This window comes from Sorangium sp. So ce1036, from assembly GCF_051369805.1.
GTDB lineage: Bacteria > Myxococcota_A > Polyangia > Polyangiales > Polyangiaceae > Sorangium > Sorangium cellulosum_F.
In genome coordinates this window covers 6,369,188-6,599,873 of sequence record NZ_JBBMOX010000001.1, presented here as the reverse complement: position 1 = coordinate 6,599,873, position 230,686 = coordinate 6,369,188, and the positions used below count along the sequence as shown (strand labels likewise).

Below are 230,686 nucleotides of genomic sequence, written 5' to 3'. Positions count from 1 at the left end.
GCGCCGCTGTCCCCGGTGCCGTCATTCGGGCGTGCGCCGCCGGGCGAGCAGAGATCGATTGTCTCATCAACAGTCCTTGCCGCGCAGTCTCATCTGAGCGAGGGCGCGCGGAGACGCAAGCCCGTTACAAGAAAAGTCTCGCGCCGCCACGCGCCGCGCAGCCCGTTCGAGCGTCGCGGCGAGGTCGTCTCGACCCCGCCGGCGCTCGCTCCAGCGATGCGCGATATCCAGTGCCGCGGCCGGGCCGAGCGCGCTCTGCTCTACCTGCTCCGGGGCCGTCCTCGGGTCCTGTCCGACGGGAGTTTCCTGATTCTCCCCGAGCACTTCCACGTGTGATTGACACTCCGCGGAGCGCCTGGCTATTTGCTGGTTTCGAGCACCGCTGTGACAGAGATCCTCGTCGTCGATGACAGCCGGGTGATGCGTGAGATGGTCGTGGCGTGCCTGCGGGCCGAGCAGTACACGTTCGCGCACGCGGCGAGTGGGCTCGAGGCGATAGAGACGCTCTCGCTCAGGCCGTTCGATCTCGTGGTGTTGGACCTGAACATGCCCGACATCGGGGGACTCGAGGTCATCGAGTTCATCCGTGGTCAGGACAAGCTGCGGAGCCTGCCGATCCTGGTCGTGACCACCCGGGGTGATGAGGAGTCGAGGGCCCGGGCGCTCGGCGCGGGGGCCTCGCAGTTCATGACGAAGCCGTTCACGCCCGAGGCCATCCAGGCCAGCGTGCGGTCGCTCCTCGGGAACGACGCCCCGAGCCCCGGGTGAGCGGCGTGCTCGACGTCAACGAGTTCGTGGCGGGCTACCTCGTCGAGGTGGAGGAGCACCTCTCCGCGTCGACCGCGAACCTCCTCGCCGCCGAGGCGGCCATCCGCGCCGGGGAGCCGACCCCGAGGGCGATAAGGGAGCTGTTTCGTTCGCTCCACACCATCAAGGGCCTGTCGGCGATGGTCGGCGTGGAGCCGATCGTGGACATCGCTCATGCGATGGAGACCGTGCTCCGGGCGGCGGACCGGGCGGGCGGCGCGCTCTCCGCCGGCTCGATCGATGTGCTGGTCCGCGGGCTCCGGGCCATCGAGGAGCGGACCCGGGCGCTCTCGGCCGGGCAGCCGGTGCCGCCCGCGCCGGCCGCGCTCGTCGACGCGCTGTCCGCGCTCGAGGTCGCCGTCGCGCCGCCCGCGCCCCCGCCGTCGATCGGCGTCGACCCCGAGATCCTCGCGAAGCTCGGGCCGGGCGAGCGGGTGCAGCTCGCGCAGGGCGTGGCGGGCGGGCGGCGCGCGCTGCGGGTCGACTTCATCCCCTCGCCGGCGCGCACGGCCGAGGGGATCAACATCACGAGCGTCCGCGAGCGCGTCGGCAGGATCGCGGAGATCGTCAAGGTCGTCCCGCTCTCGGTGCCGGCCAGCGACAGGGCGCCGGGCGGCATCGCGTTCGCGCTGCTCGTCCTCACGAGCGCGCCGGACGAGGAGCTCGCGAGGGCGGCGGCGGCGGACAGCGTCCGCCCGCTCGCCGTGGCGCCGGAGGTCCCCCTGGCCGTCGCGGCCCTGACCGAGCAGGCGCTGGACGAGCCGGTGGACCGGGAGCCGCAGGTCCGCGGCGTCGTGCGCGTCGACGTGGCGCGCCTCGACGACGCGCTCGACAAGCTGTCGGCGCTGGTCGTCACGCGGTTCCGGCTCGCCCGGGCGGCGGCGGACCTCTCCGCCCGCGGCGTGGACATCCGCGACCTCTCCGAGATCCTGCGCGAGCACGACCGCCAGCTGCGCGATCTGCGCGGCGCGATCATGCGCTCGCGCATGATCTCCGTCACGGAGCTTTTGGAGCGCGTCCCGCTCGTCGTGCGCGGCCTCGGCCGCGCGACCGGCAAGCAGGTGCGGCTCGAGATCGACGCGGGCAAGGCGGAGCTCGACAAGTCCGTCGCGGAGCGCATCTTCCCGGCGATCGTGCACCTGCTCCGCAACGCGGTCGATCACGCGATCGAGGCGCCCGCCGAGCGGCGCCGGCTGGGCAAGCCCGAGGAGGGCGTGGTCAGGGTCACCTGCTTCGAGCGATCGAACAACCAGCTCGAGCTCAGCGTCGGCGACGACGGCCGCGGCGTCGATCGCGATCAGGTGGCGCGGCGGGCGGGCCGCCCCGTGCCCGACAGCGACGCGGCGCTGCTCGAGCTCCTCACCCTGCCCGGGCTGTCGACGCTCGACCAGGCGACGAAGACCAGCGGCCGCGGGCTCGGGATGGACATCGTGCGGCGCGTCGCCGTCGAGCAGCTCGGCGGCGAGCTCTCCGTGAGCACGGCGCGGGGCGCCGGCACCACCTTCACCCTCCGGATCCCGCTCACGCTCACGATCGTCGACGCCTTCTCCTTCCTGTGCGGCGACCAGCCGTTCGTGACGCCCGTCGCGGGCGTCGAGGAGGTGATGGAGATCGATCCGGCCCGGATCGTGCGCGGCCCGGCGCCGAGCCGGCGCGGGGGCGGGACGGACCTGCTCGATCGCCGCGGCGAGCCCGTGCCGCTGTGGAACCTCGGCGCGCTCTTCGAGCTCGGGGCGCCCGCGGCGAGGAGGGCGCTCGTCGTGCGGCGCAACGGCGCGCCGTTCGCGTTCGGCGTGAGCCGCGTGCTCGGGCAGCAGGAGGTCGTGGTGCGGCCGCTCGAGGATCCGCTCGTCAAGGTGCCGGGCATCTCCGGCTCGACGGACCTCGGCGACGGCCGGCCGACGCTCGTCCTCGACCTCGTGGCGCTCAGCGGCAGGCTCTCCGCCGGAGCGGGCGGCGGGCGCGGCGGCGCCATGGTGGTGGCCTCATGAGCGATCTGCACGTGGTGCTGAAGGTGGCCGACACGGAGTACGTCATCTCCGCGGCGGACGTGCTGCACGTGGAGTCGTACTCCGGCGCGACCCGGGTGCCCGGGACGCGGGGCTACGTGGGCGGCCTCATCCAGATCCGGGGCCGCGTCGTGCCGGTCGTGGCGCTGCGCGCGCGCTTCGGGCTGCCGAGCGTCGAGCCCACGCTCGACTCGCGTGTCATCGTCGTGCAGCACGGCGGCCGCACCGTGGGCCTGCTCGTCGACAGCGCGCGGGAGGTCGTCAACATCGCCGCCGACGAGCTCAGGCCGCCCCCCGAGATCATGGCCGAGGAGAGCGCCGGGTTCGTCCGGGCGGTCGCGCAGCTCGGCAAGCGGCTCGTCATGCTCGTCGACGTCGGCAGGGTCATCGGTGAGGAGCAGGATCATGGCAGGTGAGGCAATCGCGGACATCGACGGGGCGCTCGCGCGGGCGGAGCAGGCCGAGCGCTCGTTGCGCCAGGGGATCACGAGCGTGACCGCGATCGAGCAGGCGGCCGCGCGGCTCGCCGCCTCCGGCGCCGAGCAGGCCGCCGCCGGGAAGGAGCAGGGGGCCGCGGCCGGGTCGCTCGCGGGCGGGCTCGAGGAGGCCGGGGCGGCGGCGCAGGCGCTCGCGCGATCGGAGCAGCGGCTGAGCGGCGCCATCGGCGACGCCGCGCAGGGGCTCCAGGCGACCGCGGGCGGGCTCGAGGCGCTCGGCCCCGCGCTGTCGATTGTGAAGGCCGACGCCGACACGCTCGGCGCCTCCGCGGAGACGACCGCGGTGACGCTCGAGGAGATCGCCCGCTCGGTGAAGGGGGTGAGCGCCAACGCCGAGGAGCTCGCGACGTCGAGCGAGGAGCTCCTCGCCTCCGTCAGCCTGACGAGCGGGAACGCCGAGGAGGTGGCGGCCCGCGGCGAGAGCAGCGCCGCGGCGCTCGAGGAGATCGCGGCCACGGTCGAGGAGATGTCGAAGGGCGTCGGGCGCCTGTCGGCCGACGCCCGGGGGGTCGGGCAGCAGATCTCGACCATGGCCGACGCGGCGGCGGGCGTGAGCGGCGGCCTCGGGCGCGTCGCGAAGGACGCCGGGGAGATGGCGAGCGCGGTCGAGGAGACCGCCGCGACCGCCGAGGAGATGGCGCGGTCGATCCGCGGCGTGGCGGAGAGCGCGAGGGCGCTCGACGCGAGCGCCGGGACGACCGCGAGCACGATCACGGAGATCGCGACCTCGGTCGAGCAGGTCGCGGTGACGGCCGAGAAGAACGCGGCGACCATCGAGGCCAACGCGGTCGCCACCGAGGAGCTCGCGCGCACCGCGCAGCAGGTCGCGCAGAGCGCCGAGCAGATCAGCGCGCTCGCGGCCGGCAACGCCGCGGCGTCGTCCCAGGTCGAGGCCGCGACGCGGAGGATCGTCTCCATCGTCGACGGCGCGCGCGTGACCGCGGAGCAGGGCGTCGCGACCGCGCGCCAGGGCGCGGCCACGGTCGGCAGGTCCATCTCCGGCCTCGGGAGCATCCGGCAGGCGATGGTCGACTCCGCGTCGGTCATGAAGGAGATGGGCCGGCGCGCCGAGGAGATCGGCGACATCGTCCAGACGATCAACCTGATCGCCGACCGCACGAACCTCCTGTCGCTCAACGCCAGCATCGAGGCCGCGCGGGCAGGGGAGCACGGCCGGGGCTTCGCCGTCGTCGCCGAGGAGATCCGGAACCTCGCGGACCGGGCCGCCGTGTCGAGCGCCGAGATCGCCAAGATCGTCCGCGCGCTCCAGACGAGCGCCCGCGAGGCGGTGGCCGCCTCGACCGAGGGCGTGAAGGTCGCGGACGAGGGGACCCGGCTCGCGGGCGACGCCGAGCGGGCGCTCGCGTCCATCCTGCAGGGGGTCGAGGAGCTCGGCCGGTCGATCCGCGAGATCGACCGGGCGAACGGGGAGCAGGTGCAGGCGGTGAGCTCCCTGGCCCAGACCGCCGCGCGCATGAGCGACGAGGGCAAGACGATCGCGCGCTCCGCGGCCGAGCAGACCAAGGCGATCCAGGCGCTCGCGCAGGGGAGCGCGCAGATGCGCAACATGGCCCGGCAGACCAGGGAGGCCACGGCCGAGCAGGCGGGCGCGCTGCGCGACGCCGTGCGGGCCAACGCGCAGCTCACCCAGAGCGCCGAGCGGGTGTCGCGGGCGATGGACGAGCAGGCGGTCGCGGCGTCCCAGCTCGCGAAGGTCGCCGCGCAGATGCGCGCGCTGACCAGCCAGACCAACGCCGCGCTGACCGAGCAGACGCGCGCGCTCTCCGGGATCGCGGCGGGCACGCAGGAGGTCGCGGGCGCGGCGCAGCGGATGATCGCGGGCCTCGCGGAGCAGGCGGGCGGGGCGGCCGAGATGGCGCGCGCGATGGACGAGATCCGCAAGCAGACGGCCCAGTCGGCCCGGGGGATCGCCGAGCAGGCGCGGGCCACGAAGCAGATCGAGGCGTCCGCCCAGAAGGTCGCGAGGCTCGCGGCCGCGGTGACCGCCGCGACGGCGGACCAGAGCGCGGCGACGTCGGCGCTCGCGAAGGAGGGGGACGCGGTGCGCCGGATCGCCCGGCAGACGGCGCGGGCGGTCACCGAGCAGGCGGAGGCCGTCACGGCGCTCGCGGCGGGGGCGTCCCGCCAGGTGTCGGCGCTCCAGGCCATCGCGCGGTCGGCCGTCGAGCAGTCGGCCCGGAGCGAGGAGCTCGCGGGCGCGCTGTCCCGGCTGCGCGACCCGCTGCGGGATCTGCTCGCCTCCGCGACCAGGCAGGCGAGGGACGCCGGCGCGGTCGCGGCCGACGCCGGCTACGTGCTGGAGCAGGTCGGCAGGATCCGGCACGTGAGCGCCGAGCAGGTGGACGCGATCGCGGGCGTGGCGGCCGCGATCGCGTCCCTCAAGGCGAACGGCCAGCAGGCGAACGCGCCGCCGGAGACCGCATGATCGCGCGGCGGCCACCGCTCGCCGCCGCGGGGGCGGAGCGGCAGCGCGTCGAGCAGGTCGATCGGCTCGCGGCGTCCGGGCCGCCGGGCGTGCCCGCGCTCGTCGAGATGCTGGCCGACCCGAGCTGGACCGTGCGGCGGAGCGTCGTCGCGTCGCTCGCCGCGCTCGGCGACGCGGCGGTGCAGCCGCTCTGCGCGTGCCTGCGCGCGCGGCGCGACAGCGAGGCGCGCATCGCCGCCGCGATGGACGCGCTCGCCGCGTCCCTCGGGGACGTGGACGCCGCCGTGCTCGCGCTGACGCTCGAGCCTCACCCCGCGGTCGTCGCCGACGCGGCGCAGATCCTCGGCCGCCGCGGCAGCGCGAGCGCGGTCCCCCGGCTCGCGGAGCTCACGTCGCACCCGGACGACAACGTGGCCGTCGCCGCGATCGAGGCGCTCGGGCGCGTCGGCGGCAGGGCCGCGGTGGACTCGCTCGTCGACGCCGTGAAGAGCGGCAACTTCTTCCGTGTCTTCCCGGCCATCGACGTGCTGGGCCGGAGCGGCGATCCGCGCGCGATCGGCCCGCTGTCGGCCCTCCTCGACGACCCGCAGTACCTCCTCGAGGCGGCGCGGGCGCTCGGCCGCACCGGGAGCCGCGCCGCGGTGGCGCCGCTGACGCGCCTCTTCGCGCGGCCGAGCGACGCGGTCGCGCGCGTCGCCGCCGTGGCGCTGGCCGAGCTGCGCGAGCGGTACCGCGAGCGCTACGGGACGGTCGAGCCGATCGACGACGCGCTGCGGGGCGAGTCGCCCGCGCCGGGCGCGGCGCGGCGGCTGATCCACAGCCTCGCGGGGGCGGATCCGGGCGAGCAGGCGATGATCTGCGCGGTGCTCGGCGCGATCGGGGGCGACGACGCGCTCCTGCACCTGACCCACCTGCTCGACGCGGCGCCCGCCGTGGCGAGCGCCGCGGCGGAGGCGCTCTTCCGGCTCTGCCGGAGCGCGGACGCCCGGGTGCTCGCGGCGCTGCGCGAGGGCGACAGCGCCCGGCGGCTCCTCCTGCTGCCGCTCGTGAAGGGCTCCGCGGCCGCGGCCGACGTCGAGCGCTGCCTCGAGGATCCGGACCCCGAGGTCCGCGCCGCGGCGTGCGACGCGCTCGGGCGCATCATGGATCCCGGCTCGGCGCGCGCGCTGTTCCGGCTCCTCGACGACCCGAGCGCCCGCGTGGTCCACGCCGCGATGGGCGCGATCCAGGCGCTGGGCGGCGCCGAGGTCGAGGCGCTCGCGCTCGAGGCCGCGCGCGGGGGGACCCCGGCGGCGCGGCGGGCGGCGCTCCGGATCCTCGCCTACTTCGCGCCGCGCCCGGCGCTACAGGTCTTCATCGACGGGCTCCGCGACGCCGACCTGCGCGCGCGAGAGCGGGCGATCCACGGCCTCGCGTCCTTCTCGGAGCCCGAGGCGCTCGACGCGCTCGTCGCGGTGGCGTCCGACGCGTCGGAGCGGATCCGGGCCGTCGCGATGCGGGCGCTCGGGCAGGCGCAGCGGGAGCCGCGCGTGATCGCGGCGCTGCTCGAGGGGCTCCGCGACGAGGACGCCTGGGTCCGCTACTTCGCCTGCCAGTCGCTCGGAAAGCACGGGTGGGAGCCGGCCGCGGGCGCCGTCGCCGAGCGGCTCCAGGACGAGAGCGGCCAGGTGCGCGTCGCGGCGATCGAGGCGCTGTCGGGGATCAAGGGCGAGCTCGCGACGGCGGCGCTCGAGGAGGCGGCCCGGGACAGCGACACGGACATGCGGCGCTCGGCGCTGATCGGGCTCGGCATCGCCGGGCGGGAGGAGTCGCTGCCGACGCTGCTCGGCGCGCTGTCGTCCGAGGACGTGGCGACCCGGCTGGTGGCGACCTCGGCGATCTCCGGCTTCTCGTCGCCCGAGGTCCTGCCCGCGCTCGTGCGGGCCGCGGGCGACGCCGACGAGAGCGTCCGCGCGGCGGCGACCGGCTTCCTCGCGGCGCGGCCCGGGGACGACGCGACGCGGGCGCTCGTCGCGCTCCTCGTCGCGTCCGAGGCGAAGGGCCCGCTGCTCGGCGCGCTGTCCACGCCCGCGCCGGGGCGGATCGAGGGCATCCTCTCCGCGCTCGCGACGGCGGACGACGAGCTCGCGCCGCTGCTCACCTCGGCGCTCGCGCGGATGCGGCTGCCCGCGGCGAACGCCGCGCTCCTCGAGGCGCTCCGGCTGCCGCGCGCGCCGGCGCGGAAGGCGGCGGCGACCACGCTCGCCGCGGTGCCCACGAAGGAGGCGTTCGCCGCGGTCGAGCTCGCCTCGCGGACCGACCCGGACCCGGAGGTGCGCCGGGTGTCGAGCTCGCTCCTGTCGCAGTGGGCATGATGAGCCGCCTCCCCTTCTCCTCGCAGCTCTTCGCGATCTTCAGCGCGCTCATCGCCGAGAAGGCCGGGATCCACTACGACGCGGGCGAGCGCGAGCTGCTCGGGGACAAGCTCTCGGCGCGCGCCCTCGAGGCCGGCTTCGACTCGCTGCTCGATTACTACTACTACCTCCGGTACGACCCGGAGGGCGCGGCCGAGGTCGACGCGCTGATCGACGCCCTGGTCGTGGGCGAGACGTACTTCTTCCGGGAGCTCCCGCAGCTCGAGGTGACGATCGCGGAGGTCATCGCGCCGCGCGTCGCGGCGGGGCAGCGGCCGCGGATCTGGTCGGCGGCGTGCGCGAGCGGCGAGGAGCCGCTCACGATCGCGATGCTCCTCGCGGAGCGGGGGCTGCTCGACCGGGTGGAGATCGTCGCGAGCGACATCAGCGCGCGGGCGCTCGCGCGGGCCCGCGCCGGCGTGTTCGGGCCGCGCTCGCTGCGCAGCAACGCGCCGCCGCCCGCCTTCGCCGGCCGGTGGCTCTCGGTGACGCCCGATCGCATCGCCGTGAGCGCCGAGCTCCAGCGGGCCATCACGTGGCGGCGGATCAACCTGCTCGACGCCGCCGAGATCGCGTCGCTCGGGCAGTTCGACGTCATCGTCTGCCGCAACGTGCTCATCTATTTCCACGACAACACGGCGCGGTGGGTGATCGGGAACCTCTCGGGGGCGCTCGCCGTGGGCGGCTTCCTCCTGGTGGGCGTCTCCGAGTCGCTCCTCAGGCTCGGCACCGCGCTGGCGTGCGAGGAGCGGGGCGGGGTATTCCTCTACCGGAGGACGGCGTGATGAAGGGCCGACCGAGCCCGGGGGACGGCGTGACGATGGGCCGGCCGATCCGCGTGCTCGTCGTCGACGACTCCGCCTTCGTGCGCAAGGTGCTGCGGCAGGTGCTCACCGCGAGCCGGTCGATCGAGGTCGTCGACGTGGCGGCGGACGGCCTGGACGCGCTGGAGAAGATCGCGCGCCACAGGCCGGACGTCATCACGCTGGATCTCGTGATGCCGAACCTGGACGGCATCGGCGTGCTCGCGTCGCTGCCGCGGGAGGGCGCGCCGCGGGTGGTCGTGGTCAGCAACGCCGAGGCGGACAGCGAGCTCGGCGTGCAGGCGCTCCAGCGCGGCGCGGTCGACATCGTCGAGAAGCCCACCTCGCTCGCGACGGACCGCCTCTACGCGCTCGCGGACGAGCTCGTCTGCAAGGTGACCGCCGCGGCCGTGGCGCGGGTGCAGCCGGAGGCGCCGCGCGCGCGTCCGGCGCCGGTCGTGCCCTTCGCGATCCCCGCGGAGGGCCGGGCGCGCGTGATCGTGGTCGGCGCGTCCACGGGCGGCCCTCAGGCGCTCACGCGGCTGCTCGCGGCGCTGCCCGGCGAGCTCCCGGTCCCCGTCGTCATCGCGCTGCACATCCCCCCTGGTTACACGGAATCGCTGGCTCACCGCCTGGACGAGGCGAGCGCGCTCTCGGTGGTCGAGGCGTCGGACGGCCTCGAGCTGCGGCCTGGGCTCGCGGTCCTCGCGCGCGGCGGGACGCACCTCCTTTTGCAGCGCAGCCGGGAGGGCGCCGCCGTGCGCTTCGGGCAGGCGCCCGAGGCGTCGCTGTACCGGCCGTCGGTGGATCTGCTGTTCCGGAGCGCCGCGGCGGCGTTCGGGGCGGGCGTGCTCGGGGTCGTGCTGACGGGCATGGGGGACGACGGGCTCGAGGGCTCGCGCGCGATCCACGAGGCGGGCGGGGAGATCCTCGTGGAGTCCGAGTCGTCGTGCGTCGTGTACGGCATGCCTCGACGCGTGCTGGAGGCCGGGCTCGCGGCGGCCGAGTCCCCGATCGACGCGATGGGCGCGCTCATCCTCCGGTACCTCATGGGACGGGAGGCTGGTTGAGGCGCGTCCGGACGCGACAGGTCGAGTCGCCCGCGGGGGACCACTTCCTGTTCTGCGATGCGGGCGCGAGGTAGTACGGCCTGTCGAAGTCCATCGGGTCGATCTCGGCCCCGTCCACGAAATCGAGGATGTCGACGGTCTGCGTCGCCTCGACGTTCGCGCGGCGGAGGTCCTCGTCGGAGATCACCACGTACTCGCCGTCCTCGTGAGGGTAGCCCCGGACGATGTCGTCCCAGCTCACGGGCTCGCCCGTCTCGCGGTTCACGCGCTCGTAACGGATCGGCGTCATGCTCCGCCGGTCGAGCTGCGTGAAGTGGAGCTCGTCCGGCGCTTCCGCCGGGTAGAGGGCGACCGGGATCTGAACGAGCCCGAAGCTGATGCTGCCTTTCCAGATGCTGCGCGGCATGCGCTCTCCTCACGCAAGCGGCCCACTCGAGGGCTGCGAACGCGCAGCCATGCAAGCTGGCGGCCGGGCGCCTGCGCCGCCCGGCGCGGCCCCTCGCCCTCGTCCTGGCCGCACTCGAGCCCTCGGGGCCGGACGCCCGAGGTCGCCATTCGCCACGGCGGCCGGGCGGGTGGCGATCGCTGCCCCGCGCTCCCAGCGCGGTTGTATAACGACCGCGCGATATGTCTCGTCGAAGCCACGACCTCCACGGATCCGCGCCGGACAGCAGCCGGACCGCGCTGCTCCTCATCGACGTCATCAACGACCTGGATTTCCCGGCGGGCGATCGGCTCCTCGCCCACGCGCTGCCGATGGCGCACCGCATCCGGGCGCTGAAGCGGCGGTGCCGCGACGCCGGCATCCCCGCCGTCTACGTGAACGACAACTTCGGTCGATGGCAATCGAACTTCCAGCGGCAGATCGAGCACTGTCTGAGGGATGGATGCCGCGGCCGGGACATCGCGGCGCTGCTCCAGCCCGAGGACGACGACTACTTCGTGCTCAAGCCCAAGCACTCGGGCTTCTACGGCACCACGCTGGAGATCCTGCTCGAGGCCCTCGGCGCGCAGACGCTCGTGCTCACCGGCATGGCGGGGAACCTCTGTGTGCTGTTCACGGCCAACGACGCGTACATGCGCGATTACCGGCTGATCGTCCCGTCGGACTGCATCGCCTCGGAGGACGAGGAGGACAACCGGTATGCGCTCCGCCAGATGGAGCGCTTCCTCAAGGCCGACATCTCGCCTGCCCATGGAATCGACGTCGAGCGACTGCCCGCCTGACGCGCCGGTGGGGGGGACCGGGCGCCGGCGGGCAGCCGCTCTCCGTCACGCGTGACGCTCACCCGTCACGCCCGCGCGTCGCGTTCAGGCGACCGCCCTGTCCTTCGACGAGATGCCCTCCTCGGTGACGACGGCGACGTCGGTCGCGCCGCAGCGCTCGAAGATCTGTTTGGCCAGGCTGCGCTCGTTGCTGTTCTCCACGTGGACGGAGAGGAGGATGTTGCCCCCCTTGATCTTCCCCTCGTACTGCTTGGCCTCGACCTCGGGGATGCCGAGCCCGATCAGGGCGCCGGTGATCCCGCCGAGCGCCGCGCCTGCGGCGGCGCCGCTCAGCGCGGCCATGATGGGCCCCGCCGCGATGAACGGCCCGAGCCCGGGGATGGCGAGCGCGCCGATGCCCGCGAGCAGGCCGAGGGTCCCGCCGAGCGCGCCGCCCGCGCCCGCGCCCGCCGTCGCGCCCTCGGGCGCCTTGGTGTTCTTCTCGTGCGCGAAGTCCCGCGTGCCGTGCTTGTCGGGGAAGAGCGCCGAGATGTCGCTGGTCAAGAAGCCGGCGCGCTGCAGCTCGCCGACGACGATGTCTGCCTGAGAGAGGCTGCTCACGAGCCCCAGGACTGCCTTCTTGGTCGCCATGAGTTCTTCCTTTCGGACTGATCAGTCCACGTCGACTTCGAGCTGGTTGTCGACCTCTTTCACGCCAGGGATCTTCTGTGCGATCGCGGCGATCTCGGCCTTCTCCTTGTCGCTCTTCACCGGGCCGCGCAGCGTGACCACCTGCCCCTGGGTGATGATCTTGACGTTCTTTGCGTTCATCGACAGCGCGTCGCTGTCCATCACCGCCTGACGGATCTTCTGGGTGATCGTGCGGTCGGCCTCGCTCTCGCCCTGATCCCCGGGGGTGAGCGCGGTCGGGTCGCGATCGCGATCGTTCTTCTCCGTGTTGTCGGCGGCGGCCGGCGTGGGGTTGTTCGCCCGCTGGGCGATCTCCCCGGGCACCGTCGCCGGGCTCTCTCGCGCCGCCCCGGTGTCGTCGCTGCCCGGGCGGGGCGTGCCCTCCGCCCTGTCGCAGCCAACCGCGGCAGCGAGCGAGAGAGACATCATGAGCAAGAGTTTCGTGTTCATGCCGGGGCGCCTTCGCAAGCCGCGGGCCATGTCGCGCGGAGGGCGCCTGTCGGGTCCATTGCTGTGGTCGGGGCGGATCGGTATCCCGCGTTGCGTCGTGGGATGAGATGTCTTTTCAGCGATTCCGCGCCGCGGCGCAAAAGGCCTGCGCGCGCGCGAGCGCGGCGCAATGCGCGTGAGCGGGCCCATCCGCTCGTGGCATGCCGGACCGCCCCACGTGAGGCGAAGTGCCCCGTGCCGGCGCCGCGATGAGGCGGATGAGGCTGGAGAGGCGCGTATTCCGGGGATCAGCGAGGGCGCTCGATGCCGAGGCGGCGGAGCTTGCGATAGAAGGTCGCTCGGGACATTCCGGCCTCGCGCGCGGCCTGCACCGCGTTCCAGCCGGTCCGGTCGAGCGCGTCGAGCAGCGCGGCCCGCTCGTCGGCGTGAGGCCTCGGCGCGCCGCGGCCGCCGCCCTCGCGGGGGCGGGGGAGATCCACGTCGTCGGGGCCGATCTTGCGGCCATCGCAGAGCACGACCGCCTTCGTGATCACGTTCTCCAGCTCGCGCACGTTGCCGGGCCAGCGGTGCTGGCCGAGGCGCCGCAGCGCCTCGCGGGAGAGCTCGGGCGCCGGACGGCCGAGCTGCTCGGCGGCGCGGCGCACGAAGTGGAGCGCGAGCTCCGGCAGGTCCTCCAGCCGGTCGCGCAGCGGCGGCAGGCGGATCTGGACCACGGCGACGCGGTAATAGAGGTCCTCGCGGAAGCGCCCGCGGGCGGCCTCGACGAGCAGGTCGCGGTTCGTGGCGCAGACGAGGCGGAAGTCCACGCGCACCGCCTCGGCGCTGCCGACCGGGCGGACCTCGCGCTCCTGGAGCACCCGGAGCAGCTTCGCCTGCACCTCGAGCGGCATCTCGCCGAGCTCGTCGAGGAAGAGCGTGCCGCCGCGGGCCGCGACCACGAGGCCGGTGCGGTCCCGGTCGGCGCCCGTGAAGGCGCCGCGCACGTGGCCGAAGAGCTCCGACTCGAGCAGCGCGGCGGGCAGCGCGGCGCAGTTGATCCCCATGAACGGGCCGGCCTTGCGCGGGCCGGCGAAGTGGATGGCGCGCGCGACGAGCTCCTTGCCGGTGCCGCTCTCGCCCGTGACGAGCACGCTGACCGGCGTGTCGACCACGCGGTCGAGCGTCGCGAACACCCCGCGGATCGCGGCGCCGCGCCCCACGATGGCGCCGTAGTCGTAGCGGTGCTCGAGCGCCTGCTGGCGGACCAGCACCTCCTCCTGCAGGCGGCCGATCTCGGCGGCCTGGCCGCGCAGGAGCTCCTCGACGCGGCGCCGCTCGGCCTCGAGCTCGGCGGTGCGGCGGCGCAGGTCCGAGACGAGGCGCGCGTTGCGCACGGCGAGCGCGACCTGGTCGGCGAAGGCGAGGAGCAGGTCGACGTCCTCGGCGGCGAAGCGCGCGCGACGGAAGCGGTTGTCGAGGTAGAGGGCGCCGAGCACGCCGTCCGGCGAGCGGATGGGGACGGCGATCACGGAGCGGAGCCGCATGGCGTGCACCGACGCGTGCTCGCGGAAGCGCGGGTCCTCCTGCGCGTCGACGGTGACCACGGGCTCCTGCGCCTCGATCGCGCGCTCGGCGATGCCGTAGCTGAACTTGAGGTGGCTCCTGCCGACCTTCTCGCGGTCGACGTTGCGCGCGACCGCGACGCGGAGCTCGCCGCCCGGCTGCTCGAGCAGCAGGAACCCGCGCTCGGCCGCCGTGAGATCGATGGCGGCGTCCATGGCCATGGCGAGGATGTCGGCGATCTCGACGGAGGAGTTGAGCTTGCGGAAGACCGCGAGGAGCCGCTCGAGCTTGGCCGCGCGCTCGGGGAGCTGCGGCGCCGGGGCGACGCCGGGCGCGGGCGGCGGGGGCCGCGCCGCGCGGCGGCGGGGGTGCGTCCAGAACGCGTGGGCCAGGGCCTCCGGCAGCGAGCGGGCCATGGCGGCCCAGGCGGAGGTCGCGCGCTCCCGCTGCGCGGCGGCGGCCTCGGCGTCGCCCGCGGCGTCCCCGGCGTCGGCGAGCGCGAGGCGGACGTCGGCGACGAGGTCGGGCTGCGCCGCGCGCTCGGCGAGGGCGAGGGCGCGCTCGAGGCGCTCGCGCGCCGCGGCGAGATCGCCGCCGCGCAGGGCGAGCCGGCCCTCCAGCAGGGCGGTGCGCGCGCCGAGATCGGGCGCCTCCAGGGCGGCGCCGTGCGCGCGCGCCCGGGCGAGGGCGCCGCGCGCGTCGTCGAGCGCGCCCTCCTCGGCCCCCTGGACGGCGCGCGCGAGGTGCGCCCGGCAGAGCTCGAGCTCCTCCTCGACGACCTCGCGCTGCGCGCCCTGCGCCTCGAAGCCGCGCCGCGAGCGCTCGAAGCGGCGCGCGGCCTCCGCGGCGTCGCCAGCGGCGAGCGCGCAGTCGCCCAGGACGGAGATCGCGGCGGCGGCGAAGAACGGCGCGCCCCGGCGCTCGGCCTCGGCCTGGACGCGGGCGGCGATGCGGGCGGCGCGCTCGAAGGCGCCGACGTCGGCCCAGAGCTTGGCCAGGTCGAAGTCGAGGACGAGGGCGAGGTCGGCCTGGCCGAGGGCGGAGGCGAGGCGGGCGCCGCGCTCGTAGGCGGCGAGGGCCTCGCCGAGCTCGCCCGACTGGTGGCAGGCCGTGCCCACGTTGAGGCTGCTGCGCGCGACGAGGTCGCCGAGGCCGTGCTCCTCGGCGGTGGCGAGGGCCTGGCGGTAGCCGGCGAGGGCCGCCTCGACCTCGCCGGCGCGGAAGGCGTCGATGGCCTGGTACGAGAGCGCGCGCACGAGGGCGCGGGGGGCGCGGCGGTCGCGGTGCAGGCCGGCGGCGAGGCCGAGGTGCAGGCCGGCGAGGCGGCGCTCGCCGAGGTAGCTCGCGGCGACGCCGACGTCCTCGTGGAGGCGCGCGAGCACCTCGGGGTCGTCGCACGAGGCGAGCGCCGGCTCGGCGCGGGCGCGCGCCTCGGCGTGGGAGCCGAGGCGCAGGAGCGCGCGGCTCGCGAGGTCGGCGGCGGCGGCGCGCTCGCGCGGCGTGGCGGCCTCGGCGGCGGCTTCCTCGAGGCGGGCGAGGGCCGCGGTGGGGTCGCCGAGCTCGAGGAGGCAGGCGCCGAGGAGGACGAGGGCCTGCCCGCGGCGGGCGCCGAGGTGGGCGGCCTGGGCTTCGTCGAGCAGGCGCTCCAGCACATCGCGGGCCCGGGCGGCGCGGCCGCCCCGGTGGAGGGTGGCGGCGATCTCGAGCCGCGTGTCCGCGGCCGTGAGCGCCTCGAGCAAGGCCTCGGCGGCGGCGACCCACGGCCGGGGGGCCGCGTCGCGCTCGGCGCGGCGATCGAGGAAGAGGCGCTCGGCGGCCGCGGCGTCGCCCGACAGGGCGAGGTGCAGGACCGCGCAGGGGGCCAGCGAGGCGGTGGCGGGGGAGGGGGAGACCTCAACCTGGGAGACCTCAACCTGGGTCGGTCGGACCTCAACCTGGGTCGGTCGGACCTCAACCTGGGTCGGTCGGACCTCAACCTGGGTCGGTCGGACCTCAACCTGGGTCGGTCGGACCTCAACCTGGGTCGGTCGGACCTCAACCTGGGTCGGGTCGGCCTCAACCCGGGTCGGTCCGGCCGCCTCCCCCTGCGCGAGCCTCGCGACGAGGGCGGCGGCCACGCGCGCGTGCGCCCCGCGCACCGCCTCGCTGCCCAGCGCCTCCAGCAGCGCCGCGACCGGCCCCGCCCGCGTCAGCGTCCAGCCGCCCGCGGCGCGCGCGGCCACGCCGCGGGCGGCGAGCTCGGCGAGCTGCGCGACCGGGATCCCGAGCCAGCCGACCTCCTCGTCCGGCACCGCGCCCCCCCGCACCGCCAGCGTGGCCACCGCCTCGCGGAGCGCTCCCCGGAGCCCCCGCAGCCGCAGCGCATACCGCGCGCTCGCCCCTGGCGTCGTCGCGTCGAGCCCCCCCACGTCCCCGCTCTCCGCGAGCCGCCCCGCGGCCACCACCAGGTCGGCGGGCCACCCGCCGCTCGCCCGGAGCACGGCCTCGGTCGTCTCGCCCATGCCGATGTCCTCCATCCAGCGCTGCACCGCCTCGCGCCCGAGCGGCGGCAGCGGCACCTCGCGCGCGCCGCGCCCCGCCTCCGCGGCCACGACGGCGAGCGGCGCCCGCGCCCCCGCCTGCGGCACGCGCTCGGCCGCGATGACGAGCACCGGATCCTCCGGCCCGAGCAGCCGCACCAGCGCCTCGAGCATCTCCCGGTCGGCCCCGCTCACCTCGTCGGCGTCGTCGAGCACGAGCACCAGCGGCTCCGCCCGCGCCCGCGCCAGGCGCTCGTGCGCGCGCAGGGCCCCCAGCGCCCCCGCGGGCAGCGCCTCCTCCCCGGTCGCGCGGCCGAGCATCGAGGCCACCGGCGATCCGGCCCGGGCGAACCCCTCCACGGTCGGCATCCTGAGCTCCGCGCGCCACTTCGCCTCGCGCAGGATGCGGCTCTTCCCGCAGCCCGGCTCCCCGGCGAGCACCAGCAGTCGCGGGCCGCGCTCCCCGCGCTCGAGCGCGTCGAGCGCCTCGGCCACGGCGCCGAGCTCGGCGTCGCGGCCGACCACGTGGGGCGGCTCCGGCGGCGGCGGGGCGAGCGCGCGCGGGCAGGCGCCCACCCAGTCGAGCACCTCGCCCGCGTCGGCCGGCCGGTCGCGCGGCTCGGGCCGGAGCAGCCGCTCGACCAGCGCGCCCACCGCCTCCGGCAGCGGCCCCGCGAGCCGCGGCGCGATCGCGCGGAGCGTGCAGCCGAGCGAGAACAGATCCGCGCGCCCGTCGGCCGGCTCCCCGCGGATCACCTCGGGCGCGAGGTAGCCCTGGGTCCCGGAGACGGCCTCGCCGGGCCTCCCGCCCACCCGCGCCGCGCAGGAGAGATCGATGAGGACCGCGCGCCCCGACGCGCCGACGAGGATGTTGGCCGGCTTCACGTCGCCGTGCCGGATGCGCGCGCGGTGGAGGAACCGCAGCGCGTCGAGCACGTCCACGATCGCGGCCCGCACCGCCTCGAAGCGCCGGCCCGTCACGAACTCGTCGAGCGGCGCACCGAGCACCGCCTCCGACGTGAAATAGAAGCGCGGCTCCCCGGCTTCCCGGAGCATACCGAAATCGTGCACGCGGACGAGGTGCGGGTGAAAAAGGCCCGCCAGCATCCTGAACTCGCCCCGGAACGCCGCCCGCTCCGCGCTGCGCGCCGGACCGAGCAGCTTGAGACAGATCTCCCGCCCGAGCGCCTCGTCGCGCGCGAGCCACGCCGTGGCGAGGCCCCCCCGCCCCAGCGGCCGGATCAACCGGTAACGACGAGCGACCAGTGCGCCTTCCGCGGGGGTCATCGGCACAGTGTCTCATGACTGTGCCAAGTGAGACAGTGAGACAACCAATGAGACATCTTGCCCTTGGATTTCACGATGATTTCGCATGGTTTTCGAGCGGCATCGCGCTTGCTTTGGTGCTGGGCATGACGATGCGGACGGTGGCGAGACACGGAGGCGGGCGGGGCGCGATCGCGGCGCTGCTCGCGGTGCTCGTCGGCGGCTGCGTCGTGAGCCCGCAACCGAGCCCGCCGGTCCACGATCCGGTCCTGAACGGGGGCCTCCTCGGCGGGACCAGCGACTTCACGGTCCTGCAGGAGCAGGTCCTGCTGCAGGGCAAGCCGGGCGCGGTTCAGCCCGCGGAGGGCGTGGTCGTGGTGACGAACCTCGACGCCGCCGATCCGCCGGGGATCGCGGAGGTGAACGGGGACGGCAGCTTCCAGATCACCCTGAGGGGCACGACCGAGCACCTGCTGCGGATCCAGGCGAAGCACGGGGAGCGCCGATCGCCACCCATGGACACGAAGATCGTGGATCTGCCGTTCGATCCCCAGGCCACGAGGCGCGCGCACCTGCCTTGCCTGCAGGTCGAGGCATGGGTCTCGCTTGAGGGGATCGCGGACGCCCGCGACGCGGTCGTCCGCAACGACTGCGCCGAGGAGGTCTCCATCGCGGCGCCGCGCCTGCGCCGCGGCGGCGGACCGTTCAGCGTCAGCCCGTCGGCGCCCTTCGTGGTGCCCGCGGGCGGGTCGATCGCCGTCACCGTGCGCGCGGACGGCGACGGGGACGAGCTCGAGGACGTGCTCTTCCTCGACATCACGGCGCCCGAGGCCGGGCGCCGCGCGCTGACGCTCACGCTCCCCGACTGAACGGTCGAGGGGGCCTCACATCGACGCGCCGCGCCCGCGCGCGGCGCTCCGGAGCCCCTCTCCCGGAGGGGAGGGGCTCGCTCTTGGCTCTTGCCTCGCCGGCGCACGGCGGGGCCGTCTTGGAGGAACATCATGACCATCCAGCATCGCATCAAGAACAGCCGTCTCGGATCCGCCCTCTGGCTTGCGTTCGCCGTGCTCCCGCTCGCCGCGGGCTGTCAGGTGGAGGTGGACGACGGCGGCGCCGGCGACGTCGCGTCCGGCGCGGACGAGGTGAAGGGCGGCGGGTGCTACCCCGGGCCCGGGGAGGAGCGCGCGTGCGGCGGCCTCCTCGGCCTGAAGTGCGAGACCGGCGAGTACTGCGACTACGAGCTCGAGGCCATGTGCGGTGCGTTCGACATGACGGGCGTCTGCAAGCCGATGCCGCGGGGGTGCCCGAAGATCAAGGACCCGGTCTGCGGCTGTGACGGCAACACGTACCCCAACGAGTGCATGGCGAACGCGGCGGGCACCGGCGTGTCGTCGCGCGGCGAGTGCTCGCGTCCCCCGCAGGAGGACAAGGCGTGCGGCGGCCTGCTGGGCCTCGCGTGCGACGAGGGGGAGTTCTGCAACTACGCGCCCGACGCCATGTGCGGCGCGGCCGATCAGACGGGCGTCTGCACGACCGTCCCGACGGCGTGCACGCGGGAGTACAACCCGGTCTGCGGCTGTGACGGCAAGACGTACGGCAACGAGTGCACGGCGAACGCGGCGGGCGTGTCCGTGGCGTCGCGCGGCGAGTGCGCCCCTCAGCCGGGGCAGATCTGCGGCACCCGCGGCGCCGAGCCGTGCGCGGACGGGTTCTTCTGCAGCTTCGCGCCCGAGGCCGAGTGCGGCGCGACCGACGTGCCCGGCACCTGCGCGCCCATCCCCGAGGCGTGCACGGAGCAGTACGAGCCGGTCTGCGGCTGCGACGGCAGGACGTACGGCAACGCGTGCATCGCAAGCTCGGCGGGCGTGTCCGTGGCGTCGCGCGGCGAGTGCAAGGAGGAGCCCCCGGTGGAGCCGGCGCGGCTCTGCGGCGGCATCGCCGGCCTCGACTGCGATCCCGGGTACTTCTGCGACTACAGCCTGGAGGCCATGTGCGGCGCGGCCGACATGACGGGCGCCTGCACGCCCATCCCGGAGGCGTGCACGTTCGAGTACGCCCCGGTCTGCGGCTGCGACGACAAGACGTACGGCAACGCGTGCGCCGCGCACGCGGCGGGCGTGTCCGTGGCGTCACGCGGCGAGTGCCCCGATCGCCGGTGAACGACACCTCGGGAGCCGTCCTGCCGCGCCGCGGGCTCGCGCGGGCTCGACGGCTCCCGCCTCTCCGTCAGGCGCTCTGCCCGCTCCGTCCGTTCCGTGGAGCGCCTGCCCCCCCGTGGAGCGCCTGCCCCCCCTTCATGCCTCCGCAGGTCCCCGACGGGCCAGGCTTGCCGGGGCGCTCACGCGCACGCGCTGGCGGGCGCCCGGCGCAGCGTGAGCAGGTCTGCCGAGGCGGCCTCGCCGATGAGCCGGAGATCGTAGCGCTCCTGCAGCAGCCGCAGCACGTTCGGCGAGACGAAGCCGGGCAGGCGCGGTCCGAGCACGACGCCCTTCACGCCCAGGCTGAGCAGGGTGAGGAGCACGGCCACGGCCTTCTGCTCCAGCCACGAGATCACCAGCGTGAGGGGCAGGTCGTTCACCCCGCAGCCCAGCGCCGCGGCGAGCGCGCTGGCCACGCGGATCGCGCCGTAGGCGTCGTTGCACTGCCCCATGTCGAGCAGCCGCGGCAAGCCGAGGTGGGTGCCGTGGTCGTGGTTGCGGATGCGGAACTTGCCGCAGCCGAGCGTGAGGATGAACGAGTCCGCCGGGGCCTGGGCCGCGTACTCCGTGTAATAGCTGCGCGCCGCCTCGGGGCCGTCGCAGCCGCCGATCAGGAAGAAGCGGCTGATCTGCCCGGCCTTCACCGCGCTCACGATGGCGCCCGCGTGCGCGAGGATCGCCTCGTGGTGATATCCGACCTCGGTCTCCCGCACGAAGCGGTCGGGCAGGGGAGGGCACGAGAGGGCCATCCGGATGACCTCCGAGAAGTCGCTGCCCTGGACGCGCCGGCCGCCGGGCACCGCGGTCGGGCCCGCGGTGAAGAGGCGATCCCGGTAGGCCTCCCTCGGGAGGAGCACACAGTTCGAGGTCATCAGGATCGGGCCGGTGAACGCCGGGAACTCGGCCTTCTGGTTCTGCCACGCGGACCCGTAGTGGCCGGCGAGGTTGGGGTGCTGGGCGAGCCTCGGATACGCGTGCGCCGGCAGCATCTCGCCGTGCGTGTACACGTTGACGCCCGTCCCCTCGCACTGCCGGAGCAGCTCGGAGAGGTCCGCGAGATCGTGACCGGAGACGAGGATCCCCGGCCCCGCCACGGTGCCCTCCCGGACCATCGCCGGCTGCGGCTCGCCGAAGCGAAGGCGGTGGCCCTGGTCGAGCATCGCCATCACATCCAGGTTCACGCGGCCGCACTCCAGGCAGAGATCGAGCAGCGCCTCGGGGTCGAAGTTCACGTTCGTCAGCGTGGCGAACAGCGCCTCTTCGAGGAAGGCGCTCACGCGCTCGTCGCGCACGCCGAGCTTGCGCGCATGGTGCGCGTAGGCCGCGACGCCCTTCAGCCCGTAGAGCAGGATCTCCTGCAGCGATTGCACGTCCTCGTCCTTGCCGCAGACGCCGACCGTGGTGCACCCGGTCCCGTGGGATGTTTGCTCGCACTGATTGCAGAACATGGCCATGATCGACCTCGTGGGGTGAGCCCGCGCGGAGGCGCGGTCCGCAGATCTCGGCCGGCGCTCGGTCCTCGGCAAACCGGCCGTCTGCGACCGCGACGCCGCGCGGCGCGCTTCTTCATCGAGAAGGACGACCCGCCGGCTATCAACAAGCGTGCCCTCCGCGTGGGATGGAGCCCCGTGGGCAAACCCGGTGCTTCGACGGTGCGCGCGCCTGCGGGGGCGCAAGCGCGGCGCCGAGACGCAAGCGTTGCGCGTCGGGTAGCCTGGAGGGATGAAGACCCATCCGGCATTCACCCTGGTGATCGCGGTGCTCCTCGCGGCGTGCGACGACCCGCCGAGCGAGAGCGGCGGCGGAGGCGCGGGGGCCGACGTGCCCTCACCGCGCCCGGGCGGCGGCGGCCCCGGCGAGGGCGGCGGCAGGCCGGGCGAGGGCGGCGGCCCCGGCGAGGGCAGCGGGGGCGGCGGCGAGGAGGACCCGGCGCCGCCGCCTGGCACGCTGAGCGCGCGCTACCCCGGCGACGTCGGGATCGGCAGCGATCCCGCGGTGCTCTTCCACGACGACTTCGAGGCAGGGTGGGGGCGCTGGGACGGGCCGAGCGCCGACACGCGCACCCTGCGCATCGAGACCGACCCGGCGACAGCTCACGGCGGACAGCGCTACCTCCGCTCGAGCGTGACGACGGCCGTTCTCGAGGAGGAGACGTACGTCTCGTCGTCGACGTGGGTCACGCACGAGCGCGTCGACGCGATCTACTGGCGCTTCCACGTGCGCTTCCCCGAGCTCGCCCCGAACCCGCACCACTGGGTGCGCATGGCGGCGGGCATCGAGGGCTGGGACAGCAGCGGCCGCGCGAACACGGTGCCGCCCGGAGACGAGGGCTTCTGGTTCGACTTCGACACGAACACCGACGATGTCTTCAACTTCTACGTGTACTGGTACAAGATGCGCTCCGGCCGTTGCAACGACGGGACCGCCACGCCCGGCTGCGCGGGCGATCAGGGCACGACGTACCATTACGGGAACGTCTTCCAGCCGCCGGATCAAGCGCCGTTCCCGCGCGACCGCTGGTTCTGCGTCGAGATGCACGCGCGCGCGAACACGGTCGGCGAGCGCGACGGCGCGCTCGCGTTCTGGATCGACGGCGCGGCGATCGGCGACTACCGCCCCGGCTACCCCGACGGCACCTGGCTCCGCGACAGGTTTCACACCGGAGGGTGCGATTTCAGCGCGTGCACGCCGCCCGCGCCGTTCGAGGGCTTCGACTTCCGCTCGAGCGGAGACGTGCGCTTCAAGAGCCTCATGCTCGACGCCTATTACGAGCGCGACTCCGACGCACGCCGGCGGGCGGAGATGGAGGAGCGCGGCCTCTCCGTCTCCGATACGCGCACCATCCTGTACGACGATGTCATCGTCGCGACCCAGCGCATCGGCTGTCGCCGCTGAGCATCGCCGCGGGCGTCCGGGGGGCGCCTGACGTCGCCCCGGCGATACGCCCGCGTTGACGTGCTGGTACGATTCCGCTCATGCTGACTCCGATGCGCTGTTCCGTGATGCGATCCGTACGAAGTACGGTTTGCCGGGCCGCTGGCGTGCCCGGGAGGGCGCGAGCGTCCTGATGAAGAAGACCCGTGCGAAGCCGGCCAGGGAGCGCGCGGCGCGCGAGCGGGAGGGGCGGGTGGCCGACCCGGCCCGGAGCCTCGCGCTGCTCTGGGGCTCTCACGGGAAGCCCGGGCGGTCGGGGTTGACGGTGCGGGCCATCGTCGAGGCGGCGATCGCGCTCGCCGACGCGAGCGGGCTCGACGCCGTGTCCATGCGGCAGCTCGCGGACGTGCTCCAGGTCGGCACCATGTCGCTCTACACGCACGTCCCCGGAAAGGCCGAGCTGACCGAGCTCATGGTCGACACGGTCTACGGCCACCTCTACGACGACGTGGACGCGCCCTCGCGGCGGCCGGGGGGGTGGCGCGCGTCGCTCGAGTACGTCGCCACGCGCAACTGGGACCTGTACCAGCGGCACCCGTGGCTGCTCGAGATCGTCTCGGCGCGCCCCGTGCTCGGGCCGAACGCCTCGCTCAAGTACGAGGCCGAGCTGCGGCCGCTCGATCGCCTGGGCCTCACCGACATGGAGATGGATTCGGTGCTCACCCTCCTCCTCACGCACGTCGAGGGCGCGGCGAGGGCGCTCTCGAACGCGAGGCGCACGCGGCAGGAGAGCGGCATGTCGGACGTGGAGTGGTGGGTCGCCACCGCCCCGCTGCTCGACAAGGTCATGGATGCGAGGCGGTTCCCCGTCGCGGCGCGGGTCGGGCAGTCGGCGGGCCAGGCCTACCAGGGGGCGTCGAGCCCCGAGCACGCCTTCCGCTTCGGCCTCGAGCGCATCCTCGACGCCATCGCGCTCCTGATCTCGGAGCGGGACGAGCGCCGGGGCGCCGGCCGGGCTTGACGCGCTGGCGCGCGGGTCGCCTCATGGGCGAGCCCGCGCTCGGCGCCCAGCGCGTCGAGCCTCATCCCAGGCCTCGTGCCAGAAGGAGCGTCATGGTCATCCTCCGGAGAGCCGAATCGAGGGACGCGGCGTCGACCTGGTCGGTCCGCACCGCGGCCATCCGGGAGCTGTGCAAGAGCGACTACGGCGCCGCGGCGCTCGCCGCGTGGGCCTCGACGCCCATGCCGGACCGGCATGGGGCCGCCACGGCGTGGGAGAGCTTCCTCGTGGCAGAGCAGGACGGGGAGGTCGCTGGCTTCGGGATCGTGAACCTGGAGACCAGCGAGGTCGAGGCCGTCTTCGTCCACCCCGGCGCCGCTCGCCGGGGCATCGGAAGGCAGCTCCTCGCCGGCCTGGAGGACATCGCCCGGCGCGCGGGGCTCACGTCGCTGCACCTGTCCTCCTCGCTGAACGCGGTCCGGTTCTACGAGGGAGCCGGCTACCAGCGCGTCGAGAGGACGGTCTACCGGCACCCGAGCGGGCTCGAGCTCGCGTGCGTTGCCATGAGAAAGAGCCTCGTCTCTGGCCGGGACGAGCAACGCTGACAGCGCCTCACGACCCCTCGTGAGCTCGCCCCTCCCGCCTCGACGTCACGCCGCCGCCGTCCCGAGCGACGCTGTCGGGCATGGCGGGGGTGGACAGCATGTCCCAGGTGCGGAGAAATGTCGCAGTGCGAGCGGTGTGACGATCCCGGCTCGCGGCACGGGAGGCGCTCCACGGGAGCGGAGCGGGCCGCCGGGAGGAGCGGGGGCTCAGGACGAGCCGCCGGCGTTCCCGACCTTCTTCGTGCCCCAGGCCAGATCCTCGCGCACCCAGCCCTTCTCGCCCTCCACGTCGACGACATGGAGCCAGCGCCCCTTGCGCTCGAGGACCTTGAACACCTCTCCGCGCTCGGCCTGGAACGCGACCTCCGCGGAGGTCGTCGGCTCCGCGCGGACATTGCCCCGCGGGACCTTGATCACGATCGTCTTGATCTTGGCCAGCAGGCGGTCGGCGACCCAGGCCAGATCGCCCTCGAAATCCTTGATCTTGCACCACCCGTCCTCGCGCTCCAGCACCTTGACCGGGTAGTAGCGGGTCGCGGTGAACTCGACAGGCTCGCTCGTGGACGGGCCCGCGCGGAAGTTCGCCACCGGGACGTTGACGCTGAGTATCTCGGCCCGAGCCACGCTCGGGAGCGCGACGACGAAGAGCACTGGCAATATCGGCCGAATGTTCACGACTGCCTCCTCATGTTACTACCGTTCGCTCGCGACCCTACCGGCTCGTCCGATGCTGTCAAGTTCTCGAGCTCGGTGATCGCGCCCCGCGCGGAGCGCAGCGCACCGGCGCGCGCCCGCGCAATCCGGCGCGGCCGAAAGGACGTGCGACATCTTGCCGCAGCGCCGCGCCCGGACGGCGCGAACAAGCATGATCCGTGCTCACCGCCTTCCCAGATCCGGTGTCCGCAATCCAGATCCTGATGCACGGCGGAACTCGCGATCACGCGTCCTGGGACTGGCCGTATCAGCCGGAGGCGTACTCGCATGTGGAGCACGCGACCCGGCGAGGGGTCGCGACCCTCCACGTCGACCGGCTCGGCCACGGGGGAGCGCCGCGCCGCCGGGCCGCGCTCCGCCGCGGCCCGGCGAGGTGACGGCGCCCGTGGGCCCGGGTAAGCTCTCGCCCGTGACGAGCCCCCGGAAGACCTCACCCCTGCGCGTCGCGCTCGCGCTCGCGCTCGCGGCGCTGGCCGCCCCCGCGTGCGTCAGCAAGCCGACCATGCAGCTCGACCACGCCGAGATCACCGGGATCCGCATCGCCTTCCCGCCGAGCCTCGGCATCCTGATGACCGTCGTCGTCAACGTGTACAACCCGAACTCGTACGACGTCGCGGTGCGCGCGGTGCGCGGCCAGGTCGTGCTCGCCGGCCGCTACATGCTGCCCGTCGACTTCCGCGCCGACGGCGACGGCGTGTGGCTCCCCTCCGACCGCACGACCCCGGTCCGCGTCCCGATCCACATGCCCGTCGATCTCGGCTTCCAGCTCGTCCGCGAGTCGTTCTCGTCGCCCGTCATCCCGTACCGCTTCAGCGGCCGGGCGGACGTCACGGCGACGCGCACCTTCCGGCTCGAGGCCGACGATTACTCGGTCGACGACCACGGCGTCGTCGCGCGCCACCAGATCGAGGCCGCCCTCGGCGTCATGCGCTGAGCCGGGGGCCCGCGGGGCCACCGCGCCGGGGGCGGCCCCGCTCACGTCGACGTGGGCTCGGCCACCTCCGGCGGCTCCAGGGGGAGCTCCACGACGAACGTCGCGCCCGCGCCGAGCTGGCTCTCCACGCGGACGGAGCCGCCGTGCGCGGCCACGATCCAGCGCACGATGTAGAGCCCGAGGCCGAGGCCGCCGAAGTTCCGGACCGAGACGGCGCGCTCGAAGCGCTCGAAGATCCTGGCCTGATCCGCCTCCGCGATCCCGATCCCCTGATCGCGGACCACGAGCAGCGCGCGATCGGCCCGCCGGCGCACGCTGACCTGGACGAGGCCGCCGGCGCCGTACTTCATCGCGTTCGACAGCAGGTTGATGACGACCTGCTCCAGGCGCGACGGATCCCAGCGCCCGACCACGGGCTCGTCCAGATCGAGCTGGATCGGACAGCCGGCGTCCGCGAGCTGCTGGCTCATCCGCTCGACGACCTCGCGCGCGAGGGCCGAGAGGTCGACCGGCGCGCGCACGATCGCGAGCCGCCCGGCGTTCAGCCGGGTGACGTCGAGCAGCTCGTCGACCAGGTGTCCGAGCCGCGTGAGCTGGCGATTGAGGACGCGCAGCGTCGACTCGATCCGCTCCGGGGGGAGCTCCGCGCGCTGGTGGCGGCGCAGCAGGCGCTCGACGAGCTGCGCCTGCATCTGCAGCGAGGTCAGCGGGGTCTTGAGCTCGTGGGAGGCGACGACGAGGAACTCGTCCCGCCGCTGGATCGCCTCCTGCGCCTCGGCGAACAGCCGCGCGTTGTCGAGCGCGAGCGCCGCCCGGCTCCCCAGCTCCTCGGCCAGCCACAGCTCGGCGTGGCCGTACCGGCGAAAGGGCAGGGTCGAGAGCAGGGTCATGACCCCGAGGCACCGGTCGCGCGCGAGGAGCGGGACCCTGAGGAACGCGTGGACGCCGAGCGACCTCAGGCGGGGCGCGGCGCGGAGGTCGCCCACCTCGGGCCGGCGCAGCGACGCCGCGGTCAGGGGCTGCAGCGCGTCCTTCAGCGGGTCGATCCGCCCGGCGGGGACCCCGGCCGTGGCCGCGCGCCCCCAGGCGTCGTGCGCGCGCCCCCGGGCGTCGTGATCGACGCACACGTCGATGACGCAGTGGTCGGCCAGGTCGGGCACGGCGAGCTGCGCCACGCTCTCGAGGGTCGTGTGGTAGCCGAGGGCCATCAGCTTGCGGCTCGCCTCGGCCAGGAAGCGCTCGGCCCGCTCGATCCGCTTGCGTTCGGTGATGTCGGTGGCGATGCCGCAGAGCACGCCGGGCATCACCTCCTCGCCGAGCGGGAACTTGACCGACAGGAAGGTGTGCGGCCCGTCCGCCATCTGCACCTCCTCCTCGCACTCCAGGGGCGCCCCCGTATCGAGCACGTGCAGGTCGTTGCGCTGCAAGATCTCGACGCTCGGCGCAGGGAAGAGCTCGGCGTCGGTCCTCCCGACGAGCTCGTGGATCGGCATGGCCATGAGCTTGCCCGCCTGCCGGTTGGCGAGCAGGTACCGGCCCTCGCGGTCCTTCAGGAAGACGGCCGCCGCCGAGTTGTCGACGATCGCCTGCAGGGTCGCCTGGTTGGCCCGGAGGGCCTGCTCGGCCCGCCGCCGCTCGGCGTTCTCCTGCTCGAGCTCGGCGTAGAGCATGGCGTTCTCGAGCGAGATGGCCGACTGCGAGGCGAGCAGCTCGAGCACGCTGAGCCGCCCGGGCGTGAACGCCCCCGCGACGAGCTTGTTCTCCAGGTAGAGCAGGCCGATCAGCCGGGCCTGGCGCACGATCGGGAGGCACAGCACCGACCTCGGCCTCCTCCGCGCCAGGGCCTCGTCCTCCGAGAACGGGTGCCTGGCGGCGGCGTCGTCGAGCAGCACGCGGTCGTGGCTCCGGCGAACGTAGTTGAGGATCGACCGCGGCAGCGCCGCCTCGGCCTCGCCCGCGTCGAGCAGCCGCGCCGCGCCCCCGGACGCGGGGAGCGCCGCCGCGGTCGACAGGCGATCCGCCCGGACCAGCAGCACGACCCCCTCGTCGGCGCCCGCGTGCTCGACCACGATGCGCAGCAGCATCTCGAGCAGGCGCGGGAGCTTGAGCTCGCCGGAGATGCTCTGCGAGGCCTTGACCACCGACAGGACGTCGAACTGCTCGGCCCGCACGGCGAAGGTGACGGTGGGCGCGATCGGCTTGCGCGGGGCCAGGGAGGGGTGGCGCTGGTCGAGCTGCTCCACCTTGCCGTGCGCGCCCCAGCGGAGGTAGGCCGCGCGGGCCCTCTGCAGGTAGGCGCCTTCGGGCGTGGACAGGCCGCGCGCGCGGTAGAACGCCGCGGCGAGCTCGCAGCCGATGGCCTCGTGCTGGACGAAGCCGCTCTCCCGCGCCGACGCGATGGCCTGCTCGTAGAGCCGGATCGCCTCCGCCTCGCGCCCCTCGATCCGGGCGATCTCGGCGGAGACCAGGGCGTGCTTGTGGAGGAAGTTCTCGGGGCAGCTCTCGGCCCACACGCCGAGCTGCCGCGCGCAGTCGAGGAGCCCCCCGGGGAGCTCCTCGAGCGGCGACCTTGCCTCGTGGCGGGCGGCGGCGAGCGCGAGCGCGCGATAGTAGAAGCTCTCGGCGGTCAGCGCGGTCGCGTCGATCTTCCAGTCGTGCTCGACGATCACGCGGGCCGTCGCGGCGCACGCCTCCTCGGGGGAGCCGAGCACGAACAGCGCCTGGGCCTTCAGGCCGTAGTACAGCTTGTCGACCTCGCGCAGGTCCGCCCGGGAGAGCCGCGCCTCGAAGCCCTCCTGGTCCAGCTCGGCGCCGTCCAGCATCGGGAAGCGGGCCGGCCGCCCGCGCAGCGCGTGGACGACGTGCCGGGCGCCGAGGAGGACGGCATGAGGGAACGCATAGCCGGCCTTGCGCACGAAGCCGAGGCGATCTTCGGTCTGGTGGAGGACGTCCTCGAGCGGCTCGCCGGAGAGCAGCGGAAACACCGCCGCCCAGATGCAATTGTAACACGCGTTGTTCAGATCACCGGCCTCCACCGCGGCGTCGAAGCCGAGGCGGGTATAGAGGGAGGTCTCCCTGTAATGGCGCGTCCAGAAGACGACCTGCTGTCCGAACAGCGTGAACACCAGGGACTTGATGGCGAGGTCGTGGCTCCTGTCCGCCAGGTCGTGGCCGACCTTGCCGAACAGGTAAGCCTCCTTGTACCGCCCGAACCGCGGGCCGAGCATCCTCGCGAAGACGACATACGCCTGGGCGGAGCTCTCGTCGTTGCCGTGGCGCAGACTGAGCTTGATCATGCGCATGACGAGCAGATAGTGCAGGTTCTGGTCGACGAAGTAAGACGAGATGACCATGCCCCGGAGGACGCCCATCGCGACCTTGATCTCCGGGTGCGCCATGGGGGGTAGGTCGATCAGATCCTCGATCGACCGGCCGCCCAGGGCCTGCCAGACGCTCTCGGTCTCCGCCTCGAGCTCCTCGTCGGTGACGTGGAGCGGCAGATCGATGTCCCACGCGCGGAGGCACGAGCGCCCGATCTCCACCGCGCGGGCGCACCGCCCGCGGGTGACGTTCAGCGCGACCGCGAGCTCGACGACGGCGGCCCTCTCGAGCCTGGTCCTCGCGCGCTCCAGGAGCTCTTCGAGCAGCCGCTCGGCTTCCTCGGCGCTGCCCGTGATGTACGCCGCGTGCGCGCGCTCGAGGCCCAGGTCGTAGGCCAGCTCGTGCTGCGTCTCCCAGCGATCCTCGGCGAGGAGCGCCATGCCGGCGGCGAAGAAGGCGGCGGCGGACTCGTGGGCCGCCGCCGCCTTGGCCCGCCTGCCGGCGCGGAGGTTCAGCGCGGCGAGCTCGCCCCTCTCCGCGGGAGCGCGGACGAGCGCGGCGCCGCGGTTCAGGTGGCCCACGACGTCGAAGAGCGCCGCCTCGCGCTCCTCCGCGCGCTGCGCCCGGAGGAGCAGCCGGCCGATGCGGAGGTGCACCTCGGCGCGCTGCGCCTCCGGGATGAGCGAGTAGGCGGCTTGCTGCACCCGGTCGTGGATGAACCGGTAGCTGCTGTCCCGGCAGGAGAGCAGCCCCTCCTGCACGGCGTCCTCGAGCGCCTCGCGGAGCTCTCCTGCCGGACGGTTCGCGACCGTGGCGAGGGCGTCGAGGGTCAGGCTGCTGCCGAGGCACGCGGCGAGCATGAGCGCGTCCCGCGTCGGGACCGGGAGCCGCTTCAGCTTTCCCGTGAGCAGCTCGATGACGTTGTCGGTGAAGCCCTTCTCGCGGATCGCGGCGACGTCCCACCGCCACGCCCGCTCCTCCGCGTCGAAGGCGATGAGCCCCTCCTGATGCAGGGTGATCAGGAACTGGATCGCGAAGAAGGGGTTGCCGGCGGTCTTCTCGTACACCAGCCGGGCCAGCGGGCGTGCCCGCTCGACAGGGGCGTGGACCGTCTCCGCGACCAGCGCCTCGACGTGGGCGGCCGAGAGCGGCGCGAGGACGATGTCGGAGACGACCGCGCCGCCCTTCTGCGCCTCGGCCAGCGTGAGCCGGAGCGGGTGCGCCGGGCCGACCGCATTGTCGCGGTAGGCGCCGACCACGAGGAGGTGCACGGCCGGGGCGGTGACGAGGCGCTCGAGGAGCTGGAGGCTCCCGGCGTCGGCCCACTGCAGGTCGTCGAGGAAGAGCACCATGGGGTGCTCCTTCCGGGCGCACCCCGCGACGAAGCGCTGGAGCGTCGCGTGGAACCGGCGCCGGGCCTCGGCGGCCGGGAGCTCGGGCACGGGCGGCTGCGGGCCGACCAGCAGCTCGAGCTCCGGGAGCATGTCGGTGAGCAGCCGGCCATGGGGGCCGAGGGCCCCCCGGAGGCGCTGGCGCCAGCGCTCGAGCTCGTCCTCGCTCGCGCACAGGATCTCCTGCACGAGCCCCCGGAACGCCTGAAGGAAGGGGAGATAGGGGACATCCCTCCTGAGCTCCTCGAACTTGCCCGAGAGGAAGAAGCCCCGCTCCCGCACCACCGGCCTGTGCAGCTCGGCGACGAGCGACGACTTGCCGACGCCCGAGTACCCGGACACGAGCACGAGCTCCGGCCGGCCCTGCGCGAGCGCGCGCTCGAACACGGCGAGCAGCGCCCGGACCTCGCCCTCGCGCCCGTGGAGCCGCTGCGGGACCTGGAACCTGTCGGACAGGTCGCGCTGGCCGAGCGGAAAGGCCTCGATGGCGCCGGTCGCCGCGAGCTGCGCGGCGCACCGGTCGAGGTCGTGCCGGAGGCCGAGCGCGCTCTGATACCGCTCCTCCGCGGCCTTGGCGAGCAGCTTGAGCACGACCGCGGAGAGCGCCGGGGGGATCGAGGGGACGATCGCGTGCGGCGGCGGCGGCCTCTTTGCGATGTGGCAATGCACCCACTCCACCGGATCGCCGGCGTGGAAGGGCAGGGTGCCCGTCAGCATCTCGTACAAGGTGACGCCGAGGGAGTACAGGTCGGTCCGCTCGTCGATCCAGCGGTTCATCCGGCCCGTCTGCTCGGGCGCCATGTACGCCAGCGTCCCCTCGATGAGCCCGTCGTGAGACGGGCCCTGGGGCTCGCGGGGCGAGAGCGAGGCGATCCCGAGATCGGTGATCTTCACCTCGCCGGTCTCGGGGTTACAGAGCAGGTTTTGGGGCTTGATGTCCTTGTGGATGACGCCGTGTCGGTGCAGCTCGGCGAGCGCGTCGGTCAGGCGAACGGCCAGGGGTAAGAAGCGATCGAGCGGCATCGGCCCGGCCTGGAGCCGATCGAGCGAGCGGCCGCCGAAGTCCTCCAGGACCAGCGCCGCCTGGTCGCCGAGCGCCTCGAGCGCATGGGGCTTGACGATGGCCTTCGCAGGGAGCCGCTTGCCAACCTCGTATTCGTGGCGCAACCGGCCGAGGGCGCGCGGGCTCTCGTGGTCACGCCGCAGGACCTTGAGCACCACGGGGAGGCCGTCGTCACGCACCGCCCGGTAGAGCAGCGTGTCGGAGCCCTCATGGAGGACCTCGACGGCGTTATAATGAAAAGTACCGCTTTTGTTGGACCAGTTCCAAATGGCCACCGCGCGGGCCCCGAGGTTGGCAGCTTCCAGGTACGGGCATGCTGCCAGACATGCCGCGCAATGCCACCGCTTTGAGCGGCCTGTGCAGGCGACCGCGCCGCCGAGGTCGACGGCGACGGCCGTGCCGCTCAGTCCAGGCTCAGCGCGTGGAACACGCCCGCCGCGTCGAGGGTCCACATCTGCTCCTCGATCTCCGGGAGCTCCGAGGTGCGGAGATAGATGAGCCGGATGTCCTTGGCCTCGAGCTCGGCGAGGAGCGCGGGGTCGAGGCCCGGCTCCAGGCGCGGCTCGAAGATGAAATCCTCCGAGAAGTTATGGTGCTGAGGCCGGTACGTCTGCGCGTGGTAGGCCCGGAGCACGATCGGGCTGCTCGTCAGCCCCTCGATGCGCGTCTCCACCCACTTGTGCAGGGGCGCCGTGTAGCCGGCCGTGGGGCCCGTGGGGGGCGGCGGCCAGTAGAACGACGTCGCCACGCGGACGCCGGAAGCGGACGAGAGCGAGCGCTCCTGGAGCAGCGCGCCCTCGACGGGGGGGCCCTCCGGCGGACACGCGCCGAGCCGCACCGTCTCCGAGGGCACGGTGATCGGGGTGAGCTCCCAGTCGAGCGCCGGCGCGGGCGTCGCGTACGTGGCGCTGAAGGTCAGGTCGAGGTCGCGGAGCGCGATCAGGGGGCCGAGCGACGGCGGCAAGAGCTCGGGGACGGGCGAGGCGGCGAGCGAGTAGGTGATCTCCTCGGCGCCGGCGCCGTCCGTGAAGGAGTCCGTGACCCTCTCGCCGTCGACCGCGTGCGACGCGGCCGGCCACGCCGCCGGGCTCCCCGTCCGCGTCGCCACCGACGCGCCGGAGACGTGGGCGAGGGTCGCGTCCTCGAAGAGCGTGCTGGCCAGGGCCGCCGGCGTGAGGAAGGCGCTCCTCGGCGTGAGGGTCGCGCGCACCTTGAGCCTGTGGTTCGCGAACACGTCGGCGAACTCGCCCTGGAAGGTGCAGAGCTCCCGCGGCTCGCCGAGCAGGAACGGCGTGAGGCTCGGGGTCGTGTCCGGGAGCGAGACCTCGCGCACCTGCTTCACGACGAGCTCGCCGGGCTTCATCTTCTTGTACTCGTAATCGAGCAGGTACGAGGTCTTGCCCGGGTGCACCTCGCGGAACCGCTGCTCGACCTGGCCGAGCAGGCCGGCGAGCGCGCGATAATCGTCCTCCCACGCCATCACGTGGCCGCCGAGCGGCACGAGCGTCGAGCCGGACACGAGGTTGACATAGGTCTCGCCGCCCAGGCTGCTCACGGTCACGACCTCCGGCAGCGCGCCGCCCTCGGGGTTGGTGACGGAGAGCGCCCCGAGCTGGGTCACGAGCTTGATCTCGTCGGCGTGCGAGACCCCGCGCGAGAGCGTCGCAACGCCGTTCGCCATCTCGTCCTCGTCGGGATAGGAGTGGTGGACGAGGACGCCCATGCCGACGTCGTCCTCGTCCACGCCGTGGAGCAGCCGGGCGAGGAAGGCGTTGTCGTTGTAGAAGCTCGCGTACACCTTGCGGATCGCCCGGAAGACGCCCCGCTCCTCCGGCTCGTCCGCCTCGCAGAGGCTCGGCCCCGCGTCGTCGGCGTCCTGGTCGTCGGCCAGGCAGCCGCTGTAGCTGTCGTAGAGGCCCGCGCCCGTGAAGACGGCGCTGTCCTCCACGTTCGTCGAGCTCCGGAACCGGATCTTCCTCGTGGGCGAGAAGCCCGCGATGGCCGCCTCGATGGCCTGCCGCTGCCCCGCGGTGAAGGCGGTGTCCTTCTTGATCCGGTCCCGGATCGCCGCGAGATCGGACTTGAGCGCCAGCATGTCGGGCGGGTAGCTGTGGGCGCCGAGGCGCGCCGCGATCTCGGCGCGCAGGGTGCTGCCGCCGGCCATGACCTGATCGAGGAACTCGTCCCAGAGGTCGAACGACAGCGCGACCGCGACGTCCGAGCTCTCCGGGATGGAGTCCCGCAGGAGGCCGTAGTTGGCGGCCTTGCCCCCGACGTGGACGATGTCGGCCGGGCCGAGCTCCTCGGTGGAGGCGGAGTAGGCGCCGAGCGGCTCCTTGGGCTGGAGCTCCAGGCTGCCGGGCTGCTTCAGCGCGAGGAGCTGATCCCGGTCCGCCGGGTCGATCGCCCCGTCGATGTCGAACAGCGCGGCGCGGCACTCGACCCCGTACTCCAGCGAGGCGCGCAGCGCGACGTCCTTGCCGTCGAGCGCCGTCGCCCGCGCCGCGGCGGCCTCGTCGCCGAGGTACACGAACGGGATGCCGAACGAGGTGGCGAGGAGCGCGGTGTGCGCGTTCGGCGTCGCGGGAGACAGCGAGATGATGCCCGCCACATAGGGCACCTCCGCGGGGATCGAGTCGGTGAGGAGGATGTCCTCGGCCCGGAGCTCGCCGCTCTGGTAGGCGGCGTCGATCCTGTCCGCGGGGACGTGGCGGAGCCGGCCCACGGCCCAACCGGTCGCGTAGCACGCGTCGCCCTGGAGCCACCGCGCGATCGAGCTCACCGGGAACCCGGCCGCCTGGAAGAACGCGCTGTGCTCCGTGGCCGACGCGCGCTGCTCGTGCGTCGGGAAATAGAACGGCTGCGCGCCCTGAGGGGCGATGACGCTGTCCTTCACGAGATCGAGGACGACGCGCGCCATCTCGGGATCATAGGCGTCTTGCCGGACGAGCTGGATGCCGTACTCCGGCGCGCTGTCGGGCCGCGGGGAGATGAGGACGGCGCCGAGGATGGCCTTCTGTCCCTCCTCGTGGAGAGAGACGTTGTCGTACTCGTCCAGCGACATGCCGACGAACGGGTCGAGGCGCGCCGTGGCGAACTCGCCGTGGAACGGGTACTTGACGCTGTCCTGGTAATAGACCTTGGTGGGGTCGTGCATCAGCACCGTGAACTTCACCCAGGTCGGCCCGTTCGCGCCCGGAGACCAGGCGGCGAACGGCTCGTAGGGGAAGCTGATCTCGTTCTTCCAGTCCTCGGACGGGGTGATGTCGATCGGGTAGGTGTCGACGGGCCACGCGCTGTCGCCGCCGCCGTTGCCGCCGCCGCCGTCGCCTCCTCCGTCTCCGCCGTGTCCGCCCGTACCCCCTGCGCCGCCGTTGCCGCCGCCTCCGGCGCCGGTCCCCCCCGGACCCCCGGGGGCGTCGTCCGCGCAGGCGGTGAGGATTCCTGTGCTCGACAGCACGAGCGCGAGGCAAGCCAGATGACCAAATCGTCGTGTTCTCATCGGGGATCTCTGATTCAACTACCGTACCAGGCGGGCTCCGAGAGCGCCTGATGACGGCGTGGCGGGGCACGGATGTCACATGACTGGCGCATGCAGGCACAACCGCTGACCGCCTGTCGTCGTGATGCCGCGCGGTGGCTCCCGAGGTGCTCCCGGGTGCGCCGCGGGGGCTCCCCACCGACCCGGGACACCCGCCGTGGGCCTGCGCGACGGCGCCGAGCGAGGCGCTCCAGAGGCCGTTCGCCCGCCGCGACGGCGCGCGCGAGAGCCGCGGCCGGCGCGGTGAGTACGGAGCACGACACGACTTGATTGTTGGGCGGGAGCGGCGCTCATCCCTGCTGTGATGGGCGCGGCGACCGGTGATGATTGGAAGATCGAGCGGAGAGACGCAACCGAAGTGGGTGAGGGGAGAATCGATCTGCTCGTCGCCGAGCGCCTTGTCGTGGAGCTCAAGGTCGTGGAACACCTCGCGCCAATCCGTGTGGCGCAGGTCCTCTCCTGCCTGAAAACCATGCGGCTCCCCATTGGTCCTCTGATCACGTTCAACGTTCCCGCGCTGCGCCTCGGTATCAAGCATGTTGTTCATAACCTGTGATCTCGTCGTGTCCCCGGCCTTCCTCTGCGCCCGCTGTGCCTCTGCGGTTCAAATTCTGTTTGTTCTCATCCGAGGACGCTCTCCGGCAGAGCCACGGTCGTGGCGCTCCGCCTCAACCGCGCCGAGCTCGCGGCACGCTGCCGGGTCATCGCGGGCGGGCACCCTCCCGCGGACTGAGCTGACCGGCGCGTGTCGCGCACGGCCATCTCCTCCGCCGCGCGGGCCAGACGATCCGCCGACCTCCTCCGGCGCGCCGCGCCCCCCCGGTCCGCGGCTTGCTTCCGGCCCAGGCGGGAGGTTCTCGATGACACAATCCGTGGTATCTCCAGACCCGCAAGATATGCTGCCGGCGCCGGCGGCCGGGCTCATCGCGCCGGCGTTTCAGCACAACGCGGCGATCCCCTCCAAGCTGCTCTTCGGCCTCCTGCCGATCCGGCGCGTCATCCCCCAGGACGTCCACTCCGTCCTCGATTACTCGAACGGCGCCACGGTCGCCCTGGCCGGCCTCTCCTCGAACCGGCCAGAGGCGCGGCTCGCCGGCGCCCTGCTCGGCGCCTCGGTCATCTCCGTCTCGCTGCTCACCGACTACCGCATGAGCCTGGCGAAGCTGATCCCGATCGAGGTCCACGAGGCGCTCGATTACGCCTGGAGCGCGTCCGTCATCGCGGCGCCGTTCGTGTTCGGATACAGAAAGCGCGCGCCGCTCGCCGCGCTGGTGCACATCGCAACAGGGGTTGCCACCGTCCTCGGGTCGATGTTCACCGACTACCGCGCCGCGAGGGGCGTCGGCCGGACGCGCGCCGCGTAGGGGAGACCCACGCCGGTCAAGGATGCCGCCGAGCCTGTCCGGGAGGCAATTCAGCCGGGCCCGGTCATGGCGGCGCTCCGGCGCCCCGATCTGGGAGGATGGCGGCGTCCCGGCGCCCCCATCCGGGGTGAGATGGCGGCGCCCTGAGCAGTCCGGGGGGAAGGGCGCGGCGTTTCACGCCGCCGTGGTCGACCGGGGCCGCGGCGGGTCGAGCTCGCCGTGGCCCTTCACGGCGTCGTCCCCGCGCTCTTCGCGCTCGCGCCGGGATGCCGCGCGCGCCTCCCCCTTCCCCTGCGCTTCTCCCTCGCGGGGCCTGTAGGTCCAGTACAGGAAGAGCCCGGTGAACAGGCTGCCGCCGACCAGGTTGCCCAGGGTGACCGGGATCTGATTTCCCATCCACCAGTCGGCCATGCTCACCGGCGCGCCGAGGAGCATGCCCGCCGGGATGACGAACATGTTCACCACGGCGTGCTCGTAGCCATGGGCAAAGAAGGTGAGGACCGGCAGCCACGCCGCCACGATCTTGCCGACCGTCGAGGTGGAGGTCATCGCCATGACGACGCCCAGGCAAACCATCCAGTTGCAGAGGACGGCCCTCACGAACATGGCGACGAAGCCCGGGAGACCGAGATGCAGGTAGTGCGTCTTGGCCTGCGCAATGGCGACGATCTTGCTCGCCATGGCGTCGGGCGCCTGGCTGCCCATCATGGTGAGCGACACGGCGAGGAGCGCGCCGTAGAACAGGCTGCCGGCGAGGTTCGCCAGGAACACCGTGGTGAGGTTGCGGATCACCTGACCTGCGCCGCAGCGCCTGTCCGCGAGCGCCACGGGCAGCAGCGCGAAGTTGCCCGTCACGAGCTCCAGCCCCAGCAGAACGATCATCACGAAACCTACCGGAAACACAAGCGCCCCGGCGACAGGCAAGCTGGTCTGGAGGGCGGTCGTGATGGCGAGGCTCGTGGAGATGCCGAGCAGGGCGCCGGAGAGGAAGCCGCGGATCAGCAGATCGCGCACGGGCGCGGCGGCCTTGGCCGCGCCGGCCTCGATCATGGTTCGAACGACCTTCGCAGGAGAAACGTGATCCATAAGCAGAGGATTCCTGTCGGCGCAGCATCGCACGACTCCGTGGAGGTCGTGTAGTGCAATCCACACCGCCGGCTCGTCGGCTCCCCGGGGCGCTGCGTCGGTATTCACGGCGGCAGCTCCCCGCGCCATCTCAGGTGAACCGCAATGCGATCATCCCGATCAGGTTGATGCCCGTGTGCGCCACGACGCACGGCCAGACGTTGTCCCGCCGCACCGCGAGCGCCCCGAGCACCAGGCCGATGGCGAAGGTCTGCACGACGCCGAGCATGGATTGGTACAGGTGACCGACCGCGAACAGGGCGGATGACAGCACGACGGCGCCGACGGCGGCGGCGTGATCACGGGGGCTCCGCGACAGGGCGGCGCGCAGGCGCGAGAGGAAGAAGCCGCGGAAGACGAGCTCCTCGTAGACGCCGGTGAAGAGCGAAAGCGGGAGGATGAGGGCCCGCGGAAGCTCGGCGAAGCCGCTGAGGGCGGCGGTCTTCTCGGCGGCGAGCCGCGCGGGGTCGAGGCCGGCTGCCAGCGCGTACACGACCGTCCCCGCGCCGGCGAGCAGGTAACAGGCGCCGAGCCCGAGCAGGCCCCGGGTGAGGACGGCGGCCGGCGCCTCGCGCCGGAAGCCGAGCGTGTCCCACCGCTCTCGAGATACGGCCAGCGTGACGGCCACGCTGCCGAGCAAGAGGCCACCGCCGACGAGGACGCCCTGGGCGACGTCCCGCGGCGAGAGGCTTCGCCCGGCGGGGCGCGTCGCCTGGCCGAGCGCGAGGGACACCAGCAGGATGGCGGCGACGAGGACGACCTGCAGCGCCGCCTTGGCGCGGCTCGTGTCGGATCGGACGGTGGTGGGCATGGCAGCGTCCTCGGCTGGGGATGTCTTCTCCTCTCCAGCGTGGATGGCGCAGGGCGCACGACTCAGCCCCTCACCGCGCTCATCGCGTAGGCGATCCCGCTCTCGAGCGTGCTGCGGGTGACGAGCCCGCTCAGCCCGTCTCCCATGCCGACCAGCTCCTGCGCCAGGCGGGGCTGGATCCCGGTCAGCACCACCTGGGCGCCCAGGAGGCCCACGGCCCGGGCCACGCGCACGAGGCCGTCGGCCACCTCGGGCCCGACGCGCGGCACCCCGGTGACGTCGAGGATGGCGATCCGCGCGCCGCGCGCGGAGACGCCGGCGAGCAACGTCTCCAGCATCTGCTCGGCGCGGCGCCGGTCGACGTCGCCGATGAGCGGCATCACGAGCACGCCGCGGGCGATGGGGATGAGCGGCGTCGAGAGCGCGCGCAGCGTCGCCTCCTGCATGCGCACCACCTCCGCCTGGAGGCGCTGGTTCTCCTGCTCCGCCCTCCGCTGCTCGGTCAGATCGCTGCTGATCCCGCACACGCCGTAGACGCGCCCCGCCGCGTCGACGAGCGGGAACTTGATGGTGAGCACGTGCAGCGTCCCGGCCGCGGTCGGGACCTCCTCCTCGATCTGGAGCGGCTTGCCCGAGGCGATCACCTGCCGCTCGGGCCGCTCGTACATCTCGGCGGCCTCGCGGGGCTGGAGCTCGAAATCCGTCTTCCCCGCGACCTCCTCGAACGAGCGCCCCGCGATCTCCTCGCAGCGGCGGTTGAACAGCAGATATCGACCCTCGATATCCTTCGCGTAGATGTACAGCGGCGCGTTGTCGAGGATGGCCGCGAGCATGTCCACGTGCTCGACCGCCGCCGGCCCGACCCCGCGTGTCCCGGCCGCCCGCTCGCCCGCCTCCACCCGCGCCGGCCCGGACGCCGTCTCGTACGCGGCGAGGCGCTGCTCGAGCTCGGCGAGGCGCCGGCGCAGATCCCTGTTCTCCTCCTCCAGCGAGTCGACCGTCACATCGTCGATGGACATGGCCGCGGGACCATACCAGAAGCCCCGCGGGCGAAAGGCAGCATCGCATCCCATGTCAGGAATCCATGCGGCCGCGCCCACGGCGGTGTATCGCCCTCCAGGCTCTCGTTCAGGTGGGGTGATCCGGCCGACACGCGTCTCCCGCGTCGCCCGCCGGATCCCGTCACAGCCGCGGATCGACAGGCTCGCTCTCGAGCGCGAGCACGCCGAACACGCACTCGTGCACGCGGTGGAGCGGCTCGCCCTCCACGAAGCGGTGGAGCGCCTCGAGGCCGAGCGCGTACTCCCGGAGCGCGAGCGCCCGCTTGCCGGAGAGGCTCCGGCTGCGCAGCCGCGCGAGGTGCTCCGGCATCAGGTACTCGGGGCCGTAGATGATGCGCAGGTACTCCGGGCCCCGGCACTTGATCGCCGGCTGGACGAGCCCGCGCGGGCCGCGGACGACCCACTCCCACGACTTCACCACCACCCCCTCGCCGCCGCGCGCGACGAGCTCGGTCCAGAAGGCCACCGCCTCGGCCTCGCTCGCCGGGTCCGAGAGGTCGACGACCCGGTGCGGGGTCGGCACGAGCAGCGCCGGATCGGCCTCGCAGAGGCGGGCGAGCAGGCGCAGGTGGAAGCCGTGGTCCCGCGCCGCGTGCACGGCGCCCTCGCTCGCGAGCAGGTGGAACGGGGCGAGCCGGAGGTCCGCGAGCGAGCGCACCGGCCAGCAGTAGCGCCGGTAGGCCGCCACGTACCCGTCCATCGCCGCCCGGCGGGCCGCGTGGCGCGCGAGCAAAGGCCGCGCGCTCTCGTCCCGCGCCGCCGCCTGCTCGAGCGCCCGGACCGCCGCGCCGAGCGACGCCCGGCCCGCCGCGCCCACGGCCGCGTACTGCCCGCGCAGGAGATCCTGCGCCTTCGCGGACCAGGGCAGGAGCTCCGCGTCGAGGCAGACCCAGTCGGTGCCGAGCTCGTCCCACAGGCCGGCGCGGTCCATCGCCGCGCGCACCCGGTCGATGAGCTCCTGGCCGCGCGCCTCGTCGGCGAAGAACGGCCGGCCCGTGCGCGTCACGCACGCGCCGAGCGGCCCCTCGTCGACGCGGAACCGCCGCCGCCGCGCGGCCTCGTCGCGGCACGCGACCAGCACCGCGCGCGACCCCATGTGCTTCTCCTCGCAGACGACGCGCCCCACGCCGCTCTGCCGGAAGTACGCGAGCGCCTCCCGCGGGTGCTCGAGCAGGCCGCCGTCCTTCGCCGTCTCGCTCGGCGACATCGTCGGCGGCAGGTAGATGAGCCACCGGGGATCCGCGGCGAAGCGGCTCATCGCCTCGAGCGCCGCCGCCGCGTTCTCCTCGCGGATCGTCACCATCCCGTGCGCGCGCGTCCGGATCGCGCGCCGGCCCCGCACGTCGTCGATGTCGAGCGCGTCGTCGTGCCCGCGCGGCTCGGCCCCCGGCGCGCCCCCGCGCGGCGCGAGCGGCCGCGCCGGCTCGTAGTACACCCGCCGCGCCTTGACCTCGACGAGCTCGCGCTCGGGGTAGCGCAGCGCCGTGAGCGCCCCGCCGAACACGCACCCCGTGTCGATGCAGATCGTGCGGTTCTCCCACTCGGCCACGGTCGTCGGCGTGTGGCCGTAGACCACCATCGCCCGGCCGCGGTACTCCGAGGCCCAGTTGTACCGGACGGGCAGGCCGTACTCGTCCATCTCGCCCGTGGTCTCGCCGTACAGGCAGAAGTCGCGCACCGCCCCCGAGCCGCGGCCCTGGAACGCCTCCTTCACCCCCGCGTGCGCGACCGCCAGCTTGCCGTCGTCGAGCAGGTAATGGCTGACCAGGCCGTCGAGGAACCCGGCCACCTGGGCCTTGAACGCGTCGTTCTCCGCCTCGAGCTGCTCGAGCGTCCGCTCGAGGCCGTGGGTCACCCGCACGTCCTTGCCGCGCAGCTTCCTGAGCAGCTTCACCTCGTGGTTGCCGGCCACGCAGAGCGCGGTCCCCGCCTCGACCATGGCCATGACGAGGCGCAGCACGTCGGGCGAGCGCGGTCCGCGGTCCACGAGGTCGCCGACGAAGATCGCGCGCCGGCCGTCGGGGTGCTCGGCGCGCGGCGCGTCGGGCAGCCCCGAGAGCCGGTAGCCGAGCGCCTCGAGCAGCTCCACGAGCTCGTCGAGGCAGCCGTGGACGTCGCCGATGACGTCGAACGGCCCGTGATCGTCGCGCCGATCGGTCCAGAGGCGCTGCCGCTCGATCACGGCCGCGGCGACCTCCTCGGGCGAGGAGAGCACGTGCACGTAGCGGAAGCCCTCGCGCCGGAGGTCCCGCAGCGCGCGGCGCAGCTCGCGGCTCTGGCCCCGCACCACGTGGGGGCCGAACTGCCGGTCCGGCCGGCCCGCGTTGCGCGCGTGGCAGAGCTTCTCCGGCATGTCGAGCACGATCGCCACCGGCAGCACGTGGTGCTCGCGCGCGAGCTGCACGAGCGGCCGGCGCGCGTCCGCCTGCACGTTGGTCGCGTCGACGACCGTCAGCCGCCCCGCCGCGAGCCGCTTGCCCGCGATGAAGCGCAGGACCTCGAACGCGTCGGCCGAGGCGGCCTGCTCGTTCTCGTCGTCGGACACGACGCCGCGGTAGTGGTCGGACGAGAGGATCTCGGTCGGCTTGAAGTGGGCCCGCGCGAACGTGCTCTTGCCGGAGCCGGACGCGCCGACGAGCACCACGAGCGAGAGGGCGGGGACGACGAGGGGCCTCGGCGCGCTCACGACGGCACCCCCGCCTGGCTCGCCTCGGCGCCCGCGCGCGTGAAGACGGCCATCTGCGTCGGCGCGCCGAGCGCGGGATCCTCGGGGCCTATGGGCAGGTGCTCGACGGCGTAGCCGTGCGCGCCCGCGACCTTCGCGCAGAAGGCGTGGAGCTCGGCGCGGGTCCACTCGAAGCGGTGGTCGCCGTGGCGGAGCGCGCCGCGCGGCAGCCCCTCGAACCGCACGTTGTACTCGGCGTTCGGGGTGGTCACGAGGACGACGCGCGGCCGCGCGTGCTCGAAGACGTTGCGGGTGAGCGCGCCGAGGCGCGAGGGGTCGACGTGCTCGATGACCTCGACCAGGGTCACGGCGTCGTACCCCGAGAAGCGCGCGTCGCGGTAGGTGACCGACGCCTGGAAGAGCTGGACGCGGCGCCTTTGCTTCTCGGGGAGGTCGTCGAGGCGGAGCCGCTCGCGCGCGATCTCGAGGCTGCGCAGGGAGACGTCCGCGCCGGCGACGCGCTCGATGGCGCGCTCCTCGAGGAGGCGCCGGAGCAGCTTGCCCTCGCCGCAGCCGAGGTCGAGCACGCTCCGCGCCCCGACCCGGCGGAGGGCCGCGACGACGGCCGAGCGCCGCGCCTCGTCGAGGCTCATGCGCGCCTCGGCCCGGTCCTCGGGGGCGGCCTTGTCGTCCTCGGACTCCTCGGGGCTCGCGTCATCGTCGGCGACGAGGCGCGCGAGCGCCGCGCGGAAGAGCGGCCTGTGGTGCTTGAGGTAGCGGAGCGCGATCGCCTCGCGCTCCGGGTGGTCCGCGAGCCAGCCCTCGCCCTTGGCGAGGAGGTTCTCGACCTCGGCGTCGCCCACGTAATAGTGCTTCTTGTCGTCGAGCACGGGCACGAGCACGTAGAGGTGGGTGAGCAGCTCCCTGAGCCGGCACGTCCTCCGGAGCGTGACGCGCAGGTAGGCGCTCTGGCCCCACTCCGGGAACGCCTCGTCGAGGGGGAGGCGCTCGGCCGCGACGTCGTAGCCGAGCGGCTCGAAGAGCCGCCGGAGCAGCGCCTCGCCGCCGCGGCACGGCAGCGCCTCGAGGGTGGCGGAGAGCGGGAGCGGCGCCTCGGCGAGCTCGGGGCGATCGCGGCACTTGCCGCCCAGCGCCGAGCCGAAGACCTGCGCGATGGCCACGGAGAGGAACGAGGAGGCGACGTAGGGCCGGTCGTTCACGTACTGCGCGAGCGTGCCCGGCTCGCCCGGGGCCCGCCCGCGCACGAGGGCCACGGGGTCGACGTCGAGCAGGAGGGCCGCGGTGCAGCGCTCCTCGGTGGCCTCGGGATAGAACACGTGCGCCGCGCCGAACGAGAGCGAGAACGACTGCGTGTGCGCCGGGTTCTTGGCGAGGAGGTAGCCGAGCTCCGTGGCGGGGCGGTGCGTGGTGGTGAGCGTGAGCAGCATGGGAGTGCGCAGTCTACGGGAGCCGCGCTCGTCTTCACAAATCGGCGCCCGTCCGCGCGCCGTCTCCTGGCGCCTCGCGATCCGCGCACGCGTGGACGCGGACGCTCGCGATCGAGGCTGCGGGGATAGAGGGGATCGTTGGCCGTTGTGGGTGGCCGGAGCGGTGGTGGGGCTGTGAGGGTCAATCGCGCGCGATGTGGGTAGTTGGCCCCAACGCATGATCTCTTGTGTTCGAGGTGAAAAGATTGACGGATAGGCAGAGTTGCTCCAGTCGGGCGCGAATGTTTTGCTGTGATTGCTTGCAAAAAAAACGATCTCATCCGTCGTCAGAGTGATGGTCAGATGATGAATCTACGTCTATTACATGATCGGGGGCGCCCTCTCGGCGTCTCCTCATAACTTGGAGAACAGGATGCGACTCGGATCTTGCGGTACGGCGATGGTGATGGCTTTCTTGGGTCTCTCGGCTGCCGCGTGCACCGCCGCGACAGGGGACGAGGAGGAGGCGGGGGTCCTATCCGGCGAGGTGATCACGACCGACGGGCTGTCGCCCGACGCCCTCTCACCCGGGGTGCCCTTGTCCGGAGCGCTCTCGCTGATGACGGACTGGGGGACCGGCTATTGCGCCACCCTGAACGTCACGAACCCGGGGGCCACGCAGGCGACGTCGTGGACCGTCCTGATCGATCTCCGGGAGTCCAACGTGTTCACCTTGTGGGGCGCCGCATACAGCCAGAGCGGCTCGGTCTTGACGGTGACCCAGAGCAACGGCTCCGCGATCCCGCCGGGAGGCTCGGTCTCCGTCGGGTTCTGCGCGAACGCGACCGGGAGCGACTACCAGCCGGTGATCGTGCAGTGACCGCGGCGGTCAGGCCGGCGGGCGGCCCGAGTTGCGGCTGTAGATGACCTTTCCGCCGGTCCTCGACAGCGCATGAACGAACCCGAGCTCCAGGGTCGAGTGGGTGACGAGACCTCCGAGGTCCATCCCCTGCTCGACCAGGAGCCGCGCCGCCGCCGGCGTGATGCCGGCGAGCACCACCTCGGCGCCGAGCAGCCTCGCCGCCCGCGCCGCCGCCAGGAGGTGACTCGCCGCCGCGGCGTCGACGGCCGCCATCCCGGTGACGTCGATGAGCACCACGCTCGCGCGGCGCTCGGTGATCTCCTGCAACAGCGACTCGATGAAGCGGCCAGAGCGCTGCGTGTCCATCGCGCCGACGATCGGCATCACCAGGATGTTGCGGGCGATGGGCACCACGGGCGTGGAGAGCTCGTGGATCGTGCTGAGCAGCGACTCCTGCTGCCGGTTCGCCTGCTCGAGCTCCAGCGTCCGCTGGGTGATCCGCTGGAGGAGCTGCACGTTCTCGAGCGCCACGGCCATGATGTCGGCGACGCGCTCGATGAACGTGAGATCCTCCGGCGAGCACGCGTCCCGGCGCTCGCTGTCGAGGACGAGCACGCCGAGCGCGGCCTCTCGACCGTGCAGCGGGACGACCGCCCGCGTGCAGGTCCCGCGCCCGCGCGCCTCGACGACGTCGCTCATGCCCTGGAGCTCGCCCGGCGGCGCGTGCGTGTCCACGATCACCGGCCGACCCGAGCTCAGCACGCGCCCGACCAGCGACTCCGCGTCGACGGTGGTGCTCTCCTCGACGAAGCCCTCTTCCTCCACGTCGACGGCGATCACGAGCAGCTCGACCGGGCGGCGCACGCCCGCGAGGCCGCGCCTGCGGCTCGCGGCCTTGCGGCCCGTATCCAGGGCCAGGTGATCGGCCAGGGCGCGAGACCACGGCGTGCGCTCGAGGGTCACGAGGTCGACGCCGGTGTCGAGGATGCGCGGCGAGCGCCGCCCCCCGGGCTGCGCCGGGGCGGGCAGCCCGGCCAGCGCCGCCTCGACGCCCCGCGTGGCCATGTCGTGGAGCAGCTGCACCGCGCAATACCCCATCTCGTACTCGCGCTGGACGACGGCCGCGTGGATGGTGCCCTCCCGGAGCATCGCGATCGTCTCCGCGACGAGATCGAAGGCGACGATCTTGAGATCGCCCGCCCGGCCAGCGGCCCTGGCGGCCTCTCCCCACGCCGGGCCATTCTCGGCGCACGCCCCGAACGCGCCGGCCAGCTCGCCTTGCCGCAAGGCCTCCACGGCGAGCCGCACCCCGAGCGCCGTATCGTACCGGTTCTCGGACGGCGGCTGCGGCGCGACGGCCGTGCCGGCGAGCGCCGCGCCGAACCCCCGGATGCGCGCCGGGCCGTTCTCGGCGCGGAACGAGGCCGCCTGCGTCCCCACCTTGCCCCCTCCGGGGAGCAGCCGCGCCATCATCTCGCCGGCGAGCCGGCCCGCCGCCACGTTGTCCGTGCCGATGTAGGCGAGGGCGCTGCTGCCCTCGATCGGCGGCGCGTCGAGCGTGACCACCGGGATCCCCGCCTCCGCCGCCCGCCGGAGGGCCGGCTCGATGCCCGCGGGGTCCATCGGCGCCACGGCGATGCCGTGCACGCCCCGGCGGACGCCCTCGTCGACGAGCGCGCTCTGGCCCGTCGGGCCGTCGACGCCGCCGAGGCGGTGGTCCACGAAGACGCCGAGGTTGCGCCCGGCGGCGAGGGCGCCGTCGCGCAGGTTGTTCCAGTACGCCGTCGGCGCGCGCCGCGGGACCCTGTAGACGCGGACCTCACGCGGCCTCCCGTCGCCGGCCGCGGCGGGGGCCTCGCGGCCGGCGTCCTCCAGCAGGACGAGCGTCACGGCGGTCCACTGCGGCCCGAGCTGCACGCTCTTGATGCCGTACGAGACGATCTCCACGAGATTGTGCGGGCTGGCCCGCGCGGCCACCGCGTTGAGCACCTCCTCGAGCAGGCGCGACTCGTGGGCCGACCGGGCCTTGTCGTCGTAGAGCGCGCGTCGCTCCAGCACCGCGGCGGCGCCGTCGGCCAGGGAGAGGAGCCGCGCCCAGCGCTCGGCCGCGGGCGCCTCCTCGGCCGGCTGCTCCAGGGCGAGCACGCCGATCGGCTCCCCGTGCATGCGCACCGGCGCGAGGACCATCGCCGCGCCCGCGGGCAGCCGATCCGGCGCCGTCGCGCCCGGCAGGTGGGCGCGGTACCACGCGTCGGCCGGCACGACGCGCGCGCGGTTCGCCGGGCCCAGGAGGGATAGCCCGCTCGCCGGCCCCGCGTCGGCGGGGATCCGCAGCCGGTACGGCAGCGCGTCCTCGAAGCCGACGGCGGCCCGGAGGATCAGGCGCTCTCCGTCCCGGATCAGCAACGCCCCGCGCTGCGCGCCGGGCAGGCTGTTCAAGGCGTCCTGTACCGTGCGATGCAGCGTTGCGGAGATGTCCAGTCCGGTGCTCATGCGCGTTTCGCCGTGCGATTCCCCCCGGGGAACGCAGCGAGGGCCGGACGTCAGCAGGCGCGATCGACCGGCCTGTTGTCAAGGGAAAGCCCACCCTCGATCGCCGCGGCGCCCCCGACCTTTCGGCGCAATGGATCCGCCTCCGCGCGCGGCCGACGCCGTCGCGCGCGGCGCGGCGGCGTCGGCGCGAATCGCCGCGCGCGCGGCGCGCAGGGGCGGCGCCTCGCGGGGCCGATCCGCGGCGCGCCCCGGTCACGCGCGCTGGCAGAGAAAGAAGAGCTGCGTCTCGGGGTGCGCGCCCTCGGCGGGGACGAACTCCGGCGCGTGCTGCTCCAGGATCGTGAAGCCGGCCGCCCGGAGGCGCTCGGCGAGCGCGGCGGCCGGATAGGCGGAGAGGTGCACGGGCTGGTCGAGGAACGTCATCCCGAGATAGTCGAAATCGCCCTCGACCATCGAGCAGACGAGATAACCGCCCGGCGAGAGCCAGCCGTGCATCTTGCCCAGCAATCGCTCGATGTCGGCCCGCCTCAGCATGAGCATCGCGAAGAAGCTCGTGATGGCGTCGAACGCGCCTCCGGGGAAGTCCACGGCCGTCATGTCCGCGTGCAGGAAGGTCGCGCCGGGCACCTTTTCGCGTGCGATGCGCAGCATCCCCTCGGAGACGTCGACGCCGGTCACCGCGTGCCCGGCGCGCGCGAGGCGCTCGGCCGTGGGGCGGCCGGTGCCGCACCCGAGATCGAGGACGCGCGCGCCCGGGCGGAGCCGGGCGCTCAGCCAGTCGAGGCTCGCGCTCTGGGTCGCGTTCGTCCCGAACACGGTCTCGTATCGCGCGCCGATGGCGTCGAAGGCACGGGCTTGCTGCGCGGCTTCGTCGGAGATCCCCTGTGTCATCTCGAACCCTCCCTGCGAGGACGAACGGGCGTCGGGCCGCAGGCTAGCACGGCGCCGGACGCGCCCCTTCCTCCGCGGAGGCGTCGACCGGCGCCGCGCCGCGAGCCCGGGTCAGAGCTGCACGAGCAGCCCCAGGAACCCCGCGAACGTCGGCCTCCACGCGGCGCCGAGCCGCTCGCCGCCGAGCGTCACCACGGCGCCCGGCTCGGCGACGATGAGGTGCGCGTCCAGGAGGAGCGCCGCCCGCTCGGTGACGCGCACCCCGGCGCCGGCGCCCACGTCCGCGGCGAACGACCACACCTCGCCGGTGGCGTTCCGGAGCGGCGGGAGGGGATCGCCGCTGATGAAGAGGTGGGTGCCGCCGACGCCCGCCGAGAGCACGGGCGAGATCGAGGTCCCCGTCTCCAGCGCCCACACCGCCTCCAGCAGCGCCAGCTCCTGCCGGACCGACACCTTGCCGAGCGCGCCCTCGAGCGCGGGCGCGAGCGTCGGCCCCGCGAACGACAGCCGCGCCGCGAGCCCGGCGGGCAGCCACCCTCCGCCGCCTTCGGCCCCGCCGCCGTACGAGAGCCGCAGCGCCGGCCCGAACGCCGGCCCGATGCCGCCCGCGCTCGCGAGCGCCACGATGCCGGCCTCCACCCCGATCCCCGCGAGCATCCCGGCCCGCTGCGGCCGAGGCGCCATCCCGGCCCGCCGCCGCGCCGGGGCCATCCACCGCCGCACGTCGTCGGGGACGGCGACGCCGGTGTCCGCCGCGCCGGCCGGCCGCGCGTCGGCCTCGAGCAGGCTCGCCTCCAGCAGGCTCGCCTGGAGGAGCTCGACCGCGCGCACGGCCATCACGGAGGGGGCCGCGGCGCCGGCCACCTCCACGGTCCGCACGACCGTCTTCCGCGTCACCCGGTCGACGATCCAGAGGTCGGCGGTCGCGCCCCTCCGGGAGCGGAAGATCGTCGCGGCCGCGAACGCGCCCGCCTCCTCGGCGGCGCGCTCGAGGCCCGCGCGCACGTCGCCGCCGGGCGCCCGCGGGACGCTCACCACCTCGAACCCCGCCGCGCCGAGCTCGGCCCGGAGCCGCGTGGCCGCCTCGCGGACCAGCGCGTCGTCGGCGTCGGCCTCGACGATCGCCACCCGCGACGCGGCGGCCGCCGCCTTCCGCGCGGGCGCGGCGGGCGGCGCCGCGTCGGCCCGCGTCGCCGCGAGCGCCGGCGCGAGCAGGAGCCAGGGGACGAGCAGGGTGAAGGAGCGCACGCGTCCATGGCTTATCAGATCGCCGGCGGGGGCGGCGGCGCATCACGGCGCGAGGAGGCCGCGGCGGGTGAGGCGCGCGCGGGCCGCGAGGCGTCCGGTGGTAGCGAGATTCAGGACGGATCTGGGCAGGGGATCGGCGCCCGCCGCCTCGAGCGGCGGCGGGGGGGCCGTTCACGGCATCAGGTGGAGCATCGCCATCATCCCCAGATCCGCGTGATCGAGGATGTGACAGTGGAACATCCACATGCCGGCGCGGTCGTCGAACGGGATGGCGATCCGCAGGGTCTCTCCAGGCACGGTGTTCACGGTGTCGCGCCATGCGCGCACGGGGGGCGCGACACCGTCGATGTCGAGCACTTGAAAGGAGAACCCGTGCAGGTGGAACGGGTGGTCGTACTCGGTGGTGTTGGTCAATGTCCAGACCTCGACCGTGTTCGTCTTTGCAGACAGCGTGAGCGAGCCGTCCGTCTGGCCGTTGATCCCGAGCACCGCTCCGTCGGGATCACCCTGCTCCATGAACTCCACCCCCTGTTCTCGCGCGCCCGCGATGTCGATCGCGGCAATCTCGGCCAGCCGCGCGGGGAGCGGCGGCGCGCCGTGCCCCGGGGGCTCGTCGACCAGCTCGAGGCGCATGAGCTCCCCGGGCTCTTCCACCCTTGGCAGGTGGAATCGGTTCGCGTCGAGGCGCGGGATCACCACCGACTCGCCCTCGACGGGCAGCATGTAGAGCTCCGCGCGCTCCCCCGGCGCGAGCGTCACCTCGTCCACCGGCAGCGGGCGCTCCGAGAGGCCCCCGTCTCCGCCGATCTGCACGAGCGCCTGGCCGGGCACGGCGAACCGGAAGTAGCGGGCGCGCGCCGCGTTCACCACCCGCCAGCGCTGCGGCACACCCACCCGCGCCGCGACCGTCGGCAGGATCTTCCCGTTCACCAGGACGGTCCAGCCCTCGCGCCCGAAGTAATCGCCGAACCACCCCTGCGCGTCGCCAGGGGCGAGCGAGCCGTCCTCCTCGATGTCGATATCGCTCATCACGAGCAGCAGCTCGTCGCCGAGCGGCGCCTCCTCCGCGGCCTCCTCGACCACGAACGCGCCGTAGAGGCCCGCCCCGACCTGGGCGCTCGAGCGGAGGTGCGGGTGGTACCAGAACGTGCCCGCGTCAGGCACGATGAAGGAGTACTCGAAGCCCTCTCCCGGCTCGATGGGCTTCTGCATGTGCTCCGTCCCATCCATCGCCGCCGGCACGCGCAGGCCGTGCCAGTGGACGGTCGTCGCCTCGGGCAGGTGGTTCTCGAACTTCACCACCACGCGATCGCCCTTCTTCGCGCGGATGGTCGGACCGGGGAGCATCCCGTTGTAGGTCCAGACCTCGGTCACGAGCCCCGGGACCACCTCGAGCTCGACCACCCTCGCCTCGAGGTGCACCTCGACCACGTCGGGCGCAGGGTCGTGATCCTCGGCGTCCGGCAGGCGCAGCGCGTCGTCCCAGCCCGCCGGCTGCCGCAGGTCCGGCGGCTCCTCTTCATCGCCGCAACCGCCGAGCAAGGCCACGGGCAGCAGGAAAACCGCAATCTCTGCGGCTCGGCGCGCCGAGGACACGCATCCTTTGCGCCCTGCACGGGACAAGGCGCGTCCGATCCAACGCATGCGCCGCCTGGCTGCAAGGAGCGATCCGTCACGCCGCGGGCCGCGGGGCGCGGTCGCCCCGGCGCCGTGCGTTGCCGGGCGTCACGGCTTCAGGAGGTCACGGCTTCACGAGATCGCGCGCCACGGGCGCGTGCGCGCCGCGCGGGTGGCGCTTCAGGTAGAGCTCCGCGATGGGCCGCGCCGCCGCGCGGCCGCCCGTGCGCTCGACCGCCACCATCTTGCGGCCGAGCGCCTCGGCCGCGAACGGCCCCCCGGGCGCCTCGGCGAGGTAGGTGTCGTACCAGGCGATGGCCGACCCGGGCGAGCCGCCGTCGTCGAGGAGGCGCCCGAGCAGGAAGGCCGCCGCCTTGCCCTGGCTCGTCCCCGGGAACCGCTTGCGCGTCGTCGAGAGCGCGCGCTGCGCCACGTCGCCGCGCCGCGCGTACCGCGCCGCGTCCCCGAGGGCGACCAGGTCGTCGAGAGAGCCTTGCTTCAGGACCCTGTCGAGGCCCCGCTGCTCGGCCTCGGCCAGGACCGACCGGAAATCGCCCGCCGCCACGCGCTTCGCCCAGCTCGGCGCCGCCGCGATCACCGCAGCGTCCGGAAGGCCCGCGGGCGCCCCCTCTGCCCGCGAGCCTCCCGGCCGTGCGACCCCGGCGGCGCCATCCGCACCGCCGCCGGGGCCATTCGTCTCTCCCTCACCCGACGGCGCTGCGATCACCGCAGCGTCCGGAAGGCCCGCGGGCGCCCCCTCTGCCCGCGAGCCTCCCGGCCGTGCGACCCCGGCGGCGCCATCCGCACCGCCGCCGGGGCCGTTCGTCTCTCCCTCGCCCGATGGCGCCGCGCTCGCCGCCTCGATGCTCGAGATCTGCATGTCGCCCTCGCGCAGCCGCACGACGAGCCGCTGTCCGGCGCGGAGCGGCAGCCCGTCGGGCGAGAGCGGCCCGCGCACCGTCACGCTCCCCTCGTGCAGGTCGACGCGCAGGGTGCTGTCGCCGCGCGTCCAGGCCACGTCGAACGCCGTCCCGGTGACCAGCACCGCGAACGGCCCCGCCTCGACGGCCCAGCGCGCCTTGGGCCGCGGCGTGACCCGCAGCGACGCCCGGCCGTCCTCCAGCAGCATGCGCGCCCCGGCCGCGTCGACCTCCGCCACGCGCAGCGCGCTGCCCGGCGCGAGCGCGACCGTGCTCCCGTCCGTGAAGCGGAGCCGCGCCTCGGCCTCCGCGGGCGCGGAGACGTACCCGCCCGCGGCCCCGGACGCGCCCTCGACGGCGTAGTCGAGCCGCTCGGCCGGCCAGAGGGCGACGAGCGCGACCGCGAGCGCCGCGGCGCCCGCGAGCGCGAACCCCCACCGCGGCCGCTCGGCCAGCGCCGGCAGCCAGCGCGACGGGGAGGCGCGGCCCGGGCCGGCCGCGCGCCGCGCGGCCGCGCCGCGGCTCACCGCCTCCACGAAGCGGTCGCGCTCGGCGGCGTCGTGCGCCGCGTCGACGTCGGCAGGGATGCCCTGCCGCGCGAGGGCGGCGAGCCGGCTCAACTTCTCCGCGTCATTCATCGCGCTCTCCTCCGCAGGCAAGGACGCTCCCGGTCAGATCGAGCTCGTGCGGGGCCTTCGTCAGGTAGGCCGAGAGCGCGGGATCGCGCTGCGCGGCGGTGAGGATCCGGTGCGAAGCGCGCGCGAGGTGGCGCTTCGTGGTGGCGAGGGAGCAGCCGAGCGCGGCCGCGATCTCGGTGAGCTCGAGCCCCTCGATGAACCGGAGGACGAAGAGCGTCCGGGACCGGTCGTCCACCTGGTCGAGGATGCGGTAGAGCCGCGCGAGCGCCGCGCGCCCCTGCGGATCCTGCTGCGCGCTGCCGGCGTCCGGGAGCTCGCCCGAGCTCGAGAGCTGGAGCCAGCGGCGCAGGCGCCTGCGGCGCAGCTCGGCGCGCGCGACGCGCACCGCGATGCCGACGATGAAGCTCGAGAGGAGCGACGGATCCCGCAGGTCCTTGGCCACGCGGAAGAAGCGCAGGAACGTGTCCTGCACGTGATCGTCGACCTCGTCGCCCGGCCCGAGGGTGCGCTTCAGGATCCTGCGCACGAGGGGCGCGAACCGCTGCCACACGATCGGCGCGGCGCCCGGGTGCCCCTGGGCCGCGGCGCGCGCCAGCGCCTCGTCGTCCGTCGCGGAGAGCGGCAGCGCCTGCACGCTACCCCTCTGCGCGGCGGACGCGACCCCTGTCAAGGGGGGGACGGTCGAGCGGCGCGTTCGGGTCACGCCCAGCAGTGTCGTGCTCGGCGCGTCCACGGCTCAGAAATCGACACGTGCCCCACCCCGGGAGAGCGCGCCCCGACGTCGCCCACCGTGCGCCGTGGTGGCCGCTCTCCCTCCGACGCCGAGCCTTCCCGCAACGCCGTCAGGCGACGGAGCCTGGGGGGGTATTGTATACGTTTGGGATGGAAAACGGCGCAGCAGCCGATGCCAAGTTTGCGGACCTGCTGCACGGCCATGCGGCGGACGACCTTCTCCACCACGGGGCGGAGATCATCGAGCCGGATCAGTTGGTGAGCTTGTTCTCCTCGCGCCGGCCGAAGATCGCCTCCCAGTTCGAGCGGTAGGTGTCGGTCGCGACCTGCGCGGGGCCCGCGCGCCGCGCCTCTGCCGCGTGCGGCGCCGGGACGAGCACCTCCACGTCGAAGAGCCGTCCGTGCTCGGGCCGCTGCGTCAGCTTCACGAGGTCTCCGGTCAGCGGGCGCCCGTGCTCGGTGGGCCGCAGCTCCCCGATCTCGATCCGGTCCTCCCGGCTCCTGATCACCCGGAAGCCCTCGCCCTGCTCGACGGGGCCGTGGATGAACACCACGTCCTGGCTCGCGGCCGGCACGGACTTGTCGCGTTTCTGCGGCGGCTCGTCTTGGCCCATCTCCGCGAGCTTCCCACGTTTGCCCCCCGGCGCGCCAGGCGAAGCGAGCGGTCGGCCGGGCGCCCGCGCGACGCCGCCGCGCCGCGCTGCGCCGCTGCCCGCGCGCTCTCCAAAACTTGGCCACCGCGAGGCTTCGGCCGTACTGCCGGCCGGAGGGCCTCTCTGCTGGGCGGAGGGCCTGCGATCGCGGGCGCGGCCTCGCGGCAGAGGGCGGAGGAGTGGACGCATGAACGTTCGAGGCGCAGAGGGAGATGGCGTTCGCAAGGCGCCGGAATCCGTGGAGAGAGATCGCGAGGGCGGCGGAGAGCGGCGCGGAGGCGCCGGTCAGCGGGTCCGCATCGAGGCGCTCGTCGCGGTCGGCGAGACGTCGGGCGGCGGCTTCGAGGCCGAGTCGATCGACATGTCCCCGGAGGGAATGCGCCTGCGCACGGCGTACCTGCCGAAGGTCGGCGACGCGCTGATCTGCCGCTTCGACGGGCTCGGCAAGGAGCTCGTCGTCGAGGGCGAGGTCTGCTGGCGGGCCGAGCAGGCGCGCGGCGGGGAGTTCGGCCTGCGCTTCACCGGCCTCGACGCCGAGGCGGAGGAGACGGTGCGCGCGATGTGCGCCTCGATGGACGCGGGCGCGGCGCGCCCCGCGTCGGAGCTCGCCGCCCCCGCCGCCGCGGCGCCGGCCGCCCTCGAGGCGGCGCAGCGGGGCGCGCGTGTGCGGCTCCACATCGACGGGCTGGGCTCGCCCATGAAGGCGCGCGTGCGCGCGGGCGGGTCCGACGAGCTCGAGGTCGGGTCCAACCTGGAGTTCCTCAAGGTGGGTCGCACCCTCGAGCTGGAGGAGGTCGAGCGGGGCGCGCGCCGCGAGGCGTACATCGACCACGTGAAGGTCGAGATCGACCCGGCGACGAGCGTGCCGCAGCTCGTGGTGTCGCTGCGCTATGACGCGCCGCGCGTCGCCAGGGCGTCGCGGCCGCGGCTCGCGCCGTCCGAGGGCCAGCCCCCGGCGAGGCCGGCGTCGACCTCGGCCAGCCAGCCCCCGGCGAGGCCGGCGTCGACCTCGGCCAGCCAGCCCCCGGCGAGGCCGTCGCCGACCCTGGTCAGCCAGCCCTCGGCCCCGGCGAGGCCGGCGTCGACCTCGGCCAGCCAGCCCCCGGCGAGGCCGTCGCCGGCAGACGACGGCGCGACGGCGCGCCCGTCGGCGGCGCCGCCGCGCGCGCCGGCAGACGACGGCGCGACGGCGCGCGTGTCGGCGACGCCGGCGCGCCCGTCGTCGCCGCCGCCGCGCGATCGGGCCGAGGACGCGCCGGCCGGCGCGAGCGCCGAGCCGGCCGCCGGCGCGAGCGGCCGGGCCGCGGTCGACGACGGCGACGACCAGGACGGCGATCTGTCGCCGGCGCCGCGCGATGCGCGGGCGGGCGGAGAGGCGCCGTCGTCGGCGTCGGACGCGGTCGCGTCGTCGGCACAGGACGCGCCGGACGGGGCGGAGGCGGAGGCGGCCGCCGCCGGGCAGCCGAGCCGGCTGCGCGACGTGGGCGAGAAGGCCGCGAAGGCGGGCAAGGTGGTGGCGGGCAAGCTCGGGCCTGCGCTCGCCGGGGCCGGCTCGCGCGCGGCCTCCGCGATGGCCGGCGTGGTGGCGAGGATCCGGAACCGGCGCGCCGCGGCCGCGGCCGGCGAGGGGGCCGGGGCGGGCAAGGACGGCGGCGCGCGCCGCACGACGGCGCCGCCGCCGGCGGGCGCGCTCAAGTCCGGTGGGCGCCGGCTGGTGCGCGAGGAGGCCGACGCCGGGGCGGGCGGCGAGGCGGCGGAGCCGCCGCAGCGCTTCAACCCGAAGGCCGCCGCGCTGGGGAGCTTCCTGGGCCTCGCGACGGTGCTCGTGCTGTTCGGCGCGGCGCGCCTGGTCGGCCTGGTCGGCGGCGACGCCCCCTCGGGTGAGGTCGCCGGGACCGCCGAGAGCGCGCCGGCGCTGCCGGCGGCGTCCGGCGCGCCTGCGCTCGCGGCGGCCGCGGCGCCGGCCGCGGCGGGCGGCGCGCTGACGGCGAACGTCCCGCTGTTCGGCGCGACGCCGCTGTCGACGACCGAGCCGGTGCCGCCCACGCCGCCGGAGTCGAGCGCTCAGGCCGACGATTCGCTCGATCCCGGGATGCCGGGCGGGCCCGGCGACGAGGACGCGGACGAGGAGGACGAGCAGGCGGCGCCGCAGGAGTGGGGCAGGGGGGTCGTGCGGAGCCCGACCGTGCTGCGGCTGAAGATGGACGGCCCGATCGAGGAGGTGACCGGCGCCGCCGGCGCGATGGGCTTCACGGTGTCGCTGCCCGACCGGCGCGCGCTGTCGTCGGGCAGCGGCCTCGCCCGCAAGGACAAGCGGATCGCGTCGGTGCGCGTGGTCAACACGCCGCACGGCGCGGAGGTCACCTTGAAGTTCAAGGACGGCGTGCCCGCCTACAGGGCGAAGGCGCGCGGTGATCGCCTGGAGATCGCGATCGGTCGTGACGAGCCGAAGAAGGTGGCGTCGAAGTCGAAGAAGGAGAAGGACAGGAAGAAGTCCAGCGACGACAAGAAGCGCGACAAGGACAAGGAGCGCTGACGCGCCCTTGCCCGGCGGCCGGGGGCGGAGAGCGCCTCCGGGCCGCCGGGCCATCTCCCGATCTCCCCCGACCCCTCCCGCGCGCCGCCAGTACGCTGGCCATCGTGGAGAGCGCAGGCCCCACGAGCGACGCGCCAGCGGCAGACCTGGGCGCTGGCGCGCCTCGTCCGCCACGACCCCTGTCACACCTGTCCGCAGGCCGCGAGCAGCCCTCGGTCACGGATCCCGCCCGGCGTTCCCGGGCACCGGACCGCGCGCATGCCGGCGTGCGCCAATCACATGCCGAGCTGCGCCACAGTGGACTCGATCGGGTGGAGCCTTGATCTGGCGCTTCTCGTCGTGATCTCGCGTGGATTCGTGGGGGGATGGGGAGGGAGCGCGGATTGCTTGGGGCGGGAGCCGGGCGTCGGTTTCGCTCGTCCTACTTCGAGAAGATCACCGGGGACTTCAAGCGCATGAACGACCAGGAGTGGGCCATCGAGCTCGGGAGCGCGACGCCCGACGATGTGCCCTGGATGAAGGATCTCGTCTCCCGCTGATTCCGTCCTCGCAGAGCTCGGTGCCGGGTTGAGCTCAGAGAAAGAACCATAGAGGCACAGAGAACACCGAGGAGAGAAAGGGAATACAATTCCTCTCTCCGTGCCCTCTGTGCCTTTGTGGATCGAATTTCTCCCATTTCCTCGTGGTTTCAACCCGTTCGGTGTTTTAGAGGAGGTTTTCCCATGCGCTTGATGGCCTCGATCGTGCTCAGCGCCGCGCTCCTTGCCTGCGGCGACGCATCCTCCCCTCCGCCCGTCTCTCCCGCCGGAGAGGGCGGCTCGGGGGGCGGCGGCGCCGCCGGCGCCGGCGGCGCCACGACGTCGGGCACCTCCAGCGCCGGGACCGGCGGCGGAGGGGGCGCCGGGGCGGGGGGCGCAGGCGGCTCGGCCTCTGGGGTCATCGTCCTGTCGATCGCGACGCCGGAGGAGTGCGGCCGCCAGGAGCGCGAGCTGGGCGCCATCGGCCCAGGCCCCACCGAGATCGACGTGATCGCGCTGGGTCGCTTCGAGGCGCCGGAGCCGATGCTCGTCGAGGAATTCAGCTACTGGTCGTGCGCTGGCGTGCCGCACGAGGTGGTCTTCTTCAGGTCCGCCTCCGCGGAGCCTGACGAGGACGCGGCGCTCCGGACCCTCCAGGTGCCCGAGCTCCCCAGCATCGGCGACGCCGCGCACAGGATCGCCATTCCCATCGACCCGCCGCTCCTGCTGGACGCGGAGCATCGCTATGGCTACTTCGGCGTGCGGATGACGCGCGACGAGGCGGACGCCGCGGACGCCATGTGCGTCGTCTCCTGTCGCGACAGCGCGCAGCCCGAGCGCAACTACTGGTCTGACGGCGCCGAGGCGCCGTTCGGGTGGAAGCAGCTCGCGGGCTCGCCCGCCCCGGGGTCGGGCCTCGACGAGGATTACATGTTCTCGGTGGCCGGACGGCCGCGGTAGCCGCGCGGCCGCGCCGATCCGCAGCTCCTCACCGCCGCCCGCTCCGACCCGGGCAGGGCGGCGGCGGTTTCGTGACGACCTCTGGCCGTCGCGGCGACGCTCGCCGCCGGAAACGTGCTGGGCCGCCCCGCGGCGCCTCGCGGGCGTGGATCGCCCTTGCAGGTGCTCGCGCCGCGATGAGAGCCTCCGGCTCGGCCTCAGGGCGAGCCGGAGTGGACCGATCCCGCGCAGGAGGTCCGACCGGCCCGTGGGGCCTTGGCAAGGAGTGCCGGAGATGATCACGAGGAGGATGGGCATCATGGCCGCAGCGCTCCGGGGCGCCGCGCCGTTCAGCGCGCGGCGCGGGGGAATCTCACCGGGACGCGGCGGATACGGTCGAGCGATGCTGCGCGCGGCGCTCGGCGGGACGGCCCTTGCTGGGCTCGCGGCGCTCGGCGCCGGATGTCCGTTGTGCAAAGGCACCGACATCGGTTGCGGGGACGGCGCCACCATCTCGGGCCCGATCGGGGTCGCCGCGGACACGTCGGCGCACCTCACGATCCGGGCCTGCTGGAACGGGCGCTGTGGAGAGGCGGCGCTCACCGCGGACCAGGCAGCCTCGCAGGGCACCGTGGGCGGCAGCGCGGTCGTGGACATCGAGGGTGGGGTGTTCCACTGCACGCTCTGGGACGTGGACCGGACGAACACGCAATGGGAGCTGCAGATCGATTTCGAGCCGGGCGTCGACACGGAGCTCGAGGACGGAGACGTCTATGCGATCAGCGTCAGCGACGCCGACACCGGGCGCGAGCTGGTGAGCTTCGAGCGCAGCGTCGATTATGAGGAGCAGCAGCCCAATGGAGAGGGGCCGTTCTGCACGTCATGCAACGCGGTGCAGATCGAGATCCCTCCTCCTGCCGCGCGGTGAGCCGGGATCTTGCGCGGCTCCTCCCGCGCGCCGCGTCGTCGGCCTCGAGGCCGGGCGCATCCGACGCGAGCGCCGATCCGTCCCCGTGTGGAATCCCCTTCCAGGGATCCAGGAGAGAGCAACAGGGGGCTCAGGTGCGAGCCTGATCCCGCGGGTCGCCCTCGACGCCCCGCCGCTCCGAGCGGTCCGGGGCGTACGGCGCGCGAAGAGGCTGGGCGGCGCCTGGGCCAGACAGGGGCATGAGGTCCGGATGCGTCGAGCGAATGGCCCTGTCATCAGCGCGTCGCGCCGCTCATTCTTTTCCGATGCTCCCAGTCGCGCAATTCCTCCTTCGCAGCGCCCTGCGCGAGCTCGCCGACCGGATCCGTCCCGCACCGCGGGGGCGCCGTGAAGGCGCCGTGCACGTCGACGAGGCCTGCCGTGAAGTGCGGACCGTGCTGGTCGAAGCCGGGCTTCTTCTGCGCCTCGGCCAGGGCTGCCGCACAGGTCTGGCCGCGCGAGATCGCTCGCAAACCCCAGAGATACCCTGCCGCGAGCGCAGGTCGGGCCGAGGGCGGGGGCGGGCGGGGGAGAGGTTCGTGACATGGTACGCCAGGGAGCCGGCGTCCACCTTCTGAGCCGGGGCGGCGCCGAGCTTCTTGTTCAGCTTCCGTATCATCTCGTAGAACTGGCGACTGAATTTCTCCGAACTCACCCGGCGAGGCGATCGCGATCGGGGAGCGTTCGGGCAACACGGAGTCCTTGATCGCGATGGAGGAGAACGACACCTCCACGGTCGTGTTCCGGCTCGCGAGCGCCGTCGACACCGAGGCGAACCCAGGGTCCGAATGGCGCGCTTCTTATCACCTCTCCTCCGACCGCGGCCGCCATCGCCCCTCGGCCATGGCCGCGGCGAGCCAGCCCCGCAGCGCGGCGATCTCCTCACGGTCTCTGGCGCCCTCGAGGTGCACGAGGTGATAGCGATGGCCGTCGAGCACCGGCCCGAAGGGCTGCACGAGCGCGCCGGTCTTCAGGTCGTCGGCGACCAGGAACAGGCTCACGAGCGCCACGCCCTGGCCCGCGAGCGCCGCCTGGATCGCGTGGCCCTCGTCGGAGAACGTGACGCCGCCCTCCGCCGGCACGCCCGCGAGACCGGCGCGCTCGAGCCACAGGCGCCATGTCGGCGTGCCGCGATCGACGCGCCGCCATTCGAAGTGGAGCAGCGGCTTGCCGCGCAGATCCTCCGGCCGGCGCACGCCGAGCGCGGGGCTGCAGACGGGCGCGAAGCGATCCGCGATCAGCGCCTCCGCGGCCAGCCCGGGGTACGGGCCTCGCCCGTACCGGATCGCCGCGTCGGCCTCGCCCGCGTGGAGGTCGACCGGGGCGTCCGACGCGTGGAGGCGCAGGTCGAACCCAGGGCACGCCTCGCGGAAGGCCGCGACCCGGGGCACGAGCCACCTGGCCGTGAACGCCGTCGTGGCCGACAGGGTGATCGCGCGGCGCGCGCGGCCGGCGGCGAGCTCGTCGAGCGCCCGCGCGAACGCGTCGAACCCGTCGCGGAGCACCGGGTACAGCAGCTGCCCCTCGCGCGTGGCCACGACCCGCCGCGCGCGGCGCTCGAACAGCCGGACGCCGATCGTCTCCTCGAGCAGCCGGACCTGGTGGCTGATCGCGGTCGGCGTGACCCCGAGCTCCCGGGCGGCCCGCTTGAAGCTGAGGTGGCGCGCGGCGGCCTCGAAGGCGCGGAGCGCCGTGAGCGGTGGGAGCCTTCGCATGCGGGGGCGATAGCTGATCTCATTTCACCTTTCAGCTGAGAAATTCGCGTTTGCCATCCCGCCGCGCCGGCCGCATCTTCACAGCAGGAACGCGCCACCCACGGGCACGCTCGCCGGGCGTCCGGGGCTGCGCCGCGGCGCCCGATAGATGAGGACCGTTCACCTTCGTGCGGTGCCGCAGGGCCGGCGTCGTCCCGCGCGCCGGGCGGCACGCCCGTGCCCACGCCGGGGGCCCTCGCGGCGCGGGCCCGTGGGAGCGCGCCCCATCACGCGGAGGAGACAGGCCATGTCCACGATTCTGCACATCGACTCGAGCGCTCGTGCGGGCAGCTCGGAGACGAGCCGCCACGGCTCACACACCCGCCGCCTCACCGCCCGCTTCGTCGCGCGCTGGCGCGCGGCGCGCCCGGAGGACCGGATCCATCACCGGGATGTCGGGCAGGACCCGCCCTCGCCCGTGACGGGCCGCTGGATCCAGGCCGCCTTCACGAAGCCCGAGCTGCGCGAGCCCTGGATGGGGGAGGTGCTCGCGGAGAGCGACGCGCTCGTCGACGAGCTCATCGCCGCGGACATCCTCGTCGCCGGCGTGCCGATGTACAACTTCAACGTGCCCGCGCAGTTCAAGGCGTATATCGACAACATTGTCCGCGTGGGGCGCACCTTCGGCTTCGACCGCTCGCGGCCGGGCGAGCCGTACTGGCCGCTGCTCTCCGGGCACGGCAAGAAGCTCGTGATCCTGACGTCGCGCGGCGATCACGGCTACGACAAGGGCGGGCGGATCGAGGCGATGAACCACGTCGAGCCGAGCATCCGCACGGCCTTCGGGTACATCGGGATCACCGACGTGGACTCCGTGGCGGTCGAGTACGACGAGTTTGGCGGCGACCGGCTCAGGGCGTCGATCGCGAGGGCCGAGCTCGAGGTCGACGCCCTCGTCGACCGCCTGCTGGCGACACGCCCCTCGGCCACGCGTCGCGCGGAGGTGACGAGCGGCGGTTCGAGGCACGAACGCGCCGTCCTGCAGGCGCGGCGGCACGATCCGGGTTGACTCGATCCGCCGAGCCTGCAGGACGGCGCGGTCGTATCTGCTCGTCCGGACCGGGCTGCTCATCCCGAAAGATCGGTTCCGCGAGGAGGCTGGCTACCGGATGGATCCGGTGCTGGATCTCCTCCGTCCCACGGTCGCGGCGCGCCTCCGGGAGCCCTGAGGCTTGCGTCCGCTGCATCTGCTCGGGCTGATGCCGCCTGGGTACCGGTTTCATTCGCCGGACGGAGCGCCCCTGATGCTCCCGGGGAGCATCCCCAGCGGTGACCACGAGCTCCTCATCGCCTTCTTTCAGCAGGTCATCACGGAGCGCCCGCTGCCGCGCGTGGAGGTGGACGGGTACACGATGCTGCTCGACCCGAGCCGCCGGTACCTGGAGCACGTGCTGGGCGAGCGTGGTTCGAGCGGTCTGCTCCTCGTCGTGAAGGTGCGGCAGCCCGGCGTGGATCTGCACGAGGTGGCCGCACACCCGGTCATCCGGGGGTTCGAGCACACGGCCCTCTCCAGCGTGCACCCGGGCGGCACCGAGGACCTCCGGGCGCTGCTCACGCTCACGCGGGACGTCCGAGAGCAGGCCGAGAGCCTGTACGAGGCGACAGCGGGTCGACTCGGGCTCCGTCAGGAGGGGTGGCGGCTCATCGCGGACTTCGTACGCACGTTGCAGAGCCCGATCGACGTGCTGGAGACGGCAAATGCGCTGATCGAGGTGCAGCTCGAGGAGAACCCGGAGAGCGAGCAGCGCGCGCGCATCCTCCAGCGCATGCTGATCCGGCTCCTGGAGTGGCGGCCGGCCGGGGAGCTCGCGGCGCTGGTCGGGCTGGCAACGCGAGGCGTCGACGCGACAGCAGCGCTCCTGCGGGACGAATCCGCGCCGGTCCTGGCGGGGCTCAAGGCGCAAGGACTGTTCCGGGACGGGACAGTGTCTGCTGGAGGGGAAGCTGGCGCGCGCACGGGAGAGCCTCTCGCAGCTGGAGCAGCGCGTGGACGCAGGGACGCTCTCCGCCGAGGAGCTCACCGATTCCTGGCATGCTCGGGGTCGATTGGAGCACGCGGAGGGAACGCTCGACCGTGCCGAATCGTCCTTGCGGCAATCTCTCCGAATTGCCGAGTCAGGAAGTGTATCGGCAATCCGACGGCGAAATATTCTCCGCCTGCTCGGCGTGGTGCTGGGTGACAGCGGTAAGTTGGATGAGGCGAAAGCGATACTGCGCCGCGCCCATCAGCTCGCCGAAGAGGGCCGCGGCACGGCGACGGAGCGAGGCTGGATACTGCATCATCTGGGCGTGGTGCTGCATCAGGGCGGCAAGCTGGAGGAAGCGGAGGCTGCACTGCGGCAGGCGCTGCACCTCAAGCAAGAAGGAGATGATGTGCCAATCAGCCTGGGCCTCACGCTGCAGGAGCTGGCCGGGGTGCTGCGCGAACGGGGGAAGCTGGAGGAAGCCGAAGCGGCGCTCCAAAGCTCCAAGAGCATCGGCGCGTGACGCGCCAGACATGATCTGGAGACCGCGGTCTAGCTCTGCCGGCGAACCGGGCCCCGATCCCGCATCCTCGACAGGGGACCAAGGACCCACTCCGCCGACACGCCCTAACGCTACTGCGGGAAATCGGGCCGAGAGGCGAACCGCCATGACGCCAAGGGCGCCAAGAAACCAGGGAAGTAGAAGGGGAAAATGGAGGGACAACCCCTTCCCTCTCTCCTTGGCGTCGTTGGCGCCATGGCGGTTCTTCTGCTGATCCGGGGCAACTTCCCGCAGTAGCGCTAAGCCGTCCCCGGCCCCACCGGCGGCGGTATTGACCACTCCGCGCTGTCGGCGAGCCTCGGCTCCGCGTCGTCGCCCGCGCTCCCGAAGAACTCCGCGATGTCGTGGCGCCGCGCCTCCGCGTCCGCCCGCCCGAGCGCGATGAGCTTCCGGGTGAACGAGCCGTCGAACAGCAGGTAGCTCGCCAGATCCGCGTCGTTCTCCTCGCCGACGTCCACCAGCGAGAACAGCCGCCGCATCATCGCCGGCCCGCCCTGCACCTTGCCCGCCTTCACGTGCGCCGCCGCCAGGCGCCCGAGATCCACGCTCGGCCGCACGACCAGCGTCTCCACCCGGCGGTACGGCAGCGCCCCGCGCTGCGCGGCGGCCGTGTTGATCGACGGCAGGAAATCCGGGCCGAACACCCGCTCGCCGTCCTCGATCATGTGGTTGACGCGCGTCAGCACCTCGAAGTCGGTCTGGATATGGTCCAGCAGGAACGCGTTCAGCACCTTGCCGAGCACCAGCGCCATCCCCGGCTGCCGGGCGCTGTCGCCCGCGTCGATGCTCCGCACCTCCCGGGACAGGCCGATCGCCAGCACGTGCGTCGCCCCGAGCCGCAGCGCCGGGGCGATCGGCGTGTTCTGCCGCACGCCGCCGTCCATGAACAGGTCGCGGCCGATGCGCACCGGCGGGAACAGGATCGGGATCGCCGCCGACGCGAGCGCGTGCTGCGGGCCGATGAGCGCGCCGCGGATGATCGTGCGCGGCGGCGCCGTCGTCGGCAGCGCGCCGTCCGGGCCCGTCTGCATGAAGATCACCGTGCGGCCCGTCCCGATCTCCGTCGCCGACACGCTGACCGCCGACAGGTAGCCGTGGCGCAGCGTGCGCGCGATCGCGCGCCACGGGATCTCGCGCTCGACGAGCCGCTGCATCGGCGAGACGTCGAACAGGCCCACGCCCTGGGATCCGCCGCCGAACAGGAGCCTCGGCAGCGAGATCGCCTGCTTCACCCCGAAGCCGAACACCCCCTCGAGCCGGAGCTGCGTCCAGAGGTTCACCAGGCGCCGGACGCCCAGCGTCGGATCGTCGAGGTGCGCCGCGAGGTAGCAGGCGTTCACCGCGCCGACCGACGTGCCGCACAGGATGTCGAGCCGCGGCGGCGCCCCGCGCAGCCGCGCGAAGGCGTCGAGCACGTACGACATCACGCCGACCTCGTAGGCGCCCCGCGCCCCGCCGCCCGAGAGGATGACCGCGACCTTGCGGCGCGGCCTCGTCATGTGGTTGCTCCCGTTCCGATCATGCCATCTCCCCGCGGCGCAGGGGATCCTGCCCCGCCGCCGGTCCCTCCGCCTCCGCCGCGAGGATGCGCCGCACCACCCCGCGCTCCAGGAAGAGCGCCTTGAGCCGCGCGTCCCGGATGTACCCCGCCACCTCCCGCACGTGCATCGCCGCCCGGTGGTACGCGTCCCCGGCGCTCGCCGGCGCGCCGTTCCGCAGCGCCTCGCAGCAGAGATCGCGCACCTCGATGCCGTACTCGGAGCTGCCCGCCTCGACCGCCCCGAGCGCCGTCCGCGCGAGCAGCACCCCCGAGTGCACCTCGCCCGCGTCCACCCGCGAGGCCGCCTCGATCGCCGTCGCGTGGGCGTGGTAGCTCATCAGCCCCTGCGACTCGGCGAGCTGCCGCGCCTCGGACGCGTTCGCGATCGCCCCCTGAACGTCGCCGCGCGCCCGCGCGAGCAGCGCGCGCACGTTGCGCTCGTGGATCATGTCGTAGACGCTCCCCGTCACCGCGATGAGCGCCCCGGCGTCGGCGCAGAGCGCCTGCGCGGCGTCCACGTCGCCCGCCTCGAGGAGGATCCCCGCCGAGCAGAGGAGCGTGTCGGCCCGCGCGTCCTGGTCGTCATAGCGTTCGTGCGCCTCGCGCGCCCGCTTCATATACGCCAGGCTCCGCGGCGTGTCGCCGAGCTTCGCGTAGGCGTGGCCGATGTTGCTCAGCGTCTTGGCGATCTGGAACCGCCCGCCGATCGCGAGATCGATGGAGATCGACGAGAGCCCGACCGCGATCGCGTCCTCGAACCGCTCGAGCACGAACATCGCCACGGCGAGCGAGTTCCTCGCCCGGGCCTCGCTGCGGCGCGCCCCCACCGCGCGGAACACCGCGATCGCCTCGGCGTAGCCCTCGACCGCCTCCTGCACCCGGCCGACCCGGCGCAGGAGCACCCCCTTCGTGCGCAGGACCTCCGCGCGCGCCCGCGGCGCGAGCCCGCCCGTCTGCGTCACCCGCAGCGCCCGGTCGGCCGCGCTGATCGCGCCCTGGACGTCGCCGAGCTCGCGCAGCACCTCCGACAGGATCGTGAGCGCCTCGACCTCGAGCGCGGGGCGGCGCGCGACGCGCGCGATCTCCGCGGCGCGCTGCGCGACCGGCAGGCCGCGGGCGAGGTGGCCCTCGTCGAGATCGAGGCGCGCGGTGCGCACGAGCGCGAGCGCCGCCCAGCGCGCCTGCCCGCTCTCCTTCGCGAGCTGGCGCAGCGCCGCGAGGTGCGTCCGCCGCTCGCGGCGGCGGCCGAGGTGGCGGAAGATCGCCTCGAGCGCCTCGTGCGCGATCATCCGGCGGCTGTCGCCGGTCGGCAGCAGGGCGAGCGCGCGCTCGTAGTAGCGGCGCGAGAGCTGCGCCTGGTGCGCGGCGCGCGCGGCCCGCGCGGCGTCGAGGTAGAGCTCGGCCGCCGGCCCGGGCGCCTCGCCGCGCGCGAGGTGCTGCGCCACGATCGCGGCCGAGAGCCCCTGCGCGAGCGGGGTCGTCGCGAGGTGCTCGCCGAGCCGCCGGTGCATGCGCACGCGGCTCGCGCCGTCGAGCGCGAGGTAGGCGACGTCGCGCACGAGCGGGTGGCGGAAGTCCACGGCCCCGGCGCGGCGGTCGCAGAGGCCGCGGGCGCAGAGGCGCGTCACCGCCTCGTCGTCCGCGAGCCGGGTCAGGTTCAGGATGTCGTCCTTGAGCAGCGGGCCGCCGGCGACCGCGAGCCAGTTCACGACGTCGTGCTCGGCCGGCGGCAGCTCGCGCAGGCGGTCGCCGATGAGCTGCTCCAGCGTCGAGGGGAGCGGCTCGCCGCGGTCGCCCGTCCGGTCGTGCCGGACGAGCTCGTGCCGCCCGTCCGGGTGCTCGACGATCTCGAGCGTGCCCCGCTCGAGGAGCGCGTCGACCATCTCGAGCAGGAAGAACGGGTTGCCCGCGACGCGCGGGACGAGCTCGCCGCAGACGGCGGCGACGCCCTCGCGCACGCCGAGGCGCGCCTCCACGAGGCGCATCTGCTCCTCGGCGCCGAGGCCGCGGAGCTCGACGCGCACGAGCCCCTCGATGAACGGGGTCACGCGCTCCTCGGGGCGGGTGAGGAGCAGGACGAGGATCGGCAGCCGCTCCGAGCGCTTGAGCAGGTCCGCGATGAGCTCCAGGCTCGGGCGGTCGGCCCACTGGAGGCCGTCGATGACGACGACCAGCGGCTGGTGGCGCGCCAGCGCGCCGAGCAGGTACTTCACGCCGCGCGCCACCACGTCGCGGCCGTAGCTCGCCGCGTCCTCCTCGGGGGGATCGACCTGCTTGCCGGTGACGAGCTCGGCGAGGCGCGTGACGATGCGCCCCCCGAGCGGCGAGCGCGCGATCGGCCCGAGCAGGGCGCGGATGACGTGGGCGGCGTCGTCGATCGTGTGGTCGAGCCCCATCCCGGTGACGTCGCGGAGCACGTCGCACACCGTCGCGAGCGGCAGCTCGCTCTTCACCGGCGAGCACTCGACGTGCAGCACGCGCGCCTCGCCGGGGAGCTCCGACAGGAACGTCGAGATGAGCGCGCTCTTGCCGATGCCCATCTCGCCGACGATGACGCGCGCCACGGACTGGCCCCGGAGCGCGCCGCCCTGCGGGCTCGGGGGCTTGCTCGGCCGGCTCGGCGGCGGCTCGAGCTCGCCGTGGCGCGGCGCGGGCTCGCCGTGCCCCTTGACGGGCGGCGGCGAGACCGCGCGGTGGTAGGCCGCGTGCAGGTCGGCCCGCTCGGCGTCGCGCCCGACCAGATCGTTCGGCGAGAGCGCGATCTCCGCCATCCGCTCCTCGCGGGTGAGCGGCCGCTGCAGCGCGTAGACCCGCATCTGGTGCGGGACCTGGAGGCCGCGCGCGTCGTCGAGGTCGAGCGACGGCGCCTCGCCCCACCGGAAGTCGCGCCGGACGAGGCGGTAGACGCCGCCGGCGACCCAGGTCTTGCCGAACGGGGTGCGGCCGCCGAGGCGCTCGGCGAGGAAGTTCGCGGGCTGCTTGAGCGCGTGGTTGATGAGGTGCCCCTGCGCGTCGCGCTCGCCGCAGGCGATGCCGCGGACGATGCCGATCGCGGCGCGCAGCTCGACCGGCAGGTCCTCCGACGCGCCCGCGAGCGCCTCGTGCACGTCGATCGCCAGCGAGGCGGCGTCGGCCGCGGCGCGCGAGGGGTTCGCGAGCAGCCCGACCACGGCGCGCGCGCTCGCCGGCGACTCCCACGACCAGATCGCCCCGTGCTTGAAGGCGATCGCGTCGAGGGTCGTGCGGATCGAGCGCCCGCTGCGCTTGCCGGCGAGCCGCCCCTGCGCCCCGACGAGCGCGTCCACGCCCTCGATCCGCAGCGTCACGACCGCGACGTGGCGCACCTCGCGCACGACGCGCGGCGCGCCCGTGCCGGCGCCCTCCGGCTCGCCGCCCGTGCGCGCGGCCGGCACGGCCGCGAGCGTCTGCGGCTGCGCCAGCGAGCCGTCGCCCTGCGCCTCCGCCCTGTCGAGGCCGGCGCCGCCCTGCGCGTCCTCCCCGCGGCCCGGGCCGAGCAGGTGGGCCACGGTCTGCTCGACCGAGGCGTTGTCGACGAGCTCCTGCTTCGCGAGCAGGACGCGCGCGATCGCCCCGGCCATGTCGCGCGCGGTCTGGAAGCGGTCCCCGGGCGCGCGCGCCATGGCGCGCATCACGATCGCCTCGAGCTCCTCGGGGGTGTCGGGCGCGTGCGCCGACGGCGGCTCGAACAGGCCCTCCTTGACGGCCTGGAGGAGCGCCTCGTCGTCGAGCTTGCCGTAGGGCGAGCGCATGGCGAGCAGCTCGTAGAGCACCACGCCGAGGGCGTAGATGTCGCTCCGCCGGTCGACGCGCTCGCCGCGCGCCTGCTCGGGCGACATGTACCCGAACTTGCCCTTGAGGACGCCGGGCTCCTCGCGGAAGAGGTTCGCGCTGGCGATGCCGAAGTCGGCGATCTTCACGACGCCCTCGAACGAGAGCAGGATGTTCTGCGGCGAGACGTCGCGGTGGACGATGGCGAGCGGCATGCCGCCCTCGTCCTTGCGCTCGTGGGCGTAGTGCAGCCCCTTGGCCGCCTCGGACACGATGAACGCCGACACGAGCGGCGGGACGCGCGACCCCTTCTGCTGGGCGGCGCGCATCAGCTTGCCGAGGTCGAACCCCTCGACGTACTCCATCGAGAGGAGCAGGCCGTCCTCGCCGTGGTCCGAGAACTCGTAGACCTGGACGATGTTCGGGTGGTTCAGGCGCGTCGCGAGGTGCGCCTCCTCGACGAACATGGCGCGGAAGCGCCGCGAGGCGCCGTGCGCGGGGAGGATGCGCTTGACGACGAGGAGCTTGTACGTCCCCTCGGCGCCGCGCTTCTTGGCGAGGAAGACCTCCGCCATGCCGCCAGCGCCGAGGCGGCGCTGGATCTCTAGGTCGGCGAGCTGGGACGGGTGCTTGGCCATGCAGCGGAGCGGCGCGCGGGCGCCGTGGCTGGGAGGCGCCGGGCGCGGTGGGTCGGGGTGGTCGATGGAAAGGACCGCGCGCGGTTCCCCCGATCCATGGGAGGACTACGGGTTGCCCCGCATGGTAGCGTCCCGCCCGCGTCTCCGGGGAGACAACGAGGTCGGAAAAGGCGAACCTTCCCGGGCGGGTCGGCGATCCGCGCCGGCGGTGCGCCCCCGTGCGCGCCGCGGCCCCGCGACCGCGGAGGCCGCCTGGCGCCTCCGCGCAGCAGGCGGGGACTCCACGAAAGGACGCTGCGCCGGAAGGGCGCGAGAGGTGCGCGAGGTCGCCTCGTAGCTGGGTGACCCGATCTCACGGGCCAGCGTGTCCCCGCGCACTCCCGATCTTTCTTGCGCCCCTGTGCGCCTCCTGCCGCGCCCCGCTGCGCCGCGATCGAGCACAGCGCCCGGGGAGCGCGGCACCTTGCCGCGCCACGGCGTCTTGCTTACTACCGGGCCGAGAGGAGTTATCCCCAGATGCTCAAGAGATTCTTGCGGGTGACCGACGTACCGTTCTCGGCCTCGGTCGCCCTGCTCGTGCTTCGCGTCGTCACCGGCGTCGCCTTCATCTTCCACGGTTGGGGCAAGATCCAGGCGCCCTTCAGCTGGATGGGGCCCACCGCGCCCGTCCCGGGGTTCCTGCAGGCGCTGGCCGCGCTCTCGGAGGTCGGCGGCGGCCTCGCCTGGATCCTCGGCCTCCTGACGCCCGTCGCGTCGCTGGGGCTCGCCTGCACCATGGCCGTCGCGGCCGCCACCCACATCGGGCGCGGCGATCCGTTCTTCGCCATGGGCGGCCCCTCGTACGAGGTGGCCGCGGTCTATTTCGGCATCTCCCTCGTGCTGCTCGTCCTCGGGCCGGGGAGGCTGTCGGTCGACGCCGCGATCTTCGGGCGCAAGAGCTGAGCTCCCCGGCGCGGGCGCTGCCTCGACACGCCCGGGTCCTGCCCCCCGGGCCCGGACGGCAGCGCTGAGCCGCGCCGCCGGCGGCGCGCGGAGCCGGCGCGTGAGGTCGGGAACTCCTGGAGAGCGCGTCATCGAGTCCGGGTCGATCGCGAACACGAGCCGGAGCTCCGCCGGTCATTGACGGCCACCCTGTCACCCCGAAACTATGTTGCGGCCGGGAGGGCATGGACACGGTGAACGACGGCGAGGCGAGGCCGCGCTCGAGCGGCGCGCGGCTCGGTGTGGCCATCGCGGCCGCCTGCGCGCTCGTCCTGGGGGGCGTGACCCTGCTCGGCTGGTCGATCGAGGCGACCGCCCTCATCTCGATCGCGCGCGACCTGCCGAGCATGGTGCCCAACACCGCGGTCTCCCTCGTCCTCGCGGGGGGAGCGCTCTGGATCCTGGGCGGGCAGGGCCGTCCGGCGCGGCTCCGCTGGCTCGGGCAGGCGTGCGCCGCGGCGGTGATCGCGCTCGGCCTCGGGGCCCTCGTGCAGTACGTCCTCGCGTGGGATCTCGGCCTCGATCGGCTGCTGTTCCCGGAGCGCGTGGATTTCCCGGCGCCGTTCCCCGGCAGGCCCTCGCCGAACACCGCGCTCTGCCTGGTCCTGGTCGGCGCGGCGCTCCTTTCGCTGCCCGTGCCCTCGCGGCGAGGGGGCCTGATCGCGGAGGGGGGCGCGCTCGCGTCCGCGGCGCTCGCGCTGACCGCGCTGACCGGTTACGTGTTCGGCGTCGGCTACTTCTACGGGATGCCGCCGCTGTTCCCGTTCACGGGCATGGCGCTCCACACCGCGATCGGCCTGCTCGCGCTCACTTGCGGGATCCTCATGGCGCGGGTCGATGGCGGGGCGCTCAACGCGCTGACCGACGGGAGGCCCGGAGGCGTCCTGCTGCGGCGCCTCCTGCCTTGCGTCGTCCTCGCCCCGCTCGCGCTCGGCCGCCTCTTCCTGCTCGGCGCGGATCTCGGGGCCTATCCCATCGCGGCGTCGCTCTCGCTCGCCTCGGCGCTCACGACGCTCCTCCTCGGGTCCGTGCTCTGGGTCAGCGCCGCGCGCCTGAACGCCCTCGACGAGGCGCGGTCCCGGGCCGAGGCGGCGCGCGCCTTGCTCGCGACCGTCGTGCAGTGCTCGGACGACGCCGTGATCGGCCACACCTTCGACGGGACCGTCCTGTGCTGGAACCCGGCCGCCGAGCGCCTGTACGGCCACAGCGCCGGGGAGGTGATCGGGAAGAAGCTGCCCGTCCTGTCCGCGCCCGAGCGCGCCGGGGAGGCGGAGGCGCTCGTCGCGCGCCTGCGCCGCGGCGAGCGCATCGAGCACTTCGAGACCGTGGGCCGCACCAGGGACGGGAGGGACATCGACGTCGAGGTCACGATGTCCCCGATCCTGGACGGCTCGGACCGGATCCTCGGCGTCTCGATGATCTGCCGCGACATCCGGCGCCGCAAGGCGATGGAGGCCGAGGTCGCGCGGCTTTACCGCGTCGAGACGGACGAGCGGAAGCGGCTCCAGGCGGTCATCGATCAGCTGCCCGAGGCGGTGGTCCTGGTCGACGGGAGGGGGCAGATCATCACGTGCAACCGGCTCGCGCTCGCGTATGCGTCTCGTGGCTCGAGCGAGCGCGATCCCCTGGGCAACCCGCTGCGCTTCGACTACCGGACGCCGGACGGGGCGCCCGTCCCCTGGGCCGAGCGCCCGGTGATCCAGGCGCTCCTTCACGGGGAGGTCGTGACGGGCGTCGAGGCGCTGGTCGCGCGCGACGACGGCGAGCTCGTCCCGGTGCTGGTCAGCGCCGCCCCGGTGCGCTCGGACGGGGGCGAGATTCAGGGAGCGGTCACCGTCTTCCAGGACATCGCGGCGATCAAGGAGATGGAGCGGCAGCGCGAGGAGTGGACGGGCGTCATCGCGCACGATCTCCGCCAGCCCCTCCAGGCCATCGCGACCGCGAGCCAGCTCGTGCGCCTCCGGCTGGGCCAGCCGTTCGCCGCGGACATGGAGAAGCAGTTCGGCAGGATCTCCTCGTCCGTCGAGTGGCTGCGCCGCATGATCGACGATCTCCTCGACGCGTCGCGCATCGAGGCGCGGCAGCTCAGCCTGGAGGTTCGCCCCGTGGATCTTCGCGCGCAGCTCGAGGAGATCCTCGAGAGGTCGGCCGCGGCGACCGAGGGGCACGCCGTGGGCATGGATGTGCAGGGCGACGTGCCCGCCGTCCTCGCGGACCCCGGCCGGATCGAGCAGATCGTCACCAACCTGCTCTCCAACGCGGCCAAGTACGGTGAGCCGGCGCGCGACATCCTGGTGGCCGTCCGCGCCGAGGGGCCCTGCGCGCAGGTCTCGGTGACCAACTGGGGCCGGGGCATCCCGGAGGCGTTTATCCCGCACTTGTTCAAGCGCTTCTGGCGCTCGCCCGAGAGCGGGGCGCACCGGGTCCGCGGCGTCGGTCTCGGCCTCTACATCACGCAAGGCCTCGTGGAGGCCCACGGGGGCACCATCTCCGCCGAGAGCAGCCCCGGCGGCGCCACGACATTCCGCTTCACGCTGCCGTTCGCCACGGAGGCCTCGCGCGCGGCCGGGGACGGGGAGACGAGCGCCCGACAGCGCGCCTCCCGGCGCTGACCCCACGTCGACCGCGGAGGTCGCTGAGCGAGCTCGGCAATCCGAGATCGGGTGATCGCGGCGAGCCCGTCAATCCACGAATCCATGTTGGTTTCAGGCGAGCTCGTCAATTTACGTCGGCCTCGGGCGAGCTCGTCATTTCAGGTCAATCAAGGCGAGCGAGCTCGTCCATCGAGGCAGCGGTCGAGGGCGAGCCCTGTCCGCTCCTGTCCGTTCTCCAGCCTCGGTGTTTCGGGAGCACCGTCCTTTCGAAGTATTCTGCCTTCAGGCCACGCAGAATGATCACAGAAGGAACTTCCTGAGGTCCGTATCCGCGCTACACCTGAGGTCCGCTCCGATCGGACGTCGGGGCAGTGAGGTGGCGAAGCAGTGAATTCCTGGTTCTCGCAGGTGGGTAAGCGGCTGGGGCCCGCGGGGCGCCGGCTTTGGGTGCTTGGAATCATGGGGGTGGTGCTCGCGGCGGTCCTCGCGCTCGCCGTGCGCGCGGCGCCGCGCGAGCGCGCGGCGTCGTACACGGAGCTCCTCCAGATCGCGCAGGCGGGGCAGGCCGCGGCGGTCGAGGTGAGCGGCCCCCGCTTCTTCGTGCGCCGGGCGGGCGGGGAGACGGTGACGTCGGTCGTCGACGACCCGACGCTCCGGCACGAGCTCGTCTCGCGGTTCGTGACCGCGGGCGCCTCGGTCGACTTCGCCTCCCGGGACGAGCCGTCGCGCGCGGCGGCCGCGGCGCTCCCGGTGGTGGTCCTCGCCGCCCTCGGGTTCGCGCTCTTCACCGTGAACCGGCGGCGCAGCCCGAAGATGTTCGCGGACGCCAAGGCCGGGGCCACGCGGGCGCCCGTGCGCTTCGCGGACGTCGCGGGCATGCACGAGGTCAAGCAGGAGCTCGCCGAGACGGTCGAGTTCCTGAGGAACCCCGAGCGCTTCGCGCGCCTCGGCGGGCGCCCCCCGCGCGGCGTGCTGCTCACCGGCGAGCCCGGGACCGGCAAGACGCTGCTCGCGCGCGCGGTCGCGTGCGAGGCGGGCGTTCGGTTCCTCTCGGCGTCGGGGTCGAGCTTCCAGGAGATGTTCGTCGGCGTCGGCGCCTCCCGCGTCCGCGCGCTCTTCGCCGAGGCGCGCAAGGCGGCGCCGTGCATCATCTTCATCGACGAGATCGACGCCGTCGGGCGGGCCCGCGCGAAGGGGCAGGGCGACTCCGCCTCCGCGGAGCACGACCAGACGCTGAACCAGCTCCTCGTCGAGATGGACGGGTTCGACCACGCGACCGGCATCGTCGTCATCGCGTCGACCAACCGCGTCGACATGCTCGACCCCGCGCTGCTCCGGCCGGGGCGCTTCGACCGCAAGGTCACCGTGCCGCTCCCGGACGTGCGCGGCCGCGAGGAGATCCTGAACGTCCACGCCGGGCCGATCGCGCTCGACGGCGGGGTCGATCTCGGCACCATCGCCCGCAGCACGCCCGGGTTCTCGGGCGCCGACCTCGCGAACCTGCTGAACGAGGCGGCCATCCTCGCGGCCCGCGAGGGCGCCGACGCGGTGGACCCGTCGCACATCGACCGCGCGCGCGACCGGGTGATGATGGGGCTCGAGCGCAAGGGGGTGCTGATCGACGAGGACGAGCGCTACGCGACCGCCGTGCACGAGGCGGGGCACGTGGCCGTCGGGCTGCTCGCGCCGAGCTGCGACCCGGTGCACAAGGTGTCGATCCTGCCGCGCGGCCGCGCGCTCGGCGTGACCCAGGCGCTGCCGGAGAAGGATCGGCTGATGTACCGCAAGGAGTACCTCGAAGATCAGATCTGCATGCTGATGGGCGGCCGCGCGGCCGAGATGGTCATCCTCGGGACGATGACGGCCGGCGCCTCGGACGACATCCAGCGCGCCTCGACGATCGCCTGGAAGATGGTCGCGGAGCTCGGCATGAGCCACCTCGGCCCGATCTGCGTCGGCGATGGGCACCCCGCGCGGAGCCCCGCGCTGCTCGATCGCGTCGACGAGACGGCGCGCGCGCTCGCGGACGCGCAGCTCGCGCGCGCCGTCGACATCGTGAGGTCCCGGCGCGCCGAGATCGACGCGCTGGTCCGCGCGCTCCTCGAGAAGGAGACGCTCGGGGTGGACGAGATCGAGGCCTGCTTCCCGGCGGATCGATCGAAGCGCGCCGCCCAGAACGCGGCCTGAGCCGCGTACGCTCGACGTGCGCGTCCCCGGGGAGGGGCCGCGCGCTGGGGGCTCCCCTCCGGGGCTTGCGTTCCGGCGAGCCCCTTTTGTGGCTCGCCTCCACGCCAGCCCCTCCGGGAAGCCCCCAGCGCGCGGCCCCTCCCCGGGGACGCGGCGACCGCCCCGGCATGCATGGGGCATGGGGGGCTGTTACGGAACCGGCACGGGGATCTGTTTCGGAAGGGGAGGAGTCCGCAGACGAGCTCGCCCGTGCGGTGCCTGACTCCACATGACGCAGACACCACGGTGCGTCAGGGATTGCGCCGATTCCTTCCGTCTGGAGGGGCAAATCTCCCCTTGCGGTTGCCCGGCAAGCTGATGAAGTGGGGGCACTCGAATGCACGAATTCCGTCCTGTTCGTGTGACCTCCAAACGAACATCCTCTCTGCTTTCTCGGGTTCCAGCGCCCCACGCGCGTCGCTCTGGCCTGGAGGCGCGCAGTGGCTGAGCCCCGGATCCTGATCCTGTCCAACCGAGATCCGGAGGAGGTCGTCGACGAGCCGCCACTCGTGCAGCGGGTGGGGAGCGGCTTGCTCCGGGTCGGCCGCGAGGACGGCAGCGCGCTCGCCGCCCAGAGCGTCCTCGCGACGCTCGCCGCCGCGCCGGGCGCGCGGGTCGCGCACCGCGCCGTGCTCCGGCCGAGCGAGGTGCTCGCGGCGATCGGCGACCACCGGCCCGACGTGATCTTCAACCTCTGCGAGGCGCTCGACGGCGACAGCCGCCACGAGGTCGTGTGCGCGTGGATGCTCGCGGGGCTCGATCTCTGCTTCACCGGCAGCGACCACGTCGCGCTCCGCAGCTGCCTGCACAAGGCCGAGGCGAACCGGATCCTCGCGCGCGCCGGCGTGCGCGTGCCCGAGACGGTGCGGGTCGACGGCCCGGATCGCCTCCCCGACGTCGCGTTCCCGGTCATCGTCAAGCCGGAGCGCGAGGACGGCTCGACCGGGATCGATCGGGGCTCGGTCGTCCACGATCGCGCCGCGCTCCGCGACCAGGTCGCCGCCGTCGTGGCGCGCTTCCGGCAGCCGGTCGTGGTGCAGCGCTACGTGCACGGGCGAGAGCTCTCGGTGTCGCTGCTCGGCTGGCCTGTCCCGCGCGTGCTGCCGCCCGGCGAGATCGTCTTCCACGGGCTGCCCGAGGGGCACCCGCACGTGGTCACGTACGAGTCGAAGTGGCGCCCCGAGACCGCCGCGTCGATCGGGACCCCCTCGGTGGCGGCCGTGCTGCGGCCGCTCGAGCTGCGGCGGGTCGTGGCCATCGGCCGCCGCGCCTTCGAGGTGCTCGGGCTGCGCGACTACGGCCGCGTCGACGTGCGGCTCGACCCGCGGGGCGTGCCCTACGTCATCGACGTCAACCCGAACTGCGATCTCTCGCCCGACGCCGGCTTCGCGCGCGCGGCCGGGCGCGCCGGCCTCTCCTACGCCGACGTCGTGGGGGAGATCGTCCGGTCCGCGCTCGGTCGCGCCGACCGCCGCGCGGATCTGCTCCGCGCGCGCGGCCGCGCTCCGGCGCGCGTGCGCGCGGCGGAGCGCGGCGCCGCGCGCGGCGGCCTCGCCAGAGGGGAGGCCCCGTGATCACGCAGCGCGGCCTCCGCCCCGAGGACCGGCCCCTCGTCGCCGAGCTGCTCGCGTCGGTCCCGGCGTTCACCGACGACGAGCGCGCCGTGGCGCTGGAGCTCGTCGACGCGCAGCTCGCCCAGCCCTCGTCGGACGGCTACCGGTTCGTGCTGAGCTTCCAGGATGAGCCGCGCGGGGGCGCGCCCCGGCTCGCGGGGTACCTCTGCTACGGCCGCACGCCGATGACGCGGTCCACCTACGACCTCTACTGGATCGCGACCTCGCCGGCGCTCGCCCGGTCGGGCGTGGCGCGCGGGCTCGTCGCGAGCATGGAGGGCGAGATCGCGCGCGAGGGCGGCGGCCTCGTGCGGGTGGAGACGGGCAGCCGCGAGGGCCACGGCGCGGCGGTGCGCTTCTACGACGCGCTGCAGTTCTCGCGGGCGGCGGTCATCGCGGACTTCTACGCCCCGGGCGACGATCTGCTGATCTTCACGAAGCGGGTCCGCGCGGCCCGCGCCGCAGCCGCGGCCGGCGAGGCGCCCGGCGCCGACGCCGAGCCCGCGCCGGGCGAGCCCGCGCTCTACGACGCGGCCTTCAGCTACCGCGACTACGCCGCGGAGCGCGACTGCCTGCTCGCGTGCGCGCGCCGCTTCGGCGCCCGCCCGGTGCAGCGGGTGCTCTCGTGGGCCTCCGGGCCCGCGCGGCACCTCGCCGCGTTCGCGGAGCTCGGCGTCGACTGCGCGGGCGCGGACGGCTCCGCGGCGATGATCGCCTACGCCGAGCGCGCCGCGGGCGCTCGCGCCCGCGGCGCGGGGATCCGCTTCTGCCGCGCCGAGCTCGACGAGCGCCCCGACGTCGCGCCGGTCGATCTCTCGTTCGTGCCGCTCTCGGCGATCCACCAGCTGACCACGCCGACGGCGCTCGAGCGCCACCTCCGGATCGCCGCCTCGCTCCTCTCGCCGGGCGGCGTCCACGTCATCGAGGCGACCCACCCGGTCGATCTCACGCCGTCCGGCGTGCACCGGACCGAGTGGACCGAGCGGCGCGGCGATCGGTCGATCGACGCGCGGTTCCGCATCCACATCGAGCGCGCGACGCCCGAGCGGGTGGTGCCGGTGAGCCTCGAGGTGGTGTGCGTCGCCCGGCGCAACGGCGCCGCGCCCAGGGAGCTCTCGTCGATCCGGCAGGAGGCGACCTGGTACATCCCGGATCTGGCCGGCTGGCGCCGCGTCGTGGAGCGGGTCCCGGAGCTCACGCTCGCCGCCACGCTCGGCGATTTCAACGTGGAGGTGCCGTTCGAGCACGCCGCCGCGTGGCGGCTGATCCTGGTGCTGCGGCGCGCCTGAGGGCGGGGAGCGCCGGCGGCGGGGGGCGCGCCGTCAGTTGAGGTCCCAGAAGTACTTGGTCCCGCTCGGCGGCGCCTCGTCCGCGCCCTCGTCGGGGGGGGCGGCGCCCCCGGCGCGGGAGAGCTCGAGCACCTCCTCCAGCGCGCTCGCCTCGTCGTGCCAGTACGCCTCGGCGCCGAAGTGCGGGAACGTCCGCGGGAAGATCGGGTCGTGCCACCGCCGCGCGATCCAGGCGGCGTAGTGGATCATCCGGAGCCCGCGCAGCGGCTCGACGAGCGCCAGCGTGGACCTGTCGAAGCGCCGGAGCTCCTCGTACCCCTCGATGAAGATCTCGCGCTGCCGCCGCGCGACCGCGTCGCGGCCGGGGAGCAAGAGCCAGAGGTCCTGCACCGCGGGGCCGACCACCATGTCGTCGAAGTCGAGCACGTGGAGCGCGCCGTCGCGGAGGAGCAGGTTGCCCGGGTGCAGGTCGCCGTGGATGCGGTGCGCCTCGACGCCCGAGAGGCGCTCCTCGGCGACGTCGGCGACGGCGCGCGCCGCCGCGAGGTACCGCCGCTCGGCGCCCGCGGGGATCACCTTGCGCTCCGCGAGCCAGCCGAGGTCCTCGCGGGCGTACGAGTCCGCGGAGAGCCGGACGCGGTGCTCGGCCGTCCCCGCCGCGCCCACGTTGTGGATGCGCGCGGTGAGCCTCCCGAGGCGCGCGAACATGTCGTCTCCGAGCTCGTCGGGCGCGCGGCCGCCGGTGCGCTGGAACAGGCAATACTGGATGTGGTCGATCTGCTTGAGCGTCTCACCGTCGGGGAACGGGCGCGTCGGGCAGACGGGGATCTCGGCGTCCGCGAGCTCGGCGAGGAACCGGTGCTCCTCCAGGATCTGCGACCGCGACCAGCGGCCCGGGCGGTAGAACTTGGCGATGATGCGGGTGCGGTCCTCGCACTCGACCTCGTACACGCGGTTCTCGAACGAGTTCAGCGGGTAGCAGACGCGATTGCACAGGACGCCTGCCGCCTCGACGGCCTCGATCACTTTGTGCGGCGTCAGCGACAGGAAGAGGTCGGTCGGTGTGGTGGAGCTCATCGTGGGGGGAGAGTGGAGCAGAAGCGGGCGCCGCGCTCGACGAGAAGTTTCGCGCGGCGCCTGCGCGGCGAGCGCGCGGGGGCGCCGCGCTCCGCGCCATCGTGATACGCTGACGGGGGAGCTCATGGAAAACACACAGATCTCCTTCCTTAACCTCGAGCTCGGCAAGCTCGAGGCGATCGTCGAGATCATGTTCCTCGCGGCCTACGCCGACGGGTCCATCAACGAGGCTGAGCGCGCCGAGCTCTCGGCGCACCTCGGGGCGTTGACCCAGGGCCGCCTCGGGCCCGACATCGTCCAGCCGCTCCTCGACTTCATCGAGCGCTCGGTGCGCGAGCAGGGCAGGAGCGGCCGCTTCGCCTCGATCCGCGCCCGCCTCCCCGACGTGCGGATGCGCGAGGCGGCGATCGAGCTGGCGATCCGGCTGATCGCCGCCGACGGCGTGATCCACGAGAGCGAGCACGCCCTGCTGATCGAGGCGGCCCGCGCGCTGGAGGTGCCGATCGCGTTCAAGGGGCGTGTCTCGACAGCATCGACGTGACCCCCCGCCGGCGACCTCCGCCGCGGATGTGATGGCGGCGCGTACGATCGGCGCGCAGAGAATGCGCCGCCGTCCAGCCCTTGCGCGTGCGATGGCGCCGGCGCGCCGTCCGTGGCCGCCAGGGCCGGCGTGATCCGCCGGGGGAATCGATCGCGAGGCGCGCTTTCGCAGGGGGAAACCTCGCACCTCGGCGCCGGAGCGAGCGCGGGAGAAGCGCATTCCCGTCGTCCCATACCGGCCTGCTCCTTGCTACGACTCAGGGAGGAGAGGTCATGGACACCCGAGGAACTGACAGCACCACGACGCCGCACGGCGCTTCGATGGATCCTGCGTCGAACCGATCCCGTCCCGCCACCACCGGGGGCAGAGCATCTCAGCGGGCCCATCGCTCGCCGCGATCTCCGCGCAGGTCGGCCGGTCACCGCCCCCCGTTCGAGCCCGTCGACATCAGGACGCCGGGCAGGCTGCCGCGGCCGTCCGGCTCGGTGTGGCTCCCTGGCGCGGAGGTCGCGACGCTCGAGGCGGTGAGCGACACCGCGCCCGCGCCGGTGAGCGCCCCGCCCGCCACGCTGCGGACGGGCCTCGCCGGTCCACGCGCCGGCGCGGTCAGCGCGCCGGAACCCGCGTCGGACACCGCGCGAGGTCGCTACGCCCCAGGCGACGTCCTGGCGCGGCGGTACCGGCTCGTGGAGCTCCTCGGGGAGGGGAGCATGGGCGCCGTCTGGAAGGCCCGCAACCTCGCCCTCGAGCTCGACGTGGCGATCAAGCTCATCCGCCGCGACTGCATCGTGCCCGAGGCCGCCGCGCGGCTGCTCAGGGAGGCGCAGGCCACGGCGCGGGTCTCGCACCGCGCCGCGGTGCGGATCTTCGACCTCAGCGTCACGGACGCGGGCGAGCCGTTCGTGGTGATGGAGCTCCTCCAGGGCCGATCGCTGGCGCAGGCGCTCGCCGCGTCGGGGCCGATGTCCCCCGTGTCCGGCGTGCAGCTCTTGCTGCCCGTGATCGGGGCGCTCAGCGCCGCGCACGCCGCGGGGGTCGTGCACCGGGACGTGAAGCCGGCGAACATCGTGCTCGTGCGCGACGGCCGCAGGACCGTCCCCAAGCTGATCGACTTCGGCATCGCGTTCACGGCGACCCGCGCGCGGGGCGAGGGGGCGCGGGACGCGCTGGTCGGGAGCCCGGCCTACATGGCGCCGGAGCAGGTCCGCGGCGGGTACGAGGCGGACGCGCGGGCGGACGTGTGGAGCGTGTGCGTCGTGCTCTACGAGATCGTGAGCGGCCGGCGCCCGTTCGGCGGGCCGGGGAGCCTCTCCATCGTGCACGACGTGCTGCGCGCCGACCCGCCGCGCCTCGAGGTCTTCGAGGCGTATCCGCGGCTCTGGGAGATCATCGAGCAGGGGCTGTCCAAGTCCCCCGAGGAGCGCTTCCCCACGATGGCGGCGCTGGGCCGCGCGCTGGCCCTGTGGGCCATCGCGAGCGGGGTCGGCCACGACGTGATGGGCGCCTCCCTGATCGACTATTGGCTACCCGACGCCTGATCGCGCCGCGCGCCGGCTCAGAAGCTCGCCTCGCACGGCCTCTCGTCGGCAAAGGCCTTGATCGTATCGAGCTCGGCCGCGGTCGCGCCGTTGTAAGCCCAGGAGAGCGCGCCCGCGTACCCCTGGCTGAACCAGCTCTGCAGGAGCTCCGGCACGGTGGCCGTGGACAGCCCGGCGACGGGGAACTCCCCCATGACGACCGGCTTGTCGGTGATGCCGTAAACGGCGGGCGACTGGTTGAACGGCCAGTACAGGTTGATCCAGTCGTACATGTGGAACGTGTAAAAATCGATGTCCGTCCTGCTCCAGGCGCTCGACCACTTCATCGCGGCCGCGCCGACCGTGATGAGCGCGCGGCTCTCCGTGCGCAGCACCCGGATCGTGTCGTTGACGAACGTCTCCATCTCCGCGTGCGTCACCGTCTCCAGCTCGGCCATCGGATCATAGTCGGGGTCGTCGTACGGGCTCGGCCCGGTGATCGCCCACTCGGGCTCGTTGATCACGTCCCAGGCCACCATCCGGTGCCGGTACGGGCTCCGCTCGACCGCCCGGGCCAGCGGCCTGACGACGTTGTCCATCAGCAGCGCGCGCCGCCGCGCGTCGGTCACGATCGGGCGGATACCGACGATCCGGAGATCCCCCTCGACCCGGGTCGGGCGGAAGGCGTCAAAGGAGAAGAGGCAGAGCATGAGGTGCACGTCCGCCTGCTCGGCGAGCTCGAGCGCCTTCCCGACGTCGCGCTCCGTGGTCGCGCCGAGGCCGGTCGGGTCGTCGTTCGCGTCGAACAAAACGCTCTCGCCGCGGAGCTCCGGCAGCATCCACCACCGGACGACGCCCGCGCCGTGGGCGCGCATGTCCGCGAGGTTCGCCGCGTGCGTGGACGCCTCGGCCGAGACGCCGCCCTGGTCCCAGGCGGCGATGCCGCCGAAGTCGCCGGCGAAGTGGTGCCACGCATAGTTGATCCCGTACATGAAGCGGGTCTTGCAGCCGACCTGGATACCCCCGTTGGGCGCGGGGCACTCGTCGACGCACTGGACCTCACCGCCCGCGCCGCCCTGGCCCGCGCCGCCCTGGCCCGCGCCGCCCTGGCCACCCCCGCCCGCGGCGCCGCCGCCCTGGTCACCCGCCGAGACGCTGCGTCCACCGCCGCCGTGCCCGCCGGCCGCTGGCTCTTCGGTCGCGCCGGCGCCGGAGCAGGCCGCGAGCGCAAGGGCGGCTGCCGTCGTGAGAGCGAGGGGACCGAGCGGACAAAGAGGCGTGTGCATGAGGCGAGCGAGGCGATGCTACGCCCCGGCGCGCGCGATCGCCATCCGATTCAAGGATGCGCGCGCGGAGAGCACGTTCGGGGTGCCCCGGCGCTCGAGGTGCGTTGTCCGTTCCACGATGAGCGAGCGCCGTCTGTGGGCTGGAGTGGGAGCGCGAGCCGCGAGCGCGCCGCGTCGTCCGGGCGCGCCGCGTCGCCCGTGCGCTCCGCGCCGGTGGCGCGCCGGCTCTCCGGGACCCCTTGAAACCTGCTTCGCCGGCCGGGTATTCAGGGGCTCGGGCGCCGCTCGCGCCCCCGAACGCCCCGCTCGCGGGAGGAGAACCACCGAACATGCAAGCGCGCGCAGCCGTTGCCCACAAGGCGGGCGAGAAGCTCACGGTCGAGACCGTCCAGGTGGAGGGCCCTCGCGAGGGCGAGGTCCTCGTCGAGATCAAGGCCACGGGCGTCTGCCACACGGACGCTTATACCCTCTCGGGCAAGGACCCGGAGGGCCTCTTTCCCGCCATCCTCGGGCACGAGGGCGCGGGCGTCGTCGTCGACGTCGGGCCGTCCGTGAAGAGCGTCAAGCGGGGCGACCACGTGATCCCGCTCTACACGCCCGAGTGCCGGCAGTGCTCCTATTGCACGAGCGGAAAGACCAACCTCTGCCAGGCCATCCGCGCCACGCAGGGCCGGGGCGTGATGCCGGACGGCACGAGCCGCTTCTCGATCGGCAAGGAGCGGATTCACCATTACATGGGCACTTCGACGTTCTCGAATTACACCGTCCTCCCCGAGATCGCGGTGGCCAAGATCCGCGAGGACGCCCCCTTCGACAAGGTCTGTTACATCGGCTGCGGCGTGACGACCGGTATCGGCGCCGTCATCCACACCGCGCAGGTGAAGCCCGGCGACAACGTGGTCGTCTTCGGCCTCGGCGGCATCGGGCTCAACGTGATCCAGGGCGCCCGGATGGCCGGCGCCGATCTCATCGTCGGCGTCGACATCAACCCGAAGCGCCGCGAGCTCGCCGAGAAATTCGGGATGACCCACTTCGTCAACCCGACGGAGGTGGAGGGGGATCTCGTGCCCTACCTCGTCGACCTGACCCGGGGCGGCGCCGATTTCAGCTTCGAGTGCATCGGCAATGTCAAGGTGATGCGCCAGGCGCTCGAGTGCTGCCACAAGGGCTGGGGCACCAGCGTCATCATCGGTGTCGCCGGGGCCGGCGAGGAGATCTCCACGCGCCCCTTCCAGCTCGTCACCGGGCGCGTCTGGAAGGGCTCCGCGTTCGGCGGCGCCAGGGGGCGCACCGATGTCCCCAGGATCGTCGACTGGTACATGGAGGGCAAGATCAGGATCGACGAGCTCATCACGCACACGATGCCGCTCGACGACATCAATCGCTCCCTCGATCTCATGCACGCCGGCGAGTCGATCCGCAGCGTCGTGCTCTTCTCCTGAGGCGCGCCCCCGCACCTCCTCTCCGAGGCGCTCCCGCATCTCCTCCCTGAGGCGCTCCCGCATCTCTCGAGGTGCGCCCTCGCATCTCCGTCCCTGGTGTCACTGACCTTCCCGATCGCCCTCGGCCTTCGTCATTTCTTTTTCAATCCGCGCGCGGGTTGGTGAGGGGAGCGGAGAGGTCGCGCTCCTCGCGGGGGCGCGGAGCGCGGTCCTGCCCGGTCGCCCGCCGCGCCGGAGGAGCGCGCGATCGAGCACGATTCGAGCACGATTCGAGCGCGATCGGAGCGCCCATCGGACGATCTCCAGGGCCGCGACCTGCGGGCGCGCGCGGCCCTGCGCGCGATGGGCGGCGCCTCCCCGCGCCTGGTCCCTCCCCGGACAGGGGTGTCGATGCCGTGTCGGCAGCGACGGATGCTGCCAAAATCCTGACCCCTGTGACATCATCTGCCGCCATGTTCCGTGTCACCTCCCTGGCGGGCCTGCCCTTCAACGCCCTCGCCGAGCCGACCGCGGCGATCGCGGCCTGCGATGCCGTCGTCCTCGTCGCCCCGTCGCCGATCGCGAAGCACGCGGGTGGGCTCGGGTCTGCGGTGGGCGCTGCGGTCGATGCGGCCGCGCGCGTGGACAGCGCGCTCGATGGCCGGTGCGCGCCGATCGTCCTGCCGGCGCCCGGCGTGCCCGGCGGGCGCCTGGTGCTCGCGCCGACGGGCGCGCTCACCGAGGACGTCGACGACGTCCGCTCCGTGGCGGAGGCGGCGGCCGCCGGCTTCGCGCGCGCCGTGGAGGCGGGGGCGAGCCGACCGCTCCTCGTCGTGCGGGCCCCGGACGCGCCGCGGTTCGCGCGGGCGGTCGAGGTGGGGGCGCTCGCCGCGCTCGGGAGCCAGTGGGCGCCGCTCGAGGCGCGCGAGGCCGAGATGGCCCCGCGCTCGGCCGAGTCGGTCGCGGCGCTCGGGCTGCCCGAGGCGCGCGCCCGCGAGATCGCGGCCATCGAGGTCGGCCGCGCGCTCTGCCGCGACATCACCGGCACCGAGCCGGAGCGGATGGCGCCGCGCCGCGTCGCCGAGATGTGCGAGGCGGCGTTCGCGAGGACGGGCGTGCTCGTCAAGATCGAGCGCAACGTCGACGACTACCCGCTCATCAGCGCGGTCTCGCGCGCCTCGCGCGTGGTCGAGCGGCACCGGCCGTGCGTCGTGCGGCTCGACTACAGGCCGCGCGGGGAGATCCGGCGCACGGTGCTGCTCGCGGGCAAGGGCGTCACCTACGACACCGGCGGCGTCGACCTGAAGACCGACGGCCACATGGCCGGGATGTCGCGCGACAAGGGCGGCGCGGGCGCGGTCGCCGGGCTGGTGCGCGCGGCCGCGGCGCTCGGCCTGGAGGGCGTGCGCATCGTCGGGCTGCTCGGCCTCGTGCGCAACAGCATCGGCGAGGAGTCCTACGTCAGCGACGAGATCATCCGCAGCCGCGCCGGCGTGCGCGTGCGGATCGGCAACACCGACGCCGAGGGGCGCCTCGTCCTCGCCGATCTGCTCGCGCTCGCGCGCGAGCTCGCCATGAGCGGCGCCGCCGATCCGATCCTGTTCTCGCTCGCGACGCTCACGGGGCACGTCTTCCGCGCCCACGGGCCGTACACCGGCGCGATCGGCAACACCGCCGCGCGGCCCGAGCTCGATCGGCTCGACGTCCTCGCGGAGCGCTGGGGCGAGCCGATGGAGCGCGTGCGGCCGCGGCGCGAGGACTACGCGTTCGTCGCTCCCCGCTCGAGCGCCGAGGACGTGGTCTCCTCGAACCGGCTCGCCTCCGTGGACACGCCGCGAGGGCACCAGTTCCCGTTCGCGTTCCTCGACATCGCGTCGGGGCTCAAGGGCGGCAGCCTGCCGTTCATCCACCTCGACATCGGCGGGGTCGGCGTCGAGCTGGCCGACTGGCAGTTCGGCCGGCCCACGGGCGTCCCGATCCCGAGCCTCATCGCCTACCTGGCCGGCGAGACGGCGTAGCGGCCGGCAAGGCGGCGTGGCGCCGGCAAGGCGGCGTGGCGCTATGTAGGACGACTCTCGCTCTTTTTCGTGCCTGTCACCGCGGCGCCGCGTCCGATCCGTCCCCGGCGGCAGCGTGGGGCGACGCCCGGGGTCCTATGTGTTGCACGGGATCAGTGCGGCGCCGCGGCGACAGGCACGTTGCTGGCAAGCTCGGCGGTCATGGGGAGAACTCGCTCGACCGCACCCGCCGTTGTCGCCCTGCTCCGACCTGCGCTCTCCGGGGGACTGGCCCTTGCGGCCGCCGCCTGCGGCGTTGGCGAGCGGGGGATGGACCTGGATCCGCTGCGCCGGCCGGCGCTTTCGCAGGGCAGCGGCGCGCTGCGCCTGGTCGCCGCGAGCGAGGAGCCGGGGGCCCAGCCCGTGGCGGACGTGGTGGGGATCGCGAGCGCGGCGATCCCGATCGGCGGCACCGGCTACTCCCGCGGGCGGTCGACGGCGGTCGTCAAGGCTCCGATCGAGCGGGTGCGCGCAACGGTGCTCTCGTTCGAGCGCTACCCGGAGTTCATGCCTCACTACAAGAAGTGTCGCGTGCTCGGGCGGACCCCTTCGGGCGGGTGGGACGTCTACATGGAGGTCTCGGCGCTTCAGGGCGCGGTCACGATGTGGGCGCGCATCGAGATCCAGAAGCCGGTCCTCGCGGACGGGGCCGAGACCTACTCGTCCCGCTTCATTTCCGGCAACGTGAGAGATCTCCAGGCTGTCTGGCGGCTGGAGAGGATCGACGCCGGGTCGACGCGCGTGTCCCTCGAGGTCTTCCTCCGCCCGAAGCTGCCGTTGCCGAAGCGCCTCATCAACGCGGAGAACATGGAGGGCTCGGCGCGCGCGCTCGCCGCCCTGCGCGCGCGCGCGGAGGGGGCGGGCGTCGCGCGCCGCTGATCTCGAGGACAACCAGCGTACGGCAGTTCCTTCTCACATGAGACCAGGGACGAGCTTGGGCGACGCAATACCAGCACGGCTGCGGGGAGTTGCCCCGGATCAGCAGAAGAACCGCCATGGCGCCAGCGACGCCAAGAAGAGAGGGGAAGGGTTGTCCCCCATTTCCCTTTCTACTTCCCGGATTTCTTGGCGCCCTTGGCGCCATGGCGGTTCGCCTCTCGGCCCGACTTCCCGCAGCGGCGCTAGCGGGGGGTCTGGACCGGCGTGGTCTCGACGGCGACCGTGCCGCCGCGCGCGATCCACCGGAACCCGTCGATGAGCGCGGTCGAGTCGAGCATGTCGTCGCCGGTGTCGAAGATCATGAATCGGAGCGTGAGCTCCTCGCCGCCGATCACCGGCGCCTGCGTCCGCAGCCAGCGGGTGGCGCCGGCGTCGTTCCAGAGCCCGAATCCGGTGCCCACGAGGTCGTCCGCGCCGAGCGGGCACCCCTCGCAGACGTCGAAGAAGCCGATGTTGACGCTCACGGGGTTGCCCAGGCTATCGAACGAGAGATTGCCGTCGCGCGATCCCGGCGGGGGCGGCGTCGCCAGCGCGAGGAACTGGTCGTTGAAGCTGTCGCAGACGTACTCCGGGTATTCGAACGTGTAGAACTTGAACGCGAACTCGTAGCCGGTCGCGTTCGTCGGCGCGCGGAGGACGACCTCGAGCCCGATGTCGTCGTGGATCTCCGACGAGGGGGGGCAGCTCGGGTTGTCCAGCGGGAAGCCGGGCGGCGCGCGCCCGGGCCCGTAGCTCGAGCAGCTCGGCCCGCCGCACGCGCCCGGCCGGCGGGCGGCGCGGGCGCGGCCCGAGGAGAGGGCGAGCATGCGCGCGCCGCCCTGCGCGCGCACGCTGGGCCCGAACGCGTCGAGCACGCCCACCGCGGCGGTGGGCTCGGCGAGGGAGCCGTCGCCGCGCACGTACCTCGCGCGGAGCACGCCCCACCTCCTGTCGCCGGGCGACGCCGCGGCGCAGAGGTCGATGGCGTTGGCCCCGTGCATGGCGTCGAAATCGTCGGGAGCGAGGTCGCCGTCGCACGCAGGCAGGACGTTATCGACGAGGCCGTCGCAGTCCTCGTCGGCCGGCTCGGGCATGTTGCCCGCCCCGTCGGGCTCGTCGATCACGACCTCGATCGCGCCCGGGTTGACGTTCCGATCTCCGTCGTTGCAGTCGCCCTCCGCCGCCGTGAACCCGTCTCCGTCCGCGTCGGCCAGGCCGCCGCCCTCGTCCGGAGAGTCGCCGCCGAGCTCGCCCCCTGCGCCGCCCGCCGCGCCCGCGCCTCCCGCGCCCGCGCCGGCCGCGTGCTGCGTGTCCCCGCCGTCCTTGCCGGAGAACGGGTCGCCCGGGATCGCCGGGCACCCGCTAGCAAACCACAGCGCCGCGCCGACGCTCGCGCGGTACGCGAGGAGGAGGGCGCGCCGACCCCTCATGGTGCACGCCTCTCCGATGGCGGCTCGGCGCGCCTGCGCGAGCCCTCGGGCTCCTGGGGCGGCCCCGGGTCGGCCGGCGGCGCCCCCTGCCGCAGGAGGCGCGCGGCCCACACCGAGAGCGAGAGCAGCCCGAGGGTGAGGACCACCCCGATCGGGGCCCGGTGCCGCTCGGTGAAGGGGAGGTCGCGCGCGACCCGGACGGCGCCGAAGGCAGGGTTGCGCTGCGCGGCGCCGAGCCTCGCCGCGATCGGCGGCTCCTCGCGCTCGCTCCGCTCGAGGAGGTCGGCCAGGTCGTAGCCCGGGCGCTCGCCGAGGGCGTCGCCGACATACAGCCAGTGCGGCCCCGCGTGGCTCGCGCGGAGCACGATCTCCCGGGCGCGCACCTCGCCGCGCGCGCCCGTGATGGAGAGCGGCGCCGGGTCGCCGTCGTGGATCGTCAGGCGGACGAAGCGCTTGCGGGTGGGGTTCAGCGGGATCCGCGTCGACGAGAGCGCCACGCCCCCCTCGCCGTGGGGGAGGATCCGGTAGACGAGGCCGCTCCCGACGGCGGGCCAGACCGCGCGGTACGTGGTCGCGGCGACCTCGATCCGGCGGCTGAACTCCGGCGTGGTGACGTCGAGGTGGATCGCCTGGAGCGGCACGCCGTCCGCGCCGGCGTCGAGCGTGACGGCGGTCGTCCTCGCCCCGTCGTCGCGCTGCGCCTCGACGATCGCGAGCGGGACCAGCGCCCCCTGCGCGGCGGCGGGCGGCGGCGCGCAGGAGAGGGTGCCGCCCGTGATGCGGACGCTCGCGGCCTCGCCGCGCGCCGGCGCGCCGTCGGGCAGGAGGCGGACGCGGACCAGCGCCGCGCGCGAGAGCGGGTAGGAGACCGCGAGGTGCTCGACGGTCTCCGCGCCCCGGGGGATCCGGTACACGTGGGCGCCGCGCGCCACCTCGCGGAGCGAGCGCGGGTCGGCGCCGGTGTCGATCCGCACCTCGCGCAGGAAGGCGTTGCCGAGGACGCTGAGCTCGATGTGGCAGTGGCGCGTGCCTGGCGCGTCGAGCGCCCACGTCGCGTGCGCGACGCCGGCGGCGTCGACCCCCGGATCGAGCATCGTGGCGGCGATCCGCCCGGAGGGCGCGGCGCCCGCCTCGCGCAGCACGTAGGGCACCTCGGCCCCGTCGGGGCCGGCGATGCGGACGTCGGCGAGCAGCTCGTCGGCGCGGCTCTCGCGGTAGAGGTCGAGATCGACGTCGACGCGGTGATCGCCGGGCGCGTCCACGCCCTCGATCGGGCGGACGAGCGCGTGCCTCCCGGTCGACGGCGGCGCGGCGGCCTGCGCGTCGGCGGGCCGCGCGGAGGAGGCGGTCGCGAGCAGCGCGAGCAACCCGGCCGCGCCCCCGGGGCCGGCGCGGAGGAGCGAGGCGAGGCGCCGGCCGAACCGCGCGTACAGGAACCCTCCGCCGACGAGCAGCGCGCCGACGCCCGTGAACAGCGCGATCTGGTAGATGCGCTCGACGTGCCAGGCGTCCCACGCCACGAGCTTCGCGATCGTGACGGCGAACAGGGCGAGGCCCGCGTGGCGATGGAACGCGTCGCGCGCGGCGAAGCCCGCCGCGAGCAGCGCGCTCGCGGCGAGCGCGAGCACGAGCGTGGTCGCCATGGCGAGGCCGCCGCGCTGGGCGTCGAGGGCGCCGTTGCGCAGCACGATGAGCTCCGCGAACTCCGCGGCGTCGAGCGGGAAGGGGGGCGGGGCGGGGAGGACGGTGAGCGCGCTCCGCACCTCGACGACCACGGTCGCGATGAGCACCGCATAGCCGGCGCCGAGCGCCGTGAGCGCCGGCGCGCGCAGCTCGGCGCCGGCGCGCGCGGCGCCGGCGGCCGGCGCGCGCGACAGCACCCGCCCCGCGACGACCAGGGCCACGCCCACGCCGGCGAACGCGCAGGCCCGCGCGTTCCACAGGACGGGGACGGCCATGGCGCCGTCGCGGCCGCGCGACGCGAGCCAGGTGCTGAAATGCGCCTCGGTCCCGGCCAGATCGACCGCGAACGCCCTCGCGAGCGAGGCCAGGAAGAGGAGCAGGGTGACGGCGAGCCAGGCGCGCTCGGCGGTGCGCGCGGCGATGGAAGCGGCGATCGCGGCCAGGATGGCCCAGACCACCGTGACCGCCGGCCCGCCGAGCCCGAGCGCGACGGCCGCGGCGAAGAGGGCGAGCGCCTGGCCGAGGAGCAGCGCGACGCGGGCCGCGGGGGGCGCGGCGCCGCGGAGGGCGCCTGCGCGCACGAGCGCTGCGCCGAGCGCGAGATCCAGGGCGCCGGCGATGGCGATGAGCAGCGCGCGGAGCGTCGGCGTGTCGTCCGGCGTGGCGCCCAGCGCGGCCGCGACGAACCCGAGCGTCGCCGCGCTCGCGGCGAGCGCGCCGGCCCAGGAGAGCGCGGGCGCGCCCGGCTCGCCGCGCCGCGCGGCGGCGCCCACGGCGCCGAGGAACACCAGCATGACGAGCGCCGACGCGCCGAGGAAGCGCGCGTCGACCGGCGCGGCGGCGAGCGCGCCGGGCGCCGCGGCGGCGAGCGCGCCTGCCGAGGCGACCGCCGCGGCGAGGAGCAGGCCAGGCATCCCGGCGCGCGCGGCCAGCCACGCGACGAAGGCGGCGGCGATCGCGATCGCGAGCGCGAAGAGCGCCGCCGCGGCGCCGAGCAGCAGCGCGCCCTCGACGCAGGCGAACAGCGCCGCGCCGACGGCGCACACGATCGCGGTCGTCCGCTCGAGGGGGCGCGCGACCCCGGCGCCGCGGAGCCAGCCCGCGAGGTAGACGAGGGTCCAGGCCGCGGTCAGGGCGACGAGCGTCGCCCGGTGCTGCGCCGGCGCGTCACCGAGCGCCGCGACGAGGGCGAGGAAGGCCGAGCCCATCGGGGCGAGCAGCGCGCCGCGGGCCTCGAGCGCCCGGAGCGCGACGACCGCCCCGAGCGCGAGCGCGAGCGCGGCGGCGGCGAGGGCGCGCGGGGCGTCGAAGAGCAGCGCCCCCGCGCCCGCGTGCGCCAGCACGAGCGCGGCGGCGGCGAACGCCTTGCCGTCCGCGGGCGCGGCCCGGGGGGTGGCGCCGGCCGGCGCGGCGCCGCGGGGCGAGGCCGCGCCCGCCGTGGCCGCGCCTGCCGTGGCGGCGCCGCGCGCCCGCGCCCACAGCGCGCGCAGGACCCCCTGCGCGGCCGCGAGCGCGACGAACGCGAGCGGCACCGCGCGCGCGGCGAGCGGGAGGTAGCGACCCGGGAGCGCCCCGGCTGGACGGTCGAGCCAGGGCGGCGCGCCCGGGGCCAGGTCGGCCGGGGCCGGGCTCGCGTCGAAGTGGCGAACGTACCAGCCCGAGAACAGCGCCGCGTGGCCTGCGAGCGCGAGCCAGGGCGCGACGCGGAAGCCGAGCTTCGCGGACACCGCGTGGACGACGCTCGTCATGAGCAGGAGGTACCCGAACAGGAGGAGCGGCCGGTCCTGCCCGGTCGACAGCACGACGGGGTTGAGGAAGCCCGCGACCAGGGTGAGGATCAGGATCGCCTCGCCGCGGTGGCGGAGCGCGAGCGCCGCGCCGAGCAGGAGGAGCGCCGCGTTCGCCGCGGACGCGGCGGGGACCGGCACGAGCGCGTAGAGCACCGCGCTGGCCCACACCGACGCGGTCAGGACGGCGAGCCCGAGGCCGGTGAGCGCGTGGACGAAGGGACGCCGGGTGCGCCCGCGGATCGCCTCGGCCGTCACGAGGAGCGCGGCGCCCGTGGCCGCGCCGAGGGCGACGCGCCCGGTCGGCCCGATCCAGGCGTTGTCCGCGGCGTACTTGAAGAAGAAGAGCGCGCCGAGCAGGAACGTGGCCACGCCAGCGCGGGTGAGCCACGTGAGGCCGAGCCGCTCCTCGATCGAGGCCCTCGCCGCGGCTCCCTGGCGTGCGGGCGCGCCCTCGCCGAGGGCTCTCCCGGGCAGCGCCGCCGCGGGGCGAGGCGCTGCGACGGCGTCGACCGTCGGGGGCGCAGCGGTCGGGGCGGCATTGGCGGCGCCGGCCGGGGGCGCAGCGGTCGGGGCGGCGGCAGCGGCATCGGCGGCATCGGCGGCGCCCGCCGGGGGCGCAGCGGTGGGGGCGGCGGCAGCGGCATCGGCGGCGCCCGCCGGGGGCGCAGCGGTGGGGGCGGCATGGGCGGCGCCCGCCGCGGGCGCGTCGGCGACCGGTGCGCTCGCGACCGAGGCAGCCGCGACCGCCGCCGGGGCGGCTGCGCTCGCGATGGCTCGTCCCGGCTCCGCCGCGCTCGCGCTGCGCGCGCCCTGCGCCGCCGCCAGCCCGGCGCGGCCGCGCTGCCCTGACAGCTCGGCCACGCGGTGCTCGAGGGCGTGGATCCGCAGCAGCAGATCTTCGTTACGCCGGTTGGCCCGGACGGCGAACACGAAGGCGACGAGGGGGGCGACGAGGAGATAGCCGACGAGCGCGACCCCAGCGAGGATGAGGAGTCCTGCCCCCATGCGGGACTTCGTAGCATAGGGGCCAGGGCGCCGGCGCCAGGGCACCGGCGCCGCCCGTCCGCGCGATGCCACCTTGCGCGGCGCGCGCCGCTCGCGCCGGTCGCCCGACGGACGGGCGAGGACCTTTCGGCGCGCGCTGGGACTGAGGTAAGGTGCGCCCTCATGAGGAACACACGCCTGCCTGATGCGCTCCGCGCCAGGCGCCTGCTAGCTTCCCCGTGTTCCCGGACGGCGGCGTTGCTCGGGGGGGGAGCGCGGCCATTCGGGAACAGTTCTTTTGTCCGCTCGACCCGCTGATCAGGAGGCGTTGCGATGCTGAAGCACCCGACCATCTCCGCCTGGCAGCGAGATCACGAGGGCGGTTATCAGGCCGAGATACGCGGCTGGACCTTGCGGGTCCGCTGGATCCCCGAGCGGCCCGGCGAGCTCCGTGGCTTCGTGTGGGAGGCCGAGGGCCCGGAGGGGAAGAAGATCACCTCCAGCGAGGTGCACGAGGAGATCGAGGTCGCGATGGCGAACGCCGAGGAGTGCGTGGCCCCCGATCCGGAGAAGCACGAGGGCAAGACCGTCGACTGACGCGCGCGCCGGGGCGCGGGGAGCGCGCCGGGGCGCGGCCTCCCCTCAGCCGTCCCTGTCCGCCTTGCGGCCCCGCCGGCTCCCGTAATTCCGGATCACGATCTCTCCCACGCGGCCCCTGGCGTCGCTCTTCGCGTTGATGCTCCGGAGCGCTGCCACGCGGTCGATCCGGAATCGCTTGTAGAGCGGCGGGATCTCGGGAACATCGGAGTTCGAGAGCATCACCTGGACGCCCCGCCGGTCGAGCGCCGCGAAGAGGTCGGCCAGGCGCTCCTGATCGCGGAAGCTGAAGCCGCCCGCGCTGTAGGACGTGAAGTTCGCGGTCGACGACACCGGGGAGTAGGGCGGGTCCAGGTAGACGAAGTCGCCGGCCGCGGCGTGGTCGAGCACGCGCTCGAAGTCGCGGACCTCGAGCTCGACGCCCTGGAGCGCCGCCGAGCAGGCCCGCAGCTGGGGCGGGTTGCAGATGGCCGGGTTCACGTAGCGGCCGAAAGGCACGTTGAAGCGGCCGGCGCTGTTGACCCGATAGAGCCCGTTGAAGCCGGTCTTGTTCAGGAAGATGGTCCGGGCGGCGCGCTCGGGCAGCGAGAGCGAGGCGGGGTCGAGGTCGCGAACCCTGTAATAATGCGCCTCATCGTAGGTGTGACCCCGCAGCGCGGCGATGACCTCGTCGACCGTGTCGCGCACCGCCCGGTAGCAGTCGACGAGCTCGGCGTTGACGTCCGTCAGCGTCGCTCGCTTCGGCTGTAGACAGAAGAACAGCGCTGCACCGCCGACGAACGGCTCGAAGTAGCGCCCGTACGATGTGGGCAGGAGCGGCTGGAACTGCCGGAGCAGCTGGCCCTTGCCGCCGGCCCACTTGAGGAACGGGCGTGGGAGCGGGGGCGCAGCGCCGTCGGGTTCGGTGACAAGGGCGGTGGTCATCACGCAATACTGGACGCCAACCTACCAGGGCGCGCGATCGTCCTCAACCGCGGAAGCGCGGCGTCCGCCTGGGGGCCATGTCGCCTCGTCGGTCCGCCCCGATCGCCCGCGATTCCCGGTCGCCTCGGGCGCTGTCATGCGCCGCGCCGAGCTAGGTCGTTTTATGTCCATCTCCCGGCCCCCTGGCGGCGGGGGACAGGGCCTGTGTGGAGGTCTGGTGTTGGTTGTATTTGCTAATCATTTCAATGATTTGAGATGTGTTGCCGGGGGCGCGCGACGCGACCGGCGAGGTGTCCGGATCATCGCATGTCGCGGCTTGCGCGGCGCTCGACCAGGGATAAGTTGAAGTCTCGTCACGCGGGCCGAAACGCCGCTGCCGGGGCGGCGCTCTCCCGCTTTCTCGCACCGCTGCCTCAGGCCATCTCGCCGGAGCACCTGGGGGTGCTGCCTGGGCCCGCTCGATCGCCGCGCGCGCGCGCCTCGCTGGGCCGGGCGCGGGCGCCTCTCGCCGGTGGCGGCTTGCCGGCGGGTGGCCTTTGCCGTGGTGGAAGCCGCCGTGTCCCGCTCGACAGGAGGAATGCCGTGATGATGCTTGCCTTCGACCTCGATCGTGACGATGCCCTCCCTCAGCGCGGCCCCGCTCCGGCGGACGGCCCGGGCTGCTTCGGCGAGGCGGCGGATCACCGGGCTCAGCGGATTCTTTACGCGGCGCGCGGCTGGCTCGCGGAGCAGGACGGCATCACCACCGACGGGCGCGCGCTGATCCTGCTGCACGCCCACCGGACGCCCGCGGAGCGGCGTTCGGCGCTCGTGCGGTGCTTCGAGCGCGCGCTCCTGCACGCGCCCCGGCCGGAGCTCCCGGCGCTCGCCGCGTCGCTGCGCCAGGCGGGGTTGTCCGTGGACGAGGGGCTCTCGGTGCTGGGCGCTCCGGCCGGCGAGGTGCACGCCGCGGTGCAGGGCCTCGACCGGTTCCGGTCGTTCCCGGCGGGCCTCCGCCTGTCCCGGGTCTCGCTGGACGACGACGACGCGACGATCCGCGCGATCCAGGCGCTCCAGGTCGAGGGCGGCCACGCGCCGCTCCCGGGCTGGATCCTGCGCGGCGGCGAGGGGCGCTCCGTGACCCTAGCGCTGCGGGACCGCGGGGGCGCGCTGGTCGGCTGCACCACCCTGAGCGTCCTGACGCGGCCGTGGCCCGCGGGCGAGGGCGGGGAGGGAGCGCTCTCGCATCTCGGGCTGCTGGGCGCCCCGCCCCTCTGGATCTCCGACGTCGGGGAGGCGCCCTCCTGGACGGGGATGCCGCTCTGCACCTGCCTGCGCGAGGACCACCGCGGCCGCGGCCTCGGGGCCCCGCTCCAGGCCGCGGCGCTCCGGGAGGGGCACGAGCGGTTCGGGCTCCGGTGGTTCTATGCGCTCATCCGGGCCGGCGACGAGGTCGCGAAGCGCATGAACGCGCGCTGCGGCCTCTCCCCGCACCGCGCCGAGGGCTTCCTCCTCGTCACGGCGGGCCCCGCCGGCAGGCCCCGGCGGGCGGAGGGGCGCCGCGGATCGGGCTGACGGCGCCGGCGCGCAGGCCCCCTCACCACCCCTCGCCGAGCGTCCAGAGGGCCGGCGTCTCGCCCGCGACGCGCCGGCGGATGGTCTCGAGCGCGCGCTCATATGAGCTCGTACCGGCCGCGGCAGGTGAGCTGGGTGCCGTGCTCCAGGTTGAAACGCCCGGCGACGTGCTCGAAAGGAAATCTGGAGAAGGGTGGCGATCCCAGCGGGAATCGAACCCGCGTTACCGGCGTGAGAGGCCGATGTCCTAACCGCTAGACGATGGGACCCTTTTCTGTCGAGAAGGCCTGCCGGCAAGCGAGGTTAGCGGCCAGCAGACGGATGGCAAGGGCGGACGCGGCGCCATCGATCCGCACGGACGACCACCGCGGCTCAGCCACCGCGCCCGGAGAACCAGGGGGCCTGGCAGCCCGGAGGGGCGCCGGGTAGCAATCCGGGTGCCAGCGCGCCGTGCAGGCGAGGAAATCTGGAAAAGGGTGGCGATCCCAGCGGGAATCGAACCCGCGTTACCGGCGTGAGAGGCCGATGTCCTAACCGCTAGACGATGGGACCCTTTTCTGTCGAGAAGGCCTACAGCTTCGCTGTTCGGCCGGCTGGGGGACAAGGATTCGAACCTTGATAGCAAGAGCCAGAATCTTGCGTCCTGCCGTTAGACGATCCCCCAAGGGGCAGTTGCGATGTGCAACGGCGTCAGGGCCGCGGAATCTACTCGGACCGCCGGGCAAGTCAAGCGAACAAAAGTCGACCCCCCGGAGATTTTTGATCTTGGCCGTGAAACCCGCGGATTCTGTACGTTTCGGGTAGGTTATGCACATCTTGTGCCATATTCATGGCGCTCGCCCAGCCGCTGGCTGGCCGGCCATCACCCATCCACCGCGCCCGCGCCCGCATCGCCCACCGCCCGTCCGCGGTGTCATGGGGCACCCCACGCCCCCCGGTGCGACCGTGGGTGGTGGTCACACGTTCGGGGTGCTCACCGGAGGGGCTGGAGTGCAGGCGGGCCACAAGAAAGGTCCGCCGGAACGCAAGCCCCGGAGGTGAGCACCCCGAACGTGACCACCACCCGGCCGTGAGGGGCTCGCGCGACCGTGAGCGGCCTTCCGCCGGGTTTCCGTGTCCTCTCGTCTTGCCGCCCCGAAGGCGCGGCCGCCGAAAAGTCGGGCCTGCCATGCTTCGCGCCCTTGACGTGCCGGGGGCCTGATTTACTTTCGGCCGCGGTTTAGCCACCGGCCTAGGAGAGTGCCAAGCGACTGTGATCTCGGGCACTTAGCTCTCGTCGCGGGGGCGGAACGCGCCTGCGGGGGGGTGGACGGGACGTCCGGCGAGCCGATGGTCCAATCATCTGATGACGAGGGAGCCACCATGAAAATCAGGCCGCTGCAGGATCGGATTGTCGTCAAGCGTGTCGAGAGCGAGACGAAGACGAAGGGGGGCATCATCATCCCCGACACCGCGAAGGAGAAGCCGATCGAGGGGCGCGTCGTCGCCGTGGGCAACGGCAAGATCCTGAAGGACGGCAAGGTCCGGCCGCTCGAGGTCAAGGTCGGCGACAAGGTGCTGTTCGGCAAGTACAGCGGCACCGAGGTGAAGATCGACGGCGAGGAGCACGTGCTGATCCGCGAGGACGACGTGCTCGCCGTGACCGAGTCCGCCGCCGCCGCGACCTGATCCGGGGCGCGAGGCAACCGAACGCAAGCGTTGCAATGCGGCCGAGCGGCCGCGAGGGGATTGAGAGATGGCTGCGAAGCAGATCGTTTATAGCCGCGGCGCCCGCGCCGCGATCCTGAAGGGCGTCAACACGCTCGCCGATGCGGTCAAGGTGACCCTCGGGCCCAAGGGGCGGAACGTCGTCATCGAGAAGAGCTGGGGCTCGCCGGTCGTGACGAAGGACGGCGTCACGGTCGCCAAGGAGGTCGAGCTGTTCGGCAAGCTCGAGAACATGGGCGCCCAGATGGTCCGCGAGGTCGCCTCCAAGACCAGCGACAAGGCGGGCGACGGGACGACGACGGCGACGGTGCTGGCGCAGGCGCTCTTCGGCGAGGGCCTGAAGCTCGTCGAGGCCGGGCACAACCCGATGGACCTGAAGCGCGGCATCGACGCGGCCGTCGCGAAGGTCATCGAGGCCGTGCAGCAGGCCGCCAAGCCGACCAAGGACAAGGACCAGGTCGCCCAGGTCGCCACCGTCAGCGCGAACGGCGACAGGGAGATCGGCAACATCCTCGCCGACGCGATGGAGAAGGTCGGCAAGGAGGGCGTGATCACGGTCGAGGAGAACAAGCGCATGACGACGGAGCTCGAGACCGTCGACGGCATGCAGTTCGACCGCGGCTACCTCTCGCCGTACTTCGTGACCGACCCCGAGAAGATGACGGCGGTGCTCACGAACCCGCTCATCCTCGTGCACGAGAAGAAGATCTCGGCCATGGCCGACCTCCTGCCGGTGCTCGAGCAGGTGGTGAAGCAGGGCCGCGAGCTGCTCATCATCTCCGAGGACGTCGAGGGCGAGGCGCTCGCCACGCTGGTCGTGAACAAGCTGCGCGGCACGATCAAGGTCGCCGCCGTGAAGGCGCCCGGCTTCGGCGATCGCCGCAAGGAGATGCTCAAGGACATCGCCATCCTCACGGGCGCGACCGCGTTCATGGAGGACCTCGGCCAGAAGCTCGAGAGCGCCACGGTGCGCGACCTCGGCACGGCCAAGCGGGTCGAGATCGACAAGGACAACACCGTCATCGTCGACGGCGCCGGCGACAAGGGCGCGATCAAGGGCCGCATCGAGGCCATCCGCAAGCAGATCGCGGACACGACGAGCGACTATGATCGCGAGAAGCTCCAGGAGCGGCTCGCGAAGCTCGCCGGCGGCGTCGCCGTGGTGAAGGTCGGCGCGGCGACCGAGACGGAGATGAAGGAGAAGAAGGCGCGCGTCGAGGACGCGCTGCACGCGACCCGCGCCGCCGTCGAGGAGGGCATCGTGGTCGGCGGCGGCGTGGCCCTCCTCAGGGCGGCCTCGGCGCTCGACGCGCTCAAGTTCGGCGACGAGCGCGACGTCGGCGTGCGGCTCGTGCGCCGCGCCGTCGAGGCCCCGCTCCGCCAGATCGCCCAGAACGCGGGCGTCGACGGCACCGTGGTCGTCGAGAAGGTCCGGTCGAGCGCGGGCACGTTCGGCTACAACGCCGCGACCGACGCGTACGAGGACCTGCTCGCGAGCGGCGTCATCGATCCGGCCAAGGTCGTGCGGCACGCGCTCTCCAACGCGGCCAGCGTCGCGGCGCTGATGCTCACGACCGAGGCCCTGGTCGCCGAGAAGCCCAAGAAGGAGAAGGCCGCCGCCGGCGGCGCGCCGGGCGGCATGGGCGGCATGGGCGGCATGGGCGGCATGGGCGGCATGGGCGGCATGGGCGGCATGGGCGACTTCGACATGGGTTGATCGCCTGACCGCGCCGCGTCACGGGTCCGCGCGCCGCCCCCTGGGCGGCGCCGGCGCCGGCGGGCGCGCGCCCGCTCCCGACGAGGCGGGCGAGGGGTCCTCCACGGCACACTGGCCTGGAGGGCCCCTCGCGCTTTGTGGGGCCAGAGCTCTGGTGGAGCGGCCCTTCGGGGGCTCGCCGGAGGGGCTTTCGTGCAGGCGAGCCACAAACGGGGCTCGCCGGAACGAGAGGCCCCGGAGGTGAGCCCCCGAAGGGCCGCTCCACCAGAGCTTTTGACCGGGCTTTTTGACCCACGGTCACGCTGGGCGCTAGACTCGCAGGCAATGTCGGAGTCGTCGTTCGCCCGCTATGGACGCGAGTACGTGCCGGGTGACGTGCTCTTCCGCGAGGGCGAGTCCGGCGACGTCATGTTCGTCATCCAGTCCGGCGCCGTCCGGGTCAGCAAGTCGGTCGCGGGTGAGGACAAGGTGCTCGCGGTGCTCGGGCCCGGCGAATTCGTGGGCGAGATGGCGATCCTCAACGGCAAGCCGCGGAACGCGACGGCCACCGTCGTGGAGCCGTCGCGCTGCCTCGTGGTCGAGGCGCGGACGCTGCAAGCCATGCTGCAGCGCAACTCCGAGATCGCGCTCCGGCTCATCAAGAAGCTGGCGAAGCGGCTCGACGCGGCGAACGCGCTCGTCGAGCTCCTCATGCACCGCGATCCGAAGGCGCGGGTCATGCTCGCGCTGGCGCGCCACGCCGAGGCGTTCGGGGAGGAGACCCCGGAAGGGATACGCGTCCGCACGTCGCCCGCGGACATCGCGCGCGAGGTCGACGTGGATCGAGAGACGGTGGACGAGGTGATGGCCCGGCTCCGCCGGCTGAAGCTCCTCGCGGACGGGCCCCCTGCGCCCGCGGCGATCGTGGTGGCCGACATGCGGCGGTTCATCGACTTCATCGAGTTCCTGGAGACGCCGCGCAAGCTCGGCGGAGAGAGCTGAGCCGGTGGAGCTCCGGGTCATCGGCTGCCACGGCGGGGAGACCCCCAGGCATCGCACGTGCGCGTTCGTCGTCGACGACGTCCTCGCCATCGACGCCGGCTCGCTGACGAGCGGGCTCGAGGTCACGGAGCAGGCGCGCATCGAGGCGTGCCTGGTGAGCCACGCGCACCTCGATCACATCCGCGACCTGGCGACGCTCGCGGACAACCGCTGCCAGCTCGAGTGCCCGCCGCTCGTCATCGCGGGCACGCGCGAGACGCTGCGCACGCTCAAGAAGCACTTCTTCAACGGCGTGCTGTGGCCCGACTTCGCGGTCATCCCGACCCCCGCGCAGCCGACCATCAAGTACCTCGAGCTCAAGCCGGAGCGCCCGACGGTGGTCGCCGGGCGGCGCGTGCGCGCGGTCAGCGTGTCGCACACGATCGACGCGGCGGCGTTCGTGATCGAGGGGACCGGGGGCGCCATCGCGTACAGCGGCGACACCGGGCCGACCGAGCGGCTGTGGGAGGTGCTGAACCAGCAGCAGGACCTCCGCGCGCTGCTCATGGAGGTCAGCTTCCCCGATCGGGAGCAGCGGCTCGCCACCGTGAGCGGCCACCACACGCCGCGGACGCTCGGCGCCGAGCTCATGAAGTACCGCGCGCCAAGGGACCTCCCGACGATGCTCTACCACATCAAGCCGGTCTTCCAGGCCGAGGTCGAGCGGGAGTGCGCCGCGCTGAAGGGGCTGAACCTGGAGGTCCTCCAGCTCATGGACCACTTCGTCCTGTGAGCGCCGCCCTCCGCGCAGGTCGCGCGCCGGGCTAGCGCCGCCCGGCTCGCCGGCCGCGAGGGGCGCCTCGCCGGGGCCTACGCTGGGCGCGAGGCCAGGGGCGGACGTGGGCGCCGCGGTGCTAGCGGCACTCCTGGGTGGGCTCGTCGACGAAGGCGCGCTTGCCGTCGGGGATCTCCTCGACGCGGGCGAGGACGACCGTGATGTTGTCCGTGCCGCCGAAGTAGTTCGCCCGGTCGATGAGCGCCTTGCACGCGGCGTCGAGCGAGCCGCTGGACATCACGAGCTCGAGGATCTGATCGTCGCTCACCAGCCCGGACAGGCCGTCCGAGCACAAGAGGTACACGTCGCCGTGGCGCGTCTCGTCCGTCACGAGATCCACGAGCACGTCCTCGCGGATGCCGAGCGCGCGCGTGATGACGTTGGCGGGGAGCTGCCGGACCTCCTCCTCGGTCATCCACGGCGCCATGTGGGCCGCGTCGCTGACGAGCGAGTGATCGCGGGTGAGCTGCGTGATCTGGCTGTCGCGCAGCCGGTAGCAGCGGCTGTCCCCGACGTGGCCCACCGTCACGTGCTCGGCGTCCTTCGAGAACATCGCCGCCACGATCGTCGTGCCCATCCCGAAGTCGGCGAGCGTCTTCAGCGAGCGATCGAAGATGCGTCGGTTCGCCAGCCTGAGGCCGGTGACGACGTAGTTCTCCTCCTCGGTGAGGTTCGGATCGGCAGGGAACGGCCAGGTCGCGTCCCTCCCCACCGTCACGGACAGGAAGTCCGAGAGGGTGCTCACGGCAAGCTGGCTCGCGACGTCGCCCGAGCGGTGTCCGCCCATGCCGTCCGCCACGGCCACGACACGGTACTCCTCGCTGACGAGGAGGTTGTCCTCATTGTGGTCCCGGAGCAGCCCGGTATCCGTCATCCCGGCAAACCGGGTCCGCAACATGGGCAGAGAGTAGACGCGGAGCAGGGGGGCAGCGCAAGTTCAAGGCGAGGGCAAAGCGGAAATCCTGGGCCGAATCTCCCGGGCCGGCCGCCCCACCGCGCCCAGAACCGGTCGGCGGACCCTCCTGGAGCCGGCCGTCCATGGTGTGCACTTTGCTCTTGAAAGATGGGAGAGGACGTGGGCTCCCCGCTCGGGGGCGACGTGGCAGGCGCGCGGGCTCAGAGCCAGCTCTCGCCGAGCGCGATCCCGGCCGCGGCCGCGACGGTCTCGGCGGCGCGGACGCCGCACGCGTGCGCCTCCTCGAACAGCGCCATCCCGGGCTGATCGACGTGGGCCCACGCGACGCGCTCGTCCAGCGCGCACAGCGGCTCGAACGGCCGCGCGCCGAGGAAGCCGGGGCGCGGCCGCGGCATCGCGTGGCCCCAGATCATGAGGTCCATCCGGTCCACGTCGTCGCGGAGGTGCGGGTGCGCCGGCGCGAGATCGCGCAGCACGCCGTCGGCGAGCGCCTCCCACGGCGCGCCGAGGAGCGCCGCGCGCGCTCCGGCCACGTCGGGCCCGCCGAAGGCGCGGTAGTACGTCAGCACGGTGCGCTGCGTCGGCGTCGAGAGGCGCGAGCGCTGCGAGGTCGCCGCCGAGAGGTCGGTGAGCTGGTGGCGCGCGTCGACGTAGCCGAGCCCGTCCGCGCCGTGGAGGACCGAGTCCCACGCGTGATCCGGATCGACGGGCCGCTGGACGTGCAGGTTCGCGACGAGCCACGCCGACGCGACGCGCTCGGGCAGGCCGCGCGCCGCGCCGCCCGCGAAGATCCGGCGCACGATGAACGCCGGCGCCGCGAGGATCGCGGCGCGCGCCTCGACGCGGCGCGCCTCGCCGCGCGCGACGTCGACGTAGCTCACCTCCACCCGCCCGCCCGGCCGCGGGCGCACGGACGTGACGAGCGCCCCCAGCGACACGCGCGGCGCCGCGCGCTCGAGCAGCGCCTTCACGAGCCGGCCGTTGCCCTCGGGCCAGACGAGATAGCGGCTGCCCGCGAGCTCCGGCGAGCGCGCCTTGCGCCCGGCGAAGTAGTGCAGCCCCGCCCAGGCCGAGATCTCCTCGAGCTCGCCGCCGAAGTCGTCGAGCATCGCGTAGCGCACGTACCAGCGCAAAAACGGCGTGCGGTACCCCTCGCGATCGAGCCACGCCGCCATGCTCAGCCGGTCGAGCTCGAGGAGCTCGGGATCGCGCGACGAGCGATCGAGCGGGATCTGGAACGCGGCGCGCCCGTCCGCGCCGGTGAGCTCGGTGAGCTCGTCCTCGTGCGCGTGGAACCGCTCGAGCTCGTCCCGCTCCTCGCCCGAGAGCGCGTCCTCGGGCGTGAGCCCCGCGTGCCACGCCCCCTCGTAGAACAGCCGCTCGCCCGGCGCGTGGCAGAGCCGCCGCGGATCGAAGACGGGCCGCCCCGCCGCGTCCCACCCGGTGACGACGCCCATCTCCTCGAGCAGCCGCAGCGTCGCGCGCGCCTCGGGGTTCGGCGCCGCGAGGTAGTGCGCGCCCCACGGGTACGGCACGACCCCGTCCTCGCCCCACGCGCTCGTGCCGCCGGGCCTCGGCTCGAGCTCGAGGACCCGGAGGTCGAGCCCGGCGCCCGCGAGCCGCCACGCGGCCGAGAGCCCGCTCACCCCGCCGCCGACGATCACGACGTCCGCGCGCTCCGCGGGGCCGCTCGCCGCGGGCGCGCCGCCGCCGCGGAGCAGGTGGCCCGCGCCGTGGGCGGCGCCGACGATCCGGCCGCTCGGCGGGGCGCGGCCGGGGAGGGCCGTGTGCACGAGCCAGCCCGCGCCGACGGCGCTCAGGAAGCCGCGGCGGTTCATCGCGTCACCGCGACCACTCCGCCCACTCGCGCGTGTACACCGAGACGAGCGTCTGGTCGTTCAGCCGGTTGACCTGCGCCTCGACGCGGCCGAGGTCGCGGGGGAACCGGAAGAGCCCGGGCAGGGCGCCCGCGTCGAGGAAGCGGAGCTCGGCCGGATCGAGCCGCAGCGCGCCGGGCGCGGTGAGCCCCTCGCCGCCCGCCAGGATGAACCCCCACTCGCCGAAGCTCGGCACGTAGACGTGCAGCGGCGCGGTCGTGAAGCCGGCCGCCTCGAGCGTCGTCACGACGCTCCAGAACGACTCGCGCGCGTACTGCGGCGACGTCGCCTGCACCATGGCGACCCCGCGCACCGAGAGCCGCTGCCGGAGCAGGTGGTAGAAGGCGTCCGTGTACAGCTTGCCCACGGCGTAGTTGCCCGGGTCGGGGAAGTCGACGATCGCGAGGTCGTACGCGTCGGTCGACTCCTCGAGGAACTTGTACGCGTCCTCGTTGCGGATGACGACGCGCGGGTCGTGGAGCGCGCCGCGGTTCAGGTCCGCGGCGAGCGGCAGGTCGCGGAAGGCGGTCGTGACCGCCGCGTCGAGGTCGACGAGCGTGATCCGCTCGATCGACGGGTAGCGGAGCAGCTCGCGCGCGGCGAGCCCGTCGCCGCCGCCGAGGATCATGGCGCGCCGCGGATCGCGGCCCAGCGCGGCGACGGCCGGGTGCACGAGCACCTCGTGGTAGCGGTGCTCGTCGTCCGACGAGAACTGGAGGTTGCCGTTCAGGAAGAGGCGCGTCGTGCGCGGGCTCCTCGTGATGACGAGGCGCTGGTAGGGCGACTGCGCCGCGTACACGACCGGCGCGCCGAAGTAGAGCGCCTCGGAGCGCTCGATGAACCGCGACACCAGCGCGAAGGCGATCCCGAGCCCCGCGATCACGACGGCGCAGAGCGCCCGCAGCCGGACGACGACGGCGCGATCGAGCGGGAAGAGGAACGTGCTCGTGAGCGCGACCGCCGCGTTCAGGAGGCCGAAGAAGAGGCTCGTCTGGTGGATGCCGAGGCGCGGCAGCAGCAGCGAGGGGAAGAGCAGGCTCGCGGCGAGGGCGCCGATGTAATCGAGCGTGAGCACCCGCGCGACGAGCCGCTTGAGATCCAGGGAGAAGTTGAGCAGCCGGATGAGCAGCGGGATCTCGAGCCCCACCAGGATGCCGATGAGCAGCACGAGCGAGTAGAGCAGCGCGCGGAACGCCCCGAGCGCGGTGTAGGCGCGGAAGAGCATCGGCGCGGAGAGCCCGCCGACGAGCGCGAGGCCGAGCTCGATCTCGACGAAGCGCTCGAGGAGGCGGGTCTCGACGTACTGGGACAGGTACGAGCCGATCCCCATCGCGAACAGGTACAGGCCGATGACGAAGCTGAACTGCGTCACCGAGTCCCCGAGCACGTAGCTCGCGAGCGTGCCGGTGATGAGCTCGTAGATGAGCCCCGACGTGGCGATGACGAACACGCTCACGAGGAGCGCCGGGTGCACGAGGCGGGGCAGCGGCTCCGCCGCCGGGAAGGGCGCCGGCGCGCCCGCGGCCGGCGCACCCGCGGGAGGAACGCCCCCGGCCCACGTATCCGCGGGCGGCGCGCCCCCGGCCCGCGCTCCTCCGGGGCGCGCCTCCCCGGGGCGCGCGTCGCCCGTCGAGCGCGTCGAGCTCACGTCGGTGGCCGGCATCGGCGCGGTCCTAGCACTGCTCGTGCGAGACCACAGCCTCCTCGGCTGCGCGCGCTCGAAACGCTTTCGCCACCCTGCTCGACGCTTCTAGTATGTTGCTCGCGTGAGCACGCCCTTTGACCGCGCAGCCGCGTGCCCTTCGTGCGGCGCACCGATCACGTTCCGCTTTGCGGGCGCGCTGGCGCAGGTGTGCAGGCACTGCAAGTTTGTCATCGCCCGCACCGACCGCGATCTCCGCGCCGTGGGCCGCGTCGCCGACCTGGTCGAGATCCCCACGCCGCTGCAGCTCGGCGTCACCGGGCGCTGGGGCGGCGAGCCGTTCGTCGTCGATGGCCGGGTGCAGCTCGATCGCGCCGGCGCGCCGGGCGCGCCCTGGCAGGAGATCTTCCTCGCCTTCCCGGCCAGCGGCCGATGGACGTGGGTCGCCTTCGCCCAGGGACACTGGTACGCCACCAGCGAGGCGCCGCTCCCGCTGAACGGCCTGCCGCCGTGGAATTCCCTCCAGCCGGGCGGCCGCGTCCACCTCGAGGGGCACGGCGTGTTCACGGTCGTCGAGGTCGGCCGCCGGCGCGTGATCTCGGCCGAGGGGGAGATGCCCCACGTCGCCGCGCCGGGCGTGGTGACCGGCTTCGCCGACATCTCGGGGCTCCGCGGCGCGTTCGGCACGATCGACTACGGCGACGGCCGGAGCATCCCGCCGAAGCTCTACCTGGGCCGGCAGATCGACCCGGCGGAGATGCAGCTCGACTCCGGCGCGCCCGTGGAGCTGCCCACGGCGCAGGTGACGGCCGTCGCGTGCCCGAACTGCGGCGGCAACCTGCCGCTCGCCGCGCCCGGCACCGCGGAGCGCATCGTCTGCCGCTACTGCGGCACGGCGAGCGACCTCACGAAGGGCGCCCTCGTCGCGCTCGGCCAGGTCCCCCGGCCGCCCGTGGAGCCGTACGTCCCGCTCGGCGCCGAGGGGCAGCTCCGCGGCATGCGCGTCCTCTGCATCGGCTTCGTCGTCCGGGGCTGCACGGTGGAAGGGGAGCGCTACCGCTGGCGGGAGTACCTGCTCTACGGCGGCCCGCGCGTCGGCTACCTGTGGCTCATGGAAGAGGACGGCGCGTGGCAGCTCGTGACGCCGCTGCCGGCCGGCGAGGTCCAGGTGGGCGGCTCGAGCGCGAGCTACCAGGGCAAGACGTACGCGTTCAAGCAGAGCGTCCAGGCCGAGGTCGAGTACGTGATCGGCGAGTTCTACTGGAAGGTGGAGATCGGCGAGTCGGTGCGGGCGACGGAGTACCAGGGCCCCGACGGCAAGGTGAGCGTCGAGCAGGCCCCGACCGAGGTCAGCACGTCGTTCTGCGCCCCCCTGCCCGGCAAGGAGCTCGCCGCCGCCTTCAACCTGCCGCCGCCCCCGAGCCCCGCGTTCGGCGGATCGACGAGCTCGCGCGCCAGCGCGATCCTCGTCCTCGTCGTCGTGCTGATCATCGCCATCATCCTCCTCAGCGCGCTCAGCGACTGTGGCAGCGGCCCCGGCGGCATCATCGTCATTCCGAGCGGAGGCGGTCCGAGCTTCGGCGGCGGGAAGTGATCCAGCTTCACTGTCTGAATCGGTTAAGTGTGAATTGAACGGGATGGGAAGGTGCGAATCGCACACTCCGGCAGATCCCGAGTCGGGCGCGCGCAAGGTTGGACGTGTTCATGTCCACCCCCGCGGCGAGGACGACCTCGACGACGCGCGAACGGTCGGATTCGGGCAGGCGATGGTCGGTTTCGGGTACCGTTCACCGCTGGCCGCCGGTGGCGGTTGAATGATTTCAACGAGTTACGCGCTGGCTGACGACGGCCCGTGACGTGCAATGCGGCCGTCGACGCCGGCGCGGACCGGTGACGGAGGCTCATGCAACCCGAGAATTCGGTCGATCCGCACGCGCAGCTGCGCGCGTTGTACATCTCGCTGCTCCGTAACCAGGAGTACTTCGACGAGTTCAAGCAGCTCCTCGCCCTCTACGTCGTGGCGCCGGAGGCCGATGAGGAGCCGGCCGACGCGGCCAGGGTGCGCGCGCAGCTCAACAGCCGCATCCGGTCCTGGATCGGCGGCTTCTTCGACGGGCTGAGCGCCGCGCAGGTGCTCCAGTGGCGGGCCATCGTGGTCGAGGAGCGCTTCAACGTGTGCCTGTCGCCCTGGAAGGAGTCGAACGTTTATTGATGAGCCGGAGGAGGAGACAGGCGGGGGTGCACCGCCCTCGGCGTACATCCCACCGGCGCGGCGCCGCCCCGGCGCCATCTGCCGGCGCCCCGAGCCCGCGGCCCGGGCGCGGCGTGGCTCCGCGCCCCCCCGCGCGGCCGCGATGTGAGCTGTCACGACCCGGCGCGGGCGCCGTGCCGACGCGTAGAGCCGCCCTCGGCTCCGCCGCCTCGACGCCCGCCGCGCCGCCCTGGGCGAGAGAGGTGTCCGCGCATGGATGAGAACCAGTGGGTGGATGAGCTCTACATGGCGTTCTGGCGGACCCTCCCCGGGATGCTGCACGCCGAGGCGCAGGCTTTGGCCCACACGCTCGGCCTCGCGCCGTCGCGCGACGTGCCCTGGAGCGCGGTGTTCAGCAACGAGTTCACCCTGGCCGCGCCCGCGCTGCTCGCCGAGGCGATGCCGGGCGTCCGGGGGGCCACGGTGCAGGACGCGCTGCTCGCGCACCTCCTGGCCGTGATCGAGGCGTTCGGCACCGATCGCATCAAGGACGCGCAGGTCCGCCCGACGTGGCAGCTCGAGGCCATCCTCGCCCACGCGCGGCGGGCCCGGGACGCCGCGCTCCGGCGCGTCGCGCCCGGCGTCGACGACCCGGCGATCGACTTCTCCCGCGCGGACGACGCCACGCTGCTCGCGATCGAGGCCGAGCGCAGCCTCCTCGCGAGCGGCGAGCCGGCGGGCTTCAGCCGCTACTACGCGCTCTCCCTCGGAAAGCAGCGCGTCGGCTTCCCGGCGTCGATCGCCCTGGCGCACGCCGCGGGCTGGACGGCCGAGCGGCGCGCGGCGCTCGAGCGGCTGCTCTCGTCGGTGTGGCTCGGGCTGCAGCTCCATGACGACGTCATGGACTGGCAGGACGACTACGAGCGGGGCGGCGCCTGGGCTGTCGTCCTGGCGTCGGAGCTCCGATCGAGGGCGCAGGGGGAGCCCGAGGAGCGCGACCCGGAGCGCGCCGCCCGGCAGAACCCGCGCAGCGCGTACGGGCCGCTCGCCACGCCGCCCTGGGGCATGGCCGCGATCTCGAGGGCGCCGGGCGAGCCGCCGCCGTCGAGCGCGCCCTCGGCCCTGGTCCCCGTCCGCCGCATGGTCTTCGACTCGGGCGTGCTCGCGGCGATGCTCGACGGCGAGCGCCGGTGCTTCCGCGCCGCGCGGCGGCGGGCCGCGGTCCTCGGGGCCCGTCGCGTCGCCGCCTGGGCCGAGGGGAGGGAAGCGCAGGCGCACCAGCTCGCGCGGTGCGAGGTCGAGAGCCCCGGCTACGCCAACCGCGCCCAGGCGCTCAACGCCTGGGCCAGGGCCGTGCTGGCGTGAGCCGGGGCCACGGCCGCCCGTGGGACTTCGGCTACGCCCCGGTCCCCACCGCGGCGGGCGACGACGACGGCGGTCCCCTCGACCTCGTCGTCGCGACGCGCTGCCCCGTGGCGCCGGGCGCTGCGGCCGCGGCGCTGTCGCCGCGCTGGCCCGACGCGCAGGTCGAGCGCGTCCTCTCGCGGGCCCCCATCTTCTGGCTGCGCGTCCGATCGCCCGGCGTGGGGCGGCGCGCCGAGGTCGCCGCGGCGCTCTCGGCCGCGGCCATCCCGGTGCGCTACGTCGCCTCCGCCCTGCGGCCGAGCGCCGCCGTCGCCCCCCGCTTCGACGCGGAGGGGGCCGTCGTGGCGCGGCCCGAGGCGTGGCCCGTGCGCCGCGCCTCGGGGGGCGACGAGGACGACCCCGCGACGCCCGGCCGCTGGTTCCTGCGCGCCGAGGGCGGCGGCATCGGCGTCGATCGCCGCCGCTCGGGGCGCGGCGCCGGCATGCGCCTCGCGGTCATCGACGACGACGCCTGGGCGGTCGAAGAGCTCGGCCTCGACCGCGAGGTGCTCGTCATGCTCGATGTCCCGCCGCGCAGCCAGGCGCACGGCGCGTTCATGGTGGCGTGGGCCGTCGGGACCCGGCGCCCCGGCGGCTTCCGCGGCGTCGCGCCGGACGCCTCGCCGCGGCTCTACCTGATCCCGAAGCCGGGCTCGTGCGTCCTGGCCCTCCCGGTCGCGATCGTCCAGGCGGTCAGCGACGGCGCGGACGTCGTGGTCTGCGCCGCGTACGTCGAGGGCTCGATGTCGCCCATGCTGGACGACGCGCTCGAGCTCGCCGTCCGCCTCGGGCGCCGCGGCCGAGGCTGCCCGGTCGTGTTCCCCACCGGCCGCGAGGCGTCGAGCCCTCCCGAGTCGCTGCACGCGAGCTTCTCGCTCGGGCTGGGCGAGCCCGCGAGCGACCCGCGGGTGTTCTGCGTCGGCCCGGGCGCCCGCGACGACGACGGCTGGTTCCTGTGGCGGGACCGCCGGGGGCGCAGCCGCCCGTTCGCCAACCGGGGCCCCGCGGTGCGGTGGCTCTCGCCCGGCGATGATCTCGCCTGCCCGCTGCCGCCGGTCCCCGGCGCGCCGCCCGAGTCCGAGCGGCTCTGCCACGCCGAGTCGAGCGGGGCCTCCGCCGTGGCCGCGGGCGCGCTGCTCCTCGTCCTGTCGCAGAACCCCGCGCTGCGCCTCCCGGAGCTCGACGCCGTCGTCACGCGCACGCTCGCCCGGGTCCCCCCCGCCGCGCCCGCCTCGGCCGCGCCGTTCGCCGATCCCTGGGACGTCCTGCCGGGCGCGCGTGATCGCGACGGGCACAACGCCAAGCACGGCTACGGCCGCCTCCACGCGGGCCGCGCGTGCCTCGCGGCCGGCGATCCGCTCGCGCTCGCGCTCGTGCTCCTCGGCGAGGACGACGCCGCGCGCGCGTGGCACGACGCCCGCGCCCGGGGCCGGCTCGCCCGTCGCCTGTACTCCCGCCGCCTCGCGCGCTGGGCCGTCCGGGCGCTGCTCGCCGATCCGGGCCTCTGCCACGGCGCCTGCGCCCTCGCGCGCCACGCCCGGCTCGTCGCGGGCGACGCGCGGCGCCGTCGCGCCCACGGCCCGGGCGCGGTGCTGCGGCAGCTCGTGGTCCTCGTCCGCGGCCTCGCCGCGACCCGCGCGGCGCCCGCGCGATCGCCGCGCGTGCGGGGCGAGCTCGCCGCCCTGCTCGATCGGCTCGAGCGATCCGCGACCGACGCCGCGGCCATCGAGGCGATCGAGTCGGGGTTCGGCGAGCTGGCCGACGCCCTGTTCGCGAGCGCCGCGGCGCGCGACGTCGTGGACGCCGCGCTCCGGGCGAGCTCGCTCGCCCCGCCTGTCGCGTGATCCCGCTCGCTTCTCCCGGGCGAAACGTAATGGGCATCGCGGAACAGCGCCGCTCGGATCCTCCGCGTCGGGGGGAGCGTGTGGCTTCGCATCCCGATCTGGCGCGCGAGCCCCGTTGGTTCACCCAGGGTTCCAGCGTATCGTGAGTGGCTCGGGGCGCAATTTTCGCGCGGCCGAGTCTCCCGATGCCAGCAATCGCGAATCGGCGTTGGCTCCTTGCGGCGGTCGTCCTCGCGGCGCTCGTTCTGGGCGGCTTCGGGATGAGGAACGCGCTGCGCTGGTACGAGCGCCCATTTCCCGGCGTCCTCGTGGATCCGGACGGCGTGGTCTCGAGCATCGGCCTGCCGTCCTGGGAAGGGTTCCAGAAGGGCCTCCGGTTCCCCGACCGCATCGTCGAGGTCAACGGCTGGCGCCTCGAGAGCACGACGGGGCGCTACCGCGCCAGCGCGTGGGACGCCGCGGTCGAGCAGGCCGCGCGCGAGGGGCGGCGCACGCTCCACGCGCGGGTCGAGACGCGGGACGGGCTGCGCGACGTCGAGCTGTCCCTCGTCCCCCTCGATCCGCTCGCCTGGTGGTTCTTCGCGGGCGGCCTCATGGTCGTCGCCTCGCTGCACGTGGGCGGCGCGCTCGTCGCCATGAGCGCGAGCCCGCGCGGCAAGCTCGCCCGGAGCTTCGCGACCACCGCGCTGCTCACCGCGCTCTTCCAGTTCGCGCTGTTCGACTACCACAGCTCGCGCGCCCTCGTCCCGTTCTTCCACGTCGCCTACGCGCTCGTCCCGATGAGCGTCTTCATCCTCGCGCTGCGGTTGCCGGACGACGCCCCGCTCATCGCGCGCTACCCGTCCTGCGCCCGGCTCGCGCTCGGGCTCGGCGGCCTGCTCGCCGCCGGCCTCCTCGCCTCGCACGCCATGGGCGGGACCACCGTCGCGCTCCGGGGCGTCTGCGCGACCCTGGTGGTCACCTCGTTCTTCTTCTTCTCGGCCACCCTGATCGTCCGCTTCGCCCTGGCGGAGGGGGATCGCCGCCGCAAGCTCCGCGCGCTGCTGCTCGCGATGGCGCCGCCTTACCTCGTGATCGGCTCCGGCTTCATGCTGGCCATGCTCGGCGTGTCGGCGTCGACGCTCGCGTGGTTCGCGATCCCGGCGCTCGCGCTGACGCCGGTCTCCACCGTGGTCGCGTTCATCCGCCACGATCTGTGGGGGAGCCGCGCGCTCCTGTCGCGCCCGCTCACGCGCGTCATCCTCGGCGGCATGATGGTCGCGCTCACCGTGATCCTCTGCACGGCGTGCGCGGGCTACGCCGGCCTGCCGCTGCTCGGCGCGCTCAAGGTCGCCGCCCCCGCCGCGGTGGTCAGCGCGGCGCTCGTCGTGTTCGCCCTCGGCGCCGGCGACCGGACGCTCTTCCCGGCGCGGGCGGAGTACAAGCCGACCGTCGAGCAGCTCAGCGAGGAGCTGACGCTCGTCACCGACCCCGAGGAGGTCGCGGACGCGGTCGAGCGCACCGTGGCGCGCTGGCTGCCGTGCGAGCGGGTCACCTTCCGCCGCGTCGCCGTCGAGGCGGCCGAGGCGGGCGCCGCCCCCGGCCAGCCGCGGGTGGAGGCCGAGGAGTCGAGCGGCGAGCGACCGATCGAGCGCGGCCAGGCCGAGCACGACGCGGGCGAGCTGTCGCTGACCGTCATGTTCCGCGGCCGGCTGCTCGGCGTGCTCGAGGTGGGCCGGAAGCGCGGCGGCGCCCTGTTCACGAGCGAGGACCTCGATCTGCTCCGCACCATCGGCAACCAGGCCGCGCTCGCCCTGGCGCACGCGCACACCTACGCCGAGCTGGAGCGGCGGCGGAGGGAGCAGGCCGCGGCGTGGCGCGACGAGCGCGCGGCGCTCATCGAGACGCTCGCGGCGGAGATCACCCACGAGGTGCGTTACCCCATCAACTTCTTCCGGTCCGTGTTCAAGCGCGGGTCGAGCGGCCAGCGCTTGGACGCCGAGGAGGTCGAGATCGGCTGCGAGGAGGTCGAGCGCCTGGAGCGGCTCGTGATGGGCCTGCGCCGGGTGACCCACCGGAAGCTCGATCGCCGCCGCCTCGCGGTCGAGGAGCTCGTGAGCCGGGCGGAGATGCTCCTGCGCGACCAGCTCGGCAAGCGGCGCGTCGAGGCGCGGGTGAGCGCGGCGGCGCGGCTCCTCTGCGATCCGGATCAGGCCACGCAGGTGCTCGTCAACCTCCTCTCGAACGGCCTCGACGCGGCCGGCGACAAGGGGGCCATCGGCGTCGTCTGGGCGCCCACCAAGGACGGCGCGGAGCTCGTCGTGTGGGACAGCGGGCCGGGCATCTCCGGAGACCCGTCGCGGGTCTTCGCGCCCTGGTACACTACGAAGCCTCGTGGGACCGGGCTCGGGCTCGCCATCACGCACCGGATCGTCCGGGCCCACGGGTGGTCCATCAACCCGGAGCGGCGCGACGGCAGGACCCGGTTCGTGATCTCCATCCCCGCCGCCGATGTCTCCATCACCGCAGAGCATGAGGTTGCGTGAAGATCCTGATCGTCGATGATCAGCGGAGCGGTCGCCGCGCGCTGCGGCAGATCCTCGCGGCGCTCGATGGGGTGGAGGTGCTGGAGGCGGTCGGCCTGGACGACGCGATGGCCGCCGTGGAGCGGAGCGCGCCGGACCTCCTGTTGCTCGACGTGCGCCTCTCGGACGACCCACGCGACCGCGGCGGGCTGGAGATCCTGCGGCGGGTGCGCGCCTCGGGGCGCAGCACGCCGGCGGTGATGGTCACCTCGGTGAGCGAGCTGTCCGAGATCCGGGAGGCGATGCGGCTCGGCGCCCAGGACTACGTGCTGAAGGACGAGCTCTGCCCGGAGATGCTCCTGCCGATCATCGAGGGGCAGCGCGAGCGGCTGATGCTCAAGGGCGAGGTGGTGCGGCTGCGCGAGCGGGTCGATCGCACGTTCGGGACGAGGGCGCTGCTCGGCTCGTCGGCGGCGATGGAGCGCGTGCGCCGGATCATCGAGCGGGTCGCGGAGTCGAGCAGGACGGTGCTCATCCGCGGCGAGACCGGCAGCGGCAAGGAGATGGTCGCGCGCGCGCTGCACGAGATGAGCTCGCGCCGCGGCGAGCCGTTCGTCGCGGTCAACTGCTCGGCGCTGCCGGGGACGCTCATCGAGTCGCTCATCTTCGGCCACGAGCGCGGCGCGTTCACGGGCGCCGACAAGCGCATGCGCGGCCAGCTCGAGCTGGCGGGCGCGGGCACCATCCTGCTCGACGAGATCGCCGAGATGCCGGGCGAGCTCCAGGCGAAGCTCCTCCGCGTCCTGGAGGACCGCCGCTTCCGCCCGCTCGGCGCCGAGTCGGAGATCCCGCTGCGCGCCCGCGTCCTGGCCGCGACCCACGTGGACCTGGAGAAGCGCATCGGCGAGGGGCGCTTCCGGGAGGACCTCTTCTACCGGCTGAACGTCGTCACGGTGCACGTCCCGTCGCTCGCCGAGCGCGACGCCGATCTCATCGAGCTGCTCCTCGCGTTCACCGCGGAGCTGCCGCGCAAGCTCCGCTACACGGACGACGCGATCGCGTGGCTCGTCCGGCGGCCCTGGCCGGGCAACGTGAGGGAGCTCCGGAACGTGGTCGAGCGGCTCTCGCTGCTCGCGGACGACGACCTCATCGACGTGCCCACGCTCGAGGATCTGGCCCGCGAGCGCCCGGTCGTCGATGCCACCGCGGAGATCGACCGGCTGGCGCGCGCGCTGCTCGCGCTGCCCGAGCGGCTCGGCTCGAAGCTCCGCGTGATCGAGCGCGCGGTGCTGCACCACGCGATCGAGAGCTGCGGCGGCAACAAGGCGGCCGCGGCCCGGCTCATCGGGGTGGACCGGAAGATGCTCGAGCGGCGCTGGGATCGGCACACCGGCGAGGAGCCGCCGAGCAGCCGCCGCGCCGCGCCGTCCCAGGACCCGGGCGACGGCTGAGCCGCGCGCTACTTCCTGCCGATGCCGGTGTAGACGAAGCCCATGCCGCGGAGCTCGTCCGGCTCCCAGATGTTGCGGCCGTCGAACAGCGTCGGGGAGCTCAGGATGCGCTTCAGCCGGTGGAAGTCGGGGCGCCGGTATTCGTGCCACTCGGTCACGATCACCAGCGCGTCCGCGCCCTCGGCCGCGCCGTACATGCCGTCGCTCAGGAGGATCCGGTTGCCGTAGAGCGCCCGCACGTTGGTCATCGCCTGCGGGTCGTGCGCCTGGATCGTCGCGCCCTCCTCGAGCAGCTCGTCGATCAGCGTGAGCGACGGCGCCTCGCGGATGTCGTCGGTCTGCGGCTTGAACGCGAGCCCCCAGATCGCGATCGTCCGCCCCTTCAGCGCGCCGTCGAAGTGGGCGCGCACCTTGCTCGCGAGCAGCCGCTTCTGCCGCGCGTTCACGCGCTCCGTCGCCCGGACGATCTCCAGGTCGTGCCCCACCGCGCTCGCGGTGTGGAGGATGGCCGAGAGGTCCTTGGGGAAGCACGAGCCGCCGAACCCCGGGCCCGCGAAGAGGAACTTCGTGCCGATGCGCGGATCGGCCCCGACGCCCTTGCGCACGAGCTCGATGTCGGCGCCGAGCTTCTCCGCGAGCACGGCGAGGTCGTTCATGAACGAGATGCGCGACGCGAGCAGGGCGTTGGAGGCGTACTTCGTGAGCTCGGCGGAGCGGGCATCCATGAGCTGGATGCGATCGCTCGCCCGCACGAACGGGTTGTAGAGGTGGCGCAGGATCTCGCGGGCCTTCGGGTCGTCCGAGCCGATGATCACGCGGTCCGGCTTCATGAAGTCGTTCACCGCGTCCCCCTCCTTGAGGAACTCCGGGTTCGACGCGACCGCGAACGGCTGCGAGGTGTGCGCGCCGATGATCTGCCGGAGCCGGTCCGCCGTCCCGACCGGGACGGTGCTCTTCGTGGCGATCACCTTGAAATTGTTCAGGTTCTTGCCGATGGTCTCGCCGACGGCCTCGACGGCGGACAGGTCGGCGGAGCCGTCCTCGGCCTGCGGCGTGCCGACGGCGATGAAGACGATCTCCGCGTCGCGGATGGCGCCGGCGATGTCGGTGGAGAACCGCAGGCGACCGTCGCGCGTGTTCTTGGCGATCAGCACGTCGAGGCCGGGCTCGTAGATCGGCACCTCTCCGCGCTTGAGCATCTCGATCTTGGGGGCGGAGACGTCGACGCACGCCACGTCGTTCCCGAAGTCCGCGAACCCCGCGCCGGCAACGAGGCCGACATACCCTGTTCCCACGACCGCAAGCTGCATGGCGGGACGCTACCACGACTCGGCGCGTGGTCGCGCCGGCTCGCGCACGAAGTGTGACCCTCGATCGATCCGTCCGGCTCCTTCGGGATGCCCCTCGGCGCGGGGCCGTCCCTGGGCGCACGGGGCCTGACGGGCGCCCCACGTCGCCGGCCGCGCCGTCGAACGCGGGAGCATGAACACGACGGCTCCGGCCACGACCGGCTCGGACCGAGGAGAGACCCGCCGGGCGCCTCGCACCCCAGGTCGTCGCGTGGATCCCACGTCGATCAGGGGTGCACGAACACCACGGTTCCTGTCAGCGAGCGCGCCGAGCCGTGCCAGCCAGGCGGGACCGCGGGCTCGGTCCAGAAGAACAGGCGGCGCGCGTCCTCCGGCGACAGGTTGATGCAGCCGTGGCTCTTCGGCCGGCCGAACTTGTCGTGCCAGTAGGCGCCGTGCAGCGCGTAGCCCTCCTCGAAATACTGCACGTACGGCACGTCGCGCAGCTCGAACTCCTCGCCGACCGCGTCCGAGTCCATGGTGATGGAGATGTACTTCGTGTGGATACGGAAGATGCCGCGCTTGGTCGCGGTGCTGGTCTCGTGGTCCTCGAGCCCCGCCTCGCCGCTCGAGATCAGCGTGGCATAGACGGGCGTCTCGCCCTCGTACGCGACCAGGACCTGCTTCGTGAGGTTGATGTCGATCCACTTCTCACCCCGCTTGCCCCAGGCGGGCATCCGCTTCGCCGGGTCGATGCGGCCGGCGTGGCGGTCGTCGATCCACGCGCCGTCCTTGGTCTCGTAGTGCAGCTTGCCCCCGAAGAACTGCTGCTTTCCGGTCAGGGGCACGGCCGCGCGCCACTCGAGCTCTCCGGCGGAGACGAGCTTCTTGCCCTCGACGCGCCACCGCTTGCCGCCGGGGCGGCGCACGAGCGCGAACGGGAAGTCGATGTCCTTGCCGATCTCGACGCCGTGGTAATCCGACCCACGGATGGGGCGGAAGCGATCGGCGGGGACGACCCGCAGATCGGTGGTCACGTTGTAGCGGCGCCCCTCGTGAAGGAAGGACTCGACGAAGCCCATGCCGTTGCGGCGGGAGATCGCGTCGATCTTCACGGCGTCGTCGGACTTGATGAGGCCGGAGAGGTTGGGGGCGAGCCGGCCGTCGCGCAGGAACCAGGGGATGTCGCGATCGGTGATGCGCTGCGCGAGCGCCTCCAGCGCGGGCGGGGGGCGCTCGGCGCTCCACTTGAGCCACACGTCGAGGCCGTAGGCGGCGCCGCTCTCCTCGTCCTTGGCCCAGCGATCGAGGTGCTTCTCCAGGTTGGGCTCGTACTGCGCGAGGTGCTCCTCGGTGGGGATGCGCGCGTAGGCGGGGCCGCCGCGCGTCACGATGCCGTACATGTACGGGAGCTTGTCGGTCACGTCCGGGCGGCGGCTCGCGGCGCGGACGATCTCGTGCTGGAGATCGAGCGTCGCGTCGGGGCCGATGCAGACGTAGCCGAACGGCTTGATCTTGCGCCAGCCGCCGGGGCAGCCGTCCGTGCCGGCGGGCTCGGGATCCATCTCGACGATCGCGCCGGCGCGCAGGAAGCCGACGCGCTTCGCGGACGTGCTGGGCCGGGCGTAGACGCGGGTGAGCAGCGCGGTGCTGGCGAGGCGCGGGCTGCCCTCGGGGGGCGGCGGGGGCAGGGTGGCGACGCCGCTCAGCGAGACGATCGGCGCGCTCACCGGCTGGCCGGGCGGCGGCTCGTCCTCGGCCGCCTCAGCGGAGGCGGGGGCGTCGGGCGGGGAGGCGCCCTGCGGGGCGTCCTTCGCGGCGGCGCTGCCCTGGGCCTCGACCGGGGAATCGGCGGTGCTCCCGGGCTGGGACTTGCCGCAGCCGGCGAGGAGCGCGGCGAGGGCGAGGAACGCGAACGCAGGGCGGCGCGCCGCGAGCGGGGCTCCGGCGCGCGTTCGGGGCGGCGTGTCCATGGCGGGCGACCGTAGTGCACAGGAGGGGGAGGATGGCCAGTTTTCGGCGGCCGCGTGGGGCGGCCCTCGGGCAGGGCGCTCCTGGCCCTCGGGGACGGCGAGGGGCTGCCCTGGAAGGCCGACGTCGAGGGGAGGTGGCTCGGGTCCGGCGCGCCGGACGACGGCCGCGAAAAGGCCCGGGTCGACGCCTTCACGGGGCTCTCGGGGGGGAGGCGTGCTCGATGCGCGGCACGAGCTCGCGGGCGTCGCCGTATCGGGGCGGAAGGGCCGCGAGTTGAGCGAGCAGGGGGTGTCACGGCCCACATGGGAAGTGCTCTCCTGACGGGTGGCGGTTTCGTTCAACAAGGCATTGCACCCGACGGCATCCGGCCGCGTGTGAGCGACAGCGATGGACCGCCGGTGCATCACCATGTATTCCAGTCGCCGACCGGATCGCCGACTGAAACCATGGTCGCCGTGCGGCCGCCCGCCCCGCGGCCCGTCGCGCGTGGGGCACGCGAACCCACATCCGCCTTGACCGCGTGCCGCCGCGCCGCTCCCATGGAGGCGAGATCCGCATGAGCGACACGGCCCTGCGACGCGTGGGAACCACGATCCGCAACAAGTGGACCCTGGAACGGCTGCTCGGCGCCGGCGGCATGGCCGCCGTCTACGTCGGCGTCCACCGCATCGGGCGCCGCGACGCGCTCAAGATCCTGCACCCGCAGGCGGCGCAGTCGAAGGAGATCTGCGACCGGTTCGAGCGCGAGGCGCACGCCGCGAACCGCTTCCGCCACCCGGGCGCCGTCGAGATCCGCGACATCGACGTCGCCGAGGACGGCGCGCCGTTCCTGGTGATGGAGCTGCTCGACGGGGAGTCGCTCGCCGAGCGCGAGCGACGGCTCGGCGGCGTCCCGCTCGCCGAGGTGCTCGGGTTCGCCGCCCAGGTGCTCGACACGCTCGGCGCGGCGCACGCGCAGGGGATCATCCACCGCGACATCAAGCCGGCCAACCTGTACGTCGTCCGCGGGGACAGCCGGGGCGCGGCCCCCGCCGGCGGAGGCGAGCGCGTCAAGGTGCTCGACTTCGGGCTCGCGCGGATCCGCCAGGACAGTAGCCTCCAGGGGGAGCTCACGCGGATGGGCATCGTGCTCGGCACGACGCCGTACATGCCGCCGGAGCAGGCCAAGGGCCGGGACATCGACGCGCGCGCCGACCTGTTCGCCGTGGGCGCCACGATGTTCCGCCTCCTCGCCGGACGCCACGTGCACGAGGCGAGCACCGACTTCGATCTCCTGCTCAAGATGGGCAAGGAGCCGGCGCCGCCGCTCGCCCGGCGGGCGCCGCGCGTGCCGCGCGACGTGTGCCTCGTCGTCGATCGCGCGCTCGCCTTCGACCGCGACCAGCGCTACCCGGACGCGCGCCAGATGCTCGAGGACGTGCGCGCCCTCCTGCGCGGCGAGCCGCCCCCCTATGCGTCGCGCTTCGCGCAGGGCCTCGACCCCGACGCGGTCACGCTGCCGGCGCGGCCGTGGCCCGCGGCTCCGGACGCGGTGAGCGCGTCCACCACGCTCCAGGCGAGCGCTCCCACCGCGCTCTCGGCGAGCGGGCCGACCCACGTCGACTCCATCGCCGTGGACTGGAGCGACGAGCCGCCCACGAGCATCGACTCGGTCACCATCGAGCGGAGCGGCCCGCGCACCGCGCGGAGAGAGGAGTCGATCGTGGTCGAGTGGAGCGAGGAGCCGGAGGGCGCCCCCCCCGGGCGGCGCTAGAGCGGGTGGAGCTCCGGCAAACGACCAGACCGGCACAGAGAACACAGAGGAGAGAGGAGAAATACAATTCTTCCCTCGGTGCCCTCGATGCCTCCGTGGTTCAAATTCCCCTCATTGGCTCGTGATTCCAGCCTGTTCGGTGCTCTAGAGCCCCTGCGCTGCACCGGACAGGCGAGTTGAGCGATTCAACCGTGTCCGGCGAGAGCGGCGCCCCCTCGTCGAGGGCGTCGTGCCTGGTATTCTATCCCGCGTCGACCTAGGCTTGGGCGATGGCGAAGATTTCAAGGTACTTCGACATCAAGAAGGACGCGCTCGGCCGCGAGTACATGGAAGTATACTTCGACGGGATCGCGCTGCTCAGGCTCGTCATGACCAACAAGGGGACGGCCTTCACGCCAGAGGAGCGCGTGAGCCTCGGGCTCGATGGGCTGCTCCCGCCCCAGGTCAATACCATGGATCAGCAGCTCGCCCGCGTCTACGGCGGGTTTCGGCGCGAGCCGACGCCGATCGCCAGATATCAATACCTGCGGGCGCTCCAGGAGCGCAATGAGATCCTCTTCTACGCGCTGCTCGTGCGCCACCTCGGGGAGATGCTGCCTGTCGTCTACACGCCGACCGTCGGCGAGGCCGTGCAGCAGTTCAGCTTCCTCTACCAGAGCGCGCGAGGCGTCTCGTTCTCTCCCCTCAACATCGATCGCGCCCGGCGCGTGCTCGAGAGCTTCCCCTGGGAGGACGTCCGCATGATCGTCGCGACCGACTCCTCCGCGATCCTCGGGATCGGCGATCAGGGCTATGGCGGGCTCGCCATCCCGATCGGCAAGCTCGCGCTCTACACCGCGGGCGGCGGCGTGAGCCCGTTCCACACGATGCCCGTGGTGCTCGACGTCGGGACGGACCGGACCGACCTCATCAACGACCCGTTCTACCTCGGTGTTCGCCAGCGCCGCCTCCGCGGAGAGGCCTATTTCGACTTCTTCGACAAGTTCGTCGACGCCGTGAAGAGCGGCTGTCCCCGCGCCGTCATCCAGTGGGAGGACCTCTCCAAGGAGGCCGCCTTCTCGGTGCTGGAGCGGTACCGGAGGGTGATCCCGTCGTTCAACGACGACATCCAGGGGACGGGGGCCGTCACGCTCGCCGGCGTGATCAGCGCGTGCAGGCTGCGCGGCGAGGCGCTCAGGGATCAATCGGTGGTGATCCACGGCGCGGGCGCGGGCGGCATCGGCGTCGCCTCCGCGATCTGCCAGGGGATGATCCGGGACGGGCTCACCGAGGAGCAGGCGCTCGCCCGCATCTTCGTCCTCGACTCGAAGGGCCTCCTCACGCAGGACCGCCCCGTGGAGGAGTACAAGCGCAGGTTCGCGCAGGCGCCGGAGAAGATCGCCGGGTGGAAGAAGGCCGGGGCCGTGCCGACGCTGGTCGAGACCCTCCAGAACGCGCGCGCCACCGTGCTCCTCGGGCTGTCCGGCCAGCCGCGCGCGTTCAGCGAGCCGGTGATCCAGGCGATGGCCGACAACACCCCTCGGCCGATCATCTTCCCCCTCTCCAACCCGACGAGCGCGTGCGAGGCGCTCCCCGAGGACATCCTCGCCGTGACGAAGGGCCGCGCGCTGGTCGCGACCGGGAGCCCGTTCGCGCCCGTCGAGATCGACGGGGAGACCATCCCCATCGGTCAGGGCAACAACGCCTTCATCTTCCCGGGGCTCGGATTCGGATCCATCCTGTCCGGCGCGCGCGAGATCACCGACGACATGGTGCTCGCGGCGGCGTACGCGCTCGTCGACTACACGGCGGAGAAGCACCTCGACAAGGGGCTCGTCTATCCGCCCGTGGAGGAGCTCCAGGAGGTCTCCGCCAGGGTCGCGACCGCGGTGATCCGCGCGGCCTTCGCCGACGGCGTCGCCGGGAGCGCGAAGGTCAGCCCCGAGACCGCCGAGAGCTACGTCAAGGCGCGGTTCTGGCAGCCACAGTATCTTCCGTTCGTCCGCGGGTAGCCCCGCAGGTCTCCCAGCCGGCGGGCGCGCTCCTCGGAGCGTTGCGGCGGCGGCGGGGGTGGTCTCGTTCGGGGTGCTCACCTCCGGGCGGCTTCGCGTTCTCTCTGCTCGCGCTGCGCCGAGCGCGGGGCCTCGCCGGGCGAAGCGGGCCGGGTCAGAGCGCGACGAGCCGATCGCGGCACCCGAGCGGCCGATACAGCGGCGCGATCCAGCTAGCCCGGGCCGCGCCCCGCAGCGCCGCGGGCGTCATGCCGGCGTACCGCCGCACGGCGCGGCACAGGTGGCTCTGGTCGGCGAACCCCGCGTCGGCGCTCAGCGCGGCCCAGGACAGGTCCTCGTCGAAATGCTCCAGCGCGCGCTGGAAGCGCCGGATCCCCTTCATCTCGCGCAGCGTCACCCCGTGGTGGCGTCGCAGCAGCCGCTCCGACTGGCGCAGCGAGACGCCGAGCGCGCGGGCCAGGCCGGCGGGGTCGCGGTCGGCGAGCCGTGGATCGCGCAGCGGGGCCGGCGCCTCCGCCCGCGGCGGCAGCCCGGCCGCCCAGCGCCGCACCGCCAGCAGGCGGCCGTGCGGCGTGCCTTCGCGCCGCACGGCCGACAAGAGGCACGAAACGGGCGCCGCGCCGATCCCGTCGCGCAGGTCGATGCGGCGGTCGACGAGGCTGCCGGCGTCGACGCCGAACCACGCCGGGATCACCCACGGCTCGAGCAGGACGATCACGGCGTGCAGCTCGGCCGGCAGCCGGTAGCCGGACGGGCGCGTCGCGACGCCCGACAGCCAGACCGCGCCTCCCGCGCGGTCGTCGCGCTCGCTCCGGATCTCGCCGACCAGGCCGATGCTCAGGACCGCGTGCAGCGACGGCAGCGCGCGCGGCGCCGGCGGGCCCCACGAGGCGACGCTCCCCGCCACGTCGACGAGCCCGGTCACGCCGGGCTGGCCGGCGCCGGGCGCGGCGTGCGCGCGGAGCGGCGACGCGCGGCGTTCGCTGTCGGCGGCGGCGAGCCTCGATGTCGACATCGTTCAATACGCGGCGGCCGCCGGTGACCACACTGCGCCGGCGCCGCTGCACGTCGGCGCCGATCGTGAGGAGCGCAACGCATGAAGGCCATCGGAATCCATCGCCACGGCGACGCCTCGCAGCTCGCGCCGCTGGAGCTGCCCGAGCCGACGCCGGGGCCGCACCAGGTGAGGGTGCGGGTAGTCGCGTCGTCCGTCAATCCGGCGGACATCCGGGCGCGCTCGCCGGCGCCCGGGCCGCGCCGCATCGAGCGGCGGTTCCCGCTGGTGCTCGGCTACGACGTCTCCGGCACCGTCGACGCGATCGGCCCCGGCGTCGAGGCGCTCGCGGTCGGCGACGACGTGTTCGGCTCTCCCAGCCTGTTCGGGCAGGGCGCGAACGCGGAGCTCGTGGTGGTCGACAGCCGCACCATCGCCCGCAAGCCGGCGGCCCTGTCGCACGAGCAGGCCGCGTGCCTGTCGCTGGCCGGCGTCACGGCCTGGGAGTGCCTCGCCCGCGCGCGGCCCGCGGCCGGCGCCACGGTGCTGATCACCGCGGGCGCTGGCGGGGTGGGGCACCTCATGCTGCAGCTCGCGCGGCACCTCGGGCTCCGGGCCGTGGCGACCGCCAGCCGACCCGAGTCGACGGCGCTGTGCCGCGCGCTCGGCGCCGCGGTCGTGCTCGATCACGCCGCGCAGGACGTCGGGCAGGCCTGCCGGGATCTGACCGGCGGGGCGGGCGTCGCGGCGGCGTTCGACAACGCCGGAGGCAGCGCCCTGGATCAGGCGCTCGACGCGGTGGCGCCGATGGGCACGGTGGTGAGCATCGTGCCGACGCCGGCGCCGGTCGCGGATCGGCTGTTCATGAAGGCGGCGTCGCTCGTCTACCACGTGATGGGGGCCGCCTCGATCTGGCGGCTCGACCCGCACGCGCAGGGCCGCGCGCTGGCCGCGGTCGCGGCGCTGGCGGAGCAGGGCCACGTCAGGCCCGTCGTCGGCGCGAGCTACCCGGTGCGCGAGCTCGCGCAGGCCCACCGCGCCATCGAGTCGGGCCGCACCGTGGGAAAGATCGCGATCCGCGTGGCCGACGGCTGGTGATCCGCGCGGCCAGAGGCCCGCCCGCGCCGTGCCCTCGTCCCTCGCCCCGTCACGGCGCCGGCGGCGACGCGAGCAGCTCCTCGCCGAGCGCTCGCAGCGCGTCCTCCAGCGCCGCCGGGTCGCTCCCGTCGATCTCCCATTCCTTCCGGCTGTAGTACTTCGCCGCGCCCCGCGGAGAGCCGCTCAGATCGAGGCAGTAGTCGAAGCCCTTCACGTCGCACGGCCGCGCGTCGAAGGCGACCTCGTGCTTCGACCTGTCCTGCGGAAAGAGCAGCTGCAGCTTGTCGTCGCCGCGGAGCTCGTAACGGAACAGGGCATACGAGCCCTCGTACCGGGACGCACGCCGGAACATGCCGATCGGCTCGTCGGCGAGGATCGCGACGAGCTCGATCGGGTCCGTATCGTCCCTCGGAATCCGCTCGATCCAGACGCGCCCGACCAGCGTCTTCGCGTCGGACCCGCGCGAGCTCAGGAGCCCGTAGCCGCCTGCGGCCGCCGCGAGGGCGATCACCGCCGCCGTCATCCTCTTGGAAACGCGGTTCATGGGCGGCATCGTACCCCTTCCAGCGCCGCACGGGGGCCGGGTTCGAGGCCCCACCGCGCTGCCTGCCGCGGCCCCGCCACCCCCACGCCCGGCTACCCGCCGACCTACCGCGGCTGCGGGTCGGCGCCGTGGGCCCCCCTCGCCGGACGAGGACCACCGGCGGTGCGCCTGCGGCCACGACCCGTACGGCCGCGCGCACCCGTACAAACGCTGCCCGGGCGAGATCGTCGACCTCTGACCACGACGGCGCCGCAGGGCTCGCTCAGCGCGCCGGCGACCGAGACGTATCTTTTTTGATGTTCTCGATGATCCGATCCACGTTATTCTTGTCCTGTCTCAGGAGTCGAGCTTCCTCTGCGGACAGCAAGACTTCCGTGTTGTAGATGGCCGATGTGCCGTTCAGGATGATGGCTTTGACCTCATCACCCCGAGATTCGATGCGGTATTCCCAGGGTTTTTCCGCGACGATCTTCATTCGTTCGACCTGCCACAGAACAGCTTCTGTATAGCCTCCTGTCAGAACTTGATCCACCACGGCTTCACCAGATCAAGCAGGCTCGGACCCGGCGGGTGGGGGCGAAGGTCGGCGGCGCGGCGCGCGGCGGTGGCGCCGTCGGCGCGGGGGCCGGTGCCGGCGGGCGCCGGCTGGGGGGGCGCGGCACGTCGCCGGCGCGGCAGGAGGGCCGGGTGAGGATCAGCCGCCGCGCGCAGGTGCCGCCGTTCGCGGTCATGGAGGTGCTCGCCGCCGCCAACGCGCGGCGCGCGGCGGGCGAGCCGGTCATCAGCCTGTGCGCGGGCCAGCCGGGCGCGGGGGCGCCCGCCGTCGTGCGCGAGCGGGCGGCGGCGCTCCTCGCGGGCGGCGACCTCGGGTACACCGAGGCGCTCGGCATCCCGGCGCTGCGCCGCGCGCTCGCGGAGCACTACGGCCGCTGGTACGACGTGGACCTCGACCCGTCGCGTGTCGCCCTCACCACCGGGTCGTCGGGCGGGTTCCTGCTCGCGTTCCTCGCGGCGTTCGAGCCGGGGGACCGCGTGGCGCTCGCTCGCCCGGGCTACCCGGCGTACCGGAACATCCTCCGCTCCCTCGGGGTCGAGGTGGTCGAGCTGCCGTGCGGCCCGGAGAGCCGCTTCCAGCCGACCACGGCGCAGCTCACGGCCGCGCACGGCCGCGGCGGGCTCGACGGCCTGGTCCTGGCGAGCCCGGCGAACCCGACGGGCACGATGATCGACGCCGCGGAGCTCGACGCGATCGCGCGCTGGTGCGCGGAGCGCGGCGTCCGGCTCGTGAGCGACGAGATCTACCACGGCATCACGTACGGCGCGTGGGCCGGCCGCCAGGCGACGGCCGCGCGCCACGGCGACGCGGGCGCCGTGGTCGTCTCGAGCTTCTCGAAGTACTGGGCCATGACGGGCTGGCGCCTGGGGTGGCTCGTGCTGCCGCCGGAGCTCGTCCCGCCGGTCGACGCGCTGGCGGGGAACCTCGCGCTGTGCCCGCCCGCCCTGGCGCAGCACGCGGCGCTCGCGGCCCTGACCCCGGAGGCGTACGCCGAGGCGGACCGGCTGGTGGAGGGCTACGCGGCCGCGCGCGACCTGCTGCTGCGGCGGCTGCCCGAGCTCGGCTGGGAGGTCGCCCCGCCCGACGGCGCCTTCTACCTGTACGCCGACGTCGGCACGGACGACTCGGTCGCGTGGTGCGCGCGGCTGCTCGCCGACACGGGCGTGGCGCTCACGCCGGGCACGGACTTCGACGGCGTGGGCGGCGCGCGGTACGTCCGGCTGTCGTTCGCGGCCCCGGTCGAGCAGGTCGACGAGGCGGTGACGCGGATCGTCGCCTGGCAGCGCGCGCGGTGCTAGCTCGTCCAGCGGCGCACGCCGCCCCGGCGCCGCCGCAGCCCGAGCGCGGCCACGGCCAGGAGTGAAGCGAGCGACCCGGCGGCCCGCGATGCGGGCCCTCCGGCGACCTCGCAGCCGCAGCCGTCGTCGTTCGCCGACGGCGGCGCGGGGCCGTCGGTCGGCGCGTCGGGGCCGCCCGCGGCGGCGCCCCCTGCGCCGCCCGCTCCTGCCCCGCTGCCCCCTTCGCCGGCGGGCGCATCCCCGCACCGGGACGCGTCCGGGACGAGCATGCCGAACGGCGTGTCGACGATGCCGCGGACCTCGATGTCGTCGATCTCCCAGCCGAAGTCGCCCACGTAGGCGTCGGTGCCGATGCGGAAGCGGACCCGCACCGTCTTGCCCGAGAGCGCGGTGCCGAGATCCAGCGTGACCCGCTCCGGCTCCGGCCAGGCCGCGTTCGCGCCGACGAAGCCCTGTCGACCGGCGAGCGGGTTCACCGACGGCTCCTCCGGATCGTTGCCGATCGGGCCGCTGTACCCGGGGTCGACGTGCGCGGCGATGTCCTGCCACGTCGCGCCGTCGTCGTCGCTGATCTCGATGACCCCGCCGTCCCAGTGGATCGCCGCGGGGACCTCGCCCGCCGGCGTGATCTCGAACGAGTACCGGTGGGTGAACGTGATGACGAGCGGCTCGCCCGCGCCGACCGAGAGCGGGGGCGAGACGAGCTGCGTGTCCGAGCGGCTCGGGAGATCGACCCCGCGCCACGCGTGGTTCACCGCGCCGGTCTTCTCGCGCGACCAGACGGCCTCCGCCGCGTCGCCCTCCCTCGTCCAGACGGGCGCCTCGCTCTCGACCGACTCGACGGCCGACGCGCCCGGCACGTCGTCGACGTTGAGGTGCGCGCCCGTGACCCCGGCGACGCTCGGCTCGCACGCGCCGGGCGTGGCGACCTCCACGCGGAGCTCCAGCGCCGCCCTGTCCGCGACGGCGTCGTCCACGCGGACGTCGAACGCGACCGTCACGGCGCCGAACGGCGGGACCTCCGGCACGGCGATCGCCGCGCCGCCCGGGAAGGTCACGTGCGGGCTCGCCGAGGTGACGGTCGCCTCGGCCCCGACGAGCGGCACGGGGCCGGCGTTGTGCACCTCGAACGTCACCGTGCCCCGCTCGCCCGCGTCGAGGAAGCCGTCGTCGTCGCACGAGCGCACGCTGTCCGCCGGCTGGCCCATCGAGAGGGAGCTCCACGGCTTGAGCTCGAAGCTCTCGACCACGCCGACGAAGTCGATCGACGCGCGCGGCGGGGACACGGCGCACGTCCCCGCCCCGCGCCGGGCGAAGCCGCCCGCAAGCGCGAGCATGTCCGCCTCGCTCCGCGCGGCCGCCGCCGCGAGCAGGGCGTCCCGCTGCTCGGTGAAGGTCGCGTCCACCGGCGCGAGCTTCATCCCGGCCACGATGAGGTCCGACATGAGCCGCCGCGCCTCGTCGTGCGTGTAGACGCGGCGCCCGCCTTCCTCCCGCCGGAGCAGCGCGACGTAGCCCTCGAACAGCATCAGCGCCCAGATCTCGCCCGCGTTGTGCACCTCGGAGTTCTCCAGCCCGCTGCCCGCGCCCATCGGATGCGCGGGGAGCTCCTCGCCGTCGGCGATGTGCCGGAACGTGAGCGCGTTCTTGTCGAAATCGACGGAGTAGGGCGCGCGGCGGCCGCCGCGGTAGCCGCTGTCTCCCATCACCCGCGCGGCGTAGATGGCCGTCGCGAACGTCCCGTCGAGGTCGTCGCCCTCGCGGATCGCCATGTGCAGCGCGATGAAGTCGGCCCACCCCTCGCTCTGCGCGCTGCACTGCTCGGTGCCGCAGCGGGTCAGGCGGTGGTGGAGGTAATGCCCCCACTCGTGGGCGACGGCGGTGCTGTCGATCCCGCTGTCGCGCGCGACGCCGGCGACGCGCTCCAGCTCGGCCGTGACCGGCCCTTCGAGGAGCGCGGCCTTGAGGCGGTCCCCCGCGTCGCGCGAGATGGAGAGCATCGGGATGCTCACCGCGACGTCCGCGGGCGCGCCGCTCCCCATGCCCGGGGCGGGGCCGGCCACGTCGTTGGCGAGGAGGACGCCGAGCGCGCCGGCGGCCTGGGCGTTCACCGCCTTCTGCTTGTAGGTGCAGACGCCGCGATCGACGAGCAGGATCTTGCCCGCGACGTCGTGGATGGGCGCCTCGCAGCCGTCCCGTGTTCCATCCGCGGCGTCGTCCGGGATCGAATCCACCCCGTCGTCGACCAGGACCACCTCGCCCGCGAGGCGGAAGCTCGCGGGCCCGAACGTGGCGGTGCCGGTGTCGAGGCTGGCGCCGCCCGGCTGGATGGTCAGCGTCCGCCGGGCGTCCGGGGTATTCCAGAGATACATCTGCATCCGCGGCGAGGCGCCGTCGGACAGCGCGAGCATGTTCGCGTTGTTGCGCGGGCTCTCCGGCGTCATGGCGCCGTCCTGCGCCTCGGCGTGCAGCGGATCGCCGCCGATGCCGCCGCGCCCTTTGTTGTCCTGCTGGGCGTTGCCGGCCGCCTCGTCGAAGCCCGAGTCGTAGTACCAGTCGTGCAGCCAGTTGGTCACGTAGAACATCTGGGTCACGGCGGCCATGGTCTGGGATGCGCTCGACAGCGGATCGCGCGAGGTGTCGTAGACGTGGTCGAACGTCCTCTCCGCGGTGATCGTCGCGCGGAGATCGCCCTCCGAGAAGCCGTCGGGGGGGTGGTGGTCCGCGTACGCGTCCACGTTGTTGCCGAGCGTCTCGACCGCGCCCGCGGGCAGCCACGGATCGACCGCGCCGTCCGGGTTCGTGTTGAACCCCTCCATCGAGACGAGCGGCGCGGGGATGAAGTCCGGCTCGCTCCCGTCCGGCAAGCCCGTCGGGTGCGGGGTGTAATCGGCCTGCGGCCCGTCGAGCGGCCGCCCGTCTCCCGTGGTCTCGGCCCAGACGCGGTAGTTGAACGCGTCGCTGGCCACCAGGCTGCGGCGGTAGAGGATGCGGCCGTCGTCGGCCGCGATCACGTAGGCGTAGGCGTCGGAGGAGACGGACCTCGCGTCGCCCGACACGAGCTCGACGAAGTACGCCGGCACCAGCGTATCGGGCATCGGGAAATGGACCTGCTTCACGCGGGCCGGCCCGACCAGGTGCAGGCTCGCGGCCGCGAGGGCGCCGCCGGGCGCGAGCTCGAACAGGCGGTAGCCGCCTGCGGGCTGCGCCTCGACGACGCCGCTCGGCCCCGCGGGGATCCCGTGGAGGTCCTCGAGCGCCCGCGCGAGCGCCTCGGCCGGCGCGAGGCGGAAGGCGCCGCGGCCGGCGCCGGTCTTCCTGGGCGCGGCGGCCGGGTGCAGGTTGCCGGCGATGGCGACGAGGTCGAGGCCCTGCCGCAGGAGCACCTTCACCTCGGTCTGGAACAGCTCGGCGCCGGCCACGCGCTGGCGCAGGGTGACGATGACGGGCCCCTGGCCGATGTCGTGGACATGGACCACGTGCGCCGAGCCCAGCGCGGCCCTGGACAGGCCGTACGCGTCGGCGAAGCGGCCCAGGTAGTGCCGGGCGACCGCCTCGGGGGAGATCCCCGCGGCGCGGGTCAGCGGGGCGACGCGGGTCGCCCAGAGGAAGGTCGGGACCCCGCGCTGCTCGTCGATGGCCGTGACGACCCCGCCCGCGCGCGCGGCGCGCTCGCGGACCCTGGCGAGCCGGTCTGCCGCGGCGTTCGACGGCCTCTGCGCGAGCAGGTAGGCGTTGAAGGCGGGCCGCTGGCCGGCGTGCGCCCGCGCGGGCGCGAGCGAGCCCGCGAGGAGCGCGAGCGAGAGCGTGAGACCGCGAAAAGAACGCTTCATCCGAGCTCCTCCGTGCGTGACTGACCACGGCGGTCGCGTCGCTGGCTCGCCTCGATCCGTGGAGGGCAGGCCCTTCTTGGGAGATCCCCTGATAAACCTTCTCGTCGCGCGGGGGAAGTTGCTCGGCCGGCCCGCCCGGCGTGGGTCGCCCGTGTCGCATCCGAGATCCGACCGCGGCGCGAGGCATCGGCGGCGCGCCGGGCGGCGGACGCGGCCGCATCCCCCGGGGCCCGGGGGGCGAGCGCCCCGTCGGGCCGGGGGAGCGCGCCGCCGAGCCGCGGTCGATCGGCCGTCAAGCTTCCGGCCGGGACGGCGCCGTGTACTAGGATGCGCCGGCCATGCTCGGCGAAGCGAAGCGCATCTACCTGGCCACGCGGAAGAAGCACGATCAGCTCTTCAATACCTACTTCATGCGCCCGCTCGCGGGCGGCGTGGTCGCGCTCCTCGCGCGGACCTCGATCACGCCGAACCAGGTCACGCTGCTCAACCTCGCCATCTTCGTGGTCGCGGCGGCGTTGCTCATCGGCCTGCCCACGACGGCGGGGGGCCTCGTCGCGATCGGCGTGCTCGAGCTGAGCTACCTCTTCGACTGCGCCGACGGGATGCTCGCGCGCCACAAGCAGCTCGCGTCGAAGGAGGGGCACCTCTTCGATTTCTTCACGGACGAGCTCAAGGCGGTGCTGCTCTCGGGCGCGCTGGCGGTGCGCTTCTACCGAGGCGGCGGCCTCGGGCTCGACGGCGGCCTGTGGGCGGCCGGCGACCCGCGCTTCCTGCTCGCGGGGGTGGTCGGGGTCGGGGTGATCGCCTCGGCCATCTCGCTGACCAACTTCGTGCGCCGGCCGGAGATCAGCGGCAAGGAGACGTCGGTCTCGGCCTATTACGAGACGGTCTCGGACGAGCGTCCGCGATCGCCCGTCGCGCGGGCCGCGGCGCTCGTGACGACGTTCCTGCGCTTCCTGAACCACTACCCGAGCCACATCTGGGCGTTCGCGCTCGCGGGCCGGCTCGACGTGTTCTTCTGGATCTACGTGCTGATCAACGGCCTGTACCTCGGGAGAGGGTGGCTCGGGCTGCTCCTCAGGTTCGGGCGGTCGTAGGAGCGCCGGCTGAGCCCGACGCAGCGCGGAGTCCGCGAGCTCGTCGGTGGACGATGAGACCCTTGAGCACGACACACGCGCTCTGTGCCTGCCATGGCAGCGATGTCATGATCACGACGGGGGTCATCGAGATACGCGCTGGTCATCGCATCGATGCGCGTCGCCAGGATCTCATACCCATGCTCGACCGATGGCGACTCCCACGAGGATACCACGAGGTAGCCGTTGCCGTTCGGGGCGACCGCCGGAACCTTGTGGGGGGTCGGGAAAGACGCTGCCCTGTCCGGACCAACGCCGTCGTTCACGCGCGGCAGGATGCCGCCGGGTGCGATGCCTCATTGGGCCGCATCCGCGACCCGTCAGGAGAGCACTTCGGCAGCCGTCTTCGCGCCGAGGACGTTCTCGATCCAGCGGTCGAGGGTCGCGACGTCCGAGCACGCGTGGATGCGCGCGCTCTCGTTTTCATCGAGCGCGATCCCTGCGCGCGCAAGCAGCCGCAGGAGGGTTTCCTTCTTGCCCTCGAGCTTTCCCTGACGCATGCCCTTGAGCTCGCCCTCGCGCATGCCCTTGAGCTCGCCCTCGCGCATGCCTTCGCGCTTGCCCTCTCTCATGCCCTCTCTCATGCCCTCGAGCTTGCCGCGATCGATGAGCCGCTGCACGAACGGGGGGAGAGTCGCCGCGCCTTCGATCTGCCGTTCCATGACCAACGCCTCCAGAGCCTGCTGCATGGGTTTGCGCAACCCGTCCCAGATGAGCTGAAAATAGACCATCGCGTGTTCCTGGTCGAGCCGGCCCAGGGCCGCGAGCGCCGCCTGGAGCACGGTGAGCCCGTTCGGCCCGTTGCCGTGCGCCACCGCCGACAGCACGGCGAGCTCCGTCTCCTTCTCGGCGTCGGCCGGGTCGGTGATCTCGGGGACGACGGCCGGACCGAGCACCAGCGGCTTGATGCTGCCGACGCCCAGGCCGAGGTCGATGCTCTCCGCCGCCCAGGCGGCCACGGCGGCGTCCGGCGCGACCACGAGGACGACCGTCGCGCAGCGCCTCCTGGCGCGCACGCCCGTGACGTACATCGGCCACGAGAACTTCTTGTCCGGATCCACGTCGCGCTGGACCTCGAGGACGATCGCCAGCACGAGCGCGCCCTTCGCGTCGCGCAGCTCGAGCACCAGGTCCGCGCGGAGCTCCGCCGGGATGAGCTGGTCGAGCGACGACTCGACCACCGAAACCGAGGCGTGCGGCGGCACCTCGACATGGAAGAGCGTCGCGAGGACATGGGGCGCGAGCTCCGGGCGCTCACGGAACATCTCGACGAGGGCGTTGTGCTCGAGCGTCGGCATGACAGCGGCCTTGGGCACGGCCCATGCCGACACGAAACGACGGGAGAGCGCGGCGAGAGATCTTGCTCAGCGGGTGGCGGCGCCATGGCGGAGGGGGCGACACCACGCCCCCTCCGTGGTACGCCGGCCCAGCTTCGGACATGCGTCAGCAGGTCGCAGAGGTCGCGGCCTGTCCCCGGGAATACGGAGGTAGGCTGCGGAGAGATGCGGCTCATCCGCTGGAATAGGAAGAGGGGCCGCTGTGGCCCGCCAACGGGCCGAGCGGGCTCACCGTGCTCCAGGCGGCGCTCGCGGCCCTGGACCGGCTCGACCAGGAGCACGCGATGGTCTACTTTCGGCTCATCTGGGACGGGTTGCGTGACCCTGCAGCAGGCTCTGGAGGCGTTGGTCATGGAACGGCAGATCGAAGGCGAGGCGACTCTCCCCCCGTTCGTGCAGAAGCTCATCGATCGCGGCATGCGTGAGGGTGAGCTCAAGGGCAGGAAGGAAACCCTCCTGCGGCTGCCTGCGCGCGCAGGGATCGCGCTCGACGAAAACGAGAGCGCGCGCATCCAGGCATGCTCGGACGTCGCGACCCTCGACCGCTGGATCGAGAACGTCCTCGCGGCGAAGACGGCTTCCGAAGCGCTCTCCAGACGGGGGCGGATGCGGCCCAGCAAGGCATTGTACCCGGCGGCCTCCGGCCGCGTGTGAGCGACGGCGTTAGCTATCCATGCATCCGCTTGTCGGGAGCTGGTCGATAGATTGCCTGTACGGCCCGGGCGCGCAGGAAGATACGTTCCTTGTATTCAAAGAGAACGGGACGGGCTGGATCGAGCTCGCTCACTACGTGACCTGTGAGGTGGACACCTTCCGCTGGGAAGCAACGAGGGAGGGGGGCATCCGGGTTCTTGGGGAGCATTGCTTCTCTGATGGGGAGGAATCTGCTTCGGAGCTCAGCTTCGATGAGCTCGCATACCGTATCGCGGAGGAAATCACTCCGGATGGGGAGACGAGGCCGGTCGTGACCTTTGCGCAGCCGGTCTGGTTCGGCAATCGACGCTGGGGGCTCCTTACGCGCGATGTCGTGGAGCTGGCCGTTCCTGGGCCAGCGCGCCTGGGAGGCTAGGAGCGCCTCTCAAGACCTCCCGCGCCAGGCGGCCGAGGGCGGGCGCATCGCGTCGTTGCTCCTTATCGCTCTGCTTCAGCAGGGCTCCTCGTCGCGCCCAGCGCTGCACCCACCCTCGGCCGCCCGGCTCGGTCCGGCCTTGTTCGGTGCTCGAAATCTCCCTGGGCGGCGCGCGTGCCGGCGCTCACAGCAGCGCGGCGAGCCTCTCCTTGAGGTCCGGCAGCGCGCCACGGACCAGCGTCACGCCGTCGTCTTCCTCCAGGTAGTAATCCTCGGGATTCGCCGTCTCGTGCCGCTTCACCCAGAGGCGAAGCCAGTCGCAGCCTGCCCGCTCGGCGTGCACGAGCTCGAACGTCGCGGGGATGGGGCCGCCAAAGCCGTTGTAGGTCACGACGCACGTGCCCGTCGCCGCGTCGGCGAGACAGCGAATCACTCGCCCGACATCGTCCATGAAGCGGCGCCGGGAGAGCTCCACGGTGTCATCGAGATGATCGTCGGTCGAATAGAGGTTCTCGGCGAACGGGTTGTAAAGATAGAAGCCGTCGAACCCGGACCAGGGAGCGTCGGTCGCGTCGGCTCGGAAGAACCGGACGTTGTCGAGGTCGAGGCGCCGCGCAGCCGCTCGAGCGGCCTCGACGAGGTGAGCCCGGTGCTCGACCCCCGTGAACTCGATGTCCGGTCGGGTGCACGCGGCGACGAGGCAGAACTTGCCGGGTCCGGAGCCGACGTCGAGCACCCGTCGGGCGTCGTGGCGCGCGAACAGCGAGGCCGCCTGCCGGGCGACCGCCGTGGTCGTCCAGTATTGCTGGGACCTGTCGCGAATCGGCGCGGCGTAGAGGGCGTCGAACGTGCCGTCGTCCACGGGGCCGTAGTGAAGATCCTCCCGGAGCAGGGCGACCTCGTCGTCGGTCAGTTCGCGAGCTGGAGTCGCGGCGGCGGGGAGGAGATTCAGCTCGACCATCAGGGGGGTTCGGCGGCGGGCGGGGTGTCGTCCAGAGGCTCGGCCTGGGCCCGCCTCGACGCCTCCGATAGCACATCGCGCGCGGCCATCGCGCGCCCCGTGAGCGGCGGTCCGGGGCGCCGGGGCTCTCGCTTTCGCCGCTCCCTCCCGTCGGCTACCCTTGAACGGATGTTTCACCCCGTCGTGGACCGCTGGTTCCGCAGCCGGTTCGGCGCCCCCGCCCCGGCGCAGGAGCGCGCCTGGCCGGTCATCGCCTCCGGCCGCGACACGCTGATCTGCGCGCCGACGGGCGCCGGCAAGACGCTCGCGGCCTTCCTCTTCTGCCTCGACCGGCTCGTCCGCGACGCGGAGCGCGGCGCCCTCGACGACCGCACGGACGTCCTCTACATCTCGCCGCTCAAGGCGCTCTCCCACGACGTCCACCGCAACCTGGAGCAGCCGATCGCCGAGATCGCCGCGGCCATGGAGGCCGCGGGCCTGCCGCGGCCGGGCATCCGGGCGGTGGTGCGGACGGGCGACAGCCCCGCGCAGGAGCGGCGCGCCATGGCGGCCCGGCCGCCGCACGTGCTCGTCACCACGCCGGAGTCGGCGTTCATCCTGCTCACGAGCGCGTCGGGGCGGCGCGCCCTCTCGGGCGTGCGCACCGTCATCCTCGACGAGGTCCACGCCGTCGCCGGCGACAAGCGGGGCGCCCACCTCGCGCTCTCGCTCGAGCGGCTCGAGGACCTCGTGGTCGGCCGCGGCGGCCCGCGGCCGCAGCGCGTGGGCCTCAGCGCCACCGTCCGCCCCGTCGAGATCGCCGCCCGGCTCGTCTCCGGCGCCCGCGACCTGCCGGAGATCGTGGACGTGGGGCAGCGGCGCGACCTCGATCTCGCGATCGAGGTGCCCCGCGACGAGCTCGGCGCGGTCTGTACGAACGAGCAGTGGGCCGAGCTCTACGACCGCCTCGCGGCCCTCGCCGCGGAGGCGCGGTCGACGCTGGTCTTCGTCAACACGCGCCGCCTGGTCGAGCGGGTGTCCCACGCGCTCGCCGCGCGGCTCGGCGAGGACGTCGTGGCGGCCCACCACGGCAGCCTGTCGCGGGCGCGGCGGCTCTCCGCGGAGCGGCGGCTCAAGGCCGGCGAGCTCCGCGTGGTCGTCGCGACCGCGTCGCTCGAGCTCGGCATCGACGTGGGCGCGGTCGACCTCGCCTGCCTCGTGGGCTCGCCGCGCTCGATCAACGTCGCGCTCCAGCGCGTCGGGCGCTCGGGCCACGCGCTCTCCGCGACGCCGCGCGGGCGGCTCTTCCCGCTCACGCGCGACCAGCTCGTCGAGTGCGCGGCGATCGTGCGCGCCGCGCGGCGCGGCGAGCTCGATCGGATGACGGCGCGCGAGGGGCCGCTCGACGTGCTGGCGCAGCAGATCATCGCCGCGTGCGCGTGCGAGGAGCGGGACGAGGAGGGGCTCTACGCGCTCGTCCGCCGGGCCGCGCCGTACGAAGGCCTGTCGCGCCGCGACTTCGACGCGGTCGTGGCGATGATCTCGGGCGGCGCCGCGGGCGCGGCCGACGAGGGCGCCGCCGCGGCCCGGGGCGCGCGGCAGCGGGCCGGGGCGCTCGTGTACCGGGACGCCCTCGGCGGCCGGCTGCGCGGGCGGCGCGGCGCGCGCCTCGCGGCGCTCACCTCGGGCGGGGCGATCCCGGATCTCGCCGCCGTCGACGTCCTGCTCCAGCCCGACGGCACCAAGGTCGGCACGCTCGACGAGGACTTCGCCATCGAGTCGAACGCGGGCGACGTGTTCCTGCTGGGCAACACGTCGTGGCGCGTGCTCCGGATGGAGGGCGGGCAGATGTGGGTCGAGGACGCCCACGGCGCCGCGCCGACCGTGCCGTTCTGGCTCGGCGAGGCGCCCGCGCGCACGCCGGAGCTGTCGGCCGAGGTCGCGGCGCTCCGCGCCGAGATCGCCGCCCGCCTGGAGGAGGAGAGGGCCGGGGGCGCGCAGGCCGGGGCAGCGGCCGGAACCGGCGGGCTGGACGAGCGCGCGCTCCGGGAGCAGGGCCGGCTGAGGACGGCGCGGTGGCTCATGGAGGCGTGCGCGCTCGACGAGCGCGGCGCGCTGCTCGTGCGCGATTACATCGAGGCGGGGCGCGCGGCGCTCGGCGCGGTCCCGGGCGGCGCGACGGTCGTGGTCGAGCGCTTCTTCGACGAGGCCGGGGGGCAGCAGATCGTCGTCCATACGCCGCTCGGCGGCCGCGTGAACCGCGCGCTCGGGCTCGCGCTCCGCAAGCGGTTCTGCCGCTCGTTCGACTTCGAGCTCCAGGCGGCCGCGACCGACGACGGCGTGCTGCTCTCGCTGTCGGCGGAGCACGGGTTGCCGGTCGAGGAGGTGCTCGATCTCGTCCGCCCCGAGGGCCTCGAGGAGGTGCTCGTGCAGGCGGCGCTCCAGGGGCCGATGTTCCGCACGCGCTTCCGCTGGGCCGCGAACCGCGCGCTCGCGCTGCTCCGCTACCGGGGGGGCCGGCGGGTGCCCCCGGCGCTCCAGCGCATGCGCGCCGACGACCTGCTCCTCTCGATCTTCCCCGAGCAGCAGGGGTGCCAGGACAACCACGGGCTCTTCGCGCACATCGAGCCGCCGGACCACCCGCTCGTGCGCGAGGCGCTGCGCGACTGCCTGGTCGAGCTGATGGATGTCGAGGGGCTGCGCGCGCTCCTCGTCGGCGTGCGGAGCGGCGCGATCCGGGTCGTCGCGCTCGATACGCCGGAGCCGAGCGTCTTCTCGCACGAGATCCTGAACGCGAACCCCTACGCCTTCCTCGACGACGCCCCGCTGGAGGAGCGGCGCGCCCGCGCCGTCCGGGTGCGGCGCGGGCTCCCGGCCGAGGTCGTCGAGCGGCTGGGCGGGCTCGATCCGGAGGTCATCGCCGAGGTGGTCGCCGAGGCGCGGCCGGACGCGCGCGACGCGGACGAGCTGCACGAGCTCCTGCTCGACCGGGTCGCGCTCCCCGCGGACGAGGGGATCCGGGGCGGCTTCGCGCGGCTCTTCGAGGCGCTGTGCGCCGCGGGGAGGGCGGCGGAGGTGTCCGCGGGGAGGGCGGCGGAGGTGTCCGCGGGGAGGGCGGCGGAGGGGTCCGCGGCGCCGCCCGCGCCGGGGGCAGGGGCGCCGCGCGCGCCGCGCTGGGTCGCGACCGAGCGGCGGCCGCTGGTCGAGGCGATCTGGCCGGGCGCCGTGTTCGCGCCCGACGTCGCCGTGCCGCCCGCCTTGCGCGCGGCCACGGGGGTCGACCGAGGCGACGCGATCGTGGCCCTCGTGCGCGGCTTCCTGAGCGGCGCGGGGCCGGTCTCGACCGAGGAGCTGGCGCGGCGGCTCGAGGTGCCCGCGTCCGAGGCGCTCGCCGCGCTGGCGCGGATCGAGCTCTCGGGCGGCGCGCTGCGGGGGCGCTTCCGGCCGAGCGCGCCGGCGCGGGCGGCGCAGGCCGGGGCGGGCGATGCGGGCGACGTGCCGGCGGGCGGCGCCTCGGCGGGCGCGGCGGGCGCGGCGGGCGACCTGTCGATCGAGTGGTGCGATCGCCGCCTCCTCGCCCGCATCCACCGCCGCACCGTGACGGGCCTGCGCAAGGCCATCGAGCCGGCGACCGCGGCGGAGCTCCTCCGGTTCCTGCTCGCGTGGCAGGGCGTGCGGCCGGGCACCCAGGCGCGCGGGCCCGGCGGCCTCGGTCGGGTGATCGAGCAGCTCCAGGGCTTCGAGCTCGCCGCCGGGGCGTGGGAGCGGGAGGTGCTGCCCGCGCGCGTGGCCGGCTACGACGAGCGGCTGCTCGACGCGCTCTGCCTGTCCGGCGAGGTGGCCTGGGGCCGCGTGGTCCCGCGCGACGCGGCGGCCCCCACGCGCGCGGCGCCGATCACGCTGGCGCTGCGCCGCGATCTCCCGTGGCTGCTCGCGCCGCGGGAGCCCGAGGGCGCGCCGCCGCCGGCGCCGCTCTCCGAGGCGGCGCAGGGCGTGCTGTCCTTCCTGTCGCGCGCGGGCGCGTCGTTCTTCGACGACCTCGCCGCGGGCGCGGGCCGGTCGCGGGCCGAGGTCGAGGAGGCGCTCTGGGAGCTCGTGGCCGCGGGGCTCGTGACCGGCGACGGCTTCGCGGCGCTGCGCTCGCTGCTCGGCGACGGCGGGGCCGCGGGCGTCGCGCTGGGCGCCGGGCGGCTGCGGGGCGGGGGGCGCCGGGCGGGCCCGGTCGCGTCGGGCCGGTGGTCGCTCCTGCGGGCGCGCCAGGACGCGGCGGCTCCCGGGGGGGCGCCCGAGGGCGCCGGCGAGGGGAGCGACGGCCCCGACGTGATCGAGGCGCTCGCGCACCAGTACCTCCGCCGCTACGGCGTGGTCTGCCGCGAGCTGCTCGCGCGCGAGCCGCGGCCGCCAGCGTGGCGCGATCTCGTCCGGGTCTACCGGCGGCTCGAGATGGCGGGCGAGCTCCGGGGCGGGCACCTCGTCGCCGGCTTCGTGGGCGAGCACTTCGCGCTGCCCGAGGCGCTCGACGCGCTCCGCGCCGTCCGGCGGGAGCCGCCGTCCGGCGAGATCGTCCAGATCTGCGCGTGCGATCCGCTGAACCTGGTCGGCATCGTCACGCCGGGGCCGCGCGTCCCGGCCGTCCTCGGGAACGTGGTCATCTACCGCGACGGCGTCCCGCTCGCGCCGGTCACACCGGCGGCGGTCGAGCGCGGGCGCGCGGTCAGCACTGCTGCTGGAACCGCGATGTGAGCCGAGCGCGGTTGAGCGGGGAAACAGACTTTACGTGCCCCTTGGCGCGGGGCCGGTCGGGCGACTCGAGCTGAAGGGCCTGGGTTTGGTTCTTGCCGTTCAGGTGCGGCCCGGCGCTGTCGCTCTCGGACCGGTCCCCAGCACGAGAACATCGGCGCCCGCTTCGGCGAGGCCAGGCACCCGCGCAGCTTCGCGAAGGCGACCCGCGATGTGAGAGAGCGCCGCCGCTTCCATCCGGCACAGCGCATCTTTGTCCAACCCAATGCGCCGTCACATCAAGGCAAGGTATCCGGCGTTCCGGCTCAAGCTCGCGAGGCCCGTACCAGCGGATCGCGGCTGAGTCATCCTGCCGCGGAACGCGGTGGGCGAGCTGTTTGATGCGGTGCCGCGAAGGCAGAAATGTGCGCTTGTGTCTTGTCCCAAAAAGTCTGGACAATGTGATTTTTGTGTGCTGGGATGCCTCTGCTTGAGGGGGATGTATAAGGCACACTTGGGTGCCGGGGCGGCGATTTGGTCCAAGTTAGCTGGACGGCTGAGCAGGGATCATGCGTCTCGGCAATGTTGACAATGTGCAACACAGAGAGATTGTAATGAGGCGAACTGGATCTATTTGTGCCGTGATCATGGTAGGTGTTGCTCTCAGTGTCTCATCGTGCGGTGCGGCTGATGATGAGAGTCAGGAACGATCCGGGGGACTGGTGGAGGCGACCCCGGAAGGCGTGAGCCCCGAAGATGGTTGTCAAAAGGTGGACGCCTGGCTCGAAGCGAATAGAACTGCGCTGCCATCGACTTTTCGTGATGTTGTTCGTTTTCCGGTTCAATATCGAAAGGCCATTATCTCTTCGCACTCTCCTGGAATGAGGAGTGCGCTCTGGAGAGAGCGGTTTGAGGTATATGCTCGACGTCGTCCATCGTTAACGCCTGCGCAGCAGGCCGTGGTGGAACGTGCGATTGTATTCGCGTCTCCCGAGCTGTTTTCTATTGATAGGGACTCTCCTAACTGGAACGAAGCGGTCGACGCGCCCCTCCGAGAGCTTATGAACGACGCCGAGGTTGCGTTCGGCTTCGAGGAGGCGCGCGCGCTGTTGGCGATATTTGGTCCGCTGGATCTGGTTGCTGCTGACCAAATTTTTGCTCCGGTTGCGGGCAACTTTGTTGCTGCAAACGCAAATCGAGTGGCTGAATGTCCGTGTAGTACTCAATCGGATTACTGTAGTTATCCGTATCATTGTACGTATCAGTACCCGCGGCCATGTACGAAATTGAGCTTCGGTTGTGGTTCGCTCCTGCTTTATGAGTGCAATGGTTGGTGTAGCTGAGCTAAAGTGCTGAGCGATTTGCGGCTGGTGTGGCTGAATTGAGGCGCCGCGCGGTTTGATGCTTCAGTGGCTATGCTGAGTTTCGGAATGGCGCGCCGTGCGTGGCTGCTTGTTGATGCTGCGGTGGCTGATGGAGCGCGGTGGCTCATGCTTTCCAGCCTGTTTGCAGTCCTTAAAACCGGCTGGTGCTCTAGTTCTTCGTTCCCTAAGTTCGTCCCGGGTTCGGCGACGCCGTGTCTGCACGACATCGCAGAGTTTTCTGGCTACGTAAACCCCGGAAGAACTTAGGAGACGCTATACGAGTAGGACAGCCGTACATCGAAAAATCGCCGAGGATTCCAGCCTGGGGACGGATGATCGCAACGCTCGGACTGGACGCGATGGCGTGCCCCGGCTCGTCCGGCACGTGTCAACGTGCGGCTGTGTTAGTAGTACTACAGCCGCATGTCGGTGAGCACCGAACGAACTGGGCCCCACCCAGTGTGCGGACGAGCCAAGCGTCACGATCGTCCGCCCGCTCATCGAAATCCGCGGAGATTCCGCGACGTGCGGTGTAGTACTAGAGCACCGAACAGGTTGAAGTTGCAACAAGTAAGCCACCTTACGAATCTGCATGAACGGCAGCGTGCCTGAAGACCGGGGCACCGACATTTCGTGACGCGCGGCGGGGCATGAAGCCCGGCATTTTCACGGGGTTTCAACCTGCCCGGTGTTCTAGATGACTCCTCGTCGAGGGGCGCAGTCGCTCGCGAGGTTGGGTGCTGTCATACTATCTCGCCTGGCTGGGACGCGGCGAGGTTCCTCTTCGTTTATTGCGTCTCCACTCGTTTGCGCCCTTGGGAACATGATATCGGTCCAGCTTGGTAGTTGAAGCGGTAAATGCAATCGACGGTAACGCGGTGGATTGTTGGGCGAGCCACTTGACATCTGCCGATTCATTGGATATTCATGTCCGAGTCTAAAGCTCGACCAAGGAAAAGGCCGGCGGTCCGGCGGTTCTGTGCCGAAACAGCACGCAGATCGGAATGAGGGAGCGATGATGCGCACCGGATGTATTTGCTCGATGTTCTTGGTCATGTCGATACACGTCGCGATGGCGTGTGGTCTCGGCTGTGAAACGACATCTGTTCAGCTGGCTCCTGATGGGATTTCTGCCGAGGACGATGGCGGTAAGGTCCAGGATTGGATCGCAGCGAACCGTGATCGTCTGCCCTCGACATACGATGAGCTCGTCCGGTTTCCTCCGCAATACAGGAAGGCTATCTTTGCAGCGCAGACGCCCGAGGTGAGGAGCGTCTTCTTTCGTTCACAGTTCGAGCGCTACCGTGAGCAGCATCCTTCGTTGAGCGCGGAGCAGCGGGCCGCGTTGGCGTACGCGATTGAGCTGACCACGCCTGAGCTCTTTTCTGCTTCGAGGTATTCTCCTGGCCCTGAAAGGTCAGTCGACGCGAAGTTGCGTGAGCTCCAGGAACGAATGATCGCCGCGTTCGGGGTCGATGAGGCGCGAGGGCTCGTTGCTCAACTCGGCCCGCTCGATCCGGCGGCGACGAAGCAGCCGTTCGGACGCGCTGACGAGGCGTCGCGATGACGCAATGAGACGATGCGCTCGTTCCGCGCCACAGTCCGCCCTGGCACGCGGCGCGCGCGCTGACGTGCCGGCGCGATCGCCCGCGGGTTACGCACCCGGTCAGTCCCGAGCTGCTCGCTCGTTCGTCAGACCCCACTTCGGCGCTCCGCCGCGAACGCGGCTGGCTGCATGCGCTGGACGGCGATCATGAGCAGGTAGCCGTCCGGGGCTCCGGGCAGGTAGCGCTCCAGGTGGAGCCCCTCGGGCTGGAAGCCGAGCTCGTGCAGGAAGCGGAACACCCGGTGGGCGGCCTTCTCGTCGCGGGCGGCGCACTCCAGGGTGGCGAAGAGCGTCGGCGGCACGTCCTGACGCCTCGCGCCCCGCGGCAGCCGCCGGCGGGGCTGGATCCGGAACCCGACCTCCCCGTGGAGCTGGCCGTCCACGAGGTCGAGCGTGCGAACGTATCCGCTGGTCAGCACCGAGATGCCCCGGCGCAAGAGCTCCCTCTTGCGCGCGAGCACGTCGGCGCGAAAGGGCAGCGGGCCCTCCGGCGCCGTCGCGGGGAACCAGACGAGGACGGACGGCTCCTTCCAGTGCTCCAGGTGCAGCGGGGGCTGCGACGCCCCCATGCCCCGCAGGTACTGATCCGCGATCTGCAGGGAGAGCAGGCGGGCCGCCATCTCCCGCCGCCATGCGCCGAGCATCGCCTCGCGCGCCGGGCCGTCCAGGCGGAGGAACTCACGGATCGCCGAGAGGGAGATCCCCGCGGCTCGCAGGCTGCTGAGGAAGCGGGCGTCGGCGACCTGTCCGGGCGCATAGACGCGGTAGCCGTTCTCGCGCCGGCTGGCCGGCACGAGGAGGCCCTTGCGCTGGTAGAAGCGCAGCGCGCTCGGCGAGATGCCGCTCTGGTCTGCGAACTGGGAAATCGTCAGCATGCGGCTCGATTCTCCTTGAGCTTCAACCTGGTTCAAGGTGCACCGTTCGTGCGTCGTTTCCAAGGAGGAGAGCGCGTGAACGTTTCCATCGTGTCCCGGGGCGAGCTCACCCTGGTCGGTATCAAGGTGGTGGGGCGGCGCAGTGAGCTGAGCCACCGTGTCCCCCTGGCGTGGATCGCGCTCGTGGACCGCCTCGACGCCGTCCCGCAGCTCGTCGATAGGAACGTGTTCTACGGGGCCTTCCCGGAGAGCGATCACCAGCGCGCGGGCCGCGACGGCGCTTACACCTACTGGGTGTGCGCCGAGGTGAGCGTGTGCGGCGCGCTCCCGGAGGGCCTGACGCCGCTGGTGCTCCCGGCGCGGACGTATGCGACGGCCCGGATCGAGGGGGCCGCCGAGGCCATCGAGGCGACCTACATGGGGCTCTCGCGCTGGATCGAGGAGCGCGGGATGCGCGTCGACCGAGAGGCCTGCTGCCTCGAGCGGTACGATCAACGCCGGCAGAAGGTGACGCCTCCCTACGAGCGGTTCGATTACGAGGTGTTCAAGCCGCTGGACGCCTGACCCGCCCGCTTGATCGACGGTGTCGGCCGCGCCGGAGACGTGCGCTTTTCAGCGGGCGTCCGGCCCCCTCACTCCCCGTGTATACTCGCGGGATGCGTTCACTCAAGTGCAGCACTCATGTTCGCGTCCTCGTGATGCTCTCGGCCGCCGCCGTCGGCGCACTCGCCTGCTCGCCCAAGGTGCGGAACTATGGCGACAGGAGCGATGACATCGGCGAGGGGGGAGGCGGCGCCGGCACGGCGGGAGGCGGCGGCAGCGGCGCGGCGGGAGGCGGCGGCGCGGCGGGAGGCGGCGGCGCGGCGGGAGGCGGCGGCAGCGACGCGGCAGGCAGCGGCGGGAGCGACGCCGCCGGCGGCGGCGGGAGCGGAGGCGATGGGGGAGGGGAGACCACGCCCGAGCCGGGGCGATTTCAGTGGGCGCTCCAGATCGGGGAGAACGGCTTCGATTCGGCCGTGAGCGTGGCGGTGGATCCGAAGGGGAACCCGATCGTGATCGGGCGGTTCGCCGGCGCGATCGACCTCGGCGGCGGTCCCATCACCGCAGGGCAAGGCTCCGCTGCGTACCTCGTGAAGTACGACCGGGAGGGAAAGCACCTCTGGAGCAAGTCGTTCGGGCTGAGCCTGTCGGGAGGCCAGCACGTCGCGATCGGCAGCCGTGGAGAGCTCTTCGTGGGAGGGGGCTATTTCCGGGACCTCGATTTCGGCGGCGGGCCGCTGCCGGTGAGCAATGGCGGGCTCGGGCTCGCGCGGTTCTCGGGCGAGGACGGCGCCCACGTCTGGAGCAAGGGCTTCGGGGATCAGTACGTCAAGGAGCTGAGCTATGTCGCCGTCGACGGCACAGGGGCGGTCCTCATCTCCGGCTCGATCGGCGGCACGGCCGATTTCGGCGGCGGGCCGGTCGGCGACGCGCTCAGCGGCAACGCGGTCTACCTCGCCAAGCTCGACGCGAAGGGCAATCACGTCTTCACCACGTACATCGACGATGAACGGGCCTTCGTCGGGGCCGGCGGGCTCGCGGTGGACGCGGCGGGCAACGTCGCGATCGCGGGCGCGTTCGAGGAGAACCTCTGGCTCGGCGAGGTCCGCAGGCCCCTCGTCTCCAGCGGAGGAAGGGACATCTTCGTGGGCAAGCTCTCGCCCCAGGGCACCGTGCTCTGGCGGAAGTCGTTCGGCGACAGCCTCGCCGACGCGGCGTCGCAGGTGGCGTTCGACCCCAAGGGCAACGTGCTCCTCGGCGGCACGTTCCAGGGGAGCGTCGACTTCGGCGGCGGCCCGCTGGTCGCGCTCGGCACGAGGCCCAACTTCTTCGTCGCCAAGTTCGATCCGGAGGGAAACCACCTCTACAGCCGGGGCTTCGGCGACTCCGAGCTCCAGGACGTCGCGTCGGTCGCGTCCGATCCGGCGGGGAACGCGGTCATCACGGGCACGTTCCTCGGCAACATCGATTTTGACGGCGCCGTCCTGACCAGCAAGGGCACGACCGCGGACGCCCAGGGATACCGGCAAGGGGGCGATATCTTCATCGCGAAGCTCGGGCTCGACGGCGAGCACCTCTGGAGCCGCCACATCGGGGATCCCGAGATGCAGCGCGCGGACGGCGTGGCCGTCGGCCCCGAGGGCGAGGTGTTCGCCGTCGGCTCCTTCCGCGGCACCGTCGACCTCGGCGGCGGACCCGTGACCTCGCGCGGCGAGACCGACGGGTACCTGGTGAAGCTCGGCCCCTGATCAGCCCTTCGCGAGCCCGAGCGCTGCCACGATCACCGAGGCCCACCCCGCGAGCAGGAGCAGGCCGCCGAACGGCGTGATCGCGCCGAGGACGCGGGTGCCGGTCAGGGTCATCACGTAGAGGCTGCCGGAGAAGAACAGCACCCCGCCCGCGAAGCAGAAGCCGGCGACGGTGGCCGCCGTCGAGCCGGTCCGCGCGGCGAGGTGGGCGGCGAGCGCGAGCGCGAGCGCGTGGATGAGGTGGTACTGGGAGCCGGTCAGCCACCACTCCATGCGCTGCGCGCCGTCCGGCAGCCCGCCCAGCCTCGATTTGAGGCCGTGGGCGCCGAAGGCGCCGAGCGCGACCCCGAGGAACCCGTAGGCGCCCGAGAGCAAAAAGAAGAGTCGTTCCATCGGGCGCGGAGCTTAGCTCTACTGCGGGAAGTCGGCCTGGAAAGCGAACCGCCATGCCGCCAAGTACGCCAAGAAATAAGGGGAACAGGAGGGGGAAATGCTGGGACGGCCCTCCCCCTCTCCTCCTGGCGGCCTTGATGCCTTGGCGGTTCTTCTGCTGAGCCGGGGCAACTTCCCGCAGTCGTGTTAGCCCACGGTCCCGGGGACAGCGGGCCGATCGGGCGCAGGCGAGGGATTCCGGAGGCGCGGCGCGCCGCGCCTCAGCCTCCGCCGAGCAGCCGACCGCGCACATCGAAGGCGCCCGTGGACCCGCGTCGCGCGTAGGTCACCAGGGCGTTCGCTGGACCGCAGGCGCTCACGCGCGGCCACAGCTCCCGGGCCGGATCCGCGGAGACCGTGAGCACCTCGGGCTCGGCGCCGAGGGCCGGGAGCTCGGCGCCGCGCACGTCGCTCTCGGCCTCGCCGGTGTGCTGCCAGACCGCGACCGCGCGCGCGCCGTCCGAGGCCACGGCCGGCTCGGCCACGGCCGCGTCGTCAATCGGGGCGAACAAGACGCCGCCGGGCTGGCGCACGGCCCCGTCGGGGCCGATCTCGGCCGCATAGAGGCCGATCCCATCGTCGTTCTCCTCTTCCCAGACGACCAGGCTGCCGTCGCCGTGGCGCGTGATGGCCGCAGGTTTTCGCAGCGCGGCCGTCGCGCCCTCGCGCGCGATGCGGAAAGCCGTGGTGTCGAGCCATTCCCCGGACGGGCTCACCCGGGCCCCGTGAAGAGGCCTGCCCGGCTCTCCAATGCCGTCCGACACGCCCAGGGTGACGAGGTAGCTCGTGCCGTCGAAGCCGAGGGAGACGGAGCTCCCGACGATCTCCGGCGGCGAGGGCGGCAGCAGCTCGGCCCCTCCCGCCTGATCGAGGTGGATGAGCTCGATCTCCCCGAGCTCGTCGATCACCGCGATCATCACGCCGTGCCCGTCCGAGGCGACGGCCATGTCCACCATGAAGTCGAGGTTCGTGCGGATCGACGGCAACCGGATCGGGGTGGCGTCCAGGGGAACGCCCGCGGGGCTCAACCTGGCCGCGTACAGCTCGGTGGCGCCGCAGCAGTCGTACGCCCTCCAGACGACCACCGTGTTCCGACCGTCGAAGACGGGGAGCGGCTCCGCGTCGTACACGGGCGTGTCGGCCACGAGGATGCCCGTGGGGTCCAGCACGTCCCCCGAAGCGCTGACGCGGGCCGCGCGGATGCTGCGGCTGACCGTGCGGCTGTCCGACCAGACGACGACATAGCTCTGCCCGTCGAAGACCACGGCCGGCCAGGACTGATCCGCCGGGGTGACGGCGATGGGCGCCGGGCCGGACGCGTCGGGCGTCGCCCCGCGCAGCGCCACGCCGAAGATGTCCCAGGGCGCCTCGAGGCCGCCCTGCATCCAGGCCACGAAGGCGCCGTCGTCCCCGGCCGCGAGGGCGGCCTCGGTGTACATGGGCGAGCCGGAGGCCACGACGACGCCGCCGGGATCGAGCACCGCGCCCGCGCGGCTCACCCGCGTCGCGCGGAGGTCGACGGTGACGCCGGGATCGGTCGCGTGGGGCGTCGCCCAGACGACGAGGAGCTCCTCGCCGTCGGCGGCGGCCGCCACGTTGGTGAGCTCGCCGCTCCCGCCCGCGTGGATCGGGATGCCCTCGGGATCGAGCACGGCGCCGCCGGGCGTCACGCGCGCCGCGCGCACGCCGTCGCCCTTCCACACGATCCAGTACTGCTCGCCGTCGAAGGCCGCGACCGGCTGCCATCCGCCGCCGGTCGCGATCGGGACGCCGCCGGGGTCGAGCACCGCGCCGTCGGCGCTCACGCGCGCGGCGCGGAGCGCGCCGTCCTCCTCCCAGGCGAGCAGCGCGCCCGCGCCGTCGCTCGCGAGCGCCGCGCGGCCCTCGACGGGGCCCGAGCCGACCGGGACGCCGCCCGGATCGAGGACCTCGCCGGAGGGCGACAGGCGGGTGAACCGGAGGCCGTCGTCCTGCGCGGTCCAGGCCACCACGGTCGTCGCCCCGAGCGAGACCGCGGTGGGCCAGGAGTCGGGCTGCTCGGGGCTGCTGACGACGAAGCCGCCGGGATCGAGCACCGCGCCGTCGGGGCTGATCCGGGCGGCGCGAATGTCGCTTGCGGCGTACGGGTCTCCGTAGAAGCCGGTGTCATCGGCCCAGACGACCACATAATGAGTTCCATCGAACGTGACGGCCGGCACGCCCTCGTCGCCGGCCCCGGCGGCGACGACCAGGGGCTCGGGGTCGAGCACCGTGCCGTCCGGCGCGACCCGCGCGGCGAGGACGTCGCGTCCGTTGTCCGTCAAGGAGGGGTCGTCGGACCAGACGAGCAGGAAGTTGGTCCCATCCGAGGCCAGCGCGGGGGTGAACTGGTCGTGAGGGTGCGGGGCGCTGGCGGGAATGTTGATGTCCAGCTCGGGCGATACCGTGCCCGCGCCGAGCTCGGGGCAGGGATCCGGCGGCGCCCCGCCTCCGCCGGAGGATTCGCCGCCAGCGCCGGAGGCCTGTCCGCCGCCGCCGGAGGATTCGCCGCCAGCGCCGGAGGCGTGTCCGCCGCCGCCGGAGGATTCGCCGCCAGCGCCGGAGGCCTGTCCACCACCGCCGGAGGAGTCGCCGCCGCTGCCGGAGGAGTCGCCGCCACCGGCGGTCTGGCCGCCTCCGCCGGCGGAAGCCCCGGGATCGCGCGCCGGCTCTCCCCCGGAACAGGCCATGAGCAGCGCTGTCGCGCCGCAGAGCAGGGTGACGGGTGAGATGCAGTCAGAGAGGGTGAGAAGAGAAGAGACAGCGTGTGAGCGCGCGCCGCGCGGCGGGCTGACCACGCGGCCGCGTGGACCGAACGAACGTTGGTTCATGGATCCTCCTGCAAGGGACCGGTCCGGACGATTCACCGCACGACGCGGCGGAGGGATCCAGACTCCAGGACTTCGCCGAGCAGGTCAATGCCCCGGCGCGGCGCTCTCACGCGGTCCGCGCGCCGTGTGGAGGGAGCGCGGCCGCGCGGCCGGCGCTCGACACCTCACCCGCTCCCGCGAGGCCGACCCGGGAACATCGTCGCCCGCAGCTCGGCGGGCGACGCGCCGAACATCGCCGCGAGGCGCCCGAGCACGAGGCGGTTCAGCCGGCCGTCCGGCGGCGCCTTCACCCCCATCACGAACGCGGCGTCGACCGCCGCGCCGGCGTGCTCCGCCGCCCGCTCCGCGAGCGACGAGGCCTCGAGCTCCGAGAGCGCCTCCCGCCGCGCGACGCGGATCTTCACGTAGAGCGCGGCCCGCATGAGCGCGTGATAGCCGTGGATCCACGCCATCCAGCGCTCCTCCGGCGCGCCGCCCCGCGCGCGCGCTATCGCGTCGAGGCGGCGCTCGATCTCGTCGAGGGGCAGGTTGTCGAGCTCGTTCAGCGCGCCGGGGAACTCCCGCGCGAGCGCGCGGAACACCTGCTTGTCCGGGATCGGCTCGCCGCGCGCCCTGGCGAGGCGGAGGTCCGCGAGCGCGCGGTACTTGCGGGCGAGCCCCGAGAGCGCCTCCGGGGAGAGGCGCGCGCCGCCCTCGGGCGTCGGCGCGGTCATCGCAGCCAGCCGTGGGGGAAGGCGAGGACGTCGCCGATCGACGCGGCGCCGAGGCACAGCGCGACGAGCCGATCGACCCCGAGCGCGTTGCCGGCCGCGGGCGGCATGCCCTCCTCGAGCGCGTCGAGGAAGCGCTGGTCGATCGGGTAGACCGGCTTGCCCGCGCGCGCCCGCGCCGCCTGATCGGCGAGGAAGCGCGCGCGCTGCTCGACCGGACAGGTCAGCTCGCCGAAGCCGTTGCAGAGCTCGACGCCCGCGACGTAAAGCTCGAATCGCTCGCACACCCGCGGATCGTCCGGCTTGAGCCGCGCGAGCGACGCGAGCGGCGCGGGGAAATCGACCAGGAACACCGGGCGCGGCAGCGCCGCTATCGCCGGCTCCACCGCGTCCACGAGCAGGCGAAAGAACCGCTCCTCGTCGCGCGACGCGAGCGCGATCGCGTCGTCCGCGGGCACGCCCGCCCAGCGCGCGAATGCGTCGCCGACAGCGATGCGCGGGAACGGCGCCTCGAGGCTCACCGCCCTGCCGGACACCGAGATCACGCCGTCCGAGCCGAGCGCGCGCGCGACGCGCCGCACTATCGCCTCGGTGTCGGACATGACCTCGTCCACGCCGGCGAAGGCACGGTACCATTCGAGCATCGTGAACTCCGGGTTGTGCCTGTCGCCGAGCTCGCCGCGCCGGAAGCAGCGCGCGAGCTGGAAGCAGCGCGCGACGCCGCCCGCGAGCAGCCGCTTCATCTGGTATTCGGGGCTCGTGATCAGGTATGTCGGGCGCGCCGCCTGCACCTCGAACGCGTCGAGGTGCAGGTCGAGCCCGGGGGAGGGGACCATGCTGGGCGTCTCCACCTCGAGGAACCCGGCCTCCGCGAACAGCGCCCGGATCGCCGCGAGCGCCTCCGCGCGCCGCGCGAGCGCCGCGCCGCGCCCGCGGTGGATCGCGCGCTCCGTCTCGCTCGAGGGGGGCGCCGCCGCGCCCGCGCGCTCGCGCGGCGGCCTGCGCGGCGCGATCCGCTCGACGAGCCGCGCGTCGACGAGCGCGCCGCCGGCCGGCGCCCCCACCACGACCGCGAGATCGCCGACCTCGAGCGCCGCCGCGCGCGGGCAGGCGGGCGCCTCCGGGCCGTCGCTCGCCGCCGCGCCGGCGAGCGCGACGCGCAGCGCGCCGAGCGCGTCGGCCAGCACGACCGCGCCGTCGGCGGCCTCGATCACGCGGCCGCCGACGCGCACCCGCGCGGGCAGCGGCGCCCCGGCGGAGGCGACGTCGCTCGGCGAGAGCGTCTCCGGGAGCCGAGTCAAGACGTTTCTTTCAGCGGGAGCCACGGGAGCCTGCGCGCATCGTCCGGGAGGCATACCACGCATGTCCACCCAGGAGGTCAGGCAAGAATCCAACCGGGGCCACAACGCCTTGCGTTTCGGGCAGAGCGTCGCGCGGCTCCTCCTTGATGGCCCGAGACAAGTCGATACGGTGGTCGCGCTCGTCGGTCCGGCCTCGCCGCGCCCCACGCGAGCGCTGCTCAGAGAAATCCAGCCGGAGAGAGGACCATGAGACGATCGCCGCTCTTGCTTCCGTTGACCGCACTCGCATCGCTGCTCGGCGCCGGATCCGCCGCGGCGTCCGACTGGCATCCGGCCAAGCCGGGCTCGCCCGCCGCGAGCCCGGCCGCCCGCGGCGCGGCGGCCGCGGCGGGCGCGGCGAGCGCGCGCGGCGCGGCGGAGGCGTACCTGAAGCGCGCCGCCGCCGAGCTCCGGCTCGAAGGCGTCTCGCTGCGGTACCGGAACGAGCTCCCGGTCGGCGAGCACCGCACCGTGCGCTTCTCGCAGGCCCACGACGGGCTGCCCGTGCTCGGCGCCGCCGCGGCGGTCCACGTCACCCCGGAGAACCGGGTGAAGGTCGTGGTGCTCGACGTGGCCCGCGACCTGATGGTCCCCACGGCGCCGAAGACCACGGAGGAGGCCGCGCGGAGGGCGGTCGAGGCGCGCTTCGGGATGACGCTCGCCGAGCGGCCGAGCGCGGGGCTCGCCGTGCTCCCCGAGGAAGAGACGGGCGGCAAGCTCGTCTGGGTCGTGGATGTCCGGTCCGCGCGCGGCGGGGAGCGCTACCTCGTGAACGCGCACACCGGCGAGGTCGTCCACCGGCGGCCGCTCGCCGTCGACGTGCTCGGGCGCGTCTACCCGATCAGCTCCGCGGTCACGCCGGAGCTCCAGGACCTCGAGCTCCTGGATCTCGACGCGGCGTCGCCCCAGACGTTGAGCGGCTGGGACGGCAACATCAAGGTGGTGAACTACGTGGGCGGCGACTTCGTGAGCGATCCGCTCGTCCTGGAGCAGCGCGTCGTGCCGAACGCGGGGCAGGATTTCCTCTACGATCCGCCCAGATCCGCGAGCGATGCGAGGGATGAGTTCGCGCAGGTCGGCATCTATTACCACCTCACCCGGATGCGCGATTATTTCGCGTCGGTGCACCAGCTCGACATGGGGACGCCCGGCTGGAAGCTCGTCGCGGTCGCCAACATGCTGAACGCGGGGCAGCCCCTCGACAACGCGTTCTTCTCGCCGCAGGGCGTGGGCGCGCCGTTCAGCGCGCCGAACCTCATCGGCATCGGCCAGGGCACGTTCTTCGATTTCTCGGACGACTCCGACGTGTTCCTCCACGAGTTCACCCATTACGTCTCTGCCAACGCGATCGGCTACAACGAGGGCCAGTTCGCGATGACCGATTACGGGATCTCCCCCTGGGGCGGCAGCATCGACGAGGGCATCGCGGACTACTTCGCCTGCACCGTGAACGACGACTCCACGCTCGGCGAGGCGACGCTCGCGCTCTTCGGCATGCAGCGCGAGCTCTCGAACGACGTCAAGCGGTGTCCGGACGATCTCACCGGCGAGGTGCACGAGGACGGCGAGATCATCGGCAGCCTCGCATGGTCGCTGCGCGACCGGTTCGGCGAGGAGGTGAGCGATCGGCTCGTCTGGGGCGCGCTGACGATGCTGACCCCGAGCGCCTCGTTCGACGATCTCGCCCGGGGGCTCCGGACGACGGCCGACGATCTGGTCAGCACCGGCGAGCTCACGGCCGAAGACGCCGCCGTCGTCGAGGAGCTCCTCAGGAGCCGGGGCCTCGACGACTGCGAGGAGGTGCTCGATCTGAGCGGAGGCAAGGCGCGCCGGACGCAGATGTTCGGGCTCGACCTCGTGGGCGCGGGCTACGGCGTGTCGTGCTCGGCGCTCGGCAAGGAGATCAGCCTGCAGAGCTTCTTCCACTTCAAGAGCACGCCTCCTCCGGACGCGAAGGGCATCCGCTTCGACGTGCAGCTCCAGGCGCCCCTCGGCGGCGATCTCGACTGGAACATCTACGTGAGGGCAGGCAGGCATGTCGCCTTCACGTCGACAGGCTCCCTGCCGGAGGCCACGTCCTACGATTACAGCGTCAAGGAGCTCGCGGCGGGGCAGGGGGAGATCGTCATCGACGAGACCTCCGATCCGCCCTTCGATCCCGCGCAGACGTACTTCCTCGCGATCGGTCACAAGAACTGTCCGGACACCGTCGTGACCGTGAAGAGCACGGACCTCGGGGTCGAGCCGCCGCCTCCTCCGCCTCCGGTGGACGAGCCCGCGGGGCCCACCGAGCCGGAGACCGGCGCATCCGGCGGGGCGACGCCGGAGCCCAGCTACCCGAGACTGAAGCCGCGGGCGGCGGGGTGCGCGTGCCGCGCCGCCGAGCCGAGCGCGCCCGTTGCGCCGTGGGCGGCGCTGTCGGGGCTCGCGCTCGCGGGAGCGGCCGTGCTCAGGCGGCGCGGCCGCGCCGATTCCTGATCCCGGGCGACGCGGTACACGCCTCTACGCAGGGCAGAGGCGCTCGGCTAGAGTGGGGCATTCCGCTGGACCGACACCAGACCGACACGGGAGCGCTCATGCCTCTTGATCCCAAGTCCCAGGCGCTGATGGACATGCTCGCTGGACCGCCCATCTTCTCCGTCCCGGTGAGCGAGGCGCGCGCCGCCGCGTGCCAGCTCGCCGCCGCGATGCCGGCCAGCGAGGCGGTCGACCGCGTCGAGGAGCGCGCGATCGCGGGGCCGCTCGGCGAGATCAAGGCGCGGATCTACTGGCCCGCGGGGGGCGCCGCGGGCGCCCTGCCGATCGTCGTGTATTTCCACGGCGGCGGGTGGGTGCTCTGCAATCTCGACACGCACGACGGTGTCTGCCGTTCGCTGACGAACCTCGCGGGCTGCATCACGGTGGCTGTCGACTATCGCCTCGCCCCGGAGCACAAGTTCCCGGAGCCGCTCTGGGACTGCCTCGCGGCGCTCCGGTGGGTCGCCGACAACGCCGGGCGCCTCGGCGGCGATCCGGCGCGCATCGCCGTCGCCGGCGACAGCGCGGGGGGCAACCTCGCCGCGGCCGTGGCGGTCGCGGCGCGCCAGCGCGGCGGCCCGGCGATCGTCCACCAGGTGCTGTTCTATCCGGCGCTGGACGCGCGCTGCGACACGCCGTCCTGCCGCGCGCTGAGCGAGGGCTACATGCTCACGGCCGCCGAGATGCGCTGGTACTGGGACAGCTACCTCGCGCGCGACGCCGACCGCGACGACCCGCTCGCGTGCCCGCTGCGCGCGAGCGACCTCGGAGGGCTCCCCGCGGCGACGGTGATCACCGCGGAGTACGACCCGCTGCGCGACGATGGCGAGACGTACGCCGCTCGCCTGAAGGAGGCCGGCGTCCCTGTCCGGCTCAAGCGGTTCGGCGGCGTGCTCCACGGCTTCGTCCTGGTGGCGCCCCTCATCGGCCTCGCGCAGGGCGCCGAGGCGATGTCGTTCGCGGGCGACGCCCTCCGCCAAGCCTTCTCCCAGTAGAGCGGCGGTCACCCGCTGCGGAGACGGGCCCACCTCGGCGTTTTCGGTGCTCAGCGCACAGGAGTGCGCTTCCGCGCCGAAAACGCCGATCTGGGCCCGTCTCCTGTGCGGGTGACCGCCGCTCTTGGCTTCTCTGGGGGGCTTTCAGGCGAGGTGAGGGGGAGCCGATCTAGCGACCGCCGGCGCCGCCGGCGCCACCAGTGCCCGCGCCGCCGGCGCCACCGGTGCCCGCGCCGCCGCCGCCAGCGGCGCCCGCGCCGCCGCCGCCAGCGGCGCCCGCGCCGCCGCCGCCAGCGGCGCCTGCGCCGCCGCCGCCAGCGGTGCCTGCGCCGCCGCCGCCAGCGGTGCCTGCGCCGCCGCCGCCAGCGGTGCCTGCGCCGCCGCCGCCAGCGATGCCTGCGTTGCCGCCGCCGCCGCTGGTGCTGGTGCTGGTTCCGCTGCCCTCGTCGCCGCCGCCTCCCGCGCCCAGGCTGGCGTCACAGGCAGGCGTCCCCGGCACGCCAGGTGTGCAGCAGACGTTGCCGCGGTAGCCCCGCGTGCACTGGAGGCCCGACGCGCAATCCTCGTTGCCGTTTCGAGGGTCGCACGGCTCGCCCTCGCTCTGCTGGTTGCAGCTCGCGGCCGAGGTGACGATCGCCGCGGCGAGCGCGGCCAGGAGGAGCGCGGAGCGCAGGGCGTCGCGCGACGTCTTCAGGGCTTTCACGCGCGCTGGTCTAGCAGAACCGCGCGGGCTTGCCTATCGCCCATCTATTGCGGTGGAGCAGGCCGGTTCTTGGCGTCGATGGCGTCGATGAACAGGCCCATGTACTGCGCGGCGCTCGTGATCGAGAAGACGAGCGACAGGTAGATGAGCAGCCGGCCGACGTGCACCACGTCGACCACGCCGAAATCCACCCCGAGGTGGATGCGGTACGGATAGCCGAGGATGAGGCAGACGATGCCGATCATCTGCAGCGCCGTCTTGACCTTCCCGCCGTCGCCCGCCGCGATGACGAGCCCCTCCGTCGACGCGATCGACCGGAGCGCCGTGATCGTGATCTCGCGCGAGATGAGCAGCACCACCGCCCACGCCGGGATGCGGCCCATCGGGACCAGCCACACGAGGGTGCCGGCGACGATGAGCTTGTCGGCGAGCGGATCGAGGAACTTGCCGAGGACGCTCACGAGGCCCTGCCGCCGCGCCAGGTAGCCGTCGAGCATGTCCGTGAGCGCCGCGAGCGAGTAGACGCACGCCGCCCAGAAGCAGTCCCGCGGCGCGCCCCTCGACAGGAGCAAGAGGACGGCCGGGATCATGAGGATCCGGGCGAACGTCAGCAGGTTCGGGAGGTTCCTCGCGTCCTCCCACAGCGTCCTCCGCCGCTGCGCCTTGATGCCCCGCAGGGAGGTGTCCGCGCTAGCGATCATCGACGAGAACCATCCCCTCTCCACCGAACGTCACGAAGCCTTGCGCCCCGGCGGGCGCCTCGGTGGCAGGCAGCGTGCGCGGCAGGAGCCGGCCCATCCACCCGAGCACCGCCGTCGCGCGCATCGACGTCGGGCGCGACGGGGTGATCTCCAGCGCCGCGGCCCGCTCCGGGACCGAGAGCACGACGTGGCCGCGGCCGCGGAGCTGCACCATCGCGACCGCCTCGCCGTCGCCCGCCGGCAGGCGCCCGTTCTCGTAGCCGATCTGCAGCTCGAAGCCGAGGAGCACGTCCTCGCGCACGTAGACCGGCTCGTCCACGAGCGCCACGGCGTGGAGCCGCCGCCCCTCCGAGCCGGCGAGCACGAGCTCGCAGCGCCCGCCGATCTCGATGAACGGCGTGCTTGGTCCGCCGAGCGGCTCGTCGAAGACGCGCCCGCGCGCCTGCCGCTTCAGGGCGTGCGTGGCCGTCCCGGGGTGCATGCTCATCGTGCGCATGCCGTCGAGCCGGGCCACGAAGCCCTTCGCGGCCTGCACGAGCACGACGCCGGACGCGTGCCGCGCGACCGCGGCGTCGCGCGGGAAGATGAGCAGCCGCTCGCGCGCGAGCGCGAGCAAGGTCTCGGGCGGCCGCGCCGCCGGCGCGGCCGGCGGCGACTGCGTCGCGGGCGACGCCGTGGGGGGCGGCAGCGACGACGACGAGCGCGCGACGGGCCTCCTGCTCGCGGCCACCGCGTCGGCCGTCGCGGGCGCGGCGACCGCCCAGCGGCCGGTGGGGGAGGGATCCTCGGGGGAAATCGAGGCGCGGCGCGCGACCGCGGGCGCGCCGCCGCCCGGCGGCGCCTGCACCGCGGGCATCGAGGGGACCGTCGGCGCCGCCGCGCCGCCCCGCGGGCCGGCGGCCCTGGACGCGGCCAGCGCGTTCGCCGGGGCGCGACGGGCGTCGGCCCCGAGGCTCCGGAGCGACGGCGGCGCCGGGATGGTCGGCGTCGCCTCGCGGCCCGGCTCGATCGCCGACCAGGTCCCGGACGGGATGCGCGGCAGATCCGAGTCGTGCCGGAACCCCGCGCCGGCCCGATCGAGCGCCTGCACGGCCTCGCCCGCGGCGCGCTGCACCTCGGCCCTCGCCTCGACGACCTGCGGCTGGTCCTCGGTGTCGGGCGCCTCGTTCGCGTGCTTGCCCGCGCCCCCGCCCGTCATGTCGAGCAGGCGGCGCGCCATCGCGTCGTGGCCGCCCGCCGCGAACGCGTGGCTCGCGCGCTCGTAGTCGCCCATGCGCTGGAACGCGAGCCCGAGGTAACCCCAGGCCCGCTGGTGCTTCGGGTTCTGCTCGAGCGCCTTCTCGAGCTCGAACCGCGCCTGCGCGGGCTGGCCCGTCTTGAGGTAGGAGAGCGCGAGGTTGATGCGCGGCTCGACCGCCTCCGGGTGGGCCTGGATGAGCCGCTCGTAGATCGCGATGGCGCGCGGGTAGAGCCCGAGCCGGAAGTAGACGATCCCGAGGAGGTCCTGCCCTTTCGGATCGCTCGGCTGGAGCGAGAGGGCGCGCTCGAGCTCCGCCTTGGCGGCGTGGACCCGGTTGTCCTGCAGGAGCTCGCTGCCCCGGTGCAGGTGGAACAGGAACTCCTCGGCAGCGACTTCGCGTGTGGAAGGCCGTGGGTCGTCGCGCTCGGGCATCGGAGCTAAAGCGTACACGAAAACGCAGAGCCGCCGTCAGGCGCCGGCCGCTTCGATCGCCTCGGCGAGCGTGAACGCCCCCTCGTAGAGGGCGCGGCCCACGATCACGCCGGTGACGCCGGGGATCTGCGCGAGCGCGCGGAGGTGAGCGAGCGAGCCGACTCCGCCGGAAGCCAGCACCGGGAAGCCGCACGCGCCGGCGAGCTCACGGGTGGCTTCCAGGTTGGGCCCGACCTGCGTCCCGTCGCGGGAGACGTCGGTGTAGAGCAGCGCGGCGACGGGGGCGCCGGCGAGCGCGCGGGCGACGTCGAGCGCCGTGACGGACGACACCTGCTCCCATCCCTGGACGGCCACGCGCCCGTCCTTGGCGTCGACGGCGACCACGACGCGCCCCGGGAAGCGGGCGGCGAGGTCGCGCACGAGCGCCGGGTCGTTCACCGCGGCCGTCCCGAGCACGATGCGATCGGCCCCGAGCGCGAGGTAGGCCTCGGCCGCGGCGGTGGAGCGGATGCCGCCGCCGACCTGCACGCTGCCGCCGTCCGTGACGAACGCCGCGATGACGGCGCGCACCGCGTCGGCCTGCACGGGCAGGCCGGCCCGGGCCCCCTCGAGATCGACGACGTGCAGTCGATTGCACGCGCGGCGGAGGCGGGTGGCGAGCGCCGCGGGGTCCTGGTCGTAGACGGTGACCTGATCGTAGCGCCCCTGATGGAGGCGCACGGCCTGGCCGCCGAGGAGATCGATGGCGGGGATGAGCTGCACGCCGCGCATGTAGCGCGCCTCCGCGTCGGCGGGTAGAGGCGGCGAGGGGGCTCGCGCCTCGCACCTCGCGCGGCGGGAGGCGCAGGGCGCGCGGGCGCTGCCTCATGCGCGCGGGCGCTGCCTCATGCGCGCGAGCGCTGCCTCATGCGCGCGAGCGCTGCCTCATGCGCGCGAGCGCCGCCTCACCACACCCCGCTGGCCCCGAGCACGACGCCCGCCGGCCCTGCCTCCAGCACCCCGGCGCGGATGCGCCTCGACGTCGCGCCGGCAGCCTGGTCGCGTTGCTTCGGCTCGGTCAGGTAGAGCACCGCCGCCGCCCCGAGCCCGGCGAGCCCCACGCCGAAGCCGATCGTGCTCACGAGCCCCGTGGTGCTCGCGCTCTCCGCGGCGCTGAGCCCCGTCGCGTCGCAGGCCGTCTCGTCGTCCACGCCGATCCCGCTGCCGCAGTGCTCCTCGACGACGCTCCTCTTGCCCAGCGTGAGCGCGCCCATCACCCCCCCGAGCACGAGCCCCGCCGCGCCGATCCCGCCCGTCGCGATCATGGCCGCTCGGCGGCCCGAGCCGGCGCTGCCCGCGTCGGGCGTCGCCGCCGCCGGTCCTTTCACCTCCAGCACGATCCGCTTCTTCTCGCCCTGGGCGATCTGGATCCGCGTCTCCTGGACAGGCCCTCCGGGCGGCTCGATCGACACCACGTGCTCGCCGGGATCCACGGGCAAGCTCACGCCCAGCATGGCGTCGCCCATCACCTGACCGTCGCGCTTCACGACGGTCCCGTCGGGGGCGTCCTCCGGCAGAGAGAGCGAGAGCTCGGGCACCAGCGGGGTCAGCTTGTCGCGTTGCTGCTTGGCCACGTTCGGCCGCTCTCCTTGCTGGACCTGCTGTGCCGGCGAGAGCCGCTGGTAGAGGGCCAGGTAGTCGCCGAAGCGCGTCACGGCCGTCGCGATGCGGCCCCACCGCGCCTCGCACGTCGCCAGCGTGAAGAGCGTCCCCGGCCTGGGGTCGAGGCGCTGGCTCGCGGCGAGCGCCTCGCAGCCCGTCTCGTACCGGCCAGCCTCCATGTCGGCGAGACCCCGGTTGAAGAGGGCTTCTGCCGTCGCGATGTCCTGCGCCGCGGCGGGCGCCGCGAGGGCGAGCGGGCAGAGAACGAGAGCGAGATGGGCAATCCTGCGGAGACGACGTGTCATGGTCTGGCGCACCCAGAGGGGTCAGCGGGCGTGGTCGAGGGGCGAACGGTGATTGTGGCGGACATGGTCGCTCAATCCCGGCCGAGCAGGGGGACTCTGGTGCTGGGAGCGGAGGTCCTGGCCGGGGCTGGCGTCGCCCGCGCGGGCGAGCTGGACGCGCGCGGGGGCGCGGTCGACGCCGTGCGCGGGGGCGCCGTGCGCGGGGGCCGACGCGCGCCCGCGCCTGCTCCGGGTGAGGGCTGGGCGGCCCTCGCCGCGGACGCGGACGCCGCCGCCGCGGACGCGGACGCCGCCGCCGCGGACGCGGACGCCGCCGCCGCGGACGCGGACGCCGCCGCCGCGGACGAGGGCGCCGCGGCCTGCGGCGCGGCGGTCTGCGCGGCCTGCGGCGCGGCGGTCTCCGTCGGGATGACGGCGCCGCTCGCTGAGCCGGCGTCCGGCGCTGCGCCCGCGGACGGCTCGGCCCCGGCCCCTCCGCGGAGCAGGAGCCAGCTCCCCGCGCCCAGCGCCCCGAGCCCCAGCACGACCACCGCGGCGACGAGCGGCGTCCGGCTCGATGCTGCCGGGACGGCCGAGGACACCGCGGTTTCCATCATGGTCGCCGAGAAGGGCACGCCCTGGGGCCGGGGCGTGGGCTCCGCCCCGAAGCTGGCGGCGCTCGTCATCGCTGGCGCCGGCGTCGGGGAGCTCGCCGCGGACCAGGGCGGCGCGCTCGGCGTGTACACCGGCCCGCTGCTGGTCGCGGCGACGCCGAGCGCCTCGGCGAGCGCCCGCACCGCCTCGGTCGCGGCGCCGAACCGCGCCGCCGGATCGACGGCCGTGGCCCGGGCGAACCACGCATCGAACGCCGGCGGCAGCGCCACCCCCAGCGCCAGCGCCCGCTGGACCGGCGGCTCCTGCGGGCCGCGGACGGCCACGAGCGCGAACGCGATCACATCGCCCGCGCCGAGCGCCTCCTGGCTCCAGTAGGGCGTCCCCACGAGCAGCGTGTACGCGAGCATCCCGAGCGCGTGGACGTCCACGGCGCCGGTGAGCTTCGTGCCGGCGCGGAACTGCTCGGGGGCCATGTAGATGGGCGTCCCGAGGCTCCGCGTGGCGCCGGCCGCGGTCCCGCCCTCGGCGATGAGCTTGGCCACGCCGAAATCGAGGATCTTCATGCGGGGCGTCCCGTCGTCCCGCTGGGTCACGAACAGGTTCTCGGGCTTCAGGTCCCGGTGGATGATGGAGGCGGCGTGGGTCCGGTCCAGGGCGAGCGCCGTCTGCTGGAGGTACGTCACGACCTCCGTACCCGGCAGCCGGCCGGCGCGCTTGAGGCGCTGGCCCAGCTCCTCGCCGCGGAGCAGCTCCATCACCAGGAACGGCGTCCGGGTCGCCTCGTCGATGCCTGCGTCGAAGACATCGACGATGTACTCGCTCTCGATCCCCGCGGTGATCTGCGCCTCGCGCTTGAAGCGCTCGCGCATCTCGTCGCTCTGGAAGAGGTGCGGGTGCATGATCTTCAGCGCCCGGCGGCGGTTCGTCTCGACGTGCACCGCCTCGTAGACCGACCCCATCGCGCCGACGGCGAGGAGGCGCACCACGCGATATCGGTGCGCGAAGACGGTCCCTTCCGCGAGCGTGGCCGACACGACGGGAGCGTCGCGCGCGGCGGCGATGGCGTCAAGGATCCAGGGATCCGCGGAGCGCAGCGCGCGCGCTGTCCTCCGCGGGTCGCCGGGCGCTCGTCATCCTCTCATCGCGGCCTCGCGCAGCGCACCCCGACGCCGGCGAAGCGGCCCTTGGGGGCGCGGGGCTCGCGGGATGAAGAGAGCAGGGTCGCCTCCTCGCTTCGCCATCCTCCGCCCCGGATCGTCTTGTCCGACTCGGGGACGAGGACGGAGCAATCATCGCAGCCGGGCGGCGGCTCTCCGAACGAGTCCAGCACCCACTCCCACACGTTCCCTGCCAGATCCGCGTGCTTCCATCGCCCGTCTCCTCTCGGCGACCTCGAGCCGCTGGGCCGCACGTCCGCGAGCTCGCACCCCCCGTCGTGGCCACAGCCATACACCGCGTAGCTCGGATCGGGCGTCGCGGTCGTGTCCGGGCCCGCCCACGCATACTGCCGCTGCTCGTCCCCGCCGGACGACGCATAGCTGAGCTCCGCCTCCGTGGGCAGCCGGCCGCCGTCCCACGCGCAGAACGCGAACGCGAGATACCAGCTCACGCAGTTCATCGGCAGGAGCTCGTGATCCCCGGGCTCGTCCGTCCAGGTGGCGAGATCCTCGCACTGCAGCGATGCCTTCAGCGCCACCTGGTCCACGGGCATCCGGGAATCCCACGCCGGGTCCCACCCGCTGCCGGCGATCCGCGGGTGCGCGCCAGCCCCTGCCGAGGGCCAGCTCACGGGATACTCCTCCACGAACGCCCGGAACCTCGCCACGGTGACCTCGAAGCGATCCAGCCGGAACGCGCTCACCGTCGCCGGGAGCGCGTCGTCGTTGTTCCGGTGGAACGCGCCCCCGGGCACCACCATGCTGGTGCAGCAGCTCTCGTCTCCGGTCGGCCCGCAACTCGTCGGCAGGTCGGCGCAGCTCGGCGGGCCCTCGCAACGCCCATCGCCGCAGAGGGGCGCCTCGTCGGCGCACTCGGCCTCATCCCGCCATCGACCAGCCTCATCGCATCGCTGCGGCCGGTTCCCCGCGCACCGCACATCGTCCGGCGAGCACGCGCCGCCGCTGCCGCCCCCGGCCCCGCCGTCGCCGCCCGCGGCCCCGCCGTCACCCCCGGCCCCGCTGTCCACCAGGTGATAGGGCCCGTCCATTCCCGCGATCGTCGTGCAACCGCCGGCCACGAGGCACGACGCCGCCCACATCCACTGTGCAGATCTGCTCTTCATCTCTCTCTCCCTGCGACACCCACCCCGTCTCCGGGCTGGACCTGCGCCGCCACGCGGCCGAAGGCCGCCGGCGCCTCGGCACACCTCACCTCGGGCGCTCCAGGCCCCCATTGCCGCCCGTGGCCGGCGTGCCGTCAAGGTCGGCGGCGGCCGCCGCGCCCCTGGGCGAGCCCTCGACCTCGAGTCCGCGCGCCTGTGTCGTGGTCTGGCCTGACCGTCCTGTCGTGGGCGGTGGGCCCGGCCGCGGCGGAGGAGCGTCCAGCCGAGCGGGCAAAGGTTGCGTGAGCGCGGCGGGCGGATACCATCGCTCGCCGACGATGGCTGTGCTGACCCTCGAGCAAGCGGCGGTCCCGCTCCGGCAGGCGTACCGGGAGGGCCGCCTCATCCCTTTCCTCGGCGCGGGCTTCTCTGCCCCGCTCCGGCTGCCGATGTGGAAGGAGCTCGTGGGGTGGATGGGCGCGGCGCTCGGCTTCGAGCCCGCGCTCTTCGAGCTGCACGGCCTGCCCCCGCAGCTCGCCGGCTTCTTCGACCGGGAGCGCCCCGGCGGCCTCGACAGCTTCATCGCCGAGATGCGCGCTCGCTTTCACGCGCGCGAGGTCGACGAGCGCCGCAGGGGCTCGCCGCAGCACAAGGCGCTCGCCCGCCGCGACTTTCCGACCATCTACACGACGAACTTCGAGCATCACATCGAGGAGGCGCTCCGGGACGCGGGCAAGCGGGCCGTCGCGCTCGCCAGGTTCGACGACTTCGCGCGGTGCCCGACCCGCGGCGTGTGCCAGGTCATCAAGTTTCATGGCGACCTCGACTCCCCCGAGACCGTGGTGCTCACGGAGACCCAGTACTTCAGCCGGCTGCGGCTCGAGGCGGCGCCCGATCAGCGCCTCCGCGCCGATCTGCTCAGCCACAGCTTCCTGTTCCTGGGCTACAGCTTCAGCGACGTGGACATCCGTTACATCTGGTACCGCATGGAGCAGATGCGCCTCGAGGGGAGCTCGCCCGGCGCGCGGCGGGCGTCGAACCGCCGCGGCTACTGGGCCACGTTCGGCGCCGGGCTCGTCCAGCCGGCGCTCCTCGAGGACTGGCACATCGACGTGATCGAGCTCGACCCGAACGACAAGACGAAGAGCGTGGTGGATCTGCTCGACGCGCTGGACGGGTGAGGGGCGGTGGTCATGGTCTATTTCGTCTCCTCGAACGAGCGAAAGCTCGAGGACATGACGCATGTGTGGGAGGACGGCCCGACGCCCCTCCGCCTCCTCCGGCTCGACGTGCCCGAGGTCCTCTCCTCCGATCTCGACATCGTCGTACGCGAGAAGGCCATCGCCGCCTACCGGCTGGCGCTCGTCCCGCTCTTCGTGGAGCACGGCGGGCTGTTCATCGAGCACCTGAACGGCTTCCCCGGGCCGCTCGTGAAGCCGTTCTGGGAGCGGCTGCAAGACAGGATCTGCGCCCTCATCCCCGCAGGGCTGTCGCGCGCCGCGCGGGTCGTCCAGAAGGTGTGTTATTGCGACGGCCGGACGCTCCGCGTCTACACGGGCGGCGTCCTCGGCGAGATCGCCCCCGAGCAGCGGGGAGACGAGGGGATCGACTGGGAGCCGATGTTCATCCCGGCAGGTCACACGCGGACGCTCGGCCAGATGCCCCGCGAGGACCGGCTCCGCTACTCCGCGAGCGCAGAGGCCCTGAGGGCGTTCCGGAGGGATATCGGGCTCTGACCAGCGCGGCGCCGGATGGCGCGCCTCGGGCGATCCGCGCTGACGCCGTCACGCGCTCACCCGCCTGCCCACCGGCTGTACAGCGTGGCTGAACTGCGGGCACGCTTCATCCAGGTCTTGACTTTCGGATCACGTTGAAGTTCGTAACTCACCTGCGGCCGCGGCGAGGGGCAAGAGGCAGATCTCCTGGATCTCTCTTCCCCCACATCTACCAGGTTGTCCCCGGTCGTCGTGACGCGAAGGAGATCTCATGGAGTTCAGGCTGCTTGGCGGATCGGGGTTCAAGGTTCCGGTGCTGAGTCTCGGGACCGCGACGTTCGGCGGAACCAACGAGTTCTTCAGGGGCTTCGGCACGAGCGACGTGGCCGAGGCGACCCGGCTTGTGGACGTCTCGCTCGAGGCGGGCGTGAACATGTTCGACACCGCCGACGTGTACTCCGACGGGCGGTCGGAGGAGATCCTCGGCGAGGCGATCAAGGGGCGGCGGGATCGGGTCATCCTCTCCACGAAGGCGACGTTCCGGATGGGCTCTGGTCCGAACGACGTCGGCTCCTCGCGGCATCATCTGATCCGGTCGGTCGAGGGGAGCCTGCGCCGGCTGCAGACGGACTACATCGATCTCTTTCAGCTCCACGGCTTCGACGCGCTCACGCCGGTCGAGGAGACGCTCCGCACGCTCGACGATCTCGTGCGCGCGGGGAGGATCCGCTATCTCGGGTGCTCGAACTTCTCTGGATGGCACCTGATGAAGTCTTTGGCGGTGTCGGAGAGGTACGGTCTCTCGAGGTACGTGGCGCACCAGGCCTATTACTCGCTGGTGGGGCGCGACTACGAGTGGGAGCTGATGCCGCTGGCGCTCGACCAGAAGGTCGGCGCGGTGGTCTGGAGCCCGCTGGGCTGGGGGCGGCTGACGGGGAAGATCCGGCGCGGGCAGCCGCTGCCCGAGGGCAGCCGGCTCCAGACCAAGGCGACCCGCGAGGGCGGACCGCCGATGGACGACGAGCATCTCTATCGCGTGGTCGACGCGATCGACGAGGTGGCGAAGGAGACGGGCAAGACCGTGCCGCAGATCGCGATCAACTGGCTGCTGCAGCGGCCGAGCGTCGCGAACGTGATCATCGGCGCCCGGAACGAGGAGCAGCTCCGGCAGAACCTTGGGGCCGTCGGCTGGAACCTCACGCCGGAGCAGGTCGCCAGGCTGGACGCCGCCAGCAAGACCAGGCTTCCATACCCCTACTTCCACCAGGCCGGCTTCCAGGAGCGGAATCCATTCCCGGCGGGCTGAGCGCGCGACGTCGTCGTCCGCTCTCCGGCGAGGCGGGCAGCCCGGCCCTGGTTGACCGTGGGCAACCTGATCGTGGTTGACAACCCGACCGAGGCTGGCCGTCGGGGCAATCCGATCGGGGTTGGCCGTCGGCCGGCGTCCGGAGCGCGGGCGGCGCCGAGGGGCGGCTCGCCGGGCCGCCGGGAGATATGGCGGCTCGCCTCCGGGTGTGCACAATGAGCGGCCGTGCTCATTCTCTGTGATTTCGACGGGACCATCACGTGCGCCGACCTGACCAACCTGATCTGGGACGCTCACCTGCGCTATGACTGGCGGCAGACGCTGCTCTCGCCTGCGAACGGCGAGCAGCTCACGGCGATCGAGCTCCTCCGCCGCGGCTACGCCGATGTGGATCGCCCGGAAGCCGAGCTCCTGGCCGAGCTGCGCCCCCATGCCGCGCTGCGTCCGGGCTTCGAGGAGCTGCTTGCCCTGTGCGCCCGCCGGGGGTGGGTGTTTCATGTGGTCAGCCACGGGCTACCGTTCTATATTCGCGAGTTTCTGCCTCCGGGGACGGCGTTCTCCTGCTTCGATGCCGTCTTTGACGGGCGCTGGTGCGTGACCGTGCCGGCCACGGTCGCGCTCGGTCCCGGAGACGACTTCAAGATTCGCGTGCTCGAACAGCTGAAGGCGGCCACCGGCGAGACGGCCACGGTCTACATCGGCGACGGTCGGCTCGACTACCCCGCGGCGCGGCGCTGTGATCGCGTGTTCGCGGTGCGGGGCAGCGCCCTCGACGCCCTCTGCGCCCGCGACGGGGTGCCGTGCTCGCCGTTCGAGCGCTTCGACGAGATCTGCGCGGCGCTCGACGGCGAGCGCGCGCCGAGCGCGTCCGACGCCGGCCAGCCGCGGCCCTGACACGCGTTGCCTGGCACGGAACCCGCGGCCCGCGGCTGCGGGTGCGGCCCTTTGGGGGCTCGCCGGAGGGGCTGAAGTGCAGGCGAGCCAAAAAAGAGGCTCGCCGGAACGCAAGCCCTGGAGGTGAGCCCCCAAAGGGCCGCACCTCCCGCGGCTGCCCGCGACGGGTCCGAGCCGGCCTCCGCGTGAAGTCCTTCCACTGCTCTCCAGGGGGCCACGTCGTGGCCGTGACCACGTCGTGGCCGCAACCAGCTTGGGCCTCGCGTCAGGCACGCGACTTGCGGTGCGCGGGCTCCGGCGCGCGGCTCGTGGCGAGGACAGGGGCTCAGGACCGTGGAAACATGCGGAAACACGCGGAAACACGCGGAAACACGCGGAAACACGCGGAAACACGCGGAAATACGCGGAAATACGCCGAAACATGCCGAAACGGCGCGTGTGGCCTGTCCGCCGCGGGCCGCTGGACAGGTCACGGTCCAAACCACGGGCGAGTCGTCCCGGGCGAGCACCGTCTCCGCGTGGCACGCACGCGAGATAAGTGCTAGGTTGCAGGGTTTTCTGGCCTTCCATGCATGGCCCGAGAGCAGATCGCTTATGACGGTGTCTTGCAAAGGCACGGGCAAAGCCCCGACGGTGCTGTCCAGTGTGCCTGTATGAAGGGTGATTACAACGAATGGCTTGACTTTCTAACCACATTGGTTAGTTCGTGTCCGCTTAAATCGAGGTTCGCGAGAGCAGTGTAGGAGGCACGCCCGTTCGTCTTGTCCGCTGCGTGTCAGCGCCCCCGATGACGGCCATAAGGCGCGTCCGGGGTGACGTGCAGCGCAGCCGACCCCTCTCCGAGCATGCGCATCGGAGCAGGGCTCAGCGCGCAGGGTGAGCGCGGCCTATGAACTGTGAATTGCGGTCCCCGCGAGGGGGCCAGCAGGAGGAGATCGGCATGATCAGGCGAATGACCGGCGTGGCAATCGTGCTGTCGGCGGCTGCGTGCAGTCCCGTCCCGGATAATGAGGTCGCTGGAGAGCAAACCTCCGTCGCGATCGGTGAGCTGGGGTACGTGCGCATCGACGTGGACGCGCAGGGAATGTCCCACATCACCACATGGGACGAGAGCATCGGCTATGGCGGCCTTTGCTATGCGATGGCGCGAGATCGGCTCTTTCAGATGGACGTGCTGCGTCGCAGCGCCCAGGGCCGCCTCGCGGAGATCTACGGGCCCGGCGACGGCAACAGCGTCCTCGACCAGGATCTCCTCGCGCGCGCTCAGGACCTCCCCGCCTTCGCCGCGGCGCGCTACGCGACGGCGACGCAGCGGACGAAGCGCGTCCTGCAGGCCTGCGCCGCGGGTGTGAACCAGTACATCCATGACGCGAAGACGTCGAGCAGCGGCCTGCCTCTCGAGTTTCAGATCCTCGGTTACGAGCCGGAGCCGTGGACTCCCCAGGACAGCGTCCTCGCCTACATTTACGTGGGCGTCACCTTCGACACCCTGACGTGGTTCACGAAGCTCGAGCGCGCCGCGGTGGCGTCCATCGCGGGGACGGAGGTCGCGACGACGCTCATCAAGGAGGCGCCGGACGAGGTATCGATGTTCGACGCCCAGGGCAACCTGAATCCGATCTCGAATTTCCTCGTGCCGCCCGGGCCGAGCGCGCCGTCGGCGACCATCATCAACCCGCCCCCCCCGTCGTGTCTGGAGGGCCCGCGTCGCCTCACGCATCAGCTCCTTCGCATGGCGCCGTCGAGCGGCCGCGCGAGCAACGCCTGGGCGGTGGACGGGCACCTCACCTCGACCGGCAAGCCGCTCCTGGCGACCGACCCGCATTTCCCGCACTCGACGCCGTCCGCGGTCTATGTCGCGCAGCTCGAGGTGCGCGGGCAGTACAACGTGACGGGGTGGATGATGCCCGGGTTCCCCGGGTTCATCAGCGGCCACACCGAGAGCATCGCCTGGGTGCCGACGTACTCGCTGTTCGACAGCGTCGACCTGTACGTGGAGACGCTCCGCGAGAAGAGCGGAGGGGGCCAGGAGGTGCTCATCAACGGCCAGTGGAAGCCGGTCACCACGCGCGTGGAGACCATCCACGTCAAGGGGCAGCCCAGCGTGCAGCGGACGTTCCGCTCGACGCCCCACGGGCCCATCCTCAACGATGGCCTGGACGGGCTGGAGTCGTTCGGCACCCTGGCCCTCAAGTCGACCGCGGGGCAGCCCGAGTGGCGGCTCGACGGCTATTTCGAGATGCCCGCGGCGCAGAGCTGGGCTCAGTTCAGGGCGGCGGCGCTGAAGCAGAGCATCGGCTGGAATTTCATCTTCGCCGATTACGAGGGCACCCACGGCCACATCGGCTACCAGAACTCGGGCCTCGCGCCGCAGCGCGAGAGCCCGTTGAACGCGCTCTATCCGGTGCCGGGGACGGGCGGGCACGAGTGGACGGGGTACGCGAGCACGTCCGAGCTGCCCTCGGTCTACGACCCGCCCTCGCACATCCTCGTGACGGCGAACAACCGCATGGTCCCGCGCGACTACGCGCCGCAGGGGCGGCCGATCCACCTCGCCAACTACTGGGACCTGCCGTGGCGCGCGCAGCGGATCATGACGCGCCTCACGTCGGCCACGCAGCCGCTCACGCCGCAGGACATGGCGTCGATCCAGCTCGACACGCAGACCACGATCGGGCTGCCGTTGCGCGACAGCTACCTGGCCGCGCTGGGGCGCGCCGGGCTGCCGGCGAACGATCCGAGCGCCGCCGCGGCGGTGGCGGCGCTGGCGCAGTGGGACGGGAACGCCGCGGCGAGCAGCCAGGGCGCGGCGATCTACGAGATGCTCACGCTGATCCTGCTGCGCAACACGGTGCGAGACGTGATCGGCCCGGACGAGTACGCCCTCTTCGCGCCCAGCGTGTTCCTCACGAACCAGCTCAACGGGCTGATCGACGTGCTCGAGAACCCGCGGGCGCCGTATTTCGGCATCACCGCGGGCGTGGATCCCGGCGTCGCGCGTGATGAGGCGGTGCGCGATGCGCTGGGCGAGGCGGACGCGATGCTCCGCGATGCCATGGGCCCGGACGTGAGCACCTGGACCTGGGGCGACATCCATGAGCTGACCTACAACCATCCGCTCGCGGGGGAGGACGCGCGCTTCGCCATCGGCACGTTCCCTGCCACCGGCGATGTGGCGACGGTCAACCTGGGTGGATGGTTTGCGAACGTCGGGATCCTGGCGCTCCCGCCCGGGGACTTCGAGGCCGCGGGCGGCGTACGGGCGGCGCTCGATCAGGATGCGCTCAGCGCGACGCGGCTCGTCTGGAACCTCGCGTCGCCAGACGGCTCGCTCGGGGTGATGAGCACGGGGTACAGCGGAGATCCTCGCACGTGCCACTACTCGGATCACGCCGAGGTGTGGAGGTCTGGGCAGATCTTCCCGCTGTCGTTCACGTCCGCGCTCCCGTGAGCCGGGGACGCTCCGGGCCGACGGCACAACCCGTCCGCCGGGCACGGCCGGACCGTGCTTGAGGTGTCGACCCAACCGACCGTGGTTGGGTCGCCCGGTTGCTCACGGAGTTCGAGCCGGACGCGAAGATCTGAGCTCCGGAGGGGCGCCCCGCGGGCAGGGGCGGCCCAGCCTGCTGGAGCGACCGGCGCGCTCCGCGCGCGGGCATGGAGGTGAGCCCCGAGCGCGCTGCCCCACCGTCGCTCGCTCCGCCGTGCTAGGGGGGAGCGGACAGGCCAGGAGAGCGCACATGACCTCGGGGCCCTTTCGCGGCGTCGCCTTCGATCTGGACGGGACCCTCCTGCGGTCCGATCACTCGATATCGCAGGAGATGCGGTCGATGTGCGCGACGCTGGCCGGGCAGGGCATCCTGGTGACGCTGATCAGCTCACGACCGCCCCGCTCGGTGGAGCGGATCGTCCGCGACCTCGGCTTGGAGAGCCCGTGGGCAGCCCTGAACGGCGCCATCCTCTGCGCATCCGGCGCCGTCCTCGACCGCTCGCCGCTGCCGGAGGAGGCCGTCGAGCACATCCTGGCGCGCCACGGTCGCGACGGGCGGGTCAGCGTGAATCTCTATGCGGGGCTCGACCGGATCGTTCAGGCCATCGACCGGCGCGTCGGCGTCGAGGCCGAGATCGTCGGGTTTTCGCCCACGGTCGAGGCCGGCTTCGCGGGCCGCCCCGTCGCCGACAAAATCCTCCTCATCACGGACGCGCGGAGCGGCGACGGCGCCCGGATCGCCGAGGCGCTCGCTCCCCCGCGCCGTCGGCCGCGTCTTCGGCGTCATGAGACCGCGGCGCCGATGAGGCCGCGGCGCAGGCGGCGCTCAGAGGTGCTTCGGCGGATTCGGCTTCTGGTCCGCTGACCGCCTTTGAACGAGCGCCTTGGCCTTCTCGTACAGGACCCGGAGCCGCCCGCCCTCGGGCTCCCAGTACTCGGCGCGCTCGACGCTCAGCTTCAGGAAGGCTGCGTGGGGGTGGTCCGGGCCGTCCGGCAGCCACGCCTTCCACGACGGCTTCCAGAGGCTCCGGATCTTCTCCTGGTTCCTCTCGACGGCGGCGCGCGCCGAGATCGAGATGTACGCCCGGTCCCGCGGCCTGTAGCAGCAGACCGCGACCTGGTGCTCGCGGTCGATCTCGCCGGTCTTCGCGGTCTCTTCCTGCGTCACGAACCAGAGATCGCAGTCGCCCAGCTCGGCCGGATCCTGGATCTCCATCGGCCGCCCGCGCAGCAGCCCCTCGGGCGTCATCGTGACGAGCATGGCGGTGTCGAACTCCCTGAGCAGCGCCCGCAGCTCGCTCATGGATCCGTGGGCGTGAGCTCCGGCTCCAGGGTCTCCACTCTGGTGTTCCATGACCACAAAGCTGGTCCACGCGCCCCCACCCGCAAGGATGGGAGAGGCCGTATCCCACCTGCGCCGCGGCCCGGGCCGCGCTCCGGCGCCGCCCGAGGCCGCGGCCCGGCCGTGCCGCGCCGCCGCCCGGGGCCGTGTGAGGAGAGCCGGAGTCCGCCCGCGCCGGTTCAGACGGCTCACTTCGCGAGGTTTGCTCATTCGCGCAACGCGATGCGACGTTTCGAAGCGCGTCCGCTCGGCAGATGCGGCCCTCCGCGAGCCGCTTCCGTGCCATTCGACGGAGGCGCGTCGGCGGCACGCGTCATGCTCCATGCGGAGAAACACGTCAACTCGGCCCAGCAGGTTCTGCCATGCCCGCGGTTTGCAACGAACTCGATCAGCGCATTCCCACCGCACTCCTCCAGGGCGACACGGCCCGGCTCCGGGAAGACTTCCTCATGCTCGCCGCGCACGAGCTCAGGACGCCCCTGACCTCGCTCCTCTTGCAGCTCCAGCTGACGAAGCGGATGAGCGAGCGCGATCCCGAGAAGACGCCGGCCTGGGCGGCGGCGATGCTCGCGGTCTTCGACCGCCAGCTCGGGCGGCTCGTCCGGCTCTGCGACGACATGTTCCAGGTGAGGCACACCGAGATCGAGCTCCGCGCGCCGGCCCGCGAGCTGGTCGACCTCGTCGTCCTCGTCCGCGAGGTGGTCGCGACCGCGGTCGCGCAGCGGCCCGCCGCGCGCGGCGCGATCTCGATCGCGGCCGACGGCGCGGTGATCGGCCAGTGGGACAGGTCCCAGATCGAGCGCATGGCCTTCCACCTCATCAAGAACGCGATCACCTTCGGCGAGAACAAGCCGATCTCGATCGAGGTGCGGGCGAAGCGCGCGCGGGCGCGGCTCGTCGTGCGCGATCACGGCATCGGGATCGCCCGGGAGGATCAGGCCCGGATCTTCGCGCGCTTCGAGCGGGCGGTCCCGGTGGAGCACTTCGGCGGCCTGGGGCTCGGCCTGTACATCGCGCACGCGGCCGCTCGCGCGCACGGCGGCGTGATCCGCGTCGAGAGCGAGCTGGGCCGGGGCGCGGCGTTCATCGTCGACCTCCCCCTCGCGCCACGATCACCGGAGCGGGGCCGCCGCGCGCGGGCGCGCCGCACCGGCCAAGCGCGCGCGCCGGACCGCTCGCCCCCGTCGGGCCGCGCGCTCCCGCCGCGCCGCGGCCACGGCCGGCGCGCGCCCGTCCCGCCCCAGGTCGAGCACCTGAAGCTCGCGCACCTCAAGGTGGCGTATCAGCACCAGCGCCCGCAGCGGCACTCGTGACGCCGCGGGCGCCGGCCGCGCGCGTCAGCCGGCGAGGAAGCGGGCGAGCAGCCGGAGGCCCGTCTCCTGGCTCTTCTCGGGGTGGAACTGCGTCGCGGTCACGTTGTCGCGCTCGATCGCCGCGGTGATCCGGTGCGGGCCGTGCTCCGTCGTCGCGGCGACCAGCGCCGGCTCGCTCGGGACGGCGTGGTAGCTGTGGACGAAGTAGACGTACGGGCTCTCGCCCGAGAACACGCGGAGCGGGCCGCTGGCTTCCCGGGTGAGCGTGATGCGGTTCCATCCCATGTGGGGGATCTTGATCCCGACCCGGGGCCCGGCGGCCGCGGCGCTCGCCTCGGCCGCCGCGGCGGGCGGCTCCGGCGTGAGGCGCTCGACGAGGCCGGGGAACACGCCGAGCCCGCGCGCTCCCTCGGCCTCCTCGCTCGCGTCGAAGAGCGCCTGCATGCCGAGGCAGATGCCGAGGTAGGGCGTGCCCTTCCGGATCTGCTCGCGCAGCGCGTCGCCGATGCCGGCCTGGAGCGCGGCCGCGCAGTCGCGGAAGGCGCCCTGGCCCGGCACGACCACCTTGTCCGCCCGCGCGATGACCTCGGGATCGCGGGTGCGCGTCACCGCGCACGGCGTCCCGGCGTCGCCGGCGGCCTGGAGCAGCGCCCGCTCCACCGAGCGCAGGTTCCCCATCCCGAAATCGACGAGCGCGATCGCGTGCATGGTCACAGGCTCCCCTTGGTGGACGGGATGCCGGCGACGCGCGGCTCGATCCGGGTCGCCTTCATCAGCGCCTTGGCGAAGGACTTGAAGCAGATCTCGACGATGTGGTGCAGGTTGTCCCCCTCGATCAGCCGGACGTGGAGGTTCGCGCCCGCGCCGCGCGCGAAGCCCTCGAAGAACACGGGGGCGAGCTCGACGTCCCAGGTGCCGAGCTTCGCCTTGGGCAGCGGCACGCGCCAGACGAAGTACGGCCTGCCGGAGAGATCCAGGGCGCACTGCGCGAGCGCCTCGTCCATGGGGAGCGTCGCCTCGCCGTAGCGCGCGAGGCCCGCCTTGTCGCCGAGCGCCTGCTGCACGGCCGCGCCCAGGGTGATGCCGCAGTCCTCGGTGGTGTGGTGGCCGTCGATCTCGACGTCGCCCTCGGCCTGGATCGTGAGGTCGAAGAGGCCGTGGCGGGCGATCTGATCGAGCATGTGGGTGAGGAAGGGGAGGGGCGTCCTGATCGAGGAGCGGCCCTGACCGTCGAGATCGATCTCGATGCGAATGTCGGTCTCGCGCGTCTTGCGCTCGACCCTGGCGATGCGGGGCATGGCGCGCATGGTAGTCGCCCGAGGGCGCTCTGGGGAGCGCCACGGATGAGCCCCCTCGCGGCGCCGGACGGCTCCGGGGGCCTGCCGCATCGGCGTGAAGCCAGGGACGAGCTCGGCCGACGCGGTACTAGGATGCCGGCGTGGGTTGGAATAGGGTGGCTCCCCCTGGGCCGCCCGGCCGCGACGCGATCGGGACCCGGAGCCCGTTCGAGCGGCCACTCCGATCACGATCAGGTCACCCTCAATGAGCTTGCCTGGAAGACAAGGGATCTCGCGGCGGGGTCGCCGGCATCATCGCCTCTGCGCGGCGCTCGCGGTCGGCGGCGCCGCGCTCGCGGGGCCAGCGACCGCCGCGGCCCAGCCTGCGCCGCCTGCCGCGAGCGCGGCGCCGCCTGCCGCGAGCGCGGCGCCGCCTGCCGCGAGCGCCGCGCCACCTGCCGCGAGCGCGGCGCCGCCTGCCGCGAGCCGCCTCGATCTCCAGGTGAGCGAGGCAGGCGCCACGGTCCTTGTCGACGGTGAGGTGGTCGGCGAGACGCCGCTGCGCGAGCCCGTGCTGCTCGACGTCGGTACGCGCAGGATCCGGGTGACCAAGGAGGGCTTCAAGGACGTCGAGGTCGTCCGGCAGGTGTCGGGCGACGGCGTCGTCACGGTCACGGCGACGCTCGAGAAGGAGGTCCACCGCGGGCGGCTCATCGTCACGGCCGGGCCGACGGACGTCATCTCCGTCGACGGCCGGGTGGTCGGCCGCGGCTCGTACGACGGTCCGGTGCCGAGCGGTGCGCGCGCGCTCCGCGTCACGGCGCCCGGCATGGTGCCGCACGAGTCCGAGGTCGTGATCTCGGACGACCAGACGCGCCGGGTCCAGGTCTCGCTCGTGCCGCAGGCCAAGAAAGGGCAGATCGAGAACTGGATCTGGCTCGGCGGCGGCCTCCTGGTGCTCACGGGCGCGCTCCTGTTCAGCCTCGGGACCTTCCAGGCCCCGCCGCCGGTCGACGGCAACACGTCGCCAGGCTCGGTCCCCCTGTCCGCGCGGGGCGGCGTGTCCATCGCGATCCCGCTCGGAGGCGGCCGGTGACTCATACCCTCCGGATCGCGCTGGCCGCGCTCGCGCTCGCGTGCGGGGGCTGCTCTCCGCCCGACGAGATCGTCGTCGCCGTCCCGACGGATCTCAAGCTGCCCGAGGACATCGACACCCTGCAGATCCAGGTGTTCGAGGGCAGCACGTCCAGGTTCTCCGCGGCCTACGAGCGGCTCGGCGCGCCCGACGCCGCGGCGCGCTTGCCGCTGACCCTCGGCTTCTACTCGACGACCGGCGGGGGCGACTCCATCCGGATCCAGGTCGCGGGTCGCGCCGGCGGTGCGCGCGGCGCGGTGCGCATCCTGCGCGAGGCGGTCACGAAGATCCCGCAAGATCGCGTCGCGCTCCTGACGATGCCGCTCTACTTCCTCTGCGACGGCTCGGGGCGCGACGACGGGAACGGCGGCGTCGTGAACCGGGTCTGCGGAGAGGGGCAGACCTGCGTCGCGGGGAGGTGCGCGCCGAGCGCGGTCGACGCGAGCGCGCTGCCCGACTACTCGGCCAAGGCGGTCTACGGCGGCGGCTCCGGCTTCGGGGGCGGCGACTGCTTCGACGTGACGGCGTGCTTCGACGGGGCAGCGCCGGCGGGGGTCGACGCCGCGGCGTGTTCCATCGAGGCCGACGGCGAGCCGAACGTGGCGCTGCGGACCGAGGGCGACGGGATCTGCGGGGACGACGGTTGCCTGGTGGCGCTCGACGCCGGCAGCCCCGACGGCTTCCAGACGGAGGACGGGCGGGTGCGGCTGCCGCCGGCGGTCTGCGACCAGCTCGCGTCGGGGAAGGTGACCGGCGTGGTGACGGCGCCCGTCACGGCGGAGTGCCCGCAGAAGAGCGTCGGGCTTCCGACGTGCGGGCCGTGGTCGGCGTCCGGCTCGGAAGCACCCTAGGTCGACAACCGAACACGTGGACGTCTGAGCGTCCATCACATCTCGCCTAACCACGCGAAATCCCTCGCATTCGCCCAGAGGTCAAAGTCCAATTATTTCGAGGACTTGAGCGAGATGTGACGGATGATGAGACGTCCACGTCCACGTCCACGACCACGTTGGTGAGCGCTGGGCGGGGGCCCTTCGGGCTTCGGGCCCCGAGCGCGACGGGACGAGCTTGGTTCACGGTTAACCCCGGTTCCCCGGAGGGCGTCCCCCCACGCGCGGCTGCATGCCGGAGGGCGTCCCCCCACGCGCGTCTGCGTGCCGGCGGGCGTCCCCCCACGCGCGGCGGCGCGCCTGCAGGTCCCCTCTCCCCGGCCGTCCAGGGCCTGCGCGCTCGGGGCCGCGTATGCTATGGCCGGACGGGTGAAACGCACGGCCCTCCTCCTGTTCTCCCTCGCGCTCGCCGCGTGCGGATCGAGCTACGCCCAGCAGGGCCCCAGCGACGTGCTCCGGGCCTACGCGCAGGCGCTCCAGGAGGGGCGCGTCGACGCGGCCTACCGGCTGCTCTCGGACGAGGCCAAGCGCTCCATGTCGCTCGAGGCCTTCCGGCGCGCGGTCCGGGAGAACCCGGACGACGCGCTCGAGATCGCCCGCGCGATCGCGCGCCCCGCGGCCGATCCGGTCGTGACGTCGACGGTCACCCTGCCGAACGGCGAGGAGCTCCTGCTCGTCTTCGAAGGGGGACGCTGGCGCCTCGACGCGGCGGCCGTCGACCTGTACGGCCAGGCCACGCCCCGGCAGGCGCTGGTCGGGTTCCTTCGGGCCTTCGAGCGCAGGCGCTACGACGTGATCATGCGCTACGTTCCCGACGCCGAAAAAGAAGGGCTCGGTGACCGCGGCCCGTCGCTCGGCGGCAACGCTCCCGGCGAGGCGGGCGCTCCCGGCGAGGCGGGCGCGGCGCCGCAGGGGGGCGCAGCGGGACGCGCGGGCGCTGACGCGACGCAGAAGCCGGAGGGGCGGCCGGGGACCGTGGGGGCGGCTGGGACGGCGCAGCTCACGCCCGAGAAGCTGAAGGCCGCCTGGGAAGGGCCGCAGAAGGAACAGATCAACCGGATCGTCCAGGCGATCAAGGCCGCGCTGCCGACCGCGACCATCGAGGAGACAGGGGACAGCGCATCCATGGCCTACGGCGCCGGCGGCACGGTCGCCTTCATCCGCGAGCACGGGGTCTGGAAGATCAAGGACTTCTAGCGGCGCGCTCGCGTCATGGCTTCGAGAAGAGCGCTGTACTAGGGTTGTCTGCATGCCGACCGGCGATCCCCCTTCGCGAACGCCCCCCTCGCCAGACGCCGACAGCGTCCCGATCCTCCCGCTCCGCAACTCGGTGCTGTTCCCGATGTCCGTCGTGCCGATCAACGTCGGCCGGCCGCGGAGCGTCCGCCTCGTCGAGGACCTCCTCGGCCGCGAGCGGGCGCTCGTCGGCGTGATCAGCCAGAGGTCGCCCGACGTCGACGAGCCGACGTTCAAGGAGCTCTACTCGGTCGGGACCATCGCGCGCGTGGTGAAGGTCATCCGGCTCGGCCCGAACAACTACTCGGTCGTGCTGAACGGGCTCGGCCGGTTCCGGGTGAAGGCGGCGTTCGCGCTCGAGCCGTACATGCGCGCGCGCATCGAGCGCATCCCGGAGTCGCTCGTGCGCGACGTCGAGCTCGACGCGCTCGGCGCCGGCCTGCGCGAGGCGACGCGCGAGGTGCTCGGCCTCATGCCGAACCTGCCGCGCGACACGGCCGGCATCCTCGACAACGTGCGCGAGCCCGGCGCGCTCGCCGACCTCATCGCCTCGAACTTCCCGCAGGCCCAGGCCTCGGTCGCCGACAAGCAGGAGATCCTCGAGGCGTTCGACGTGAAGGCGCGCGTCCGCCTCGTGCTCGCCATGGTCGGCCGGCAGCTCGAGGTGCTGCGGGTCAAGAAAGAGATCTCCTCCATGGTCCAGGAGGAGATGGGCAAGTCGCAGCGCGAGTACATCCTCCGGCAGCAGATGAAGTCGATCAAGGAGGAGCTCGGCGAGGGCGGCGACGACGACGAGATCGACGAGCTGCGCGAGCGCATCCGGCGCGCGAAGGTGCCGGCGGAGGTCGACAAGGTCGTGCGCAAGCAGCTCAGCCGGCTGCGCTCGATGGCGCAGCAGTCGGCCGAGTTCAACGTGACCAAGACCTACCTCGAGTGGATCGCGGATCTGCCGTGGTCCAAGACGACGGTGGACAAGCTCAGCGTCGAGGACGTGCGGCGCTGCCTCGACGAGGACCACCTCGGGTTGGAGAAGGTGAAGAAGCGGATCGTCGAGTACTCGGCGATCCGGCAGCTCCGAACGGACAAGAAGGGGCCGATCCTGCTCTTCATCGGGCCGCCCGGCGTGGGCAAGACCTCGCTCGGCAAGTCGATCGCGCGCAGCATGGGGCGGCGCTACGAGCGCATCGCGCTCGGCGGCGTGCGCGACGAGGCGGAGATCCGCGGGCACCGGCGCACGTACGTGGGCGCGCTGCCGGGGCGCATCCTGCAGGCGCTCAAGAAGGCGGGCACGAAGAACCCGGTGCTCGTGCTCGACGAGGTCGACAAGATGGGCGTCGACCTGCGCGGCGATCCGGCCGCGGCGCTGCTCGAGGTGCTCGATCCCGAGCAGAACTCGACCTTCCAGGACCACTACCTCGACCTGCCGTTCGACCTGTCGCAGGTGATGTTCCTGGCGACCGCGAACAACTGGGACGGCATCCCGGGGCCGCTCGTCGACCGCATGGAGGTCATCGAGGTGCCCGGCTACACCCGCACCGACAAGCTCGGGATCGCGCGGGAGTTTTTGGTGCCGAAGCAGCTCTCGGCGCACGGGCTCACCGACGAGCGCCTCGAGTTCACGGAGCACGGCATCGCGTCGCTCGTCGACCATTACACGCGCGAGGCCGGCGTGCGCGGCCTCGAGCGGCAGATCGCGGCGGTGTGCCGCGCGACGGCGGTGAAGGTCGCCGAGGGCCAGGACGTGCGCGAGGTGGCGACGCCCGAGCACGTGGAGCAGGTGCTCGGCCCGCACAAGCACCGCCCCGAGCTCGCCGAGCGGACGCTCCAGCCCGGGGTCGCGACCGGCCTCGCGTGGACCCCGGCGGGCGGCGAGATCCTCTTCATCGAGGCGACGCGGATGCCGGGCAAGGGCAACGTGGTCCTCACGGGCAACATGCGGAACGTGATGCAGGAGTCGGCGAGCACGGCGGTGAGCTTCGTGCGCAGCAAGGCCGACCGCCTGCACCTCGACCCGCAGTGGCTGAAGGAGATCGACCTGCACGTGCACATCCCGCAGCACGGCACGCCGAAGGACGGGCCGAGCGCCGGGGTGACGATGTTCTCCGCCGTGGCCTCGCTCCTGCTCGGCGCGCCGGTGCGCAGCGACGTCGCGATGACGGGCGAGATCTCGCTGCGCGGCCGCGTGCTGCCGGTGGGCGGCATCAAGGAGAAGCTCTTGGCGGCCCACCGCGCGGGCATCCGCCACGTGCTCATCCCCGCCAAGAACCGGCGGGATCTCGAGGACGTGCCGCAGGACGTGAAGGACCAGGTCCAGATCACGCTGATCTCCTCGATGGAGGAGGTCCTGCCCCTCGTGCTCGAGCCGCCGCGCCGCGCGTCGTCGCAGAGCGCGGCGCCGGACGAGCGCGAGGAGCAGGCCGGCGCCTGACCGGCCCGGCGTCGGTACCGGCCCGCATCGCTCCATCCATCGACGACGCCGTCCGCGGCCGGCTAGCCGTGGCACGCCCGTACGAACCCGCAGCGCAGCCGGCGGCACGTGTCGATCGGCGCCCCGTCGAACCGGCCCTCGCCCGTCGCCTCGGAGAGGCGCTCCGCGAGCCGGGCGAGCTCGAGCTCGAACCGCGCGTGCTCGTCGTCGGCGATCGCCCCGCCCGGGCCCGAGGCCGCGAGCCACGCGGGCTCCTCGGCCGCGCCGAGGAACAGCACACCCGCGCGGACCGGGCGGTCCGGGTGGCGCCGCCTCAGCGCGAGCGCGGCGGCGCGCAGGCGGAGCTCGTAGGGCGCGAGATCGGCCCGCGGCCGCGCGCGCTTGTACTCGATCACGTCGACGGAGTCGCCCGGGTGCAGCACCGCGCAGTCGATCGCGAGGGACAGCGCGAGCGCCGCGCCCCGCCGCTGCCCGGCCCTGGGGGCAGGGGGCTCCACGGCCAGCACGAGCGCCTCCTCGCGGACGAGCGTGGCCTCCTGGTCCCGCACCCGCTGCGCGTACGGACCCGAGAGGAAGCGGGCGATGCCCTCCGCGGCGCGCAGCGCGTCCGGGCTGCGCGGCGAGAGCCCCTCGAAGGCGAGCCGCGCGAGGACGTCCGCGGCGTCCGTCGGCTCCCCCCAGCGCGCGCGCGGCCAGCGCTGGAGCACCCGGTGGGCTGCGCGGCCGGGGGGGCGCGGGTCCGCGCCGTCCTCGAGCTCGACCCGCTCCTCGCCCGGCAGCTCGGGCGGGCCCTCGACGTCGAACAGCCCGAGCTGGCCCTCGCCGGCGGGCTCGCCGATGCCGAGGAGGTGCCGGAGGCGGAAGCGGCGCGCGCACCCCTGGAACGCGGCGAGCGACGCGGCCGCGATCCGCACGGTCTCTGCGCGCGCGGGCGAGGGCGACGGCGCGGCCCGGGGGACCGGCGCGGCGCGCTCGTACGCGTCGGTGCCAGGCGCGGGCGGCCTCGCCTCCGCGAGCAGCGCGCGGGCGTCGAGCGTGGCGCCGATCGTGGCCGCGAGCGGGACGTCGGCGGCCGTCGCCGCCGGCGCAGGCCGGGGCGCGGCGTCCGCGGCGCCGTCCGGCGCAGAGGGCGGCCCGGCGTCCGGCGCAGGCCGGGGCGCGGCGTCCGCGGCGCCGTCCGGCGCGGGGCGCGGCCCGGCGTCCGCGGCGCCCTTCAACGTGAGCCACGCCGAGCCGCTCCGCGGCCTGGCCGCGGTCCCGACGAGCACGAGCTCGCGGCGGGCGCGGGTGATCGCGACGTACGTGAGCCGCTGCCGCTCCGCGCGCTCCCGCGCCCGCACCTCGGCGCGCGCCGCCTGGAGCGCGGGCGTGCTGATGGGCAACGACGGCCCGAGCGCCGACGCCTCGGCGTCGTAAAGCGAGCCCGCGCGCGCCGGCCGGTCGCCGCGCCGCGCGTAGTGACGCACGAGCAGCGCGGCAGGGCGGTCGCCCGCGGCGGGGACGTAGCTCAGGCCGGGCTGCGCCGCGCGGGGCTCCGCGTTCAGATCCAGGAGCACCACGGCCGTGAAGTCGAGCCCCTTGCTGGCGTGGATTGTCGTGAGCCGCACGGCGTCGTCCTCGGGCGAGAAGACGGCGGCCTCGGGCTCGTCCGCGTCGTCGCGGATGCGGCGCTCGAGCCACCGGACGAAGCTCGCGAGCGAGCCCCCGCGCCGGCGGGCGATGGAGATGAGGCGATCGACGTTGCCGAGCCGGGCCTGGGCGCGGGGGAGCGCGGCGAGCACGCGGTCGAGGTCGAAGGCGGAGACCGCGGCGCGGATCGCCTCGCCGGGCGTGGCGCGGAGCGCGGCGCGGCGCACGCCCGAGAAGCGGGCGCGGAACGCCTCGAGCCGCTCGCGATCGGCCGCGGAGAGCCGCGCGAGCGCGGGGAGGGGGGGCGCGTCGCCGGGCTCGGCGCCGTCCGGCGCGCGGCCCCCGTGCGCGGCGGCGGCGCTCGGCCAGCGGCCGAGGAGCGGGACCGTGAGGCCCCGGCCCGGCGGCGCGAGGATCGCGAGCGCCGTGTCCGAGAGCGCCACCACCGGGCCGCGGAGCACGGCGGCGAGCGCCAGGCGGTCGCGCGGATCGAGCAGCAGGCGGAGGATCGCGGCCACGTCGCGGATCTCGGCCGCGTCGAAGAGCGCGCGGCCCGCGACGACGTACGGCACCTCGAGCCGGGCGAGGGCGAGCTCGACGAGCGGGAGCGTGCTCCGGCGCCGGGCGAGCACGGCGACGTCGCGGAAGCGCAGATCGCCGCCCGCGGGGCGCTCCCCCGCGTCGCCGCCCCCGTCGGCGCGCGCGCCGCGCACGCGCCGCGCGATGTAGGCGGCGGCGATCAGCGCCTCGCGCAGCGGTCCGCTCGCGTCCCGGACGAGGGCGTCGACCCCGTCGGGGGCGCCGCCGTCGTCGGCGATGAGCACGACCTCGGTCGGGCCCTGCGCGGCGCCGCCCCGCACCGGCGCGGCGACGAGGTGCTCCGCCGCGCTGTAGGCGATCTCGAACTCGCGCAGCGCAGGCCCCGCCGCAGCGGCGCCGTCGCGCTCGTCGCGCGCCTCGCCCGCGCCCCCCGCCGGCGCCGCGGGGGCGCGATCCTGGGCGAAGTCGCGCGCCGAGAACGCGTTGATGAACGCGAGCAGCTCGGGCGTCGACCGGCGGCTCTCGCGGAGCGCCACGAAGTCCGCGCTCGGATCCGGGGACCACAGCGAGGGCGCGAGCTCGAGCGCGCGGCCCGCGGCGGCGCCCGCGAGCTCCGCGCAGACGCGGCAGAAGATCGAGACGTCGGCCCCGCGGAAGCCGTAGATCGACTGCTTGCGATCGCCGACCAGAAACAGCCCGTGCCCCCACAGGCCGGCCGCCGCGGGGGCGACGCCCGGAGGGCGCGCGAGGGCGGCGTCGCCCCGCTCGCGCAGGAGGTAGACGAGATCGCGCTGCACCGCGCTCGTGTCCTGGAACTCGTCGACGAGCAGCACGTCCACGGACTCGCGCACCGAGGCGCCGATCGCCGGGTCGTCGCGCAGGCCGTCGCGCGCGGCGCGCAGGAGATCCCCGAAGCCGAGGCCGCCCTCGGTGCGGCGGATGACCGCGAGGCGCTCGCGGATCTCCTCCAGCAGATCGAGGACCCGCGCCTCGACGCCCGACAGCGCGGGCGCCTCGCGGAGGAAGGCGACGAGGTGCTGCGCCTTGTCCCGGAGGGTGTCGCCCGGCAGCGCCTCGCGGAAGGCGAGGAGCGCCTCGTCGGCCGGCGTGCACTTGCTCTTGTGCGGCTTGCGCTGCGTCAGGAGCTCGACGAGCGCCGCGCCCGCCTCGCGGGCGGGGAACGGCGCGCCGGGGCCCTCGCGGCCGAGCGCCGCGGCGAGGGCGGAGGCCGGCCCGCGGAACGCGGCGTTGCCGAGCGCCGCGCTGTCGGCCGCGAGCCGGTGGAGCTCCCGCGAGAGCGCGCGGGCCTCGGCGGCGTGATCCGAGAGGGCGAGCCTCCGCGGCGTGAGCCCGTCCTCGTCGAGCCGGTCGAGCAGCCGCGTGACCTCGCGCCGCGCCGCCTCCACGCCGCCCGTGGCAGCGACGAGCGCGCGCGCCGCCTCGGCGCGCTCGCCCCCCTCGGCGAGCGCGCGGCTCAGCGCCTCGTCGACCGCGAGATCGCTGAGCGCCTGCGCCTCCTCCTCGTCGAGGATCCGGGCGGAAGGCGAGAGCCCCATCGCGATCGCGTGCCGATCCACGATCTGCTTGGCCACGCCGTGGAGCGTGTCGATGCGCGCGGCGGGGAGGCGGGCGAGCGCGTCATCCGCGCGCCGCCTGAGCTCGGCGAGCGGCGGCGCCGCGCCGCCGCCCGGCCCGGGCGAGCCCGCGACGGCCCGCTGCCGCGCGCGCAGGATGTCGGCGAAGGGGATCTCCGCCTCGCCGTCCCAGCGGGCGATCTCCCGGAGCGAGCGCTCGATGCGGTGGGCGATCTCGCGCGCCGCGGCGCGCGAGAACGTCGTCGCGACGATGCGGTCGGGCGCCACGGGCGGCCCGGCGGTCGCGGCGTCGGGCTGGCCGAGCGACGTGAGGCCGAGCGCGAGCAGGACGTAGAGCGCCGTGAGGCGGTGGGTCTTGCCCGTGCCCGCGCTCGCGGCGACCACGACGTTGCGCCGGAAGGCGTAGATGAGCGCGTCGCCGTCGGCGAACGCGGCCGCGGCGGAGCTCACGCGATCTCCTCCGCGGCCTCGTCGGTCGGCACGACCGCGGGGCGCCGGCACACGTCGCGCGCGTCGCAGCGCGCGCACAGCGTCGGCTGCGCGGGCCGCGGCGCGGCGCGGCCCTGCCAGAGCGCGACGACCGCCGCCCGCGCCGCGCGCGCGGCCTCGGCCCAGCCCTCGGCGAGCGCGCGCTGGTCCTCGTCCGAGCGCGGCCACAGCTCGACGAGCCCGCGCTGGCGCACGCCGACGTAGACGGCGCGCACCTCCTCCGCGCCCAGCGCGCGCGCCGCGATGGCGCTGTAGAGCGGCAGCTGGAGCGCGCGCCGCCGCTCCCTGGCCTCGGGGAGCCTGCCGGTCTTGTAGTCGACGACCCGCACGACGCGCTGGTCGGTCGAGCGATCGATCCGGTCGATCTGGCCGTCGACCCACAGGCTCGGCGCGGGGTCCGCGCCCCCCTCGTCGTCCGAGGGGGGCAGCTCGAGCGGCCGCCACGGGCGCGGCTCGCCGGCGCCGAAGCGCCGCTCGGCCAGGAAGAAGCGGAGCTCCGGCGAGGTCGCGTCCTCCCCATCGAGGGTCCGGACCACGACCGCCATGACGTCCGCGATCGCCTTCTCGACCGCCTCGCGGCGGAGCGGGGCCATGGGCGCGGAGAGGCCGAGCGCCGCCTCGGCCGCCGCGCGCGCCGCGGCGAGCAGCTCGGCCGGATCGCGGTCCGGGCCGAGCTCGCGCAGCGCCTCGAACGACGCCTGCAGGGCGCGGTGGATCAGCGTGCCGCGCTCGCGCGCGTCGGCCGACTCGGCGAGGTCCTCGGCGCGGCGCACGTGCAGCACGCGGCGGGCGAACGCCGCGAAGGCGCAGCCCACGGCGCGCTCGATGTGGGTCACCGCGATCGGCCGGTCGGGGTGCGCCCCGCCGATCGCGGCCCGGAGCTGCGCCCCGAGCGCGGGGTCCTCGTCCAGGGCGACGCGCCCCGTGTGCGGATCGATCGGCGCGCGCGGGTCGAGGAAGAAGTCCGCGCGGGCGCGCTCGATCCGCGCCCGCTCCGCGATGTCCGGCGCCGGCCGCGCGCCGCCGGCGAGGGCGATGAGCTCCGCGTCGCGCGGCGCGAGCACCGCCGCGTCCGGGGCGACGCGCGAGGCGGGCTCCGTCCGCTGCCGGGCGCCGGCCGAGGCGGCGGCCGCGAAGACCGGGTGGGGCTCGTTCGGCTCGCTGTCGTCCCCGCGCGTGAAGCAGAGGGCGACGCTCCGGGCGCCGGCGAGCGCCCAGGCGAGCTCCGCGCGCCCGGCCGCCTGCCGCTCGCGCGCCGACGCCGGGCGGCTCGGCGCGGGCAGCCGGGCGCGCAGCGCCTCGACGAGCAGGCCCTCGTCCGCGCCCGGGCCGCCGCCGTAGGCGCGCGCGTCGAGCCCGGTCACCACCACGAGGTCGTGATCGAGCGCCGTGAAGCCGGCGGCCACGTCGACGCGCACGGCGCCGGCGCGGCCCGCGTCGCCGCGCGGCCCCGCGCCCTGCTCGGCCGCGGCGCGCTCGAGCTCCGCGAGGACCTCCGCCACGGTGGCGGGGCGCTCCTCGCAGCCGAGGTCGCGGGCCGCCCGCGCGAGCGCCTCGGCCTGCTCGCGGACCGCGCGCGCCGCCCGCGCGCCCTGGCCCATCGCCTCGAGGGCGATCGCGCCGGCGCCCCGCCGCTCGCCGCGCAGCGCGGCGCGGAGCTCCTCGACCCCGGGCTCCCCGAAGCCCAGCTTGTCGAGCAGCGACAGGAAGCGCCGCACGATCTCGGGCCGCGTCGTCGCCTCGCCGATCCAGCGCGCGCTGGCGAGCAGCCGCTCGAGCGCGTGCGGCATCCAGGCCTCGTCGTCGTCGCGGTGCGCGTCGCCCGCGCGGGCGGGCGCCTCCATGCCGAGGTCGAGCTCGGCCTCGGGCGGCGCCTCCCGCCCGACCGCCCGCGGCGGGCCCGCGCGGCGGGCGGCGACGACGGTGAGGAGGGCGTCGATGAGCAGGCGGCCCGTGCGATCCACCTCGACCGGGACGTCGCGCAGCCGGTGGGCGAGGTCGACGGCGCGCCGCTCCGCGTCGGCGGCGGAGGCGCGGTCCATCCAGGCGCCGGCGTGGACCCCGGGCGCGCGCAGGATCTCGATCGCCTGCTCGCGGCGCACCGGGCCCACGGCGAGGCGGAGGATCGCGAGCGCGACGCGCCCGTCGGGGCAGCCCGCGGCGGAGCGGCCGCGCGGCTCCGAGAAGCGGACGCCCGCGTCGGCCAGCGCGGCCCGGAGCGGCTCGAGCGCGGCGTCGTCGAGCGCGGGGACGACGACGGCGATCCGCTCGGGGGGGGTGCCGCGGCCTAGCGCCGCGGCGACCTCGGCCGCGGCGGCGCGCGCCTCGCCCTCCGGGGTCCTCGCGCTGATCGCGGCGAGCGGCTCCGCGTCGCCGCCGGGGATCCAGGCGATCTCCGGCGCGTCCTCGAGCGACGCCCAGCGGCGTTCCAGGAGGTCGGCGAGCGGCGCCGCGTCGTCACCCGCGAGGGCGGGCAGCTCGACCGTCACGCCGCGGCCGCCCGCGGCGCGGACCGCGGCGTGGAGCGCCTCGACCCAGGCGAGATCGTCGGGCTCCCAGGCGACCGCGCCGCGGATCGCGACCTCGCGCGGCAGCGGCAGCGCGCCGGACGGGCCGGCGGCGCGGAGCGCCCGCGCGAGCAGGGAGCCCGCGCAGCGCGGGTCCACGAGGCGCGCCGCCCGCAGCGCGGCGTCCGCCCGCTCGAGGACGTCGGCGAGCGCGCTCGCGGAGGAGGCGCCGAGCGCCCGCAGGTCCGCCGGGGTGGTGCCGGCGTGGCGCAGGCTCCCGACGGCGCGGTCGAAGGCGTGCGCGAGCGCGACGCGCGCGGCCGGCTCGGCCGGCTGCCGCAGCCGGCCCGGCGGCAGCGCGTCGAGCGCGAGCCGCGTGGCGAGGCGGGTGGCCTGCGGGCTCGCGATGGCGACATCCGGCGCCAGCACCGCGAGCGCCTCGGAGACGAAGCTCCACCGTGAACGGATTTCCTGGCCTGCGGCGCGCGCATCACGTGCCGCGGCGAGCTCGCGCTCGACGTGCCGTTCGGTCGGGACGATGAGGAGCGAAGTCCTGGTCACCACCGCGAGACGGCCGGGGGCCGCTCCTGGGCAGCGCGCGCCGGTGCGCCTGAGTGCTCATCCGGCAAGGGAAACCTCACCGGGGACGCTTTACTTCATGCATCCGTCCCCTCGCAACCTCCGCCGGGCACATGGCATGTTGATTAAGCCCCCGCGGAATGTGGGAATTCCTGTGGGAAGATCGGAAAGCGTGTTGAAAACCTGGCTGAGGAGGAGGGCCGTCCGGGCCGCGAGCCTCTCCAGGACCGCGTGATTGCACGCGAGGCGGCGAGTCGACGCACGCCCAGGGCGAACCGTGGTTCTCAACAGCCTCAGCGGTGCTGTGCGGCAGTGCGCCGGCGATGGAGCTTTGCGGCGGGGATCGTGGTCGGGCTCTGCGGCGAGCCTTGGAGGGGGAAACGCGCAGCGATGGTTCGGGAGGCGCCTGAGCGCCTGGAGCGAAGCGGTTGCCTATCGGGAGGCGCCCGAGCGCCTGGAGCGAAGCGGCTACCGGCTCGCCATGTCCTCGTGCCGGCGGACGCGGTCGTCGCTGGTCGGCTTACCCGCCGGTGTTTCGGCCGCCGCCGTCGGGCGCTGCTCGCTGCCCGGTGCGGCCGGGGCGGAGCGGCCCGGGGCCGTGGCGGGCGCGGGGGCGCTCTCGGCGGGGCGCGCTGATCCGCTGGAGGCGGCGGAGGCCGAGGGGGTCGAGCGCGCGCGCGCAGGCGCCGCGGCCTGCGCGCGATCGCGCACCGCGGTCACGGCCTTCTCGGCCGCCCTGACGAGCTGCGCGGTGACGGCCGAGGGGGGGAAGGGGAGCTTCGGGTCGACGAGGAGCTCGAGCTTCAGGATGGTGTGGTGTTCATCGACGGCGCGGAGCCGCCAGCGGGCGCGGAAGTCGGCGACGTTGCCGCGCTTGAAGCGGCCGGAGATCACCTCGTCGGCGCCGTCCCGGGTGGGCGGCGACATGTCGGCGACGGTCCAGATGCGCGCGGCGCCGTGCAGGATCGGCACCTGGAGATAGACCTCGCTCCTGCCCTTGCGCTTCGCGAGCACGCGGCTCTGGTCAAAGGGGCGGAGGAACGACTTGTAGCTGCCGTACGCGGTGACGATCTTCCGGACGGCCGGGAGGGGGGCTTTCACGAGGATCGCCGCGCCGCCGGTGTCGATCGCGGAGGCCGGGCCCGTGGTCTTCAGCGTGTAGCGGAGCGCTTTCCCGAGCGCCGCGAGCTTCTCCGACTCGGCATCGGCGGCGCGGGCCGGGCGCGGCGAGAGCGACAGGGCCAGGACGGCGAGCGAGAAGGCGATCAGGGACAGGGTCCACGGCTTTTTCATGGGCTCTCCTGCGCGAGCGGCGTCCGTCGATGGGGGCCACGGCGCGCGCGTGCGCCTCGGGCATCAAGGACGCGACCTCCCACCATGGTACTCGCTGCGCGCGGGGCCGCACGCCTGCACATTACAGAAATCGTGCGCTGGTCGGCGGAGGTCGGAATTCAGCGCTCGACGTCGGAGCGCTTCGCGGCTGCCCCGCGCTGCGCGGCAGCGCCGCCGTCCTCGGCGGCCCTGGCGCTCTGCCCGCCGGCATCGGCGTCGGGCTCGGGGGGCGCCGTGGGCGGGCGCACGGAGCGCTCCCCGGGCTCCTCGTCGAGAGGGGCCATCTTGCACGAGCCGTCGAACTGCACGCCGCGATCGATGAAGATGGCGGGCGCGTGCAGGGCGCCGGTCACCTTCGAGGGGGCGTAGAGCTCGATGGCATCGCGGGCGCGGATGCTCGCCTGGACCTCGCCGCCGGTGACGATGCACGTCACGACGTGGATCTCTCCGATCACGAGCGCGCCCTCGCCGATGACGAGCACGTCTTCGCCGCGGATCTCGCCGCGGAAGCTGCCGTCGATGCGCACCCTGCCCTCGAAGAAGAGCTTGCCCTCGAAATGCGTGCCGCGGCCCAGGAGGGCGTTGATCTCGGTGGGACGCTGGCCGCCCGCGTCCTCGCCGCGGGGGCTACCGGGGGATCGCGCCGAGAGGGGCGAGTCCTTGTCGCCCGGGAAGGGGGTCGGCTCCATGGCCCGATGGCTTACTTCAGCCATCGTCACATTCGCAACGGGGGCGCGCGTCAGCCGGGTAACGCGTCACGCCGGTATGGGTGAAATTTATCAATGTTTTCGATTGCTTGTGCGTGATCCGGCGCGGGGTACGTTTTCTGCAGAGGCAGAGGAGGCGGGCCGAGCAGCTTTCCCGGTGCGGCGATGTGCCGGGCGACACGCGAAGCGCGGGCGGGCCCTGGGCCGAGCGCGCGGTGGGCGGTGAGGGTCCGAGGCGATCAGGAGAGGGAGTGGAGATGAGGTTTCGATCGTTGCTTGTGGCTGCCGGTGTTCTGGGCATCGTCTCGGTGGCGTCCGCGCAGGCGCCGTCCGAGCCGCCGAAGGCTCCGCCCGCCGAGCCGGCTCCGCCAGCCGAGCAAGCGCCGCCCGCTCCTGCGCCCCCGGCTCCGGGCGCACCTGCCGCGCCGGGGGCTCCTGCTGCGCCCGCCGCCGCGCCGGGGGCTCCCGGTGCGCCCGCTGCGTCGGGGGCTCCCGGTGCGCCCGCTGCGTCGGGGGCTCCTGCTGCGCCCGCTGCGTCGGGGGCTCCCGGTGCGCCCGCCGCCCCGGGCGCGCCTGCTGCTGCGCCCGCCGCTGCGCCGGGGGCTCCTGCTGCGCCCGCTGCCCCGGACGCGCCGTCTGCACCTGCCGCCCCCGCCGGAACCGCGGGCGCGCCCCCTGTTCAGCCCGCGCCGTCCGCCACGGGGGCGCTGGCGTCGAGCGCTGGCGCCGCCGCCTCGCCTGCGGCCAAGCTGAGCCCGGCGACCGGCGCCGACACGCTGCTCGAGGAGGACGAAGCGACGGACCTGCGCTGGCGCGGCTCGACGTTCACCTGGAACCAGGGCGGCACCACGACCCTCTTCGGCGTCGGCCGCGACAACATCGGCGGCGAGGACGAGTTCTACGGCTGGGACTTCACCCTGCGGCCGAACTACTACCTGCTCGACCTCCCCAAGGACAAGGTGACGGTGAACGCCGAGATCGGCTGGGTCACCGAGCTCACGAACAGCAACACCACGGCCTATTACCGCGAGCCGCAGCTCAAGGACACGGGGCTCGGCGTCCGGTACCGCCGCGAGCTCTGGCGAGGCGGCGGCGTGACCAGGGACGAGTACAAGACCGAGGCGGCCGTGGGGCTGCGCGTGCTCCTCCCGACGTCGCCGACGAGCTGGAACTCCGGGAAATACTTCGCCCTCTCGCTTGGGCCGCAGATCATCCAGAAGATCAAGCTGCTCGGCTCCAAGGCCGACGGGCTCGGCCACGTGACGGCGACGCTCGGCGTGACCTACGCCCACCTGTTCGCGGAGTCGTATGTGCCCGTGAACGACGACATCAAGCGCATGCGGGTGCTCGCGAGCAGCCAGTCGACGCGCACCGAGTCGGTGTTCGACGACCAGCTGCGCGGGGCATCCCACGACATGGATCGGCTGACCACGCGCCTCGTGCTCGATCTGCCGCTCTACAAGGATCTCTCCCTGGGGATGGGGTTCGCGATGATCAGCCGGTTCAAGCACGAGTTCGAGGACGAGTGCGTCGCGCTCGCGACCGGTTGCTCCGAGGTCCGCTCTCCTCCCAATCCGGCGACGTACTTCGTGGATACGGAGTTCGATGTCCACGTGAGCCACCCGGTCTACGGGGTGGTCGACGTCGCGCTCGGGTACAGCAACCTGAGCCCTCAGCTCGGCGAGGATGGCCAGCGCAGGACCATGGTCTACAGCCCTGGCGCCCAGTTCTATCTCGACATCACCGCCAACCTCGACGCCATCTATGCGAAGGTCACCGGCCGCGGCGAGAAGAAGGACAAGCCCGAGATGGCGCGCGCTGGGGGCCAGCGACACCTCTAGAGCGACGCCTGTACCGGAGGGGGGGAGCCCGCTCGTGGAGCCGGCGCGCCCTCACGCGCGCCCGCGGCTCTCGCCGGTGGCCAGCCCGCCGGCGATGAGGTGCGCCGCGCGCAGCGGCTCGGGCAGGCGGCCGTGCACCGACAGCCGCGAGATCAGCGCGCCCGCATCTTCCAGCGAGATGCCGGCGCGCTGCACGTACACGCCGGCGACGGGCTCCATCGGGCCGGCGCGCTCGATGAGCGCCCACTTGCGGCGTCCTCCCCGGACGCGCGAGAGCAGCGCGTCGCGGATCGCCGGAAGGTCGGGGAGGCGCCGCGCCACGACCACGACCGGGAGGGCGAGGGCGTCGTGCAGCGCCGCGATGTCGACCACGTTGAACCCCGCCACCGCGATGCCCTGGAGCAGGACCACCTGCGCCTGGGCGTAGAAGCGGCAGCCGGAGATCATCGCGGCGATGGCCGCCGTGGCGTTGCGCCCGTCGCGACGGACACGGGTGGAGAGCACGCCCTCGAGGCGCAGGCCCGCGAAGACCGCCCCGACGACGGGCACGTCGCCGCGGTGCTCGCGGGCGAACGGCGCGTCGTCGACGCCGATGACGTGGGAGAAGCGGGCGGGGCGCGATGGCACGCGGCGAGCTTAACGCGCTGCCGTCTTCTCCAGGCCAGGCGGTCGTGCTGTACTGCCATGGTGCGACCTCCCCGGCAGATCCCTCTGGTCCTCTCGCTGGCGCTCGCCCTCACCCCGTCGCTCGCCCCGGCGCAGAGCTCGTCCGGCGCCGCCCCGAAGCCCGCGCCGGCGCCCGCGAACGCCGCCCCGCGCGCGCCGGCGGCGACGGGCGCGCCCCGCGCCGGCGACGCCGGCCAGCTCCAGGCGCCCTCGCAGCGGCCCGCCCCCGCGCGCAAGCCGGCGCGCAAGCCGAAGCAGAAAGACGCGCCGCCGGACACCGGGCGGCCGCTCGCCACCTTCCCCGGCTTCCGCGTGCTCCCGACCGGGGGCTCGCGCGTGTTCGTGCAGATCCACGGCGGCAAGGTGGACGTGTCCGAGTCGAAGGCCGAAGGGCGGCTCGTCTATCGCATGAAGGGGACAGGGGCGATCCAGACCAACCGCTTCCCGCTCGTCACCGCGTTCTTCCCGACCCCGGTGACCCGGGTGCAGCTCGTCGCCCAGGGCGACGATCTCGACATGGTGATCGACCTGCGCGCGCCGTCCGCCGCGACGTACCAGGTCATCGAGACCGAGCAGGGGAGCGTGCTCCAGGTCGACTTCCCCCCGGCCGTCCCCGAGCAGCGCGCCGCGCCGCAGGCTGCGGGGCAGCCAGAGCGCGCGGTCCCCCGCGCGCTCTCGCAGCCGCCCGAGGACGACGGCGGGGCCGCGGCCGAGCTCTAGGTCCCGCGCCTCCCACGCCGCCGCGCCGCGCTCACCCCGAGGTCGCGATCGCCTCGCGCTGCGCCCCCTCGCCGCGCGGGCCGGAGGTCACGGCCGAGGCCGGCTCGCCCAGCGCCGCCGCGGCGAGCGTCACGAGCGCCATCCACAGGAGATCGGCGAGCAGGAGGTGGACGAGCTGCAGCCACACCGGCGCGAGCAAGAGCAGGTTGACGACCCCCGCGCCCATCTGCAGGAGCACGAGCCCCGCGGTCGCCGTCGAGAGCCGCTCGACCAGGGGGGAGCGGCGCCGGGCGGCGATGGCCCCGCGCGCGAAGAGCAGGTAGACGCTCACGATCGTCGCGGCGATCGGGTGCAGCACGCGCAGCTGGACCAGGAAGTGCGCGGTGGGCGCGAAGTCCTGGGCGATGCCCTCGCGGAGCGAGCCCGCCGCGAAGAGCGTGTCGCCGAGCGCCGCGATGGCGCCGGTGACGCCCACCACGAGGACCCCGAGGAGCGCGGCGCCGACCAGCGCGCCCGCCGCGCCCTGGCCGCGCAGGCGCACGCGCCGGCCCCCGAGCCCGAAGTAGAGCGTGCAGGTCATGGCGCCCACGAGCAGGAACGTGTTGATGAGGTGCACGGCCATCCAGAGCGCGCGGGCCGCCGACGCGTCGTGGGCGACATACTCGAGCAGGACGATCCCGGCGCCGACCGCCGCCTCGGTGATCATGAGCACCATCGAGGCGGCCGCGCCGCCCCGCGCCGGATGACCCGCCGGGAAGGCGCGGAGCGCCCAGACGAGCTGCAGGCCGACGAGCAGGAACGCGATGCCCGAGGTGATCCGGTGCGTGTACTCGATGAAGGTGGCCACGCTCGGGGCGCGGGGGATGACGTCGCCGTTGCATGTCGGCCAGTGGCTGCCGCAGCCGGCCCCCGAGCCGGTCGCGCGCACGAACGCGCCCCACAGGATCACGCCCAGCGTGAACGTCAGCGCGAAGGCCGAGAGCTTCCAGAACCGCGCCTGGGTCATGAGGGCTCCTTACCGCGAAACCCGCGCGACGGCAGCCTGCGCGCGGCCGGCAACGCGCGCGCGACCTGCGGGGGCGCGCGGCGGGGCGCGCGGCCGGTCCGCGGGGGCGGGCCGCGTCGCCGCGCGATCCCCCGCGTCGCCGCGCGATCCCGTTGCGCCCGGCCCCGCCCGAAGGGAGGATGGGCCCGTGCCGATCAACGAGGACAATCGAGGCGCTCTGCCCGCTGTGCCGGTCGAGCTCGTGAGCGCCCGTCCGGCCAGGATCGTGGTCGCGGACGACGACCGGATCGCGCGCCAGATGCTGGTGAGCATGCTCCAGAAGGCCGGCTTCGTGGTCGACGCGGTGGACGACGGCCAGGAGGCGATCGAGCTCATCGGGCGCGGCGGCGTCGACCTCGCGCTGCTCGACATCGTGATGCCCCGGCTCTCGGGCCTCGAAGCGTGCAGGCTCCTCAAGAGCATGACCTCCGAGGCGTTCCTCCCCGTGGTGCTGGTCACGGCGAAGACCGACACGGCGAGCCGCGTCGAGGGGCTCAAGATCGGCGCCGACGACTACGTCTGCAAGCCGTTCGAGGAGGAGGAGCTCCTCGCGCGCGTCGGGGCGATGCTGCGGATCAAGCGGCTGCACGACCACGTGGCGGCGCAGCGCGCGTACCTGGAGCAGCTCTCGATCCACGACGAGATGACGGGGCTCTACAACTACCGCTACCTCTTCACGCGGCTGAACGAGGAGTTCAAGCGCGCCGAGCGGTACCACGAGCCGTTCGCCTGCGTGCTCGTCGACATCGACCGGCTGAAGGCGCTGAACGACGTCGGGGGGCGCGCGCTCGGCGACGCCGTGATCCGGCGCGTGTCCGAGGGGATCCGCCGCTCGGTCCGCGAGGTGGACGTGGTGGCGCGCTACGGCGGCGAGGAGTTCCTCGTGGTCCTGCCGAGCACGCACTTCGCCGGCTCGCTGACGGTCGCCGAGCGGATCTGGCGCGAGGCCGCCGGCAACCCGGTCGAGTACGGCGGCTCCGCGCGGCCGTTCTCGGTGTCGATCGGCGTGGCGCTCTACCCCTCGCGCGACGTGCGCACGAAGGACGCGCTGATCCGCGCCGCCGAGAGCGCGCTCCACCAGGCGAAGCGCGAGGGCGGCAACCGGATCTGCGTCTTCCAGCAGCACGGCCAGATCTACACCCCCGCCGGGAGCGCCGAGCCGGGCGCCCCGCTGCTCTCCGGCAAGCGCCGGCGGCCGAGCGACCCCACGTTCGTCGCGGCCCCGGAGGAGCCGAGGGAGCCGCCGTCGCGGCGGAGCGGAGAGTTCCAGCCCTTCCCGCTGCGCAAGCCGCTCTAGGCGCGCGCGTCGCACCGCCCCGTGAACGCCGCCGCTCGCGCCCGCATCCTCATCGTCGACGACGAGCCCTCGCAGCGTCGCGGCCTGGCGCGCGCCCTCGTGCGCGACTTCGAGGTCCTCACCGCGGAGGACGGCCCCGCGGCGCTCGGGCTGCTCGCGACCACCCACGTCGACGCGGTGCTGCTCGATCTCGCCATGCCGCGCATGAGCGGCGCCGAGGTGCTCGACCGGATCCGGTCGGCGCACCCCGACCTCGAGGTCGTGGTGATGGCCGGCCACGGCGAGCTCGACGCCGCGATCGCGGCCGTGCGCGCCGGCGCGTTCGCGTTCGTGACGCGGCCCCTCGATCCGGAGGCGGCGGCGGCGATCGCGCTGGAGCGCGCCGTCGAGCGCCGGCGGCTGCTCGCCCGCGCGAGGGCCCTCGAGGAGCGGGTCAGCCTGCACGAGCAGCTCGGCGAGGTCATCGCCAGCTCCGCGGCGATGCAGGAGGCCTACCGCAAGGCGATCGGCGTCTCGGCCCTGGACGCGCCCGTCCTGCTCTCGGGCGAGCCCGGGACGGGCAAGGAGCTCCTTGCGCGCGCCGTCCACCGGCGAGGGCCGCGCGCCGAGCGGCCGTTCGTCGCCGTCGATTGCAGCGCGCTCCCGGAGGCGCGCGTCGAGGACGAGCTCTTCGGCCAGGATCGCGAGGCGCCCCCGGACGGGCGCGCCGGCGCGGGCCTGATCGAGGCGGCGGACCAGGGCACGCTGTTCCTCGAGGAGGTCTCGGCGCTGCCGCTCGCGGCCCAGGCGAGGCTGCTCCGGGTCCTCACGCACGGCGAGATCGCGAGGGCAGGGGGCGGCGAGCCGCGGCGCAGCGACGCGCGCGTCATCGCGTCGACCAGCGTCGACCTCCGGGAGCGCGTCGCCTCCGGCCGCTTCCGGGAGGATCTCTACTACCGGCTCGGCGTCATCCTCATCGAGCTGCCGCCGCTGCGGCGGCGCAGGGAGGACATCGCGCTGCTCGCGAGCCATTTCCTGCGCCGGTGCGCGCTCCGGCACGGGCGCGACGTCACGCGGATCGGCCCCGAGGCGGCGCGCCTCCTGCGCGAGCACGCCTGGCCGGGCAACGCGCGCGAGCTCGCGAGCGCGATCGAGCACGCGGTCATCTCGGCGCGGGGCGAGGCGATCCTGCCCGCGGATCTGCCGTCGTCCGTGTCGGGGCGCCCCGAGCCGGAGCGGCGCCCTCCCAGGGACGCGGTCGTGCTGCCCGCGGAGATCTGCGAGCTCCCGTACGCGGCGGCCAAGGAGCGCGCCGTGGATGCGTTCGAGCAGATCTACCTCGGACGCGTGCTGCAGCGGGCGGGCAACAACCTCAGCGAGGCGGCGCGGCGGGCGGGCATGGATCGATCGAATTTCCGGAGGCTCAAGAAAAAGGTCGAATCGAGGGGGAACGAGGGGCAGGACGGGTCGGGGTCGGGGGGAGAGGACGCGGCCTGATGCGCGCCGCGCGCCGCGCAAGCGCGCCGCCGGCTCGTGCTACGTTGCGCCGAAAATGGCCCGACGCGCTGCACGTGGTGCCCTGATCGCCGCCGCTGTCTCCCTCGCGGTCCGGCTCGCCCCCTCTCCCGCCGCCGCCGACGAGACCGGCGGCGCCCCGCCGCGCCGCGCGGCGGCGGTCCTCGATCTCCCCCGCATCCTCGCGCTCGCCGACCGGAACCACCCGCACATCGCCGCTGCCCGCGCGAAGCTGAGCCAGGTCCGCGCGCAGCTCGACGAGGCCCGCTACGCGCCGTTCTCGCAGTTCAAGCTGACGGGCGGCGTCGCGCTCGCGCCGACGGTCCGCGGCAACAACGTCTTCAGCCCGAACACCGACGTCTCGCTCACCTCGAGCCTGGGCGTCGCGTGGCGCGCGAACATCGACGGCGTGGTGCCCCTCTGGACGTTCGGCAAGATCACGAACCTCTGGAGCGCCGCCGAGGCGAACGTGCGGGTGAACCAGGCGAACGTCGAGAAGGAGCGGGACGCGGTGCGGCTCGACGTCCGCAAGGCCTACTTCGGCCTCCAGCTCGCGCGCGACTCGCGCAGCCTGCTCGTGGACGTGCGGGGCGAGCTGGACAGGGCGCTCCGGCGCCTGGAGGAGCAGGTCGAGGACGACGAGGGCGACCCGATCGAGCTCCTCAAGCTCCAGACGTTCGCGGCCGAGCTCGAGGCGCGCGGGGCGGAGGTCGAGAAGTTCATCTCGGTCGCGCTGGCGGGGCTCAGGTTCTACACGGGCGTCGCGGATCTCGACATCCCCGACGCCCCCATCCGCCCGCCGGCGCACCGGCTCGGGCACATCACCCGGTACCTGACGGCGGCGCGCCTGTACCGGCCGGAGCTCGCGCAGGCGCGCGCCGGCCTCGACGCGCGGTCCGCGCAGGTGCGGCTCGCGCGCGCCCAGCTGTTCCCCGACATCGGCCTCGGCCTGCAGGTCGGGGTGAGCGCCGCGCCCGAGGTCGCGGATCAGCTCAACCCGTTCACCAGCGATCCGGGCAACTACTTCCGCTACGGCGCCGCGCTCGTGCTGCAGTGGAAGCTCGATCTGCTCCCGCAGTCGGCGCGCATCCGCTTCGCCGAGGCGCAGCTCGAGGAGATGGCCGCGACGCAGCGCTTCGCCATGGGCGGGGTCGCGACCGAGGTCGAGACCGCCTACGCCGAGGTCGTGGAGGCGCAGAAGCGCCTCGACGCCTACACCAAGGCGGCGAAGTACGGCAAGCGGTGGCTCGTGATGGTGCAGCAGGGGATCGACGTCGGGACGATGGCGGAGAAGGACCTGATCGACCCAGCCAAGGCGTACGCCATGAACCGCTTCAACCAGCTGAACGCGACGATGGAGCTCGACATGGCGATGTCGCGCCTCGCGAAGGCGACCGGCTGGGACGCGATCGCGCCGGACGGCATGTAGTCGCCGTCGCCCATGATCGTCCCCACCTCGGCGCCGCGGGCCCCGGAGGGGGCTCGTCGCGCGGTCGACGCGGGCCAGCATCCCGGCAGGGTCTCGGACGCTCGGCGCGCGCGCTGGCCCGAGGGCGCGCGGCGAGCGCGAGCGAGGGGGCCGCCTCGCCCGCATCCCGGGGGGATCGCGCCGCGTCGCCTTGAACGCGCCCGGGCTTGGCATTACGGTGGCGCGCCAGCATGGGAGCCGATGACGGGCAGGCGCTGCGCAGAGCGGCTTTGGCGGCGGACGGTGGGGCGGCGCGGCCCGGCGCGCGCGGCGCCTCCGGGGCGTCCACGGTCGTGTTCTCGGTCCTGCTCGCGGCGACCGCCGTCGCCATCCTCGGCACGCTCCACTTCGTCGCCTACGTCGTGCCGACGGAGGCCTCGATGGGGATCGTGCAGAAGATCTTCTACTTCCACGCCCCCGCCGGGTACGCGATGTACCTGGGCGCGGCCGCCTGCTTCGTCGGCTCCGCCGGCTACCTCGCGCGCGGCACCCAGTGGTGGGACTCGCTGGCGAAGTCCGGCGCGCAGGTCGCCGTGGCGATGGGGCTCATCGTCCTCATCACCGGTCCGCTCTGGGCCGCCAAGGCCTGGGGCGTGTACTGGACGTGGGACCCGCGGCTGACCACCTCGCTGCTCAGCGTCCTCGTCTACATCGCTTACGTCGTGCTCCGGGCCTTCACCGGCGACAGCCACGCCGAGCGCAAGTTCGCCGCGGCCCTCGGCGTCCTCGGCGCGGCCAACCTGCCGATCATCCATTATTCGGTGCGGATGTGGGGGGGGAACCACCCGACGGTCATCACGCGCGGCGGCGGCGGCCTCGGGCACCCTGACATGAAGCTGGCGCTCGGCCTCGGCTTCCTCTCGTTCACCTTGCTCGCCGTCGTGCTCCTGTGGTCGCGCCTCCGCGTCGATCTCGCCTCCGCGCGGCTCGCGGAGGTCGAGCAAGAGGCCATCGAAGCCGGGATCGGAGAGGACTGAGAACGTGAATTCCCATCAATCCCTGTTCGCTCACGCGGCCATGCAGCAGCCGACGGGCACCCTGTCCGACGACCGGGCGCAGGCCTTCCGCCCCGTGGAGGGCGGGAACGAGCTCCAGAGCGGAGAGAAGCTGCTCGTCGAGGCGTACGCGGCCATCTGGATCATCATCTTCGCGATGATCTTCCTCTCGTGGCGCCGGCAGAAGCAGATCGACCAGCGCATCGACGCGCTCGAGGCCGCCGTGCAGAAGGCCCGGGCCGGCGCGGGCCAGGGGACGAGCTGATGCCCAACCTCGGGGAGATGACCCCGCAGCACGCGCTCTACATCCCCGTGGTGCTGATGCTGGGGCTGATCGTCGGCTACATCCTGGGCAGCCGCGCCGTGCGCGCCGAGCTGGAACGACGTAAGCGCAGAATGAAGGAGTGACGGGGCGCGAGCCCCCGACCCGCGTTGCCGGCGGGCGCGGCGAGCGCCGTGCCCCGCCCTCATTGCAGGAGGTCCAAGGTGGTCGATTTCTCTGTGAGCGAAGAGCACAAGGCTCTCATCGATACGGCGCGCCGCTTCACGAAGGAGCGCATCATCCCGATCGCGGCCGAGTGCGATCAGAAATCGTACTTCCCGATGGATCTCTTCAAGGAGGCCTGGGAGCTCGGCCTCGTCAACCCGACCTGCCCGGCCGAGTACGGCGGCCCGGGGATGGGCGAGCTCGAGAACGCCATCCTCGCCGAGGAGCTCGCGTACGGCTGCACCGGTATCCAGACGAGCTTCCTCGCGAACGGGCTCGCGCTCACGCCCGTCAAGCTCGCCGGCAACGAGGAGCAGAAGAAGAAGTACCTCGGCATGCTCACGGCCGAGCCGATCATGGCGAGCTACTGCACGAGCGAGCCGGACGCGGGCAGCGACGTCGCCGGGCTCAAGACCCGCTTCGCGAAGCACGGGGACGACTACGTGCTGAACGGGCAGAAGTGCTGGATCACGAACGCGAGCTACGCGCGCTTCTACGTGATCTTCGCGACCTCGAACCCGGATCTCCGGCACAAGGGGATCGCGGCGTTCATCGTCGACCGCGACACCCCCGGCGTCCGCGTCGGCAAGAAGGAGGACAAGCTCGGCCAGCGGGCGAGCGATACGGCCCAGGTGTTCCTCGAGGACGTGAAGGTGTCGAAGCAGAACCTGCTCGCGCCGGAGGGGCACGGCTTCAAGCTCGCGATGGAGACCTTCAACCAGACCCGCCCCGACATCGGCGCGGCGGCGACGGGCCTGATGCGCCGCTGCCTCGACGAGTGCGTCGCTTACGCCAAGGAGCGCAAGGCGTTCGGCCAGCCGATCGGCAACCACCAGCTCGTCCAGTGGATGCTGGCGGAGATGGCGATCCGCGCCGAGGGGACGCGCCTCCTGTACCAGAAGGCCGCGTGGAACCTCGATCACGGCGTGCGCGACCCGATCGTCTCGAGCTTCGCGAAGGCCTACGGCGCCGACAGCGCGATGCAGACCGCGGTCGATGCCGTCCAGGTGTTCGGCGGCAACGGTTACGTGAAGGAGTACCCCGTCGAGAAGCTGATGCGCGACGCCAAGGTCCTCCAGATCTACGAGGGGACGAGCCAGATCCAGCGCATCGTCATCGCCCGCCAGCTGCTGTCCGACTAGAGCGGCGGTCGCCCGCTTCGGATACGGGCCCACCTCGGCGTTTTCGGTGCTCGGCGTACGTGAGTACGCCTGCGCGCCGAAAACGCCGATCTGGGCCCGTCTCCTGTGCGGGCGACCGCCGCTCTGCGGCGCCTGGATTCAGCCTGGATTCAGCCTGGATTCAGGTCTGGGGGTGCCAGATCAGCGTCAGCTCGGGGCCCAGCGTGAGGGCCAGGCCCTCGGCGGGCACCATCACCCGGCGGACCTTCTGGCCAGCGTACCTCGTCCCGTTCGTCGAGCAGAGATCGAGCGCCATGATCTCGGTGCCGTCGCGCAGCAGCAAGAGGTGCGTCCGCGAGATGTGCGTGCTCAGGACGGCCCGCAGCCCGCGATCCAGGCAGTTGTCGGCGCGGCCCAGGAGCACGCCGTCGTCGAGCGCCTTCTCGGGCAGCTCCACCGCGGCGCTGCGCTCGCTCGACTGGAGCGTGAGCCGCACGTACCCCGTCTTCGCCCGCGGCGCCCCCATCTCCTCGATGTGCGAGACGGGCCGCACCGACGTGATGTGCGAGATCTCTCCGCGGGTGAAGCGGTGGCTGGTCGTGATGCCCTCGGTGAGCGCCGGCGGCGCGGCGCCCTCGAGCGCGGGCCGCTCCGAGACGCTCTCGAGGCTGCGCGGCGGCTCGCTCATCCCGCACGAGCTCACCTGCAACACCCTCGACGAGGAGCGCGAGCCGACGGGGAGCCCGCCGACCACGTGCTTGCCGATGCGCACGAGCAGAGGGCCGCTGACCACGATCGACCGCCGCGGCACGTCGTCGTCCACGAAGAACGGGATCGAGGTCTGCAGATCCATGAGGCGCAGGCCGAAGCCGCCGTCGCCGAGGTTGCAGCAGGTGGCGACGAGGTGGCGGACGCACACGTCGTCGCCCGGCGCGAATTTCACGTCGCAGCGCGGGTGCGAGCCGAAGACGGCGTACGCGCCGCTGTTCGCGGGCAGGTCCAGCCACGCGACGTCGCCGCCCGACACGCGGAACAGGCGATACCCCTCGGTCATCGGCGACTCCGGCGGGTTCAACGCCATCACCGCCTCGGCGGTCGACAGGGCGCGCCGCATCGTCGCGACGTCGATCCTCGGTTGCGCCATCATCGCGCGCTCCTGGCCCTGCGCGACGCCGCGCCCGGGGTCGCTCGCCGCGTCGGCCCGCCGGGCTCGGGCGTGGATGGCGGAATCGCTGCGCGTGCCTGCGGTGAATCCGCGGCGTGAGCGCGCGTCGTGAAGGGTAGACAGCAGCAAGGCATCATGCGGTCGAGCCGGATCCTACCGGAATTTTTCGTCTGGGGCTCTTTCGCTGCGCGCCCCGAATCTGCTGCGGCCGACGGGCTCGGGTCGAGTCGACGGGCTGTCGGGCTCAGCTCACGCCGACGCTGACCTCCGCGACCAGCTCGCCGCCCCAGCGCCAGAAGGCCACCGAGCGGCTGAACAGGAGGATGACCTCAAGCCCGAGCCCTCCGCCGAATTCGAGCCGAAATCGCCCGGCGTCCACTTGGATGAGTTGCATGCCCCCCGGGAGACGCGAGACTCGGGCCAACCGTGGATCCGTGCGCGTCGAACGCCGGTGTGTCCGCCGGGGGCACGCGCCCCGCGCCGTGCCCGGCGAGCAGGGCGCGCCGGCACACCCCGGCAACGGTTGCGCGATGCGTGCCGCCGCTCCCGAGAGGCACGGCGTCCGCGCATCCACGCCTGTGGCGCGGCGAAACCACGGACGAGCGGGGCGCGCGGGGCGAGCGGGACAAGCAGGGCAAGCGCAGCGAGCCGGGCGCGGGGGGCGAGCGGGACAAGCAGGGCGAGCGGAGCGAGCCGGACGCGCGGGGCGAGCGGGAGCGAGCAGTGCCGCAGGAACGTCCTTTTGACGTCGCCCCCACGCTGTCTATCCTGGTCGCGGTGTCCCGGATCCTCCCGCGCTTCGATTATCGCATCGAGTTCGCCGCATCGACGGACGTGGGCCTCGTTCGCCAGAGCAACGAGGACCGGATCCTCTGCTGCCCCGAGCTCGCCCTCTTCGCGATCGCCGACGGCATCGGCGGCCACGCCGCTGGCGAGATCGCCGCCCAGATCGCGGTCGACACGGTGCGCGAGGAGGTGCTCAGCCCGCCCGCGGCCGCCATCCTCGACGCGTACGTGGCCGACCCGAAGCTCGAGGCGCGCCGCGAGGTGCTCGCGCTGCTCCGCCGCGTGGCCGAGGCCGCGCACGCGGCCATCCTGGAGGCGGGCCGCGAGGAGCCGAGCCATCAGGGGATGGGCACCACCCTCGACTTCGTGGTGCTCGCGCACAGCCGGGCCTTCTTCGCCCACGCCGGAGACGGCCGCGCCTACCTCGTCCGGCCGACGACCACCGTGCAGCTCACGCAGGACCACGCCCTCTACGACACGCTCCGCGCGGCCGGCTCCCCGACCCCGGCCAGGAGGCCGCGCAAGAGCCCGCTCGTGAACGCGATCGGCCTCGCGGGCACGGTCGCCGTCGACACGCTGTTCGTCGATCTCTCGCGCGGCGATCGCATCCTCCTCTGCACCGACGGCGTGCACGGCGCGATCGAGAGCGAGGCGTCGCTCTCCCGCTTCTGCGCGAAGGGCGGCCCCGAGGACGTCGCGGCCGGCCTGCTCAAGCACGCGCGCGAGCGGGGAGGGCTCGACAACGCGAGCGCGATCGTGATCGACATCCTGGAGCGCTTCGTCAAGCGCGCGGACGACGCCGGCCCGTCCTCCCGCGATCTCTCGGCGCTCTCCGCGTGCCCGCTCCTCGCCGGCATGAGCCCGGCCGCGGTGCTCGGCGCGCTCGCGGCGGGCGTCGAGGTGGAGGTCAACCCGGGCGATCGCATCCCGCGCGACGTCGCGAGCGATCTCGTCGCCTACCTGGTGCTGGACGGCGTCGTGGATCTGCCCGACGGCGTCAGGATCGGCTCCTCCGGCCTGCTCTTCCCCGAGTCGCTCGTGGGCGCGCGGCGCAAGGGCGACCTGCCCGTGGCGGCGGCGCGCACGCGGCTCATCCGGATCCGCAAGGACGATTTCGTCGAGGTATGCGAGCACGACGCCGAGCTCGCGGCCGCCCTGTACCAGCGGCTCGCGCGGCACCTCGCCCTCGAGGCGGGCTGAGCGCCGTCCCCCTTCGATGCAGCTCCCCGTGCTCCACCTGGACGACCGCGTCGCGGCCTTCTCGAAGCCGTCGGGGCTGCTCGTGCACCGCGGCTGGGGCCGCGCGCCGGTCGTGTTCGTCGATCTCGCCGAGCGCGCGCTGGGCAGGAAGGTCTTCCCGGTCCACCGCCTCGACCGGGCGACGAGCGGCGTGCTGCTCGTCGCGCTCGACGCCGTCGCCGCCGCGCAGCTCGGCGCGCAGTTCGAGCAGGGCCTCGCGCGGAAGCGCTACCTCGCGCTCGTCCGCGGCGTGCCCCCCGAGCGCGGGTGCATCGACCACCCGATCCCGCGGCGCGAGGGGGGCCCGCGCGTCCCGGCCGTCACGGAGTTCGAGCTCCTCCACGCGCTCGAGCGGTACGCGGTGGTCGAGGCGCGCCCGCGCACGGGCCGCTTGCATCAGGTGCGGAGGCACCTCAAGCACATCAGCCACCCGATCATCGGCGACGTGAACTACGGCAAGGGGGAGCACAACCGCCTCTTCCGTGAGCGCTACGCGCTGCACCGCCTCGCGCTCCACGCGGCCGAGCTCGCCGTCGCCCACCCGGAGACGGGCGCCCCGCTGCGCGTCGCCGCGCCGCTGCCCGACGATCTGCGCGATCCGTTCGACCGGCTGGGCGTGCCGGCGTGGATCGGCGCGGCGCCCGCGGCGTGAGCGAGCGCCGCGTCGCCCGAGGCCCTCCCGGGCTCAGGGGGCGCCGCGCTGGCCGGCCGCCGGCCCGCGAGGGCCCGGGGCGACGCCGTGACCGGCGCGGATCCCGTCGAGCGAGAGCGCCGGGCCCGCCTGGGCGAAGCCGCCGTCGAAGGGGTTCTCGGCGAGGAACAGCGGCGTGTCGAGATCGACGAACGAGAACCCGCCGAGGCCGGCGGCGAGGCACGCGGACGTCGTCATCGCGAGCACGGACTCGACCATCCCGCCGATCATCAGCCCGAGCCCCGCCGCGCGGGCGACCGCCGCGATGTCGAGCGCCTCGGCGATGCCGCCCTTCATCAGCTTGATGTTGACCGTCGTCGCCGCGCGCTCCGCCGCGATGCGGAGGACGTCGCCGGCGCAGGTGACGCTCTCGTCGGCGGCCACGTCGACGCCGGCGCGGCGCGTGACCTCCTTCATGCCCTCCCAGTCGTCGCGCGGCACCGGCTGCTCCAGGAGCGCGACGGTCGCGCCGAGCCGGCGCGCGTGCGCGACGAGCGCGATGGCCTCGCCGGCCGTGAGCCCGCCGTTGCCGTCGAGGATCAGCGAGGCGCCCGGCGCCGCCGCGCAGATCGCCTCGAGCCGCGCGGCGTCCCACGCGGCGAGGCGGCCGCCGACCTTCACCTTGAGCGCGCGGAAGCCCATGACCCAGGCGCGCCGCGCGGCCTCCTCCGCGCGCTCCGGCGGGCCCGTGGTGATGGTGATGTCGGTCGTGAGCTCCGTCCCGGCGCCGCCGAAGAAGGCCCAGAGCGGCATGCCCGCGCGCCGCGTGAGCGCGTCGAGGATCGCCGTCTCGATCGCGCAGCGCGCCGCGCCCGCGCCGCCGCCCGCGGCCGCGCGGAGGGCGCCGGCGATGGCGCGCCACGCCCGCGCGTCCGCGCCCTCGGCGGCGCCGCGCAGCGAGAGGACGGCGGCGCGCGACGCGGCCTGCGTCTCGCCGTTGAACGCCGGGAGCGGCGCCGCCTCGCCGAAGCCGAGCGTCCCGTCGGCGAGCTCGACGGTGACGAGGAGGTTCTCCGCGCGCTCCTGGGCGCCGCCGGCGATGCCGAACGGCTCGTGCAGCGGGATGTCGAGCGCCTCGACCGAGACGCGCCGGATCAGGGTAGGGGACATGAGGGCCACCGGAGCCTTCGCAGGGGGATCAAGGGGAGGTCCGGGCGCCGTCGCGCGGCCCGGACGGCGGCGCCGCGCGACGGCGCCCCGCCGCGGCGAGCAGCGCCTCGATCTCGCGGGCGAGCTCCTCTTCCTCGCCGCGCTCGTAGCCCGCGTGGACATGGCGCACGATCCCGCCCTGATCGATGACGTAGGCGGTCGGCATCCTCGGCGGGCGGTACCGCTTCGCCGTGCTCTCGTCCCTGTCCCAGAGGATCTTGAACCTGACCCTGGCCTCGTCCGCGAACGCCGCGATGTCCTCCTTCGAGGCGTCCTCCGGGGCGTCGAGCGACACCGCGATCACGGCGACCTCGCCGCCGAAGCGATCCGCGATCTCCTGGTATTGGGGGAACGACCTCCTGCATGGCCCGCAGTACGTCGCCCAGAAATCGACGATCACCACCTTGCCGCGCGCCTCCTCGAGCGTGGAGGGCCCCTCGCCGGTGACGACCTCGGCCGAGAGCGCGGGCGCCGCGGCGCCGATCAGGCCGCCGCCCTCGGCGGGCGCCGGCGTCGGAGCGGGGGGCGCGGCGGCGCCGCCGCAGCCCGCGGCGGGCGAGAGGGCGAGCGAGGCGCAAAGCGCGGCGACGATCCGGGCGAACGGCGGCGATGAGCTCGGGCGCATGGCGAGGGGCCCCTCCTCTCCTTCTTCAGGGGTCACGATCGACGACGGAGGCGAGCATCTCTCCCTCGGCGCAGCGCGTCCCGTCGACGCTCGCCTCGCCCCGGAGCTTCCAGACGTTCGAGCGGTGGTGCAGCACCTCGACGTAGAGATCGAGCCGGTCGCCGGGCGTCACGGTGTGACGGAACTTCGCCTTGTCGAGCCCGAGGAAGAACATGAGGTTCGCCTTCGCGTCGAACGGGTCGGACGCGTAGGCGAGGATGCCGCCGAGCTGCGTGAGCGACTCCAGGATCAGCACCCCGGGCATGATCGGCCGCTTCGGGAAGTGCCCCTGGAACCAGGGCTCGTTGTAGGTGACGCACTTGTAGCCGCGGATGCTCTTGTTCGCGGTCACCTCCGTCACCCGGTCGACCATGACCATCGGGTAGCGGTGCGGCAGGATCGACAGGATCTGGTGGATGTCGAGCGTCACGGGCTCGTGGGTTCGATCGGGCAAGGCCGGCTCCTTTCGCTGCGTGGAGCGCGCTACTTCGCGTCGTTCTTCTGCTCCGCCTTGTCGCCGCCCCCCTCGTCCTCGCCGCCGCCGGTGTTGTAGAGCTGGATGACCTGCTCCGTGAGGTCGAGATCGGCGCGGACGTAGGGGGCCGCCTGCTTGTCGAGGATGATCTCGTAGCCCGACCGCTTCGCGAGGCGGGCGACGATGATCATCATCTTCTTGATGATGGGCCCGGTGAGCTCGCCCTGCTTCTTCTGCAGCTCCTTGTTGTAGTCGACGAAGACGGTCTGGAGCTCGACCATCTGGCGCTGCCAGTCCTCCATCCGCTTCTGCAGCGCCTCGCGCGAGAGCACGCGCGACTGCTTCTCGATCTCCTCGCGCGCCCGCTGGAGCTCGGTCTGCTTGGCGTCGAGCTGCTGCTGCCGCCGGTCGAAGAGCTTCTTCAGCGTGGCCTGCGCGCGGATGCCGTCCTCGGTCTGCATCACCGCGTGCTGCACGTCGACGACGGCGAGCCGGGTCTCGGCGGCGGCGACGCCGGGGACGGCGAGGGCGAGCGACGCCACGGCGACGCGGGTGAGCCGGGCGAGGAGCGGCGTGGCCCGATGCACGGGGGAGCTTTCGACCATTCGAGGCGATTACCCGCCGCATGGCGGACGGTCAAGGTGCGCGGGCAGGTGCGGGGAGGGGAGGGCGCGTCGATCGCGGGCTCGGCCGCCGCCGCGACGGGACGGCGGCGCGAGGCGGGACTCGGTCAGCGGCACTCGCCGGAGATGCAGTCCTCGCCGTCGGGGCAGGGCACGTCGACCGAGCATTCCGGCGCGACCTCCTCCCGTGTCTTGCAGACGCCGTCCTCGCAGCCGACGAAGCGGCTGTCGATGCGCTCGCAGGTGAGATCGTCGCTGCACGGGTAGTGGCAATAGCCGTCGTCCATGCACTCCTGACCCTGGGCCGCGCAGGACGTCGTCGCGCAGCCGGGCTGCGGCGAGGGGTCGGCCATGCACGCGCCGGTCACCGCGTTGCACACCTCGCCGGGCGCGCAGTCCGCGTGGGTCTCGCAGGCGGTGGAGCAGACGCCGTCGACGCAGCGCGCGCCGCCCTCGCACGGCGCCGCGTCGCTGCACTCGGGGTTCGTGGGATCGGGGACGCAGACCCCGCGGTCGCACCGCGTGCCGGGCTCCTCGCACGGAGACCGGTCGTCGCAGCCCTCGGCGCACTCGCCGTTCACGCACACCCTGCCGGCGCCGCACTGGTAGCTGAACTCGCACGCCGCGATACAGAGCCCGTCGATGCACCGCGTCCCGTCGCCGCACGCGCCGTCGTCGTCGCAGGGGCACGTGGTGAGCTCCGCGTCGCAGGCGGCCTCGCTGCCGCCCGCGCCGCCCTGGCCCGCGCCGCCCTGACCCACGCCGCCGTGATCCGAGCCGCCCACGCCACCGTGCTCGGGCTCCAGCGGGCGGCACCCGTAGCCGTCACAGAGGATGCAGTCGTAGCCGTCGTCGTCGCAGTGGAGCGTGGCGTCGCCGCAGCCGCCGCAGCCCGTCGCGGTCGCGGCGAGCAGCAGGAACAGCGCGCCTCGGCCCAGGATCTTCGCAAGGGGTGATTGAAGAAGCATCGAAGTCCTCCAGCGGCGGCCGGCACCGGCGCGGCCCTCCCGCACGACTACCATGGCGCGCGCTAACACGCAGCGTGCCACCCGGAGGCGGCCCGGGCTCGCGGGGATGCCCGACCGGCGCTTCGCGCTGTGAACCGGCGTTCACCTGGGCTCGTCGCGCGAGGTTCACTCGCCGGCGGTCGTGGAGGCGGCGAGGGGGGCGCTCCGGGCCCGCGAGGAGCTCCTCCGCACGCAGCGCGCGGTCCCGGCCGGGGCGGAGGTGACGTGCGCGCGCCGCGGCCGGAGGGCCGGCGGGCCGACCCGCCGGCGCGGCCCGCCCCGGAGGCTCACGAGCGGTAGCCGGCGTTCACGTCGACGTAGCCGTGTCCGAGATCGCTCGTAAGGTAGGAGAAGTCGCCGGGGCCGCTGCCGAGCACGAGCTCGATGACGTAGGTGTCGCGGCCGAGCACCTCGTTCGCCCGGAGCTCGGCGTCGGGCCCGACCGCCACGCCGTTCCGCACGATCGGGATCCCGCCCACGAGGACCTGCGCCTCGGCCGGGTCGAAGGGGACGCCGGCGCGCCCCGCGGCGGCGAGCAGGCGCCCCCAGTTCGCGTCCTTGCCGAACAGCGCCGTCTTGACGAGCAGCGAGGTGGCCACCGTGCACGCCACGGCGCGCGCCGCGTCCCGCGTCGAGAGCCCGCGGACCCGGATCTCGGCGACGTGGGTGCTGCCCTCGCCGTCGGCCACCATCGAGCGGGCGAGATCGCCGCAGACCTCGGCGAGGGGGCGCATGAGCTCGTCGCGCGACACGCGGCGCTTCGACGCGCCGGAGGACAGGAGGATCACCGTGTCGTTGGTGCTGGTGTCCCCGTCGACGGTGCACGCGTTGAAGGTGGCGTCGCACGCCGCGGCCAGCGCCTCGTTCGCCTCGCCCAGATCGAGCGCGGCGTCGGTGAACAGGAAGACGAGCATCGTCGCGTGCGGGGGCCCCACGTCGGGGTGGATCATGCCGGCGCCCTTGCCGATGCCGAGCAGCGTGGCGCCGTCGCCGAGCTTGCGTTGCGAGAGCTTCGGCCAGCGATCGGTCGTGCAGATCGCCTGAGCGAAGTCGAGGTAGCCGCTCGGCGAGAGGCGCGCCGACAGCTCGGGGACGCGCTCGACGATCCGGTGCGCCGGCAGCACCGCGCCGATGACGCCGGTGGAGGCCGGGAGGACCTCCTCCTCGGAAGCGTCGATGGCGTCGGCGACCGCGCGCGTCGTGTCGAGTGCCGCCTTCCAGCCGGCCTCGCCCGTGCAGGCGTTGGCACAGCCGCTGTTCACGATGACGGCGCGGGCGTGCCCGGACCGGATGCGCTGCATGGCGATGTCCACGGGGGCCGCGCGCACCACGTTCCGTGTGAACATGCCGGCCACCGCCGCCGGCTGGTCGGCCACCGCGAGCGCGACGTCGATCCTTCCGTCTCTCCGGATCCCGGCGCTGATGGCACCAAAGCGAAACCCTGCAACTGGCTCGAAGCTCATGGCGGCGCGCAGTCTACGCACGAACGCGCGCAAAGAGAAAGCGGCAACAGGGACCGTGGGCCGCGCGCCGCGCGCTACGCGCTGCGCCACGTGGGCGACATGCGCACGCCGGGCGAGCGGCGGCGTGCGCCGGAGATCCTCGACTCCGGATCACCTCCGGCATCGCTCCGCTGTCCATCCCCGCGCGCGATACGGCGGATGTGAAGTCAGGGGGCGGCCGAGCTGAGCGCGGTATTTGCAAAGCTCTGGTGTCATGGCCGTCGTTCGGATCGTCGATATCAAGGGCCTGTATCTTCCAGGCTCGCCGGACACCTCGATGCCGGGGGGGACACGCGCGGCTCGATACAGCCCGGGGTACACGAGCCTGGACAACCGGGGGCGCATCTACATCAACCGAGATCTCGAGGGGAGCTGGGCGAGGAATACGCAGCTCATCGAGATCACCGTGGAGGTGACGGCCCGCGAGGGCGAGCTCCCGGACGGGGCGCGGATCCGCTGGAGCCAGCGGGATCCGGACGATCCATCCAATGAGCGCCCCGAGGTGCATCCGGACTGGGCTCCTCTCATCGACGGCGACGATTACGACGCGTGGGGCGCCTACGTGGGGCCGGTCGATGAGGACAACGAGGGGGCGCTGGACAGGCCCCCCGGCTGGGAAGAGGTGGAGGGATACGCGCTCTCCGACGTGACGGAGATTAGCGCGAGCACGGCGATCGTGGGGGCGAGGAGCAAGGTCCGGCGGCACATGACCGACATCGCAGGGGACAACGTGATCGTGCGCGCCGAGCTCGACGCCGGGGGCGACGCGGAGGCCGCCGACGAGACGGGGATCATGACGCTCTGGCGCCGGATCGACGTCGAGTACATCCGGATGGAGAGCGCGCTCGCGCTGCCCGTGGACGAGGTGCCGAGGCACTTCGAGCCGACCTTCACCCAGCTCGACTTCACGCCCGAGCGGGTGATCCCGGACAGGCAGCACATGGCGCCCGACGCGGGGGCGCTCGGCGATCTTGCCCCCTTGTTCGTGAGCGAGGTCTTCGCTCACGCCGGCGATCCTGGCTGGTTCTGCCTGATCGCCGCGCTCGAGCCGCACCCGCTCCCCGAGGTCCGGGGGGAGCTGCTGTTCTCCGGGACGGTCGCGATCCTGGACAGCGGAGAGGGAGAGCGGCGCAGGGAATATATCGAGATCCCGGGCGACCACCCGGACGCGAGCTACGTCACGTTCCGCTGGGGCGGCGAGGCGGTGAGCTTCTCGGTCGCGATCGCGACCGTCCTCGGGGACCCGCCGCGGACCCGGCTCTGGATCGAGCCGCACGACATCCAGAGCCGCTTCACCGCGGGCGACGGGTCCGTGGCGCACGCGTACAGACACCGGGTCTTCTTCTTCCCTCGCGCCCGGCTCAGGGGCGCTTCGTGGGAGCCCCCGGGCTACGGCGTCCCCGCGCGCGTCGAGGCGGACGTGCGAGGCCCGGGCGCCGCCTACACCGCGGGCATGAGCCCCACGATCGACATCGGGCCCGCGAGGTATTTCGCCGGCAGGACCATCCTGTTCACGCACCACAGGGCGTGGTGGGACGAGGCGCGCCGGCGGGGCCGGCGGGGCCACGAGCAACGCACGCTCCACACCATCGTCCACGAGCTCACGCACGCCTTCGGCATGCCGCACAAGTGCGGATACTTCGATTTCCGGACGCCGCGCGAGGCGACGTGCTGCATGAACTACCGGACTCACTGGATGATCGACGAGGAACAGCAGCTCATCCCGGGGACGGCCGGGCGGGTCGGCAACGACATGTGCGGGCGCCACGTGAAGGAGATCCGGCGCGTGCGCCTGGAGAACAACAGGGGATTGCGGTGGAGATGAGGGGGCCGTCATGTCGGATTGTGACGCGAGGGGCGAGAGGGACCCGGTGGAGCCGCCTGGCCTGGCGCTGCGCTCGATCGATCACGAGCGCCGCTATGTGCTCGGTTATCCCGTGCACGTGGCCATCACGGTGTGCGCTGACCCGCCCGGAGCCTATCTCCGGCGGTTGCCGTGGCCGAGCTGGGCGGGGAACGCCGGCGCCATCGGCGTCCGCCTCGTGCGGTCCGACACGCGCGAGGCGGTCGTGCAAACCGAGCCCTCGCCGATCGTGCTCCCCGAGCTCGGCACGCCGATGTTCCTCCTCGCGCCGGGCGCGTGCCGGCGCATGCTCATCGACGTCTCCTCGTATCTCCCCGCGGGGCTCGATCCCGGGAGCTACGAGCTGGCGATCGTCTACGACGCCCCGCCCGACCGCGTCGAGAGCGCGCCGGTGCCGGTCGAGCTCGCGGCCCCAGGCCCCGAGGAGCAGAGGGAGCTCCAGCGCCTCGCGCCCGAGCTCGCCCGCGCAGGGTCGTGGGGGCGCTGGACGAGCTTGCCTCCCGAGGACCGCACACCGGCCGAGGTGCGCGTGGGGCCGGGGGACCCGCTGCGCTTCAACCGCATCGTGCGCCATCTGATCCACGGTCCGGACGCGCTCTGTGACATCGATCCCGACGTGCTCGACGTGCTCGACGGGGTCTATGCGCCGGAGGCGCACGGGCTCCGCGCCGAGCTCTACGCCGCGCGGGGAGATGCGGCGCGCTTCGCGGAGCAGGCGGCGATCATCCGGGCCAGGTACCCGGGGCTCGCCTGGTGGATCGAGCGGATCGAAGCAGGGCAGAGCGAGTACGGCTTCATCGGAGCGTGCCGGGAGCGGCGGCGCGGGCAGTGAGCGGTGGCGCCGGCGCCGGGCTGGACCGCCGGCGCGCGGCGCCGTGCCCCGCGGGGGCGTCAGGGCCGCGTTCACGCGCAGATCACGAGATCGCTGCGCGTTCTTCACGCGCGGGAGGGTACTAGAACTCCGCGAGGATGCGCGGTGTCGAGGCGAGCGGTGGCCGATGGCCGTTGTCGGAGAGATCGAGCAGGAGCGCGCTCCCTCGCGGCGCCGTGACGCCGCTGCCCGGCGCCGAGGCCGCCGCCGTCCCCTGGCGCACCCAGGGCCGGCTCCACGTCACCGTGATCGCCAAGGCGAGCTTCGCCTTCGCGCCCGACGCGGTGATGTGGCGGACCGAGCCGCAGGAGATCCTCCGCGCGGAGGTCCATCACGGCAGGAACCCGGCGCGGAGCATCCGCTTCAGCGCGGATCTCGCGCCCTACCTGGGCCGCGCCGACGTGCTCTTCACGGGAGACGCGCACGCGCCGCGCGGCGCCCAGGTCCAGTCGTTGCCAGTGCGGCTCGCGGTCTACGGCGCGAGCGGCTGCGCGCTCGACAAGCGCCTCCTCGTCCGCGACGTCCGCCCGTTCCGGCGGATGCCCATCGTGTACGAGCGGGCGGCCGCCGGCGTGAACGGGTGGGAGAACCCGTTCGGCGTCGCGGCGAAGGACGGCCAGGCCAACCTCGTCGATCTCCGCGATCCGACGCGCCCTGCCGGCTTCGGCCCGATCGCGCGCGCCTGGCCCGCGCGCCACCGGCTCCTCGGCGGGACGCCGCGCGAGGCGCTCGAGGGCCCGAACGCGGAGATCCCGGCCGGCTTCGACTGGTCGTACTTCCAGGCGGCGCCGGCGGATCAGCGGATCGCGTTCCTGCAGGGCGACGAGTGGATCGTGCTCGAGAACCTGAGCCCGCTCGCGCCACGGCTCCAGATGCGCCTGCCCCGCGCGCGCGGGGTGGCGCGCATCCAGGGGCTCACCGCCTCCGCGGCGGCGGAGGGCGAGCTCGTCGAGCTCTACGCCGACACGCTCCGCATCGACGGCGCCGAGCAGCGGTGCACGGTGGTGTGGCGCCGGATCCTCCCCGTCCCCGGGGACGATGCCCTCGCGGCGCTGCGGATCGTGGCCGGCGTCGCGGTCGAAGGCGAGGAGATCGCGTGGCCCGACCTCGGCCCGGAGCCCGGGGAGCGCGTCGAGGCGGCGCCGCCGCCCCCGCGCCGGCTCGGCCCCGAGGGGACGCTCCGGATCGAGGACGCGCCCGGCGAGGCCGGCGCGCCGCGCGTGGATCCGGGGCTCACCGTCGGCCTCTCGGACCAGGACGTGGAGCTCGTCGACGCGGCGCCCGGCCCGTCCATCTGGGAGACGGTCGCGCTCCCCCGGGACCAGGCCGAGCCGGCGAGGCGCGCGCCGGCGCTCCCCTTCAAGCCCGTGGCCCCGCCGCCCGGCCCGGCGCAGCAGGATCAGCCTGGGGCCATCGCGGCGCAGCTCCGCGACCTGCCCACGACCACGACGCTCGCGCTGTCGAGCGCGGACGAGGCGCAGGTGAGCGTCCGGCCCGCGACGCCGTTTCCCATCGCGCCGTGCCCCGCGCCGCGCGTCGCGCCCGCGACGCCGCTCCCCGGCGCCCCCTGGTCCGGCGAGCGCGCCGCGCCGGCGCGCGAGCGCGACGAGCCGGGGCAGCTCCCGCCGCTCGGCGACGGCGACGAGGTGAGCCTCGCGCGCTGCGCGATCGTCGCGGCGGAGCTCGCGGAGCGGCCGGTCCCCCGGGCCGAGGTCCTCAGGGCGCACGGCCTCACCGAGGAGCGCTGGGAGGAGGCCGAGCGGCGATGGCAGGCGTCGATGGCCGAGGAGGCCAGGCGGCGCGAGCGAGCGCTCCGCGATCGGTTCGACGCCGCCTACGTCGCCGCCTGGGAGGCCGTGCGGGGCGCCCTCTCGCCAGCCGATTACGCGCGGCTGGTCGTCGCGGCCGAGCGCGGCGGCGTCGCCTCCCTGCTCGACGAGCTTGCGCTGCGGCGCACCGTGTGGGCGCGCATGAAGCGGCTCTGGGCCGCGCGGCTCGCCGGCGATCCGCGCCTCAGGGAGCGCGTCGAGGCCGAGATCGCGCGGCTCTCCGGGGCGCCCGGGCAGCGCGAGCGCGGCGGCGCTCCGGCGGCGCGCGCCGCCCGACATGACGGCGGGTGACGGGGCGCGCCGCCGTGACACGCAATCATCACATCGCTGTCGCGGACTGGCCTGTATAGTCAAGGTCCTTATCCTCAGGGCCGGGAGCCGACGCGCGCCGGCCACGGGAAATCACGATCATGCAAGACGCGTTTACCGTCAGCGCCAGCGCGCTCCCGTCCTCCACGCGGGTCGCGGGCTTTCGAGGGACCGAGGGGCTGTCGAGGCCGTACGCCTTCGAGATCTACCTCGTGATGACGAACGACGTGGGCCAGGACGTCGACCTCGCGCGGGTCGTGGGGACGAAGGCGACACTCCGCATCTCGCCGGCCGACGGCGGGGCTCCCCTCCTCGTGAACGGCGTCTTCGCGACCCTGGAGCTCGTCCACGCGTTCGGCGAGCGCTCCGTCTTCCGCGCCGTGCTCGTGCCGCAGCTCTGGAAGCTCTCCGTCTCCCTGCACAGCCGGGTCTTCACCGACCAGACGGTCCCCGACATCCTCAAGGCGGTGCTCGCGGGCGCGGGGGTCTCGGACTACGAGCTCCGGCTCGTCGGCAGCTACAAGCCGCAGGAGCACGTGTGTCAGTACCGGGAGAGCGACCTCGACTTCATCTCGCGGTGGATGGAGCGCGAGGGCCTCTATTACTACTTCGAGCAGGGCGACGGCGGAGAGACGCTCATCATCACCGACGACCGGGGCGTCCACGCGCCGCTCGGCGACAGGGCGGTCCGGTACGTCCCGCAGCTCGGCGAGCACAGGGGCACAGGCGAGCTGCTCTGGACCTTCACGTGCCGGCACACGTCGATGCCGTCCGCCGTCCGCATGAACGACTACGACTACAACAACCCTGCGGTCGAGATCTCCGGCAAGGCGCCCGTCGCGACGAACGGCGTCGGCGAGATCATCGTCCACGGGGCGCGCTTCTTCACGCCGGCCGACGGCAGCCGCCTCGCCAGGGTGAAGGCGGAGGCGCTGCTCGCGGGGCAGGTCGTGTACCACGGCACCGGGACGGCGTTCCACATGCGGCCCGGGTACACGTTCGAGCTCGAGGAGCACCCGCGGCCCGCGTTCAACGCGGCTTACCTGACGACCGAGGTCGAGCACTGGGGCAACCAGACCGGCTGGGCGCCCGAGCTGACGCAGCTCCTCGGGCTCACCTGGGACGACGTGTACCGGATGGAGGTCAAGGCCATCTCCACGGACGTCCAGTACCGGGCGCCGCAGCGGACGCCGTGGCCCCGCATCTACGGGACCGAGCACGCCGTCGTCGACGGCCCGGCGGACAGCGAGTACGCGCAGATCGACGAGCACGGCCGCTACGCGGTCAAGCTGAGCTTCGACGAGAGCGACCTCCGGGGCGGCAAGGCGTCGACCTGGGTGCGCATGCTCCAGCCGCACGGCGGCGGCGTCGAGGGGTTCCACTTCCCGCTGCGCAAGGGCACCGAGGTCCTGTGCAGCTTCCTCGGCGGCGACCCGGATCGCCCCGTCATCGTCGGCGTCGCGCCCAACGCGCTCAAGCCGAGCCCGATCACCTCGGCCAACAACACGAAGAACATCATCCAGACCGGGGGCAGGAACCTCATCGAGCTCGAGGACCAGGCGGGCGCGCAGCGCGTCGTCGTCAGCACGCCGACCGAGAGCACGAGGCTGTCGATGGGCGCGCCGGTCGACGGCCACAACCTCGTCCTCAGCACGGACGGCACCGGCCTGATCAAGACGGGCCAGTCCCTCGACATCGATGTCGGGACCTGGAGGTACGATCAGGTCGGCGACGACATGACCGTCGATATCGGGGGCATCAAGAAGGAGACCGTCGAGGGCGCGGTCATCGAGACGTACAAGGACCTCAAGAACGAGACCGTGACCGGCGTGGTCACCGAGGTCTACAAGGACGCGAAGAACGAGACCGTGACCGGCGCGGTCACCGAGCGGTACCTCGCCTCGCAGGACACCAAGGTCACCGGGCTGCGCAAGTCGGAGCACGGCACCGAGGAGACGACCGTCAATGGAACGGTCACGGAGGTGTACAAGGGACACTACAAGACCACGGTGACGGCGGGCGGACGGTACGAGGAGATCTCCGGGGGGCTGCACGACCAGAAGTTCAACAGCGGCTGGAAGGTCCACACCACGGGCAACGTCGACCACACCGCGACCGGCGATTACCTCATCAAGGCGAACCACTTCAAGGCGAGCTATAACGGGGACTGGCACGTCAAGATCAGCGGCATCAGGCTGCAGACCACCTGGGGCGGCCTGGTCAACGTCACGGCCGGCCTCGGCACGCTGAACATCGTGACGCCGCAGCGGACAGAGGTGATCCTGGGAGCGAAGGTGGATATCGTCACCCCGGTCAAGTACGAGCTCACCGCGGGCATCAACAGCAAGCAGACAGGGGCCGAGTTCAAGCAAACCGTGGTCAAGGGCTGGAACGCGGGCGTCCGCCTCGGCAACGCGGGGGTGACGGTCAGCAAGGATGCTATCGCCAAGGTCACCTCGACGGGGGCCCAGGTCTGGCATTCGTTCATCCACATGTTCCACTAGGCTCTGTCGATCGAACGCGGCGGCCGGCCCGATCTCGACCGGCGGATCGGTCCGCGGAGCCGTTCATCAGACCCATCGACAGCGCCCAGGGCGCCACCGCGAACCTCATGAAGACCATCAAGCCGAACCGGCTGGGGCTGCTCACCAAGGTGTTCGAGAAGGACGGTGCGCCGTACCTCGTCGTCACCCTCCTCGTCTTCTTCCCGTTCGAGTCGCCGAGGCGCCTGCTCTACGAGCAGAGCCTCTGGAAGCTCGTCGGCGCCGAGCTCGGGAGCGACGCCATCCTCGACGAGTGCATGCCGAAGCTCCGGGGAGAGCTGCTCGTCAACGGCCGCTGCTTCACCGCGGGCGGGGTCCCGCGCCCCGCGTGCTCGGTGCGGGTGCAGCTCGGGGCGGTCGACAAGACGCTCTATGTCGTCGGGGACCGCCGCTTCGGGCTCCTCGGGATGACCGAGCCGGAGCCTTTCACCGAGATGCCGATCACCTGGCAGAACGCCTTCGGCGGCGAGGGCTACGCCCCGAACCCGATCGGCAAAGGGGTCGCGCCGGTGCGCGGCGAGGGCGGCTCGGTCCATCCGCTGCCCAACATCGAGGATCCGCGCCGCCTCATCCGGTCGCCCGGCGACCGGCCCCCGCCCGCCGGGTTCGGGAGCTACGATCCGACCTGGCCACAGCGCTTCTCCAAGGTCGGGACGTACGACGGAGCGTGGCTCAAGGAGCGCTTCCCGGAGCTCGCAAGGGATTTCGACTGGACCTTTTACAACACCGCGCCGCCCGACCAGCAGATCGCGGGATATTTCCGGGGCGACGAGGTGTTCGTCATCGAGCACATGCACCCCGAGAGGCCCCGGATCGAGGGGGCGCTGCCGGGGGTGGCGGCGCGGTGCTTCATCAACCAGAAGACCGGGGAGGGGGAGTCCTTCCAGGAGATCGCGACGCGCCTCGACACCGTCCGGCTCTTCCCCGACAAGGAGCGCGGGATCCTCGTCTATCGCGGGGTGCTCAAGATCCGCGAGGACGACGCGGCCGACGTGCTGCACCTCGTCGCGGGCTGCGAGGCGATGGGCGAACCCAGGCCGGTCGAGCACTACCGGACCGTCCTGGCCCAGCGGCTCGACAAGGAGAGGGGGCATCATTTCCTCCTGCGCGACGCGGACCTCTTGCCGCCCCCGGAGCCGGGCGCGGGGACGCTGCCGGACGACCCGCAGGCGGAGATGACCCGGCTGCTCCAGTCGGAAAAGCTCATGCAGAAGCGCGCCCGCGCGAGGGCGGAGCGGCAGCTCGAGGAGGTCAAGGCGCAGCTCCGGGCGCAGGGGCTCGATCCGGAGCCGCTCGTCGGGCCGCTGCCGCCGGAGGACGACCTCCGCGAGCCCAGCCTGGACGAGCTGCCGGCGTTCGTCGAGCGGGTGATGAGCCAGGCCGAGGAGGTGAAGGCGGACACGGAGGCGCGCCGCGCGGCCGAGGAGCAGCGGGCGCGCGCCGAGTGCGCGAAGCACGGGCTCGATTACGACGCGATGGTGCGCGAGCAGCGGAAGCAGGGCAGCGGTCCGCCGAAGTTCTCGGCCAGGAGGGAGATCGAGCGGCTCGAAGCGCTGGCCCAGATGGCGCGGAACGGCGGGGTCGACTGGCCCGAGCTCGAGGCGCAGCTCGCCGATCCGGAGCTCTGCGCGCGCCTCATCGAGGTCGAGGAGCAGATGCGCTCTTCCTACCGGAAGTTCGCGCACCACTTCCCGGCGGCCTCCCGCCTGGAGGGCGACGAGGCGGCCCGCCTGCGCGAGGAGGTGATCGCCGGGCACCGGGCCGGGGAGAGCTTCGCGGGGCGCGATCTCACGGGCGCCGATCTCTCGCACCTCGACCTGTCGGGCATCGATCTCGAGGGCGCGATGCTCGAGGCCGCGGCCCTCACGGGCGCCCGGCTGCGCGGCGCGAACCTCGCCGGCGCGGTCCTGGCGAGGGCCGATCTCGTCGGCGCCGACCTCACCGGGGCGAACGTCGCGGGCGCGAACTTCGGCGGAGCCAGGCTCTGCGACGTGAAGATGCGCGGCGGACTCGACCTCACCGGCGCCGTGCTGGCCAGGGCCGATCTGTCGGGCGCCGACCTGACCGGCGCGCGCCTGTCGGGCGCCGACCTGTCCGAGGCGACCTTCGAGGAGGCCGACTTCAGCGGCGTGACCGCGCAGGACCTCGTCGTCATCAACACCGATCTCTCGGGCGCCCGGCTCTCCGGCGCAGACCTCGAGCGGTGCACCTTCATCCAGGTCAACGTGGAGGGCGTCGACCTCGGCGGCGCGAGCCTCCGCGCTTCGGTGTTCCTCACCGGCAAGGGCGACGGCGCCGTCTTCCGCGGCGCCAGGCTCGACAACCTCCGCATCCTCGCGGGCTCGTCGTTCGCCGGCGTGGACTTCCGCGGCGCCTCCCTCGAGCAGGCCAACCTGCGCGGCACCTGCCTCCGCGGGAGCGACTTCACCGAGGCCAACCTGCGGAGCGCCGATCTCAGCGAGTGCGACCTCACGGGCGCTCGCCTGGACCGCGCCGTCGCGGCCTCCGCGCTGCTCATGCGGGCGGATCTCTCGGGCGCCTCGCTGTCCGGGATCGATCTGATGCAGGCGGTGCTGCAGAAGGCGAAGGTCGGCGACGCGAACCTCGAGGGGGCCAACCTCTTCCGCGCCGACGCCGCCAGGATGCGCGGAAACGCCGCGACGAGCCTGAAGGGCGCCAACGTGAAGTACGTCCGCTTCATCGCCCCGCGGGAGAGCCATGGATAGAGATGAGCTGATCGAGCGGGTCGAGGGCGGCGAGATCGTCCACGGCGTCGACCTCTCCGGGGCCGACCTCTCCGGGGTCGACCTCTCCGGCGTGATCTTCGACAAGGTGAGCTTCGCCGGCGCGAACCTCTCGGGCGTCCGGCTGAAGGAGTCGATCGCCAACGGTTGCAGCTTCCGCGGCGCGCGCCTGTCCGGCGCCGACATGCGCCTCGCGTCGATGGTCGACTGCGATCTCGCGGGGGCGAAGCTCGACGGCGCCTCCCTGATCTCGGCGCAGTTCACGGGCGGCGATCTCTCGTCGATCGACCTCGCCGGCGCGGACATGACGCTGGCGAGCGTGATCAACACGAACCTGTCGGGCGCCCGGCTCGCGCGCGCCGGCCTCGACCGCGCCGTCCTCGCGGACGTGCGGACCGAGCGGATCGACCTCTCGGGCGCCGCGCTGAAGCAGACGGCGCTCGTCCGCGCCGATCTCTCGAGCGCGACCCTCACCGGGGCCGTCCTGGAGCTCGTCGTCCTCGTGGAGGGGAAGCTCGCCGGCAAGGACCTCTGCGGGATGTCGTTCACGATGACCCAGTTCACGGGCGCCGATCTCAGCGGCTGCGACCTCTCCGGGGCGACGCTGACGCAGTGCTCGTTCAAGGACGCGAACCTCTCCGGCGCCCGGCTCGACGGCGCGCTCGCCGGCCGGACGCTCTTCGTGAACGCCGACCTCACCCGCGCGAGCCTCGCCGGGGCCGCGCTCAAGGAGTCGGTGCTCACGGGCGCGCGCCTCATCGAGGCCGACCTCTCCGGGGCCAACCTGGAGATGTGTATCCTGACCAGGGCCGCGTGCCTGCGCGCGCGCTGGACCGGCGCGAACCTGACGTACGCCGACCTCTCGCACGCCGACGTTTCGGCCGGCGATTTCACGAGGGCGACCCTGTTCCGCGCGCGGCTCCACCGGATCAAGGACGACGGGGCCGTCTGGTCGGATCGGGCTGCCGCCCTCGGCGACGACGCGGATCTCGCCGAGGCGGAGCAGTGGCAATCACGTCGTCTGGGCGGCGCCCGGGTGAGCCAGGAGCCCCCGGTCACAGGGCCCTGGGCGGTCACGCGTTGAAGAGGGAATCATGCGCAGTCTGGCGAGAAAGCAGGAGCAAAGGGTTCAGGTCACGCAGGAGCTCGGGACGGTGGTGCGCGCCGGCGGCGCGGCGCTGGTCGTCCGGACCGACGCCGGGGAGCTCCAGGCGCGGCGCGCCAAGGGGTGCCTCCTCGAGCCCGAAGCGGGCGACCTCGTGCTCGTCGCCGTCGTGACGGACGGCCGTTGCTACGTGCTCTCGGTGCTGGAGCGGGAGGCCGGCGCGCCGGCGAGCCTCGTCGCGGACGGCGACCTGAACATCAAGCTGCCGGCCGGCCGCCTCGGTATCGCCGCGCAGGAGGGCATCGGCCTCGTCTCGGCCAGGGAGGTCTCGGTCGTCTCGGCCGGCCTCTCGGTGAACGCCGTCGACGGCGACGTCGCGCTGCAGCGCCTGTCGTTCGTCGCGACGTTCCTCCGCGCGGAGCTCGACAAGGCCAAGGTCCTGGCCGGGAGCCTCGACTCGGTGCTCGATCGGCTGTCGCAGAGGGTGAAGCGCGCGTACCGCACCGTCGAGGAGAGCGACCACCTCCGCGCCGAGCGGGTCGACTACGTCGCGAAGAAGACCATGAGCCTGCGCGGCGAGAACACGCTGCTCACCGCCCAGGAGCTCGTGAAGGTGGACGGCGAGCAGATCCACCTGGGTTGAGGGAGGAGGAGGCGTCATGTTCGCGAACACGCAGATGGGCGGGATGAACCTCGGCTTTCCGGACGTGTGCCTCACGCCGCCGGTGCCGGTCCCGGTCCCTTATCCGAACATGTCCTTTGGCCCGGTGAGCGCGCCGGCCGCGTACAACGTCCTGTTCATGTGCGCGCCCGCCCACAACCTGCTGACGCAACAGCTGGTCTCCGTCGGCGATCAGCCCGGCGTCGCCCTGGGGGTCGCGTCGGGCACGGTCATGGGGCCATCCCGCCATATCACCGCGGCGTTCACCTGCCTCGTCGGCGGCATGCCGGCCACCCGCCTGACCAGCATGAGCCTGCAGAACTCCACGAACTGCCCGGGGATGCGGATCGTGCCGAGCCAGGTCAAGGTGCTCGTCCTGTCGCCCTGAGCGCCCTCGCGCCCGGGCGAGGGCGGGCTGTCACGTGCCCCTTGACCGCGGCGCGTCGGGTTCCGAACATCGTCCGAACCTGGAAGAGAAGGTTCGGCCATGATCGACGCGTCGACGCTCGGCAAGGAGCTCGCGGGCAGGTACAGCGTGGAGGGGCTGCTCGGCACGGGCTCGATGGGCGCCGTCTTCCGCGCGCGCCACCTCGCGCTCGCCCGGCCGGTGGCGATCAAGGTGCTCACGGGGCACGCGGACCCGAACGCGGGGGAGCGGATGCTGCGCGAGGCGCGCATCTCGGCCCTCATCAAGTCGCCGCACGTCGTGGGCTGCTACGACTTCGGCTTCCTCGCGAGCCGGTCGCCGTTCATGGTGATGGAGTACGTGGGCGGCCCGTCGCTCGGCGCGCTGCTGGCGAAGGGGCCGCTGCCGCTCGACGAGCTCAGGCGCTACATGCTCCACGCCGCGCGAGGGATGGCCGCGGCGACCGAGCTCGGGGTGATGCACCGCGACCTCAAGCCCTCGAACATGCTGATCGCGCCGTCCGGCGAGCTGAAGGTCGCCGACTTCGGCCTCGCGCGCCTGACGGCCACGACCGGGCCCTCGGCCCTCCGGGAGCAGCCGCTCACGGCCACGGGGACGGTGCTGGGGACGCCGTTCTACATGGCCCCCGAGCAGGCGTGGAGCCCGCAGGAGAGCGACACCCGGGCGGACATCTACAGCTACGGCGCGTCATTTTACCACGCGGCCACGGGGCGGAGGCCGTTCGAGGAGCAGGAGCTGCTCCCGCTCCTGCTCGCGCACCGGCAGGACATCCCGGCCCGGCCGCGGGCGCTCCGGCCCGAGCTCGACGAGGACGTGCAGGCCGTCCTGGAGCGCTGCCTGGCCAAGGATCCGAAGGACCGCTTCCAGACGTTCGAGGAGATCGAGGCCGCGCTCGTGGGCGCGCAGAGCACGCGCTGGGGGGATCCGCACGACCTGACGCTCCGCAGGTACATGCAGCAGTACCAGCGCGTCCGCCCCGTCCTGCGCGCGGGCGGCCCCGCCGGGCCGGTCACGGCGTTCCAGCTCCACGGGGACCGGACGCTCTCGATCGTGCGCGCGAACATCGCGAGCGTGTCGGCCGACGCGCTCGTGAGCGCCGACGACGGGCAGCTCACCATGTCGGGCGGCGTGGCGCTGGCGCTGAACCAGGCGAGCGGCGGCGTGTGCCACCTGGAGACGCGCAAGTACGTGCCCGTGCGCCACGGCGGCGTGGTGGTCAGCGCCGCGGGCCGGCTGAACGCGCGGTTCGTGTTCCACGCGATCACGCTCGACTGGGATCACGTCGCGACCTACCGGCCGACCCGCGATCTCATCCTGCGGCTCCTGGAGGGGTGCTTCTACCACGCGGACACGATGAAGCTCAGGAGCATGGCGCTGCCCCTGCTCGGGGCGGGGAGGGCGGGCTTCTCCCCGGCGGAGTGCCTGGACACCATGGTCGAGTTCCTCGTGAAGGCGATGCTGCTCGGCGGGACCGGGCTGTCGCACGTCACCATCGTGCTCCGGGACGGGCAATCGTTCTGAGCGCGGCCTCACGCCCCGGGAGCGCCGGTGTGCCGCGGCGCCTCGACCGACACGCGCAGCGCGCCGCCGAGGCCGCGCGCCGCCGCGGTCGCGCCCAGGATCTCGAGGGCGAGCTCGTCGCCGGCCACGAGCGGCCCCACGCCCTCGGGCGTCCCCGTCGCGATCACGTCGCCGGGCTCCAGGGTCATCACCCGGCTGATGTACGCGACGAGCGCGGGCACGCCCCAGATCATCTGCGACGTGAGCCCGTCCTGCCGCACCTCCCCGTTCACGAGGCCCCGCACGCGGAGCGCCGCCGGATCGAGCTCCGTCTCGATCCACGGCCCCGTCGGGCAGAACGTGTCGAACCCCTTGCCCCGCGTGAACTGCACGTCCTTCCGCTGCAGATCCCGCGCCGTGACGTCGCCCAGGCACGTGTAGCCGAACACGTGATCGAGCGCGTCCTCCTGCCGCACGGCCTTGCAGCGGCGGCCGATGATCACGCCGAGCTCTGCCTCGTGCTCGACCCGCTGGCTCTCCGGCGGGAGCACGATGGCCTGGCCCGGACCGATGAGCGCCGACGGCGGCTTGAGGAACAGGAGCGGCTCGGCCGGGATCTCGTGGCCCAGCTCCCTCGCGTGCGCGGCGTAATTGCGCCCCACGCAAACGATCTTGGTGGGGAGCACGGGGCAGACGAGGTCGACCTCGGTCCACGCCACGGCCTCCCCCGTGGGCTTGCCGCCGAGCCAGGGCGGGGCGTCGTGCACGACCGCGGCGGCGCCGTCGAGGCGGGCGAAGAAGGCCGGGCGATCCTGATCGGGGGGCGCGAGGCGGGCGAAGCGCATGGCGCGAGCAAAGCGCGATCCCCGCATCGCAGCAAGCCCGGGTTCCGCGCGGCGATCGCGCGCTCCTGTCCGCGGTCGCGGCGCGCCGCCCTCCTGCGGGCGGCGGTCTCGCGGTCAGGCCGCCGGCGTCGCGGCGCCCGGCCGGCGCGCGACGAGGCGGGCCTCGTGCCTGCCCTCGTCCAGCCACCCTTCCTCGTAGCGGACCACCTCGAGCGCGTCGGGGAGCAGCCGGGGGAGCTCGCCGTCCTCGAGCAGAAAGCGCGCGCTCGGGCGCGGGTGCCGGGCGAGGTTCGACCGCGTCGGGTGCACGACCACGAGCGACCCGCCCGGGGCGAGCTCCGCCGCGCACGCCGCCAGCCTGCGATCGAGGAAGTGGACGATGAGGATCAGGTCCCAGGGCCCGCCGGGCAGCGGATCGCGGTCGAGATCGACGGCGACGGTGCGGAGCGCGAGCCCCTCCCGGGCCGCGGCGCTCCGCGCGATGTCGAGCCCGACCTCGGAGATGTCGGCCAGGGTCACGTCGAGCCCGCGACGCGCGAGCCACAGGGCGTGCCGCCCCGCGCCGCCGGCGAGATCGAGCGCGCGTCCGCGCCGGGGGAGGAGCGGATCGAGCGCCGTGAGCGCCGTCGACGGCGCGCCCGGATCCGCGCCTGCCTCGCGATGGCGAGCGTCCCACCTGATGCGATCGTCGTCCGACACCCTGGCCTCCCGGTGCGGCGGCCATTGGAGCACGGAGGTGGGGGCCCAGGAAGGCGCTCCGGCGAGCTCCCGGCGCTCCTCCCGCGGCGCGCCCCGGCGCGCCCCGGAGCGCGCCGGCGGCTTTCTTTACGCGCGGCGCGACCTGGCCTAGACGCGGGCCGCCCTGCCATGCCCGAGTCCCTGACCCTGGCCCCCACCTCGGATCCCCGCTGCTTTCGCGCGCCCGACGGCGCGCTGCTCTCGCCGCCCGAGGGCTGGGCGTGCCTGCCTCCGGGGGACGCCGGGCTCACGCGCCGGGTGAAGCAGGCCGGCCCGTCGTGGGTGGTGGTCGAGAAGCGCGGGCGCAAGGCGTTCTCCCGGGGCCTCTGGGCGCCGGCGGCCAACATCGAGGCGGCGCGCGCCGCGCTCGAGGCCGAGCGGAGCACGCCCGCCTACGCCAGGAAGCGGGAGGCGGACGCCCGGCGGCGGGAGCGCGAGCAGGAGGCGTACGTGCGCGAGTTCGAGGCCGAGGTCGCCGCGTTCCTCCGGTTCTCGCCGCGCTACGCGGCGCTTGGCCGGGCGCTCGCGGCCCGGGTGACGCAGCACGCGACCCCCGTGGGCAGCGGCACCGTCGCCCGCACCGAGCGCATCCCGGTCGCGCGGCGCGCGGAGTCCGCCGTGATCGCCTGGATGCGCCACCAGACGACGGCCTACGACACGATGTCCATCCCGCGCGTCCGGGGCATGCGCCGCGAGGTGCGGCGCGATCTCGCGCAGATCTCGCGGGCGCTCCTCGACCTCCACCGCGGCGACGCGCCGCACGAGCGCGCCTCGTGCCCGCTGTGCGCCGCGCTCTGAGCCGCTCCCCGGCGCGCGCGCTTCACGCGCCGTGAGGCGAGGGGCGAGGGGCGAGCCGGCGTGGAGGCGGCGCGCGCCGCCCGCGGCCCGGCCGGGGGCCTCAGGGGTCGAGCAGCCCTTCGCGGACGAGCCGGGCGCGCAGCCCCTCGGCCCCGTCGAACACGTGCGCGCGCATCCCGACGGCGGCCGCCGCGTCGCAGTTCCCCGCGCGATCGTCGACGAACAGGCACGCGGCGGCGTCGACCCCGGTGGCGCTCACGAGCCGGTCGAAGAACTCGCGCGCGGGCTTGCGGGCGCGCAGGTGGTGGCTCGAATAGACGCCCTCGAACAGGCCGTCGAGCGCGAACGTCTCGCGCAGCTCCTCGACCCATACGGGGTAGTTGCTCGCCACGAACCGGAGCGCGCGGCCGCGGAGCGCCTCGATGATCTCGCGCACGCCGGGCAAGAAGCGGTACCCGGCGCGGCGCACGCGGTGGAACGCGTCGATGTCGAGCGTGGCGCCGGCGCCCCGGGCGTCTTCGCGGAAGAACCGGCGGACGAACTCGGCCTCATCGATCGCGCCGATCTCGAACTCGGGCCAGCAGGCGGGGTCGCGGGCCTCCGCGAGATCGAAGGGCACGGCCCGCGTCGCCGCGGCGAGCGCCTCGCGGTACGGGTCGTAAAGGACCGTGTCCATCAGATCGAAGCACACCGCGCGAACCATGACGCAGAGCCTAGCACCCGCGGCGCGCCGGGGTGAGGGCGTCGAGCACACCGGCGCACAGGCGCGTTGCGTGGGCTAGATCCTGAATACACCGACGCACAAGCGTGTTGCGCGCTCGTGGTCGAGTTGCAACGTGATTGTCAGAATGCGATGTCATGTCTTTTTGACGCGTATTCCGGGCGAGGAGCTGCTTTATCGGTTATACTACTTGCTGGCCCCGGAGCTCCAGGCGGCGCGGTCCGGCGGAGTGACGTCTCTGGAGGCCTCGTCGCTTCTGGTTGCTTTCGTGCCGGCTTGAGAAGCTGGCAGTTGCTTGAACAGGAGTCGGTCCATGAGATTGCCCACGATGGCCATCGCTTTGTCGATGGTGACCTTGGTCGGCGCGGCGTGCGGCGGGGGTCCGGACGGCAGCGCGGGCAGCGGTGGCTCGCAGAGCGGCTCGGGCTCGGGGAGCGACAGCGCCAGCTCCGGCGGGATCTTCGGCGGCGAGGACGATCTGAACCCGGGCGGGGGCGGCATCGGCAGCGGTGACTCGACGGGCGCGGGGCAGGCGTGCGCCACCCAGTCGTCCAAGGCGGAGCTTCAACCGGTGTACCTCGCCTTCGCGTTCGACGTGTCGGGCAGCATGGGACAGAACGATCAGCCCTGGCACGACAAGAGCCTCAAGTGGGACCCCGTCGTCCGCGCGACGAAGGAGTTCTTCTCGGATCCCGGGGCCGCCGGGCTCACGGCGTCGCTCACGTTCTTCCCTGGCGCCAATCAGCGGCGGATGTGCTCGGGCGGCACCTACTCGAGCCCGGATGTCGAGATGACGCCGCTGCCGTCCATGGCGTTCGCCGAGGCGATCGATGCCGTCACGCCCGAGCCAGGCGAGCGCTGGCGCATCGGCACGCCGACCGCGTTCGTGGTGCAAGGCACGACGACGTTCATCGAGGAGGAGCGCCGGCAGAACCCCGGGAAATACGCGATCGTGCTCGTGACCGACGGTTACCCGCAGCTGTGCGACGGGGCGGACTCGATCGAGGCCGTCGTGCAACGTGTCGAGTCGGCGCGCGAGAGCAACATCGCGACCTACGTGGTCGGGGTCGCCAACCCGCCGGTGGAAGACGCGCCGGAGAACGTGGAGAACCTGAAGGAGATCGCCGTGGCGGGCGGCACGGGAGACGCGTTCATCATCGACACCGGCGACCCCGAGGAGACCGCGGCCACGTTCAGGGCGGCCATCGACCAGATCCGCGGCTCCGCGGTCTCGTGCACGCTCCCGATCCCGCCGGCCCCCGACGGAAGGACGTTCGACAAGCAGAAGGTCAACGTGACGTACACGAGCGGCGCCGGCACCCCGACGAGCCTCATGTATGATCAGGAGTGCGAGTCCGGCAGCGGATGGCGCTACGACGACCCCGCAGACCCGACGCAGATCGTGCTCTGCGAGGGCGCGTGCTCCATGGTTCAATCCGACCCCGACGCGTCTCTGGGCGTCGACTTCACCTGCGAGGACGTGATCATCGTCCCCCTGTGATCGGCGTCGCTCGCTGGCTCAGATAGAGAAGCCGGTCGCCTGCCCGAGGAGCGCGGCGCCGGCCTGGCCGAGCCACCCCTCGGCCGCGGCCGCGTGCTGGGAGAACGTGTGCATGTCGCGGAACCGCCGCTGCAGCGGCGACGCGTCGCGGGCCACGCCGCCCCCTCCGGCCTGGTAGCAGGCGTCCACGGCCCGGGCCGCCGTCTCCGTCACCCAGGCCAGCGCGGCCGAGATCTGCGGCGCGAGGCCGAGGGCGGCCGCGGGGTCGTTGACGCACGCAGCCCAGAACGCGTCGCCCGTCTCGCGCAGGAGGGCGCGGGCGGCCCGCACGCTCGTCGCGGCGCGACCGAGGTGCACCTGGAACACCGGCGACTCGGCGAGCGCGGCGCGCGCATAGAGCCGCTTCTTGCCCGAGGTCGCGAGCGCCACGGTGTCGTCGAGCGCCCCCTGCGCGATGCCCACGGCCACGGCGCCCATGTGCAGCACGAAGTGCAGGACGGGCGCGACGAAGCCCGGCGAGGCGACCGCCGGCGTGCCCTGGAAGATGTCGAACGAGCGCTCGGCGGGGCAGAACGCGGCCTCGACCGCGATGTCGTGGCTGCCCGTCCCGCGCAGGCCGAGCACGGACCAGGTGTCGAGGATGCGCACCTCGCTCGCCGGGAACAGCATGGCCCGCGTCGCCGGCACGCCCTCCATCGGGCCGGGCAGCGGGCGGCCGCCGTCCGTGAGCACGCAGTTGCCGAACAGGAAGCTCGCGTGCTCGCAGCCGGAGGCGAAGCTCCAGCGCCCCGTGACGCGGTATCCGCCCGCCGCGGCGTCGGCCTCCCCCTGCGCGTTGAAGCCGCCGCCGATGATCACGTCCGGCCCGCCGGCGTAGATGGCGTCGAAGCGCTCGCGCGGCAGGAGCGCGAACAGGTGCGGGCTCTCCGAGCCGATCATCACCGTCCAGCCGGTGGCGCCGTCCGCCCGCGCGAGCGTCTCCAGGACCTCCATCCCCGTGCGCACGTCCACCTCGTAACCGCCGTGGCTCCGCGGGAGGAACATCCGGAAGCAGCCTGCCGCCTTGAGCTCATCGAGCAGGTCGGCGGGAATGCGCCGCGCCGCCTCGATCTCCGTGCTCCGGGCCGAGATCCCGGGGGCCAGATCGCGGACGGCCTGCAGCAGCATCACGGCGTGATCGTTCTTCATGGATCGCTCCTTCATCGAGGGGGGACGGCGCCGGTGGAGTCCCGGCGAACCGGGCCGTGAGGCGAGGGGTCCTGTCGCGATCACGCGCCCGGGCGTGATCCACCGCGGATCACCAGGTGTGGAGGAACGTGAACCGGCCTGCGAGCCTGTTGTCGGGGTGGAGCTCGTCCTGGGTCTCGTAGCCGAGATAGAGGAGCAGCTTGTTGCCGGTGCCGTAGTTCAGGCCGACGATCCCGCCGACCTGGAGGCTGGAAAGGCCCGTGTCGTCGACGGCCGCGTCGGCCGTGGCGCCCGGAACCTCGTTGAGGTCGACGGTCAGCTCGAGGTGCGGGCCGATGCTGAAGTCTTCGGTCACGGAGAAGAGAAGGAAGTCCCGCGAGTAGAAGATGTTCTGGACGTTCTCGTTGAACATGCTGGAGAACGATCCCAGGAGCCACGACTCGAAGTAGACGGGCTTCGCGTCGACGTAGGTGAAGAGCTGCGGGGCGACCAGCGCCGCTGGCTCCTGGCTGAGGAAGTTGAACGCGAAGCCCACCATCGGGTTGAGGGTGACCGGGCCGAAGGTGAAGGCGGGGCCGATGTCGAACTCCGCGGTTCCCAGCATCGGCGTGATGTAGATGTCGGTGGAGAGGCTGACGGGGCCGCCGAGCGGGTGCGAGGCGCCGGCCCAGAGCTGGAGGCCGAGGTTGTCGGCGTCGAACCGGAACCAGCTCATGATCGGGCTCGCCTCGGCCGGCGGCTCTGCCACCGGCGCCGCGGTGCCCTGCGCCGGCGTGCCGGCCGCCATGTCACCCGCTGTGGCGGTCGGCTCCGCCTGGGGTGCTGTGGCGATCGGCGCCGCCGACGCTGCGCCCGGCGCCGCCGCAGCGGCGTCCGGCGCCGCCGCAGCGGCGTCCGGCGCCGCCGGCGCTGCGCCCGGCGCCGCAGCGGCGTCCGGCGCCGCCGGCGCTGCGCCCGGATCGACCGCGGGCGGCGCGGGATCCTGGGCCCAGGCGGCCGGCGACGCGAGCAACCCCACGACGCAGGTGAGCGCCGCGCAACGTTTCCCCATTCCATTCTCCATCATTGAACTGCCTCCCTGCGCAACATGAAACCTAACGGCAACATCACAGATGCCGGCAACCATGAGACGAAACGGCAGCGAGCCGACGATAACGTGACGGAGAGGAGCTAGGCAAAGCCGATGTGCACGGGCGCGCGCGATGACGCCGCGCTCGCCCATCGTGGCTGATCGTGATCGAGGAGAGCGAGCTCCGGGACCGGGCCGCCGGGCCCGGCGGCGTGCGCAGCGCGCGCCGGGCGGCGCGGCCGTCACACGGGGAGGTGCTGGATGCCCGCGGCCGCCCCGAGCGACGCGAGCGCCGCGGCCCCGGCGAGCAGCAGCGTCATCTTCAGCAGCGCCCCTTCGATCTGGTCCGCGACGAGATCGTCCACGGCCTGCACGACCTCGTCCCGCACCTTGATCAGATCGATTCCGCCCTTCTGGTTCGCCTCGTCCCGGAAGCGCGACAGCGTCAGCCGCTCGACGTAGCCGAGCAGCCGCGCCTCGATCCTGCGCCGCAGGTACCCTCGCGCGCCGCCCCCCTGCGGCGCCGCCTGCACCCTGTGGATCACCGCGAGCCGCAGCCGCTTCGCCGCGTCGTTCAGCGGCACGCGCTCCACCGCCTGCGCCAGGCGCCCGCCGCGCGCGCCGGCCTCGGCCTGGCCCGTGACGCCGAGCACCCGATCGAACACCGCGGACACGAGCATCCCGCCGAGGCGCCGCGCCCGCACGACCTGGAGGACGCCGGTGCCGAGCGCGCGCTTCCACGCCAGGGTGAAGCCGAGCACGGCGGAGACCGCCACCGCCACGACGGCCGCGAGCGCCCCGCGCAGCGCCGAGCCGTCCGCCGCGATGGCGTACGACGACGCCGCGAGCACCAGCGCGAGCAGCGACATCGCCGCCGCGGTCAGGAAGAACGAGCGGAGCGCCGGCCCCAGCGCCCCGGCCACGCCGTGCGCGAACGGTCTCAGATCCATGCCCGTCACGCTATCACGGCCGCCGGGTGCCTCTCCCGCCCGCGCGGAGCCGCCGCAAGGCGGCGCAGAGGTCCGGCCATCCTGGCCGGACCCCGGACCGGCGGGGCTAGATGACCCCGAACTTCTTGCCGACCTTCTCGAACGCCTCGAGCGCGTGATCGAGGTGCTTCCGCTCGTGGGTCGCCATGTAGCTCGTCCGGAGGACCTGCTGCTTGGGC

At 73.4% G+C, this 230,686-nt stretch carries 170 protein-coding genes and 3 tRNA genes (1 of these 173 only partly in view); 94 read left to right on the top strand and 79 right to left on the bottom strand.

Annotated features, from left to right (window positions below):
• Nucleotides 1-384: 384 nt before the first annotated feature.
• The 7 genes from WMF31_RS24805 to cheB are packed head-to-tail and all read left to right on the top strand — an operon-like array spanning nucleotide 385 to nucleotide 10,025.
• Nucleotides 385-768 carry a response regulator gene (locus tag WMF31_RS24805; protein ID WP_436604314.1) on the top strand — a complete coding sequence of 128 codons (384 nt, stop codon included), beginning with the start codon at nucleotides 385-387 and terminating at the stop codon, nucleotides 766-768.
• Nucleotides 765-2,798, top strand: a complete 2,034-nt coding sequence (locus WMF31_RS24800) for a chemotaxis protein CheA (protein WP_436604313.1) — start codon at nucleotides 765-767, stop codon at nucleotides 2,796-2,798. The genes WMF31_RS24805 and WMF31_RS24800 overlap by 4 nt, the downstream gene beginning before the upstream one ends.
• Nucleotides 2,795-3,232, top strand: coding sequence for a chemotaxis protein CheW (locus tag WMF31_RS24795; protein WP_436604312.1), 438 nt, complete (start codon nucleotides 2,795-2,797; stop codon nucleotides 3,230-3,232). The genes WMF31_RS24800 and WMF31_RS24795 overlap by 4 nt, the downstream gene beginning before the upstream one ends.
• A complete protein-coding gene (locus WMF31_RS24790; protein ID WP_436604311.1) occupies nucleotides 3,222-5,759 on the top strand; it encodes a methyl-accepting chemotaxis protein in 2,538 nt (845 codons plus the stop codon). Before WMF31_RS24795 ends, WMF31_RS24790 begins: the two co-directional genes overlap by 11 nt.
• Nucleotides 5,756-8,113, top strand: a complete 2,358-nt coding sequence (locus WMF31_RS24785; protein WP_436604310.1) for a HEAT repeat domain-containing protein — start codon at nucleotides 5,756-5,758, stop codon at nucleotides 8,111-8,113. The genes WMF31_RS24790 and WMF31_RS24785 overlap by 4 nt, the downstream gene beginning before the upstream one ends.
• Nucleotides 8,113-8,937 carry a CheR family methyltransferase gene (locus tag WMF31_RS24780; protein ID WP_436606594.1) on the top strand — a complete coding sequence of 275 codons (825 nt, stop codon included), beginning with the start codon at nucleotides 8,113-8,115 and terminating at the stop codon, nucleotides 8,935-8,937. Before WMF31_RS24785 ends, WMF31_RS24780 begins: the two co-directional genes overlap by 1 nt.
• Before the next feature lie 29 nt (nucleotides 8,938-8,966).
• Nucleotides 8,967-10,025, top strand: coding sequence for a chemotaxis-specific protein-glutamate methyltransferase CheB (gene cheB / locus WMF31_RS24775; RefSeq protein ID WP_436606593.1), 1,059 nt, complete (start codon nucleotides 8,967-8,969; stop codon nucleotides 10,023-10,025).
• Here cheB and WMF31_RS24770 read toward each other — a convergent pair.
• Nucleotides 10,003-10,431, bottom strand: coding sequence for a Ku protein (locus WMF31_RS24770; protein ID WP_436604309.1), 429 nt, complete (start codon nucleotides 10,429-10,431; stop codon nucleotides 10,003-10,005). The genes cheB and WMF31_RS24770 overlap by 23 nt on opposite strands.
• A gap of 221 nt (nucleotides 10,432-10,652) precedes the next feature.
• Between WMF31_RS24770 and WMF31_RS24765 the strand changes: the two genes are divergently transcribed.
• Complete coding sequence (locus tag WMF31_RS24765; protein ID WP_436604308.1) at nucleotides 10,653-11,252, top strand: cysteine hydrolase family protein; 600 nt, start codon at nucleotides 10,653-10,655, stop codon at nucleotides 11,250-11,252.
• An 84-nt stretch (nucleotides 11,253-11,336) separates the two neighbouring features.
• Here the strand turns inward: WMF31_RS24765 and WMF31_RS24760 are convergent, their stop codons facing one another.
• The 3 genes from WMF31_RS24760 to WMF31_RS24750 form a co-directional block, all read right to left on the bottom strand.
• Complete coding sequence (locus WMF31_RS24760; RefSeq protein ID WP_436604307.1) at nucleotides 11,337-11,882, bottom strand: DUF3341 domain-containing protein; 546 nt, start codon at nucleotides 11,880-11,882, stop codon at nucleotides 11,337-11,339.
• 21 nt (nucleotides 11,883-11,903) lie between these two features.
• On the bottom strand, nucleotides 11,904-12,371 hold the full coding sequence (locus WMF31_RS24755) for a BON domain-containing protein (RefSeq protein ID WP_436604306.1): 468 nt from the start codon (nucleotides 12,369-12,371) through the stop codon (nucleotides 11,904-11,906).
• A gap of 287 nt (nucleotides 12,372-12,658) precedes the next feature.
• The gene (locus tag WMF31_RS24750) at nucleotides 12,659-17,719 is read right to left on the bottom strand and encodes a sigma 54-interacting transcriptional regulator (RefSeq protein WP_436604305.1); all 5,061 of its coding nucleotides are present in this window, start codon (nucleotides 17,717-17,719) and stop codon (nucleotides 12,659-12,661) included.
• Between the two features lie 131 nt (nucleotides 17,720-17,850).
• Here WMF31_RS24750 and WMF31_RS24745 point away from each other — a divergent pair, with 131 nt between their 5' ends.
• Both WMF31_RS24745 and WMF31_RS24740 read left to right on the top strand, forming a co-directional pair.
• Nucleotides 17,851-18,567, top strand: a complete 717-nt coding sequence (locus tag WMF31_RS24745; RefSeq protein ID WP_436606592.1) for a hypothetical protein — start codon at nucleotides 17,851-17,853, stop codon at nucleotides 18,565-18,567.
• A 132-nt stretch (nucleotides 18,568-18,699) separates the two neighbouring features.
• Complete coding sequence (locus WMF31_RS24740; protein ID WP_436604304.1) at nucleotides 18,700-19,857, top strand: Kazal-type serine protease inhibitor family protein; 1,158 nt, start codon at nucleotides 18,700-18,702, stop codon at nucleotides 19,855-19,857.
• 179 nt (nucleotides 19,858-20,036) lie between these two features.
• Here the strand turns inward: WMF31_RS24740 and hcp are convergent, their stop codons facing one another.
• On the bottom strand, nucleotides 20,037-21,344 hold the full coding sequence (gene hcp / locus WMF31_RS24735; RefSeq protein ID WP_436606591.1) for a hydroxylamine reductase: 1,308 nt from the start codon (nucleotides 21,342-21,344) through the stop codon (nucleotides 20,037-20,039).
• Between the two features lie 274 nt (nucleotides 21,345-21,618).
• Here hcp and WMF31_RS24730 point away from each other — a divergent pair, with 274 nt between their 5' ends.
• The 3 genes from WMF31_RS24730 to WMF31_RS24720 all read left to right on the top strand — a co-directional run bounded on the left by WMF31_RS24730 (nucleotide 21,619) and on the right by WMF31_RS24720 (nucleotide 24,375).
• Complete coding sequence (locus tag WMF31_RS24730; RefSeq protein ID WP_436604303.1) at nucleotides 21,619-22,791, top strand: hypothetical protein; 1,173 nt, start codon at nucleotides 21,619-21,621, stop codon at nucleotides 22,789-22,791.
• A gap of 172 nt (nucleotides 22,792-22,963) precedes the next feature.
• Complete coding sequence (locus WMF31_RS24725; protein ID WP_436604302.1) at nucleotides 22,964-23,791, top strand: TetR/AcrR family transcriptional regulator; 828 nt, start codon at nucleotides 22,964-22,966, stop codon at nucleotides 23,789-23,791.
• A 92-nt stretch (nucleotides 23,792-23,883) separates the two neighbouring features.
• On the top strand, nucleotides 23,884-24,375 hold the full coding sequence (locus WMF31_RS24720) for a GNAT family N-acetyltransferase (protein WP_436604301.1): 492 nt from the start codon (nucleotides 23,884-23,886) through the stop codon (nucleotides 24,373-24,375).
• Between the two features lie 207 nt (nucleotides 24,376-24,582).
• On the opposite strand, the gene WMF31_RS24715 is transcribed toward WMF31_RS24720, so the two are convergent.
• The gene (locus tag WMF31_RS24715) at nucleotides 24,583-25,050 is read right to left on the bottom strand and encodes an SH3 domain-containing protein (RefSeq protein ID WP_436604300.1); all 468 of its coding nucleotides are present in this window, start codon (nucleotides 25,048-25,050) and stop codon (nucleotides 24,583-24,585) included.
• A 197-nt stretch (nucleotides 25,051-25,247) separates the two neighbouring features.
• On the opposite strand from WMF31_RS24715, the gene WMF31_RS24710 reads away from it, so the two are divergent.
• On the top strand, nucleotides 25,248-25,466 hold the full coding sequence (locus WMF31_RS24710) for a hypothetical protein (RefSeq protein WP_436604299.1): 219 nt from the start codon (nucleotides 25,248-25,250) through the stop codon (nucleotides 25,464-25,466).
• 32 nt (nucleotides 25,467-25,498) lie between these two features.
• Nucleotides 25,499-26,023 (top strand): LEA type 2 family protein, encoded by a 525-nt coding sequence (locus WMF31_RS24705; RefSeq protein WP_436604298.1) that lies wholly within the window; start codon nucleotides 25,499-25,501, stop codon nucleotides 26,021-26,023.
• Nucleotides 26,024-26,064: 41 nt separating this feature from the next.
• Here WMF31_RS24705 and WMF31_RS24700 read toward each other — a convergent pair whose 3' ends face one another.
• Both WMF31_RS24700 and WMF31_RS24695 read right to left on the bottom strand, forming a co-directional pair.
• On the bottom strand, nucleotides 26,065-32,073 hold the full coding sequence (locus WMF31_RS24700) for an AAA family ATPase (protein WP_436604297.1): 6,009 nt from the start codon (nucleotides 32,071-32,073) through the stop codon (nucleotides 26,065-26,067).
• A gap of 128 nt (nucleotides 32,074-32,201) precedes the next feature.
• Nucleotides 32,202-35,300 (bottom strand): PEP/pyruvate-binding domain-containing protein, encoded by a 3,099-nt coding sequence (locus WMF31_RS24695; protein WP_436604296.1) that lies wholly within the window; start codon nucleotides 35,298-35,300, stop codon nucleotides 32,202-32,204.
• Nucleotides 35,301-35,643: 343 nt separating this feature from the next.
• On the opposite strand from WMF31_RS24695, the gene WMF31_RS24690 reads away from it, so the two are divergent.
• Nucleotides 35,644-35,895, top strand: coding sequence for a GxxExxY protein (locus WMF31_RS24690; RefSeq protein WP_436604295.1), 252 nt, complete (start codon nucleotides 35,644-35,646; stop codon nucleotides 35,893-35,895).
• Between the two features lie 304 nt (nucleotides 35,896-36,199).
• A complete protein-coding gene (locus WMF31_RS24685) occupies nucleotides 36,200-36,703 on the top strand; it encodes a hypothetical protein (protein WP_436604294.1) in 504 nt (167 codons plus the stop codon).
• Between the two features lie 174 nt (nucleotides 36,704-36,877).
• Here WMF31_RS24685 and WMF31_RS24680 read toward each other — a convergent pair whose 3' ends face one another.
• From WMF31_RS24680 to WMF31_RS24660, 5 genes are all read right to left on the bottom strand, one after another.
• On the bottom strand, nucleotides 36,878-37,789 hold the full coding sequence (locus WMF31_RS24680) for a formate/nitrite transporter family protein (RefSeq protein WP_436604293.1): 912 nt from the start codon (nucleotides 37,787-37,789) through the stop codon (nucleotides 36,878-36,880).
• Nucleotides 37,790-37,919: 130 nt separating this feature from the next.
• Entirely contained in the window at nucleotides 37,920-38,639 is a 720-nt protein-coding gene (locus WMF31_RS24675) for a CPBP family intramembrane glutamic endopeptidase (protein ID WP_436604292.1), read from the bottom strand.
• 62 nt (nucleotides 38,640-38,701) lie between these two features.
• The gene (locus tag WMF31_RS24670; RefSeq protein ID WP_436604291.1) at nucleotides 38,702-39,658 is read right to left on the bottom strand and encodes a PAS domain-containing protein; all 957 of its coding nucleotides are present in this window, start codon (nucleotides 39,656-39,658) and stop codon (nucleotides 38,702-38,704) included.
• A 163-nt stretch (nucleotides 39,659-39,821) separates the two neighbouring features.
• A complete protein-coding gene (locus tag WMF31_RS24665) occupies nucleotides 39,822-42,386 on the bottom strand; it encodes a polynucleotide kinase-phosphatase (protein WP_436604290.1) in 2,565 nt (854 codons plus the stop codon).
• Nucleotides 42,383-43,813, bottom strand: a complete 1,431-nt coding sequence (locus WMF31_RS24660; protein WP_436604289.1) for a 3' terminal RNA ribose 2'-O-methyltransferase Hen1 — start codon at nucleotides 43,811-43,813, stop codon at nucleotides 42,383-42,385. Before WMF31_RS24660 ends, WMF31_RS24665 begins: the two co-directional genes overlap by 4 nt.
• A 445-nt stretch (nucleotides 43,814-44,258) precedes the next feature.
• Between WMF31_RS24660 and WMF31_RS24655 the strand changes: the two genes are divergently transcribed.
• Nucleotides 44,259-44,672 carry a cellulose binding domain-containing protein gene (locus WMF31_RS24655; RefSeq protein ID WP_165373165.1) on the top strand — a complete coding sequence of 138 codons (414 nt, stop codon included), beginning with the start codon at nucleotides 44,259-44,261 and terminating at the stop codon, nucleotides 44,670-44,672.
• A 9-nt stretch (nucleotides 44,673-44,681) separates the two neighbouring features.
• Here WMF31_RS24655 and WMF31_RS24650 read toward each other — a convergent pair whose 3' ends face one another.
• The 7 genes from WMF31_RS24650 to WMF31_RS24620 form a co-directional block, all read right to left on the bottom strand.
• Nucleotides 44,682-47,147 (bottom strand): substrate-binding domain-containing protein, encoded by a 2,466-nt coding sequence (locus WMF31_RS24650; RefSeq protein ID WP_436604288.1) that lies wholly within the window; start codon nucleotides 47,145-47,147, stop codon nucleotides 44,682-44,684.
• Between the two features lie 252 nt (nucleotides 47,148-47,399).
• The gene (locus WMF31_RS24645) at nucleotides 47,400-48,038 is read right to left on the bottom strand and encodes a class I SAM-dependent methyltransferase (RefSeq protein ID WP_436604287.1); all 639 of its coding nucleotides are present in this window, start codon (nucleotides 48,036-48,038) and stop codon (nucleotides 47,400-47,402) included.
• Nucleotides 48,039-48,149: 111 nt separating this feature from the next.
• Nucleotides 48,150-49,286, bottom strand: coding sequence for a hypothetical protein (locus WMF31_RS24640; protein ID WP_436604286.1), 1,137 nt, complete (start codon nucleotides 49,284-49,286; stop codon nucleotides 48,150-48,152).
• Nucleotides 49,287-49,457: 171 nt separating this feature from the next.
• Nucleotides 49,458-50,834 (bottom strand): multicopper oxidase family protein, encoded by a 1,377-nt coding sequence (locus WMF31_RS24635; protein ID WP_436604285.1) that lies wholly within the window; start codon nucleotides 50,832-50,834, stop codon nucleotides 49,458-49,460.
• Between the two features lie 193 nt (nucleotides 50,835-51,027).
• Nucleotides 51,028-52,461: a FecR domain-containing protein gene (locus WMF31_RS24630; protein WP_436604284.1), complete on the bottom strand. Its 1,434-nt coding sequence runs from the start codon at nucleotides 52,459-52,461 to the stop codon at nucleotides 51,028-51,030.
• Entirely contained in the window at nucleotides 52,454-53,095 is a 642-nt protein-coding gene (locus WMF31_RS24625) for an RNA polymerase sigma factor (protein WP_436604283.1), read from the bottom strand. Before WMF31_RS24625 ends, WMF31_RS24630 begins: the two co-directional genes overlap by 8 nt.
• Nucleotides 53,096-53,444: 349 nt before the next feature.
• On the bottom strand, nucleotides 53,445-53,807 hold the full coding sequence (locus WMF31_RS24620; RefSeq protein ID WP_436604282.1) for a hypothetical protein: 363 nt from the start codon (nucleotides 53,805-53,807) through the stop codon (nucleotides 53,445-53,447).
• 226 nt (nucleotides 53,808-54,033) lie between these two features.
• On the opposite strand from WMF31_RS24620, the gene WMF31_RS24615 reads away from it, so the two are divergent.
• The 4 genes from WMF31_RS24615 to WMF31_RS24600 all read left to right on the top strand — a co-directional run bounded on the left by WMF31_RS24615 (nucleotide 54,034) and on the right by WMF31_RS24600 (nucleotide 58,767).
• The gene (locus WMF31_RS24615; RefSeq protein WP_436604281.1) at nucleotides 54,034-56,382 is read left to right on the top strand and encodes a PilZ domain-containing protein; all 2,349 of its coding nucleotides are present in this window, start codon (nucleotides 54,034-54,036) and stop codon (nucleotides 56,380-56,382) included.
• 383 nt (nucleotides 56,383-56,765) lie between these two features.
• The gene (locus tag WMF31_RS24610; RefSeq protein ID WP_436604280.1) at nucleotides 56,766-56,921 is read left to right on the top strand and encodes a hypothetical protein; all 156 of its coding nucleotides are present in this window, start codon (nucleotides 56,766-56,768) and stop codon (nucleotides 56,919-56,921) included.
• 183 nt (nucleotides 56,922-57,104) lie between these two features.
• The gene (locus tag WMF31_RS24605) at nucleotides 57,105-57,860 is read left to right on the top strand and encodes a hypothetical protein (RefSeq protein WP_436604279.1); all 756 of its coding nucleotides are present in this window, start codon (nucleotides 57,105-57,107) and stop codon (nucleotides 57,858-57,860) included.
• A gap of 274 nt (nucleotides 57,861-58,134) precedes the next feature.
• The gene (locus WMF31_RS24600; protein WP_436604278.1) at nucleotides 58,135-58,767 is read left to right on the top strand and encodes a hypothetical protein; all 633 of its coding nucleotides are present in this window, start codon (nucleotides 58,135-58,137) and stop codon (nucleotides 58,765-58,767) included.
• A 275-nt stretch (nucleotides 58,768-59,042) separates the two neighbouring features.
• Here the strand turns inward: WMF31_RS24600 and WMF31_RS24595 are convergent, their stop codons facing one another.
• A complete protein-coding gene (locus tag WMF31_RS24595; protein ID WP_436604277.1) occupies nucleotides 59,043-59,279 on the bottom strand; it encodes a hypothetical protein in 237 nt (78 codons plus the stop codon).
• Between the two features lie 330 nt (nucleotides 59,280-59,609).
• Nucleotides 59,610-60,521: a transcriptional regulator GcvA gene (gcvA, locus tag WMF31_RS24590; RefSeq protein ID WP_436604276.1), complete on the bottom strand. Its 912-nt coding sequence runs from the start codon at nucleotides 60,519-60,521 to the stop codon at nucleotides 59,610-59,612.
• Nucleotides 60,522-60,807: 286 nt separating this feature from the next.
• Here gcvA and WMF31_RS24585 point away from each other — a divergent pair, with 286 nt between their 5' ends.
• From WMF31_RS24585 to WMF31_RS24575, 3 genes are all read left to right on the top strand, one after another.
• On the top strand, nucleotides 60,808-61,569 hold the full coding sequence (locus WMF31_RS24585) for an FMN-dependent NADH-azoreductase (RefSeq protein WP_436604275.1): 762 nt from the start codon (nucleotides 60,808-60,810) through the stop codon (nucleotides 61,567-61,569).
• Between the two features lie 163 nt (nucleotides 61,570-61,732).
• Nucleotides 61,733-62,740, top strand: coding sequence for a hypothetical protein (locus WMF31_RS24580; RefSeq protein ID WP_436604274.1), 1,008 nt, complete (start codon nucleotides 61,733-61,735; stop codon nucleotides 62,738-62,740).
• Nucleotides 62,727-63,047, top strand: a complete 321-nt coding sequence (locus tag WMF31_RS24575; protein WP_436604273.1) for a tetratricopeptide repeat protein — start codon at nucleotides 62,727-62,729, stop codon at nucleotides 63,045-63,047. Before WMF31_RS24580 ends, WMF31_RS24575 begins: the two co-directional genes overlap by 14 nt.
• A 278-nt stretch (nucleotides 63,048-63,325) precedes the next feature.
• Here the strand turns inward: WMF31_RS24575 and WMF31_RS24570 are convergent, their stop codons facing one another.
• Complete coding sequence (locus WMF31_RS24570; protein WP_436604272.1) at nucleotides 63,326-64,585, bottom strand: patatin-like phospholipase family protein; 1,260 nt, start codon at nucleotides 64,583-64,585, stop codon at nucleotides 63,326-63,328.
• Nucleotides 64,586-64,604: 19 nt separating this feature from the next.
• Nucleotides 64,605-69,053 carry a serine/threonine-protein kinase gene (locus WMF31_RS24565; protein WP_436604271.1) on the bottom strand — a complete coding sequence of 1,483 codons (4,449 nt, stop codon included), beginning with the start codon at nucleotides 69,051-69,053 and terminating at the stop codon, nucleotides 64,605-64,607.
• A gap of 516 nt (nucleotides 69,054-69,569) precedes the next feature.
• Between WMF31_RS24565 and WMF31_RS24560 the strand changes: the two genes are divergently transcribed.
• From WMF31_RS24560 to WMF31_RS24540, 5 genes are all read left to right on the top strand, one after another.
• Complete coding sequence (locus WMF31_RS24560; RefSeq protein WP_436604270.1) at nucleotides 69,570-69,995, top strand: DoxX family protein; 426 nt, start codon at nucleotides 69,570-69,572, stop codon at nucleotides 69,993-69,995.
• Between the two features lie 224 nt (nucleotides 69,996-70,219).
• Nucleotides 70,220-72,646 (top strand): PAS domain-containing sensor histidine kinase, encoded by a 2,427-nt coding sequence (locus WMF31_RS24555; protein WP_436604269.1) that lies wholly within the window; start codon nucleotides 70,220-70,222, stop codon nucleotides 72,644-72,646.
• 441 nt (nucleotides 72,647-73,087) lie between these two features.
• Nucleotides 73,088-74,815, top strand: a complete 1,728-nt coding sequence (gene ftsH / locus WMF31_RS24550; protein WP_436604268.1) for an ATP-dependent zinc metalloprotease FtsH — start codon at nucleotides 73,088-73,090, stop codon at nucleotides 74,813-74,815.
• 479 nt (nucleotides 74,816-75,294) lie between these two features.
• A complete protein-coding gene (locus WMF31_RS24545) occupies nucleotides 75,295-76,428 on the top strand; it encodes a D-alanine--D-alanine ligase family protein (protein WP_436604267.1) in 1,134 nt (377 codons plus the stop codon).
• Entirely contained in the window at nucleotides 76,425-77,756 is a 1,332-nt protein-coding gene (locus WMF31_RS24540) for a GNAT family N-acetyltransferase (RefSeq protein ID WP_436604266.1), read from the top strand. Before WMF31_RS24545 ends, WMF31_RS24540 begins: the two co-directional genes overlap by 4 nt.
• Before the next feature lie 33 nt (nucleotides 77,757-77,789).
• Here WMF31_RS24540 and WMF31_RS24535 read toward each other — a convergent pair whose 3' ends face one another.
• Nucleotides 77,790-78,833 carry a serine/threonine protein kinase gene (locus WMF31_RS24535; protein ID WP_436604265.1) on the bottom strand — a complete coding sequence of 348 codons (1,044 nt, stop codon included), beginning with the start codon at nucleotides 78,831-78,833 and terminating at the stop codon, nucleotides 77,790-77,792.
• A 124-nt stretch (nucleotides 78,834-78,957) separates the two neighbouring features.
• Between WMF31_RS24535 and WMF31_RS24530 the strand changes: the two genes are divergently transcribed.
• Both WMF31_RS24530 and WMF31_RS24525 read left to right on the top strand, forming a co-directional pair.
• Entirely contained in the window at nucleotides 78,958-79,374 is a 417-nt protein-coding gene (locus WMF31_RS24530) for a tellurite resistance TerB family protein (RefSeq protein ID WP_436604264.1), read from the top strand.
• 485 nt (nucleotides 79,375-79,859) lie between these two features.
• Entirely contained in the window at nucleotides 79,860-80,912 is a 1,053-nt protein-coding gene (locus tag WMF31_RS24525) for a serine/threonine-protein kinase (protein WP_436604263.1), read from the top strand.
• Between the two features lie 17 nt (nucleotides 80,913-80,929).
• Here the strand turns inward: WMF31_RS24525 and WMF31_RS24520 are convergent, their stop codons facing one another.
• Nucleotides 80,930-82,177: a hypothetical protein gene (locus WMF31_RS24520; RefSeq protein ID WP_436604262.1), complete on the bottom strand. Its 1,248-nt coding sequence runs from the start codon at nucleotides 82,175-82,177 to the stop codon at nucleotides 80,930-80,932.
• 329 nt (nucleotides 82,178-82,506) lie between these two features.
• On the opposite strand from WMF31_RS24520, the gene WMF31_RS24515 reads away from it, so the two are divergent.
• From WMF31_RS24515 to WMF31_RS24505, 3 genes are all read left to right on the top strand, one after another.
• Nucleotides 82,507-83,619, top strand: a complete 1,113-nt coding sequence (locus tag WMF31_RS24515; RefSeq protein WP_436604261.1) for an S-(hydroxymethyl)glutathione dehydrogenase/class III alcohol dehydrogenase — start codon at nucleotides 82,507-82,509, stop codon at nucleotides 83,617-83,619.
• Nucleotides 83,620-84,071: 452 nt separating this feature from the next.
• Nucleotides 84,072-85,616, top strand: coding sequence for an aminopeptidase (locus WMF31_RS24510; RefSeq protein ID WP_436604260.1), 1,545 nt, complete (start codon nucleotides 84,072-84,074; stop codon nucleotides 85,614-85,616).
• 309 nt (nucleotides 85,617-85,925) lie between these two features.
• Complete coding sequence (locus WMF31_RS24505) at nucleotides 85,926-86,534, top strand: type II toxin-antitoxin system RatA family toxin (protein ID WP_436604259.1); 609 nt, start codon at nucleotides 85,926-85,928, stop codon at nucleotides 86,532-86,534.
• A gap of 242 nt (nucleotides 86,535-86,776) precedes the next feature.
• On the opposite strand, the gene WMF31_RS24500 is transcribed toward WMF31_RS24505, so the two are convergent.
• Together WMF31_RS24500 and WMF31_RS24495 are read right to left on the bottom strand one after the other, a co-directional pair.
• Complete coding sequence (locus WMF31_RS24500; protein WP_436604258.1) at nucleotides 86,777-88,003, bottom strand: choice-of-anchor L domain-containing protein; 1,227 nt, start codon at nucleotides 88,001-88,003, stop codon at nucleotides 86,777-86,779.
• On the bottom strand, nucleotides 88,000-92,481 hold the full coding sequence (locus WMF31_RS24495) for a DUF2339 domain-containing protein (protein WP_436604257.1): 4,482 nt from the start codon (nucleotides 92,479-92,481) through the stop codon (nucleotides 88,000-88,002). Before WMF31_RS24495 ends, WMF31_RS24500 begins: the two co-directional genes overlap by 4 nt.
• A 312-nt stretch (nucleotides 92,482-92,793) precedes the next feature.
• On the opposite strand from WMF31_RS24495, the gene WMF31_RS24490 reads away from it, so the two are divergent.
• The gene (locus WMF31_RS24490; RefSeq protein WP_436604256.1) at nucleotides 92,794-93,057 is read left to right on the top strand and encodes a hypothetical protein; all 264 of its coding nucleotides are present in this window, start codon (nucleotides 92,794-92,796) and stop codon (nucleotides 93,055-93,057) included.
• A gap of 45 nt (nucleotides 93,058-93,102) precedes the next feature.
• On the opposite strand, the gene WMF31_RS24485 is transcribed toward WMF31_RS24490, so the two are convergent.
• Nucleotides 93,103-93,981 carry a DNA adenine methylase gene (locus tag WMF31_RS24485; protein ID WP_436604255.1) on the bottom strand — a complete coding sequence of 293 codons (879 nt, stop codon included), beginning with the start codon at nucleotides 93,979-93,981 and terminating at the stop codon, nucleotides 93,103-93,105.
• Between the two features lie 585 nt (nucleotides 93,982-94,566).
• Between WMF31_RS24485 and WMF31_RS24480 the strand changes: the two genes are divergently transcribed.
• Entirely contained in the window at nucleotides 94,567-95,535 is a 969-nt protein-coding gene (locus WMF31_RS24480; RefSeq protein WP_436604254.1) for a hypothetical protein, read from the top strand.
• A 194-nt stretch (nucleotides 95,536-95,729) separates the two neighbouring features.
• On the opposite strand, the gene WMF31_RS24475 is transcribed toward WMF31_RS24480, so the two are convergent.
• The 3 genes from WMF31_RS24475 to WMF31_RS24465 form a co-directional block, all read right to left on the bottom strand.
• Nucleotides 95,730-95,804 (bottom strand) — tRNA-Glu (locus WMF31_RS24475).
• Nucleotides 95,805-96,012: 208 nt separating this feature from the next.
• Nucleotides 96,013-96,087 (bottom strand) — tRNA-Glu (locus WMF31_RS24470).
• Nucleotides 96,088-96,128: 41 nt separating this feature from the next.
• Nucleotides 96,129-96,199, bottom strand: a tRNA-Gln gene (locus WMF31_RS24465).
• A 698-nt stretch (nucleotides 96,200-96,897) separates the two neighbouring features.
• Between WMF31_RS24465 and groES the strand changes: the two genes are divergently transcribed.
• The 4 genes from groES to WMF31_RS24445 all read left to right on the top strand — a co-directional run bounded on the left by groES (nucleotide 96,898) and on the right by WMF31_RS24445 (nucleotide 100,712).
• Nucleotides 96,898-97,203, top strand: a complete 306-nt coding sequence (gene groES / locus WMF31_RS24460) for a co-chaperone GroES (RefSeq protein WP_129347206.1) — start codon at nucleotides 96,898-96,900, stop codon at nucleotides 97,201-97,203.
• Nucleotides 97,204-97,270: 67 nt separating this feature from the next.
• Nucleotides 97,271-98,959, top strand: a complete 1,689-nt coding sequence (gene groL / locus WMF31_RS24455; RefSeq protein ID WP_436604253.1) for a chaperonin GroEL — start codon at nucleotides 97,271-97,273, stop codon at nucleotides 98,957-98,959.
• A 324-nt stretch (nucleotides 98,960-99,283) separates the two neighbouring features.
• Entirely contained in the window at nucleotides 99,284-99,940 is a 657-nt protein-coding gene (locus WMF31_RS24450; protein WP_436604252.1) for a Crp/Fnr family transcriptional regulator, read from the top strand.
• 4 nt (nucleotides 99,941-99,944) lie between these two features.
• Entirely contained in the window at nucleotides 99,945-100,712 is a 768-nt protein-coding gene (locus WMF31_RS24445; protein WP_436604251.1) for an MBL fold metallo-hydrolase, read from the top strand.
• Nucleotides 100,713-100,833: 121 nt separating this feature from the next.
• Here WMF31_RS24445 and WMF31_RS24440 read toward each other — a convergent pair whose 3' ends face one another.
• From WMF31_RS24440 to WMF31_RS24430, 3 genes are all read right to left on the bottom strand, one after another.
• On the bottom strand, nucleotides 100,834-101,652 hold the full coding sequence (locus tag WMF31_RS24440; RefSeq protein ID WP_129347210.1) for a PP2C family protein-serine/threonine phosphatase: 819 nt from the start codon (nucleotides 101,650-101,652) through the stop codon (nucleotides 100,834-100,836).
• 218 nt (nucleotides 101,653-101,870) lie between these two features.
• Nucleotides 101,871-103,508: an FAD-dependent oxidoreductase gene (locus WMF31_RS24435; RefSeq protein WP_436604250.1), complete on the bottom strand. Its 1,638-nt coding sequence runs from the start codon at nucleotides 103,506-103,508 to the stop codon at nucleotides 101,871-101,873.
• A gap of 4 nt (nucleotides 103,509-103,512) precedes the next feature.
• Complete coding sequence (locus tag WMF31_RS24430; protein ID WP_436604249.1) at nucleotides 103,513-105,210, bottom strand: polyamine aminopropyltransferase; 1,698 nt, start codon at nucleotides 105,208-105,210, stop codon at nucleotides 103,513-103,515.
• A 103-nt stretch (nucleotides 105,211-105,313) separates the two neighbouring features.
• On the opposite strand from WMF31_RS24430, the gene WMF31_RS24425 reads away from it, so the two are divergent.
• The 6 genes from WMF31_RS24425 to WMF31_RS24400 all read left to right on the top strand — a co-directional run bounded on the left by WMF31_RS24425 (nucleotide 105,314) and on the right by WMF31_RS24400 (nucleotide 114,583).
• Nucleotides 105,314-106,783 (top strand): DUF4178 domain-containing protein, encoded by a 1,470-nt coding sequence (locus tag WMF31_RS24425; protein WP_436604248.1) that lies wholly within the window; start codon nucleotides 105,314-105,316, stop codon nucleotides 106,781-106,783.
• Between the two features lie 309 nt (nucleotides 106,784-107,092).
• Nucleotides 107,093-107,401, top strand: a complete 309-nt coding sequence (locus WMF31_RS24420) for a hypothetical protein (protein WP_129347213.1) — start codon at nucleotides 107,093-107,095, stop codon at nucleotides 107,399-107,401.
• A gap of 252 nt (nucleotides 107,402-107,653) precedes the next feature.
• Nucleotides 107,654-108,745 carry a hypothetical protein gene (locus WMF31_RS24415; protein WP_436604247.1) on the top strand — a complete coding sequence of 364 codons (1,092 nt, stop codon included), beginning with the start codon at nucleotides 107,654-107,656 and terminating at the stop codon, nucleotides 108,743-108,745.
• Nucleotides 108,742-110,628: a S8/S53 family peptidase gene (locus WMF31_RS24410; RefSeq protein WP_436604246.1), complete on the top strand. Its 1,887-nt coding sequence runs from the start codon at nucleotides 108,742-108,744 to the stop codon at nucleotides 110,626-110,628. The genes WMF31_RS24415 and WMF31_RS24410 overlap by 4 nt, the downstream gene beginning before the upstream one ends.
• A gap of 185 nt (nucleotides 110,629-110,813) precedes the next feature.
• Nucleotides 110,814-113,153, top strand: a complete 2,340-nt coding sequence (locus WMF31_RS24405) for an ATP-binding protein (protein WP_436604245.1) — start codon at nucleotides 110,814-110,816, stop codon at nucleotides 113,151-113,153.
• Nucleotides 113,150-114,583, top strand: coding sequence for a sigma-54-dependent transcriptional regulator (locus WMF31_RS24400; RefSeq protein WP_436604244.1), 1,434 nt, complete (start codon nucleotides 113,150-113,152; stop codon nucleotides 114,581-114,583). The genes WMF31_RS24405 and WMF31_RS24400 overlap by 4 nt, the downstream gene beginning before the upstream one ends.
• Nucleotides 114,584-114,591: 8 nt before the next feature.
• On the opposite strand, the gene WMF31_RS24395 is transcribed toward WMF31_RS24400, so the two are convergent.
• The gene (locus WMF31_RS24395) at nucleotides 114,592-115,893 is read right to left on the bottom strand and encodes a UDP-glucose dehydrogenase family protein (protein WP_436604243.1); all 1,302 of its coding nucleotides are present in this window, start codon (nucleotides 115,891-115,893) and stop codon (nucleotides 114,592-114,594) included.
• A 266-nt stretch (nucleotides 115,894-116,159) separates the two neighbouring features.
• A complete protein-coding gene (locus WMF31_RS24390) occupies nucleotides 116,160-117,845 on the bottom strand; it encodes a L,D-transpeptidase family protein (RefSeq protein WP_436604242.1) in 1,686 nt (561 codons plus the stop codon).
• 557 nt (nucleotides 117,846-118,402) lie between these two features.
• On the opposite strand from WMF31_RS24390, the gene WMF31_RS24385 reads away from it, so the two are divergent.
• Both WMF31_RS24385 and WMF31_RS24380 read left to right on the top strand, forming a co-directional pair.
• Nucleotides 118,403-119,599, top strand: a complete 1,197-nt coding sequence (locus WMF31_RS24385) for a serine/threonine-protein kinase (protein ID WP_436604241.1) — start codon at nucleotides 118,403-118,405, stop codon at nucleotides 119,597-119,599.
• Nucleotides 119,600-119,868: 269 nt separating this feature from the next.
• On the top strand, nucleotides 119,869-121,590 hold the full coding sequence (locus WMF31_RS24380; protein WP_436604240.1) for an NAD-dependent malic enzyme: 1,722 nt from the start codon (nucleotides 119,869-119,871) through the stop codon (nucleotides 121,588-121,590).
• 154 nt (nucleotides 121,591-121,744) lie between these two features.
• Here the strand turns inward: WMF31_RS24380 and WMF31_RS24375 are convergent, their stop codons facing one another.
• Nucleotides 121,745-122,605 (bottom strand): helix-turn-helix domain-containing protein, encoded by an 861-nt coding sequence (locus WMF31_RS24375; protein WP_436604239.1) that lies wholly within the window; start codon nucleotides 122,603-122,605, stop codon nucleotides 121,745-121,747.
• An 81-nt stretch (nucleotides 122,606-122,686) separates the two neighbouring features.
• Here WMF31_RS24375 and WMF31_RS24370 point away from each other — a divergent pair, with 81 nt between their 5' ends.
• Nucleotides 122,687-123,682: a quinone oxidoreductase family protein gene (locus tag WMF31_RS24370; protein ID WP_436604238.1), complete on the top strand. Its 996-nt coding sequence runs from the start codon at nucleotides 122,687-122,689 to the stop codon at nucleotides 123,680-123,682.
• 49 nt (nucleotides 123,683-123,731) lie between these two features.
• Here WMF31_RS24370 and WMF31_RS24365 read toward each other — a convergent pair whose 3' ends face one another.
• The gene (locus WMF31_RS24365; protein ID WP_436604237.1) at nucleotides 123,732-124,226 is read right to left on the bottom strand and encodes a hypothetical protein; all 495 of its coding nucleotides are present in this window, start codon (nucleotides 124,224-124,226) and stop codon (nucleotides 123,732-123,734) included.
• A 262-nt stretch (nucleotides 124,227-124,488) separates the two neighbouring features.
• Nucleotides 124,489-124,761: a hypothetical protein gene (locus WMF31_RS24360; RefSeq protein ID WP_436604236.1), complete on the bottom strand. Its 273-nt coding sequence runs from the start codon at nucleotides 124,759-124,761 to the stop codon at nucleotides 124,489-124,491.
• A 152-nt stretch (nucleotides 124,762-124,913) separates the two neighbouring features.
• On the opposite strand from WMF31_RS24360, the gene WMF31_RS24355 reads away from it, so the two are divergent.
• Nucleotides 124,914-126,080: a pyridoxal phosphate-dependent aminotransferase gene (locus tag WMF31_RS24355; RefSeq protein WP_436604235.1), complete on the top strand. Its 1,167-nt coding sequence runs from the start codon at nucleotides 124,914-124,916 to the stop codon at nucleotides 126,078-126,080.
• On the opposite strand, the gene WMF31_RS24350 is transcribed toward WMF31_RS24355, so the two are convergent.
• On the bottom strand, nucleotides 126,077-129,913 hold the full coding sequence (locus WMF31_RS24350) for a M36 family metallopeptidase (RefSeq protein WP_436604234.1): 3,837 nt from the start codon (nucleotides 129,911-129,913) through the stop codon (nucleotides 126,077-126,079). The genes WMF31_RS24355 and WMF31_RS24350 overlap by 4 nt on opposite strands.
• A 338-nt stretch (nucleotides 129,914-130,251) precedes the next feature.
• On the opposite strand from WMF31_RS24350, the gene WMF31_RS24345 reads away from it, so the two are divergent.
• A complete protein-coding gene (locus WMF31_RS24345; RefSeq protein WP_436604233.1) occupies nucleotides 130,252-131,010 on the top strand; it encodes a CDP-alcohol phosphatidyltransferase family protein in 759 nt (252 codons plus the stop codon).
• A 359-nt stretch (nucleotides 131,011-131,369) separates the two neighbouring features.
• On the opposite strand, the gene WMF31_RS24340 is transcribed toward WMF31_RS24345, so the two are convergent.
• On the bottom strand, nucleotides 131,370-132,347 hold the full coding sequence (locus WMF31_RS24340; protein ID WP_436604232.1) for a hypothetical protein: 978 nt from the start codon (nucleotides 132,345-132,347) through the stop codon (nucleotides 131,370-131,372).
• A gap of 357 nt (nucleotides 132,348-132,704) precedes the next feature.
• Between WMF31_RS24340 and WMF31_RS24335 the strand changes: the two genes are divergently transcribed.
• A complete protein-coding gene (locus tag WMF31_RS24335; protein ID WP_436604231.1) occupies nucleotides 132,705-133,040 on the top strand; it encodes a hypothetical protein in 336 nt (111 codons plus the stop codon).
• A gap of 19 nt (nucleotides 133,041-133,059) precedes the next feature.
• The gene (locus tag WMF31_RS24330) at nucleotides 133,060-133,455 is read left to right on the top strand and encodes a hypothetical protein (RefSeq protein ID WP_436604230.1); all 396 of its coding nucleotides are present in this window, start codon (nucleotides 133,060-133,062) and stop codon (nucleotides 133,453-133,455) included.
• Between the two features lie 184 nt (nucleotides 133,456-133,639).
• Here the strand turns inward: WMF31_RS24330 and WMF31_RS24325 are convergent, their stop codons facing one another.
• On the bottom strand, nucleotides 133,640-134,416 hold the full coding sequence (locus WMF31_RS24325) for a methyltransferase domain-containing protein (RefSeq protein WP_436604229.1): 777 nt from the start codon (nucleotides 134,414-134,416) through the stop codon (nucleotides 133,640-133,642).
• 168 nt (nucleotides 134,417-134,584) lie between these two features.
• On the opposite strand from WMF31_RS24325, the gene WMF31_RS24320 reads away from it, so the two are divergent.
• The 3 genes from WMF31_RS24320 to WMF31_RS24310 all read left to right on the top strand — a co-directional run bounded on the left by WMF31_RS24320 (nucleotide 134,585) and on the right by WMF31_RS24310 (nucleotide 142,045).
• Nucleotides 134,585-139,138: a DEAD/DEAH box helicase gene (locus WMF31_RS24320; RefSeq protein ID WP_436604228.1), complete on the top strand. Its 4,554-nt coding sequence runs from the start codon at nucleotides 134,585-134,587 to the stop codon at nucleotides 139,136-139,138.
• A gap of 545 nt (nucleotides 139,139-139,683) precedes the next feature.
• Nucleotides 139,684-140,457, top strand: a complete 774-nt coding sequence (locus tag WMF31_RS24315) for a bacteriocin fulvocin C-related protein (protein ID WP_436604227.1) — start codon at nucleotides 139,684-139,686, stop codon at nucleotides 140,455-140,457.
• A 1,036-nt stretch (nucleotides 140,458-141,493) separates the two neighbouring features.
• On the top strand, nucleotides 141,494-142,045 hold the full coding sequence (locus WMF31_RS24310; protein WP_436604226.1) for a bacteriocin fulvocin C-related protein: 552 nt from the start codon (nucleotides 141,494-141,496) through the stop codon (nucleotides 142,043-142,045).
• A 125-nt stretch (nucleotides 142,046-142,170) separates the two neighbouring features.
• Here the strand turns inward: WMF31_RS24310 and WMF31_RS24305 are convergent, their stop codons facing one another.
• Nucleotides 142,171-142,959: a MerR family transcriptional regulator gene (locus tag WMF31_RS24305; RefSeq protein WP_436604225.1), complete on the bottom strand. Its 789-nt coding sequence runs from the start codon at nucleotides 142,957-142,959 to the stop codon at nucleotides 142,171-142,173.
• Between the two features lie 75 nt (nucleotides 142,960-143,034).
• On the opposite strand from WMF31_RS24305, the gene WMF31_RS24300 reads away from it, so the two are divergent.
• Nucleotides 143,035-143,523 (top strand): GyrI-like domain-containing protein, encoded by a 489-nt coding sequence (locus tag WMF31_RS24300; RefSeq protein ID WP_436604224.1) that lies wholly within the window; start codon nucleotides 143,035-143,037, stop codon nucleotides 143,521-143,523.
• Nucleotides 143,524-143,615: 92 nt separating this feature from the next.
• Nucleotides 143,616-145,247, top strand: coding sequence for a hypothetical protein (locus WMF31_RS24295; protein WP_436604223.1), 1,632 nt, complete (start codon nucleotides 143,616-143,618; stop codon nucleotides 145,245-145,247).
• Here WMF31_RS24295 and WMF31_RS24290 read toward each other — a convergent pair whose 3' ends face one another.
• From WMF31_RS24290 to epmA, 4 genes are all read right to left on the bottom strand, one after another.
• On the bottom strand, nucleotides 145,248-145,640 hold the full coding sequence (locus WMF31_RS24290) for a DUF423 domain-containing protein (RefSeq protein WP_436604222.1): 393 nt from the start codon (nucleotides 145,638-145,640) through the stop codon (nucleotides 145,248-145,250). It abuts the gene before it with no gap.
• Between the two features lie 260 nt (nucleotides 145,641-145,900).
• Nucleotides 145,901-148,528 (bottom strand): hypothetical protein, encoded by a 2,628-nt coding sequence (locus WMF31_RS24285; RefSeq protein WP_436604221.1) that lies wholly within the window; start codon nucleotides 148,526-148,528, stop codon nucleotides 145,901-145,903.
• A gap of 164 nt (nucleotides 148,529-148,692) precedes the next feature.
• A complete protein-coding gene (locus WMF31_RS24280; RefSeq protein WP_436604220.1) occupies nucleotides 148,693-149,241 on the bottom strand; it encodes a hypothetical protein in 549 nt (182 codons plus the stop codon).
• Nucleotides 149,238-150,539: an EF-P lysine aminoacylase EpmA gene (epmA, locus tag WMF31_RS24275; protein ID WP_436604219.1), complete on the bottom strand. Its 1,302-nt coding sequence runs from the start codon at nucleotides 150,537-150,539 to the stop codon at nucleotides 149,238-149,240. Before epmA ends, WMF31_RS24280 begins: the two co-directional genes overlap by 4 nt.
• Before the next feature lie 273 nt (nucleotides 150,540-150,812).
• Here epmA and WMF31_RS24270 point away from each other — a divergent pair, with 273 nt between their 5' ends.
• A complete protein-coding gene (locus tag WMF31_RS24270; protein ID WP_436604218.1) occupies nucleotides 150,813-153,056 on the top strand; it encodes a hypothetical protein in 2,244 nt (747 codons plus the stop codon).
• 98 nt (nucleotides 153,057-153,154) lie between these two features.
• Complete coding sequence (locus tag WMF31_RS24265; protein ID WP_436604217.1) at nucleotides 153,155-154,090, top strand: alpha/beta hydrolase; 936 nt, start codon at nucleotides 153,155-153,157, stop codon at nucleotides 154,088-154,090.
• A 169-nt stretch (nucleotides 154,091-154,259) separates the two neighbouring features.
• Here the strand turns inward: WMF31_RS24265 and WMF31_RS24260 are convergent, their stop codons facing one another.
• The 7 genes from WMF31_RS24260 to WMF31_RS24230 form a co-directional block, all read right to left on the bottom strand.
• Nucleotides 154,260-154,793, bottom strand: a complete 534-nt coding sequence (locus WMF31_RS24260; RefSeq protein ID WP_436604216.1) for a hypothetical protein — start codon at nucleotides 154,791-154,793, stop codon at nucleotides 154,260-154,262.
• 44 nt (nucleotides 154,794-154,837) lie between these two features.
• A complete protein-coding gene (pgsA, locus tag WMF31_RS24255; protein ID WP_436604215.1) occupies nucleotides 154,838-155,494 on the bottom strand; it encodes a CDP-diacylglycerol--glycerol-3-phosphate 3-phosphatidyltransferase in 657 nt (218 codons plus the stop codon).
• The gene (locus WMF31_RS24250; protein WP_436604214.1) at nucleotides 155,484-157,166 is read right to left on the bottom strand and encodes a tetratricopeptide repeat protein; all 1,683 of its coding nucleotides are present in this window, start codon (nucleotides 157,164-157,166) and stop codon (nucleotides 155,484-155,486) included. Before WMF31_RS24250 ends, pgsA begins: the two co-directional genes overlap by 11 nt.
• A gap of 36 nt (nucleotides 157,167-157,202) precedes the next feature.
• Complete coding sequence (gene hisA, locus WMF31_RS24245; protein ID WP_436604213.1) at nucleotides 157,203-157,928, bottom strand: 1-(5-phosphoribosyl)-5-[(5-phosphoribosylamino)methylideneamino]imidazole-4-carboxamide isomerase; 726 nt, start codon at nucleotides 157,926-157,928, stop codon at nucleotides 157,203-157,205.
• A gap of 182 nt (nucleotides 157,929-158,110) precedes the next feature.
• Nucleotides 158,111-159,112: a hypothetical protein gene (locus WMF31_RS24240; protein ID WP_436604212.1), complete on the bottom strand. Its 1,002-nt coding sequence runs from the start codon at nucleotides 159,110-159,112 to the stop codon at nucleotides 158,111-158,113.
• A gap of 71 nt (nucleotides 159,113-159,183) precedes the next feature.
• Nucleotides 159,184-160,740: a protein kinase domain-containing protein gene (locus tag WMF31_RS24235; RefSeq protein ID WP_436604211.1), complete on the bottom strand. Its 1,557-nt coding sequence runs from the start codon at nucleotides 160,738-160,740 to the stop codon at nucleotides 159,184-159,186.
• A gap of 104 nt (nucleotides 160,741-160,844) precedes the next feature.
• Nucleotides 160,845-161,987 (bottom strand): formylglycine-generating enzyme family protein, encoded by a 1,143-nt coding sequence (locus tag WMF31_RS24230; protein ID WP_436604210.1) that lies wholly within the window; start codon nucleotides 161,985-161,987, stop codon nucleotides 160,845-160,847.
• Between the two features lie 317 nt (nucleotides 161,988-162,304).
• Between WMF31_RS24230 and WMF31_RS24225 the strand changes: the two genes are divergently transcribed.
• The 6 genes from WMF31_RS24225 (at nucleotide 162,305) to WMF31_RS24200 (ending at nucleotide 170,236) form a co-directional block, all read left to right on the top strand.
• Entirely contained in the window at nucleotides 162,305-163,147 is an 843-nt protein-coding gene (locus WMF31_RS24225) for an SIR2 family NAD-dependent protein deacylase (RefSeq protein WP_436604209.1), read from the top strand.
• Between the two features lie 12 nt (nucleotides 163,148-163,159).
• Nucleotides 163,160-163,702, top strand: a complete 543-nt coding sequence (locus tag WMF31_RS24220) for a non-canonical purine NTP pyrophosphatase (protein ID WP_436604208.1) — start codon at nucleotides 163,160-163,162, stop codon at nucleotides 163,700-163,702.
• 250 nt (nucleotides 163,703-163,952) lie between these two features.
• Entirely contained in the window at nucleotides 163,953-164,987 is a 1,035-nt protein-coding gene (locus tag WMF31_RS24215; protein ID WP_436604207.1) for an aldo/keto reductase, read from the top strand.
• Nucleotides 164,988-165,212: 225 nt separating this feature from the next.
• Nucleotides 165,213-165,881, top strand: coding sequence for an HAD-IB family phosphatase (locus tag WMF31_RS24210; RefSeq protein WP_436604206.1), 669 nt, complete (start codon nucleotides 165,213-165,215; stop codon nucleotides 165,879-165,881).
• Nucleotides 165,882-166,821: 940 nt separating this feature from the next.
• Nucleotides 166,822-169,332, top strand: a complete 2,511-nt coding sequence (locus WMF31_RS24205; RefSeq protein ID WP_436604205.1) for a penicillin acylase family protein — start codon at nucleotides 166,822-166,824, stop codon at nucleotides 169,330-169,332.
• A 289-nt stretch (nucleotides 169,333-169,621) separates the two neighbouring features.
• The gene (locus tag WMF31_RS24200; protein WP_436604204.1) at nucleotides 169,622-170,236 is read left to right on the top strand and encodes an HAD hydrolase family protein; all 615 of its coding nucleotides are present in this window, start codon (nucleotides 169,622-169,624) and stop codon (nucleotides 170,234-170,236) included.
• Here WMF31_RS24200 and WMF31_RS24195 read toward each other — a convergent pair.
• Entirely contained in the window at nucleotides 170,198-170,674 is a 477-nt protein-coding gene (locus WMF31_RS24195) for a pyridoxamine 5'-phosphate oxidase family protein (RefSeq protein WP_436604203.1), read from the bottom strand. The genes WMF31_RS24200 and WMF31_RS24195 overlap by 39 nt on opposite strands.
• A gap of 401 nt (nucleotides 170,675-171,075) precedes the next feature.
• On the opposite strand from WMF31_RS24195, the gene WMF31_RS24190 reads away from it, so the two are divergent.
• Nucleotides 171,076-172,026 (top strand): sensor histidine kinase, encoded by a 951-nt coding sequence (locus WMF31_RS24190; protein ID WP_436604202.1) that lies wholly within the window; start codon nucleotides 171,076-171,078, stop codon nucleotides 172,024-172,026.
• Nucleotides 172,027-172,050: 24 nt separating this feature from the next.
• Here WMF31_RS24190 and hisH read toward each other — a convergent pair whose 3' ends face one another.
• Both hisH and hisB read right to left on the bottom strand, forming a co-directional pair.
• Nucleotides 172,051-172,734, bottom strand: coding sequence for an imidazole glycerol phosphate synthase subunit HisH (hisH, locus tag WMF31_RS24185; RefSeq protein WP_436604201.1), 684 nt, complete (start codon nucleotides 172,732-172,734; stop codon nucleotides 172,051-172,053).
• 2 nt (nucleotides 172,735-172,736) lie between these two features.
• Nucleotides 172,737-173,324: an imidazoleglycerol-phosphate dehydratase HisB gene (hisB, locus tag WMF31_RS24180; protein WP_436604200.1), complete on the bottom strand. Its 588-nt coding sequence runs from the start codon at nucleotides 173,322-173,324 to the stop codon at nucleotides 172,737-172,739.
• Between the two features lie 244 nt (nucleotides 173,325-173,568).
• Here hisB and WMF31_RS24175 point away from each other — a divergent pair, with 244 nt between their 5' ends.
• From WMF31_RS24175 to lon, 4 genes are all read left to right on the top strand, one after another.
• On the top strand, nucleotides 173,569-174,399 hold the full coding sequence (locus WMF31_RS24175; protein WP_436604199.1) for a PEGA domain-containing protein: 831 nt from the start codon (nucleotides 173,569-173,571) through the stop codon (nucleotides 174,397-174,399).
• On the top strand, nucleotides 174,396-175,289 hold the full coding sequence (locus tag WMF31_RS24170) for a hypothetical protein (RefSeq protein ID WP_436604198.1): 894 nt from the start codon (nucleotides 174,396-174,398) through the stop codon (nucleotides 175,287-175,289). Before WMF31_RS24175 ends, WMF31_RS24170 begins: the two co-directional genes overlap by 4 nt.
• A gap of 408 nt (nucleotides 175,290-175,697) precedes the next feature.
• Nucleotides 175,698-176,525 (top strand): hypothetical protein, encoded by an 828-nt coding sequence (locus tag WMF31_RS24165; RefSeq protein WP_436604197.1) that lies wholly within the window; start codon nucleotides 175,698-175,700, stop codon nucleotides 176,523-176,525.
• Nucleotides 176,526-176,577: 52 nt separating this feature from the next.
• Complete coding sequence (lon, locus tag WMF31_RS24160; RefSeq protein ID WP_436604196.1) at nucleotides 176,578-178,992, top strand: endopeptidase La; 2,415 nt, start codon at nucleotides 176,578-176,580, stop codon at nucleotides 178,990-178,992.
• Nucleotides 178,993-179,054: 62 nt separating this feature from the next.
• Here lon and WMF31_RS24155 read toward each other — a convergent pair whose 3' ends face one another.
• From WMF31_RS24155 to WMF31_RS24140, 4 genes are all read right to left on the bottom strand, one after another.
• Nucleotides 179,055-183,206, bottom strand: a complete 4,152-nt coding sequence (locus WMF31_RS24155) for a UvrD-helicase domain-containing protein (RefSeq protein ID WP_436604195.1) — start codon at nucleotides 183,204-183,206, stop codon at nucleotides 179,055-179,057.
• On the bottom strand, nucleotides 183,203-186,313 hold the full coding sequence (locus WMF31_RS24150; RefSeq protein WP_436604194.1) for a PD-(D/E)XK nuclease family protein: 3,111 nt from the start codon (nucleotides 186,311-186,313) through the stop codon (nucleotides 183,203-183,205). The genes WMF31_RS24155 and WMF31_RS24150 overlap by 4 nt, the downstream gene beginning before the upstream one ends.
• A 486-nt stretch (nucleotides 186,314-186,799) precedes the next feature.
• Nucleotides 186,800-187,624: an SRPBCC family protein gene (locus WMF31_RS24145; protein WP_436604193.1), complete on the bottom strand. Its 825-nt coding sequence runs from the start codon at nucleotides 187,622-187,624 to the stop codon at nucleotides 186,800-186,802.
• A gap of 158 nt (nucleotides 187,625-187,782) precedes the next feature.
• Nucleotides 187,783-188,352: a bactofilin family protein gene (locus tag WMF31_RS24140; protein ID WP_436604192.1), complete on the bottom strand. Its 570-nt coding sequence runs from the start codon at nucleotides 188,350-188,352 to the stop codon at nucleotides 187,783-187,785.
• A gap of 275 nt (nucleotides 188,353-188,627) precedes the next feature.
• On the opposite strand from WMF31_RS24140, the gene WMF31_RS24135 reads away from it, so the two are divergent.
• Complete coding sequence (locus tag WMF31_RS24135) at nucleotides 188,628-190,211, top strand: hypothetical protein (protein ID WP_436604191.1); 1,584 nt, start codon at nucleotides 188,628-188,630, stop codon at nucleotides 190,209-190,211.
• Nucleotides 190,212-190,262: 51 nt separating this feature from the next.
• Here WMF31_RS24135 and WMF31_RS24130 read toward each other — a convergent pair whose 3' ends face one another.
• Complete coding sequence (locus WMF31_RS24130) at nucleotides 190,263-190,838, bottom strand: DUF99 family protein (protein ID WP_436604190.1); 576 nt, start codon at nucleotides 190,836-190,838, stop codon at nucleotides 190,263-190,265.
• 57 nt (nucleotides 190,839-190,895) lie between these two features.
• On the opposite strand from WMF31_RS24130, the gene WMF31_RS24125 reads away from it, so the two are divergent.
• Nucleotides 190,896-191,597: a hypothetical protein gene (locus tag WMF31_RS24125; protein WP_436604189.1), complete on the top strand. Its 702-nt coding sequence runs from the start codon at nucleotides 190,896-190,898 to the stop codon at nucleotides 191,595-191,597.
• A 31-nt stretch (nucleotides 191,598-191,628) separates the two neighbouring features.
• On the opposite strand, the gene WMF31_RS24120 is transcribed toward WMF31_RS24125, so the two are convergent.
• Nucleotides 191,629-192,603 (bottom strand): COX15/CtaA family protein, encoded by a 975-nt coding sequence (locus WMF31_RS24120; RefSeq protein ID WP_436604188.1) that lies wholly within the window; start codon nucleotides 192,601-192,603, stop codon nucleotides 191,629-191,631.
• Between the two features lie 187 nt (nucleotides 192,604-192,790).
• Between WMF31_RS24120 and WMF31_RS24115 the strand changes: the two genes are divergently transcribed.
• The 7 genes from WMF31_RS24115 (at nucleotide 192,791) to WMF31_RS24085 (ending at nucleotide 199,525) form a co-directional block, all read left to right on the top strand.
• A complete protein-coding gene (locus WMF31_RS24115; RefSeq protein ID WP_436604187.1) occupies nucleotides 192,791-193,939 on the top strand; it encodes a diguanylate cyclase in 1,149 nt (382 codons plus the stop codon).
• Nucleotides 193,940-193,960: 21 nt separating this feature from the next.
• Nucleotides 193,961-195,415 (top strand): sigma-54-dependent transcriptional regulator, encoded by a 1,455-nt coding sequence (locus WMF31_RS24110; RefSeq protein WP_436604186.1) that lies wholly within the window; start codon nucleotides 193,961-193,963, stop codon nucleotides 195,413-195,415.
• A 55-nt stretch (nucleotides 195,416-195,470) separates the two neighbouring features.
• Complete coding sequence (locus WMF31_RS24105) at nucleotides 195,471-196,862, top strand: TolC family protein (protein WP_436604185.1); 1,392 nt, start codon at nucleotides 195,471-195,473, stop codon at nucleotides 196,860-196,862.
• A 230-nt stretch (nucleotides 196,863-197,092) separates the two neighbouring features.
• Nucleotides 197,093-197,878, top strand: a complete 786-nt coding sequence (locus WMF31_RS24100) for a cytochrome c biogenesis protein (RefSeq protein WP_436604184.1) — start codon at nucleotides 197,093-197,095, stop codon at nucleotides 197,876-197,878.
• Nucleotides 197,879-197,882: 4 nt separating this feature from the next.
• The gene (locus WMF31_RS24095; RefSeq protein ID WP_436604183.1) at nucleotides 197,883-198,161 is read left to right on the top strand and encodes a CcmD family protein; all 279 of its coding nucleotides are present in this window, start codon (nucleotides 197,883-197,885) and stop codon (nucleotides 198,159-198,161) included.
• On the top strand, nucleotides 198,161-198,304 hold the full coding sequence (locus WMF31_RS24090) for a hypothetical protein (RefSeq protein ID WP_165373172.1): 144 nt from the start codon (nucleotides 198,161-198,163) through the stop codon (nucleotides 198,302-198,304). Before WMF31_RS24095 ends, WMF31_RS24090 begins: the two co-directional genes overlap by 1 nt.
• Nucleotides 198,305-198,382: 78 nt before the next feature.
• Nucleotides 198,383-199,525 carry an acyl-CoA dehydrogenase family protein gene (locus WMF31_RS24085; protein WP_436604182.1) on the top strand — a complete coding sequence of 381 codons (1,143 nt, stop codon included), beginning with the start codon at nucleotides 198,383-198,385 and terminating at the stop codon, nucleotides 199,523-199,525.
• A 160-nt stretch (nucleotides 199,526-199,685) separates the two neighbouring features.
• Here the strand turns inward: WMF31_RS24085 and WMF31_RS24080 are convergent, their stop codons facing one another.
• Together WMF31_RS24080 and WMF31_RS24075 are read right to left on the bottom strand one after the other, a co-directional pair.
• Nucleotides 199,686-200,651, bottom strand: coding sequence for an FHA domain-containing protein (locus tag WMF31_RS24080; protein WP_436604181.1), 966 nt, complete (start codon nucleotides 200,649-200,651; stop codon nucleotides 199,686-199,688).
• 262 nt (nucleotides 200,652-200,913) lie between these two features.
• On the bottom strand, nucleotides 200,914-201,063 hold the full coding sequence (locus WMF31_RS24075) for a hypothetical protein (RefSeq protein WP_165373173.1): 150 nt from the start codon (nucleotides 201,061-201,063) through the stop codon (nucleotides 200,914-200,916).
• A 383-nt stretch (nucleotides 201,064-201,446) separates the two neighbouring features.
• On the opposite strand from WMF31_RS24075, the gene WMF31_RS24070 reads away from it, so the two are divergent.
• Both WMF31_RS24070 and WMF31_RS24065 read left to right on the top strand, forming a co-directional pair.
• The gene (locus WMF31_RS24070) at nucleotides 201,447-202,655 is read left to right on the top strand and encodes a protein phosphatase 2C domain-containing protein (protein WP_436604180.1); all 1,209 of its coding nucleotides are present in this window, start codon (nucleotides 201,447-201,449) and stop codon (nucleotides 202,653-202,655) included.
• Nucleotides 202,656-202,671: 16 nt separating this feature from the next.
• Nucleotides 202,672-203,346, top strand: coding sequence for a pseudouridine synthase (locus tag WMF31_RS24065; protein WP_436604179.1), 675 nt, complete (start codon nucleotides 202,672-202,674; stop codon nucleotides 203,344-203,346).
• Nucleotides 203,347-203,379: 33 nt separating this feature from the next.
• On the opposite strand, the gene WMF31_RS24060 is transcribed toward WMF31_RS24065, so the two are convergent.
• The 6 genes from WMF31_RS24060 to argJ form a co-directional block, all read right to left on the bottom strand.
• On the bottom strand, nucleotides 203,380-204,495 hold the full coding sequence (locus WMF31_RS24060) for a dipeptide epimerase (protein ID WP_436604178.1): 1,116 nt from the start codon (nucleotides 204,493-204,495) through the stop codon (nucleotides 203,380-203,382).
• Nucleotides 204,496-204,523: 28 nt separating this feature from the next.
• Nucleotides 204,524-205,159 carry a TlpA family protein disulfide reductase gene (locus tag WMF31_RS24055; protein WP_436604177.1) on the bottom strand — a complete coding sequence of 212 codons (636 nt, stop codon included), beginning with the start codon at nucleotides 205,157-205,159 and terminating at the stop codon, nucleotides 204,524-204,526.
• A 25-nt stretch (nucleotides 205,160-205,184) separates the two neighbouring features.
• On the bottom strand, nucleotides 205,185-205,652 hold the full coding sequence (fabZ, locus tag WMF31_RS24050) for a 3-hydroxyacyl-ACP dehydratase FabZ (protein ID WP_129347277.1): 468 nt from the start codon (nucleotides 205,650-205,652) through the stop codon (nucleotides 205,185-205,187).
• A gap of 29 nt (nucleotides 205,653-205,681) precedes the next feature.
• Nucleotides 205,682-206,278, bottom strand: a complete 597-nt coding sequence (locus tag WMF31_RS24045; protein WP_436604176.1) for an OmpH family outer membrane protein — start codon at nucleotides 206,276-206,278, stop codon at nucleotides 205,682-205,684.
• Between the two features lie 125 nt (nucleotides 206,279-206,403).
• Nucleotides 206,404-207,264, bottom strand: coding sequence for a hypothetical protein (locus tag WMF31_RS24040; RefSeq protein WP_436604175.1), 861 nt, complete (start codon nucleotides 207,262-207,264; stop codon nucleotides 206,404-206,406).
• A 326-nt stretch (nucleotides 207,265-207,590) separates the two neighbouring features.
• Entirely contained in the window at nucleotides 207,591-208,766 is a 1,176-nt protein-coding gene (gene argJ / locus WMF31_RS24035) for a bifunctional glutamate N-acetyltransferase/amino-acid acetyltransferase ArgJ (protein ID WP_436604174.1), read from the bottom strand.
• 253 nt (nucleotides 208,767-209,019) lie between these two features.
• On the opposite strand from argJ, the gene WMF31_RS24030 reads away from it, so the two are divergent.
• The 9 genes from WMF31_RS24030 (at nucleotide 209,020) to WMF31_RS23990 (ending at nucleotide 222,679) form a co-directional block, all read left to right on the top strand.
• Nucleotides 209,020-210,630: a hypothetical protein gene (locus tag WMF31_RS24030; protein ID WP_436604173.1), complete on the top strand. Its 1,611-nt coding sequence runs from the start codon at nucleotides 209,020-209,022 to the stop codon at nucleotides 210,628-210,630.
• A gap of 10 nt (nucleotides 210,631-210,640) precedes the next feature.
• Nucleotides 210,641-211,501 (top strand): hypothetical protein, encoded by an 861-nt coding sequence (locus WMF31_RS24025; RefSeq protein ID WP_436604172.1) that lies wholly within the window; start codon nucleotides 210,641-210,643, stop codon nucleotides 211,499-211,501.
• Between the two features lie 215 nt (nucleotides 211,502-211,716).
• Complete coding sequence (locus WMF31_RS24020; protein ID WP_436604171.1) at nucleotides 211,717-213,660, top strand: DUF2169 domain-containing protein; 1,944 nt, start codon at nucleotides 211,717-211,719, stop codon at nucleotides 213,658-213,660.
• A 119-nt stretch (nucleotides 213,661-213,779) separates the two neighbouring features.
• Nucleotides 213,780-216,182: a type VI secretion system Vgr family protein gene (locus WMF31_RS24015; protein WP_436604170.1), complete on the top strand. Its 2,403-nt coding sequence runs from the start codon at nucleotides 213,780-213,782 to the stop codon at nucleotides 216,180-216,182.
• 107 nt (nucleotides 216,183-216,289) lie between these two features.
• The gene (locus WMF31_RS24010) at nucleotides 216,290-218,947 is read left to right on the top strand and encodes a DUF2169 domain-containing protein (RefSeq protein WP_436604169.1); all 2,658 of its coding nucleotides are present in this window, start codon (nucleotides 216,290-216,292) and stop codon (nucleotides 218,945-218,947) included.
• Entirely contained in the window at nucleotides 218,940-220,049 is a 1,110-nt protein-coding gene (locus WMF31_RS24005) for a pentapeptide repeat-containing protein (RefSeq protein WP_436604168.1), read from the top strand. Before WMF31_RS24010 ends, WMF31_RS24005 begins: the two co-directional genes overlap by 8 nt.
• A 10-nt stretch (nucleotides 220,050-220,059) precedes the next feature.
• Nucleotides 220,060-220,713, top strand: a complete 654-nt coding sequence (locus WMF31_RS24000) for a DUF3540 domain-containing protein (RefSeq protein WP_436604167.1) — start codon at nucleotides 220,060-220,062, stop codon at nucleotides 220,711-220,713.
• 16 nt (nucleotides 220,714-220,729) lie between these two features.
• On the top strand, nucleotides 220,730-221,119 hold the full coding sequence (locus tag WMF31_RS23995; protein ID WP_129347288.1) for a DUF4150 domain-containing protein: 390 nt from the start codon (nucleotides 220,730-220,732) through the stop codon (nucleotides 221,117-221,119).
• 99 nt (nucleotides 221,120-221,218) lie between these two features.
• Complete coding sequence (locus WMF31_RS23990) at nucleotides 221,219-222,679, top strand: serine/threonine-protein kinase (RefSeq protein ID WP_436604166.1); 1,461 nt, start codon at nucleotides 221,219-221,221, stop codon at nucleotides 222,677-222,679.
• Nucleotides 222,680-222,687: 8 nt separating this feature from the next.
• On the opposite strand, the gene WMF31_RS23985 is transcribed toward WMF31_RS23990, so the two are convergent.
• The gene (locus WMF31_RS23985; protein WP_436604165.1) at nucleotides 222,688-223,503 is read right to left on the bottom strand and encodes a fumarylacetoacetate hydrolase family protein; all 816 of its coding nucleotides are present in this window, start codon (nucleotides 223,501-223,503) and stop codon (nucleotides 222,688-222,690) included.
• Between the two features lie 114 nt (nucleotides 223,504-223,617).
• Nucleotides 223,618-224,202 (bottom strand): class I SAM-dependent methyltransferase, encoded by a 585-nt coding sequence (locus tag WMF31_RS23980; protein WP_436604164.1) that lies wholly within the window; start codon nucleotides 224,200-224,202, stop codon nucleotides 223,618-223,620.
• Nucleotides 224,203-224,370: 168 nt separating this feature from the next.
• On the opposite strand from WMF31_RS23980, the gene WMF31_RS23975 reads away from it, so the two are divergent.
• Nucleotides 224,371-225,039 (top strand): DUF2293 domain-containing protein, encoded by a 669-nt coding sequence (locus WMF31_RS23975; protein WP_436604163.1) that lies wholly within the window; start codon nucleotides 224,371-224,373, stop codon nucleotides 225,037-225,039.
• Nucleotides 225,040-225,139: 100 nt separating this feature from the next.
• Here the strand turns inward: WMF31_RS23975 and WMF31_RS23970 are convergent, their stop codons facing one another.
• Complete coding sequence (locus WMF31_RS23970) at nucleotides 225,140-225,742, bottom strand: HAD-IA family hydrolase (RefSeq protein WP_436604162.1); 603 nt, start codon at nucleotides 225,740-225,742, stop codon at nucleotides 225,140-225,142.
• A 346-nt stretch (nucleotides 225,743-226,088) separates the two neighbouring features.
• Here WMF31_RS23970 and WMF31_RS23965 point away from each other — a divergent pair, with 346 nt between their 5' ends.
• Nucleotides 226,089-227,261: a vWA domain-containing protein gene (locus WMF31_RS23965; protein WP_436604161.1), complete on the top strand. Its 1,173-nt coding sequence runs from the start codon at nucleotides 226,089-226,091 to the stop codon at nucleotides 227,259-227,261.
• 18 nt (nucleotides 227,262-227,279) lie between these two features.
• Here the strand turns inward: WMF31_RS23965 and WMF31_RS23960 are convergent, their stop codons facing one another.
• The 4 genes from WMF31_RS23960 to WMF31_RS23945 form a co-directional block, all read right to left on the bottom strand.
• Complete coding sequence (locus WMF31_RS23960; RefSeq protein ID WP_436604160.1) at nucleotides 227,280-228,449, bottom strand: acyl-CoA dehydrogenase family protein; 1,170 nt, start codon at nucleotides 228,447-228,449, stop codon at nucleotides 227,280-227,282.
• A gap of 109 nt (nucleotides 228,450-228,558) precedes the next feature.
• The gene (locus WMF31_RS23955) at nucleotides 228,559-229,500 is read right to left on the bottom strand and encodes a hypothetical protein (protein ID WP_436604159.1); all 942 of its coding nucleotides are present in this window, start codon (nucleotides 229,498-229,500) and stop codon (nucleotides 228,559-228,561) included.
• A gap of 260 nt (nucleotides 229,501-229,760) precedes the next feature.
• Complete coding sequence (locus WMF31_RS23950; protein WP_436604158.1) at nucleotides 229,761-230,468, bottom strand: hypothetical protein; 708 nt, start codon at nucleotides 230,466-230,468, stop codon at nucleotides 229,761-229,763.
• A gap of 106 nt (nucleotides 230,469-230,574) precedes the next feature.
• Nucleotides 230,575-230,686, bottom strand: the final stretch of a protein-coding gene (locus WMF31_RS23945; protein ID WP_436604157.1) for an aminotransferase class I/II-fold pyridoxal phosphate-dependent enzyme. 1,529 nt of this gene lie beyond the right edge of the window; 112 of the gene's 1,641 nt are visible here — the last part of the coding sequence; the start codon falls outside the window, past its right edge — the gene reads right to left on this strand; it ends in the stop codon at nucleotides 230,575-230,577.

Bases quoted from the DNA above. Each gene is read 5' to 3' on its own strand.
- WMF31_RS24205 (WP_436604205.1), top strand. From the start codon at position 166,822: ATGATCAGGCGAATGACCGGCGTGGCAATCGTGCTGTCGGCGGCTGCG.
- WMF31_RS24560 (WP_436604270.1), top strand. From the start codon at position 69,570: ATGCTCAAGAGATTCTTGCGGGTGACCGACGTACCGTTCTCGGCCTCG.
- WMF31_RS24685 (WP_436604294.1), top strand. From the start codon at position 36,200: ATGACACAATCCGTGGTATCTCCAGACCCGCAAGATATGCTGCCGGCG.
- WMF31_RS24250 (WP_436604214.1), bottom strand. From the start codon at position 157,166: ATGCCCGAGCGCGACGACCCACGGCCTTCCACACGCGAAGTCGCTGCC.
- WMF31_RS24320 (WP_436604228.1), top strand. From the start codon at position 134,585: ATGTTTCACCCCGTCGTGGACCGCTGGTTCCGCAGCCGGTTCGGCGCC.
- WMF31_RS24080 (WP_436604181.1), bottom strand. From the start codon at position 200,651: ATGATGGCGCAACCGAGGATCGACGTCGCGACGATGCGGCGCGCCCTG.
- groES (WP_129347206.1), top strand. From the start codon at position 96,898: ATGAAAATCAGGCCGCTGCAGGATCGGATTGTCGTCAAGCGTGTCGAG.
- WMF31_RS24690 (WP_436604295.1), top strand. From the start codon at position 35,644: ATGGGCGCGGCGACCGGTGATGATTGGAAGATCGAGCGGAGAGACGCA.
- WMF31_RS24505 (WP_436604259.1), top strand. From the start codon at position 85,926: ATGGACCTGGATCCGCTGCGCCGGCCGGCGCTTTCGCAGGGCAGCGGC.
- WMF31_RS24345 (WP_436604233.1), top strand. From the start codon at position 130,252: ATGCTCGGCGAAGCGAAGCGCATCTACCTGGCCACGCGGAAGAAGCAC.
- WMF31_RS24225 (WP_436604209.1), top strand. From the start codon at position 162,305: ATGGCTGTGCTGACCCTCGAGCAAGCGGCGGTCCCGCTCCGGCAGGCG.
- WMF31_RS24520 (WP_436604262.1), bottom strand. From the start codon at position 82,177: ATGCACACGCCTCTTTGTCCGCTCGGTCCCCTCGCTCTCACGACGGCA.
- WMF31_RS24315 (WP_436604227.1), top strand. From the start codon at position 139,684: ATGCGTCTCGGCAATGTTGACAATGTGCAACACAGAGAGATTGTAATG.
- WMF31_RS23960 (WP_436604160.1), bottom strand. From the start codon at position 228,449: ATGAAGAACGATCACGCCGTGATGCTGCTGCAGGCCGTCCGCGATCTG.
- WMF31_RS24075 (WP_165373173.1), bottom strand. From the start codon at position 201,063: ATGCAACTCATCCAAGTGGACGCCGGGCGATTTCGGCTCGAATTCGGC.
- WMF31_RS24570 (WP_436604272.1), bottom strand. From the start codon at position 64,585: ATGACGAGGCCGCGCCGCAAGGTCGCGGTCATCCTCTCGGGCGGCGGG.
- hisH (WP_436604201.1), bottom strand. From the start codon at position 172,734: ATGCACGCGATCGCGCTCGTCGATTTCGGGATGGGGAACCTGCGCTCG.
- WMF31_RS24280 (WP_436604220.1), bottom strand. From the start codon at position 149,241: ATGACCGCGCCGACGCCCGAGGGCGGCGCGCGCCTCTCCCCGGAGGCG.
- WMF31_RS24485 (WP_436604255.1), bottom strand. From the start codon at position 93,981: ATGACCACCGCCCTTGTCACCGAACCCGACGGCGCTGCGCCCCCGCTC.
- WMF31_RS24000 (WP_436604167.1), top strand. From the start codon at position 220,060: ATGCGCAGTCTGGCGAGAAAGCAGGAGCAAAGGGTTCAGGTCACGCAG.
- WMF31_RS24265 (WP_436604217.1), top strand. From the start codon at position 153,155: ATGCCTCTTGATCCCAAGTCCCAGGCGCTGATGGACATGCTCGCTGGA.
- WMF31_RS24140 (WP_436604192.1), bottom strand. From the start codon at position 188,352: ATGGAGCCGACCCCCTTCCCGGGCGACAAGGACTCGCCCCTCTCGGCG.
- WMF31_RS24005 (WP_436604168.1), top strand. From the start codon at position 218,940: ATGGATAGAGATGAGCTGATCGAGCGGGTCGAGGGCGGCGAGATCGTC.
- WMF31_RS24375 (WP_436604239.1), bottom strand. From the start codon at position 122,605: ATGTCGACATCGAGGCTCGCCGCCGCCGACAGCGAACGCCGCGCGTCG.
- WMF31_RS24405 (WP_436604245.1), top strand. From the start codon at position 110,814: ATGCCAGCAATCGCGAATCGGCGTTGGCTCCTTGCGGCGGTCGTCCTC.
- WMF31_RS23990 (WP_436604166.1), top strand. From the start codon at position 221,219: ATGATCGACGCGTCGACGCTCGGCAAGGAGCTCGCGGGCAGGTACAGC.
- WMF31_RS24555 (WP_436604269.1), top strand. From the start codon at position 70,220: ATGGACACGGTGAACGACGGCGAGGCGAGGCCGCGCTCGAGCGGCGCG.
- WMF31_RS24090 (WP_165373172.1), top strand. From the start codon at position 198,161: ATGCCCAACCTCGGGGAGATGACCCCGCAGCACGCGCTCTACATCCCC.
- ftsH (WP_436604268.1), top strand. From the start codon at position 73,088: ATGGGGGTGGTGCTCGCGGCGGTCCTCGCGCTCGCCGTGCGCGCGGCG.
- pgsA (WP_436604215.1), bottom strand. From the start codon at position 155,494: ATGATCGCTAGCGCGGACACCTCCCTGCGGGGCATCAAGGCGCAGCGG.
- WMF31_RS24510 (WP_436604260.1), top strand. From the start codon at position 84,072: ATGTTCCGTGTCACCTCCCTGGCGGGCCTGCCCTTCAACGCCCTCGCC.
- WMF31_RS24670 (WP_436604291.1), bottom strand. From the start codon at position 39,658: ATGTCCATCGACGATGTGACGGTCGACTCGCTGGAGGAGGAGAACAGG.
- WMF31_RS24060 (WP_436604178.1), bottom strand. From the start codon at position 204,495: ATGTCCCCTACCCTGATCCGGCGCGTCTCGGTCGAGGCGCTCGACATC.
- WMF31_RS24065 (WP_436604179.1), top strand. From the start codon at position 202,672: ATGCAGCTCCCCGTGCTCCACCTGGACGACCGCGTCGCGGCCTTCTCG.
- WMF31_RS24530 (WP_436604264.1), top strand. From the start codon at position 78,958: ATGGAAAACACACAGATCTCCTTCCTTAACCTCGAGCTCGGCAAGCTC.
- WMF31_RS24750 (WP_436604305.1), bottom strand. From the start codon at position 17,719: ATGACCCCCGCGGAAGGCGCACTGGTCGCTCGTCGTTACCGGTTGATC.
- WMF31_RS24330 (WP_436604230.1), top strand. From the start codon at position 133,060: ATGCATCCGCTTGTCGGGAGCTGGTCGATAGATTGCCTGTACGGCCCG.
- WMF31_RS24195 (WP_436604203.1), bottom strand. From the start codon at position 170,674: ATGAGCGAGCTGCGGGCGCTGCTCAGGGAGTTCGACACCGCCATGCTC.
- WMF31_RS24220 (WP_436604208.1), top strand. From the start codon at position 163,160: ATGGTCTATTTCGTCTCCTCGAACGAGCGAAAGCTCGAGGACATGACG.
- WMF31_RS24370 (WP_436604238.1), top strand. From the start codon at position 122,687: ATGAAGGCCATCGGAATCCATCGCCACGGCGACGCCTCGCAGCTCGCG.
- WMF31_RS24285 (WP_436604221.1), bottom strand. From the start codon at position 148,528: ATGAACCAACGTTCGTTCGGTCCACGCGGCCGCGTGGTCAGCCCGCCG.
- WMF31_RS24105 (WP_436604185.1), top strand. From the start codon at position 195,471: ATGGCCCGACGCGCTGCACGTGGTGCCCTGATCGCCGCCGCTGTCTCC.
- WMF31_RS24010 (WP_436604169.1), top strand. From the start codon at position 216,290: ATGAAGACCATCAAGCCGAACCGGCTGGGGCTGCTCACCAAGGTGTTC.
- WMF31_RS24325 (WP_436604229.1), bottom strand. From the start codon at position 134,416: ATGGTCGAGCTGAATCTCCTCCCCGCCGCCGCGACTCCAGCTCGCGAA.
- WMF31_RS24515 (WP_436604261.1), top strand. From the start codon at position 82,507: ATGCAAGCGCGCGCAGCCGTTGCCCACAAGGCGGGCGAGAAGCTCACG.
- WMF31_RS24190 (WP_436604202.1), top strand. From the start codon at position 171,076: ATGCCCGCGGTTTGCAACGAACTCGATCAGCGCATTCCCACCGCACTC.
- WMF31_RS24730 (WP_436604303.1), top strand. From the start codon at position 21,619: ATGAAGACCCATCCGGCATTCACCCTGGTGATCGCGGTGCTCCTCGCG.
- WMF31_RS24120 (WP_436604188.1), bottom strand. From the start codon at position 192,603: ATGACCCAGGCGCGGTTCTGGAAGCTCTCGGCCTTCGCGCTGACGTTC.
- lon (WP_436604196.1), top strand. From the start codon at position 176,578: ATGCCGACCGGCGATCCCCCTTCGCGAACGCCCCCCTCGCCAGACGCC.
- WMF31_RS24395 (WP_436604243.1), bottom strand. From the start codon at position 115,893: ATGCAGCTTGCGGTCGTGGGAACAGGGTATGTCGGCCTCGTTGCCGGC.
- WMF31_RS24310 (WP_436604226.1), top strand. From the start codon at position 141,494: ATGATGCGCACCGGATGTATTTGCTCGATGTTCTTGGTCATGTCGATA.
- WMF31_RS23955 (WP_436604159.1), bottom strand. From the start codon at position 229,500: ATGGGGAAACGTTGCGCGGCGCTCACCTGCGTCGTGGGGTTGCTCGCG.
- WMF31_RS24745 (WP_436606592.1), top strand. From the start codon at position 17,851: ATGCGGACGGTGGCGAGACACGGAGGCGGGCGGGGCGCGATCGCGGCG.
- WMF31_RS24175 (WP_436604199.1), top strand. From the start codon at position 173,569: ATGAGCTTGCCTGGAAGACAAGGGATCTCGCGGCGGGGTCGCCGGCAT.
- WMF31_RS24055 (WP_436604177.1), bottom strand. From the start codon at position 205,159: ATGCGCCCGAGCTCATCGCCGCCGTTCGCCCGGATCGTCGCCGCGCTT.
- WMF31_RS24795 (WP_436604312.1), top strand. From the start codon at position 2,795: ATGAGCGATCTGCACGTGGTGCTGAAGGTGGCCGACACGGAGTACGTC.
- WMF31_RS24675 (WP_436604292.1), bottom strand. From the start codon at position 38,639: ATGCCCACCACCGTCCGATCCGACACGAGCCGCGCCAAGGCGGCGCTG.
- WMF31_RS23975 (WP_436604163.1), top strand. From the start codon at position 224,371: ATGCCCGAGTCCCTGACCCTGGCCCCCACCTCGGATCCCCGCTGCTTT.
- WMF31_RS24230 (WP_436604210.1), bottom strand. From the start codon at position 161,987: ATGAAGAGCAGATCTGCACAGTGGATGTGGGCGGCGTCGTGCCTCGTG.
- WMF31_RS24305 (WP_436604225.1), bottom strand. From the start codon at position 142,959: ATGCTGACGATTTCCCAGTTCGCAGACCAGAGCGGCATCTCGCCGAGC.
- WMF31_RS24045 (WP_436604176.1), bottom strand. From the start codon at position 206,278: ATGGTCGAAAGCTCCCCCGTGCATCGGGCCACGCCGCTCCTCGCCCGG.
- WMF31_RS24015 (WP_436604170.1), top strand. From the start codon at position 213,780: ATGCAAGACGCGTTTACCGTCAGCGCCAGCGCGCTCCCGTCCTCCACG.
- groL (WP_436604253.1), top strand. From the start codon at position 97,271: ATGGCTGCGAAGCAGATCGTTTATAGCCGCGGCGCCCGCGCCGCGATC.
- WMF31_RS23965 (WP_436604161.1), top strand. From the start codon at position 226,089: ATGGCCATCGCTTTGTCGATGGTGACCTTGGTCGGCGCGGCGTGCGGC.
- WMF31_RS24680 (WP_436604293.1), bottom strand. From the start codon at position 37,789: ATGGATCACGTTTCTCCTGCGAAGGTCGTTCGAACCATGATCGAGGCC.
- WMF31_RS24350 (WP_436604234.1), bottom strand. From the start codon at position 129,913: ATGAAGCGTTCTTTTCGCGGTCTCACGCTCTCGCTCGCGCTCCTCGCG.
- WMF31_RS24385 (WP_436604241.1), top strand. From the start codon at position 118,403: ATGAGCGACACGGCCCTGCGACGCGTGGGAACCACGATCCGCAACAAG.
- WMF31_RS23970 (WP_436604162.1), bottom strand. From the start codon at position 225,742: ATGGTTCGCGCGGTGTGCTTCGATCTGATGGACACGGTCCTTTACGAC.
- WMF31_RS24495 (WP_436604257.1), bottom strand. From the start codon at position 92,481: ATGGGGGCAGGACTCCTCATCCTCGCTGGGGTCGCGCTCGTCGGCTAT.
- WMF31_RS24645 (WP_436604287.1), bottom strand. From the start codon at position 48,038: ATGACACAGGGGATCTCCGACGAAGCCGCGCAGCAAGCCCGTGCCTTC.
- WMF31_RS24605 (WP_436604279.1), top strand. From the start codon at position 57,105: ATGCGCTTGATGGCCTCGATCGTGCTCAGCGCCGCGCTCCTTGCCTGC.
- WMF31_RS24650 (WP_436604288.1), bottom strand. From the start codon at position 47,147: ATGAGCACCGGACTGGACATCTCCGCAACGCTGCATCGCACGGTACAG.
- WMF31_RS24765 (WP_436604308.1), top strand. From the start codon at position 10,653: ATGTCTCGTCGAAGCCACGACCTCCACGGATCCGCGCCGGACAGCAGC.
- WMF31_RS23985 (WP_436604165.1), bottom strand. From the start codon at position 223,503: ATGCGCTTCGCCCGCCTCGCGCCCCCCGATCAGGATCGCCCGGCCTTC.
- WMF31_RS24125 (WP_436604189.1), top strand. From the start codon at position 190,896: ATGGTGCGACCTCCCCGGCAGATCCCTCTGGTCCTCTCGCTGGCGCTC.
- WMF31_RS24135 (WP_436604191.1), top strand. From the start codon at position 188,628: ATGAGGTTTCGATCGTTGCTTGTGGCTGCCGGTGTTCTGGGCATCGTC.
- WMF31_RS24440 (WP_129347210.1), bottom strand. From the start codon at position 101,652: ATGTTGCGGACCCGGTTTGCCGGGATGACGGATACCGGGCTGCTCCGG.
- WMF31_RS24240 (WP_436604212.1), bottom strand. From the start codon at position 159,112: ATGACACGTCGTCTCCGCAGGATTGCCCATCTCGCTCTCGTTCTCTGC.
- WMF31_RS23950 (WP_436604158.1), bottom strand. From the start codon at position 230,468: ATGGATCTGAGACCGTTCGCGCACGGCGTGGCCGGGGCGCTGGGGCCG.
- WMF31_RS24565 (WP_436604271.1), bottom strand. From the start codon at position 69,053: ATGGCCAAGCACCCGTCCCAGCTCGCCGACCTAGAGATCCAGCGCCGC.
- WMF31_RS24760 (WP_436604307.1), bottom strand. From the start codon at position 11,882: ATGGCGACCAAGAAGGCAGTCCTGGGGCTCGTGAGCAGCCTCTCTCAG.
- WMF31_RS24380 (WP_436604240.1), top strand. From the start codon at position 119,869: ATGGCGAAGATTTCAAGGTACTTCGACATCAAGAAGGACGCGCTCGGC.
- WMF31_RS24740 (WP_436604304.1), top strand. From the start codon at position 18,700: ATGACCATCCAGCATCGCATCAAGAACAGCCGTCTCGGATCCGCCCTC.
- WMF31_RS24340 (WP_436604232.1), bottom strand. From the start codon at position 132,347: ATGCCGACGCTCGAGCACAACGCCCTCGTCGAGATGTTCCGTGAGCGC.
- WMF31_RS24585 (WP_436604275.1), top strand. From the start codon at position 60,808: ATGTCCACGATTCTGCACATCGACTCGAGCGCTCGTGCGGGCAGCTCG.
- WMF31_RS24490 (WP_436604256.1), top strand. From the start codon at position 92,794: ATGCTGAAGCACCCGACCATCTCCGCCTGGCAGCGAGATCACGAGGGC.
- WMF31_RS24790 (WP_436604311.1), top strand. From the start codon at position 3,222: ATGGCAGGTGAGGCAATCGCGGACATCGACGGGGCGCTCGCGCGGGCG.
- hcp (WP_436606591.1), bottom strand. From the start codon at position 21,344: ATGTTCTGCAATCAGTGCGAGCAAACATCCCACGGGACCGGGTGCACC.
- WMF31_RS24295 (WP_436604223.1), top strand. From the start codon at position 143,616: ATGCGTTCACTCAAGTGCAGCACTCATGTTCGCGTCCTCGTGATGCTC.
- WMF31_RS24100 (WP_436604184.1), top strand. From the start codon at position 197,093: ATGGGAGCCGATGACGGGCAGGCGCTGCGCAGAGCGGCTTTGGCGGCG.
- WMF31_RS24500 (WP_436604258.1), bottom strand. From the start codon at position 88,003: ATGAGGGGTCGGCGCGCCCTCCTCCTCGCGTACCGCGCGAGCGTCGGC.
- WMF31_RS24430 (WP_436604249.1), bottom strand. From the start codon at position 105,210: ATGCCGGCCACCGACGTGAGCTCGACGCGCTCGACGGGCGACGCGCGC.
- WMF31_RS24390 (WP_436604242.1), bottom strand. From the start codon at position 117,845: ATGGACACGCCGCCCCGAACGCGCGCCGGAGCCCCGCTCGCGGCGCGC.
- WMF31_RS24780 (WP_436606594.1), top strand. From the start codon at position 8,113: ATGAGCCGCCTCCCCTTCTCCTCGCAGCTCTTCGCGATCTTCAGCGCG.
- WMF31_RS24030 (WP_436604173.1), top strand. From the start codon at position 209,020: ATGGCCGTCGTTCGGATCGTCGATATCAAGGGCCTGTATCTTCCAGGC.
- WMF31_RS24040 (WP_436604175.1), bottom strand. From the start codon at position 207,264: ATGCTTCTTCAATCACCCCTTGCGAAGATCCTGGGCCGAGGCGCGCTG.
- WMF31_RS24450 (WP_436604252.1), top strand. From the start codon at position 99,284: ATGTCGGAGTCGTCGTTCGCCCGCTATGGACGCGAGTACGTGCCGGGT.
- WMF31_RS24725 (WP_436604302.1), top strand. From the start codon at position 22,964: ATGAAGAAGACCCGTGCGAAGCCGGCCAGGGAGCGCGCGGCGCGCGAG.
- WMF31_RS24600 (WP_436604278.1), top strand. From the start codon at position 58,135: ATGATCACGAGGAGGATGGGCATCATGGCCGCAGCGCTCCGGGGCGCC.
- WMF31_RS24420 (WP_129347213.1), top strand. From the start codon at position 107,093: ATGCAACCCGAGAATTCGGTCGATCCGCACGCGCAGCTGCGCGCGTTG.
- WMF31_RS24535 (WP_436604265.1), bottom strand. From the start codon at position 78,833: ATGAGCTCCACCACACCGACCGACCTCTTCCTGTCGCTGACGCCGCAC.
- WMF31_RS24435 (WP_436604250.1), bottom strand. From the start codon at position 103,508: ATGAACCGCCGCGGCTTCCTGAGCGCCGTCGGCGCGGGCTGGCTCGTG.
- WMF31_RS24620 (WP_436604282.1), bottom strand. From the start codon at position 53,807: ATGGGCCAAGACGAGCCGCCGCAGAAACGCGACAAGTCCGTGCCGGCC.
- argJ (WP_436604174.1), bottom strand. From the start codon at position 208,766: ATGAGCTTCGAGCCAGTTGCAGGGTTTCGCTTTGGTGCCATCAGCGCC.
- WMF31_RS24770 (WP_436604309.1), bottom strand. From the start codon at position 10,431: ATGCCGCGCAGCATCTGGAAAGGCAGCATCAGCTTCGGGCTCGTTCAG.
- WMF31_RS24415 (WP_436604247.1), top strand. From the start codon at position 107,654: ATGGATGAGAACCAGTGGGTGGATGAGCTCTACATGGCGTTCTGGCGG.
- WMF31_RS24615 (WP_436604281.1), top strand. From the start codon at position 54,034: ATGAACGTTCGAGGCGCAGAGGGAGATGGCGTTCGCAAGGCGCCGGAA.
- WMF31_RS24660 (WP_436604289.1), bottom strand. From the start codon at position 43,813: ATGCTGCTCACGCTCACCACCACGCACCGCCCCGCCACGGAGCTCGGC.
- WMF31_RS24630 (WP_436604284.1), bottom strand. From the start codon at position 52,461: ATGAATGACGCGGAGAAGTTGAGCCGGCTCGCCGCCCTCGCGCGGCAG.
- WMF31_RS24755 (WP_436604306.1), bottom strand. From the start codon at position 12,371: ATGAACACGAAACTCTTGCTCATGATGTCTCTCTCGCTCGCTGCCGCG.
- hisB (WP_436604200.1), bottom strand. From the start codon at position 173,324: ATGCCCCGCATCGCCAGGGTCGAGCGCAAGACGCGCGAGACCGACATT.
- WMF31_RS24695 (WP_436604296.1), bottom strand. From the start codon at position 35,300: ATGAGAACACGACGATTTGGTCATCTGGCTTGCCTCGCGCTCGTGCTG.
- WMF31_RS24365 (WP_436604237.1), bottom strand. From the start codon at position 124,226: ATGAACCGCGTTTCCAAGAGGATGACGGCGGCGGTGATCGCCCTCGCG.
- WMF31_RS24200 (WP_436604204.1), top strand. From the start codon at position 169,622: ATGACCTCGGGGCCCTTTCGCGGCGTCGCCTTCGATCTGGACGGGACC.
- WMF31_RS24720 (WP_436604301.1), top strand. From the start codon at position 23,884: ATGGTCATCCTCCGGAGAGCCGAATCGAGGGACGCGGCGTCGACCTGG.
- WMF31_RS24480 (WP_436604254.1), top strand. From the start codon at position 94,567: ATGATGCTTGCCTTCGACCTCGATCGTGACGATGCCCTCCCTCAGCGC.
- gcvA (WP_436604276.1), bottom strand. From the start codon at position 60,521: ATGCGAAGGCTCCCACCGCTCACGGCGCTCCGCGCCTTCGAGGCCGCC.
- WMF31_RS24290 (WP_436604222.1), bottom strand. From the start codon at position 145,640: ATGGAACGACTCTTCTTTTTGCTCTCGGGCGCCTACGGGTTCCTCGGG.
- WMF31_RS24025 (WP_436604172.1), top strand. From the start codon at position 210,641: ATGTCGGATTGTGACGCGAGGGGCGAGAGGGACCCGGTGGAGCCGCCT.
- WMF31_RS24215 (WP_436604207.1), top strand. From the start codon at position 163,953: ATGGAGTTCAGGCTGCTTGGCGGATCGGGGTTCAAGGTTCCGGTGCTG.
- WMF31_RS24785 (WP_436604310.1), top strand. From the start codon at position 5,756: ATGATCGCGCGGCGGCCACCGCTCGCCGCCGCGGGGGCGGAGCGGCAG.
- WMF31_RS24655 (WP_165373165.1), top strand. From the start codon at position 44,259: ATGGCTTTCTTGGGTCTCTCGGCTGCCGCGTGCACCGCCGCGACAGGG.
- WMF31_RS24145 (WP_436604193.1), bottom strand. From the start codon at position 187,624: ATGAAAAAGCCGTGGACCCTGTCCCTGATCGCCTTCTCGCTCGCCGTC.
- WMF31_RS23995 (WP_129347288.1), top strand. From the start codon at position 220,730: ATGTTCGCGAACACGCAGATGGGCGGGATGAACCTCGGCTTTCCGGAC.